The following is a 191157-nucleotide window of genomic DNA, read 5'->3' as shown; positions in this document are numbered from 1 at the left end:
TACAAGCACGTGTTGTTTTCATCCTTTTCCCCCTTTTCATCACCTGAAAATATTATAGGTTGAATTCTGTAAAATATAAAACCTGTAATTGTAAAATTTTATAGTTTTTTATAGATTCTTATTTACTGTTATTTCCTCCTAATAAAAATGAGTTTAATATTCCAGGTAATGTTTACCCTCTATTTTCTTAATTTTTTTGTAAGTAAAAATAAGTTTGGAGCAAAAAATATTTTATCAATTCCTATCTGATGGAAACCTCAAACTGTATTGTCTATACCATTCGAATGAATTTTCTGTCAAAAACAATATGACGAGTTAGTTAATTCAGTCATATCATGCAACTAATTTTACCGTATCGACATATGAGTATTATATATAATTTTAATAAATATGTTTAGCTAAAATGTTTGAACTACTCTCATTTTCACTTCATTTAATTAGGAGATCTTGCGGTTAAAACCCGTATTACTTCATACTATAAAAGATTAATCGTTAATAATGAATGAGGACTGGAATTTGATTGTAAATCAGAAGCTGAAATATAAATTTATTTGCTTTTTACCGTTTTGATTTTGTAAATAATTTATAAAGGGGGTTTAAAAAACTAGAAACTTATAGTATCATTAGTTTTCGGACCGAACCGTCCGGTCTTTAATTTATATAAGTATATTTAGAAGGAGAACGTTATGCAGAAAGAAAATTCAAAGATTCTAGGTAATTTCATTATGGAGGTAATAAAGTGAACTTTATTAAAATGAATACAAAAGAACTTATTATGCTAATAGTTTATACAATGTTTGCATTACTTCAAATTGGCTTGTTCATATTATTTGGCATATCACTTTTAACTAATAGCAATTTAGTTGAATCAGAATTTGTTCTTAGTGCCATCGGTTTGACTGTACCTGCTATTGTAGGAATAATTTTCTTTAGGAAAGAAATTATTGAAAGTTTTACTTATTTTAAAGAGAAGACAATTTTGAAAATAGTAAGTATTCCTATGGTGGTTTTATTTACGGTAATTGTGGAGCAGATTGTTATGCGTTTTCTAGCAACTGGTCAGCCAGAGAACCAAGAACAGCTCCTTGAAACGGGCGCGGAGATACCTCTTATATTTACATTGCTTGTATTTGGTATTCTAGGTCCAATACTTGAAGAAATTATATTTCGTCATATAATATTAAATCGTTTTTCAAATTATATTGGTACTGCTATTGCATCTATCATCTCAATTATAATTTTTACACTTTTCCATACGGGCCAGCTTTCGGATATTGCTATTTATCTACCTGGTGCAGTGATACTTACTGCGGCTTATCTTATTTCTAACAGATCCCTTGCATATGTTATAGCGATACATATGTTAAATAATTGCGTTACTTTCATTCTAAACTAGACTTGTTTCTGTTGCAGAGTTGAAAGAATAAAAAAAGATGTTGATAAATCATTGTACGTCAAAAAAACACAGTTTGGTTGTAAACTGTGGTTTTTTTATATAGAGGCCCAACACATCGCTATTACACTTAACATAATATGTCCATATTGTTTTTAAGTACTTTTTTATAATAAAACTTAATCAATTTCAATATATGTTATGTATAACAGATATTTATCTAAAATAAGGGGGAATATCATGACTGAAATAAACGAATCTTCAGGAAGCGATTTACAAAAAGATGTGAAGTTTTCTATTATAATCCCTGCACATAATGAAGAAAAGTACATTAGAAAATGTTTGGATTCAATTGCAAAAGCATCAGAGGCATATAAAGAGCAGACGGAAGTTATAGTTGTTTTAAATCGTTGCACAGATAAAACAGAGGAAATAGCAAAATCTTATAATTGTATTACATTAAAAAATGACGATAAAAACTTATCAAAAATCCGAAATGCAGGGGCAGAAATAGCTAGTGGAGAAATAATCGTTACTATAGACGCTGATACTATAATGACAGAGTCCGTATTGTCTAATGTAGATAAATATTTATCTTCAGGTAAATATATTGGTGGTGGGGTGAATGGGAAGTTCGAAAGAATGTCTTTTGGAATATTCTTTTCTGCAATGCTAATTATAATTCCCTTACTTTTTAAGTACGGAGCTGTATCTGTAGGGATTTTTTGGTGTTATAGAAAAGATTTTATGGCAATTAACGGATTTAATGAAAACATGCTTATGGCAGAAGATGCAGATTTCGCGAAACGGTTAAAAGAATGGGGAAAACGAAATAATAAGAAATTCGGTACCATTAAAAATGGAATGATAACTTCATGCAGAAGATTTGATACATATGGAGACTGGGCCTTACTTAAAAATCCAAAAGTAATATTAGCTTATCTAAAAGGAAATGATCAAAAGTATGCAGATAAGACATATTATGATAATCAAGAAAGATAACGATGGAGAAAAGCGGCAGGAAATAGTGAGAACAGCAGATTTTCTTATACATAATGAGAGCCTAACTTAATTTAATAGATATGATAAGAAAACCATCAATTTGATTAGTCCTTTTTCAAATCAATGGTTTTTATTTTTGAAATAAATATCTGTTTTTTTATAAAAATATTTTTTGACCCCCATAAAACTTTGTATTCCTCCGAATATGTATAGTGAAGAAAATAAATAGAAGAAAACTGATTATGAAAGAATACTGACGTGTTAATAAAATTACTAGATTAAGTGGGGCATCCGAAATAAAAGGGTGAAATTACCAATGATATAGAGAAGAGTTATTCAAGGATTGCAGATAAAATAGAAACAGAGCAAGCAAAACAAGCGGAAGAAAATAAGAAAGTAGAGTAAAATGTAAGCCTAACTGTAAGAACGATAGAAAAGTTGGCTTTGAAAATATGAACAACAAGAAGACAAGCCTAAAGAAAATGTGGTTGAATGGTCACTTGTTTAGTGACCATTTTTCTATTTCAAGCAGAAGGAGGGAGAGAGATTACCCGTGTTGAGTTTAGTAATGAAGATCTTAAGAAAACCGAAAATAGAAGATATCGTATGTAACATACAAAATAACGAAGAAGATAAAGAAGCTTTTATCGTACAGTATCAGCCGTTTATTAGAAAATCAATCTCGTCTGTCTGCCGCCGATATATTACAGAACAGGATGATGAATATAGTATTGGATTGTTTGCGTTTAACGAAGCAATTGAACAGTATTCATATAAAAAAGGGAAATCTTTTCTAGCGTTTGCTGATCTTCTTATAAAAAGAGATGTAATTGACTATATACGCAAGGAGTCTAAGCATAACCTTGTCTTTTTAAAAGAAGATAAGCAAGAGGAAATGTTAGAAATGCAAGTATCGCTTACGGAGTATATGAAGGAAATAGAAAATGGTAACCGTAAGGAAGAAATTCTCCATTTTCAAAGTGTGTTAGCTGAGTTTAAAATCACATTTTCAGAGCTTGCTAAAGAATCTCCTAAGCATCGTGATACGCGTGAGCACTTAATAGAAATTGTAAAGATTATTATAAAAGAAGAGGAAATGATGGAGGAGCTGTTCCGGAAGAAAAAGTTACCGCTTAAACATATTGAACCGCGTGTTAGGGTAAGTCGTAAAACGTTGGAGCGGCATAGAAAATATATCATTGCAATGTGTATTATCTTCGCAAACAACTATACATACATTCTTGATTATATAAGGGGAGGGAAGCATGATGAATAAAGGAATTGTGATGGATATAAAAAAACATAGCGTAGTTGTTTTAACGCCAAATGGAGAGTTTATTACGTGTAAAAGAAAAGGGGATTCTTGCATGATTGGAGAGGAAATTTCATTTGATGAGCAAGAACAAAAAGCATCGCGTTTTTCAATCCCTTATTTCTTAAAGCCGGCATCATTACTTGTTGCTTGTTTTCTATGTGCGCTGTTATTTTTCTACAACCAACCGGAAGAAAAAGTATTCGCTTACGTCTCAGTTGATATAAATCCAAGTTTAGAAGTGAGCGTAACGAAGGATCTTCGCGTTATAGATTTACAAGCTTGTAATGATGATGGAAGGCGTATTTTAAAAGAATTGAAGCAATGGGAAAATAAACAATTGCAAGAAGTAATACGTACAATTATAAAGCAGAGTCAAGAGGATAAGTATTTAACGAATGATAAGCAAGTTATGCTAACCGCTGTTGCAAAGGAAAAGTTGCTAGAACCAAAGTTGGAAAAGGCAATGAAAGAATTAAAGAAAGAATATGAGTTAAAACATATTACAGTCGAATATCAAAATAGCACGATGCAAGTACGAGAGAATGCTAGGAAAGCAGGAGTTGGCACAGGTGTCTATATAAAGCAAGAGGAAGAGAAGAAAAAAGCGCTTATTCAACCTGCCACGCCGTCTAATGAGGTGAAAAACCAAGAAGAGGTGCAATCGAAGCCGGAGTCATCTCCTGATGCATCACCAAATTTGTCTCCTGTAAAAGGAAAAGAATATGAGAAGCCAGAGCATAAAGAACAAAAGAAAATAGAGGAACAGCCAACGAAGCAAATAAAAGAAAACAATGGTAGAGGATCTCAGCAAGAAAATAGAGGGAATCAGCAGGAGAATAACGGTAGGGGATCCCAACAAGGAAATAATGGGAATCAGCAAGGAAACAACGGTCGAGAATCCCAACAAGGGAATAATGGAAATCAGCAAGGAAACAACGGAAGAGGATCGCAAGGGAATAATGGGCACCAGCAAGAGAACAATGGAAGAGGATCGCAAGGGAATAATGGGAATCAGCAAGGAAATAACGGAAGAGGGTCCCAAGGAAATAATGGGAATCAGCAAGGAAACAACGGAAGAGGATCGCAAGGAAATAATGGGAATCAACAAGGTGACAATGGTAGGGAATCTCAACAAGGAAATAATGGGAATCAGCAAGGGGACAATGGAAGAGGGTCCCAAAAAGAAAATGTTGGAAACAAGCAAGGAAACAATGGTAGGGGGTCTCAACAAGAAAATAGAGGCCACCAGCAAGGGAATGAAAAGAAGAATCAATAGAAATATAGAAGTGGGAGATTCATTTTAAAGTGAAAAGGAGTTATCTCACTATTGCGGGCAGTAAAACTCCCACCTCAAAATTTGGCTAGGGAAAAGAAGTTAGGTGGGAGTTGGGCTGCTGAAAGTTGCACTTTATTATTCTATAGTTCTATTAAGAAGGAGTACGTGAAAAATATAATGGAGAAAAACATTCAACAAGAGAAAGATAAAGTAAAACCTGTTTTTTATGATCCGAAAGGAAGAAGAAACATAGCTTTTATTTCGTTTCTATGTATTTCAATAGTGAGCGTAAGTATTGTATTTTATTTTTTCTTTCAAAGTATTTTTTCAACACCAGAAATTCCAAATATGAATACCGCTGTACAACAAGATAATAAACTTGTACCAATTAATCAAAAACTTAGTGATCAGCAGTTAAAGAAGGAAGAGTTTAAACCAAATACCGAAACGAAGGATAATAAAAATTTGGTGAATTCGCCGAAGGATAGTAAACAACGTAAAGAAGTGTATGGTTTTTATGTAAACTGGGATGAAAATAGTACCGCTTCTTTAAAAGAAAATATTGATTCATTAACCACGCTAGTACCAGAGTGGTATCATTTAAAAGCAGATTTAACGATTAGAAGTGAGATAAAACCTGAGATAGTAAAGTTAGCAGAAAAAAATGAAGTGAAAATTATGCCTTTACTAACTAATTATACTGAGGAAGCTTCTGGTCCTGATAGTGGGCTAATTCATAAGTTGCTGAATTCCTCAAATGATATAAAGACAAAGTTTATAAATGATTTAGTAAAGCAAGTTGAAAAGAATCGATTTGCGGGTATTAATATTGACTTTGAGGCCGTACCTGAAAGTGATAGAGAAAACTTAACAAATTTTATGAAAGAACTTACTACGGTCTTTCATAAACATGATTTGCTCGTTACACAAGATGTTCCAGCTAATGATAAGGCTTTTGATTATAGTGCGTTAGCAAAAATAATAGATCGAATGATTGTAATGATGTACGATGAGCACTATGGAGCGGGAGAGCCAGGACCAATTGCTTCAAATAAATGGTTTCAACACACATTAAAAGAACTGAATATTCCGTCTAATAAACTTATAGTTGCTTTCGGTAACTATGGATATGATTGGAAAGTAAATAGTAAGGAACCGGCGAAATCTTTAACTTTTTCAGAAGTTATGGCAATGGCTCATAATTCAGATATAAATATTCAATGGGATAAGATGAGTGGAAATCCTTATTTTAGATATAAAACAGGAGATAAAGAACATACTGCTTGGTTCTTAGACGGTGTTACTCTCTATAATCAAGTGAAAATCGCAATGGACAACAATGCAAAGGGGTTTGCGTTATGGAGATTAGGAGCAGAAGATCCTACAATATGGAAAGTTTTAAAAAATCCGATTGAGACACAAAAAAATCCTGATGTATTACATAAAATCACTAGTTTAGATGAAGTGAATTATTCTGGACAAGGTGAAATTTTACAGATTGAGAATGAAAAGCAAAATGGATTGAGAGATTTTAAAGTAGGTAAAGATGGTTATCTTACAGATGAAGTATATCAATCCTTACCATCTGCATACGAAGTGCAACGATATGGAAAACCGAAAGGGAAACAAGTAGTATTAACATTTGATGATGGACCAGACCCGAAATATACGCCAGAAATTTTAGATATATTAAAAGAGAATAAAATAAAAGCTGCTTTTTTTGTCCTTGGTGAAAACGCGCAACTAAATCCTAGTATTGTAAAAAGAATATACGGTGAAGGGCATGAAATTGGCAATCATACTTTCAAGCATCCTAACGTAGCTGATACGTCTTTACTACGAACAAAAGTAGAACTTAATACGACGCAACGCCTGATCCAGGAAATAACTGGGCATTCTACAGTTTTGTTTAGGCCACCATATGAAGCGGATGCTAACCCGGATTCCTCAAATGAAATATTGCCTATTTTACGGGCACAAAATATGAACTATACAATGGTAGCAGAAAAAGTAGATCCTGAGGACTGGGCAACACCATCAACAAATGAATTAGTAAAGCGTGCTCTTAATCCCGTTTATAAGGGAGATGGAAATATTATTCTTCTCCACGATGCGGGAGGGAATCGTACCCATACGGTAGAGGCGTTGCCGATCATTATTAAAGAGCTTAAAAAGCATGGATATAGTTTTGTAACAATTTCAGATTTAATGAATAAAGAACGAGATGAAATTATGCCCCCAGTTTCTTCTGAGGGAAAGCAATATTTATTTTACAATAAAGCTGTCTTTTCAGGGGCGGGATACTTTAAACATATATTAACAACTATTTTTTATATCGCTATTGGATTAGGAATTTTTCGATTCTTATTCTTAATTTATTTTGCATGGAAGCAGAAAAGAAAAACGCTATCTCGCTCTATTCATTCGTCCTATCAACCTTTTGTTAGTGTTGTCATAGCAGCATATAATGAAGAAAAGGTGATAGCTAAGACAATTCGCTCAATTTTGGATAGTAAGTATGGAGAATTTGAAGTTATTGTTGTGGATGACGGATCGACAGATGGTACGTCAAAAGTAATGCAAGAAACATTTTATAAACACCCTAAAGTTCGTTTTATTCAGAAAGAGAACGGCGGGAAATCGTCGGCAATGAACTTAGGGTTTCAACAATCGCGAGGAGAGATCATTGTCACTTTAGATGCGGATACTATTATTGCGCAAGACGCCATTTCTCTCATGGTTAGACATTTTGAAGATCAAAATGTAGCAGCAGTTTCAGGTAATGTCAAAGTGGGGAATAGACGAAACTTGTTAACTACTTGGCAACATGTTGAATATATAACAGGGTTTAATTTAGAACGTAGAGCTTTTGATGAGTTAAATTGTATTACAGTAGTTCCAGGGGCTATTGGGGCGTGGCGTAAGAAGAATGTAGTTGAATCTGGATATTTAAGCGAAGATACATTAGCAGAAGATACAGATCTTACTATTACATTTTTACGTCAAGGACATAGAATTGTATATGAAGAAAAAGCGTATGCTTTTACGGAGTCACCTGAAGATGTGAAAAGTCTCATTAAACAGCGATATCGTTGGTCATATGGTACACTTCAATGTCTTTGGAAACATCGAAAAGCGTTATGTAATTCAAAGCATAAAACGTTAGGATTTATTGCATTGCCTAACATGTGGTTATTCCAATATGTTCTGCAATTCATTGCTCCTTTTGCAGATATATTAATGATTATAGGGTTATTTAGTAGTAATCCGCTAAAAGTTTTAGGATTTTATTTTGTATTCTTTTTAATGGATCTTCTCGCATCTCTATTTGCATTTAAATTAGAGGAAGAGAATCCGAAACCATTAGTATGGTTAATTTTACAACGCTTTATTTATCGTCAATTTATGACTTATGTTGTCGTTAAATCTATATTCTCATCGATTCGAGGAATAGCGGTAGGTTGGAATAAGCTAAAGAGAGTGGGAAGTGTAAAGCATTCTACGGAACATAAGGAGGCATCTTAAGAGAGCGGGTTATCTGCTCTCTTTTTCATTGATTTTAGTGAGCTGAGTGTAGAGTACATACATCTGTATCTATAAGAGTTCTAATAGTGAGACATTATGTGAAGATACTCCTTTAGTTTCGAGAAAAAGTTTTTTTATATTTTTTTAAAATGACGGACATAAAATCGTATATACCTTCGAATTATATATATGGATAACATAAATATGTATATAAAAGGGGAGCAATAAGATGAAAGAACAAAAAGAAATGTTTGAAGAAATCTCTGAAGTACTAAAGGTATTGGCGCATCCTGTCCGTTTATCATTAGTAAAAATAATGCTTGCAAAAGGTCCTACTAATGTAACAACAATGTATGGGGATTTGGAAATGCCTCAAAGTACAATTAGTCAACATTTATCTAAACTAAAAGCTGCTAAAATGGTTACAGGTACTCGAAAAGGATTAGAAATTTATTATGAAGTAACTGACAATCGCACAAAATCAATATTAGCATGTTTAGTTTAAAGGCTGACTTCTAGACGTCAAAATTAAGAAGAGGATAGGAAAGCAATTCTATGGAGAGAATTTTTAAGGTTTTTACACAAGTGAAGATCTGAAGTAAAGTCCCTTAATAAATAAAATAGTTGTTTGAATATACGGTATAATATAAAATGGAATTTTTATACCGTATTTTTTTAATACCTGTAATAAGAGAAAGAATGTTTTGGTTTCAATTTATACGCTATCTTTATAAATTTTGATTCCCTTAAATGTTTGATAAACTAGTAATAGGTCTGGAGTTAAAGTAAGTCTACCCAGGCTTAATTCCTAAGTGAAAAAACTAACATGCTCACTATAAAAATAATCATAGCTAAAATCCCCTGCACCCTCAGACTTTGTAAAATTAGTTGTTACCCCATTCATTAAAAAAATCGATTAAAGATCTATTGAATGATAATAAATTATTCAGTTAAAAGCCCATTTTGTGAAATGTGAGGAAAGGTTTCAATTTCAATAGACATCTGGATTCGTATACTGATAGAATAAGCAGAAATATAATAAAGGTGGAATGGATTTGAGAAAAAGGTTAGGATGCTTACATGCCCATTATTCAAATATAGAATATATAGAAAATGGACTTTCCTCATTTAACATTGAATTAATCCATTTTGTTGACCCAACATTAATGTATCAGGTTACATCAAATGAAAAATTCCAAGAATCAGATGCTCAATTTAAAGTTAAAGAGCAAATAGAATGGATTGCTCAATGTAATGTTGATGCTATCCTTATTACTTGTACAAATTATATTGCAATTTTACATGAAGACCAACTCTCAATATCAGTGCCAATTATTAAAATTGATGTACCTTTCTTTGATTACATATGTAATATACAGCACCCTCAGACAATTGTTTTTACAAATCCTGCAACTGTTGAAGGGACAGTAGAACGTCTTAAACATCATGCTAATAGCCGTCAAAAATCTTTAGACTTAGAGGTTATTGTCATAAATAGTGTTTTTGAATTGATAATGAAAGGACTAAAAGAAGAATACAATCAAGAAATTACAAAGTTCTTAAATCAAATCATTAAAGATGAAAAGAAAGTTATCTCTGTTGCTCAATTATCTATGGTTGATGCAACTGAACAAGTTGAGTATAAAACATTTAAGACTATTATTACGCCATTGAATACATTAGTACCTTACGTTGTTAATAAATTAAAATTAGAGAAGAAAAATCAGTGATAAACTGTTGTGTCCTTAATTCTAACAGTTTATAACTTTTCTTGTTTTGAGAAGAAATAGTGAGATTTGTATATCTTTTTCCTATCAATGGATCCTTTTCTGTATCGTGCATCGACGAATACATAACCCCTAAACCACTTACTCTTTCAGATAAATCGTGATTTATCTGAAAGAGTAAGTGCGAAAATAACTCCCTTAATTCCATTCCTGCGTTTGAAAAGTTTGTCATTAATTGTTCTTGTGCTTGTATTATTGGTGTTAAAAAGCCTATCGCTGTAGTTTCTTCTGGGAGTTGTAAAGGTTTTTCCACTATTCGTAATTGGAAGGAGATAGTAGTGGCTTTAACTCGACTTCAAATAGTTCGCTTTCAATTTCATTAAGCGCATATATTGATACAGGGGATGGAGAGGTATTAGACAAAACTTGTGATGAAATAAGTTCTCCAGATGATGAGTAAAATGTAACAAACACTTGTGAAAATGGAGGGACCATAATGATTACACGGTCAGTTTTTTGTAACGTATTAACCAACTCCAAAATAATATAGTTTTATAAAAAACAAAAAATAATAGATGAATATAAAGATATTATTATGGGTACTTTTCCGATAGTGAATTAAGAAAATTAATAAACTCTTTATTTTATTGTAAATAATTTAAGAGCACACAAATATGCGTGCTCTTAGAATAGAAAGGTAGTTTTCTATGAGTAGGGAGTTCCCATATAATAAAATATGCTTGTCCAATTTAAATGTGAGAAGTTTTTTATAAAAATGCTATTTGGTAAGTCTATGTGAAAAATCACCTTGTACAGGAACTCTTTGCAAAGTATTTTGTCTGCATTCATGATTTTTTAAAGTTGATGAGAGCTGTTATCCGACTAATAAAACCACATCTCAAATTGTTGACTATATGTCTAACAACTAGGATGCGGTTCAATTAATAAAAAGTATAGGATACTTTTGTTATAAAGAGTATTTATAGATGAATGTTATTGTTTTTTACTTCTGAAAGATTTGAGGTTCTAAATTACGGGTTGTTGGAGTCCCTCTACTATAACATTTCAATAGAAATATTAAACTACTAATATGAATATAGAAAATTTAATAAAGACGGTAATGTTTTGTTAGTCATTTAATCTTTTGATTTGATGACCTTTTCCCCATTCAAATAGTTCATTCATAATTTTCATTAAAGATTTTCCGTGCTCACTTAGTGTGTACTCAACCTTTGGTGGTACTTCTTGATATACAGTACGATGGATAATCCCATCTGCTTCAAGTTGCCGAAGTTGTTGTGTAAGTACTTTTTGTGTAAGGTTTGGAATTTCTCGTTTAATTTCATTTGTTCGCATTTTTCCATCCATCAAAACACATAAAATATAAACTTTCCATTTTCCGCCGATTACATCGAGCGTCGTTGCAATTGGACAGTTATCATTTTGATTCATATAACACCTCCAAAGGTACCTCAAGGTTCCTATAGCACTTGAAAGTACGTACTTTTCAATTATATGTAATGCATTCATACTAATACGTAAAGGATTGATTCATTTATAAAGGGGATGAAAAATGATGAGAACACTTGTAATTGTAGCACACCCTCATATTGAAAAATCAAAAATTAATAAAAGATGGATAGAAGAACTTGAGAAACATTCAGATGAAATTACGGTGCATGAATTATATAAAGTGGCACCAAACTGGGAGTTTAATATTGAAGAAGAGCAAAAGTTATTAGTAGAACATGACAGATATATATTTCAATTCCCGCTATACTGGTACAGCACACCGCCATTATTAAAAAAATGGTTTGATGATGTATTAACATATGGATTTGCATACGGATCAAAAGGGGATAAAGTGAAGGGAAAAGAGTTTGGTGTAGCAATTTCTATAGGTGGATTAGAAAAAGATTATGAAAATAGCGGAATTACGATGGATGAGTTGACGAAACCATTCCAAGCTACATGCCTATATACAGGTATGGAATTTATACCTTCATTTTATTTATATGGTGCCGAATATAAACTAAGTGATGAAGAGATTGATAAAAGTGCGCCTGAGTATGTGCAATATGTAATGAATAAGAAGTATTCCAATATATAAGGAGAAACAGCCATTTACTTGTGAAGTAAATGGCTGTTTTTTATTTGTTTTATATTCACTAAGTGTAATCTTTAGTAAATTAATAGTTAATCTGGTAAAATAAAAAACCTAACATATATAAAGGGGAGTTTTACTTGAGAACGATGCAACAATTATTACAAAAAAGAGCAATGCAATCACCAAATTTGGAAGCACTTGTAGGGGGAGAGAAAAGATATTCGTTTCAACAGTATAATGAACGAGTAAATCAGCTTGCACATTATTTGTTACATAGTGGTGTGCAAAGAGGAGATCGTATTGGAATACTATGCAAAAATAATCACCCGTTTCCAAGTGTTATGATGGCAAGTTTAAAAATTGGAGCGGTATTTATTCCGCTAAATCATCAGCTTACTGTTTATGAACTAGAAACGATTGTAAAAGAAGCGAAATTAAAAGTGTTAGTTATTGATGAAGAATTTAGTGAAGTGTTATTAAAGGTTGATGCTGTTAAAGAAATACCTTATGTAATTGAAACGACCAAAAAAGGCTTTGGTTCATTTGAATTAACATTACAAAAACAGCCAATGACAGAACCGAACGTAGAAGTTCATGAAGATGATGATGCGATTTACTTATTTACTTCAGGAACGACTGGACAGGCGAAAGCATGTGTAATTGGACATAAAAACTTACATCATTATTTTGATGAGATTGCAGGACAAAGAGAAATTCCAGCAGGTGAACGCTTTTTATCCGTCCATCCATTGTTTCATATGAGCGGCGTGCTTTCTATTTTAAATTGCATTTATCATGGTGTTACGATGATCTTCTTAGCTGATTCGAATCCGACTCTTATTTGGGATAAGATTGAAGAAGAGAAAATTACTACGATGCTTGCATTCCCAGCTGTTTATAGCTATATGCTTGATGAACTAAATAAAAAAGAACGTAACATTTCTACTTTTAAAGTAGCACAAAGCGGTGGAACAAAAGTGCCAGAAACACTTATTCAAAAATATATGGAAAAAGGAATATATATGGTGCAAGGCTATGGTAGTACAGAAGGTTGGGTTGTAACTTCATGGCATCCAATGATGGGAAAAGAAAAGATGTCTTCTGTAGGAAAAGCCTTGAAAAATGTAGAGGTGAAAATTGTTCATCCAGAAACAGGACATGAACTAACAACAAATGAAGTTGGAGAGATTCATGTAAGAAGCCCATATATGTTTAAAGGGTATTGGAATAATGAAAAGGCGACAAAGAAGGTAATAAAAGATAATTGGTTTAACATGGGCGATGCTGGCATGATAGATGACGACGGATTCCTGCATATTATGGGAAGATATAAAGACGTTATTATACGCGGTGGTGACAATGTATATCCAGACCAAGTAGAAGATGTTATTCATGAAATACATGGTGTTTTAGAAGTTGCAGTAGTTGGAGTTCCAGATGGATTTTGGGGAGAGATTCCAAGGGCTTACATTGTGAAGGATGGCGAAACAACAGTAACAGAAGAAAGTATTATTCAGTATTGTAAGGAGAAATTAGCAAGTTACAAAATTCCAGAAGTGGTATTCGTAGAAGAGTTACCGAAAAACGCTTTAGGAAAAGTGTTGAAGAGAGAATTAAGGGATGTAGTTCTTGTGAAATAAAAATATTATTAAATGATGAAGAACCCAGTTATGCATAAAACATGACTGGGTTTTTGTCTATCAAAAACATAATAATTTACTAGATTTTGTATTTTGTGTAAGATAATAAAGAATATTCAAATATTAATTAAGGGAAGAGATGTAAATGAAGCTGCCGCTATTACAGGTAGAGACAGAGAGACTGATGATCCGTCCGTTCCAAAATGATGATTATGAAAGTTGGTTAGATGGATTTAATAAGAGGTTACCATCGCAGTATAAATATGACGATGGTTATCACGTTATGGCATCATCAACAAAAGAATGGTTCACGGAATGGATTAGAGGATTTGATGAAGCAGCACATCGAGATGAGATGTATGTATTAGGTATTTTTCGTAAAGAAGATGGGGCTAATATTGGAAAGCTAGAGCTAATAAAAATTTTACGTATGGACTATCAATGGGCGATGATGGGATACTCCATACATAATCAATATTGGAGAAATGGATATGGTGTTGAAAGTGTGAAAGCTGCGATATCGTTATTTTTTAATCGTCTTCATTTTCATAGAATCGAATTACATATACGTGTTGATAATGAGCCATCCGTTCGTCTTGCGGAAAGAGCGGGTTTTTCTTTTGAATGCAAGAGAGAAGCGTTTTCTTTGGAGAAGGATAAGTGGGTGGATTTTCTTATTTATTTTAAAAATAAGGAGATGGATAGATGAGGGTGGTTATTATGGATAGAAATTGTAGATTGGAGGTGCAGTGATGAAGTACGATCTTACAGCCATCAAAAACTTATTTGGCCCTTCTAAAAAAGTATTAAATGGCTTACCAAATGCAGTGACCATTGAAGAAATAGAAGAAGACGTTTTGTATAACGTACAAACATATAAAGAAAAGATAAGTAGATTTGAAGAGGTTTGTTTTAATTGGGAGTTAAAAAGAGCGAGTATTGTATTAAACAAAAGGTTTAGTAGTTATAACTCAAGTGTGAGAGTGTTACTTGATGCCGGTTTTTCTTTGCACGCAGCAAAGATAGAAGTATGTAGAGAATTGAACAATGTAGAAGAGCTTGAAAGACAATATACATATCGATCAATAGCAGAAGGAACGTTATTGGAAAAAGAATTTAAATATATTTGGGAACAATGTATGTCGGGTTCAGGGAATCAAACTTCAATTTTAACGATTGATGAGCATTTTTATTCAGTGCAAACAGAGTTAGGTAAGGGCTGGGAGAAGTCATGCATTGTTTTTTATGATAAAAATGAGCCAATTGGTATGTCCATACCGCATATAGAACCTGGAACAGTAAGTGAAGGACGGTTATTTTATTTTGGAGTAATGCCTTATTATCGGGGGAAAGGAATTGCTTCCAAGCTGCACCTGCAATCGTTGCATATGTTAAAGGAAATGGGGGCTACTTATTACATCGGAAGCACACATACATCGAATGAAAAGATGCAGAGGATATTTTGGAGAAATAATTGTTCGGTGAAAACGGAGATAGAGCTTTATTATAAAATTTTTAATGAGGGTTAGGAGAAAAGAAAATGAAGACTATAAACGTATTTCATTATGACGCATTTACGAATAAACCGAATATGGGGAATCCAGCAGGTATTGTATTAGATGCAGATGGATTAACAGAAGAGGAAATGCAACGTATTGCTGAAAAAATTGGATTTAACGAAACAACTTTTGTTCTTTCTTCAGAAGTAGCACATATAAGAATGCGCTTTTTTACACCTGGTTTTGAAATGGATTTATGTGGTCATGGGACAGTTGGGACTATTTATGCCTTGCGTGAAAGAGGTTTATTAGAAGAGAAAGCAAGCCTTACGATTGAAACGAAGGCCGGGATTTTACCGATACAAATAGGTGTAAATGAAAATGGAGAAACCCTTATTAAAATGAGACAGGCAGCACCTCAGTTTAAAGATTTTGCAGGTTCAAAAGAAGAATTAGCTCGTAGTATTGGTTTAGAAGTAAATGATTTAGATGTAAGTTTACCGATTGTATATGGAAGTACGGGTAATTGGACTGTAATTGTACCGATTAAAAACCTTAATGCGTGTGAAAGAATGAAACCTAATAATGCTGCATTTCCGTCAGTATTAAAAGAAATACCTAACGCTTCTATTCACCCAATTTGTCTAGAAACTTATGACGAAAAGGTACATATGCATGGGCGTCATTTCTCATCAGCTTATGCTGGAACGATTGAAGATCCCGTGACAGGAACAGCTTCAGGTGTAATGGGAGCATATTATGCGACGTATGTGGAGAAAGATTTTGACCATGAAATGGAGTTAATCGTTGAACAAGGGCAAGAAATACATAAAGATGGTCGTGTAACGGTATATGTAACGAAAGATGTAGAAAGTGAGAAGTTACAAATAGATATTGCTGGAACAGCGGCATATGTGAAAGAGTTTGAAGTTTTACTATAAAAAAGAAAGCCCGGCATACATCCGGACTTTCACTATCTGTTCAATACTTCAATATACGAAGCATCTCCAGTTGTTCTTAAAGCAGAGCGGAAATTGTTATTTTCTAGCGTTTTAGCGACTTGTTGTAACTGCTGTGCATCATCATGATGGATAAGTAAGCTGTCGGCACCACTTTCTTCTATATGAATGTGTTCGATATTTCCGATTGCATCATGTACAGCTTTTAAAAATTCAGGTTTCATAGTGTCCTCCTATATGTATGTAACGTTGTTGTTAGTATTTCCTTATTTTTGAAATGTAAAAGTGAATGAATTTTTGTTATATTATGATTTTGGAAGGGGTTTCCTATTCGTTTGTCAAATGATAGTAAAGTTGTCTTTTGAATTGAGGGAATCTTTGGAATTGAAGGGTGAGGGAATGGACATTTCAATAATCGCTGCACAACTAGTTAAAGAGAAGGTTATTTTACAATATCCAAAAAACATGAAAGGTTTGAACGGGGGAACGACAAGTACGATATATTTGTTAGATGAACAATACGTTGTAAAACTGAATGAATCGGATGTAATACGTGAAGAAGCTTATTTTCTTCAGTTTTATAAAAAGAATGATGTGTTTCCAAAGCTTTTATATAAGGATCCGTTAAGTCGATATATTGTTTATTTATTTCTTGAGGGGACTACTTCGTGCAAATCTGGTCATAAACGAAGTATACTGTGCAAACTTGTAAAGGATGTTATCAATAAGTATGAAAAAGTTCCAAAGGTGAGTGGCTGGGGATGGAAGAATAGTCCGGTTCAATCTTGGAATGAATTTTTAACAGTAACTGTGATGGAAGCTCACGAAAATGTAAAGTCGTACATAAGTGATGAAGAATGTAGACTTGTTTTTAAGTTAGCAAATAGTCCGAATAGAGGGGCTGGAATAGGTGAGCCATTTTTATTACATGGCGATTTCGGATTCCATAATTTTATAGTTCAAGAGAATAGGTTACATGGAGTAATTGATCCCTTATCAGTGTTAGGAGATCCTATATACGATTTAATTTATGCGTTTTGTTCAACTCCGGAAGATTTAACAAAAGAAACGATTGATTATGTGATGAAACAAAGTGTATTTCATAGAGAAGACCGTAATTTATATGAAGAAATAGTTATAGGATTATATTTGCGTATAGATACGTGTTTACGGCACCACCCGAAAGATTTAGAAGAGTATTTAGCAGCTTGGCGTTATTGGATGGGAGAGGTTGAGGTGACTGTATAGTACAAATATTTTGGGGGAGATCGTGAAATGAATGTTCCAGAAGCGAAAAAGGATTTAGCAATAAAAACGAAGAGAGGCATGCCAATTATATTAGCTGGCGTTTTATTTTGGATAGTTATGAGTATAACGGGCTTTGTTCTTTCGGAAAAACAAGTGGTGTGGGTATATTTAATTGGTATGGGATGTGTGTTTCCTTTCGGTTTAATGATAGCTGCTATATTGAAAATTGATATGTTTGCGAAAGGAAATCCGTTAGGGGTTTTGGCAGGATTAATTGGTGGGATAAATGTATTGAATATTCCGCTTGTATTACTTGCCTATTTTCAATTTCCAGAATGGTTACCTTTTGTAGTAGCGATGTTAATAGGTGTTCATTTTATCCCTTACGTATGGATTTACGAAAGTAAAAGTTACGGTTTATTGTCAGTAGGGACTGTATTCGTAACGTCAGTTTGCGGGATTCTTTTTGCAGAAAAAGGATTTACTGTTATTCCCTTATCGGTTACCGTTGTGTATTTACTTACTTTTATAAGTTTATTAATTGAAAACAAAAAAGCAAATCAGTATCAACAAAAATCAGCTTAATAAAAATAGAGGGATAGGGGGAATTATGATGAAAAATTATGTTTGTACAACATGTGGTGTGCAGTATGCAGCGGGTGTAGAAGAACCGGTGAGTTGTCATATTTGTGATGAAGAGAGACAATATGTGAATCCGAAAGGGCAATCTTGGACGACACTAGAAAGCTTACAAACAAGTGATACGTATAAAAATGAAATAATCGAAGAGGAAAATGGGCTTTATAGTATTACAACAAAACCAGGATTTGCGATCGGTCAAACGACATATGTAGTGAAAACAGAGTCATATCGTTTACTGTGGGACTGTATTACTTATTTAGATGAAACGACAATTACGAAAATAAAAGAGCTTGGTGGATTAGATGCAATTGCATTATCTCACCCGCATTATTATTCAACGCAAGTAGAATGGGCAGAGACATTTGATGTACCAATTTATATACACGAAGATGATAAAGAGTGGGTGATGCGCCCGAGTAGTCGTATTATTTATTGGTCTGGTGAGTCTTTACAATTAGCTGATGGATTGGTCATTCATCGTTTAGGAGGTCATTTTAAAGGTGGATCTGTCTTACATTGGGAAGAAGGTAATGATGGAAAAGGAATTTTGTTAACAGGTGATATTATTCAAGTTGTAGCGGATGAGAGATGGGTAAGCTTTATGTACAGCTATCCAAACTTAATTCCATTACCAGCGAGAAAAGTGGAAGAAATGGTGAATCGAGTGAAGCCGTTACAGTTTAATCGTTTATACAATGCTTTTCATCGTGTAGTAAAAGAAAATGCAAATGAGGCAGTGGAGCGTTCTGCTGAAAGATATATTAAGGCGGTAGAAGGAAAGTTGTTTCATACGTAAAAGGAGAGTTAGTTTTATGAAAACGTTAGTATGCTTTGGGGATAGTATTACAGCTGATGAAATGTTTTTCAATGGAACGCCGAGGTTAACACCACGTTTGCGAGAGATGTTTCCGAATTGGAAAGTAGTGAATGCAGGTGTTCCAGGTGATAATACGTTTGATGCGTTAAAAAGGATTAAAGAAGATGTATTATCACATAAACCAGATTTCGTAACAGTTTTTCTTGGCACGAATGATGCAGTTTCTTTTTCGCACAAGCATACAAAGAAAATTTAGAGAAGATTGTGAACCATATTTCGTCAGGTAAAGTACTGCTTATTAGTCCTGCCCCAGTTGATGAAGAAAGACAGCATAATAGAACAAATGAAGTGCTCGGTCAGTATGCAGACGTGGTAGAGGAAGTGGCGGAAGAAACAGGAAGCTATTTTCTAAATTTGTATGCTGAAATGATTCAAGAGCGGAATTATAAAACATTTGTAGAAAATGATGAAAGAGATGGGCTACACTTTGGACGAGAAGGGTGTGAGTATGTAGCGAAGTTAATTGGTGAAAAGTTAAAAAGGATTTTATAAAAAAGCAAAGCGATGTCGCTTTGCTTTTCATTGTTTTTAATAGCTCAATCTAGAAATGCTTGCTGCAATGCTTTGAGCCCATCACTGTAAATGCTATGAAACAGATTAATTGCCTCTTCAACACTAACTTCAACAGGAGTGAACGTACCAGACCACTCTACTAACGATGTGTTACTCTCAGTACCGTCTTTCACCTGGATTGTAGATAGATAATTAGTGACTGGAAATGGTGCACTTATGATTGAATACGTGTAGTAGCGTTCTTTCTCATTGAACACTTCTAATCGTTCTATAATTGTATCACCATCTGGATTAGCTAGATGACGTACACGACCGCCTTCCGTTAATTTACTGCTAGGTATATAAGGTAACCAGTCTGGAAGGGAGTTGAAACCTCCGATTAATTGCCATACTTGTTCAGGTGAACCGAAAATTTCCATAGATGTAGTAGTATGTGCCATGTTCATTACGCTCCTTTTTAACCCGACTTTTTTAATTAATATATGACTTATAAATTAAAACTATATACTTTTTATAACTAAACTATATAATAAAAATAGAAACAAAATTTTATGAGCAAGGAAGTTGAAGAATATGACATTAACGATGGGCTTTATTGGATTTGGAAAATCAGCTAACCGCTACCACTTACCGTATGTAAATACACGTAAAAATATAAAAGTAAAAACGATTTTCGTAAGGAAAATTAATGAAGAATTAGCGGCTCCATATAAGAGTAAAGGTGTTTGTTTCACTACTGATTTGGACGAATTGTTGAATGATAAAGAAATTCAAGTGGTGACAATCTGTACGCCAGCACATACGCATTACGAATTAGCGAAAAAAGTTATACTTGCTGGAAAATCAGTTATCGTTGAAAAACCATTTTGCGATACAGTAGAACATGCGAAAGAATTGTTAGCTTTAGGGCGAGAAAAAGGTGTAGTAGTTATGCCTTATCAAAACCGACGTTTTGATGGTGATTTTTTAGCGGTGAAGCAAGTTGTAGAACAAGGATTCCTTGGTGATATCGTTGAGGTTGAATCACATATTGATTATTTCCGTCCGGGTTCCATCAATCACGAAGGTCCGAAAGAAGAAGGTTCATTTTACAGTTTAGGTATTCATACGATGGACCGTATGATTTCATTGTTTGGTCGTCCAGATACGGTGACATACGATATTCGTAATAATGAAGTGGAAGGTGCGGTTGATAATTATTTCGATGTTGGTCTACATTACGGAAATCAGCTGAAAATTAAACTGAAAACGAACCATGTTGTAGCAAAAAATTATCCGCGCTTTATCGTTCATGGAACAAATGGATCGTTTATTAAATACGGTGAAGATCAGCAGGAAAATGATTTGAAAGCGGGTATTATGCCTGAGAGTGCAGGATTTGGTGAAGATTCGCCGATGTACTATGGAATTGCGAAATATCGAAATGCAAACGGTGATTGGATTGAAAAACAAATTAAAACGCCGCTTGGTGATTACGGTCGCTTCTATGATGCAGCGTATGAAACAATCGTAAATGGTGCACCAAAGCTTGTGAAAGATGAAGAAGCAGTAACGAATATTGAAATCTTAGAAAACGGATTTGCTGCACCTTCACCTTCAGTTTATAAACTTGAGGCTTTAAACTTGAATGAATAGAAGAGGGAATACAGCATAAAGGAGGTATGGAAATGGCAAGCGGATCAACTCAAGTAAAATACCTCGGCATTTATCAAAAAATTAAACAGCAAATTTTAGACGGCGAATATAAAATTAATGAAAAAATTCCAAGTAGCCCCGTCCTTGCTGGAGAGTTTGGCGTTTCAGCTCTTACTATTAAAAAAGCGCTGGATTTGTTAGTGAGAGACGGTTACATCATTCGCCGGCGCGGAAGTGGAACAGTCGTTCAAGATTGGCGTCAGCAGGAAAAAGCAAGAATGATTCAAACTTTAACAGGTACGAAAGCTATTTACGGTAGTGAGGTAGAAAGTAAAATTATTGAGTTTATGATTGTCGGTGCCGATGAAATTATTGCTGAAAAATTGGGCATTTCAGTAGGAGATTTTGTATATAAAATCATCCGCCTCCGTATCATTCACAGTATTCCAACGATTATGGAGCATACATGGATGCCTATTTCGGTCATACCGGGTGTTGAAGTTTCAGTTTTAGAGGGATCGATCTACTCGCACATTCAAAATAAACTTGGTCTTGAAGTGGGAACATCCGTTGTTAGGGTCAAAGGAGTTCGTCCAGATGATAAAGAAAGGCAGTTTATGAACTTAACAAATCAAGATTTCCTAATGAGAGTTGAACAAGTGGCCTATTTAACCGATGGACGAACTTTTGAATACTCTTATGCTGATCACCTGCCAGAAACTTTTGAATTTGAAACAGTTATTACCGCAAAAAGCTATAAAGAGGTATAAAAAATAGGTTGGGGCACGTATTCCCTCAACCTATTTTCTATTTTCAATATAGTAGGAATAACTATTATTCATCGGCTGTTATAAGCATGGAAGTATTCCCGTTTTTTTTTTTTTTTTTTTTTTTTTTTTCAAGATGAGCTTCTCCCAAAGTGCAGAGGGAATCAAGTATGGCTCCTAAAGACGAACCGTAATCTGTTAAAGAATACTCTAACAAAAAATGATTAATTAATCCAAGACTTAACATTTGATTAATAGAACTGTAAAGTTTAAAATTACAGTATAGATTTAAGAAGTGAGTTATCATCATCTGTAAAATGTAGTTTCAACTATTTTATAAAAGAAGCATGCAAAGAAACGAGTAGTAAAAATAAACGAAACATTGCCGAATAACTAACATTACGTGAATTTGATTCTAAACTGTAATTTTTTTTAATACATTTCAACAACTGATATTTAAAATGTACATTTTATAAAGAACATTAAAGGAGTGAGTGAAACATGGTGGTTTTATATACAACAGCAAGCTGTGCTTCATGCCGAAAAGCGAAAGCCTGGCTGGAGGAGAATCAAATTGATTATACTGAAAAAAACATCGTATCCAATTCTATGACAGTGGATGAACTTAAGTCCATTCTTCGTTTAACAGAAGAGGGTGCTACTGAAATTATTTCAACAAGATCCAAAACTTTTCAAGACTTAGATATAAATATAGAAGAGCTTTCGCTAAATGAATTTTATAAATTAATAATTGAGCATCCGCTAATGTTGCGTCGCCCAATTATGCTGGACGAGAAAAGATTACAGATTGGTTTTAATGACGAAGAAATTCGTAAATTTTTACCACGTAGCGTTCGAACATTCTTAAATATTGAACTGCAAAAGTTGGCTAATTAATAAGTAATATTTTTAGGAAAAGTTATATGAAAGGAGGAAGCAGAAAATGATAGAAGTATGCGTTACAGTTAATTATAAAGACAGAAACTATCAAACAAATGTTATTGTAAGCAAAGATACGGTGTGGACAAAAATTAAACAATTGGCAGAAGAGCAAGTGAAGAAACAATGGAGTCTTTAAATACATTTTTAACTTAAAAAGCTAAATAAAGTTAAGGGATTTATTTCTTTATGCTAAGAGTGGTTCTTATATATTTTAACGTTCAACTAACCTATCTGTAATATTTATGGCTACAGTATGTTAATATAGGAGAAACAATATTTTTGATCGTAGGAGGAAAACAATGAGCAGCGACTTTACTTTGGCCATACACAGTTTAACTTATTTAGCTTTACAGCCAGACCGGATGTCAACAAGTAATGCGATTTCAGAAAGTGCGGGGGTTCACCCAGTGCGTATTCGCAAAGTGCTAAGTTTGTTAAAAAAACATAAGTTTATACAATCGAAAGAGGGGACTGGTGGCGGTTTTATTTTCGCTCGAGATTTAAGTGAAGTTAACCTTTGGCATATTTATCAAATAACCTCTGAAGGTGCATTGCAGCCTAAGTGCCCAGAATCAAATGGTCAGTGTATTGTAGGTTCAAACATGCGAAAAGTGCTGTTCACTATTTTCTTAGGTGCGGAAGAACATTTAGGTGAATATTTAAAGAACTATACAATGAAAGAAGTTGTTGATCTTATCAATCAAGAACGTTAAGCGGCTTACTTGTTATATAGAGACGTAAGTTCTTACTATTTAAATGTAATAGAAAATATTACAGTTCAACTTCGTTTTTATTTCTTTTTTATCGCCACAAAAAATATTTATAAGAAGGTGAAAAAGTATGATGTCAAATAATAATCATGTTTTAAAAGTAGGAGATTGGGTTCGAGGAGTATCAAATGAGGGTGAATTCATAGTTGGTTACATTGTATCACTTGATGAAGTGGAAGATGTAGTTACAGTTAGTATTGTGAAACGTGACGACAAGTACACAATAAACGAAGCGATTTTACTCTTTAGTAAACATGTTAACAAACTTCCTGAATCAAAGGTAATTAATAAGGAGCAAATCCTTTATCTGATAGACCTTGCATTATTAACAGGGGACGAAGAATGGTTTATCGAGCTTTCTTCAAAATTAAACTCGATAAAAGAGCTGGTTAACGAGGGAGTTTAAAGATTACATTATTGGCTTTTAATAGTTTGAATCGTGCAATAATCAATAATATCATCTCTTTTGTTGCACTTTAATAAAAGAGGTGATTGATGGTATGAAAATAAAAATAATTAGCATCATATGTTTTCTGAGTTTTTTATTACCCTGTATTTCCGCTCAAGCAATTGTAAAAATAGAAAATAATAGAAATGAAAGCTTTGACATAGATTTAACCGGTTATGAACTTTATTCGTTTGGTGATTTTAATCAATTAGGTTATAAAATAACGCCACTTACTCAACTGTTTCTAGGGATAGTCCAAACAGAAGGTGAGTGGATTGATGAACCAAGATTATATATTAAGGGAAATAAAGGTTATTTTCATCTTTGGAAAGCAGACGGTACGAATGTTCTTTATACTGTTGAAAAGAGTGACAATTTTTGGAAAATTATAGATGTAAAAAGGAAGGAAATTAACAGAATACCCGTACCAAAACAGTTTTTAAAAGAAGTGGTCATTAATCTCTTATTAGAGCCGATAAGTAAAGAAGTTGAAAACTATTATAAGGAACCAAAACTTTGGTATCGAGGTTCTGAAAAAATACTTGAAATAAAAACAGATAAAACAAACAATATTTTTTATGTAACTGTTCAAATTCAAACTTTTGAGGGTGCGCATAATCCGCCTTATGGAGAGGACACAATTACTTTTCGTATAAAAGGAAACGATGTAAAAACGATTCGGTATAAACATAGAGATATTCCTGAAGAAGAGTTGAAAAAACTAGAATTAAGATGATATTGCATTAAGTTGTTTGTACACCCCTAATAACGATTATTATATTTTTGCACTTAGTTTAGGTTTTACAAAATGTTAGCGATTTTCTCGTTACCATCAAGTTAAAATATGTATTTTCCTAAAAATGTATATGAATACAATTGGTATAATATATATCCTGAAAATTGGTTTGTATATTTAATGAGATATTTATTTTTAACCACATTAATTGTTTGTTAGAATATCTTTTTTTGTTTAAAATAAATTTTTAAAACAAAGTAGAATATAAGTATCTTTATAATGACTAACTTTAATAAGTAATATATGACTGTATTTTATGCTAATTCATTCGGTTTTTAGCGATAGGAATAAGGGCTTCGTACTAACTGTAAATTATTATCCATATAAAATTATACCCATTAAATATTTCTGAAAATATAAAAATATTAATTTTATAAATATACACGTTATAATGAGGGCGTCGAGAGAAATTTTATTATCTCTGGAGAAAATATAAAAAATGCGATTATTAGTAAGAAAGGTGTGTGATTAGAGGCGAAAGGTATGTAAAGTGCTTCAGTGGCTTGTGTAATCAATACCATAAATGCTGCCGAAGTTATTAAAGTGATGTATAGAATTGAGAAAGAAATGCCTCATAAATGAAGAGAGGCCGGTTTAGCTAAAATTACTGTTAAAAGTAAAAAAAGAGAAACCATTAAAGTAATACACTGTTATTAGAAATGTTGCAACGTATTTATGAAGTCTATTCTATATTGTTCTCTTAAGGGGTCTTTATATAAAGAGCGAATATTACGAGTAAACTTTTTTGTGAACGCTAACAATTATATTAGGACGCTAACTAGCGAATGTTTCAATTTGGATTCATTATGATGAAGGACATGCAAAGTGGGGCAACTTGTAAGGAATTCATTTTCCAAAAAGAAAGATATTCGTTAGCTATAAAGAGAGACGTAAGAATAGGATACAAGGGGGAGTTATTATATGAACGGGAATACTGCAAAGAAAATAGAAGTTCAAGCTGAAAATACCGCACTAAAAAATGAGCAATATGCAGATCCGAAAAAGTGGCATAAGCAGGATACTACATGGGCACTCAGTCTATTTGGAACTGCAATTGGAGCAGGGGTGCTCTTTTTACCGATTAATGCAGGTTCAGGTGGTTTATTATCATTACTACTAATTACATTGCTTGCATATCCAGTTATGTATTACTCACATAGGGCACTTGCGAAAATGATATACGCTTCTAATTCTGCTGATGAGGGGATCACAGGTACAATTAGAGAGTATTTCGGAAATAAAGCGAGTATCATTTTTAACATCGTATATTTCGGTTCAATTTATACAATCGTACTAATGTATTCGGTTGCGCTTACAAATACTGCAAGTAGTTTTATCGTGCATCAATTGAACATGCCAGAACCTCCAAGGGCTATTTTATCACTTGTATTAGTTCTTGGTCTTATCGCTATACTAAACTTTGGTCAAGATATTACTGTAAAGGTAATGAGTATGCTAGTGTATCCTTTCATAGCTTCTCTACTGTTTATCGCAATATCTTTAATTCCACAGTGGAATACGTCAATGCTTAATTTTTCAAGTGTTTCAACTGCTTCAACAGGAACAGGCTATTTTGGAACGATATTGATGATTTTACCAATTATCGTATTCTCATTTAATCATTCACCTATGATTTCATCATTTGTTGTGAAGCAAAGAGCTACGTATGGAATCGATGCTACTGATGCTAAATGTGCGCAAATACAAAAAGTTTGTTATATTATGACATTCGCTGTTGTTATGTTCTTCGTTTGGAGTAGCGCGCTAAGCTTGACTCCAGATGATATAAAAATGGCAAAAGAACAAAACTTATCAATTCTTTCTTATCTTGCTAATGAGCTTAATTCACCTGTAATTACGATTGCCGCTCCAATCATTGCTTTTGTGGCTATTACAAAGTCTTTCCTTGGCCATTATATCGGAGCGTTTGAAGTAATGCGTGACATGATTATTAAGTTCGGTAAATCACGTGGAAAAGTAATTGAAGAAAAAACAATTAAGACAATCGTCCTTACTTTTGTTGTATTATCATGCTGGTTTGTTGCTTATACAAATCCAAGTATTCTTGGACTTATTGATTCTCTAAGCGGTCCATTAGTTGCTGCTATCTTATGTCTATTACCGATGTATGCGATTCAAAAAGTACCAGTACTAGCTAAATACAAAGGGAAAATAAGTAACGTATTTGTTATTATTGTAGGTGTGCTTACTGTTTTAGCAAGTATTAAGTCATTATTCTAATTCACGATTGTTAGTTCTAGTACAAAATAAAATAGAACGATTTTGGGACAGGCTTCTCCGTTTGGAGAGTTTGTCCCTTTTTAAATGAGTGATAAAAGGTCATCTTTCACATAGGCTCTTTTTGTACAAAAGGTTGCTTTATTGCGTAATATTTTTATCTTATTGATTTTATGAGATTTTTACGCATAATTGTAACAAAGGGAGATGATTCCAAGTTGAATAAGCCGAATATAAGTACAACAGTTTCAGGAGATATAATTGTTACCCGTCTTATTGGCAAGATTAAAACAGATGATGTTTATGAATGGTTTAATGACTTCGAGCAGGTATGTCAGCAATTCATTTCCGAGGGACGGAAATACAAATTGTTAGTGGATAGAAAAGGATATACGCCAGATCATTTTTCTGTTCAAAAAGCATGGAAAGATAAATTTTTCAATGAAACGATTTTGAATCACAGTAAGGCAATTGCCTTTCTCCTTGAAGAAGGGGAGATACTGAATTATTTACAACAATCCAATACAAAAGAATGTGTAAAATTTTTTGATGATTATGAACAAGCAGTAGTTTGGTTGAATGAATATCCCATATGACACTTTTAGCGAACCAGTTGCTCAATCAACTGGTTTTTTTATGTATGTAATGCTTTCGTTGTCTCTGCACTCGGAATTAAGGAAGTAGAACACTTCTATATGAAATGTTTCGTACTAAAGGACATACATTTTTAATGCGTTAAATATAATTCATATTAGCACCAAGAAGAAGAGAATACGCTTTACGCTATTAGTAATATTGAAAGGTCGTACGATAGAGTCACATAAATTTAAAAATATGAATGTGGCATAAAGTGATTAAGGGGGATAAAGATATGAGCGTTTCAAATTTGAATGAAATAAGTAAACAAATTTTAAAAGAAGAGGAAACACTTCAATTTTCCTCTTTTACGAATGAAGATGCACTGCAACTAGGTTTATTTATCGTTGAAACAGCAAAGCAAGAGGGAAAAGTGATTGCTGTTGATATAACGAAAAACGGTGTGCAATTATTTCATTTCAAGATGACAGGGACAAATGAGGAAAATACGAAGTGGATTGAGCGTAAAAAACGAGTTGTTTCTCTGCATGATCGTAGCTCGTATTATATGCAGATACAAAGTGAAATAACTGGAATTTCATATAATGAAAAATATCTTTTAAATACTTCGGAATATGCTGCGTTTGGTGGGTGCTTTCCTATCAGAGTAAAAAACGTAGGAGTTATTGGAATGATAACAGTTTCAGGATTGCCGCCAGAAGAAGATCACGAATTGGTAATAAGAGCAGTTAAAAATCATTTGAACCAATAGTGAAAGGAATTTGAATGGTTAAATAAAAAGGCAAAAACGAACAGAAATATGTTCGTTTTTGCCTTTTTATTATACTTCTTTGTAATCAGCTAAGAGGATTCTATTCTAGGTGGTATTTGAATTGTGCACTGTTCTTTGGATTACATCGTCTTTTTCAAGTCTGCGAAATTTCTGTAATTGAAGGTGTCCAAAATTAAGAGGGAATTTTTGGGGCAAAGTAGCTACATTTCATATTTGTGTAAATATGAAACACGCAGGATACATGAATAGAGAATGGGTAAAATAGTATGGAATGATCACTAGATTTTATTAATGATGTTATAAGGTTTTTTAGGGCGACTGAAGGAAGCGGTGTGTTTAGATTCAGAATGCCTGGCATGTGAAGTTCAATGATTCAAAAATGAACTCATTTAAACGCATATTATCTTCGAGATGTATCATTTTGAAGAATATTAAAACCTAGGAGGAAATGAATTATGACAAATGATTTCTATACGGCACTGAAAGAAAGACGTACTTACTATGGGATTAATAAAGAGGTACAAGTATCAGATGAAAAAATTAAAGAAATCGTGGAGTTTGCTGTGAAATATACTCCATCCGCTTTCAATTCACAAACTGCGCGAGTAGTTGTATTATTTAGTGAAGCTCATAATAAATTATGGGATATTACAACTGAAACATTAAGAAAAGTAGTTGGAGATGGAGATTTTTCAGGAACGCAACAAAAAATGGATTCCTTTAAAGCTGGTTATGGAACAGTACTATTCTTTGAAGATGAGTCTATCGTTAAATCGCTTCAAGAAAAATTTGCTGCATATGCTGAAAACTTCCCAATTTGGTCACACCAAGCATCAGGTATGCACCAATTAGTTGTGTGGACAGGATTAGAAGCAGAGGGATTAGGGGCTTCTTTACAACATTATAATCCATTAATTGATGATGAGGTAAAACAAGAATGGAATGTTCCTGCTAATTGGAAACTCATTGCACAAATGCCATTTGGTAATCCAACGGCTGCACCAGGAGAAAAAGAATTCCAACCGCTTGAAGAGCGTGTGAAATTTTATAAGTAATAATACGGTGCAGCTATAGTAGAGTTATTTGCTCTTTTTCGAGATAAGGCTATGCTATTGATGAAATCGGAAAAATACTATTATATTTTTAAAAAGAACAAGGCGATCATTTTTGGTCGCCTTGTTTAAATTTGTACGATTAATCTACGCATTAAGCTTAATAAGCTAAACAGCATGAATCATTTATTCCTTGCTCTATTTGATGGTCAACGCCCAGCTGACGAAGTGTTAGATGAGCTAGGGGAAGAAGTACTTCCTCATTTCCCTGCATTGTAAAGGAGTGGAAAGAATGAAAGCGATAGGACTTATGCAATAAAAGTGTACTACAAGAAATCGAAACAAAAACACCTCTATTAGGAAACAATGATGTACTGATTGAAGTATATGCAACTGTTGTAAATCCCGTGGATTGTGGGCTACAAAAGGATTGAACCGTCTTATTATAGAGAAGCCTTTTGGTCATCATGTAACGTCTGCTCACGAGTTTAACGGAAAATTAATTGAAGATTTTGATGAAACTGATATTTTTTATATCGATCATTATCTTTGAAAATGAGTGGTAACTAAGGATAAACTTAGAAAAGTATTACGAAATAAATAGTATGTAATTTAAGACATTTTTATTGACGATAATAATTTATGTGGTTAATATACTAGACATAAGATTATTTAATTACTAAAAGTAATCTAATATATATTATTTCGTAAAGTATTATAAATAAGTAAGTCGTGGTAGAAACGCTTTGAATTGCCACTATTAATATTGGGGACAATTAGAAAGCGAAAGGTATAAAAAGAATTGGAATTTGATAACTCTTTGTTTTTTATAAAAACATGAGCTTCTGTACAATTCATTTTTAATATATTGACCAGGATTATACAACAAGAGGGGGACTGAAATTGGAATCAATGACCTTTGTTTTATTTGGAGCGACAGGGGACTTAGCGAAACGCAAAATTTATCCCGCACTATATAACTTATATAGTGATCAAAAGCTTCCAAAGCAAATATCCGTTATCGGGCTTGGGAGACGTGAAGTATCTCATGTAGATTTTCAAAAAAGAATAAAAGAATCAATTGAGACGTTTTCTCGTCATAGAGAAGAAGGTACTCCAGAACTCGAAGGTTTTTTAGATAATTTTCGCTATTGTCCATTAGATGTGAGTAAGCCGGAAGACTATGAGAGATTATTACAAGTCGTTCGTGAAAGGGAAGAAGAACTACATATAAAAGGGAATAGAATGTTCTATCTTTCTGTTGCTCCTGAATTTTTTGAGACAATCGCTTTAAATATTAAGGAAAGCGGACTTGATAAAACGGATGGATGGAAACGCCTAATGATTGAGAAACCGTTCGGGCACGACCTTACATCTGCTCGTGAGCTGAATGATAAGCTTAGTCGCACGTTTGAAGAAGACGAGATATACCGTATTGATCATTATTTAGGTAAGCCGATGATTCAAAACCTTGAAGCACTAGAGTTTGCAAATCCTGTTTTACAATCGATTTGGAATAAAGAACATATAGCGAATGTACAAATCACAGCGAGTGAAACAGTTGGGGTTGAAGAAAGGGCAGGATATTATGATCAGGCAGGAGCCATTCGAGATATGGTTCAAAATCATATGTTACAAATATTAATGATGACTGCTATGAATTTGCCGGAAAAGGTTAATGCATGTGAAATTCGAGAGGAAAAGCGAAAGGTAATGGAGGCGCTTCGTAAAGTGAAAAAAGAAGACGTTCAAAACCATATCATTCGCGGACAATATAGTGCAGGTGAGATAAATGGCGGACAAGTTGTAGCATATAAAGAGGAGCCAGGAGTAAATCCTTCTTCTAATATAGACACATTTGTTGCTGCTCGCTTGTGGATCGATAATCCATTTTGGACTGGCGTTCCCTTTTATATACGAACAGGTAAACGAATGAAAGAAAAGTCTACTCGTATTGTAATCGAATTTAAAAATACGTTAAAACAGCAATATCAAGATAGTAATCCAAATGCAGCACCTAACTTGTTAATAATTGAAATTAGCCCAGGTGAGAACGTTTCATTACAGTTAAATAGTAAAAATCCATTGAAAAATGGAGAAATTGAACCGATACGTATTAACTTTACTTGTGAGCAAGCGGATGTGGGAGTACCTGAAGCGTATGAAAGACTCATTCATGATGCTGTGAGTGGAGACGCTACATTCTTTGCACATTGGAGAGAAGTTGAATTGTCATGGGAATGGGTACAACCAATTCTTGAAGCATTCGAGGAAAACTTATTACCACTTCATGAATATGAGTCTGGTTCATATGGTCCAGAGGCATCTAATGAATTATTGCAAGAAAGTGGATTTAAATGGTGGTTAGATCAAGAAACGAAAAAATAAGTACTTTCTTTCATGAAAGCATGTAGGGGGACGATTACTATGACACAAAACATAAATCAATTAGCAGTGAATACAATTCGTACGTTATCAATTGATGCTATTAATGCGGCAAATTCAGGTCATCCAGGTCTTCCGATGGGAGCAGCGCCAATGGCTTATGCATTATGGGCGAATCATTTAAATCATAATCCTAATCATCCAAAATGGTTTAACCGTGATCGCTTCGTTTTATCGGCGGGACATGGATCTAGCTTATTATATAGCCTACTTCATTTAGCTGGATATGACGTTTCAATTGATGACTTGAAAAACTTCAGAAAGTTAAATAGTAAAACACCAGGACATCCTGAGTTTGGTCATACTTCTGGAGTTGAAGCGACGACAGGCCCGTTAGGACAAGGGATTGCCAATGCTGTCGGAATGGCAATGGCAGAAGCGCATTTAGCAGCGAAGTTTAATAAGGATGGTCACTCTATTATAGATCACAATACGTACGCTTTAGTCGGAGACGGTGATTTAATGGAAGGTGTCGCTTATGAAGCGATGTCAATGGCAGGACATATGAAACTTGGCAAGTTAATTGTGCTGTATGATTCAAATGAAATTTCACTTGATGGTGAATTAAACATTGCTTTCTCTGAAGATATGCAGAAAAGGGTAGAATCTGCACATTGGCAATATGTAAGAGTTGAAGATGGAAACGATGTTGATGCGATTACAAAAGCGATTCAATTAGCGAAAGATAATACGGACCAGCCTACTCTTATAGAGATTAGAACCGTTATAGGTTACGGAAGTCCAAAAGTTGCTGGAACGAACAAAGCACATGGTAACCCGCTTGGAGTAGAAGAAGCGACAGCGACAAAACAAGTGTATGGTTGGCATTATGAAGAAGACTTCTTTGTACCTGAAGAAGTAACAGTTCATTTTAATGAACTGAAACAAAAAGGTATTGAAAAAGAACGTGGCTGGAATGAGCAGTTCAACTTATACAGAGAGTCAAATCCTGCACTAGCAGATGAATTAGAAAAAGCAATTACAGGTGAAGTTTTAATCGAAGCGAAAGACATTTTATCCTTCGATACTGAAAAAACGATTTCAACTCGTGTTGCAAGTGGGGAAGCTATTAATCATTATGTGAAATCGATTCCTTCTATTTTCGGTGGAAGTGCAGATCTTTCTCATTCTACGATGACAGATATAAAAGGTGAAGCAGTGTATGCGGTAGAATCGTATGCTGGCCGAAATATATACTTCGGTGTACGTGAACATGCAATGGGCGCAGCAGCGAATGGACTGGCTCTTCATGGAGGAGTAAAACCGTTTGTGAGTACATTCTTTGTATTTAATGACTATCTTCGTCCATCTATTCGACTGGCTGCATTGCAAAAGTTACCTGTTACGTACGTATTTACACATGATTCAATTGCTGTAGGAGAAGATGGTCCAACGCATGAACCTATTGAACATTTAGCAGCTCTTCGGGCAATTCCTGGTTTAACAGTTATCCGTCCGTCAGATGCAAATGAAACAGCAAGTGCGTGGGCGTATGCTTTACAGCAAACGGATGGTCCAGTCGTTTTAGTACTTAGCCGTCAAAATTTACCGGTGTTTCATGAAACGAAAGCAAACATAGAGAATCTTTCTAAAGGGGCTTACGTGTTAACACAAACGAATGAAAATCCGGATGTAATTTTAATTGCGACAGGTTCTGAAGTATCCTTAGCTGCTAGTGCAAAAGCGAAACTAGAAGAAGACAATGTCTCTGTTCGTATCGTTGCAATGCCAAGCTGGGAGTTATTCGATCACCAATCGAAAGAATATAAGGAATCCGTTCTTCCGTCTTCTGTAACGAAACGAGTATCTCTTGAGATGGGCGTATCTCTCGGTTGGGAACGTTATGTAGGACAAGAAGGAAACATATTATCGATTGAAACATTTGGAGCTTCAGGAACTGGGGCTGAAGTCATGAATCTATTTGGATTTACGACAGAAAATGTTGTTCAAATTACTAAAAATGTATTGGATTCTTAAGCTATGACTGTGAATACCTTTCCGTACATATCAGTGCTGCAAGGTATTCCAGATTGTAGTGATATGAATTTGTAATAAAAGATGATTTGAGGAGGAATTATATTATGCAAGTAGGATTAATTGGCTTAGGTAAAATGGGATTAAACTTAGGGAAAAATTTAATCGATCATAAACATGAAGTAGCAGCATTTGATTTGAATGCAAGTGCAGTGGAAGAAATGAAAGAGTACGGGGCAACAGGTGCATCTAGTTTAAATGAACTTGTTCAGTCATTACAATCACCAAGAGTTCTTTGGGTTATGGTACCACACGCTGTTGTAGATTCTGTTATCGATGAGGTTACACCACTTTTATCAAAAGGAGATATTTTAATTGAAGCGGGTAATTCACATTATAAAGAGTCTATTCGCCGATATGAGCAACTAAAGAAAGATGGTATTCACTTTATGGATGCAGGAACTTCTGGCGGAATGGAAGGCGCTCGTAATGGTGCTTGTTATATGATCGGAGGAGATCAAGAAGCTTGGGACGTCGTTGAACCTATCTTCCGCGATACTGCTGTAGAAAATGGATACTTATATGCTGGAAAAGCTGGTAGTGGTCACTTCTTAAAAATGGTTCACAACGGAATTGAATACGGTATGATGGCTGCTATTGGTGAAGGATTTGAGATTCTAGAGAAAAGTGAATTTGACTACGATTATGAAAAAGTATCAAGAGTATGGAACAACGGTTCAGTAATCCGTTCATGGTTAATGGAATTAACAGAAAATGCATTTTCTAAAGATGCAAAACTGGATGAAATTAAGGGTGTTATGCATTCTTCTGGTGAAGGAAAATGGACAGTAGAAACGGCATTAGATCTTCAAACAGCAACTCCTGTTATCGCAATGTCTCTATTAATGCGCTACCGCTCATTAGACAATGATACATTTACAGGAAAAGTAGTAGCTGCTCTGCGCAATGAATTTGGCGGACATGCAGTAGAAAAGAAATAAATATCTTAAAAATTTAACTCATTGACGTTTAAAAAATGGAGGGAATAAATCATGAAGTTTTTTATTGATACTGCAAATCTTGAGGACATAAAAAAAGCATATAAACTTGGAGTTTTAGCTGGTGTTACAACGAATCCTTCTTTAGTAGCAAAAGAGGGCATTAAATTTGAAGACCGTATTGCAGAAATTTGTCAGGCAGTTCCTAAAGTTGAATCTGTTTCGGCAGAAGTAACGCCAGATGCTGTTACAGCTGAAGAGATGATTGCTCAAGCAGAGGAACTGATTAAGATTAACGGCGGCGATGAAAAAGTTACAATTAAACTTCCGATGACGTTAGCAGGATTAGAAGCTTGTCGCTACCTTACTGAAAAAGGTGTGAAAACGAACGTTACACTTATTTTCACGGTGAACCAAGCACTTTTAGCTGCTCGAGCAGGTGCAACGTATGTTTCTCCATTTTTAGGACGTTTAGATGATATTTCTGAAGATGGTGTATTATTAGTTGCTAAAATTGCTGAATTATTCGATGTTCATCAATTAGATACACAAATTATTGCGGCGTCTGTTAGACATCCAGATCATGTAACTCGTGTAGCGATGGCAGGTGCTCACATTGCAACAATTCCTTATAAAGTAATTGAACAACTTGCTATGCATCCATTAACAGATCAAGGTATTGAAAAGTTCGCTGCGGATTGGGCGAAAGCACCTAAATTATAATGTATAAAAGTAAGAGGCTTTCCGAAAATTGCTTTTCATGAGAGGAAAGATTCCTAGGTAACTTCATCGTTTAACTTGGATCCCGAGTTTGGAGTCTTACTATGTGAAAATAGCAAGAGAAGAAAGTGTCATTCACTTTTGAAGAAGGAAAATTTGCTTACGCGTAGCGTTTATCACAATAACATTACAATTATGAAAGAGAAATCTCCTTATCAGAGAGAGTAGGTAACATGTATCTCTGGTAAGGGAGATTCTTTTTATATAAATTATTATGTTGTGAAGATGAGTTGTATATCGATATATAAATTTTCACTCAAAAAAGAACTATATAGGTTCTTTTCATTGTATAGCATTTTTGAAAGGGTTTACATAAAGGGGTGGAACTGCGTATGAATATGTACCTTTTAATGATTACATTATTATCAATTGTAATTGTTATTTTAGGGGTATCGTGGTGGAGATGGCATGCGTTTATTAGTTTAACGATTGCAAGTTTGTTTTTAGCTATTATGTCTGGAATGCCAATGGATAAAATAGTGAGTGCTTATGAAACGGGAGTCGGAAGTGTTCTTGGGCATTTAGTAGGTATTTTAGTATTAGGTACAATTTTAGGGAAAATGATGGCAGAGTCAGGTGCTGGTGGCGGATTTAAGCAAATTCTTATCGATAGTGGTGTAGGCAATGCTATTGCTCAAATGTCTGAGCATTTAGCGCTATCTCCAATTGTATTAGCATTTATGGTAGCTGGATTAATTCGAATTGCGACAGGGTCAGCGACAGTCGCTTTAACAACAGCAGCAGGCATCGTTTCACCAATCATTGAAAATACGACAGGTGTGAATTTAGAGTTGCTCGTCATTGCAACAGGTGCAGGAGCATTAATGTTTTCACACGTAAACGATGCTGGGTTCTGGATGGTAAAAGAATACCTAGGTTTAACAGTGAAAGAAACATTTAAAACATGGACAGTATTAGAAACATTACTTTCATTTATCGCTTTTGGAGGAGTTTTACTACTCGATATGTTTATTTAAAATAAGGATGTTTTTATGGTGGGATACTGTAGTAATTTTTTGTTAGGAGGAAGAAACGGTGAGTTCAAAATATATGATTGGTGTAGACATTGGGACAACTAGTACAAAATCAGTTCTATTTTCTACAGATGGATCTGTTATTGCAAGTCATGGAATTGAATATCCTTTATATTCTCCTACGCCGGAAACAGCAGAACAAGACCCAGAAGAAATTTTTCGTGCAGTAATACATACGATTAAAGAAACTGTACAGACAAGTAGTGTACAGCCGCATGATATTCTTTGTGTTTCTTTTAGTTCGGCAATGCATAGTATCATTGCTGTAGATGAGAAGGGAAAGCCGTTAACGAGATGTATTACTTGGGCAGATAATAGAAGTGCAAGCTGGGCAGAGAAAATAAAGAATGATATGAATGGTCATGAAATTTATTTACGGACTGGGACACCAATTCATCCGATGTCACCACTTTCGAAATTAGTTTGGCTACAAAATGAGCAGGCAGAATTGTTCGCAAAAACTTATAAATTTATTTCTATTAAAGAGTATGTTTTTTATAACTTATATACCGTTCTCCTTGCTTTAAAAGAACTCATTGGTGAACCGAAAAAAATTCAAGCGACAGGCGGTTTTGCAAGATCGGAACTTTGGAGACAGATGATGGCGGATATTTTTCACCAAGACGTATATGTTCCCGAAAGTTTCGAAAGCTCTTGCTTAGGAGCTGCCATACTCGGCTTATATAGTTTAGGTGAAGTAGATACGTTACATGTAGTTTCTGAAATGGTAGGTGCGAATTTCTACCATGAACCAAACATGGAAAGTGTGGAAAAATATAAAGATTTAACACCAATCTATATTCGTCTGTCCCGTCAATTGGAAGAAGAATATGAAAGTATAGCAGATTATCAAAAAAAGTGGGTTTAAAGGCTATTTTGCAAGAAAATATGGTAACGTATAAAGAGGTACTCCAATTTTTTGGGATACTCTTTCAACATAAAATATGTTAAGAAGTATGATGAACGAAAAATATAGGGAGAGAGGGTTATGAAAATGAAGGATAATAAAGAGTTTATTGGATATGTTGGAACATACACGAAAGAAAATAGTGAAGGAATATATAAGTTTACGTTAGACACGGAAGCAAAGAAAATTAGTAATGTAACACTTGCGGCTAAGCTAGATAACCCTACATATGTAACGATTAATCGAAAGAATGAATATCTCTACTCTGTTGTTAAGGAAGGCGAATCTGGTGGTGTAGCTGCTTATTCGATTAATAGTAAAACTGGAGAGCTAACGGAAGAAAACAGACAAGTAGTAGAAGGGGCTTCTCCTTGTCATGTGAGCGTTGATAGTGGAAATCATACAGTAGTTACAGCAAATTACCATAAAGGAACGATTGAATCTTTTGAAGTAAATGAAGATGGAACTATAAATCCTGCCACATCGATTATGGCGCATGAAGGTTCAGGTCCAAATAAAGAAAGACAAGAAAAACCACATGCACATTATGCGGGACATACTCCTGATGAAAAATATGTAGTGGGTGTTGATTTAGGGATAGATAAAATAATTACGTATGAAATAAAAGATAGTAGATTAACAGAAGTGAATCGTTTATCTGTAAATCCAGGGAGCGGTCCGAGACATATTACTTTTCATCCAAATGGAAAGTATGCGTATGTGATGACGGAGCTTAGTTCAGAGGTTATTGTGTTAACATATAATCCGGCAGAAGGATCATTTACAGAATTACAGTATATTTCTACTGTTCCAGAAGAGTTTGATGAAAATAATCAAGGAAGTGCAATTCATATTTCTTCTGACGGCCGTTTTGTATATGCAGGTAATCGTGGTCATAATAGTATTACTGTTTTCAGCGTGGATGAAAATTCAGGTCAGCTTACATTTGTTGCACATACATCTACAGAAGGAAATTGGCCAAGAGACTTTGTATTAGATCCTACTGAAAAGTTTCTTGTTGCTACAAATGAAAAATCACATAATCTTGTGCTATTTTCAAGAAGTGAATCTACAGGTAAGTTAACACTTTTACAATCTGATGTTGCTGTGCCAGAGCCTGTTTGTGTGAAGTTTTTGAACGTTTAACTTAAGTTTTCATTTCATATAGCAGTGTCGTTATTTGTCGGTAAGTCGATATCCTTTGTCGAAACGTCGATATATTAAAATAATCGTTGATATAATTGAAGTTGTGTTCGATATATTTGAAAAATCGTTGATATAATTTCATATGCCTAAAAAAAGCAAAGCGATATCGCTTTGCTTTTTACTGTTTTTTCTTAGGTCTACGTACTAACTCGCCGCCGCAGTTTGGACAAACGTTGTGTCTTTCTTCTGTACATGGTGCACAAAATGTACATTCATATACGCAAATGTATGCTTCAGAATCTTGTTCTAGCGATTGATCGCAAATTTGACAGTTTGTTTTCATTTGTAGTGCCATAGTAATTCTCCTTTTTGTTTGAATTTTTATAATTTAATTATAATTCATTGGGTAGAGTTAGTCCTTTTCAATTGAAAGGAAATCGAATGATAAAGTTGTGATTTGAAATGAAAGATGCTTGTTTATTTTTAAATTGATTATTTTGTGCAGTTAGAATATTATGAAATAGTCAAAAGACAACAGGGGGTATACATTTTGACTAATCATAGCGAATATTTAAAAGCAAACTGCGAAAAATGCTTCGGTCTATGTTGCGTTGCATTACCGTTTGCAGCATCGGTAGATTTTGCAGTGAATAAAGATGGTGGTAAACCATGTTCCAATTTACAATCAGATTTTAAATGCAGTATACATAAAAACCTTAGAGGAAAAGGTTATAAAGGCTGTACAGTATTTGAATGTTTTGGCGCTGGACAGAAAATTTCTCAAGTTACGTTTAACGGGATTGATTGGCGGAAAGAGGCTAAGCATGCGAGAAAAATGTATGATGCTTTTCCGGTTATGCATCAGTTGCATGAAATGCTTTGGTATTTGAATGAGGCGATTCTTTTAAAGGCAACACAGCCAATTCATAAAGAGCTGAAGACCGCAATTGAGGAGACAGAGCGACTTTCGAATTTAAATCCAGATGAGTTAATGAAAATAAATGTTCCATTACACAGAGCGGAAGTGAACATTCTTCTTTTAGAAACGAGCGAACTAGTATGGAAAGAAATGAATACTGCGCGTAAAAAACGAATCATTCACCGCGGAGCAGATCTTATGGGAGCAAATTTGAAAAAGAAAAATTTACAAGGGGCGAATTTAAGAGGAGCATATTTAATTGCGGCAAACTTAAATGGAGCAGACTTACGAGGGGCGGATCTCATTGGAGCAGATTTACGAGATGCAGATATTCGTGGGGCGGATTTTACAAATAGTATTTTTCTGACGCAAGTTCAAGTTAATGCGGCAAGAGGGGACAAACATACGAAATTACCGAAATTATTGTCCCGTCCGTCGCATTGGAGTGCGTAAAGAGTGTATACGAACAGGCAGAGATTAAGAATCTCTGCCTGCTTTTTATTTCTTTTCAAAAGTAGTAATTAAAACGCTACATATAATAAGAATACCACCAATAAAAAAGTTACTACTCAATGTCTCGTTTAAGAGTAACCAACCAAGCAACGATCCGACGATAGGCTGGAAGAAGAAAAATAACGAGCCGATGCTTGCGTCCATTAATTCTAATCCTTTATTCCAAAGGAAAAAGGCACCTGCTGTTGAGACGATTCCTAAATAAAGTACGCCTAATAGTACGTACATATTCATATGTTCAATTGGGGTTGATTGGAATTCCCATACCATAAAAGGTGTAATAAAAAAGAGTGAAAAGAATATAGCGTACGTTGTAATCACTAAAGATGAAAATTTGGCTGAAGCAATTTTTACATAAATAGATAGTAAAGCCCACGTAATAGCTGCCCCAACTAATATGATTGTACCGATAAAATAGGAGCCAATTTCAATATCCCATCCGATTACGATAATGACACCGATTGTCGCTATGATAGTAGATAAAAGTCTACGAGCGGTTAGTTTTTCTTTTAAAATGATCGCTGCAAATATAACGATAAATGCAGGTGTAGCTGATGTTACTAAAGAGCCTGTATGGGCGTCGGATAATTTTGTTCCGATAAATTGACAAGTGATCGAAATGAAATATCCGATAAATCCAATCCAAGCGAATAGGAGCCAATCTTGTTTGTGAATGGTTACTTTTTTCTTTTGTTTTTTCTCAGCTATTTTCAAAATGCCATATAAAACAACAAAAGCAATGATAAAGCGTAGCCAAACGAGTGTTAGTGGTGGGATAAAGTCGAGTACATATTTGCTAACAACATACATACCGCCCCATATACTTGCTGCTAGTGATAAACATATAGCTCCTAAAATTGTTTGTTTCATTTGAAGTACCTCCGTCTATTTTTAGGGTATTATGGGTTCCCTAAGACGAGGCATGGTACACGTGTTATATGATTGCCCGTCTTAGTTTATAGACGGCCTACAGGTTGATCATTTTCGAATGAAGTGTTGTAGTACATGCGTGCATTCCTCCTTCATATTTTATAATGATATTATAACTCAATTTTCAGTTTAGTAGGAATTTTATTGTGCAGAGTTGATTTTTAGAAAATGGGAGAGCATGTGATTTCATGAATATATTTCGTTAGCACGTCGCATTATAAAATTATTAATCTATTTATTCAGTTAGTTAAAATAATAGTTTGTAAGCGAAAGAAAACATATGTAATTTTGTGTAAATTATGAACAATAAACTGTCACGTTTGACTGTACAGTTTATGTATTGTATGATGTTAGTAATATAAACAAGGGGGGAAGATCGTTGGGAAGGTGTATCGAATCGGACAGTTGGCTCTCATGGCTCACGTGTCGAAACGAACGATTGATTATTATACGAATCTAGGTATCTTAAAAGCGGAGCGATCTCAATCTAATTATCGCTATTACGACGAAACAGCATTTGAGACATTACAATTTATTGAGAAGTGCAAAGAAATGCATATGCCGCTTTGTGAGATTAAAGAGAAAATCGAGGAGAAGAAGAAGCTGCTCGGTATCAATGAACACGTTTCGAAACAAGTGAATGAAGTGACAGACCATATTCATCGATTAGAAGTAGAGCTAACGGAATTAAAGCCGCTTTTAGATGGATTGACTGATTCACAACGTGAAAAAATATCGAAATCTTTATCAGGTCAAACGACAGCTTTAATACAGACACTTGCTCTATTATTATAGAACAAGTGAAATCCGACCTCTTTAATTTTTGTATCGGGCTATGTTTTCTAAGAAAGAAATAAGAAAACATTATAGTATACAGGAGGTGGACACCTTAGTTTTTTAACTAAGGGGATTCATTGGAAATATTTAATTTAGTCATGGTTGCGATTTTAATCGCATTTACTGGATTTTTCGTAGCAGCTGAGTTTGCGATTGTAAAAGTACGTTCAAGTCGTATTGATCAGCTTGTTGCAGAAGGAAAACGCGGTGCTTTAGCAGCGAAAAAGGTAACAACAAATTTAGATGAATATTTATCTGCTTGTCAATTAGGTATTACAGTTACAGCTATGGGATTAGGTTGGTTAGGTGAACCGACAATTGAAAAGTTATTACACCCGTTATTTGAGAAATGGAACTTAAACCCTTCTATTTCATCAGTATTAACATTTGGTCTTGCTTTTATGTTAATGACGTATTTACACGTTGTAGTAGGGGAATTAGCTCCTAAAACGATGGCAATTCAAAAGGCTGAAAAAGTAACATTATTATTTGCAGCTCCACTAATGATGTTCTATAAAGTGATGTATCCATTTATTTGGGTATTAAATGGTTCAGCTCGTGTGATAACTGGTTTATTCGGTTTAAAACCGGCTTCTGAACATGAAGTAGCTCATACAGAGGAAGAGTTACGCCTTATTCTTTCAGATAGCTATGAAAGTGGCGAAATTAATCAAGCTGAATACAAGTATGTAAATAACATTTTTGAATTTGATAATCGTATTGCAAAAGAGATTATGGTACCGCGAACAGAAATCGTTGGTTTCTACCTGGAAGATTCAGTAGAAGAACACATGAAAGTAATCCAAAATGAGCGATACACACGTTATCCGATTTTTGGGGAAGATAAAGATGATATTATCGGTATGGTCAACGTAAAAGATTTCTTTATTCGATATATGACCGAGGATCAAAAAGATTTATCATCCATTCGCTCGTATATGCGTCCGATTATTGAAGTGATGGAAACGACTCCAATTCACGATTTATTACTTCAAATGCAGAAGAAGCGAATTCCGATGGCTGTTTTATATGATGAGTACGGAGGAACAGCTGGAATTGTAACGCTTGAGGACATCTTGGAGGAAATCGTCGGCGAAATTCGTGATGAATATGATGAGGATGAAGCACCACCAATCCAACATGTGAACGAGCAACATATCATTGTTGATGGAAAAGTGCTTATCTCAGAAGTGAAAGATTTATTTGGATTACACATTGAAGAAGATGATGTGGATACAATCGGTGGATGGATTATGATGCAAAATCATGAAATCGAAGAAGGACAACACGTTGAGGCGGAAGGTTATGAATTTAAAGTGTTAGAAAAAGATGCTTACCAAATTAAACGTGTTGAAATTCGTAAGATGGAAGAGGAACAAGAAGAAGAAAAAGCAGCAACTGTGTAAGTTGCTGCTTTTCTTCTAAAGTATAAAAAATGAGAAATTAGGAGCGGATATTTTGATTCAAGCAGCCTTACGTGTATATCGATTACAATTGTATGTGATCTTTAGTGGTTTACTACTTATGTGGACGATTACTCCGTTTGGAAAACAAGTAACAGGGTTTGGGATCGGATTAGCTGTAAGTGCATATTGCCTTTGGTTATTAGCTCGTAGAGTGGAGAAACTTGGGAAAAGTATTGTAATGAAGGAAAAGGCTCCAGGATTAGGAGTTTTAAACCGATTTGCAGCTGCCATTTTAGGAGCTATCATCATGTATGAAATTGAGCATGAAATGGAAATGTGGGCGTTTGGTACAGGCATTTTAGGTGGTCACTTTTTAATGATTGCGAATTTAGCTTATGCAAATATGCAGTTAGTGAAAGAAGAAGAGAAGCAAAGGGAACATGCTTCGAAAAACATAGAGCGATGATGAAAGGGACCTAATGGGGTTCCTTTTTTAGTTTAGCGATATGATACAAGTAATTAAATTAACGACAAATATAATACGCTTCTTTTTTACGTTTTTCAATAGCATGAAAAATAATAAAAAAAAATTAAAAAACCCATCGATTTCTTAAGGTTATGTATGTTATCATGACAAAAGACTTTTTGAAAGAGGTGGATATCAATGTTACAAGCGCTACTTATTTTTGTGCTTCAAATTATTTACGTTCCCATTTTAACAATTCGTACGATTTTGCTTGTAAAGAATCAAACAAGATCCGCTGCTGGCGTAGGATTGTTAGAAGGAGCTATTTACATTGTCAGTTTAGGTATTGTGTTTCAAGATTTATCAAATTGGATGAACATCGTTGCCTATGTCATTGGCTTTAGTGCGGGACTGTTATTAGGCGGTTATATAGAGAATAAATTAGCAATTGGTTATATTACGTATCAAGTTAGTTTACTAGACCGTTGTAATGAATTAGTAGATGAATTACGTCACTCTGGATTTGGCGTTACTGTATTTGAAGGCGAAGGTATTAATTCTATACGTTATCGATTAGATATCGTTGCAAAGCGTTCTAGAGAAAAAGAACTGTTAGAAATTATTAATGAAATTGCACCGAAAGCGTTCATGTCTTCTTATGAAATCCGCTCATTTAAAGGTGGATATTTAACGAAGGCGATGAAGAAAAGAGCATTAATGAAAAAGAAAGATGAACATGCATCGTAAAGAAAAGAGAGTAGTGTATTTTTAAAAGCTCCCATATGTAAAAGAGAGGAATCTACATCAAAATAGATTCCTCTCTTTTTTATTGTTAATTGAAAAACTAAATCGTATAATTATTTTTTCTACTCATCCTCAAATTAATGATTAGCCATATAACTTGAAAAAATACCGGTATGATAAACGCGATTAATATAACGATAAGTGATATGGATTTAATTTCGGGTGTTTGAATGACACCGGCACCATCAACATCTCGTAGCCAAATAATAGCTGCCCATATTCCAAAAACGATAATCCAAAATATGTTACCAATCCACCAAGAAATCCATCGTTTTTTCATGTTAGCACCCCTTACATTTATCCACTGTTAAAAGTATATTTTCGTTCGTTACATTTATAATGAAACAACTTTAAAATTAGTTTTTAACCGTATATCTAACTTGTTTGAAGGTAACTATTTCTCCATCATCATTATCATCTTTCGTTTGTAAAAGTTGAACTTTTGGTTTGTAGTCCGTCCTATGAGCGTGTTCAATATCTTTAATGTTAAGCTTGTAGGATTCATCATTCTTTAGCTTTTGTTCCAATACTTTTTTATTCGCAACATAAATAAAAGTCACTTTATTTTCATCAATACCTTCAGTCTTAATTTCTAATTCATTATCTTTTGTTGTAATCGTTGGTGTTAATAATTCCATACTACCGTTTCCAGTTTCTAAAGAATTTTCTGCTATAGTTGAACATCCTGATAAAATGATTCCGGTGAATAGAAGAACAGCTAATTTCTGTTTCATAACATCCCTCAATTCCATGTGATTTTTGATGTTGGTATTGCTAGATTACTAGTGTGGGGCGAAAATATTTAGTTAGTACTGTTTTTTATTGTACCATAATATGTAAATTATAGCAGGCTGTATATTCAATTTACCGGAGACTGAAAAATTTACTGATTGTTGTAAATTCGTGTATTTTTAATCGGAATGTAGACAGGAGAAAGAATTTTTTATGGAAATTACAATTTTTACATTTTACAATAATGATAGGAAATAGATGAATTCATTCACTTCGGAGGTAGTTATTTGAACATTAATGAGAAGGCAATTGAAATGTTTGAACAAAATAAATATGAGGAAGCAATGGAACTGTTTCACCGAGCAGTACATGAATCTAGAGACGTACAATCTCTCAATAATCTTGCTTGGATGTACTTTTACGAGGAAGAGAATGATGAGAAAGCTCTTGAATTAATAGGAGAAGTTGTTAAGTTGAACCCTTCTTCATACTTTCCTTATAACATCTTAGGGGACATTTACATGAAACAAAAAAAGTGGGAAGAAGCGAAAGAAGCATTCCAAAAATCTATTTCGATTCAACCATCCGATGAAGCATATCACAATGTAGCTGTAGCTCATTATAATCTTGGAGAGCTGGAAGAAGCTTCGGAATTTTTCTTGCGAGTTGCAGGGGATTCGGATTATATCATGTATAGCTATGTAAAATGTTTAATTGATTTAGGGCGAACGACAGAAGCGAAAGAGAAGTTAGATGCTTTTAACAGGAAATCTGATAATTTTTTAGGAGAAATGATGGTAGCAGATTTATATGTTGAGTTGAATTGCTATAAAGAAGCAATTGAATGGTTCGAAAAGGGATACAAAGAATGTTGGAAAAGTCCCAATTGGATTGGTAGATTTGTTTATGCTCTATATAAAGTGAATAATTCCTCGCGTATACATGAAGTTATACAGGAATCTATCGAAGCAAAAACAGCAGAAATAGAAGATGTCGAGAATGAAGAAGTAGAAGAAAATTGGACAGAGAACGATAAGAAAGAGTTAATTGAGGAATATACAAAAGAGAATAATTACTATAAAACAATAATAGGACGTATTAAATCTGGATATGTTCCAGACTTAGAATTTGAAACGGATTATATAGGGGGGTGCTATTTATTTGGTTGTAAAAGACATAATCATCTTGAATATGAACAATAAAAAGATTCGACTGTCAAATATGATGGTCGAATCTTTTTCGTTATAGGTCGCTTGTATTACATAGGTATATATCTATCCTCTTTAGAGTCCACTTTTTTTATATTCAAAATATGTAGTGAAATAAAACCAGTAAGCCCTATTCCGCCAAAAATAAGCCATGGTGTATACATTTGGTTTAAATTTGATGTAAACCATGTACCGATATAGTTACCGATGATAAAACCAAATGCGAGTGATAGTTGATAAAATCCGAAGTAAGTAGCTGTATATGATTCATTACTGTAATTTGCAGTGGCGATATCAGCGTTAGGTAATACGAGTGTTTCACCGATTGTAAAGAAAATTACACAAATAAATAGCCAATATGGGTGTTGAAATAAAGGAATGAGTAAAAAGGAAATACTCATTAATAAAACACCGTATTTAATAAAGGAAAGGGTGTTGTATTTGAGAAAGGGTTTTCGAAATAACACCATAAATATGACGCCTGTTATTGCATTTATCGTAATGACTAATGTAGCAAGTTGATTGCTATTACTAATGTTTTTCATATGAAGTGGAAGTGCGACGGTAAGCTGTGTAAACATAATATAGAAGAAAATCATGATAAATGAAAACAGAAGGAAAGACTTGTTTTGTAAGATGGCCTGTATTCCTAATGTAATAGACGTGTTTTCAGTAGTGACTTGGAAGTGGTTTTTAAGTAAGTAAAAGATTAAAGCAAATATCAGCATAAGAGATCCTGTTAGAGAGAAAGCATAGAGTGGATCGAGTAAGAGTAAGAACCCTCCTGCAATTGGTCCGATTATTGCACCACAATTAAAGCTAAGGTTTAAATATGTAAATAAATTTTTTCTTGTATGAGCTGGTTGTGATCCAAATATAGCGCGAGCAGCAGGTTCGTAAAATGCAGTTCCGAAGCCAATAAGTGCAGAAGAAATAGAAATTGTATAGAAATCAGAACATATTCCCAAAGCGATAAATCCGATTCCTCTTAAAAATAATCCGGCTATAATCATAATGATATAGCCTATTTTGTCAGCAATTAATCCTGAAAATAAAGGGATAACTCGTGATGTAATTATCATAACCGTCAACACTGTTCCTACTTGAAAAGCTGAAAAATGGAGAAAGGTTAATAGATAAATAGCTAAAAATGCGTATACTGCAAAATACCCAAAAGACATAAAAAATGAAGAAATAAGCATGAAACGTATCGGTGTTGAGAAACTTTTCATAGAAATCCTCCTAATATTGTAACCAGTAAAATTATTTGATGGTTAACTATTTTATATTATAATTATACATAAAGTCAGAAAAAAGTAAATTTTAAGAAGAAGGTGGATGAAATTGAATCAAAATGCACCAAATGAATTAGAGTATATTCGAGAGTTTTTAAATACATGGAGAATACCAAACGATACGAGAGAGCCAATTGATTTGCTGCAAACAGAAGAGGATATAAAGCTCTTTATGAAAGAATATTTTCATGAAGAGCTTCCATTTCATACGATAGAAGAATTAAAAAGTTTTCGAGAAGATATTCGGATGACAATTGAAGGAGAAGGATCGTTGCAAAAATGGTTAGAGAAATACCCATTTCATGTACATATAAAGGAAGATATGAAAGGTATTATATATGAACCAGTATACGAAGAGAATGTGTATACAAAAATATTAAGCATTGTGTTTATCTCGATTCAAGAAAGTTTGTGGGGAAGGTTAAAAGCATGTCCAGATTGTCGCTGGGTATTTTACGACCATTCGCGAAATGGAAGCAAAAGATGGTGCGGTATGTATGCTGGAGAAGAAGGAGGAAGAGCGTGCGGTACAATTGCAAAAGTGAAAAATTATCGAGCGAAGAGAAAAGGAAGAACGGGTTATAATGTGTAATTAATAGTAGGGGAAGAAAATGGATGGGGGAATGTAGAATATGAAAGGTACACAAATGTTAGCTTTAAATAAAAAGTGTTGGGATACAGTTGCACCTTATTTCTTTCAAGTGGACTGTTTACCGAAATATGGCCCGTATACAGCGTCTGAAGATGAGATTCATTTGTTCGATTTAATCAGAAATAAAAAGGTTCTTGATATTGGATGTGGAAGTGGGCATTCGTTGCAATATATGGCGGAACATGGTGCAGAAGAATTGTGGGGACTTGATCTTTCGAGCACACAAATTGAAACGGCACATGAAACGTTACAGTCATGGAATCCAAAGTTAATATGTGGAGCAATGGAAGAGGAAAGGGGTATTCCGAAAGGGTATTTTGACATAGTATACTCTATCTATGCATTAGGTTGGACTTCAGATTTAAGAAAAACGTTGGAATTAATTTATTCTTATGTAAAGCCAGGAGGAAGCTTTATTTTTAGTTGGGAGCATCCCGTATATTCAAACTTAATGTATGGAACAGAGGAGATTGCTTTCAGCTCGTCTTATCATGAAGAAACTCCTATTATGTTTGAAACATTTAAAGGGGAGGATGTACAAGCGACATTATATAAACGAAAAATGAGTACATACATAAATGAGTTAAATAGAGTTGGTTTTACAATTGAGAGGATTGAAGAGCCTGAACCATCGAGCTCGTTTGATGAAGAACTAGCTGAGCCGTCTACGAAATATTATTCGTTACATAAAGCTAGGATGGTGCCGACTACTTTTATTATTAAGGCAAGAAAATGAAAAATACAGCGTACGCTTTTTTCAGTGTACGCTGTATTTTATTAAAGGTTAGTACTTATCTTTTCGGTTGAAAAATATGTTGAAAGAAGTATTTGTGATGTAAGTTATCTACAATTTTATTTGCTTGATATGTGCGATGTTGCTCGAGTCGGAGTCTTTGCTCCATCATTTTGATTGCGTGATCAGATAAACGTAACATAATACATATCCCCTTTTCTATAAATATAGGTGACTATTTGGTATCGATCCCATATTTATAACTAAGGAGGCAAAATGTGTAGCATAGGCAAAAAGCACCTTCCTCTCCCATTACGCTTACGAGGTTAGCTGTCGGACTCGGGAAGTGAGAGTTCCCTACTTAAAAAAGATTCGCCCCAAGTAGCATAGCTACAAAAGTGGTTCCCCCGCTCCAAAATTTGGACTCAGCAAAAGGTTTTATAGAGTAAAAGATAACATAAATAATCAGGTTAGTCAAACTATTTATTGTTTTCTGTCTTTTTTAGCGAGGTTAAAATCACACCATCAGGCAATACGATATTTTGTACTTCGATAAAGCCATGTTTTTTATATAAAGACAAAGCAGGTATATTTTCTTTCCCTGTTTGTACAATATATGTTTTCGAAGAGGAGAACATGTCAAATATATATAGTAATAGCTTCGTCGCAATTCCTTTATGGAAATGATTAGGGGATACGACTAAACGATGAATATCCACTTCTTCTTCATCTATTTTAAAAGAAATAAAACCAGCAAGTGTATCTTCATAAAAATAGCCGTAGAAAATTTCATCACATGATTGAATATCGGCTATAGTATCATAAAGTCGAGGGATAGCTGTACTATTTATATATTTTGCCTCGATTTTATAAGCGGGTATTTGAATGTTTAAAATAGAAGTAGCGGTTCTGTGAGAAGTTGTTACTAATTTTTGAATCATAGGGTAAAACCTCCTTTTAGACTTTCTTTTCATAGATTTGACAACATTTTTCTTTTTTGGATATAATAATTATAATAGCTACATAATCATTTAGTATGAAAAAGAATTACACTATAATAGAAATGGAGGACTAAAGATGGGATGGATTATCACATTAATAGTTGGTGCTATTATAGGTGCAATTGCTAGTTCTATAACGGGTAAAAATTTTCCAGGTGGTATGTTCGGCAATATAATTGCAGGTTTATTAGGTGCTTCGTTAGGTGGTAAGTTATTTGGATCCTTTGGGCCATCATTTGGTGGGATTCATGTCGTGCCAGCATTATTAGGAGCAATCGTGTTAATTTTTATTGTATCATTTGTAGTGAAAGCTGCAAAGAAATAGATATATAGATTATGATGAAAAGCCCTGAATAAGGGCTTTTCATCATTCGAAGAGGTGGTTTCGTTGGAGAAAATAAATATAAGAAAAAGAGATAAGCTGAAAAAGTTTTTTAGAGAACACAATTATTTAGCAGTGTTACTTGGGTTTGCACTATTGTTCATTAATATTTTACTACTAACAAAAATATCATTTGTTTTTACACCGTTTATCGTCTTTTTAAAAACAATTTTCTTCCCGGTATTATTAGCGGGCGTACTATTTTACATTTTGCATCCATTCGTTTCGCTTTTAGAAAAGAAAGGTGTTTCAAGAATCGTATCGATAGCTTCGATATACTTAATCGTAATTGGATTATTTGTGTTTTTAGTTTTAACGGTTATTCCAATTATTAAAGATCAAATTGATGCATTAATAGATAACTTACCGTATTTCGGTCATGAAATTGAACGAGCAGCACGTAGATTTGGGGAAAGTAATTTACTAGGGAAAATTCAGGAGAATTTAAATATTGATGTAGCGAGTATGGTAAAAGACTACACAGTTGATTTTACGAAGTCGTTATCATCAGTAACTGGTAATGTAACTGGATTTTTAAGCACTGTAACAGAGGTCGTTTTAACGTTTGTAATGGTTCCGTTTATATTGTTCTATCTTTTAAAAGATGGTGAGCAATTACCGAATCATTTCTTAAAGTTTATTTCAGAACAAAGACAACCAGCGGCAATGAGAATACTAGATGAGATGCATTATGCGATTAGTTCGTATATTAGAGGACAAATTATCGTTAGCTTATTTATCGGTATTATGCTATTAATTGGTTACCTTATTATCGGTATTAAATATGCGGTACTACTCGCTATTTTAGCGATGATTGTAAATATCGTTCCGTACGTAGGACCAATTATCGCAATTACACCAGCGTTAATTATCGCATTTATTGATTCGCCAGGGATGGTTTTAAAGGTAATTATCGTAATGATGGTAGTACAATTAGCAGAAGGTAAATTTATTTCTCCGCAAGTCATGGGGAAAAAGCTAGATATTCACCCAATTACAATCATTTTTATTATTTTAACTGCCGGAAATTTATTTGGAATTATGGGCATTATTTTAGCAATTCCAGGATATGCGATATTAAAAGTGTTAGTTACGCATGGTTATCGATTTGTTAAGTTAAATACGTAGGAAAAAGAGCTAAAACAGTATTATCTGTTTTAGCTCTTTTTTATTAACAATTGATTTGCATATTGGCGTGCCCATTGATCCGCTTCTAATATAGCATCTAGTGAAGGATCTTTTACGTTATGATGGGCTTCAACTGTTTTGTAAATTGTTTTTTCAATATCGAAAAAGGCAATTTCATTTTTTAAGAATAGTGCATTCGCAATTTCATTAGCTGCGTTTAATACAGCAGGAGTAGTACCACCAATTTTGCCACATTCATATGCGTATTGTAGACAAGGAAACTTCTCTAAATTTGGTTTTTCAAAATGTAAACTACCGATTTCTAATAAATTTAATTTTTCATAGGAAGAAGGTAGCCGAGTAGGGTAGTGAAACGCATATTGAATCGGCATCCTCATATCAGGAGCACCGAGCTGTGCTATAACTGATCCATCGATAAATTCTACTAAAGAATGAATAATACTTTCTTTATGAATCATTACATCAATTTTTTCATAAGGAATATCAAATAACCATCTCGCTTCCATTACTTCAAATCCTTTATTCATTAACGTGGCAGAATCAATCGTTAGTTTTGCCCCCATTAACCAGTTTGGGTGCTTTAAAGCATCTTTTGCTTGTAGAGTTTTCATTTCTTCACGTGTTTTATCACGGAATGCACCGCCAGAAGCTGTAACGATTAATTTGTCAATTTCTTTATTATTTTCTCCGTTTAAACATTGGAAAATAGCTGAATGTTCGCTATCGACTGGAATTAAACGACATCCGTTTTGTTTGGCCAGTTCAGTTACAATATGACCAGCTGCAACTAACGTTTCTTTATTAGCGATGGCAATATCTTTCTTCGCTTTTAATGCTTCAATTGTTGGGAGTAATCCTGAAACACCAACGACGGAACTTAATACAAGATTTGAATTAGGGTGAGTAGCTACTGCAATTAAGCCATCTGTTCCGTATGTGATTTTTGTGTTGGTTGAAATACGCGTACGAAGCGTGTCTGCTAATTCTTTTGTCGCGACGCTTACAATGCGAGGTTGAAACGTTTTGATTTGTTGTTCAAGAAGCTCGATATTATAATTTGCGGTTAAACCGACGATTTTAAAATGTTCGGGATGAGCTGAAACGACATCTAATGCCGATGTGCCGATGGATCCTGTTGAACCTAAAATGGATATATATTTTACCATGAAAAAACCTCCAAAGTTGTTTCGAGTATTTCTGCAAACCTATATAGTATTAGACAATTGAAGTGGAAATTCCTGCTAAATAAAATAGAAAATTCGGGTTTGTTTGGAAGTGAAATGTGATAAACTGTAAAAAATAACGAAAAGCGATGAAAGAGAAGAGTACATATTCAAAACTTTTTAGAGAGCTGATGTGTGGTGGAAATCAGTAAGGGATGAATATGGAATGGGCTCTGGAGCTTCTAACTGAAATGAGTAAGTAAAGACGGTTGCTTCACGTTAAGAAGTTGAAGTGAGCTATAATGATAGCTAATTAAGGTGGTACCGCAGGAGTCTCTCGTCCTTTTTTAAGGATGAGGGGCTCTTTTTATTTTGAGAAAGGAGGAGTTAGGATGAGTGACAAAATAATGTTAACAGGAATTAAGCCGACAGGTTATCCGCATTTAGGAAATTATATTGGTGCAATTAAACCTGCGTTGCAAATGTCAAAGAAGAATGAAGGAAAAGCATTGTATTTTATAGCAGATTATCACGCGTTAAATGCTGTGCATGATCCGGGGCAGTTTAGTAGTTATACGAAAGAGGTAGCTGCTACTTGGTTATCGCTTGGACTTGGAGAAGATGTTATTCTTTACCGACAAACAGAAGTGCCGGAGATTCTAGAATTAGCTTGGATATTAGCTTGCCTAACTCCGAAAGGGCTTATGAACCGTGCTCATGCGTATAAAGCGAAGGTGGAGCAAAATAAAGAAGCGGGTTTAGAGGTCGATGCAGGAGTGAATATGGGATTATATACGTATCCGATCTTAATGGCAGCTGACATATTGCTATTTCAGGCTACGCATGTGCCAGTCGGAAAAGACCAAATTCAGCATATTGAAATTGCGCGTGATATTGCCACGTATTTTAACCATACATTCGGCATGACATTTACACTTCCAGAGTATGTCATACAAGAAGAAGGCGCAATATTACCAGGGCTTGATGGAAGAAAGATGAGTAAAAGTTATGGGAATGTAATCCCATTATTTGCAGAGCAAGAAAAACTACGAAAGTTAATATTTAAAATCAAAACAGATTCTTCACTTCCAAATGAACCGAAAGAATTAGAAACGTTATTTACGATTTATAAAGAATTTGCGACAGAGGATGAAATGCATTCGTTACGTGAAAAATATGAAACTGGCATTGGATGGGGCGATGTGAAGAAAGAGTTGTTTCGCGTTGTAGATCGTGAGTTAGCTGGACCTCGTGAGAAATATGCAATGTATATGAATGAACCGAATTTATTATATGAAGCGTTGGAAAAAGGTGCTGAACGGGCAAGAGAAATCGCGAAGGCAAATTTGGTGGGAATTAAAAAACGGATTGGATTTGAGAGGGGACGCTGAGCGTTCCCTTATTTTTTTAAAAAATCGAACGAAATTTCAATTTGTTACCAATATAGATTGAGGGAGGGATAAAAATGGTTACAATTCTCGAATTAAAAATGTTGCTCGTTCAAATAGGAACAGAAATTGTACCACCTAGTAATTTAAAAGAAAAAATTTTAATTCAGGTTAATTTGGTGGAGGGAATAAAACTTAATAATGTTGAGGTGAATAATGATGAGTGAAGTTGTGTTAGCAGTTCAAGATTTAAGTAAAACATATGAGAGTGTAGATACAAATGTTAGGGCGTTACAAAATGTATCTTTGGAGTTAAATAAAGGAGAACTCCTTGCCATAATGGGAACGAGTGGATCTGGAAAGAGTACATTATTAAACATTCTTGGTGCTCTAGATAAGCCTGATGAGGGGGTTATCTATGTAAATGGTGAAGTGCCTGAAAATATGTTCATTGAACCGTATGCGACAGAGTATAGAAGGGATAACATAGGATTTATATTCCAGTCATTTCATTTATTAAAGGATTTATCTGTAGAAGAAAATATTGCGTTACCCCTCATATTATCAGCTAATTCAGAAGAGGAGATACGAGAAAAAACAAATAAAATATTAGATGTTCTTGGTTTAGTAAATTGGAGAAATCATCGACCAGTTCAGCTTTCTGGGGGACAACAACAACGTGTTGCAATTGGTAGGGCGTTAATAACATCTCCTCCAATTGTTCTTGCAGATGAACCTACTGGAAATTTAGATTTCAATACGTCTAATGATATTTTACGAGTACTAGTCGATATGAAACAAAAATTTAATCAAAGTATGATTCTTGTTACTCATGATCCCCACATTGCTACGTACGCAGATCGGGTTCTCTTCTTTCATAATGGAGAAGTTGTTGATGATTATACGTGTTCTCATGGAGTAAATGATATGAATATTATTTTAGATAAATTCAAAAAATTAATGGAGAAATCAAAATGATAAAATCAGTACGAGGATTAAGTTTACGCTTTTTTAAGACGAATAAATTCACTGCTATTTCCTCTATAGTTAGCGTTATGTTGGCTGTTTCTCTAATTGTTACGATGATTGTATTTTCGAGTCATGCGAAACAGTCTGTTATAAATGAAGTGAAAAATGTATACGGAGATATGGATTTATCTGTCGGATATAACCCTAATCAAAATAAGTTGATGGATAAATCTTTACTACAAAATATTAAGGAACAAGAAAATGTTGAATACATGTCAAAAGTATTAGTAAATCATTTGCAAGTAAATAAATTGAATACAGCTATTTATACAGTAGGTGTTCAAAACGATTCATTATCTAAAAGTCGATATCACTTTTCTAAAAATCTATCAAATGAGGAAGTAACATTAAATGATGGATTAGCAGAAACTTTACAAGTAAAAGTTGGGGAAAAGATTGAAATCGAAAATAAATCATATGTAGTAAAAGAAGTGTTGCCTGATATAGAAGCTGTAGGTTCAGCTCCAGATATACTTATTTTATCTGAAGGTGCGATGAAACAGCACGTATATGAAAAAACGGGTAAACACAATGAAGCTACTTATTTGTTAATAAAAGCAAAAGAGAATGCAGATGTACTAGCATTGTCTAGTGAAATTCATAAAATAGACAAAGAATTAAGAATCGATATTGCGGAGGAAGACGAGTTTTTAAAAAGTAACTTAGCGTCATTACATATTTTTATAATCGTTTTATCTACATTAATACTTATTATTACTGCGTTATTGTTGGTGTCTAATTTTGAAGTGTTTTTATATAAATATAAAAGTCAATTTGCTATTATGCGATCAATGGGAGCAACAACGAAACAAATGTTTAAAGTTATATTTATTCAATGTAGTGTAATCAATTTCTTTGGTGGAATATTAGGTTTGTTACTAGCTGTAATAAGTAACCGTTTTTTACAAAGTTGGCTAGAGCATTTATTTGCTTTTCAAATTAATTCAATGAATTTTGACTATAAAATAGCAATTGTAACAGTGATTTTTAGTATCTTTTTTATTGAACTGTTTATGTTATATCCGTCATACAGAAGTTCGAAAATATTGCCAGTAAAGCTTATGCGGGAGAATGAAGAATCCGATTTTTCTAATAAAAAAATACGCAGTATTATGGGGAAATTCCTTTTAATGAGTAGCTTATTTTTAACTGTTTTAGGTGGGTTTGTAGCAAATACGGGAGATACGCAGGCAATAGTGATATTAATAGGAGCTATATTTCTCGTTTTAGGAGTATATATTTTATTTCCGACTTATCTCTCTTCGATATTAATAGCATGTCTACCTATAATGAAAAAAATATTTGGAAGGAATACATTTGTTGCTATTAAAAATGTAATTCCGCAAGTAAGAAAAAATACATTTGTTATCTTAATGATAAGTACAATGATGGTGATAGTTGTCTTCGGGTCCACTATATTTAAAACGATGCAAAAAAATAATGAAAGATATTTACAACGAGAATTTCCAACACATATTGTTGTGGAAAATCGTTTGAATAATGATTCAACAATTTCCTCACCTCATATACAAAATATATTTAAAGAAATAAGTAGTGTAAAAGGAGCTAGTACGATTAGTACGAACTCACTGGCAGAATTAAAGCAAGGTGAAAAATATATTACTTTTGACTATAATTTAGGTGATGTAAAGGAAATGGAAAAGCAAGGATTACTGCCAAAACTACCTGCAAACTTGGAGAATAGTATAATTGTTACAGAAGAGTTAGCGGGGCGATATAAACTTCATGTAGGCGATATCATTCAATTGGGTCTATTTTCAGAACAGGAACAAAAAGTTAGACCGATTGGTAAGGTAGAAGTTGGATTAATTGTTAACGAACTACCAAATTCTCCTTCGGTACTCATGGATTGGAGTAATGTAACATATAAACAAGATTATACAGTTTTTGAGCGTGCATTTATTAGTTCAAATAATGAGAGAGAGACGTTGAAGCAATTAAAGAAAGTGAAAGATCAATATCCACAATTAAAAATAAGTAGTTATACTCAATCATTAAAACAATCTAATTTAATGTTTCAGCAAAGGTGGTCTATTTTCATCGTTGTTATTGTAGTGATTTTGTTTAGTGTGACATTAGGGGTATGTAATACACTTATAAATAATATTCAATCTAAAAGAAAAGAGTTTGCTATTTTACGAGCAATAACAGTTAAGAAAAAAGGGGTTGTACAAATTATTTTGACGCAAGGTAATTTATATGTACTTATTGGAATCGTACTAGGGGCTGTTATAGGAGCATTATTAACCTATATGGTAAGTATAATAGATCGTACACCTTTATTTTTTGATTTCAAACTTATCTTAAGGGTAATAGCGGGGATGTTTGGAATAGTCTTTATTATTTTTATACCTTTTGCTAATAGAATAGGAAAAAGGGACATTGTAGAAGAGTTAAATAAGGATAATAAATAAAAGAGGTTAACCCAAGTTGCTATTCAGCTACTTTTGGGTCAATCTCTCTTTTTATTAAAAGTTGATTTTCATATTGATGTGCTCATTCATAAATGTATAGTGCATTATTTTAGTTAGATGCCACCGAGTAATATCATTAGGTGAAGTAAGGAGTTCGCATTTCTTTTTGAAACTTATTAGTTGCATATATTAAAAAGTATGCTACTATAGGGATACTTTTTAAACTTGTTTAATAAGTATAATTAAAATCACTTATTAAAGGTGTTTAATAAGTGCGGTTCATTCGATAACAAAGGAGATGATTCTATGAAAACAGAAAAAGAAAAGATGTTAGCGGGAGAAATGTATATTGCGGATGACGAAGAATTAGTAGCTGATAGGGTGGAGGCAAAACGTTTAACACGCCTTTATAACGAGGCGATGGAGACGGGAGATGAGAGACGTTTTACGTTATTAAATCAGCTTTTAGGTTCTTCAGCTGATGGGAAAGCCCAAATTAATCCTGATTTTCGTTGTGATTACGGCTACAATATCCATGTTGGAAAGAGCTTTTTCGCAAATTTCAATTGTGTGATTTTAGACGTTTGTGAAGTTCGAATCGGTGATCATTGTATGTTTGCACCTGGTGTTCACATTTATACTGCTACGCATCCTTTACATCCGGTAGAGCGGAATTCTGGTAAAGAATATGGGAAGCCTGTAAAGATTGGTAACAATGTTTGGGTTGGCGGGGGAGCTATTATTAACCCTGGTATTTCAATTGGAGATAACGCTGTAATTGCTTCAGGGGCAGTTGTGACAAAAGATGTACCTAATAATGTAGTAGTTGGAGGTAACCCAGCTAAAGTTATTAAAACGATAGACTTATAGAAATCGTTTTTTATGAGTGCATGAATAAACAGATGTCGTATCGTATAGAAAAGGTGAAAGATGTTTCATATAAAGAAAAATAGTGCGGAAAATCGTACGAAGACATTACTTACTTCTTGAAACGCTCTTTTTCTTATTTGTTTTGCCGGTTTTCTCGTTTGCTGTAAGTTGCTATCATCGGTTATACAGCCTTTTTAGTCGGCTAGGTATACTAGGGGAATCATTCGGAATACGTAATACCTTGTTAGCTGTTTTATTATTTGTTCTCTTATCTGGAATTGTATGAATGCATCAAGCAAAACAGAGAGTGCGTGCAGCGGAAATATATCATCTCAATTGCTTTAGAAAATGATGTATGATATATTGTCAACGCAACTTATTAAAAGGGTTTAATAAGTATGTTGATTAAGGTGGTGAGCGATTTGAGTGAACAGTTTGTTACTCAAAAATCGATTAAAGAGACAATCCTTCGCGGCATTCGTAAAGTTCTTTTAGAGCGAGGTAGTGCAACAAAAGTTGAGCTTAGTAATACATTAGAAATCAGTTTTCCAACGATAAGTAAATTTATAGAAAAAATGAAACAAGATGGTGAAGTCACTTTAGCTGGTTTAGATGATTCAAGTGGTGGAAGAAGAGCGAAACGATATGAATATAATCCAGAATATATGTTAGGTTTAGCGATATTTTTAGAAAAAAATGAGACGAACTATACAATTTTTAACTGTTTAGGGGAAGTAAAAGAACAGGGGAGTACTTCAAGTATGTTAATTGATACGGGCGTAAATGTATTATCTAAACATATTGAAGGTCTTATCGCTACATTCCCGAAAATAAGCTCTATATCAATTGGTGTGCCTGGTTCGGTTGATAATGGTCGTATTTTTTATATTCCTGGATATGAAAAGTTCCAAAATTTTAATTTGAAAAGTCATTTGGAGGAACAGTTTTCTATACCAGTAGTAATCGAAAACGATATGAATGCCGCAGTGCTTGGTTATTATAAAAACACTGGAAACTATGATAATTCCTCTCTTGTATATTTGTATTCAGGTCAAAATGGACCAGGTGCGGGGATTATGGTAAATGGAGACGTCGTACGAGGGAGTACGTTTTTCTCAGGAGAGATATCTTTCGTTCCGCAGTATGATAATAAAAATTTCTTACAAGCTTTGAGAAGTGGAGATTCAAATAATCCAGAGGAATATAATATAGATGCTATTACTCGTTTAATAGCTACATGTATAGCTATTATTAACCCTCATGCCTTTATCTTCTGTGATGATGAAGTGAATCAATTTGTAATAGAGCAAATTGTAAAAAGTTGTCCGCAGTACATTCCGGCGGAACATATTCCGAAAATAACAGTGAGTAATTGGAAAGAAGATTATTTATATGGATTAAAAAGTCTAGGGCTGGATCTTATGATTACGAGAACGAATAAAGAAAATTAAATGTGCTGGCAATGAAGCATTCAATTGTTAGTTGAATAAGATAAAAGAAAAGGTGTCGATTATGAAAATTGAACATGTAGCAATTTGGGTGAATGATTTAGAAGGAATGCGTGATTTTTATAAACAGTACTTTAATGGCGAAGAAAATAGCTTATATCATAATCCGAAAAAGCAGTTTGAATCTTATTTCATAACTTTTGAAGGCGGTGCGCGTCTAGAACTTATGAAGCAGGTAGGGATAGATGATGCATTACAAACACAAACAATAGGATATGCGCATATTGCTTTTTCTGTAGGTAGTAAAGAAAAGGTGAACGAATTAACGAATACATTAAGAGAAGCAGGGTACCCTGTGTTAAACGGCCCACGAACTACAGGGGATGGTTACTATGAAAGTGTAGTAAGTGATCCTGAAGGAAATCAGATTGAGATAACAATCTAACATTTTGTTTACGGTAAACGATAAAAACCTCATTTCGCGTTGTAATGACGAGAAATGAGGTTTTTATATTACTATATAAAATGAAAGGAAGATCCATTTTATTTCACGTATAAATTGAATTGTTGAAACTCATTAATAATCCTCTCAATAATAGGAGGAAGATTACTCGGTAACTTATTCAGTGAGAAGAAGCATAGTTCTTTCGATTCCGTTTGGTCGCATACAAGCTCACCGTTGAATTCTCGGCAAATATAAACAACGAGTACACCGTGTACTTGATCGCCGTTTGGATAGATTTGAAAAAAATCTGGTCCTGAGTATGTACGGAATAGTTCTGGATTTTTGATAATAAGTCCAGTTTCTTCATATACTTCTCGCTTTAAAGCGTCTTCTAACGTTTCGTTATATTCCAAGGCGCCGCCAATAATACCCCAGCGATTAAAGTCGGTGCGGAGCTGCAGCAATATTTCATTGTTTTCATTTACTATAATGGCGTGTGATCCTATTAAAATCAGTGGCTGGTTTCCTACTAAATTTCTCATATCTTCAATATAACCCATAGTTGTTCTCCTTATATCTAGTAATAATTAGAAAGTTCTTTTAACATTCTTTCTGTTTTACGTGCTGTAAAGGCTAAGTTATGATCATCTTTCGTTCTGAAAAATAATGTGCGTAAAAAGGTTTTAATGTTGGCACATAAAATACAATACTCATTAAGTGAAAGGCGTTTTCTAATTTGGGGAAGTCTTTTTATTTTTTTATGAATAATAGAAATTAACTCGTCTTGTGGAAAGTCATGATACAACATCGCTAGTAAAGGAGTAACGATGCGTTCATCTTCGTTATTATGAAAAAGGTCAGATGGAATGAAGATTTTATTTAATAAACAATGAATTAACTCTTCGTACCATTCAAAAGTTGTATACGTATTATGAACAATTTCCGTAAAGGCATCAGATACGTGAGCAAGACAATGAGCCCATCCTTTATTTTCAATATAGCCTCGAAAATCCGTTTCTAAGTTTGTATAAGTAATGAGTTTATTTTTTATTTCTTCGATATCCTCCTCTGTAAAAAAGTAGTGCGAGTTAGCGAATTGGAGTATTAACGCAATTAACGAAACAGTGTAAGAACGTGTGAAAACCCCATCTGAATGCGGGGAGTAAATGTCACAATATAAATACTCATCACTTAAACAAGTATGTAAAAGCAATTTCAGCTGATCATCCATAAGTAATTCATGATGAATAAAATGTACAAAACATTTATATATAAGCTGGTAACGAACGTAACTATCAGTCGTTCCGATATACTGAAGCATATTGAGCGTTAGCTCATTCATATCTATATGTCGCAGTTGCGTATAGTCATTTTGTTGTATAAGCTCTAACTGTTGTTGCAGCTCTGTAATATCCAATGGAGAACCTCCTCCGCACTTTAAAGATGCGATGTTTTCTAGTATTCTATATATTCAAGGACAATCCTGCTCATGCAAGGAGAACAATTACAAATTCAAGTATGACATAGATGAGGGAAGTATATGACGACGATAGAACAGTTAGAAAAACATTTTAAAATAAGAAGAAATGATTCTTCAATCATGATAAAAGAAAATAATGCAGAAGTTTTTACAGAAGAGCAATTAAAGGAGATAATGCAATATTGCGTTGCTGAGGCTGAAAAAGAGGGAATAGAAAACATACATTTTGAGATTTCTTCAAAAAGCCCAAATTATGATGTGTATAAGAAATGTTTCGAAACGTATTCATTTGAATATGTTACTGAAAACATGATTGTATGTAAGGATATATATGAAGTAGAAGATGTAGAAAGTGACATTGATTTTAAGTTGATTGAAGAAGTAGGTGAAGATGCTTTTTATTCACTTTGGAACGAAATGACGGAAGAACAACTCACTTATGATCAATTTGTAAATATGATGCTACAAGAAATTGGTGAGCAGTGGAAAGAACATTGTTTAACTGCGAGTATTAATGAAGAGCCGATCGGAATTGTAATTCCGCATATTGAGAGAGGGACGCTAGAAGAAGGAAAATTAATGTATTTTGCAGTCGCTCCAAATATGCGAAATAAAGGGTATGAAGCAGCATTCTTTACAGGTGCAATGTTTGTCTTAAAGGAAATAGGTGCCTCTTATTATATTGGTGAGACAAATGTACAAAATGAGTGGATGAAAGATGTTTTTGAAAAGAACGGATGTCAGCTACTTAGTTGTACTGAGCGGTATGTGAGGAAGTTTTAGGAGGATGAATGATGTACTCTCTCGAACTCATTTAGCGGGAGGGATATATATGTTAAAACAATCCATGCATTCATTCGTTTTACTGTATCCAAATGTATTGTTAGAAGGATGGAGAATTGAAAAAGTTTCAGAACGTTTTGAAGGTGAAAAGTGGGAAACTTTTTGGTTTCAGATTGTTACTCCAACTGGAATGTTTCGGGTAAAGGAATTTTTCCTCGATATAATGGAGCCGGTATTTCCGGACACTTGTATTTCTCAAGCAAAAGGAGATTGTTTTCAATATAAAGCGATTGTGTATTGGAAAGGTGTAAATTATAAAGGAAAAGATAGTTATGTTACATCTAAATGGAAAACACAAATTGAAATTTCAATTGATCGTGGATATGTAAACCAAGATGAAATGGAAAGATTTCTATTCGGGTTACAACCGGTACATACGGAGTTTGCAAAAACGATATTACATACACCGTTTCACTTATTAAGCTTTCAAGCGAAGAGAGGTGAAATTGGTGAGATAGGAAGATGTCGTGAGTGGAATGTTCCCGAAGACGTATCCTATGTTAAATTATCAATTCATGAAAAGGTAAGTTGGAAACTTGAATCAGTTGGTTTCGGAAATGATGAAATACAATATGTATACTGGGATGAAGATAATGAACTATATGCACTTTGGGTTTATCGCCATAAAAACAAAGCGTATTATCCTGTTTCTTCTTGGACAATGAATTATGGCCCAAAACAAATTATAAACGGGTTAGAGTTTTATTCGCACCCTAATCGGGGAACAGTTGTATATGAAAACCTCGGTAATGAACAAATCGCATACGTATTTCGAGGGAATCCATGTACAAATTTTGAACAAGTGAAAGAACTTTTTGCCTGTTTGTAAGATGAAAAGAAAAATGAGAACGACAAAGTAGATATTCCTATAATACAATGAACACTCCCCCACTTAGCGAAGCTTGAAGTGGGAGTTTCTAACGTTTCGACCTAACGGACGATTAACGTCAGGGGAGTTAACACATTAGCGAGCTGTTTTACGCCTAACCCCTCTATCCCATTTGTCCATGCATTTGGGATTACTTTTCGTAAAATGTTAGCCGCAGCATTTACATCTGCATTAATTAAAGTTTTATTTGCTGAACGATATATGCCGCGCTTTATTCGTTTTCCTGAAAAAGTTGTATTTTGGTCATTTTCTCCATACGTTGGAATGAAGTCGTTATCCAGAAAACTTGCTTTCGATGTATATGATTCTTCAGTTACAACAACTTGAATGCCTACAGCATTTGCTTTGTATGTAATCATTTGAATCAATAAACTATGTGGGATATGACAAAACGATTGGTTATTTCTTTTTCCCATATTCGTTTCTTGTTTCCAATTTTTGTTTTGACCAATAACGATTTTACAAACTTCTTCTTCTTGAGCTAGTTTTACGATATGGTGACTAACTTTATGGAAGACGTCTTTTATTTTCAAATAACGTTTTTGATGAAGTTTTTCTATCCTTTTAGAAGTAAAAGGTCTTTCATTCGTTTGTTTTCCATTTCTAAGAACGCTTGTAAAATGACTCTTCATTTTGTTGTAATATTGATTTATGCTTTTGACATGTTTGCCCTTAACAAGGACAGGTTTCATACCTGTGTTTGTTACGATGGTTGCAAGGTTATCAATCCCTAAATCAATACTCATATAACGAGCATTCTCTTCAATCATTTGTTGTTCAGAAGGAACATCAATTACCAATTCCACTACATATTCATTGTATTTTGGAATCACACGAACTTGTTTCAGTTTACCTTCAGTGAAACCTAGTTTCCCAATATTTAATTGCAATTTCGTCTTTGGAAACTTTAAAAATCTACCGTTTTTAATGATGCAATCTTGGTTTGTATACAGAATCTCTTTTTCAGAAGAACGGATATACTTTGGAATCCTAGGCATTCCAGCATATTTGTTTGGATTCTTTTTATAGTCTTTTAAACTAGCAAAAAAAGATTTCCAATTTTGGAACACACCTTTCATGATTGACTGGCTACATTGCGTAGGCAAAGCTCGATAATCATTTTGAATCATAGCCTTAAATAGTGCATCTAGAAAGTTGTAATCTACATAAGGTTTTTCAAAATTAGGTTCTGAAAACAAATTACATGTAATCTCTTTCTGTTCTTCTTTAGGTTTTAATTTCTCTTTTTCCAATTTCTTCTGATAGGCAAGAAGTTGTGTGTCATTCATCTTACCAATATTTTTATGGATATTAGCCAGAACTTCTTTTTGCAAAGGCTGCAACTCTTTTTCTTGTGTTAATCCAGTGTACACCTGGCGTATATAAAAGTTTGTGGTATTGTACATGTTCTTAGCGTTATGACAACATTCTTGAAAATAAGAATACATACGATGCCCTTTTTTAATCCAGATTTGAAGAGTTTTATAGTTTGATGGATTTTCTTTTGCCATTTTATTCACCTCCTTGTTAAGGATATTATAGCAAAAAAAAGAACGTATGTTTCTGTTTTTTGTTTTTTTGAAAATAAAATATTTCTTTCGATTCACCTCACCACCTTCACTTACGTTTAGAGGTGGGAGTCCTCTCGAAAGGTATGATAGAATAAGATTTGACTATAAGAGAAAGCGTTGGTGAAAGAATGGAGCAGCAAAGACATTGGCTACAAGCAACTGTAGAAAGAAATGAAACGAATACGTTACATATAAAGTGGGAAAATAATATAGAAGAAGTTCGCATTTATTGGAGTACTTCACCAGATCATATTGAAGAAAATGGAGAGTTACTTGCAACGGTAAATGGAGAATCATCATATACAATTGAAAATTTAAGTGAAAATGAGCGTCCATATTTTAGACTAGTAGGTAGTAATGGACAAGCAGTGACAGTAGCTGAGCGTAGACTGCCATTACAAGGCGCGTTTAACTTCCGTGATATGGGAGGATATGAAACGACAGAAGGCCGTAAAGTAAAATGGGGTAAATTATACCGTTCTGAAGAATTAGCAGGACTAACAGAGTGGGATATCGACTATTTACAAAAGTCTGGCTTAAAGTTAATTTGTGATTACCGTACAGACTTTGAAGTGAAGCATAAGCCGAACCCTGAGATTACAGGTGCTCGTCAAGTGTGCTTACCAGTTATGCAAGATTTAGCGAAAGACTTGAATATAAATGAATTTTTCCAAGTTGGTGACCTTTCTATGTTAGGGAAACCAGGCGAATATCTTGTGAAAATGAATCAAGATTTCGTAAGTGGTAATGAGGCGTTCGTGAGCTTCTTAAACTTAGCACAAAACCCGGAAAACTTACCGTTAGTAAACCATTGTACAGCTGGAAAAGACCGTACTGGATTTGGATCAGCATTATTATTACTTTTACTAGGTGTACCAGAGAAAACAGTAATGGAAGATTATTTACTAAGTAATGGTTTCCGTGAAAAGTTAAATGAGAAAATGATGGCCTTTTTAGGTGCAAAACTACAAAACGATGAGAGTAGAGCGATATTAGGTGCGATGTTCGAAGCGCGTGCTGAGTATTTACAAGCTGCGATTAATGAAGTTAAAAAGCAATATGGTTCAGTTGAAGCGTATGCTGAAAAAGCACTTGGCTTTACGAAAGAGTCGTTAGAGGAAATGAAAGTGTTATTGTTAGAAGATAAATAATGGGGAGGGAGGCTGATGTGGATTAGCCTCCTTTTCTTATTGTTGATATCATGTTATTCCATAAAATGATGGATAACCGAATATCGTTGTCCGCATTATGAAATTTTTCGTTGCCTTATTATGCCTATAATAATTGGAATAGCTGTCCCAATTAATAATATCGGTAAAAATAATTTTCCAAAACCGCCGCTCCAATCTAGAGCTATTGAAATTGTTTCAAATTGGATGAAAGCAAAAATAAGTAAACAGACATTTTTTAATTGATTAAGCATTTTTCTGCTGTTTAAATAAAACTGCTTCGCATTTGATTCATTAAATCTTTTTGGGTAGTTATGAACTTCTGGAAACTTTTCTAAAGTCTGCATGAGAAGGAGTATGAATGCTCCTATTCCTGGTAGAAGTAAAAGCTCCCACTTTGATCCCCAACGATCTACAGCCCCATATGCGTTATAATGTGCGGGTACTTCCTCAGGTAATCTTCCCCAAATGATAATTAAAAAAATGATGGATCCAAAGAACAATGAATATCCAATAATATCTCCAACCCATTCACTTTTTGTTTTTGGGATTTTTATTTTAGGTCTTTCCCATGAATTTACTATATTTTTCCGCTCCCTTCCTATAAGAACTAGAGTAATACAGTTCCTGGATTGCCAGTTTATAATTTGAATCTATTATCCAAATTATCTCAAATTTATAGTATTTTCACAATTAATTATTTTTGAATAACATGACTCATGTGTTTTAAACAACTGTAAGATCTCTGGATAGTAGCTGTTCGTAAAAGAAAAAATTCGACTTAAGAGTTGATTAATGAGAAAATACAAGTTGTAAATAACGTACTAGTTGAGGAGAGCATAATGAAATATAAAGTTATATTATTCGACGTAGACGATACATTATTAGATTTCCCTGAAACGGAAAGAAACGCATTACATAATGCGTTTGTACAATTTGGTATGCCTACAGGGTATAATGATTATCTTGCAAGTTATAAAGAGATTAGTAATGGGTTATGGAGAGATTTAGAAAATAAAATGATTACGCTAAGTGAATTAGCGGTAAATCGATTTAGACAATTATTTGCACTGCATAATATAGAAGTAGATGCACAGCAATTTAGTGATATATATCTTGAAAACTTAGGGAAAGAAGTACATCTTATTGAAGGTGCAGTGCAATTATGTGAGAATCTACAACATTGCAAGCTAGGCATCATTACGAATGGATATACGAAGGTGCAACAATCTAGAATCGGAAATTCGCCTTTATGTAACTTCTTTGAACATATCATTATTTCTGAAGAAGTCGGCCATCAAAAACCAGCACGTGAGATTTTTGATTATGCGTTTGAAAAGTTTGGGATTACGGATAAATCAAGTGTACTAATGGTTGGAGATTCGTTAACTTCTGATATGAAAGGCGGAGAAGACTACGGCATTGATACGTGTTGGTATAATCCGAGTTTGAAAGAGAATAAGGCAAGTGTTAAGCCGACTTATGAAGTGGAGAGTCTGCTGCAAATTTTAGAACTTGTAGAAGTGGCGGAAGAAAAGGTAGTATCATTTTAATCGTGTCGATATTTGTTGATAAGTCGATATTCTTTGTCGAATCGTCGATATATCGAAAAAATCGTTGATATATTTTGAATTGCTGCGGTCAATTTAGGAAAGAGCTGTGTAACAACTAGAGGTGAATAAAGAATGTTAAAGTTTTCATTTGAGTTAGACAAGAATATCCCGCAAAAGGATGAACCACGATATGATGCCTATTCAAAGGGCTTTATCGAAGGAGAAGTAACGATTTATGCTGGTGACAGCGTACTTTTTCAAAAGTCATGCATGAAGGTTGCAGAGCTTGGCATTTATTTAGGACAGTGGATGGAGCAAGTGCAACACGGGCAGAATGTACATATGAATTATGAAACGCCTGACCGTGATGAGACAATTCTTAGTTTCTTCTATGAAGAGGACAATCAGTGGAGGGTTTCTTCCAGCTGGCAACAATTTGAGCTTCAGGAATGTATCTCTACTACAACAGTAGTGGAGAGTGTTCAACGCTATTTATATGAGTTAAATAAAGAACTGCGCATGGTAGAATATCCTGTGACGTTTGATCAGTACTTAAGAGGAGAGCGAATGATGCAGCTTTCTTACAAACGACTATGTGATAGTAAAGCGGATACGGTGCCTATTGAGGTTTACAATGAAAGCGAAGGAGTAGGCGTAGTACGGGGCTATTATAAAAATACGTTGATGAGAGTGCTAGATTTCATTCCGAAAGTCGGTAGTAATATCATTTATGAAATAAAGGATAGTAAGGACAATATTCGCGTCATTGCAAAGGATGTAAGTAGGCAGCGTCAAAGAAGGATTTTAGTAACGTACAAAGATAATCATGGTGCAGAGCATGAAATCCTTGTATGTGACGGAAAGTTATTGGATGCAAATTTCTTATTTACCTTTACATATAAGAGAGAAGAATATGTTGTTCATAAAACTACTTTTGGGATGGGAAAGTTATTACGAAAAGGCTATGTAATCGCAGACTGGAATATTCGTCTTGAGGAAGATATGTATTACATTGAGATGAATGTATATGATGAAAATTATATAAAGGATCAATACTTACTGTTAGGCGTATTTCATGCGGTTTTGTATGGGTGATCGTTGTATAAATGAAAAATACCGGTATTCTTTGTGAAAAGAATGCTGGTATTTTTTATTCATCCTCAAAAATAAAAACCTCATCAATTGTACTATGAAGTGCCCTTGCAATATCGTGAGCAAGCTGCAAGGAAGGATTATATTTTCCTTTTTCGAGATGGCTAATTGTTTCACGACGTACACCAACTTGTTTCGCTAAATCTTCTTGCGTCATGTTCAATTTGGCGCGGTATTCTTTTATTTTCGTTACGAACGCCATGGTGCATCTTCCATTTCATCAACTGGTTTATCGTAAAAGAACATAGAGAATCCGAACGTAAGAATAAGTGTGCCGAAAATAAGAGCGATATCAATTTCTTGTAGCACCGGGTTTGGAAATAACATTTCAATGAACATAATGATAGCGGTAGTTAGTAACGTAACGATAAAGGCATTGCGGCACGATTTATTAACGATTTGTTCAAACAGTTCATCGTGTTGAACCGTTCTATATGAGGTGAAAAAGGAGAAGAAACAAAACATAGTAAACAATCCTTTTTCATAAAAAAAGCCAAGAAAACCGAAGAAACCAAGAAATCCTAAATATTTTATCCAAGTTGTTTTCACGATAGTTCCTCCTAATCATGTTAGAAATAAATCACATTATGTTATAAATATATCACATATGGATAGGAATGGTAATAATAGTTTTCCAGTTTGCTTCATAATAATAGTAAAAAGAGGAAATATACTGCGAAACAAAGAGGATAATATTGTAAAATGGTTGTAAGGAGGGGGAGGAAGGTATGCTAAATTGGATCATGATCGTTGTATTACTTGTAGTGATTACTGTAGTCGCGACGGTGTTAATTGGGCGAAAGGGTGATGCAAATTATAGTAAAGCGACAAAGGGGAATATTAGAAGACTTACGATGATTTATATTATACTAGCTGTTGTTTTAATCGTTGGGTTAGGTCTGTATATTTATTTTAAAGGTTAAAAACTGAAAAATACAAAAATGTAAAAATATAAGTATGCTATAATGTTAATATAGTTATTTGGTAATTAAGGAAAGGATTGGATGGAATGATTGAAATTATGAATGTGTCAAAAAGTTATAATGGTTCTACCTATGCAGTAAAAGATTTAAGTTTATCTGTGCCTAGCGGAGAAATCTTTGGATTTTTAGGGCCAAATGGTGCGGGTAAATCAACGACAATTAAGATGATTACTGGTATCCATGGGGTGGATAAAGGAACGATTACGATTAATGGTATAGATATTATGAAAAATCCGATGGAAGCGAAAAGGACGTTTGGTTATGTCCCGGATAGTCCAGATATGTTTTTACGATTAAAGGGAATTGAATATTTAAACTTTATGGCAGATATGTATGAAGTGCCGAAAGAAGTACGACAAGAACGAATTGAGTCCTTAGCGAAGAAATTTGATCTTTACAATGCGTTATCGGATCAAATACAAAGTTACTCGCACGGTATGAGACAAAAGATTGTTATTATTGGTGTGCTCGTGCATGAGCCAGATGTATGGATTTTAGATGAACCGTTAACGGGGCTTGATCCGAAATCTGCATATATTTTAAAAGAAATGATGAGAGAACATGCGGATAAAGGAAAGATTGTATTCTTCTCTACACACGTATTAGAAGTGGCAGAAAAATTATGTGACCGCGTCGCGATTATTAATAAGGGGAATTTGCAGTTCAAAGGGAATTTAGATGAAATGAGAGATCATTTTAAATCCAATGAATCACTTGAAAAAATGTTCTTGGAGATGACGGGCAATGAGTAAAATTTGGACTTTAACGAAAGTATTATTGAAATTAAATTATGCAGATTTTATAACAGATAAGAAGAAGCGATGGGCGTATGTATTTTCATTTGCAGCTATTTTATTTGTCGGCTTTTTACTGTTTGGTTCTATCACGCATGCAATGTATGAGGGAATGATACATTTAGGGCAAGATCCAGGAATGATTATCGCAATGGGACTTGCGATTGCGAGTATATGGGTATTTTTAATGGGTATTACGAACATTTTAACTGTATTTTACTACAGCAATGACATTGAAATGTTATTACCATTACCATTAAAACCAGCGCAAATTATTTCAGCCAAATTTTTAACAGTATTAATTACACAATACGTAATGAGTTCATTTATTTTATTACCAATCTTCATTACGTACGGTTTAAAAAGTGGCGCGTTTATTACATATTACATATATATGATTTTCATTTACTTACTCTTCCCAATCGTGCCATTAGTATTAGCTTCGTTACTGATGACAGTTATTATGAGGTATACAAATATAGCGAAAAATAAAGACCGAGGAAATATATTTATCGGAATCGTAAGTATACTATTTATTGTAGGAATTAACGTATTTTTGCAGTGGAAAAATAAAAGTTCGTTTTCTGAAGATGCAATTGCGGATTACCTTGCAAACAACCAGTCTTCTCTTTTAGTACAAATGACAAACTATTTTCCAACTACATATTTTGGAGCAGTAGCATTAGTAGAAAATGCAAATTGGAAGGGTCCTTTATACGTAATAATCTTTGCAGTTATTTCATTTGTATTTTTTGTGTTGTTTTATTACATTGCAGAGCGTACATATTTAAAAGGGGTTATTGGACTTTCAACGAGTACAGCAAAAAAAGAAGTCATTTCAGCAGAAGGCTTACAGAAATCTACGGTACAAAGTTCACATTTGAAAGCATATGTGAAAAAAGAATTTAAAACGTTATTCCGTACACCACAATTTTTCTTAAATTGTATCGTACAAACTTTCGTTATGCCGATTATGTTGTTCTTCATTTTATTCGTGCAAGATGGGAATTTAAAATGGATCACGGGATATATTGATAATCCAAAATCAGCAGGACTTGCAATTGGTGTTGGCCTTTGTGCCTCTCTATTTTTAATGGGAAGTAACGTCATCGCAACAACTTCATTTTCACGTGATGGAAGCTCTTGGTTTGTGAATCGTTATTTACCAGTAAAAGCTTCGGATATCTTTTTTGCGAAAGCGATCACTGCTTGGTTAATTAATGTAATTATTTTAGCAGTGTTCGGTATTACGATGGCAGTTGTAGCGGGAATTTCTCCAGTATTTATGGTTCTTTGGTTCTTATTAAGTGCAAACGGTTTATTGTTAATTAATTTAATCGGCACACGCTGGGATGCACAAACTGCAGATATACATTGGGATACAGAGCAGAAATTATTTAAGAGTCGCTATACAACTTTGTGGAATTTTTTAGCTAATATTTTAATAGCTTTAGTTATTGTAGCGGGAGTAAGTCTATTATACTTCTTCCTTCAAGTGGGACTGTGGGTTATGTTTATCGTTTTATTTGTAATGTTTACGATTGTAAATTATATCTTTATTAAAATTTTAAAATTAGGTGCAGAACGTATATTGTCAAATATTGAATAAAAAGATAGATCCTCTGTATTCGTGCAGAGGATTTATCCATAGGTGGAGGAGAAAAGGTGAAGAAAATAGCAATTGTAACAGGGGCAACTCGTTTGAATGGAATTGGTGCAGCTGTATGCAAGGTGCTTGCTCAAAAAGGAATAGACATTTTTTTCACGTATTGGTCTCAGTATGATAAAGCGATGCCGTGGGGAATGCATGACAAAGAGCCCTTTTTGTTGAAAGAGGAGATTGAAAGTTACGGTGTTCGATGTGAAATGGCAGAAATCAACTTATCGCAGTCGTATTCGCCAAATCGTTTGTTTTATATGGTATCAGAACGGTTAGGTGATCCATCTATTTTAATTAATAATGCAGCGTATGCTACTCATACGAGAATTGAGGAATTAAATGTAGAACAGTTAGATAAACATTATACGGTAAATGTTCGGGCTACTATGTTATTAAGTTCATTATTTATAAAACATTATGCAAGCAAAATGAGTGGGAGTATTATTAATCTTACTTCAGGACAGTCACTAGGGCCAATGCCTGATGAACTAGCATACGCAGCAACGAAAGGAGCAATTGAAGCATTTACAAAATCAGTAGCACCAGTTGCGATGGAGAAGGGGATTACAGTGAATGCTGTTGATCCAGGGCCGACGAATACAGGATGGATTACAGAGGAGCTGAAGCATCATTTAGTATGGAAGTTCCCGCAAGGTAAAGTAGGAGAGCCGGTGGATGCTGCGCGCTTAATATCTTTTTTAGTAAGTGAAGAAGCACAATGGATTACTGGGCAAGTTATTCATTCGAATGGTGGTTACTCATAAATATATTATGTTAACAATTGTTGAGAAACAAAAAAATGAAAGAAAATTTTATTTTTTTGTATAAATAAAATGTCAAGAAAGATAAAAATTTGATAGAAGAGTATATCGTCATATGAAGATCGTAATTCTTCATGTGACAATATACTCTTTTTCTTTTACTACAGAGAAGAAAAATGAAGTAGAAGAAACTCGAATATTCAAATTGATTCATCAGTTTTTGTACGTATTATTATGAAGATTATTGTCGGAAAGATGGTAATTCGTATGAAAAGGGATTTTTTAAGGTGAAATCGAATCGTAAAGGGGAGGATAAATTACGTAAACATAGGGGGATTTATATGAAAATGAAAAAAGTCGCTATCGCATCGATAACAATTGGTACAATGCTTACTATGGCAGCTTGTAGTCCTTCAGCAGATAAAGAAACAGAAAAGAAAGAACAAGTAACTGCGCAAAATGAAGGAGAGGTAAAAACGACAAGTGCAGATGAAGCGTCAAAAACAACGAAAGATACTGAAAAAGAAACAAATACTTCTTCAAATGAAAAAACAGATAAAGATGCAAAAAACACGAAAGAATCATCAGGAACAGAAAGTAATGGTAAAACGTCAACTCAAAACGAGAATGTGAAAACAAAAGAAAAAGAAACGATAGGAAAGACGAATGATCAAACGACTAGCGGGAAAACAACAGATCAAAGTACAAGTACAAACTTAGACGAAAAAACAACGAAAGATCCGAAGAAAAGTGTAGCTGTGAAAACGAGTGTGAAAGAAGTTGCTGCATTAGTTGATAGCTTAGATAAGCAATTAGCTGCTAATCCGAAATTAGAAACAGTAAATAAACTTGGAAAACAAATTAATGCGAAGTGGGATGTAATCGAGAAAGAGTTAGAAACATCACACCCAGCTGAATATAAAACAATTGGACAAAGTATGTATCCATTAATTGTAGGAGCGGAGAAAGAAAAGATAGATATTACTAAAATGAAGTCATTAACGACGAAAACGAAAAAAGATTTAAATCAATTATTAACAAAACTTTCGTAGTTTCAAAAGCCTACTTGTGTGAGTAGGCTTTTTTTACGTTGAGAGTGTAATTAAAGTTTATGGGAATCCTAATGAAAAAGGATGGTGGAAATATGACAATCGATCGAGTTTGTACAATTGGGCCAGCAAGTAATAATAAAGAAACGTTAGCGCAGTTAATAAACAATGGTATGAAAATTGTTCGTCTAAATTTATCACATGGTACGCATGAAAGTCATAAAGATATCATTGGTTTAGTCAAATCGTTAGACGCTTCTATTAAAATTTTAGGCGATGTACAAGGTCCTAAAATAAGGTTAGGTGAAATAAAAGGAGAACAAATTACACTTCAGGCGGGAGATTCTTTTATGTTGCATACGCAACCAGTTACAGGGAGTAATAGGGAAGCAAGTGTTGATTATGAAGGAATCGCGAATGATGTGAAAGTTGGAAGTAGAATTTTAATGAATGATGGCGAAGTTGAGTTAATTGTTGAGAAGGTAAGTACGGATAAAATAGAAACAAAGGTCAAAGCAGGTGGGAATATCTCATCACATAAAGGAGTGAACTTACCAGGGGCAATCGTTAGTTTACCAGCTATTACAGAGAAAGATAAAAAAGATATTCAGTTTCTTTTAGAAGAGGATGTTGATTTTATCGCGTGTTCTTTCGTAAGAAAACCTAGTCATATAAAAGAAATACGAGATTTTATACAACAGTATAAAGAAACGTCACCTAATTTAATTGCAAAAATAGAAACGATGGAAGCAATCGAGAATTTTCAAGATATATGTAAAGAAGCAGACGGAATTATGATTGCACGGGGCGATTTAGGAGTAGAGTTGCCGTATCAATTTATTCCGCTCTTGCAAAAAATGATGATTCAGGAATGTAATCGAACGAATACATATGTTATTACAGCGACACAAATGCTTCAATCTATGGTAGATCATTCGATTCCAACAAGGGCTGAGGTAACTGATGTGTTCCAAGCTGTACTGGACGGAACGAACGCTGTTATGCTTTCTGCTGAAAGTGCATCAGGCGAGCATCCGGTTGAGAGTGTAAAAACATTACGTCTCGTTTCGGAATTCGCTGAGCATGTGAAGAAAGATGGTCCGTTTGTGATGAAAGATGTACTGGAATTGCTGCATAAATCTTTGGGTGAGTGAAAAATAAAAAGAGGGCGGATATGTATCCGTCCTCGTGTGTTTCATTCTATTCTTGCTCTTGCTCATCCAAAATCTTTTCAAACGCAGCAGATACTTTTTCAAATTCCTCGTCATTCTCAATGTATGAGAATTCACTATCTTCTTCTACTTTTAAAAAGAAAATATCAATGTCTTCCTCGGTTTCTGTTTGGATATCTTCAACAAAGGCAACTGCAATATATTCTGCACCTTCGACATCCATCGCTCCGAGCACTTCTACTTCTTGCTCTTCGTTATTCTCATCACTAAGAGTAAACACTTCGCCAACTTCAATATCAGACATATTCATTCTCCTCCTGTCCAACTCTAATAAATAGAGTGTTTCAACTGCATACATACTAATATATCTTTCCATGAAAAACTAATTTCATACATAAGAAAAATGAAATTCTACTTCTTTCGTATGGGTATACAGCTATAAGGAGCGCGTGTTATCTTAATAAATCCATTCAACAATTGTATCCATAGTCTGTCTTGTTTTATCACGCTTTGGCTCTTCTTTACGGTAACCGAACGCAACCATTACAGATACTTCAAAATTATCTTCTTTAATAATGCCTTCTTGACGAAGTAAAGAATCTACTTTCTCTTTATCAAATCCTTCTATTGGACAAGAATCAATGCCAATTTGAGCTGCACTCGTCATCATATTACCTAAAGCAATATAGGTTTGCTTTGATGCCCAATCAAATACAGCACGGTCGGATTGTAATAAGTTAAAATCTGTTTCCTGGAACTTTTTGAAGAATTCATATCTAATTTTTTGCGTGTCTTCAGGTAATTCAATAATATCATTCATCATATGTTTAATATACTCTGCATCATAATGCATATCTTTCATATTTCTTGAAAGAACAATGATAAAGTGGCTAGCTGTTGCAAGTTGCCCACCAGCGCCCCATGAATATGGTTGTAGTTTTTCTCTTAATTCTTTATTTTGTACGATAACAAATTTCCAAGGTTCATATCCGAAAGAAGAAGGGGATAATCTGCCTGTTTCTAAAATGAATTTAAAATCTTCTTCTGAAATTTTGTGCATAGGATCGAACTCTTTACATGCATGTCTGAAATGAAAAGCATCCATAATTTTTTCTTTTGTAGTTTGATTTGTATTTGTCATAAAAGTTCCTCTTTTCATTAATGTATTTTGTAACCAAATTATATTTTTAAAGTAACATAGAAACAAGTACGCACATTTATGTGGTATAGTATCAAAAAAGATACTAATGTTAAGGGAAGGGATTTATTATGGATTGTTCAAACGAAAATAATATAAATTACCCATTTTTAAATAAATATTCTTGTCCAGTGGAAGCGATGGTTGAGGTGATTGGAGGGAAATGGAAAGGGGTAATTTTGTATCATCTATTAGATGGTACAAAACGGTTTAATGAGTTAAAAAGGTTAAAGCCAAATATCACACAAAGAATGTTAACATTGCAGCTGAGGGAACTCGAAGCAGATGGTATCATACATCGTGAAGTGTACCGTGAAGTACCCCCGAAAGTAGAATATTCGTTAACGGAGCTTGGTGAATCACTGCGTCCAATGATTCTATTAATGATGGAGTGGGCGACTCATAATATGGAGAAAGTTTTGGAGAGTAGGAATATGAAAAATAATAGTTAAGAGTTGTAGAAATAAAAGGTGTCTTCCATACGTGAAGACACCTTTTATTTCTGTATTTTTACTTTTTAACTTCAACTGCTGAAGTTGGAATGGCAGCCAAGTTTGCAGTTTTACCATACCAATCAGCATGTTTAAAAACAACACCTTTTCCATATCCTTCAGTTGAAGTACGTTCCCATAGCGTTGTTGAATAGCTAGCAGTAGGGGATGCTGTACTTACGGAAGAAATTTGATTTTGCCAACTAGGAGACAAGTTTTTATAACCGCTACTTAGAGAAAAATACTCGCTACCTTGATTTGTACGTTTATAGAAGTCTGTACTACCAGGGCCGCTTCCTTCAACCCCAAGGGGAGTGATTGTATGATTCAATCTTTGTTTATCTTTTTCAATAAAAGACTCTAAACTTTCTTTGCTCGAAAACCCATAAGATAACCAGTCTCCATTTTGATTTTGTTTCGGTAGAACTAAAGTTATTTTTATGTCTTCCTTTGATGGAGCATCCAATTTGTTAAACGAATCTACAGTCTTTTCATCTACAGTTACATATTCAAAAGAGGTAATCGAATAATTCTTTTCGGTACTAGCTGATACTGATCCCAATCCTACAGTTAATGATGAAATGGCTACCACTGCACCTACTATCAATTTTTTAAGCATGAATTCCTCTCCTTTAAACTTAGTTTTTTACATAACTAAAATGTATGATAATTTGAATGTTTTATAAATGTTTAGAAATTTATAAAAATTAAACAGAATATTCTTTTATTGGTCTGGAGTAAGGAGGGTAATTTGAAATAAAAAAAGATTTACTTAAAAAGTAAATCCTTTTTGGGTGTTAGCAATAACGTTAGTGCGTGAGAGTGATTTGCCTATTTGCCGGCTTATTTCCAAACTCTATGAATTGAAGTTTCATTTTATCCAGCTATGAATCATACACTTCTTTTGCATTCGTAGAAGCTGCATCTAATAAAAGGAAAACCGCTGCTATAATATGTAGAACGATTACTATATAAGGAAAGAAGGCAACTAGAGTAACGATAATACCTATATAATGAGCGTACGTATTCATGCCTGATTTTTTAGCTAATAAAATAGTAGTGATATGTAAAACAATCAATAGTAGTAAAGGTATCCCATATAGGTTAACAAGACTTGGAAATACATAATAACAAGGAAGTAATAAAAGATGATAGATCCCTGTAGTCCACTTTAGTGCTTGGATGTAGGTTTTCAAAGTTAATCCTCCTAAAATAATTCTTATCTATATATTACTAAAAATAATAGGTAACTGGATATTGTTTATTTGTAGCTTTTAATAGATTATAATAATTTTATGTAAACTAATTGTTAGGTATCTATAAAATAGAAAAACCACCCAAACGAGGGTGGTTTGTATTATAAATAATTACTTAAAGAAGAAAGCGGAACCTTCACTTCACTACCTTCCTTCATATTCCGTAGCATAACAGTGTTTGTACTAAGTTCTTCTTCCCCAATAATAAGCACATAAGGGATATTTTCTTTATTGGCATAATTCAGGGCACGTTTTAATTTGCGTCCCGCTAGTTCCAGTTCGATTTTTAAGGAAGTGGTAGAACGTAATTGCTGGGCGATTTGTAAGCATTGTAATTCTGTTCCGAGCGGGATGATAAATACATCCGCTGTAGATGATATCGTTTCTTTCTGCGCTAGTGCTGTATAAATAACGTCTAAACCGAATGAAATACCGACTGTTGGATAGTTCATGTTATCGCCACGGAATGCTCCAATAATATTATCGTAACGACCACCGCTACCGATGCTAGATGTAATCGAGCCATCTTTTAAAAAGATTTCATATACGGTACCTGTATACATTGTGAGTCCCCGTGCTAAAAACGGATTGAATATAGCATTTTCATTTATTCCAAGAGCGATTAAATATTGCTGTAATTGTTGTAATTCGTTTACTCCATCTGCAATGAGCGGATTATTGAAAGCTTCTTTAAAGTCAGCAATTGAAAGTTTTAGACAAGATAATACGGTATTACATATCGTATCAGCCATTTCTTCAGAAATTCCGCGTTCTAATACATCTTTTCGTACACCATCAATCCCAATCTTTTCGATTTTATCTAATGATAAAATGACGTCACTCGTTAACTCAGTAGGGATGTTAATGGCCTGAAGAATACCATTTAACAATTTTCGATTATTATATTGGATCGTTACTTCTAAGTTTAACGTTTGGAACAGCTCAAACGCCATGCTCATGAGTTCCGCTTCAGCCATGACTGATTCTACACCGACTATATCAACGTCGCATTGTATAAATTCACGAAATCTCCCTTGTTTAATTGGCCCATCTCGAAATACTTTCCCAATTTCATACCGTTTAAAAGGAAGGCGGATGTTCGGATTCATTGCCACAACTTTTGCGAATGGAATTGTCAAATCGTAACGTAAGGCAAGTGCGCGTTTTCCTTGATCTTGAAGCGTATATATTTCTTTTAATATTTCATCGCCACCTCCGTACTTGTAAGACATAAGCTCATACATATTTAATGTCGGTGTTTCTAACGGTTTACATCCGTATCGTTCAAATGTATCTTCACAAGCTCTTTTAATTTTATTTCGCAGTACTTGTTCCTCTGGTAAATAGTCTTTCGTTCCTTTTACATTTCTCATTTCCATTGTAATCACTCCTTTTTTAAATTAAAAAAAGCTATGCAGGTATAAAAATACCCACATAGCTTTATGAACGCTTCGTGGGTCAACAGGAAAAGCCCTGTACCCACGAAGAAAAATTTTTCTTCGGATACACGGCGTTACGTATGATTATGAAGTTGGAAAGAAGTATTAAAATTTTGCATTACAAATCTCTCCTTAACATAAGTTTTTCCAAATTATATCAGATGATTTTTGAATTATCAATATTTTTAGTTTTGAAATATACGTGAAGTTATGTAGGAGAAATGGAAAAGAGTGTATAATAAAACTTAATAATATGAAATAACCGTTTAAGGAGATCACTATGAAAAAAGATAAAACAAATGCGATGCGAATATTAGATAAAGAGAAAATTGAATATTCGATGATGTCATATAATCCAGACGATGGGAAAATTGATGGCGTATCAGTAGCCGAGAAAATTGGACGAGAAGTGAGAGAAGTATATAAAACGTTAATCGCTCAAGGGAATAGTAAAAATTATCATGTGTTTATTATTCCGGTAGATGAGGAACTAAATTTAAAAGCTGCCGCAAAAGCAGTAAGTGAAAAGAAAATTGAAATGATTCCTGTTAAAGATATTACGAAAGTGTCAGGATATATTCGCGGCGGCTGTTCACCAGTCGGAATGAAGAAGTTATTTTCTACATGTATTGATGCGAGTGCTCAATCGCTTGAAACGATGATAGTAAGCGGCGGGAAAATAGGTATACAAATTGAGCTGAAAGTGGATGACTTAGCGAAAGTAACGAGAGCACAGTTTGGTGAGGTAACGAAGTAATGATACATAGGAAAAGAAGTTCTAGTTTTATTAACTTTAGATAAAGATTTATAGGATAGTTAGTCCATTATGGGGCTGATTATCCCTTTTATTTACATGCCTATATTAAAATGAATAAAGATCGAATATTCAGTTTGAAATAGACTATAATATGAATCATTTGTTTGGCTTTGGGAGGAGGACAAAGGCTCGGTGCGTTACTCTTAAAGATAGGCAAGTGACAGAAGATTGTTTAATGGGGGGGCAAGAAATACCCATAAGAAAGCACGTATTGGGGTCCAGTATTTTTGGGGAATCTTACGCTAAGAGTTTGCAAGATGTTATACAGTTTTTTTGCTAATCCAGTAACATACAAGAACACTAAAACCGCGTTAGGATAGGAATGTATAAAAAATGTATAGATTTATAGAACTAAAAAAGAAGATTCCCTTGTGAGAGCAGGGTTATCCTTTTTTCATTGCTACTGATAACGAAAGTTATGTAAATAAGCTGTTCACTGGAACCTCATAGAAAACTGTGGTGAGATGAAATGTTTGATTTTGAAGTACTTCAAAATCTTAGCTAGATGGCTATGTATCGGTACCCCACAATAAAAAGGCAGGAACATATTTAATATGTTCCTGCCTTTTTATTGTGGGGCATGTTTCCTAACAGTTGATTTTGTTAACGAAAGTCGACTTCAAATCCATATTTTGTGTGAAATAAAAGCATATAATAAAAGTATGAGGTGATGATGTGAAGGAGATAAACATTCATAAAATTATTGCGGATAAGAGAAAAGAAAAGGGAATTACGCAGGAAGAGTTAGCGGCGTATATCGGTATTACGAAGGCGTCTGTTTCCAAATGGGAGACGGGGCAGAGTTATCCGGATATTACATTTTTACCACTGTTAGCATCGTACTTTAACATAAGTATAGATGAACTAATCTGTTATACACCGCAAATGGGACAGGAAGATATTAAAAATTTATATCATAGACTAGCGGAAGCTTTTAGTGAAGAACCGTTTGATGAAGTAATGATGGAGTGCAGAGAAATAATTAAAAAATATTATTCTTGTTTTCCATTATTACTTCAAATGGGACTACTTTTTATTAACCACCACATGTTAACAGGGGATACGGATAAAAGAATTGAAATTTTAGAAGAGGCAATGTCTCTCTTCAGCAGGGTGCAGGAAGAAAGTGGTGATGTTTCTCTTGTGAAAGAGGCGGTAACGTTTCAAGCAACTTGCTATCTTATACTCAATAGACCAAATGAGGTGCTTCAATTACTTGGCGAAACGATACGTCCTAACGTTCCAGAGGAAGATCTAATTGCACAAGCGTATCAAATGCTTGGAAATGCTGAAAAGGCGAATGAAATTATGCAGATTAGTATGTACCAACATTTAATGCAACTCGTTGCAACAATACCGAATTATGTAGTAAATGCTTCAAACGCTGAAAAGGTAGAGTTAATTTTAAATAGAGCTTTCATGTTAATAGATATATATGAAATAGAAACATTACATCCCAATATGACTTTAAAAGTATACTATGCTGCTGCACAAGTATATTGTATGCAAGGAAATTTTGAAAGAGCATTAGAAATGTTACGGAAATATGCAGCGGTTTGTGCGGATAGCTTCACAGTAAATAGTCTGCATTTACATGGCGATTCATATTTTGATGCGATTGATGGATGGTTTGCAGAGTTTCCACTTGGTGCTAAAACAGTTAGAAATGAAGAGATTATAAAGCGAAGCATGTTACAAAGTATTGCAGAGAATCCAGTTTTTGCTCCAATGAAAGATGTAAGAGAGTATAAAAATATAATAACGAGTTTGAAATTTAAATTGGATATAAAAGAATAGGGGTGACAAAATGATGACTTTTGATGAATATGAAGTAGCGATAAAGAGTGAGTTTACTTTACAAGGTACGATTACAAGGCCCAAAGCTGAAGGGAAGTATGCGGCTGTTGTCATTATCGCGGGATCTGGAGAAATTGACCGTGATGGAACGATCGTACCGCTAAAGCTTGAGGCGAACATATATAAAGATTTAGCGCATGTAATGGCGAGACTTGGGGTAGTGACGCTCCGCTTTGACAAGCGCGGAGTAGGAAAGAGTGACGGAGAATTTCTGAAGACTGGAATGTGGGATTTAGTTAGTGATATAGAGTCTACGATTACGTATTTAAAAGAACAACCATTTGTTGATCCGGAAAATATCATTTTAGCTGGTCATAGTGAAGGTTGTATGTTAGCAACAGTAGTAAATGCAAGAACACCAGTTAATGGGCTCATCCTTCTTACAGGAGCTGCGGAATCATTAGAAGAAGCTGCGAAAAGACAAAGAGAAATTGCTTATAAAGAACTAAAAGAACAGAAAGGAATAAAAGGAAAACTAATGCGCCTTCTCAAGGTGGAGAAACGTGGAGAGAAGCAGATGGAAAAAATAAAAGAGAAAATGATGAACACAGAAAAAGATACGATTAAAGTTGGTTTTAAACCGATGAACGCAAAGTGGTTTAGAGAGCATTTTCAGCATGACATCTATAAAGACTTACAACAAGTAACATGTCCAGTACTAGCTATTGCTGGTGATAAAGATATTCAGGCTGACCCTGAAAGAGCGAAGCGGATCGGTGAGTATGTGAAGGGTGGTTCTGAAGTACATGTAATAAAAGATATGGATCATAGTTTGAAAAGTTTTGAGGGGGATTTTAAAGCTTTAGAGTTTAAAAAGAATTACGAAGAAGGGGCGGGAAAGCCACTTCATCCAGAGCTGGAAGAAATAATTGTGAATTGGATGGAATCATATTTTATCTCGCAACATGCGGGTAGTAAGATTCCCGGCTCAATATTAGGCGAAAGTGAGGAAGTCGGAAGGGAGAGTAATTGTCTGTAAAAAAACGGTTGTTGTAGGTTGATTTAGTTTAGTATATGAATTTATTTTTTTGCGAATTCATTCATTATAAAATGTTCGTTTTTATCTCGTTAATTAATAAAAACGAACATTTTTTTATTTTAAATAAATTGGGTAATTCAACTATGACTCTAATATAAATAGTTGAATATAATAATAAATTAATGGAGGTGATGTTATATGGCTCTTACTACAGGACCGATTGGAAACGTAGGAAATCAACCTGCTAATGCAAATAAAGTTAGGGTGAAAATCCTTAACCGTACTGCGGGCCCACTTACTGGAGTAGCTAGAGTTTTTAGACTTGACGGTTCATTAGTATTAATTGAACAGGTAAACTTCAACGTAAATTCTAATGCTTCTACTTTTGCAACTCTAAGTTTAGTTCATCCTGTTTTTGGACAAGCATTTGAATATGAAGTTCAAATTGTTCCTAATCAACCTGGTGGACTATATAGTGTTTATGGACTAACAGCTGAAAATGTTATTATTACTGCACAACGTGTTGTGAACTCAGAATTGACATAGTTTCTTTAATTACAATAGATTGGTGCCTACATGGTATCCCATCTGTTTTTGTACGTATTATTTAGAGAGAGAAAGGTTTTACACAAAAATAAAGACAGTTATAGAAAAAGGAAAAGTCGAGCTATCATCTTGATTTTTATTATTTCTGTCTTAGACTTTATCCCGCTATTTGCGGGCAGTAAGACACCCACCTCAAAATTCAGTGAAAGCAAAGAAGTTAGGTGGCGGATGAACAACACCATACTGATTAAAGTTTCACTTTATCTGTTTTGTTGCATAGTTTTCTTTGAATGCTTTTTATTCAAACTGTTTTTTTAAGTATTTATCAAATATGTATTATTGCATAAATAAATTACAATTTATAAGTTAATATTAAACTACTTTTAAATTGTAAAGAATATTTTAATAATCTTTATAAGAGAAGGATATTTCTTGTTAAAAGTAAAATTGTTTGGAATGTGAATAAACAAAAAGTTTAGAAGTGATACAGACTCAATAGAGTTTTGTATTAAATAAAAAGAAAAGGGGTATGGGCTTCTAAATGTTTTCGGGGGTTAAAAAGCACGTTTTAGTTAATAGCTTCAAATTATATTTTAAAGGGGAAATGGGTATATGAAGTTTCGAAATACAAAGCTTGCTATGGTTACACTATCTTCATTTTTTATTTTAGGTTCTGCATCTCTATCATTTACAGATACCATACACGGTGAAGTAGCTTCTGCATCACCACAAGAGATTACTGTAAAAAGCTATGACGATACATATTATAATAACGCGATAGGAAAGACCGGTTTAGAATTAAAGAAGGAACTTCATAATATTATTGATGATCATACAAAGTTATCATACAGTGCGGTTTGGGAAGCGCTAAGAGATACTGATGAAGATCCAAATAATAAAAACAATGTGATACTTTTATATACTGGGCGTTCGCAAGGGAAACTTACGAATGGTTCAGGAGTTGATAACTGGAATCGAGAGCATGTTTGGGCAAAATCACACGGTGATTTTGGCACGACTGCAGGACCTGGAACAGATTTGCATCATTTAAGAGCGACGGATGTATCTGTAAATAGTTCACGTGGAAATTTGGATTTTGATAATGGTGGCGTGAATCATTCGGAAGCGACAGAATGTAAATATGATAGTGATTCTTGGGAACCACGTGATAGTGTAAAAGGAGATATCGCTAGAATGCTATTTTACATGGCTGTTCGTTACGAGGGAGACAACGGCGAAGTAGACTTAGAACTAAATGAAAAGGTGAATAACAATAAAGACCCATACATGGGCAAACTATCCGTTTTATTAAAATGGAATGAACAAGACCCAGTAGATGATTTAGAGCGAAAGCGTAATGAAGTGATTTTTACAAAATATCAACATAACCGCAATCCTTTTATTGATCATCCTGAATGGGTAAATAAAATTTGGAACTAGATTTTTAAAGGCATTCTATTTGGATAGAAGGGATTGATCATTATGATCAATCCCTTTTTATTTCTATACTGGAATAAGTGATTTTTATAGGATTGGAGAGGAGAACAGGATAGATATTTTATCAAGTTAAGTATAATAGGAGTCTTTTAATACGGCCCCCACTCAATATTAACCCCAACAATAAGAAAAATAAGTCCAATAATAAACCAAATGAATGCAAGTGGAGCCATAAATCGAATCCATTTTCCGTAAGAAATGCCGCTCGCCGCGAGTACTCCCATTAAAACACCGGAAGTTGGATTGAGGCAGTTCACTACACCTTCGCCGAGCATAACAGCTTGTACTGTAACTTGGCGTGTAATGTGCATGAAATCAGCTAATGGAGCTAATATCGGAATGAAAATAACAGATTCACCTGTCCCGGATGAAATGAGGAAATGTAATGCGGCACTACTTACATACATACCGATAACGCCAAATACTGGGCTTTGTCCTTCGAGAGACTGTGCGAGTTGGTTAACGATTGTATCAAGTAATTTCCCTTGCTCCAAAATGACTGAAATACAACGAGCCATTCCGACGATCAAAGCACCGTATATGAGATTTTGGCAGCCTGCTAGAAAAGTAGAAGCGATATCGTTTGCTTTCATTCCACCTATTATTCCGGCTGTAATTGCTATGAAAATAAAAGTAGCAGTCATTTCTGCGTCTGTCCAATGTAGACGAAAAGCGCCGATTAAAAATGCAATTAATGATAAAGCTGAAACGAGTAAAATTAATTTATGACGTATTGTCCAAGGAACTTCTGTTTTCTGCGCCTCTTTTCCGCTTGAAAGAGTATTACTTGGAAACCAGTTGTCGCCAAGAATGCTTCCTTTATTCGATTTTTTTAAGCGTTTTACGTACCAATTAATATATAGAATGGTTGCAAGTAAAAAAGAGAGATAGATTGCTGTACGTAAACCAATTCCTGAAAACATTGGGAGTTCCGCGATTTTTTGTGAAATGCCTAAAGGTGAGGGCGATAAAATAGTAGCATTAAAACCAGCATAAGTCCCTAAGTCAACTCCCCCCACTGAGATAAAGCCTTTCAGTGGGGGCATGGGTTAGAACACTAGGTCTTTTCGTCTATCGCTAGACAGTTGACGCTCTAGCATTCATGCCACTTTATGGTAACACCCCAAGTATGTTTTTGGTTGGTACTGGCAACGAACGATTGCTTTCCCACTTGCACCACCCTTTCGAAAAAGAGCAGTTCTCCCTTATGGAAGAAGCCACCACTCAGATGAATCAGGCGTGTGCTACAAGCCCCGACAAGTCGCGTACACATGGATGGTTGACGCACCCACTAAGCTATGCGCGAAGCAACAGCCTTACGTTTTTGTACTTCTAATAGAATCGGCGTTTTCACTTTGAGATTGTCATCCAATTGTACAACTCTTGATTTTTGCAATGTATTCAGCGCACCATTAATATCAGCATGGATACATGTTCCTGCTTTACTTTGGTACAGACCACGCGTAATTCGTTTGCCACTAAAGCGATACTGCGTCTTATCATCCTTAGACCAAACCGGAACCGGATCTTTATCAATAAAACTAGCTTTTGAAGTATAGCTTTCTTCTTGTTTGAAAAATCGGATGCCTTCTTGTATACATTTATTCTCAATTGCTGCCATCAATTTTTGAAATGGGATTTGCACAAACTTTTGATTATTCTTTTTCCCCATATGAGAGTTTTGTTTCCAACCAGCGTTATACCCTATAACAATCGTATCTATATCGAATTCTTTCACTTTTTTGAACAACAGACCTACTGTTTGTGCAATGTAACCGTTTATTTGTCTTTCTCGTTTATGCCAAAGTGCGGCCATTTTATTCGTTACAATACGTTTTGAAATTCCATTGTCCATATTTTTCTGCCCTAGATTACAAATCATTTTGTTGAAGTATTGATTTATGGATTTTAGTTTTTTTCCATCAATTAAGAAGGCATCACCTGTATTGGTTACGCAACTTACTAATCTATCTACACCTAAATCGCAACTCAAAGCGTTACTCGTAGTCGTGGATGGTTTCTTCATTTGAGAAACGTGCATTTCATATGTGTAATGCACCTCAAAGAACCGACCTTTTTGCTTCGGTACAATCTCAATGTAGGAGATTTTTTTATTCTTTAAGTTTTTCGGCATACGTATTTTAATAGAACCGAATTTTTTTCTGAATGCCACATTCATTGGAATCATCCAATACCCATTATCATCTACTTTTGGAACTTGATAGATTTCAACGATTCGTTTGTCGGTGGAACGAGAATAATTTGGGAACTTCGGACGACCTGTGAACTTCTCAGGATTTTTTTTCCACTGTTCCAATGCTTTAAAAAAGCTCTTCACTTCTGTAAATAAGGTTCTACGAATCGCTTGAACAGAGTTTGATTGCATGCCCCAGTAGTTCGTGTCGGCTTGCATGGCAGTGTCCACTTCTTTTATAGTAGCCATTTTATTATCGTTCAAATAACTTTGTTTAATCGTGTACAATCCAACATTTCGCAATGCTTTTGAACTATGTGACATGCGCTGAAGTAAACGAAATTCTTTAGCTGTGAGGCAAGCTCGTCCGATATTCTGTTTCTGCGTGAAGCGTTGCATGTTTTCTCTTTTCTTTTGTTTACGTAATACTTTCACTGCTTTCTTTCTGGCCATTGTTTTCACCGCCTTTCTTAGAGGGAGTATTAAAATTATTTTTGATAAATTAATATTTAGAAAGAAATGGAACAAGAATATGTTCTTCATCGAAATTCCTTTTGGATCAAGTAGCGGAATGATAATCATTATCTAATTTCGTTGTCTTACAATCTATTCCCTTCTTATCTACATTATATCGTAAGACAAAAAGAAACAAACATTCGCCCTCAAAAATTATTATGAGCGAAACAAAAGCGTTCAGCCTACCTTATGACGGCAATTAAGGCAATAGTTTTTCTGTCCTTTTCCCGCACATACAAATTATTGCAACATTAGACAGGGAAACGAAAATAATCCAAGAATATGTTAAATAGAAAATAACAGGAAAAGAGGGAAAAAGATGTGGAAAACTACGGATCTATGTGATGAGTTTGAAAATGAATTACAAATATGTCGCCAGTCTTTTCAATCTTTTGGGAAGAAAGAACAATTCCACGGGAAAATTGCAACGGTGAAAGTGAAGGATGATAATGTACTAGTGAAGGAAGGATTACAAACATTGCCGGAAGGAACGGTATTAGTTGTTGACGGGGGATCCTCTACGAATTGTGCGTTACTTGGTGATAATTTGGCAGCTATTGCGGAGGAAAGAAAGCTGGCAGGAATTATTGTGAATGGATATGTTCGTGATTCTAGTGAGCTAAAGAATATAAATATTGGTATTTTAGCGTTAGGAACAATGCCGAATAGAAGTGTTAAAGAAGGAAAAGGAGAACGAAATATTTCATTGCAATTTGGACAAGTAGAATGGAAGCCGGATGAATATGTGTATGTGGATGAAGATGGCGTCATTATTAGTGAAAAGAGTTTGCATCGTTAAAGGTTAGTAAGTTACTATTCTTAGAAAATAAATCCGATAAAGCATGGACAAAATTCTTTGTCAATAGTAAAATGATACAGAAATTTAAAATTAACAGAATGTATAGGTTTATCGTTTTACGATAACTTAAATGGAAGTAAGTTGTGCCTAGAAAAGTGAATGTTATCACAATGATACGTTCATGAACAAAATTATTTTTCCTATACAAATATAGCCGCGAATGATGCGGGTAGGAGGTGTTGCACAGTTTGTTCGACACTTACAAAAAAAGAGTGTCAATTGCACGCCCTTGAAGGGCCTTTTTTTGTGTGAATAGTAGTAAGGGAGGAAATTTTGGGATGGCAATGTTAAAAAAATGGCTGCTTACGTCGTTAATGGCAGTTACACTTGTATTTGTTTCTTTTGCGAATACAGTACATATTACGTTTGCTGAAGGAAATACAGCAAAACTTGCAATTATTGGTGAATCAGAAAAAGGCATTATGTTATGTCCGAAAGAAGAGCAAATTAAAGATGGGGAAACAGCTTTAAGCTTGCTACAAAAAGTCATGGGGGACAAAGTAGAAGCTGAAACGATGTCGTTTGGAACGTATGTAAAAGGCATTGACGGCTTAATGGCTGGAGCTACAAGCGGCTGGTTGTATGATGTAAATGATAAATCTGCAGAAGTTGGAGCGGATAGTTATAAATTAAAATCTGGGGATGTTGTTGTTTTCCGCTTTGTTTCAGATTGGAACAATATGAGTCAAGAAACATTACAACAAACATTAGATAAATTTGGTACTTGTAAAACTGTAGAAGAACCAAAAACGGATGATCCGAAACAAGAAAAACCAGAAGAACCAAAGACAGATGATCCAAAACAAGAAAAACCAGAAGAACCAAAAACGGATGATCCAAAATCAGAAAAACCAGAAGAACCAAAAACGGATGATCCAAAACAAGAGAAACCAGAAGAGCCAAAGACAGATGATCCAAAACAGGAAAATCCAGATGGAACAAAAACAACAGAACAACCAAAGCAAGAGAACATCCAAGTTCCAGCAGCACAAGTAAATGAAGCAATCTCTAAGACATCTGAAAAGATGTTACAAGATGGAATTGAAAGTGACTGGGTAGCGTTAGGTCTTTCCCGTTCTGGAAAGGATATACCAATCGAGGCAAAATTAAATTATGTTAAGGCTGTAACTGAAAAAGTAGAAAAGCGAATTAATCGTTTTTCAGCGACAGATTTAGCTAGAACGATTATTATGATGAATGCCATGAATGCAGACCCAACAAAGGTAGGCGAACATAATTTAGTTCAAAAATTGTACGAATCAGATAAAGTGAATTCTGTTACAGGTTATACATTTGCTTTACTTGCATTTGATACGAAGAAATATGAAGTTCCAGTGGATTCAAAATGGAATCGAGTTGCTTTAGTAGATGCGCTTTTAAACGCGCAACATACGGATGGCGGCTGGACTTATGATAGTGCAAGCAGTAAAGAAAGTGCGAGTAGCGTTGATGTAACAGGTATGGTTTTATCAGCATTAGCTCCTTATCAAGACCGTGAAGATGTGAAACCAGCTGTGCAAAAGGCTGTCGCATACTTATATAATGAACAACTAGAAAATGGTGGTTTTTCTGCTGATGGACAAGAAAATTCTAATAGTGTTGCGCAAGCAATTATTGGATTATCACTTGTGAAAGATGTAGATCAAAACCGTCTACATAAGGCGATGCAAAATCTATTGTCATATCAACTTCCAAATGGTGAATTTAAATGGTTACCAGGCGATCAAAACGGTAGCGGAATGGCAACAGAGCAAGCGTTATTAGCTTTACTTCAGTTTAAAGACCTTGGAAAATCGATTTATGACTGGTCAACTGAATCTGTTACTGAAATTAATCCAAAACCAAATGTAGATTCAGAAAATGTTGTGGTGGAAAAAGAAGTTACTGAACAACCAGAAGAACAAAAACAAGTGCAACAAGAAACAAAAGATGACACTTTAAAAGTTGTTGTGGATAACGAACCGGTTAAAAATAAAAAATCCGGAAACGGTAGCACATTACCGAAAACAGGAGCATCTTCTCATAGTGCAGCGACAGAAGTAGGTATGGGTGTATTATGTATTGCTTCTGCATATGTATTATGGAGACGTAAAGCAGCTTAACAAAAATTAGGAGCAATCATTTGCTCCTAATTTTATCCCGCATTAACGGGCAGTAAGATCCCCACCTCAAAAGTTAGCGAGTGCAAGGAAGTTAGGTGGAGATTAACTGCCCGTAAAAGCCCGATTGGTTCAACTAATAATAAGTGGGGGGTGGAAAAGCCCCCCACTTATTAAAGTTTCACTTTATTATGAAAGGTGAGAGGCAACATGAGTAAGATGAAATGGTTTATTTCTTTACTGCTTTCACTTGGGCTACTTGCCGGATGTGAAGAGGCAGCTGTAAAGCCTGAGAAGAAAGTAGAACCGAAGCAAGAAGAAGTAGCAAAACAAGAAGAGAAAAAAGATGAAGCGAAACCGGAAGAAAAACAAGCTGAACAAGAGCAAAATAAGCAAGACGAACAGAAAGAGAAACAAGAACAAAAAGTAGAAGAGAAGCCGAAAGAAGAAAAGCCGCAGGCACAGCCAGAAGTAAAGAAAGAAGAGAAACAGCAGGAACAACCGAAAGAACAACCAGCTGTAAATAAGCAACCAGAACAGCAAAAAGCACAAGAAGAGAAACAACAAGAGCAACAACCGAAAGCGCAAGAAGTAAAAGAAGAAGCAAAGGTTGTGAATCAGCCGAAGGAAACACCGAAGCAGGAGCAAAAAGAAGATCCGAATAAAGGTGGAAAAGACGTAACTCTTCCAACACCACCGAAACCAGTGCCACCTAATCCACCAGAACCACCAAAACCACAAGCAAAACAAGTCACGATCTCAGTAAAAGGTGATAAAGGGTACTTATTAGGTGCGAGAAAAATGGATGTACAAGAAGGCGATACAGTGTATAAAGTATTGCAACGTACAGGTTTAGATGTGGATGCAATGGGTTCTAAAGGTGATATTTACGTAAAAGGTATTAATGATTTATATGAAAAAGATGTAAACGATAATAGCGGATGGAAATATCGTGTAAACGGTTCGTTTCCAAACTATAGTGCGGGTGTAGTTACAGTGAAGCCCGGAGATACAATCGAATGGGTGTATGTATACTAAATTAAGAAAGGCATTCGGTAAAGGACTATGAAAATAAGTTTTTCTTCTTTACATCCTTTTGTGAATTTTTTTTATTATATCGGGGTGATGATACTATGTATGATGTGTCTTCATCCTCTTTTTTTAATTGGAGCAATTCTATTAATCGTTATTTTAAATGTGATGCAAGGGAATAGCGAAAAGATAAGAAAGATGTTACCAAGCACAATTATATTCTTTTTTATGGTTATTTTATTTAATTCGCTATTCACGCATAGAGGTCGAACTACGTTATTTTGGTTGGGTGATAGCCGTATTAAGCTTGAGGCAATTATGTTTGGAGTAGTAATGGGGTTATTATTAGTTGCGATTATGTTTACGTTTGCTTCGTATAATGATATTATTTCAAGTCATAAATTTTTATATTTATTTTCTAGAATTTCACCGAAAGTGGCATTGTTAACGATGATTACAGTGAGATTTGTTCCTTTGTTTATGAGACGATTACAGAAAATAACACTCGTCCAAAAAACGAAAGGTGTACAAGTAGATGCAGGTTCTATTGTTGAACGCGTGAAAAATGGTATGCAATTATTGCAAGTATTATTAATTTGTTCATTGGAAGATGCGCTGCAAACAGCAGATTCTATGCAAGCTCGTGGATTTGGTGTAACGAAGCGTACGACATATATTCGCTATAGAATGGAAAAACGCGATTGGTATACGCTCAGTTATTTAAGTATTCTATTTATAGTTGCTATTATATGTAGTACGTATGGCGGAGGAAAGTTAATCATTTATCCGAAAGTCGAATCTATTTTATTTCAGCAATACGATGGGATGATGTTTATCGTATTTACGATGTTTATTAGTTTACCAATTATAATGGAAGGAAGGGAATGGATATGGTGGCGCATGCAGAAATAAACAATTTATCATTTGTATATGCTGATGAAAACGAAAAAGCGTTACAGCATATTTCTCTTTCTGTTCAAAAAGGAGAGTTTATTGCACTTGCCGGCGGATCAGGATCTGGGAAGACGACTTTATTAAAACATTTTAAAAAGGAATTACTTCCAATTGGTACACGTTCAGGAGAAATTTTTTATGATGACGTTTTATTAGAGGAAGTACCTGATTTATTATCTGCGCAAGAGATTGGTATGGTATTTCAAAATCCAGAAAATCAGCTCGTAATGGATACAGTTATTCAAGAATTAGCATTTTCCTTAGAAAATATCGGGTTACCATCACATACTATTCAAAAACGAATAGCAGAGCTCATTAGCTTCTTAGGATTTCAAGATTTATTGCATCAATCTGTTCATACGTTATCTGGCGGACAGAAGCAACTTGTCAATTTAGCTGCGGTATTAGTGATGCAACCGAAATTATTATTATTAGATGAACCAACTGCGCAGTTAGATCCAATTGCTGCAAAAGAATTTTTAGGATTATTAAAACGTATTAACGAAGAACTTGGAATTACGATCGTTTTAAGTGAACATCGCTTAGATGAAGTGATACCACTTGCAACGCGCGTTATTTGTATGAATAACGGTCGAATCGTGTATGATGGTAGTCCGAAAGCGGTTGTAGCGAACATGTGGAAAGTAGAAAACTTCCGTCCATTTATTCCGCAAATTCCAAGGTTGTTTTTAGAGTGGAATACGAAAGATATTCCGTTTACAGTGCGAGAAGCGCAAATGAAAATGAATGATTTTTCAGCGATGTCATATGTAAGTGAGCCAATAGCACAAAGTGAAAAGCAAGAAGTCATTTTAAGTGCCGAGCATATTTCGTTCCAATATGAAAAAAATAATCCGCTCATTTTACGAGATTTAACAGTGTCGATTGAAAAAGGAAAATGGGTAGCTCTCGTTGGAAAGAATGGGACAGGAAAGTCTACACTGTTGACGATTTTAGCAGGGTTACAAAAAGCGAGAAGAGGGAAAGTAAAGTGGAATGGGAAAGTGATACATAAAATTGATTCGAAAGAACGATTTAAAAGTATGGGGTATGTATCACAGCATCCGTATTATCATTTTACTTTTGATACAGTGTGGGACGAGGTGTATGAACGAGCGCGTGAATTATATGGAGAACAAGGAAAAGAAATAGCAGAACATCAGCTTAAAAAGTTTTGGCTATATGGACTTAAAGAACGTCATCCACATGATTGTAGCGGGGGAGAGCAACAACTACTTGCATTATGTACAACGTTATTATCAAAGCCGACTTTATTATTACTGGATGAACCGACAAAGGGGCTAGATCCGTGGAAGAAGGAAAGAGTAGGGGAGCTATTTAGGAAGCTGCAAAAAGAAGGTACAACAATTGTAATGGCAACCCATGATATTGAATTTGCAGCGAAATACGTGGATCAATGTATGATGTTATTTGACGGAGCAGTCATTATGAATGATGCACCGAAAGAATTTTTTAGTGGTAACTTCTTTTATACAACATCTATTAACCGATTCATTCGAAAAGAACTGCCATATGCATTAACGTGGGAGGATGTGTACGAAGCGTGTCAAAACGATATGTTGCATTCATAATATGTATTTTTGCAGTAATAATAGGCACATTACTCTTTACGACACTTATCATGGACGGTTATTACATGTTAAGTAGTTTGTTTTTATTAGTTGTTATTATGTTACCTTTCTATATCCGTTTTGAAAGGAAGGCGTTTGTTTCACGTGAAATTGTTCTCGTTGCCGTATTAGCGGCAATTGCAGCAGTGAGCCGCGTACCATTTTCTATTTTACCAAGTGTACAACCGACTTCTTTTGTTATTATCGTTTCTGCAATTGTGTTTGGAAGTGAAACGGGATTTATGATTGGGGCAACAGCAGCGATTGTGTCTAACATCTTTTTAGGACAAGGTCCGTGGACGCCGTGGCAAATGTTTTCATGGGGTATGATCGGTTTTATAGCTGGATTATTACGTAATACGTTTTTCATGAAAAAGCTATGGGGAAGACTTCTATACGGATTGTTTGTTGGATTTTTATTTGGCTGGATTATGAATTTCTGGGGACTTCTCGGTTTTATACGAGAGGCAACGTGGGAAACAGTCATTTCGTATTATATCGCAAGTTTTTATTTCGATTTGAGCCATGCCATTTCTAATGTCGTTTTCTTACTATTATTTAGTACGTCTTGGATTACGATTCTTACAAGATTTAAAAAGAAATATGGCATATTAGATGAGCATAACATAGTATAGAAAAGCATACTCATATAAGGTAGGGTCGCGACTTACATATTCGTTTGCCTCTTTCATGCTTCTTACATATTGTAAGGAGCATTTTTTATTGTCAAAAAATAGTCCAATATATATCCGTTACTATATAAAATTATTTGTATAATAGTAGGTGAGAATTATTTTCAAAAGGGAGGTGTATAGTTAATGAAGTTAGTTATTCCGAAGCAACATGGTGCATGGGCGATGCTTGTTATACCATTTCTATTAAGTGTCATACTTGGGAAACCTACTATATATCATATTCCATTGTTTATAGCTTGGTTCTTTATCTATTTAGCTACGTATCCATTCCTTATGTACATAAAGCAAAAACGAAAAAAAGAGTATTTACATGCAGCAATTGTGTATTTTATCATCGCTTTTGTATTTGGGATGATTTCTCTATTATATGAATGGCGCATTCTTTTATTCGTAGCAGTCATGATTCCATTCTTTATAGTAAATATGTATTACGCTCGTCAAAAAAATGAAAGAGCATTACTAAATGACATTAGTGCGATTATTGTTTTCTGTATTGGTGGTTTAGTTAGTTATTATTTTTCAATGAAACTTATAGATAAAACAGCATTATTTATCGCGCTTATTTCATTTTTATATTTTTTAGGAAGTACGTTTTATGTGAAAACGATGATACGTGAGAAAAATAATCCGAAGTATCGCTTTATATCTTGGGGTTATCATATTCTATTAATGATCATTGTATTTGCAATTAATCCGTGGTGCTCCCTTATTTTTATACCAAGTGTCATTCGAGCCATTATATTGTATGGCAAAAAAATTTCTATTATAAAAGTAGGGATTTTAGAAATTGTGAATTCTGTATATTTTTTAATCATAACGGCAATAATTATGAAGTATGCCATTTGAAAAAACTTCCCACCTTATGATGGGAAGTTTTTTCAATCTTGTTCTAAAATGTGAACGGTGTAATCGCAGCGTTGAATAGCTTGTTCGATTGCATAAAGAGATTGCTCAATACGAGCGCGATTAAAATCTTTTTCAACAGTCTGTAGTGCTTCTTCTAAACAATGTTTTGCTTCTTGTAATGATTGAAACGAATCTTGTACATATCCGCGAGCATTTTGATGCATTTTATAATCCTCCTTGCATATTCATATATGTATAGTATGAACAGTAAAGAAGAAAATATAATTCGTTATATTTGTTTGACAATTAAAATGAAATTACGTATAGTAAGAATTAAGTGAATATTTTCTTATCCAGAGAGGTGGAGGGACTGGCCCGATGAAACCCAGCAACCGCGATGCAGGTGCTAATTCCAGCAGAACATATTTGTTCTGGGAGATAAGACGAAGATATATACGTAACTTCTTCTTATCGGAGAGGTTTTTTTATTGCAAAAAAACCAATTACGAAAATTTATATTAAGAAGAAAGGGGTTGCGAAGTACTGTGACACTCGAAAAATACGTAAAACTGCGTAGTACAGTTTATGAATATATGATAGAGCAAGATAAGCCAATATCATTGTTAGATATTCAAGAACATATCGTTTCGCATCATGAAGGAAAATTCACGAAAAAGATGTTACATCAATTTTATTTATCAAGACTATTAGATGAACTGAAACTGGATGGGAAAATTACATTAGCTGATGAATATCTCTATACTGAAAAAGGGGTATTTTATAAGGCGAGAAAAGGGAGCTAAGCTCTCTTTTTTTGAAGTATGTAGAGTAAAAGACTGCTTAAGCAGCCTGATACAGGGAATGGTGTTGAGTGTGTAGTGTCAAAGATTGAATGTGCCTGAAAGAGGCAATTCATATCGGCTGCAAATGAAAAGAGACACCTTCGCCGAATAGGTGTCAGTCGTTTTGTCATATAGACTTGCTATTTGACAGTTATTAGAATAACATGCACAGGTTTGGAAGTCAAAAGGGAATTAAAGGAAGAGGTGTTGTTATGTACGCTTATTTAATAAAAGAACTATATAGGCATATTCCGAAATATATTATTGATAGAGGATATGAATATTATGAAGATGGACATGTAGAAGATGTTGAAATACATGATAATAAAGTATTTGCATTTGTAACTGGAAATGCAGGGAATTATGAAGTGGTCATCGATCTCGAAGATTTTTCAGAAAGTAATTGTGAATGTCCATATGAAAATTATTGTAAGCATATGGCGGCGGTCGTTTATGATTTGCAAGATGCTGGTGAGAGTAAGGTGAAAGAGAAACTGAAAGATTTAGAAAAGGAAGAGTTACTCACAGTATTAAATCGTTTATTACAAAGTTCAAAAAACGTGCAAATTGTAGAGAAGATGTTAAAGAAGGGGAAACTTTAACTTATAAAGGGAGTTGTTTTGTAGTGAATGTACTCATTGTATACGCTCATCCTAGTCCTTCCAGTTTTAACGCGGCGATTTTAAAGCATGTACAAAAAGGATTACAAGAAACAAACCATTCGGTTACGGTACTTGATTTATATAAAGAACAATTTAATCCAGTCCTTGTATTTAATGAAGATAAGAAAAGACGTGACTTAGTAAATGAAGAAGAAACAGCTCGGTACAGAACATTAGTAGAAGAAGCGGATATGTTTCTATTCATCTATCCGATATGGTGGTGGGGGATGCCAGCTATTTTAAAAGGATTTATTGATCGTATTTTCGTTGCTGGATTTGCTTATAAATATGAAGGGGCCCTGCCGAAAGGGTTACTAAAAGGAAAGAAGGCGTGGGTAATTAATACGTTAGACTCACCGTTATGGTACGTCGCACTATTATATCGATCAGCGGATTGGATTATGATGAAGAGAGGTGTATTACGTTTTTGCGGCATTCGCGATATAAAACGATCTGTTTTTCAATCTGTGAAAACGAGTAAACGAGAGAAGCGGGAAAAGTGGTTATTACAAATAGAAGAAAAGGCTCGTACATTATGAATGAAATCGATCGAATTATAAACTGTTGTGGGTATGATGACGAACTTTTTCGAACGTATATTACATGTTTACTTCAATTGAAAAAATGTAGCGAAACGTTTGGGCAAATTCAAATACAATTAAGAAATGATTATTTAATAAGAGGAATTTGTGAAAGAGAAGTTGATGAAGTAGTAAGGGGAAGTAAGGAATATGAAATGCATTTTCTTCCTAAAGCGTTACAGTGGAATTTCTTGAGGGAAAATCCACATCTGATTGAAAAAGTATGTGAAGATTTTTTTGCATTTGAGGCATTATATCTTACGGAGATAGAGTGGAAGACCGTGATAAATTGCGTGGGAAATAAATGATTTATTATGTAAAAAAGCTAGTATAAAACTAGCTTTTCGTTTAAATAAATAAGAAACATAGACTTATGATAAATCCTGCATATAGTAAGTTCACAACGCAAAATCCCATAATATCACGAGCACCTAAACCAGCTATCGCTAATGCTGGTAATGCCCAGAAAGGTTGAATTAAATTTGTCCAAGCATCGCCCCACGCAATGGCCATTGCTGTTTTTGCAGCAGGTACACCAAGTTCAGCGCCAGCTGGAATCATAATGGGTGCTTGCACAGCCCATTGACCGCCACCAGATGGAACGAAAATGTTAACGATGCCCGCACTTAAAAAAGTAAAGAGCGGGAAAGTTGTTTCGTTTGAAATGCTAATAAAGAAATTCGAAATAGCTCCTCCAAGTGAAAGTCCTTCACTATTTGCTCCGATCATCATCCCCATAATTCCTGCGTAAAACGGAAATTGAAGTAAAATACCAGAAGCACTTTTCGTAGAATCTGAAAAAGCACGAATATATTGAATTGGAGTACGGTGGAAAATGAGTCCAGCAATTAATAACATAAAAATAACGATATCGAGTGTAAGGTTAAAGCCTTTCGTATAAAAGTAGTTAAAAATATAAATGAGGCCTAACAATCCAACGCAAAGTGTAATGATGATACTATTTTCCATTTTTTCAGCGAACGTATTTTTTCCTACCTCTTGAGCGGCAGCTTCCTCATGGAATACGCTAGGATCTACTGTTATTGTATGTTTTGCATCTGGATGCATCGCCTTATTAATGAGAGGCATCGTAACTAAAAAGATAATAACTGGAACGAGAGCATATGGTGAGAATAACGTTTCAGTGATTGGAATCGCTTCTTTAATACTTCCAGCTGTCGTTTTCATTAACGTTTCTCCGCCTGTTGCTAACGTAAGAGGGATAGAAGCAGAAAGCCCCGCATGCCAAATGAGAAATCCAGAGTAAGAAGAAGCGATTGCTAGTCTATAATCCAATCCTTCTAATTGTCTTGCCACTTCTTTTGCGTATAAAACAGATACAACAATACCAAATCCCCAGTTTATGTATGCCCCTAGTAAACTTACGATTGAAATGGCAATAATACCTTGTCCATTTGTTTTTGGTAGTCTTGCCGCTTTCGTTAATCCTTTTTTAATAAGAGGAGCGTTTGCTAAAGCAGATCCTGTCACGAGTACAAGTGCCATTTGCATAGAAAAGGCGAGAAGTCCCCAAATGCCATTACCCCAGTGATTAATCATTTCCACAGGTGTTTGATGCGTTGCAAACATGCCGAAGAAAATAACAAAAACAGTTAATAAACATGATAATATAAACGGTTCTGGCAAGAAACGTTGCACTAAGGCGACGCAACCATTAGTAAAAGAACGAAACAAAATAGATCAACCTCCTTATGTATGTTTATTACAATTATTCGAGGTTGTTTCGTTCATAACCTTTTAAAAATAGAAAATTCTGATATTTTTAAAGAGATAGAAATATGTTCAAGAAGAGTAGTACCATCATCAACTTGACAGAAAAAGTTGCTTTTCTCAAATATGAAATATTGCATATAAAAATGAATTGATGCAAATGTAAAAGCTTATTATAATGAAAGCATAAATATTCAACACATCTTTATACAGCAAAGAGGAGGAAGTAATATGGAAATCGCAATGGCAGTTTTAAAATTTTTAGGTGGAGTAATTCCTTTAGTTCAAGAACTTTTAAAAGCGTTTATGTAAGGTTATTTGTTAGCTATCATGTATCAATCATTATTATATCTTACTAAAAAAGAACGGGGTGATTTTTCTGAATATTAAGAAAAACACTAAAAGAAGAAAGTTCCTTGCATGTTTATTAGTTAGTCTATGTACCATTCATTATTCGTCTATTTCTTTTGCAGAAACACAAGCCGGTAATGCAACTGATGCAATAAAAAATGCTAATGATATTAATACTGGTATAGCAAATCTAAAGTATGATAGTAGAGATATTTTAGCAGTAAATGGTGATAAAGTAGAGAGTTTTGTTCCGAAAGAGAGTATCAATTCAAACGGTAAATTTGTAGTAGTGGAACGCGAGAAAAAATCACTTACAACGTCACCAGTCGATATTTCGATTATTGATTCTGTAGCAAATCGCACATATCCAGGAGCTGTACAACTTGCCAATAAAGCTTTTGCAGACAATCAACCAAGTTTATTAGTGGCTAAGAGAAAGCCTTTGAATATTAGTATAGACTTACCTGGCATGAGAAAAGAAAATACAATCACTGTCCAAAATCCGACATATGGTAATGTGGCTGGAGCAGTAGACGATTTAGTATCTACTTGGAATGAAAAGTATTCTACAACACATACGTTACCGGCAAGAATGCAGTATACAGAATCTATGGTTTATAGTAAATCACAAATTGCAAGTGCTCTTAATGTTAACGCTAAATACCTTGATAACAGTCTAAATATTGACTTTAATGCGGTTGCAAATGGAGAGAAAAAAGTGATGGTAGCCGCATATAAACAAATATTTTATACTGTAAGTGCTGAACTACCTAACAATCCATCCGATCTTTTTGATAATAGTGTTACTTTTGATGAGTTAACTCGTAAAGGAGTAAGTAATTCGGCTCCACCTGTTATGGTTTCAAATGTAGCTTATGGTAGAACGGTTTATGTAAAATTAGAAACAACATCTAAGAGTAAAGATGTACAAGCTGCTTTTAAAGCTCTACTTAAGAATAACAGCGTCGAAACGAGTGGACAGTACAAAGATATTTTTGAAGAAAGTACCTTTACTGCTGTAGTATTAGGCGGAGATGCGAAAGAGCATAACAAGGTTGTTACAAAAGATTTCAATGAAATTCGAAATATTATTAAAGATAATGCTGAATTAAGCTTTAAAAATCCAGCATACCCAATTTCATATACAAGCACGTTCTTAAAAGATAATGCAACTGCTGCTGTTCATAACAACACAGATTATATCGAGACGACAACTACAGAATATTCAAGTGCTAAAATGACACTTGATCATTACGGTGCTTATGTTGCTCAATTTGATGTATCTTGGGATGAATTCACATTTGATCAAAATGGGAAAGAAGTACTAACACATAAAACATGGGAAGGTAGTGGCAAAGACAAAACCGCTCATTACTCTACAGTAATCCCTCTTCCACCAAATTCAAAAAATATAAAAATTGTAGCAAGAGAATGTACAGGTCTTGCATGGGAATGGTGGAGAACAATTATTAATGAACAAAATGTTCCATTAACAAATGAAATAAAGGTTTCAATTGGAGGAACAACATTATACCCAACTGCTACTATTAGTCATTAGGTTTGAGTGAAGCGCCTTGTTTATAGGGCGCTTTTTTACTTAGGTGATAGGTAGATCGGCGTTTCTCCCCATCATTATATTTTACTCTAATAGTCTATGAAATTTAATTAATTAAATGTAAAATTTATACAGAAGATTATATAAATTTATAAAGAACCCTAGATATGTTATTCCACAATTAGGCCAAATGATAGAGTGAAAGTTTTACCAGGGCTAAAAATGTTGAGAAGCACAAGGAGAGGATTATATTGATTATTTATGAGCAATTTATAGAGGCACTTAAAGAAAAAATAGGCGATATTTTAACATTTGCAGAGATAAAGGACAGATTAATCACAAAATTTAATACGAAACCTGGGAGTATTAATCCTGCTGATTATTGTTATAACCGTTATAACAAAGGGAGGGCTGTTAATAAAAATTTGTTTATATATATAAACAAAAAAACTTATAGATATGTAGGTGAAAATTATCCTTATACTGGATTAGTTTTTCACAAACCTAAAGGGGCAGAGTGTGAATCTGTTGTAGGTGAGTGGGAAAATGGGAAACTTCTTTTCTATAAGGATAAGGATCAAATAGGAATCTCACAAATTAAAAAGTTATATGAGGCATACTTTGAAATGTTACGATTTGAAATGAATATTCTTGGTTGTAAGGCGACTGAATTAAGGCATCTTATAGGTCTCTAGGTGAATTTTTTTGTGTTCTTTACACGAATGGTGAGCTATCCAAAGTGACGAATCAGCACGGATATGATGTCATTAAAGGTGGACGAAGAATAAGTGTTAAAACAACTGCTCAAGAAAAAGGGTTTATCACGATCAACCAAAACACATTCGACCAATTCGATGACTTCTTCGTAGTTCAGTATAAAGATGATGATTTGAAACTATTATTTTATGGACCAAAGGAAGAGATTCCATCACTTAGACCGTATGGGAATACTTATGAGGTTGATATAAATTCTTTAAAGAGAGTAGAAAAGACACTCCTATAAGGGGGGCTTTTTAGCAGAAGTAAGCAGCTCCAACAATGATTCTTCAGCTTTGTAATTGTTATAGGAATCATATAAAACAAAAACTATTAGTGCTCAGTGACTAATAGTTTCTATCCGGCCCCATCAAACTAAAAAAGAACATATACCAACATAGCCTTATACAATTGCATTTAACTTTAGTTAAACTTTCATGTATGAGTGTTATTTTATACATTCACTTGATTGTTAAATATGCAGGTATGATTCTCAACGCTCTTATGTTTACCTGTTTTGAGTTAAAAATAAGAAAATTTGAAATGTTAGTTGTATACATTGTGTTAAATATTGTAAAATGAAATGGTACCAAAAAAACTAAATTGGTACCAAAGGTTTAGGGGGCGGATTATGAAACAAAGAATAGTAACAGAAACCATTCATCAAATTCAAACGAAGGGGTTTACATTTACAATTAGTGATTTAGCAAAACAATTAGCTGTCAGTAAGAGGACAATCTATGAGCACTTCTCTTCAAAAGATGAAATAGTAGATGAAGTTATTCGTAATGTAATAGAAAATATTCAAGAAAAGGAAAAAAATATCGCTGAAGATGATACGTTACAAACAGTTGAAAAAATAAGGCTCATTTTAATTTGCATTCCACAACAATTTCAATTCATGGACGCACGTTTATTAGTAGAACTAAAAAAACATCATTATTACCAATGGTTAAAATTAGATCAGTTTTTACGTGAAGTCTGGTCTACTGTAATTGGTTTAATTGAAGAGGGAATGAGAGAAGGTAGCATAAGAAAAATTCAAATTCCGTTTTTTATTGAAGTGTATTTAGGGGCACTGAATCGCATATATGATCCTATGTTTATTGAAAAGAGTGATTATACATTGGGAAGTATGCTTGAATCGATTATGGACATGTTACTATATGGCATTTCTAATTCGAAATAAAAGGTGGGAAAATAGTGCAGTGGATTTATTTAAGTTTAGCAATTTTATTTGAAGTAGCGGGTACAACTGCGATGAAACTATCTGATGGATTAACGAAACTAGTACCAAGCATTCTTATTTTTGTATTTTATGTAGTAAGTTTTGCATTTCTTTCATTTGCATTAAAAGGGATGGAAATGTCCGTTGCATATGCGGTTTGGTCGGGTATGGGAATTGTAACGATTACAACAATTGGTTTTATTTATTTTGGAGAAAGTATCAATGTAATTAAGATACTCGCAATTCTTTTTATTTTAATTGGAGTTGTAATATTAAATTTTAATAGTGAGGCACATGAAGCGAAGAAAAAAGAAATGGTGGAGGAACGTATACATTGAATCGATTAAAGTATTTTTTCCTTATTACTGATGTTGGGTTTGTTATATATTGGCTCATAACAATTTTTCATATAATTCCGCAAGAATATTTGTTTAAAGATTACGAAGATCCTATTTTAGTAGCATGGAATTGGTCTTTTTTGCCTCTAGATTTGTTAATCTCGTTAACGGGATTTCTAAGTTTATATTTACATTCTAAACAAAAACATATTTGGAGCCACTTTGCATTCCTATCATTAATTTTAACTTTTTGCTCAGGGTTACAAGCTCTAGCATTTTGGACAATCCGTTTAGATTTTGATATGTCTTGGTGGATTCCTAATTTATATTTATTAGTTTATCCATGCTTCTTTTTAAAAAGTGTTTGGAGAGAGTGTGGATGGTATGAGATTAACGCGAGAAAAGAATTCATGTAATATAGATAAAATTTTAAGCACATTCGAATTTTAGATTCTACAACATTTTAGCTTCTAGATCAGTTTTTTCGCCAGCCATACAGCAGAAGTTAAAACAATTTTCGAAATGAAGATAGCCGATGATTCCTATGGTAAGGAAGCATCGGCTTGTATTATGTATATTGAGTTAGTTCACGTTTCTGGAATAATTGTAATAGCGACGGTCCGAACTGGAGCCTCTATTTCGTCATCTTTACTTTGGCTATTATAGTATTTAATCATTAATTCGTTAAGTTCGTTTTGAAATTTTCCAAAGTGTTCCTCGTCTAGCTTTAATTCTACTACAGAAAAAGTAGCCTTATCTTCTTGACTGTTTTGTTCCTCTAATTTCTTAAGGTAACTTTGATATTGTGTCATAAGTGATAACTGGTAATAGGAAATGTAGTTTAACTTTTCATCATCAGATAATCCTTTCCATTCACTTCCTTCAATTTTTGCATCTTCTTCATTGATTGCGTAATATTTTTCAGAAACAGATTTCACCTTTTTTTCTTTAATTACATGGACGATACCTGAATCAACCATAGTTTGTAGCTGCCTATATAGTGTTGCTTGTGGTACATTTTTAATGATTTTTACCATTTCTAATGGTGTTAGCCCATCTTCTTTATTTCTCATTAACACTTGGCAAATTTTCATTCTTACCGGATGCATTAAAATTTCAACTTTATTACTCATTATATCACCTTATATATCGTTTTTTTATTCTCATTATAAATAATGAGAATAATGATTGCAATCCATCTGTTTTTATTTTATCATTATCAATAATGATAATGAGATTTGAAAGGATTGATGATAATGAAAATACATTATGGATTGAATGATCTTAAAGACATTGATATTATGGCTTTTCTACCCATTATATTGCCAGTTATTGCAGTGGGGGCACTTTTAGTTTTAATTGCATTCATTGATTTATATCGACATAGGAAAACAAGAAAAAATGTACTTGTATGGACGTTCATTATTCTTTTCGTTAATATATTGGGACCTATCTTGTACTTTGTTATAGGGAGAAAGGACAGTGGGAAATTATGAAATTAGAGATTAAAAATGTAACAAAATCATTTAAAGGAAAAATTGCTGTCAATAATTTCTCGATGGAATTGCAAGCGGGGGAATGCGTCGGATTAATTGGACCAAACGGAGCAGGGAAATCCACATTAATAAAAGTAATTTCGGATATTACTAATCCAACTGCTGGTGAAGTTTTATTGAATGGGATAAAAATATCAAAAATGAAAAGTGAAATTGGTTATCTACCTCAATATCCTAATTTTTTTCATTGGATGACAGCGAGAGAAACGCTTACGTTTATGGGCCAGCTTTCGGGGATGAAAAAAGAAGAATTGTCAAAGGCGATTCCGAAAATGTTGGAGAAAGTTGGACTGAAGGGAGAAGAAAATACAAAGGTTAGTACATTTTCTGGTTGAATGAAGCAACGACTTGGTATTGCACAAGCATTATTGCATAAACCTTCGCTTATTGTCATGGATGAACCAGTATCCGCATTAGATCCGATCGGCCGGCGGGAAGTATTGAATCTGATTGAAGAAATAAAAAAAGATACAACCATTTTATTATCAACCCACATCTTAAGCGATGCAGAAGAAATCTGTGAACGATTTGTCATTATAAAAGATGGAACAAAAATAGAAGACACAACGATTACGGAGCTTTTACACCGTAATCGTGAAAATAAATTAGTTATTGAAATAACAGCTAAAGATCAAACGTGGATTGAAATTGTGAAAAAATTACCGTATGTGAAGGACGTAGAAGTGGTTGGGCTTAAAATCAAAGTGAAGGTTGAAAGTATCGAAATAAGCAAGAATATGTTATTACAAAATGCACTCGAACATAAAGTGGATATCGTTAAATTTGAAATGAGCAACGATACTTTAGAAGAGATTTTCTTGAAATTGGTGGTGCAAAAATGAATAACTCAATGGTATTGATAAAAAAAGAATGTGTTCAAATGTTACGTGATTTTAAGATCATTTGGCTACCAATTGTTTTTATATGTTTAGGTGCAACACAGCCGATAGTAACTCATTATTTACCATCCATTCTAGAAGCGTTAGGTGGAGGCCAGGGAATTACAATTGATCTGAGTATGGCAACGCAAAAAGGGGGCGAAGTACTAGCGACTACTTTGGGATCCCAGTTTGATCAGCTTGGACTTATGATTCTAGTGATTTCTATGATGGGTGCAATTCAAACAGATAAAGCTAATGGTATGCTGGCCTTTATTTTAACAAGGCCCGTTACTGTTACTTCATATGTAGGTGGGAAAATACTGTCAAACTATGTAATGGTAGCGTGTAGTGTAACAATTGGATACGTAATTTCTTATCTATATGTAAATTTTCTTTTTACTGCCGTTCCATTTGCACACCTAATTACTGGATTACTATTTTATCTAATTTGGGTTCTTTTTATCGTATCTTTCACAACGATGATAAGTGCTATTTTTCACAGTCAAGGTATTATTGCATTAATTTCAATTGTTTTCCTTCTAGCCTGCAGGGTAATCGTCGGTTTGAATCCAATAATGGATCGGTTTAATCCAGCCGGTATGAGTAAGTATGCAATGGAAACGTTAGTCACGGGGGGCGTAAATTCAAACGCAATAATTACTGGATTACTAACTATAGTGTGGATTTTATTGACACTCTTCGTAACGTATTATTGGATTGCTAATAAAAAGTTTCATTATGAATAAACGTGATGAGGGTAATGGGTTTAAATAAAACACCCCAACAAGAAAAAGCTTCCACTACTGTGGAAGCTTTTCTAAATGATGTGCAATATCAATATACATATTGGAGTAAACGGAATGTATTTCATTACTTGGCGTAGCGTTAGAAGAGAAGTGGACAATGACCATATTTGCTTTCGGATCGATGTAAAGTGTTTGTCCGTAACTACCTAACACTTCAAAAGCACCTTGTTCATTGTGCGGAATCCACCATTGATTATGATAAGAAATGGAAGCGCCAGGGCCAATTGCAAGTTCACCTTCTTGCACATTTTTTATATCTTCAGTAATAGAAGAAGGGAAAATTTGTTTTCCGTTATATTTCCCGTTGTTTAATAATAATTGTCCAAATCTCGCCATATCTCTAGCAGTTGCATTTAAACCAGCACTCGCTTGTTCTATTTTTGTTTCATCTGTAACGTAATACGCGTTTTCTTCCATACCAATTTGAGACCATATGCGCTCGCTAACATTTTCAGCTAATGATTTACTAGTGATCGTTCGAATAATCCAAGCGAGTGTTTCTGTTGATCCGTTATTGTAAGAAAAGGCAGAACCAGGCGGTGCAGTTTCTTCTGCTTCTTGTAACATATCATAAATTTTCATTGGACCATCGTAATTTTTACCTCGAGGTAAAATATTGCTCGCCAAGTATAGTTGTGCATCTTGATTTTCTAACGCTGGATGTTCATAGCCGTGAGTCGGGTACTCTGCAGACACTTGCATGTCCATTAATTGCTGTAGTGTTGCTTTTCCTAATGGTGTATTTTTTAATCCTTTTATATATGTGTCAGCCGTTTTTTCTAAGTCAATACGGTTTTCTTCAGCGAGAGATTGTATTATTGCTCCGGTAAATACCTTTGCTAATGACGCCATACCATGCGGTTCGCTCTCGTTATAGCCATTGAAATATCGTTCATAAACAAGTTTTCCATTATGTACAATGACAAACGCATCTGTTTTGTTATCGTCTAAAAGTTCTTTTAGAGGAGTTGTATTTCCAAATCTACGCTGCACAGCAAAATTGTCTAAATTTTGCAATGCGGATGGGAAGCGAGCAATTTGGTCAGGATTATTTTTTACGTCATTAATTAAAGTGAATTCTTTCATATGTGTGTACGACCAACGTAAGTAAGGATCATCTAACCAATTTTTCTTCGTCACGTTATTTTTCGATGGAGTCGTTTTATTATGTTTGAAGTATGTAAAACCGAGCCCTGTAATTACAAATATGAATGTGATTATGAGTAAGAGTAGGGGAGATTTTTTTAGTTTCATAGCGGTCCCTCCTTTTTATTTCTATTATAAGTATACGCTTCTATTGAAAGAAATACAAAATAAGGAAAGTAAACGGGGAAGTTTACTTTCCTTATAAAAGTTAAGCGGATATTTGTCCATCTGTACGTTGTTTCTTGAATTTTTGTTTGCGGCCGTGTAATCCATAATATAGAAGTAAAGTGAAAGCAACGATAATAGCTGCGATAAAATACATATTATGGTAACTCGATTTCGCTGCGACTATACCTAAAATGAAAGAACCAAATCCAATACCACTATCAAAGAATGAGAAGTACGTAGCTGTCGCAGAACCACGTCTATGGTTTGGAGCGGCAGAAATCGCAATCGTTTGGAAGCTAGGAATTAATGTTCCATAACCTAAACCAATTAGCATACCTGCGCCAAGGAACCAAAATGGCGTTTGCGCCTGACTTAAAATAAACATCCCAATTGTGAAAATAATAATAGCAGGATAAACAAGTACGTTTTCACCGAAGCGATCGAAAATTTTACCTGTAAATGGACGAGAAATGACAACAACAAGTGCATATAAAATAAAGAAGTAACTTGCAATATCAGCTAAACCGAGCTCTTTTGCATAAATAGGAATAAAGGATAAAATACCACTATAAGAAAAGGCTAAAACAAATCCTGTAAGAGCGATTGGAATAGAAGATGGTTCAAGTAAGTCTTTCCATTTCATTTTTTCTTGTTTTTGTTTGCTTACAGGTGCTTCATGTGGAATATTTACAAGTAGTCCTAATAAAAATGCCAGTAATGAAAATACGGAACAAACGATAAATAATACAGTAAACGAAAAATGAGAAATAATTGTTAAACCTAAAAAAGGACCAATTACCATCGGTAGACTCATAAATACGCCGAAATAGGCAAGTGCTTCGCCTCGTCTATGAGCTGGTGCAACATCAGTTACAATCGTACCAGTTGCAGTTGTTGCCATACCAAAACCAATACCATGTAAGAAGCGAAGAGCAAGTAATAAAAATAAACTTTGCGCACCGAAATACATAACAGTAGCGGCTAAAAATAATGAAAGTGAAATAAATAATATTTTCTTTCTTCCTAAATCATCTAGCCATTTTCCTGTGAATGGTCTACATAAAACAGATGAAATAAGAAAAACAGTTGCAACTAAACCAATTTCCTCTGGTTTTCCTTTTAGCCCGTCTATTACATAGACAGGCAGAGTAGTCATTAGCATGTAAAATGTTAAAAAGAGAAATAGACTACTAAAACAAGTTCCGAGGAAATCCTTCGTCCAAAGTTTTTCACTTTGCATTGTCATCCCTCCAATTTAATCTAAGTTTTTAATAATTTGTTGTAACACTTGAAATGCTTGATGTAAATCATCTTCGTTAATACCTTCTAGCGTCTTTTCTTCGAAAGTATCAACTTCTTCTTGCCATACCGGAATCATTTTTATCGCTGTTTCTGATAAAGAAATGAGCTTCTCACGGCGATCTTTTCCTTCTGTGCGAATAATCCAGCCCATCGTTTCCATACGTGTTAACGTACGAGTCATCGTTGGTGATTCAACATTTAAATACTGGCACAATTCAGTTTGCGTACAAGAACCAGTTTGATTGATGCGGAAAATTACAGCCCATTGCGCACTAAATAACCCAGTGGGAGATACACGTTCATTAAATTTCTTCGTAAACTTCCGAGAAGTCTGGCTGACAATGTGAAAAAAATGTTGTTTTTCGTCCATGTATGTTAATCCTTTCAAATTAGTTACCTAGCTAACTATATACTTTTTTATTATAATTGTCTAGTAATAGACATGTTGATTTATGTAAAAATTTCGTATCGGTTTTATGTTGAGAACATACATTCTGCATGTTATTCTTTAATTAAGTAAAGAATTTTCTTTCTATTAAAAAGAATGGGGGAACTTGTGATGATTAAGCCTGCAACAATGGAGTTTGTTTCACTATCGAACGGAGAAACGATTGCGTATCAGGAAGTTGGAAGGCAAAATGCAGAAATTCTTGTACTCATTCACGGGAACATGACATCGTCACAACATTGGGATTTAGTTATTGAAAAGCTGCAAGATCAATACCATATTTACGCTCTGGATTTAAGAGGATTTGGTCAATCAACATATAATAAAGCGATAGATTCAATACAAGACTTTGCAGAAGATGTAAAACTATTTATCGACGGGTTAAAACTAGAGAAATTTTCATTAATGGGCTGGTCAATGGGCGGTGGTGTTGCGATGCAATTTACAGCGAATCATCCAACGTTTGTCGAAAAGTTAATTTTAGTAGAATCAGTAGGAATGAAGGGATATCCAATCTTTAAAAAAGATATAAACGGGCAGCCGATCGTATCTAGTTTAGTTAAGACAAAAGAGGAAATTGCGCACGATCCTGTACAAATTGCACCAGTGTTAGATGCAATAAAAAATATGAATAAACTATATTATCGTACAGTATGGAATTTGTTAATATATACACATAATCAACCTGAACCGGATCGTTATGAAAAGTATTTAGACGATATGTTAACGCAGCGTAATTTCGTAGATGTGAATTATGCGCTCATTACATTTAATATTTCTGATGAACATAACGGGGTTGTAGAGGGAAATAAGCAAATTCATCGTATTAAAGCTCCGACACTCGTCATACAAGGTGACAGAGATTATGTCGTACCGCAAGTAGTGGGTGAGGAGTTAGCAAAACATTTGCCGAATGCTGAATTACAATTGTTAGAAGATTGCGGTCATTCTCCGTTTATTGATTGTTTAGATGTATTTATAAAGCATATAGAGGACTGGTTAAAATAGAAACAATCCCCGAAATGAAAGGTATTAGGGGAGATTATCAATGCATCATCCGTTCTTCATTGCACATTCGCCATATAATCATCATGTATATACAAAAATGATGATAGATCCGCTGTATATGCAAGTTTCACCAGCTGTAGTTCCTTTACAACTGCAATACCCGCAGCCACCAATCGCTAGTGCACAGCAATACGCGTATGAAACTGCTTTTTATAAATATCCGTATTTCAAGCAATTCTATAACAATGTGAAAGCACAAGTTTGGGAAGGATAAGAAGCTAAAAGATTCATTCTTTTCGCTTCTTTTTAATTGCGAATATTCGTACACGCATTTGCAGAAACAGTTTATAATGAAAGGTGGAAAGCGTGAGAAGGAGAGGGAAAGGGATGTCGATACGTTTTACTTTTTGGATTATGGTTGGGATTGTAGCAATCTCGGGTTTGTCACAAGGGATGCTTTTACCGGCCATTGCAATGATTTTTGAACAAGAAGGGGTAAGTTCAAGTATTAACGGTATTCATGCGACGGCGCTATACATTGGGATATTAGTGATCTCACCGTTTCTTGAAAAACCGATGCAAAAGTTTGGAATGAAGCCAATTATTGTGATTGGTGGGTTTCTCGTTATCATTTCATTATTCTTTTTTACACAAACTTTTTCATTCTGGGTATGGTTTATCCTTAGATTTCTAGTTGGAGTCGGAGATCATATGCTGCATGTCGGAACACAAACATGGATTACGACAACAGCAGACCCGAGTAAAATAGGGAGACAAGTGTCGATATACGGTGTATTCTTCGGAATTGGTTTTGCCGTCGGTCCGTATTTAGCAAGCACTGTTCAGTACGGTCTTGCAACGCCATTTATTATATCTACTATACTTTGTTTAATTGGTTGGCTGTTACTATTACCAACAAAAAATGCATTCCCAGCGCAAGATGAAAGAGAAGTGAAGCGTGAATCATCATTTTCTCGTTATAAACAAGTTGTTGGATTAGGATGGATTGCATTACTGGGACCACTTGCATATGGCGTACTGGAAGCGATGTTAAATAGTAACTTACCAGTATACGCGCTTCGAAAAGGATGGTCTGTCTCAGAAGTATCCTTCTTATTGCCAGCGTTTGCAGTTGGGGGCATTATTACACAAATTCCGCTCGGTATATTAAGTGACAAATACGGAAGGGACCGTATTTTAACGTGGACGTTCTGCATAAGTACAGGCATTTTCTTACTGGCAGCCGTATTTGATCAATATTACTGGATCGTCTTTGCCTGCATGTTGTTAGCGGGTATGGTCATTGGATCGTGCTTCTCGTTAGGACTTGGATTTATGACAGATTTATTACCGAGACACTTATTGCCAGCAGGAAATATATTATCTGGAATCGCCTTTAGTTTAGGAAGTATACTCGGACCTGTATTAGGAGGCGTATTTATAGAAAAAATACAGTATACAAGCTTTTTTGTTGCGGTTATGATTATAATAGGAACTCTCGCAATATTATATATGATCTATATGAAGAATCAATTTGCATCAAGAAAAATAGAAAGTAGGTTAGGGCATGACAAAACAACCTAATAAAAAGAAATTTGAAGTACTCGAAAACGAAACAATTACAGACTGCTTAGCACGTATGGAACAAGAAGGCTATGCACCGTCTCGCCGTATGGAAGAGCCAATCTTTCATGAAGTGAAGAAAGATGGCAAAACAGTAGTGGAACCGTGCGGTAGGAAGATTGTTTTTGAGGGGAAATTGAAGTAATACGTTATATAAAAAGAATGTGCTTTTGGGTACAAGTAAGATAAAACATATGGTCACATAAGAACGCTACTGATTTCAATATCAATAGCGTTTTTATTTTTAACAAATATATAGATCAAAATGAATTTCTGCTTGAATGGAACTAGCCAAATCAATAATATCTTTTTGTAAATACATTGCGGGCGATTCGTTATTCTCCACTTGAATTACTATCATAAAAAGAAACTCTAAACCATATTTCTTCTTGAGATGTTTTAATTGTTCTGTTTTCCCTTCAAGGGATTTTAGAATAACATACAACTGATTATTTATATCGTATGATTGTTGGTATCCAGTGCTTAAAGTCCAATCCGTCTCTTTTCTATATAGGTTTTTTGTGGATACAAGATTTGGATTATCACGTCTTTCAATAACATCTCCTTTTTTATAAGTTTTTGTAGGCTCGATACTTAGAGCCTCGGTAATTGCTTCGACAGGGAATATATCACCTGTTACATTAAAATAAGCCATAACTTTGGTTTTATCCAGAACAGTTCCTCCTCTATTATTAAAATGTTACTTTTATTACATTATAAAAATTTACGAATGTATTTACTAGAATGTAAATGTGGTTTTTTATTGGATTTTGGCGTTGGGATATGAATGATAATGTTAGATATATACCTTTGTAGAAAGAACAATGATACAAAAGTAGGACGATTTCAAATGTATTTATTTGTATGATAAAAACAAAATATATTGTAATGTATGGGAGGGGGAATACATCATGATACAAAGCATATATGAAACGCATTTACATGTAAGAAATTTAGAAAAGGCAATAGATTTCTATCAAAATAAGTTAGGTTTAACATTAGCAAAAAAACTATCGAAAAGGCGGGTTGCTTTCTTTTGGGTAGGAGAAAGTAAAGAGCAAATGCTCGGGTTATGGGAAATGTATACGAATGAAGATTTTGAGACGAAACACTTCGCTTTTCGTGTAGATTTAGAGTTTTTAAAGAATTCTAAATTGTGGTTAGAGAAGCGTGGAATAGAGGTAGTAGGGAGTCAGGGGAAAGGGAATGAAGAGCCAATTGTTCAAAGATGGATGCCAGCTGCAAGTGTATATTTTCTAGATTGTGATGGAAATAAATTAGAGTTTATTTCTATGTTACATGATGATCCAGATGAATTAGAAGATGCAACGTATTTAAGTGAATGGGGTGCGGAGCATTAAGAAAAATAAAGTTTAATCAGTAGGAGTTTTATAAATTTGTATTATGTTAAATAGATAGAGACAAATAAAATCCCTCAAGAAAAGGCATGTTCTTGAAGGATTTTTTATGCTTTATATATTTATATTGTTTGTAACTTATTAATTATATTCATGATTAGATATTTCAGCGCGTTGAATATAACCATCAGAGAAGCTGAAATAAAGATAATAGCTTCCTCGATCATATATAAAGCCTTCGCTAGTCATATCTCCTCCGATTTCATCTGGTTCACCAAACCACTCTTTTAATTCATTGATAGTTATATCCATTTTTACCCATATATGTCTTGCGTCTGAAGGGTACATGTCAATATTATAATCGCCGTATACCGCTATATTAGGTGCATCACATTCTGTACATGGTGCTTTTTTCAAAACATCAGGCACTCCATATTCTTTTTTTACATCAGATAGATCTTTCCCCAATGAATTTAATTTAAATGGACCAAACGTCCCATTCTCTAAAGCTGTTGTTAACATTTGTTTCATTTCTTCTTTTGAATTGATGTTGAAATTATAATCTCTGTTTTTTGCTATTGCATTATAGAAAAATTGTGCATATTGCTCACGCTTCACAAATGTATTTCCGTTAAAATTACCTGCCTCATCACCTTGTGCTATACGGTTACTACGCAGTGTATTTACAGCTTCATAAGCCCAATGACCTTTTGGTACGTCTTTAAATTTCCCTTGTTCTTTTGATTCTAAATGAAATGCTTTTTGTAATATTACTGCCATCTCATAACGAGTTAATACATCATCAGGACGAAATGTACCTGTTCCATCACCTGTCATAATTCCAGCTTGCGCAATGGCTTTAATATCCTTTTCGAACATATGATTTGTAATATCACTAAACATATTTCCTTGTTTATCGTCTGCAATTAAACCTAAATGTCGATTGACTAAAGAAGCTACCTGTCCTCTAGTAATGTTGTCCCCAAAACCAAACTTCCCATTTCCATATCCCTTATAAATCCCTGCTGCCGCTAAGTAATCAATAGCATCTTTTGACCAGTGGTCTTTTGGTACATCTGTAAATACAGTGTTCTCATTGCTAGCTACCTTATAGCTATTCGTAGTTGTTTGTGCATTTGCTGTACCTACCATCGTTGTAGTTGCTAATGCTGCGGTTAGTACGAATCCCAAAAACTTTTTAACTTTACTTGTTTTTCTGTTCATTTGTGAACCCCCTTGTTATATGAAACGTATTGAATAACCTTAGTAAACATTTAATATACTTAAATGTTTACATCGTGATTATAACATATAAGTAATGAAAATTTACCATAAATTTCTATAGAATAAATAACTATTTTACTAATCTGTATGCAACTTAATCTCACTATCTGTAAATATTCATCTCTATGTAAAAAATGGTATTTTTAAATCCATTCAAAAAAATCATCTAAATTCCTTTCCTCTATTTGTGAACAGTAAAACGCTCCTTTTTTCAATCTACGATAGAAGATAGAACATGTATTTGGTATAATCAAAACATACTATATGAAACGATGTACATGAGTTTGATATTTATGTAATAAGGTAAGTACTACATAATAATAACTACGCTATAGGATTCAGTTCATGTGATACAAATCAATCGTTAGAAAGGAAAAGAAGTAATGAATCAAATTTCATTTGAAGATTTATTTGAAGAAGAAAATAAACCAGAAAAGGTGGAGGTAGCTCATATACCAGCACCTTTATCGCCATTACAAAAAGATATATTGGAATTAGTGGATTCTGAAGAAATAAGTGCACTTGAGCTATGCGAACAATTAATACGATCTGGCAAAATATCAGATGAAAGATTCACAACGAATAAGCCGAAAGCATATGGACAAGTATGCTTAGTACTAGAAGGCTTTGTTAAAGAAGGAAAGCTTATTTTTGTCAAAAGTGATGAGAAAAGAGATAGGGTTTATAAATTAAAAGAAGAAGTTTCTAACATATAAGTTTTACATGGCGTAATACAGTAATCACAGCAAAAAAGGGTGTCAATCAAGAAAGATTGATACCCTTTTTTGCTGTTTTTAACATCTTACATATTTACGTTTGAAACCAAGTCTTCCTCTATCAAGTTCTTTCTGAATACTCTCTGTAGCATTTAACAAACTGCTTTTTTTATTATCACGTTTTACTTCAACTATACCAACTTCTTTTGCAATCTCAACTGCCTTTTCGTGTAGTGGCACATATGAAATTGCTACAGTGTTTAGAAAATTATTCATAGCGGATTTTGTTCGTTCTGGTGAATCATGAATTGTGTTTTTCAACATTTCAAGCATATCGGAAATGTTGCTTTCAGAAAACTCGTTGTCTTTGCGATTCCCTAAAAGCCAGCAGTAGCAACTCCAGCCTGCAGACATTTTAAGCTCTTCACCGCTTGCAATCCATTTATCAGCAACTTCTTGAGCGATATTTGATTCGGATAACGTTACTGCCACCACATAATCGGACAACATATAAAAATACGCTCCGTCTATCCAGCGATCAAAATCAGACTCACTCATAGCTTTCGGATCTGCAATAATCCCTGCAAAATACATAGCATCGTAGTTGCCTGTGGCATACAGTTCTTCAGCTAACTCTTGGTTTACTTTTATTTTTTTAGCGATTGGTTTCATAGCGCCTGTAGCTACGCCGAAAACTGGCTCGTGCGCACCGTTAGATATGTATATTTTTTTCGTTCTTTCTTTGCCTAGGGCCTCAAGCTCTTGCATAACTGTTTTAAAATCCAAAGCTGTGCACTTCCTTCCTTAATATAAAACTCATTTTAATTGCGAGTATCTAGTTTATATTTTTTATCATGTTTTCCATACTTTCTAATTTTAAATCTTATGTGAGTAGGATGTCTACTTTCTATTATTTGTTGATAATTGAGTTAGTGATTTTGAAAATTTAGCTTTTTACATAGAGTTTTAGCATAAGAAAACTAATGATTAAAATTTCACTTTAACTTTGACTCTTTCTCGGTATTATTATGTTATTATTTGGTAAAGGGATAAATGAAATGTAAAGTTAAACATGTGAGGTTGGTTATAAATGATAAAGAAATTTACGAGAATAGTATTAACTGCAGTTATGCCAATTGGTATGATTGCGGGTTGTGCAACAGCTGAAAAAAGTGAAGCAAAAGAGCAGAAAGCGGTACAATCGGAGAAAAAAGACTATACGGATTACTCATATGGAAGTAAAGGTATAGTAGTAAGCGGCAAAGCGAAAGAACGTCAACAATACGAGGTTGGATATATGGATGATAACAAGTTAATTGGGATTGACGAAAATATTGAGGACTGTATTGTGTTAGATAATAAAGATGAAGCAGGTCTTGTTTGGAAGCAAATAGAGCGTGGATCGATTATTGAAGTGCAATATGGTAAGGACCGCAATGATATTGTAGGCGTACAATTAGTAGGAGATCGTGAGCCATACGAAATTAGTGATAAGTTTGATCGAAATACGATAAACGAGATTGTCGAAAATGTTAAAGGAAATTTGCAATAGATGTATTTCGCTAGTATAGGATTTCTTATCATGAAATTATGAATCAACGGCATTTTTTATATGAAAATGCCGTTGGTTCATTTTAAAAAGTACATGTTGTTCTATTGAAGAAAATGAGTAAAAGGTATCCTAATCTATTTTTTGAAAAGTAGTAGGTTATAAGGAGATAAGTGCTTTTGACGGCATTTGCAATTGGTTATAAAATAATGTCTGTTAAGGGATTTTCTAGAAAATATAATTCGCCTTCTGGGGATAAAATGAAAAGGTGGAATAAACATATTTTCATACATAGTAGATTCATAGTCTTTCACGAATGAGAAAATAAAGGGAGGTTGAGATATTTACACGGATAGTGTAGGTATCGATTACAGCAATGAATATTAAAAAACGAGTAATCGCACTATCAACAAGTTTAGTGATTTTAGGGAGTGCACCATTATCAATATCAGCAGAAGAGAGAAACAAGTCTCATACTGACCAGCTTAGTATTGCACAAGGGGAACGTGGAACGAGCGGATTACGTTATTCTGATTTCAATCTAGAAACTCCTGATCACATGCAAATTAACGAAGCGGAAGTATCAGGAAATGAGGAAATTCTTTTAGAAGAATATAAGCATAAACATTCTGAATCAGAAGAATTACATAAAATGAAAGAAGCGAAAAAAGGCCAAGTAGCGGAAGAAGAAGCTATTTCAAACATTGAAAAAGCTTTTGAACATGTAGACGGTCGAAATGATGGTTCTACTCGCGAAATGAAGCCGGTTGAAAAACGGAGAGCTATTCAGTATAGCGCATCGATGACTACGAAGAAATATGGAACGCTTGCAGGTGTCCCATTTGTAGAGTGGATTGTTCCAGCAGGAAACCCTGATATTCGCCCCGCTAATCCGATGAAAGCACGTTATATTACAATTCACGAAACTGCAAACACTGCCCGCGGTGCAAATGCTGAAAACCATGCGAAGTATTTATATAAACAAGCAACGGAAGGTACGTTCCGAACAGCTTCATGGCATTTTACTGTAGACGATAAACAAATTTATCAGCACTTACCAACAAATGAAAATGGTTGGCATGCAGGAGATGGTGATGGTTCAGGAAATAGAGAATCTATCGGTATTGAAATTTCAGTGAATCAAGATGGGGATTACAATAAAGCGTTAGAGAATGCAAAGAGACTTGCGGGATATTTAATGAACAAAGAAGGAATTAGCGCGGACCATATTTACAGACATCAACAATGGAGCGGGAAAAACTGTCCTGATATTTTAATTTCTCGTGGGAATTGGACTGGCTTCGTACAAGGTATTCAATGGTATGCAAATGTTAACGCACAAATTGATTCGCCTTTACAAGAAAGAAATGAGCTATTTGATTCAAATGAATATAATCCAGCTGAACCTAATATGGAGCTTGTAGTAAAAGGGGATGGTATAAATGTACGTAGTGGTGCAGGACTGGAACATCAAACTGTGCGTAAAGCTTCAAATGGAGACCGTTACAAAGTGTTAGCAGTTAAAAACGGTTGGTATAAAGTAGGTAATGATGAGTGGATTTTCTATAACCCAAGTTGGATTAAAATAAACTATAATGTGCCAAATAAAGAAGTACAAAAACCAAAAGATGATATTACAGGTGGATGGTTTGAAGGGCATATTCGTAAGTTGAACAGCCTCGGAATTATGCACGGTGAAGGAAATGGTGTATTTGCGCCTTATCGTAATGTAACGAGAGCTGAGTTTGCGACATTAATCTCAAATGCTCTAAAGCTACCAGAAGGAAATAAGTCATTTGTAGATATTAACAAAGCGCATCCATCACTGCATAGCGGCATTAAACGTAGTGCAAGTGCAGGAATTATTAACGGTCGTGGCGGCGGGATTTTTGATCCTAACGCATCTATCACTCGTGAAGAAGCATCGATCATGATTGACAAAGCATTACAGTATAAAGGTGTTACAGGTGAATTAGCCGCATTACCATTTACAGATCAACATCTAATCACATACAAACAGCACGTTCAACGATTATACAGTTTAAAGGTAGTTACTGGTGTTGGAAATAATGAATTTAACCCTAAAGGCACGACAACTCGTGGTGAAGCAGCTGCCTTTTTAGTAAAGATGTTAGATGCAAGTCAAAAATAGAAAGAATGATAAAGGAGCTATCCAAAATGAGAATTTGGAACAGCTCCTTTTTATATAAGCCCTTATTAAGCCCCTTACAAGCCCCTACCAAGTAATAAATCACTAAGAAAAAACAAAACAAAAACAACTACAAGAACAAAAAAGCGCGAAAAAATAAAACCGTCGTTGTAGTAGTTAAAAAAATTTGGAATTCAACTGCAAAAAACAAGCCCTCACTCCTATATGTATATTGAAGGATTGAAATCTGCCTTTTTATAAGTGCGAGGGGGAGGTAAACATATAGCGGTGTACCGTAATGTGCAAGTGAACTTTTGGCAAGATGAATTCATATTAGATTTAACGCCAGAGGAGCGTTATTTTTACATATATTTGTTAACTGGTACGAAGACGAAGCAATGTGGAATTTACGTATTACCAAAGCGAGTAGCAGAGCTTGAAACAGGTTACAGTATGGAAACTGTTGAGAAGTTATTAAATAGGTTTGTTGAATACGGAAAGATTTTATACGATGCGGAAACGAAAGAGTTATATATAATGAATTGGCTAAACTACAACCCTATTTTAAATACGAATGTAGAAAAATGTGTGTTACGTGAGTTAAAGACTGTAAAAAATAAAGAATTCGTACATATGTTTTTACGTAAATGTTTTGAAAAAGAATGGAAGATTCCATTGTTGTTACAGCATTTTGGTATGCCAGAAGAAGAGGGTAATAGTAGTTTACAAGAAGTTGTTGAAGAGGAAGAGATAGAAGAGGATACTTCGCATGGTGAAGTTTACAAATTTTACGAACAAAATATAAGTAGTTTATCTCCATATATCGTGAAGGAATTGAAGGGATGGATACGAAGACTTTCAGGAGAGAAAGTATTAGAGGCACTTAAAATTGCGTTTGAACATAATAAGCGAACGTTTGCTTATGTGAAGGGGATTTTGAGGAATTGGTGTAAGAAAGGACGAGGGGATTTCAGTGGAAGAAAGGAAGGTGAAGTCTGTTTACATGATCCATAACATGAGAAAAGAAGGGTTTTTCCTATTCAAAAAGGTTCTTTCAAAATAGAAGCGAATAGTTTGAGAAAGGAGGGGTTATATGGAAGTTGTTATAAAGAAGAAACGAACTAGGGGTAAGAAAATTTTCATTTGGTCTAGTAGTATCGTTCTTTTATTAGTTATTTGTACAGCGATTTTTTTGAACATATATACGCTGAAATCTGTGCCAAAGGTAGATGGAACGATAAAACTAGAGGATTTACAACGTGCTGTTACGGTAAAGCGAGATAGTAAAGGAGTACCACATATTAAAGCGGAAAATGCGCATGATTTATATTTTTCGCAAGGATATGTACAAGCGCAAGATCGTTTGTTTCAAATGGATTTAAGTAGAAGGCAAGCTTCTGGTATGCTGAGTGAGGTTGTAGGAGAAGCAGCTGTTGATCGAGATAAGTTGTTTCGAACGCTCGGTTTAAGGCGAGCAGCCGAAGCGTCTGTTAGTCAATATGATGGGGAGGCGAAAGATGCTCTGCAGTCATTTGCTGATGGGGTGAACGCTTTTATACGCGAGGCAAAAGAGGAAAAGAAATTGCCGGTCGAGTTTACTATATTAGGCTATGAACCTGCTGAATGGTCTATTGTTGATACGTTAACAATTGGAAAATATATGGCGTTTGATTTAGGCGGACATTGGCACGGACAGGCATTTCGATATTGGGCACTGAAAAATCTACCGAAAGAGCAAGCAAATGAGCTGTTTCCTAAATATCCGAAAGATGCCCCTAGATTGCTAGCTGAACTTGAGAATACAAATGTGAATGTCGCACAAAGTTTTGCAAAAACGATCATTCCACCAGAGTTTAATGGTAGTAATAACTGGGTTATAAGCGGTGAGAAGAGTGCGTCTGGTAAGCCGATTTTAGCGGATGATCCTCATTTATCTCTTGCGACGCCTTCTATTTGGTATCAATCGAAACTTGAGATGAAAGATTTACATGTGAGTGGCGTTATTTTCGCTGGCGTACCAGGGGTTATATTAGGACACAATGACAAAATAGCATGGGGCGTTACGAATACAGGTCCTGATGTGCAAGATTTATATATTGAGAAGAGAAATCCTAATAATGAAAATGAATTTCTGTATAACGATAAGTGGGAAAAAGCTACCGTTGTGGATGAATCTATTAAAGTAAAAGGCGGGAAAACAATTCCGTATAACGTTACAGTTACGAGGCATGGCCCAGTCATTTCAGAGTTTGCGGATAAAGGGAAAGAGAAAACGAAAACAGTATTTGCTTTGAAATGGACTGCTTTGGAGCCTTCCGCTGAATTAAAGGCTGTATTAAATATGAATAAGGCGAAAGACTGGAATGAGTTTGAAACGGCACTGCAAGATTTTCATACACCAACTCAAAACTTTGTATTTGCATCAAATGACGGCACAATTGCTTATAAAGCAAATGGAAATATACCAGTGCGTAAAAAAGGTGATGGTAGTTTACCTGTTCCAGGATGGACAGATGAATATGAATGGGAAGGGTATATCCCGTATGATCAGCTACCAAAAGTAATCAATCCAAAACAAGGGTTTATTTCAACTGCGAATAATAAAATTGTAGATGATAATTATCCGTATCATATTAGTAATACGTGGGCGCAGCCATATAGGCAAATGCGTATTCAAGAGTTTTTACAAGAGAAGGAAAAATATACAGTGAAAGATTTAGAAGAGTTACAGATGGATCAAAAAAATTTATACGGGAAAGAGTTTACTCCTATATTTTTAAAAGAGTTAAATAAAGCGTCTTTACATGAAGTAGAGAAAGAAGGCGTAAAACAATTAACGAAGTGGAATTTTTACGATAGTAAAGATGACGCGGCACCGTTACTATTCCATTTATTAATGAAGGAGATTTCAAATACGTTATTTTCAAAAGAAATTCCGAAAGATGTGATGGAGTTATTTGAAGGGAAGTCACAAGTTGTGGATGAATTGATTCGAAAAGAAGTAGCAGGAGAAAAGAGCGCTTGGTTTACGAAGTACGGAGGATTCACAAAAGTTGTGCATACATCGTACGAAAATGTAATGAAGAAATTACAGAAGGAATATGGACCAGATGTTACGGAGTGGAAGTGGGGCGATTATCACCAACTTGCTTTTACACACCCAATTTCAAAATCATCTAGTATGTTAGCGCTACTTGCGTTTAATCGTGAGAAACCAGTTCCAATTGGCGGAAGTCAAGTTACCGTTCAAGCAGCGAGTTACGGCGATAACGGTATTGTCAATCATGGAGCGTCTTGGAGATTCGTCATTGATACGAAAGATATGTCAAACGGTTATCATATCGTAGGGCCAGGACAATCAGGACATTTTAGAAGTAATTGGTATCATGATCAAATAGATGATTGGGTAAATGGAACGTATCATACGACTACATTGAATACGGATGGGATAGAAGGGAAGGTGTTAAATTTAGAGCCGAAGTGATAGAGTGTTTTTGTTTGTGGAGAGGACTAGTAATAATCTTTTTGATAATGAAAGCTTATCATTTAGAACATAACCCAGTTCTTAAATAATTTTAACAGCCAGCCTACTATCATTTAAATTGATAGTAGGCTGTTTCCATATTCGAAATACGCTGTAGCAACCTCTTCAGGATTACGATTATTTCTACATGCTGCAAGTGCTGTAACTAATAAAGTCATTACAACTATTAACATGATCATTCCAGTTTTAAGGGGAATTAGTTAACAAAGACCAGATATTATTTGCAACAGAACTGTTCCTCTGTACCCCTTGTTTCATCATTTTTCTAGGCCATCCAACTTGACAAATGTTTTTTTATCAAACTACAATGAAAATCATTATCAATAATATAGGGAGGATACTTTTGTCAATAAATGAAAAACAATATATTTATAGGTTAATAACTAGATGTTGTTAAGTCGTATGTACTATTTTTAGTTTAGCGTTGCCCAGAATGTACACCAATTAATCTCACGAATTACAAGAAAACTATTATTGAAATGAGGCTTGCATTGTGAAGTTGGACGTGAATGAGTTAGCAGAGTATCTTGCCAATACTCCTTTCCGAGTAGAAGGAGTATATCGTTATGCTAAAAATCCAGGTGTGCCTTGTGCTGAGTCTACAGATTCTTTCCCAGGATTTGTATTTCCACTTACAGGGAAGACGGAATTTCAATTTAATGGTACGCCGTATATCCTTTCCCCAGGAAAAGTTATACATGGGGGTGCAAAAATGACATTAGCCCATAAAATGCTTGGTGAAATAAACTGGGAATATATTCTTGTTTTATATCGGATAAGCAATTCAGAACGAGAAGACTCTGGCTTTACTCATCAGCATTTTGAATTATTAACAGGACAATCTCCTCGTCTTGTCGAATTACTTATGCGTCTTTGGGATGTGTATAATCAGCGAGGAGGCATTTCGATGTTTCAGACTGAAATGCTATTTCGCGAAGCGTTGAATGAAGCTTTATTAAGTGTTGTCAATAGAGAAAACAACTATGAATCGCATACTTTATTCGAACGAATATCTAGTTACGTTCATAAATACTATTATAAAGATATTACAATACATACGCTTACAGAACAAAATAATGTTAATCGAAATCGTCTTTCTTACGTGTTTAGAAAGCATGCAGGTATGGGGCCAGCAGAATATTTATTGAACTATCGTATAAAGATGGCTCAAAAAATGTTATGTACAAGTGGTGTGCCTGTACAACAAATTGCGCAGGCTGTTGGAATCGCAGACCCTTTTTATTTTAGTAGGGTTTTCAAGAAGCGAGTTGGCATTTCGCCTACTAAATATCGCGAGAAGTTCATCAATAATCCATACTAATGTCAACAGGGGTCCATTCTTATTTGAAAATCACTGTTCTATACTTATGGAGAGTTAAAGGAAACATTGGATTGAAAGTACTTTCATTGAAATCACTCCTTTGTACTATCTGAATGAAAAGTTCTGGCCTGAGCATTTTCTTTTTAAGCGTAATAACGACTTTTTTACTTAGATTACTGTAATATAGTGGAAGTTGAAAATGAGGAGGGATCATTATCCATTACCAACCTATTAAACTAAATGACGAGTTATCTAAAATTAACGATTATTGGTATCCACAAGTGATTAGTGAAATGAATGACGATCAAATTCAGCTTTTTAAAGCTAATGGAGATTTTATATGGCATGAGCATCCTAATACGGATAAGCTATTTATTGTGCTTGAAGGGGAGATGTTCATCGATTTCCGTGATGGACAGGTGAAAATTTCTAAGGGCGAGATGTTTATTGTCCCGAGAGGCGTTGAGCATAAACCTTTCACTGAAAAGGAATCCCACATCATGTTGGTAGAGCCTAAAAGGGAAATGGATTGATAATCGTAAAAAGATAAAAAAGGAGCGGAAACCCGTTCCTTTTTTTATTTATCTCACTATTTTTAGGAGGTTAGTATGAATAGCATTTTTATCAATAAAAATTTATTGGATTTTTTGTGGAATATATATGAAACGTTGTATAAAATAATCAAGAAAGCCAAAAATTATAGGGGGAAAGTTGTGAAGAAAAATAAGAGTTTAATAAGTTTTTTAGGAGTGTTTATTATGCTGTTTTCTTTTTGTTTTCAAGGAAATGTACAGGCAGATGTAAATACTGTTCAATCTGGAAAAATTAAATCAGGAAATGTAACGGTATGGGAAGTTGGAAATATAGCGAAAGTGTTAGCTGATGTAGAGCGCTTAAATTTAAATACAGTAAATGTACCAATTCAGGTAGATATTCCGAATGTGACTTCTACGAACATGGTAATTAATCAAGCGCAAAAGCAACAGGCTATTATTTTAATTCAAGAATTATTAAAGCGTAATATTCAAGTTATAGTGGAACCGTTCCCGTATATTCAGCAAGGAAATGTTGGAGAAACGGAATGGAATCCAAGTAATATTAATGATTTCTTCTGGAATTGGAAAACGGTTATTTTGCAAGACATTTTTAACTCAATTACAAGTAAATACAATGTGTACGGGCTCAAGATTGCTTCTAATTTCGTGAATATGGAATATGCAGAAGGATATTGGAGCGATACGATTGATTTTGTTCGCCAGCAGTATAAAGGAAATGTTTTGTATCAAATGAATTGGTGGTTAACAGCAAGTTGGGATCCTTCATATGAAGCGAAGTTTGTTCAGAAAATAAACCGTCCGTATTTAAAGAAGGTAGACATTGTTAGTATCGATAGTTGGTTTGAAGTTTCTGGGAAAAGAAATCCATCATATGAAGAAGTGAAGCAAAGTTTATTTGCGACGACAGTATATAACCGTGGACAAAATGTTGTTCAGCAACTAGAACAATTACATAAAGCAACAGGAAAACCGGTTTACTTTGGCGGATTTAACGTTCCGGCGCGTGAACTAGGCTTGCAAAATCCGTGGAATCCAGATGTTTCTAACGTGTTTTCAAAAGACGTACAATTAAACGGATGGCGCGCTTACCGTGACGTATTAGAACCGAAGCCATATTTTAAAGGCTTTTCAATTTGGTTTATTGGATCTAATAATAGTACGCATGCGTATCAAATACATAGTAAAGAAGCAGAGGCAGTTATTAACGGCTGGTACCGAAAATAATTTTTATAAAATAGGCAAGTTTTGAGGTTCACTACATATATTTCTAGTGAAAGGCCTTTCACCATCTTATCACCTAGGGGGCAATCATAATGAAATTTTTGTCTTACCTTACAGTAATTTTGGTGATTCTTGGCGGTTTGAATTGGTTATTTGTAGCGTTAGATTACAATGTAGTTGAGAAATGGTTTGGTTCTATGCCGGCGCTTGTGGACACTATTTATTGGCTCATTGGTCTTTCTGCAATTTATCAAATTTTTGATCGGTTCTTTACGGACAATTAGCTATTATTCTTTTATTACTAGAGTGTTAAGTACGATTATGTACTTAACACTTTTTTGTATGTTTATAAAAAAGGTTGGCACTTGCAAGCGATTCCATTGCGTCTTACGCCGTAATAATAGAAAACAAATTGACCGTGTCTTGTATTGTGAGGTATAATTCAGAAAGTTTAAAAAAATAAAAGATGAGAAATAGGGAGGTTATTAGGGTGATGGAGAGAGTGTATAATTTTTCAGCTGGACCATCAATACTCCCTTTGCCAGTTTTAGAAAAAGTGCAAAAGGAGCTTGTAAATTATAACGGGACAGGCATGTCTATTATGGAAATGAGTCACCGATCTTCTTATTTTCAAAGTATTATAGATGAAGCGGGTAGCTTACTTCGTGAATTAATGAACATTCCTGATGAGTATGAAGTATTGTTTTTACAAGGTGGTGCTTCATTACAATTCTCTATGATACCGTTAAATTTAATGAATACGTATAAAAAAGCAGGGTACGTATTGACTGGTTCATGGTCTAAAAAGGCGCTGCAAGAAGCTGAAAAAGTTGGAGAAGTACAAGTGATTGCTTCTTCTGAAAATGAGAAGTTTACTACAATTCCTAAACTGGATGGTTTATTAGGCGATGAAAAACTAGATTATGTACATATAACAACGAACAATACAATAGAGGGTACGAAATATATGGACATTCCACATGTAGATAAAGTACCACTCGTTGCGGATATGTCCTCAAATATTTTATCAGAACGATATGATGTTTCAAAGTTTGGTCTTATATATGCGGGAGCGCAAAAGAATCTAGGGCCAGCGGGCTTAACGATTGCAATTATAAAAAGAGATTTAATTGGAGGAGCAGATCGTTATTGTCCTACAATGTTAAACTATGAAACTTACAGTAAAAATAACTCCTTATATAATACACCGCCGTCCTTTAGTATTTACGTAACAAAACTTGTATTAGAGTGGTTAAAAGAGCAAGGCGGAGTATCTGCGATTGAAGAACAAAATAAAATGAAATCTTCACTTCTTTACAATTTCTTAGATGAATCAAAATTGTTTACTTCACCAGTTGATCCTACGTATCGATCACTTATGAACATTCCGTTTACAACGCCGTCAGAAGAGCTGAACAATGAGTTTTTACAAAAAGCGAAAGAACGCGGCCTTGTTACGTTAAAAGGACATCGATCAGTCGGTGGTATGCGCGCTAGTATTTACAATGCGATGCCAGTACAAGGCGTACAGCAATTAGTAAATTATATGAAGGAATTTGAGCTTGAGAATAGATAGGGAGATGGGGATATGTTTCGTGTTCAAACGTTAAATCAAATAGCAGAAAAAGGTTTGCAAGTACTTGGCGGAGAGCGTTATGAAGTAGGGGAGAGAATGGACCACCCAGATGGTATTTTACTTCGCAGTTATTCTTTACATCAAGAAGAGTTCTCAAAAGATTTAAAGGCGATTGCGAGAGCTGGTGCTGGTGTAAACAATATTCCTGTCGAGCGCTGTACAGAAAAAGGGATTGTAGTATTTAATACACCAGGAGCGAATGCAAATGCAGTGAAGGAACTTATTATCGCCAGCCTTATTATGTCTTCACGTAACATTATTAATGGCGTAAGCTGGACGAAAAATTTAGAGGGTGAGGAAGTACCGCAGCTTGTTGAATCAGGGAAAAAACAATTTGTTGGATCTGAAATTGCGGGGAAACGTCTAGGGGTTATCGGCCTTGGTGCGATCGGAGCTTTAGTTGCGAACGATGCGTTAGCGTTAGGGATGGACGTTGTCGGATATGATCCTTACATTTCAGTTGAAACGGCTTGGCGCCTTTCTACACATGTGCAAAGGGCATTTAGTTTAGATGAAATTTTTGCAACGTGTGATTATATTACCCTTCATATTCCTCTTACGAATCAAACGAAGGGAATGATTGGTGAACACGCTGTAGAGAAGATGAAAAAAGGTATGCGTCTATTCAATTTCTCTAGAGGAGAACTTGTAGATGAAAAGGTTCTTCAAAAAGCGTTAGAAGAAGAGATTATTGCACATTACGTAACGGACTTCCCGAATGAAAATGTGATAAAGATGAAAAATGTAACAGCGACGCCTCACCTTGGTGCATCTACGTCTGAATCAGAAGAAAATTGTGCAGTCATGGCAGCGCGCCAATTACGTGAATATTTAGAGACAGGAAATATTCGTAATTCAGTCAACTATCCAAATGTTGAGCTGCCGTATATCGGAAAGAAACGTATTACAATCATGCATCAAAACGTACCGAACATGGTAGGACAAATTACAGGGTGTTTAGCAGAGCATCATATTAATATTGCAGATATGATTAATCGTAGTAAACATTCTTGGGCGTACACAATGATTGATATCGATAACGGAATTGATGATATAATAAAAGAGAACATTGTGGAAAATATAAGCAAAATTACAGGTGTTGTAGCCGTTCGAATGATTGTGTAAAGGAGAGAGGGAATTGGCAAAAATCCGACCGTTTCGGGCCATTCGTCCAGTAGAAGAAAAAGCAGCACAAGTTGCAGCTTTACCGTATGACGTTTTAAATAGTGAAGAGGCAAGAGAAGTTGTAAAAGGAAATCCATTTTCTTTCTTACACGTTGATAAAGCAGAAATTGATTTAGACCCAGCGCTTTCACCGTACGATGATCGCGTATATGAAAAAGCGGGTGAAAATTTAAATCGATTGATACGAGAAGAAGTGTTCATTCAAGATGAAGATCCAGCACTATATATTTATGAACTGACGATGCAAGGTAGAAAGCAGTCCGGCCTTGTTGTTTGTACGTCTATTGATGAGTATGAAGACGATACAATTAAAAAACATGAAAGAACGCGTCATGAAAAAGAACTAGATCGTATTCGTCACGTAGATGTGTGTGACGCAAATACAGGTCCTATCTTTTTAACGTATCGTACAAAAGAAGAAGTGAAACGTTTCATCGCAAGCTGGAAAGAAGAACATGCGCCAATCTATACATTTACAGCAGAAGATGGCGTAGAGCATGTTGCTTGGAAAATAGATGATGAAGAAGTAATTGCAAGTTTAGTAAGCTTATTTGAAGATATTCCTAATCTTTATATTGCAGATGGACATCACCGCTCTGCGTCAGCTGCAAAAGTTGGGCTCATGCGAAGAGAACAATATCCGAATTACACAGGAGAAGAAGAGTTTAATTTCTTCCTATCAGTTTTATTCCCTCATGATGAATTATCCATTTGGGACTATAACCGAGTTGTGAAAGATTTAAACGGCTTATCAGAAGAACAGTTTTTAAAGCAAATCACGCAATACTTTTATGTAGAAGAAGCACCTGTTTCTCCGTATAAACCAAATGAGCCAAAAACATTTGGTATGTATGTAAACGAGAAGTGGTATAAGCTCACAGTGAAAGAGGAAACGTTTGATGCGAATGATCTTGTGAAAGGTTTAGATGTATCTATTTTGCAAGATCATTTATTAAGCCAAGTACTTGAAATACACGATCCGCGATCTGATTCACGCATCGACTTTGTTGGAGGAATTCGCGGGTTAGAAGAATTAGAACGTCTTGTAAATAGCGGTGCATATAAAGCGGCGTTCTCACTATATCCGACATCAATGGAATCTTTATTAGCAATCGCAGACGCTGGAGAAGTTATGCCACCAAAATCAACGTGGTTTGAACCGAAACTGCGCAGTGGGTTGTTTGTACATTCTTTAAAATAAATATAGACTTCATTAGTTTGAAAAACCGAAATGATTTTAGTTTCGGTTTTTCTTATTTTAAAAGAGTTTTTGAGGAGGGGGACCAATGAAATTACAAGTAGGCGAAAAAATTACCTTTGAACGAACTTTAAGGACATTCCTAGTATTACAAGAAATGTCCTTTCCACTAAAGTATAGGGTATTTCGCTAAAATTCAAACTCTAAAATTAGTTTACTAGTTTGACCTGCAAACTGATAATGATAGGACCCTCTCAAACTTTCTAAGTTACCGGTAGCTTTAATAATTGTTCCTGGGGAATCTAAATTTCCTTTATCAAATATTCCTTGCTCTATAGCTGTGAATGTTCCTTGTTGTCCCTTATAAATTCCTTCAAAGTGTAAAAATCCAGAAATTTTAGCAGTAGCCAAGTGACCATCATTTATATTGGAGTCTAAATAATATAATAAGTATTCAACAAAAGCTTTTCCTTTTAATTCCCCATCAATATCATATTCAACATGGGCAATATTAATAGGGAAATCTTTTTTTGTATCATCAATTGGTTTTTCATCCCATTTACTTATTGTAAATGTTACTTCCATACACGTAATCTCCCTCCAATTATATACTTTTAAAACGTATCCATTCACATTCATATCTCATAGGAGTGATTTTATTCACTCCACGCCACTTTCTAAAATAGAGAAAGATCCATTTTCACAATCAATTTCTGCCATCGCGCCGTAAGGTAAAATAAACTTCGGTTCAGTATGGCCAAAATTTAAATTATAAAGAACTGGTAAAGCTTCTAAGGTATATTCCCTCATAACTTTCAGTATTTCATATTTATATTCTTCATAGTATTGTTCATCTTTCGGTTTACCGAAAATGATACCTTTTGCTTTTTGCAGAATGCCTTGCGCGGCATAATTTCGTAACCAATACTTTATATAACTTGGTTCTGGATGATCTTCAGAAGTTTCAAAGAAGATAATACTATCCTCCCAATGTTTTTTCTCAGGCCAAAGTTCTGTTCCTTTTGCAAATTCTAGTACTTCAATGCAACCACCAATTAAGCGCCCTTGTACAGTAGTAGAGCCTTGAAGTAACTCATATCCGTTGTTTTGCTGCATCGTACGTCTTGTATCCTTATTTACTTCTATCCATTCTAAACGCTCACTCGTCCATTCAGGAGCTGGTTGAATCTCGCCAATCATTTCATTGGAAAAGAGAGTTCGATTTACCATTTCAACCGTATATGGATCCATCTCTATATTTTCGGCAAAGTCGGTCAAAATTGCTGGACCGTAAAAAGAGGCAAGGCCTGCTTTATGACAAAATAAATGTGAAATGGTAACATCAGAGTATCCCATAAAAATTTTCGGATTTTCACGTATTACATTAAAATCTATATGAGGAAGTAAGCGAATGCTATCTTCACCGCCAATATTCGCAATAATTGCTTTTACGCGCGCATCTTTAAATGCTGTCATTAAATCTTCCGCACGAGCCTCTGGAGTATTATAAAGGTATTCACTTCCTTTTAAACTATTTGGCATTGGAACAACAGTAAGACCGAAAACTTCTTCTAATCTTTTAACTCCTTGTTCATAACGCCACCTTATGTCAGAATCACCTGCGCCTCCCCATGAAGGACTTACTGTCGCAACGATATCTCCTGCTTGTAACCTCTTTGGTTTTATTAACATGTTAACCTCGCTCCTACATAATGTAATAGACTACGATTATACAAACTGTATTATTGAAAAAACATGATGCATGACATTAGTTTCTTCATCATCAATCCGTTTACCTGCTGGGATTTAAGAATTCAGTCTTAGTGTTGAGTATAGGAATAACCGATTTATATTTGAAAATTACAGTATGCAACATTGTATGAGAAAGATGGTTGCTATTTTCTGCAATCTGTAACTGTAATGATTATAAGTTGGTCGTATTCAATCCGAAAAATAAAATCATCATGAATGGAGAGGTTACAGCTTTTTCTGAACAAGAAAGCTATCGCCTCTAGGCATGGGAGGAAAGGAAGGTTGGATACGGAGTGTCACTAAAAATCGCAACGTTCGTGGTACTTTAAGTGACCGAAGTATAGGTAGTTTCTTCGTTTTTTTGTTGGGTTTTTTGGGGGTCATTCTTTAATTATTAAATGGAGAGGTAAAATAAAAATACACCTAATTAATAGGTGTATTTTTTAGACTTGAAAACCACATATGTATTGGAGATTTCTCTGGGGTACAGCGTATCATTACAGAAATCATGCGTATACATAATAGGTGCTATATTGAATGGTTTCCGAATAAATATGGAAATTGAAAACTAAATAAATCTCAATATTGGTAACTTAAATACCTGTACTATGTTAAGAATTAGTAGGAGCACCGCCAGTATTGCCATGAGATTCAACTTTCGGAGCAGGGAAATGTGCATGCCCTTCTTGTTTAGGAGCTCCACCAGTGTCACCGATGTTTAATGCAGGAGCGCCGCCAGTGTGGCCCTCAGAAAAAGAAGGAGCTGGTGGAGACGGGAAGTGAGTATGTCCAGCTTGATTTGTGAAACCTGCGTTTAAACCAAATGCAGCAATACCCGTAAATGCAATACCTACAGCGATTTTACCAATTGTTTTTTTCATTTCTTTAACCCTCTTTCATTTGATTTTTTTGCTACTGTACTATTAAAGAAGTATAAACTTGCTTTCTCATGTTGTTGTTTGTTATAAAACGCAAGAGCTAGTTTTTCAAGATACTCAGAAACATAGATATATAAAGATTCTTTATTGAAGTATTCAATTCCTTCTAAAACAATCGGTTCAATTTTGTCTAATTCAGTTTGATTTGTGAAAGCTTCTAATATAGCAAAGTGATGTTTGTGCTCTTCATTACCAAGTTCAGCAATAAGTTGTTTCCCTATTTTAATGTAGTGGTTTGCTTTGTCTATAAGTCCTAATTTTTCATGTTCTTGAGCAAGTAAGAATATAGCTTTGTAGTGAGATGGGATCTTTTCAACAACTTGTGTCAAGTGACGAATTGCCTCTTCAGAAAGATTCTGGCTAGCATATAGATGACCTAGATTACCGCGTACATACAGTTGTAATGATTCTTCATTTAATTTTTGGAGAATATCTAACGCTTTGTTATAGCTTTCTTCAGCTTGTTCAAAGTGTCCTACGTCTACATAAGAAGCACCAAGTACACTTAAACAGGATGAAATATTTCTTTCACATCCGTGTTGCGATTCGAAAATTTCTAATGCTTTAGAAGCATTTACAATGGCAAAACTTGGTTGTTGTTGGTGACAATGATAAGCAGCGTATCGGTAATAGAAATCAGCTTGTTCAATTTGACTGTGTCCAGATAAAAGTGCATGTGCTTTTAAGAAATATTCTTCTGCTTCTTGATAATGATTAATTGCTGCAAAATAAATCGCTTTATAATAATGATATAGATAAGATAGGTGTTTATCTTCTGGTTTTTCTTGGTCTTCTATGATTTGAAAACTATCTTTCGAGATTGATAGTCCATCTGTCAGAGCTGTATGTCGGAACTGCAGTAATGCGTAATATAACTGATAAAGTGGAATCGTTTCTGTTTCTTTCAAAAGTATTTCTTCATGTTCTTTTTTAGCTTCTTGAAACTGAATTTGTGCTTCCTTAACGTTTTGCGTTAAGATTGCATGGTACCAAGCTTCTAAATGTTTTGTTGTATATGTATGTCCCTTCAATGAAATGTTCATATTAGCCCCCTTGTATATTTTTTTATATAATTGTAACTATAATGGTAACACAATTAAAAGTAATTATATGGAATTTATTGTTGATAAAAAATATTCAGAATTATATAGGTCGGTAAAACCTGTCAGTCCATGTGTTTTTATGAAGAAAAGGACACAATTGACTATAGAATCTTAATAAAATGATTCCACATGTACAATGCTAAAATAAAAGTTGAGAAAGTATGCATGAGGTGTGAATAGGGTAAGAAGGTAAAAATCCTAGCTACAATAGCTAGGATTTTTGTGTTAAATAGTCTCACCGTGAGCTTCTTGTTTAGGAGTCGGCGTATCACCAACATTTAAAGCAGGAGCGCCAGTATTACCATGCGCTTCTAACGTAGGAGCAAAGAAGTCAGCGTGACTCTCTTTTTTAGGAGCCATTCCTTCTCCATGAGTATTTGTATAAGAAGGAGCCCAAGTATCTCCTATATTGTATGATGAAATAGGAGGTCTGCCATGATCATAAGCAGGAGCGCCACCGTCGCCTCTATTATAAGAAGGAGCCCAAGTGTCGCCATGTGAATCTAATTTCGAGCTTAAATCAGCATGTGTCTCTAGTTTCGGAGCAGCGAAATCAGCATGGCCTTCTAATTTAGGAGAAAAAGTTTCACCGTGCTCAGCTTTTACAACGCCGCCATCCCCAATATTTATACCAAAAAGACCAAAGCTAAACACTGATAACCCTACAACAGCTGTACTAATTTTTCTTTTCAATCTATCTCTCTCCTTTTTATTGTTTTATTTCATTTTGTCTAAACGTGGTAGATAAAATGAAACGAATCGTAAAAAATTACAAATATATTACGATATATGAATAATTCTGTGTAATATTTTGTAAAACCTCCTTGAAATTTGAATTTTATGAAAATAAAATTCGACATGGTTCATTATTCAACTAGTTGAATAAATTTTGATTGAGTTTTTATAAAGGTATTCGCTAACCTTAGGACCGAAAGTAGTTCTTAATTTCTTTATACCGTGGTCATAAGGTTATTTTAGCTTTGAATTAAATTAAAGCCCTCTTGCTGTATATTTAAAAATACCAGTATGCAACATTGCATAAGAAAGAGGGTTGCTATTTTCTACAACATGTAACTATAATAGTTACATGTTGGTTGTATCCAATCAAAAATAAAATCATCATGAATGGAGATGTTTCATAATGGGTATGAAAAAATTAATTTTAGCAGGTGCTTTAGGAATCGCAGCATTATCAGGAACGAATTTACCAGGGTTAGAACTAACAAAAGTGAGTGCTGCTTCTATAGAATCGAATTTCTCAACATTAGAAGGACGAGTAGTAGAAGTAGATAACGGTGTAATTGTCGTAAAATCTAAGCAATACGAAGAACCTGTTAGTGTATATATGGATTCATTTTCAAATGTGAAAGTAGGAGATGAAGTAAAAGCTACTGGATCTATGATGCGTAATTTTACAGAATATATGGTTGCAACTGCAATTGAAAATACAACAAACAAGTTAGGCATGCACATGAAAGAAGATGGCTCACCTGATTATGTAATTGGGGAAGTAGCAAAATTAGGAACAGACGGTGCTACTAAATATGTCGTAGTGGAATATCCATCGCTAAACGGGAAAAAAGTGATTATTGATGTTTTCTTAACAAAGGGACAAGTATTTCATACGGGTGAGAAAGTAAAAATTGATATGAGGTATGTGGGCTGGGGCGGAAGTTCTATTAACTGGAACACAACCAATCATATTGAAAAGGTTTATGAAGTAAAGAGCAACGTTGAAAATAATGATGATGTTTGGATTTGGTCTTAATTAGACTTCTGTAAATAATAAATGTATCATGCAGTACCCATCGAATTATCATGTGTATGACAATTTGATGGGTACTTTTTCTTTATTTTATATTCGGTGCTAAGGTACATCATTGTATCTATAATAATTTTAAAAATGCGGGTATACAGTTGAATCGAACAACCTCATACAGACAAGTGTTTTAGCTTACTGCTTATGCATTGATTTTATTCAAAATTGCGACTTTATTCGTCGTAAATAATAGATAATTTTGTTTTACTGTTCTGATTAAAATCCGGTCTGTTGTAGCGTATGCTGTTCCAATTCGGATTACGTTTTCTTCTACACCAGCATAGGTTTCATCTTCTGTAACTTCAATAATTTCGCTTAATGGAATTTGAACCTTAGCTATTTGCCATGAAATAATTAATTCTTCATTTGTTTTTTTGACATCGATACCTAGCATGTTACCAAAACCTTTCTGTATTAAAATATAACTATTAATTTTATTATACAGATTTAAAGGTTTTATTTTTATTATGAAATTTGATTTTTTAATTTCTTTACAAGGTATCGTACTACGAACAAAAAAGGTATCCAATGGCACCTGCAATCTTTCTGCAATGAAGACGCTCTTTTTTATTTTGTGAATTTTTGAGAATAAGGGATTTCCGATTAGAATATGATGTTTAAATCGGAGTGAATTTAAAAAATACAATAATGAAAGTGGTGTTTATATATGGAGCGAGATGAGAATTATTTACGAGCTAAAAAAAGAGTGGAGAATTTAAAAGCGTTTTATATTCATTTAGCATTATATATACTAGTTAACTTAATGCTTTTTTTTATAAATATAAGTTCTGATTCAAGTAAATTATGGTTTTTATATCCACTTGCAGGGTGGGGGATCGGTATCGTTATACATGGTTTGACAACTTTTCCATTCGGGATATTCGGAAAAGAGTGGGAAGAACGAAAGATTAAAGAATATATGGAGAAAGATAAGTAAATTTATTTTAATCATTCGATTTTCAAAATAATACTGAGGATGGGGGTATTGTTCTACGTCTGTTTAGAAAAATGGGATACAAAGCGGTAAGGTATGACGCTCGTGGTAAAGACCTTACGGAGGATTTCCATTCATATAAATCTCTTTAAAAAACAAAGATGCGAAGTCTCTTCTATGACTTCGCATCTTTGTTTCTTGGTTTAAAAGGATTAATAAGATTAATAAGCTATTCTCGTATTCACATAAGCGACTAATATAACATGTCCAATAATAATAGAAGAAATAATTTGATAAACGAGGTAATAGCGATGGAGAAGCGAATAGATCTATCGCTACACTTCTAAGTTTTATTTATGTACATTCTATAAATCGTTGCGCTCTTTTAGAAAGCTGCCGATCTTTCAGCCATATAATTGATGATTCAGACTCATAAGGGAAATCTATTAAATCTACTATTTTTATAAATTCTTGCGGGATATGAGATATAGCACTTTTCGGCAAGATAGAGGCACCGATGCCAGTCATGATAAGCATAAGAATAAATGCTGAGTCAGGACATTCACATGCTATATTTAATGTTATACCAAGGTGCTCGCATTCATCGATGACGAGCTGATGATAGCTATTTTCTTTATCTTTATGTAAAAGTAAAAGGGGGATATGACTTAATTCGGTTAGAGGGATTGAGAGGTGTGAACGATATAGTTCCCATTTAGCAGGCATGACTAATACGAAAGGTTCCTTTGATAAACAAATACTAGAAAAAACATCTTTATTAAAAGGTGTACGCAAGATAGCGAGTTCGATATGCCGATTTTCTAATTGCTCTATTAAGTATGAAGGGCCACCTTCCCATATTTTTAAGTTCACATTTGGATAGTTATCTTGAAAATAGCGTATTTTTTCAGAAAGAAAAGGAATGCAAGAATGAAATGCTCCAATAGATAGCTTGCCCCTTAGCCCTTCACTGGTATCTTTAATCTCCGTAATAGTTTCTTCTAATTGATGAATAATGTTTTTTGCTTTCGTATATAAAATTTTTCCTTCTTCAGTTAAATGCATATTTCGGCCGTTTCTTTCAAAGAGGTTTACTGATAATTCTTGTTCTAGTAGCGATAGTTGTCTACTTAGAGGTGGCTGTGCCATATGAAGTCGCTGGGCAGCACGGGTAAGCTGTTTTTCTTCAGCGATTACAATAAAGTAACGAAGTTTTCTTATATCCATGTCAAAGTCCCTTTCTATACCATTTTTGTATGGGAAAACAACCTTATAGATAGTTTTCATATAATCTCCCACATGATATCATAAACAAAAAGTTTTAAAAATAGAAAATTCTAAAAATTTAAAATAATTTTCAGGAAAGTAATAACTTGAAAATAGATCATATCGTTTTGAGGGGGGATTTTGATGAAAGTCTCGTTATTTATTACTTGTTTATCAGATGTGTTTTTTCCTCAAGTAGGTAAGAGTGTCGTAGAAATTATGAACCAATGTGGAGTGGAACTAGATTTCCCTGAAGGACAGACTTGTTGCGGACAACCAGCTTACAATAGTGGATATCAAGAAGATGCAAAACTAGCAGCAAAGCAAATGATTAAAGCATTTGAACATAGTGAATATATTGTGACCCCTTCAGGTTCTTGCGCTAGCATGGTTCATCATTATTATAAAGAGATGTTTAAAGGTGATAGTGAATGGTATGAAAAAGCGGTTCATTTAGCGGATAGAACGTATGAGCTGACGGATTTTTTAATAAATGTACTTGGAAAAAGTGATTTGAAATCTAAGTTGGTTGAGAAAGCTGTTTTCCATCAATCTTGTCATATGAATCGGGCGCTCGGGATCAAAGAGGAACCACTGAAGTTATTATCGCAAGTAGAAGGTCTAGACATAAAAGAATTACCATATTGCCAAGATTGCTGCGGGTTTGGTGGTACTTTTGCAGTGAAAATGAGCTCGATTTCTGAAACGATGGTTGATGAAAAAATAAAACATATTGAGGCGACAGAAGCAAATCTCTTAATTGGAGCAGATATGGGATGTCTTATGAATATAGGGGGAAGATTGCGTAGGAAAAATAAAAATATTCAAGTGTTACATGTAGCAGAAGTACTGGCAAAGGGGCTGAATAAATGAGTGTGGCGGGGGAACTAGATTTTTTGAAAAGAGTAGATAAAGCGTTGCACGATCCGCAGATGAGAAGCGCGGTTCCGTTTACACAAGATCGGCTTCGGATGGGACGGGAACAAGCTACACATGAATTAGGGAATATGGAAGAATGGCGCGAGGCAGCATCTGAAATTCGGATGCATACAATCGAAAATTTAGATAGTTATTTGGAACAATTAGCTACTAATGTTCGAAAAAATGGAGGGCATGTGCATTTCGCTTTCAAAGCGGAAGATGCCGTATCGTATGTTTCTGAAATCGCAAGAAAAAAAGGAGCGAAATCAGTAATTAAGTCAAAGTCCATGGTTTCAGAAGAAATACATCTTAATAAAAACTTAGAAGAGATGGGGGTAAAAGTAGTAGAGTCTGATCTTGGGGAGTATATTATTCAATTAGCTGGAGAAACGCCATCCCATTTAATCGCCCCGGCCATTCATAAGACGAAGGAACAAGTAGCAGAGCTTTTTTCTAAGGAAGCAGGAAGAAAGATCCCAGTTGATACGAATCAATTACTACAATTTGCAAGGGAGAAATTGCGTAAAGAGTTTTTAGAAGCTGATATTGGTATTTCCGGTTGTAACTTTGCGGTAGCGGAATCTGGATCAGTTGTGCTTATAAGTAATGAAGGAAATGCTCGCCTTACTACGACATTGCCAAAGGTTCATATTGCGATTATGGGGATGGAACGCCTTGTTCCGACATGGAAAGATCTTGATGTAGTCGTTTCGATGTTAACAAGAAGTGCTACAGGCCAAAAGATTACATCTTATGTAACTGGAATTAATAGGGCGCGTTTACATGAAGATATGGATGGACCTGAAGAATTTCATTTAATTATTTTAGATAATGGCCGTTCTGATATTTTAGGAACTGCTTATGAAGAAGTATTAAAGTGTATAAGGTGCGGAGCTTGTGTAAATGTTTGTCCTGTGTATCGTAATATTGGGGGACATGCTTATGGAAGTGTTTATAGCGGGCCAATTGGAGCAGTACTTGCGCCTTTATTAGAAGGATATGAAGAGTTAAAAGAATTACCTTTTGCATCAAGTTTATGCGGAGCATGTACAGATGTTTGCCCTGTGAAAATTCCATTGCATGACCTTCTCATTGAACATCGTAAAGATGTCGTGGAACAAGGGTTTATAACGAAATTTGAGCAACTTGCCTTTAAAGGTTTCACGTTTATGGCGAGTCATCCATTCGTTTATGAGAAAGCAATTAAAATGGCACATACAGGGTTATCGATATTTGCAAAAGATGGTTATATTGCGAATGGACCAGGTCCATTAAAAGGATGGACAGAAAGTAGAGATTTTCCAAAACCTGCGAAACAATCATTCCGTGATTGGTGGAAAAAAGAAACGAGGGATTCATAATATGAATACGGATGTACAAGAGTCTTTTTTAAACAATATCGCACGTAAATTAAATCGAGAACGTCGCTCGGGAGTTACTCCTCCCAGGTGGAAAAACAATCCACTTAGCCACTTTTCTAATGAGATAGATCACAAAAGTTTAGTAGAGCAGTTTATTGCAAACTTGCATACGTTACATACAGAAGTAAGTCATATACACCGTTCAGAAATAGGGAGTGCACTTCAGTATGTTGTACATAAATTTAATGTTCAATCTGCGGTGTATTGGGATGATGATAGATTACATCAACTTGAAATAGGAAAGCATTTAATAGGAAATTTCGTTTCTCATCGAATGTGGCAAAGTAAAGAAGGGGAAAGAGAACTACGGGATTATGCAGCTCAGGTTGATATGGGAATTACATATGCTGAAATGGGACTCGCTGAGACGGGAACCGTTGTTTTATGGAATGGTGGTGGACGCGGGCGTTTAGTTAGCGTTTTGCCAGCAGTTTATGTAGCAATTCTCTCAGAACATACAATTTATAGACGCTTAACAGAAGGAGTAACTAGAATTCATGAACAGGTTTCGAATGGATTACCTGCCTGTATTAATTTTATCACTGGGCCTAGCCGGACAGGTGATATTGAGATGGAATTAGCTTTTGGAGTTCATGGCCCAGGCAAGGTCCATGTCATTCTATTAAAGAATTAGAAAGAAAAACAAAAGAATGCGAGGGGGAGTGGGACTTTTGATGAAAAATAAATTTCGTTATTATGTCTTTACAATGCTCACGTTTATTACGATGGTGAATTATATTGATCGAGGGGCCATCGCTTATGCACAGTCTTTCATTATAAAAGAGTATGGCTTTGATCCGAAGGAGTGGGGAGCTATATTAGGATATTTTGGTTACGGTTACATGATCGGTTCTTTATTAGGAGGTATTTTTTCAGATAAAAAAGGACCGAAATTTGTATGGATCGTAGCAGCGACGGCTTGGTCTATTTTTGAAATTGCGACTGCTTTTGCTGGAGAAATAGGGATTGCTGTTTTTGGAGGATCTGCTTTAATAGGATTTGCTATTTTCCGCGTCTTATTTGGATTAACAGAAGGTCCATCTTTTGCGGTTTCGAATAAGACAGCAGCAAACTGGGCAGCTCCAAAAGAAAGAGCTTTTCTAACATCCCTTGGTTTTGTTGGCGTTCCGTTAGGGGCAGTATTAACAGCACCTGTAGCGGTTCTGTTGCTATCTTTCACTAGTTGGAAAATCATGTTTTTTATCCTCGGTACAATAGGGATTGTATGGGCGATTATTTGGTATTTTACTTTTACGAATATGCCTGAGGATCATCCACGAGTGACAAAAGAAGAACTAGCTGAAATACGAAGTACGGAAGGTGTGCTTCAATCAGTAAAAGTAGAGAAAGAAATTCCAAAAGAGCCATGGTACTCCTTTTTTAAAGTTCCGACATTCGTTATGGTTACGATAGCATATTTTTGCTTCCAATATATCAATTTTTTAATATTAACTTGGACACCAAAATACTTGCAAGATGTATTCCATTTTCAATTATCTTCCCTTTGGTATCTTGGGATGATTCCTTGGCTCGGAGCTTGCATCACATTGCCACTAGGGGCGAAGCTATCTGATCGTATTTTACGTAAAACAGGAAACCTTCGTTTAGCTCGAACCGGGTTACCGATTATTGCTTTATTACTGACAGCAATTTGTTTTAGCTTCATTCCAGCGATGAATAATTATGTAGCTGTATTAGCACTTATGTCGCTTGGAAATGCGTTTGCTTTTTTACCAAGTTCATTATTTTGGGCAATTATTGTCGATACCGCTCCTACTTACTCTGGAACATATAGTGGAATTATGCATTTCATCGCTAATATCGCGACAATCTTAGCCCCGACTTTAACTGGATACTTAGTTGTAAGTTATGGCTATCCTTCTATGTTTATCGTAGCTGCCATTTTGGCCGCTATTGCAATGGGGGCAATGTTGTTTGTGAAACCAGGGCAGCAGACGAAGACGGAAAGCTTATTTAACTGGAGAGGTAAGAAGCGGTTAGAGGAACCTCGTGCTAATTTTGAATGAGCCAAGTAAGATGTAAAAAGTGAGTTGAATGCATTAGAAATGAAACCGAATGGTAGTATATGAAAAAACTCCTGAATTCGCATACTAAGTATGCAAATTTAATGGAGTTTTTTTCATTACCCGGAAGAAAAAGAATGAAGGATCAATAACATGTGAAAGTATAAAATTGTATATAAATCTCTGTAATGAAATGCTTGATGCGAAGTCTATTCTATGGCTTCCCATATTTGTTTTTTAGCGTGAATAACATGCGAAATCAAAACTTTACTTGTAGTACATAATAAATACAGTTGTTATCTTTTTTAAATTACATGTGGATATAGGCTAAAGTTGATTTATCAACCTATATTAAAATAAAAATAAACCACTGTTCGATTTGAATATTCCACGATATAATGGTGAGAGTTTATATCTGAAGAAATATTTGCATAAGAAGTGAGGTACTGTATGAAAAAAAGAACGACAGACATTATTTTTATTATTATTGGTGCATTCCTTTTTGCGTTAGGTGTGAATTTGTTTGTTATCCCGAATGAGTTCGGTGAAGGCGGGGTAACAGGTATTACGATTATTACGTACTACTTATTTGAGTGGTCACCAGGTTTAGTCAACTTAATTTTAAATGCGATTTTATTAATAGTCGGCTATAAATTTTTGAATAAAATCACAACGATTTATACGATTATCGCTGTAGTTACGAACTCGCTATTTCTTCATTTAACAGAAGGATGGACGATTACTTCGGATGAAATGCTCGTAAATGCTATTTTCGGTGGAATATTTATCGGGTGCGGGATTGGTCTCATTATTCGCGTTGGTGGAACGACAGCAGGTACTACAATCTTAGCGAGGATGACACATAAGTACTTAGGTTGGAGCATTAGCTACGGTCTACTGTTCTTTGATTTAATCGTTGCGTTTTCATCTTATTTCATCATTGGTGCAGAAAAGCTGATGCTGACAATTATTATGTTATATGTAGGAACGAAAGTAATGGAATTTGTAATTGAAGGTTTAAATCCGAAAAAGGCCATTACGATTATTTCCGATAAGCCGGATGAAATTGCCGGGAAGGTGACTAGCTTAATGGGTAGAGGAGTTACTGTGTACTCAGGTCATGGCTATTACACGAAAACGCCGAAGGACATTCTTTATGTTGTTATTAATAAGCAAGAAGTAGTGAAGCTAAAGAGGATTGTTCAAACTACGGACCCGGCTGCATTCATCGCTATACACGATGTTCGTGATGTATTCGGAGAAGGATTTGTTGATATTTCGAAGGCTTAAAAATTGTTTTTGATTAAAATAATCTTAATACTAAAACGTAAGAATCTATTTTGAATCATCTGTTTTCAAAATAGATTCTTTTTTATTAAACACCATTCACTTTAAGTTCAAACTTTTACATTTTAAAGAAAACTGCCGATAGAACGCTTCAGTCTGTTCTTTAATTTTGAAATGTGAGAGTTGAATAACGATGGATTATATGTGATTTTTTAATCTACTCCCCATGAGTTCCGCCATTTGTTTTGCATCTGGATTTTCTTCATCGTACAATTTCTCAATAATGTTAATATAATCCGTCTCATTTCGATTTTGACTTAATTTATGTGCAGCCTGGATGTCTTCCACCTTAATCTTAAATCCAACTATACCTTTCAGCTCATTTTCTAACAGAGTAGGGGAAAGTTTATTCCATAATACTGGATTTTCACGATGCTCTTCATATTTTTTCAGCATTGTTGTTAATTCATTTATTAATTCCTCTTTATCTAAAATACTCGCTTTACCATATATATGGACGGCTTGATAATTCCATGTTGGTACTTCTTCATTTTCATACCAAGAAGAAGAGATGTAAGAGTGAGGTCCCTGAAACATTACAAGAACATCTTCACAAGTTTCAAATGTTCTCCACTGGGGATTCCCATAAGCCATATGTCCAGTAATAAAATAATCATCACCTTTTTTAGTTAACCCAAAGGGCAAATGAGTTGCAATTGGTTTTTCTTTTTTTATTGTGACAATTGTTCCAAAAGAGTTTTTTTGAACAAAATCCCAAATTTCATCAACATTTGTGACTTTAAAATACTTTGGAATATACATAATAGCCCACCTTTCAAAAAAGTTATATGAGTGTTTTAATCATGATAAGATCAATTTGTTCGTCATCTCCCATATAAAAGGAGTGAGAGCCAGCTTGTACAAACCCTAACTTCTTATAAAAAGCAATAGCATTTTCATTTTTCTCCCATACTCCTAGCCAAATATTCTTTTTATTATTCGCTATTGCAATTTCAATAGCGTTATTTAGTAGATATTTTCCAAGACCATGTTTTTGAAAGGAGCCCTTTATATAAATTCTCTCTACTTCAAGTGATTCATTGCCCATTTCTTCAGACTGAGCATCATCAATATTGACCTTTAAATATCCAGCAATTTCATCGTTAAAGTAGACAAAAAAGAATTGAGAAGAGATATTGGATAATTCTTTTTCTAATTGTTTTAAGTTAAATGCCTTTTCCAAATAATGATTCATATTTTCGGGTGAATTTTGATGTTTAAAAGTCTCATTAAATGTTTCATAACTAATTTCTTGAAGTTTGTGTATATCTTCAATGGTGCACTTTTGTATATGCGTAGTCATATTTATAGTTCGCTCCTTTATATAATCAATAATTTCTCTTATTTCCCTTTTTTACAAATTCCCAATCTTTTTCTATATTTTTTCTTACTCTTTGAAGAAGGTTAGAAATAGTTTCCGCTTCCGTTTCGGAAAACCCCTCTAATGCAACAGTATTGGAATAATCATTTTCTCTCTTAATAAAAGGATAGACATTTTTTCCTTTTTCTGTCGGGAAAAGCTTTTTAATTTTCTTGTTCGATTCATCTTCTTTCTTTTCGATAAATCCATTGATTTCAAGCTTTTTGATAGAACGGGCTGCTGTTGTACGATCTACTTTTATCATCTCAGATAACTTTTCTTGAATGATTCCTGGGTTTTCACATATTCTCACAAGGTACAAATACTGACCTTTTGTAAGCTCATATTCTTTAAATTCTATATTGCTAATAGAATCTAATGCCCTTGCAATCATGCCAATTTCACGAAGAATTTCTTTCATAATGAACTCCTTCTTTTTTGGTTTTTTTATTGCAAATGCAACAATTTGAAGTTACATTTAATATAAAATATTTTTATTGTAAGTGCAACAAAAATGACGATGAAAAGGTTGATTAAAATGAAGTATGTTTTTTATGTATTAGGAATTTTAATATTAACCCTAGGTATTTCTTTCACAATACAATCAGATTTTGGCACTTCACCTTTTGATGCACTTTTAGTAGGACTTTCTTTAAATGTAGGGCTTACTGTGGGAAGCTGGGAAATAATAATAGCTTTATTATTAATATGTTGTAATTCGATATTAAAAAGACAAAGACCAGAGGTACTAGGGTTATTAACAGCATTCATAACGGGTATTGGTATTGATGTATGGCTATTTTTATTACGCAATTTAATTACACCTGAAATATGGTACAGTAAAATGATTTATTTTGGAATCGGATTAGTTATTACAGGATTAGGAACTGCGATATATATACAAACAAATTTCGCTCCCATTCCAATTGACCGATTAACTTTAATCATACAAGAATTAACTAGAACGAATATCTTTATAGCACGAACATTTATTTACCTTATATTCTTAATAATGGCAACGATTTTACATGGACCAATTGGTATTGGAACTATATTAACCGTTTGTTTAGGTGGGCTATTACTGAATTTCTTTATGCCACTTACTAAAAAAGTATTAGATCACTTATTCGTACACCAGAGTACATCACCAAGTTATAAGAAAAATAAAGCAGCTGACCACAATGATAACAAGAGTATCTTCTAAGGAATCCTTTTCTTTTTCTTGCAAAAAATCCAATTGTTTCTTAATGTAGTGATGTAGAAGGATGAACAAGAGAGGGTTTAATGAAGATGATACATATTTTATTAGCTGATGACGATAAACATATTAGAGAGTTGTTACATTACCATTTACAAAAAGAGGGGTTTAAAGTTTTTGAGGCGGAAGATGGAAAGGTAGCGCAAGAAGTATTAGAGAAGGAAAATATTCATCTTGCGATCGTAGACATTATGATGCCGTTCGTTGATGGCTATACGTTATGTGAAGAAATTCGTAAGTATCATGATATTCCTGTTATTTTATTAACGGCGAAAGATCAGTTAGTTGATAAAGAAAAAGGATTCATTTCTGGTACAGATGATTATATTGTAAAACCATTTGAACCAGCTGAAGTTATTTTCCGTATGAAAGCTTTATTACGCCGTTATCAAATGCTAAGTGCAGACATAATTACACTTCACGGGACGACAATTGATCGTAAAGGTGTTGAAGTAAAGTGTAACGGGCAGACGATTTTGCTTCCATTAAAGGAATTTGAGTTATTATCACAACTTGCTAGCTATCCTGGAAGAACATTTTCAAGAGAAGAATTAATTGAGCTAGTATGGGGAATGGATTTTGAAGGGGATGAACGAACAGTTGATGTTCATGTGAAAAGGCTCCGAGATCGTTTCTCAAAACGAACGGATGATTTTCAAATTACAACAGTACGCGGACTCGGGTATAAGTTGGAGCTGAAATAAAATGAAATCATTATATTCTAGATTTGTATTTATGACAGTCGGTATTATGCTACTTAGTAGTATTATCGGCTTTTTATTAACGAACGTATATTATCAAGTGAAGTTAAAACCGTATAACAGCGAAAAGATTTTAAAGTATGCGGAAGAAGTTAAGTCATTATATGAAAAGCAAAGCGAAGAAAATCAAGAGGCGTACTTACAATCTATTGCGAAGTTAGGCTATGAAATTTATATTGTAGATGATCAAAAGAATGGAAAGCGTATCGGCAATGCGTTTCGTAAGACGACGATAAGTGATGATACAGTCCGTAAAGTGTTGCATGGCGAAACGTTTAATGGTGTTTCCACATATCCGACTCGTCTCTTTATTACCGGTTTTTTCGATAATGAATTAATAAATAGTGTCGGTGTACCGCTAAAGCACGGTGATAAACAATACGCATTATTTATTCGCCCTGACATTCAAAACCAATTTGGCGAGATGCGAATTTTCTTAGCGGTATTACTAGGGTTTATCGTACTATTAAGTATTATTTTTATCGCGATTGCAGCAGGTTATATCGTTCGTCCCATTCGTAAGTTCACGAATGCTACGCAAAAAATTGCGAGTGGTAAATATGAAATTGAATTAGACGTAAAACGAAAAGATGAAATTGGAACGTTATCTACAAGCTTCCAAAAGATGACGAAAAGTATTAAGGAACTAGATGAAATGAGACAAGAATTCGTTTCGAACGTTTCACATGAATTCCAGTCACCGCTTTCTTCTATACAAGGTTTTTCGAAGACATTGCAAACAGAAAAGATGAGCGTAGAAGAAAGAAACCATTACTTACAAATTATTGAGGGAGAAAGTAAGCGAATGTCTAGTTTATGTAAACAATTACTTACGCTTGCTTCTTTAGATAAAGAAGAGAAAGTGTTACAAATAAAAGAATTCAATTTGCAGAAGCAAATTAAAGACGTCATTTTTATGCTCGAATGGAAATGGCGTGAAAAAGATATCGCCGTTGAATTTGATGTGCCGGATATCACTATAAAAGGTGATGAAAACTTACTTCATCAAGTATGGAGTAACATTTTCACGAATAGCATCAAGTTTTCAAATGATGATGGGACCATTGAGTTTTTTGTCGAAGAGTTAGAGTCTAGCGTTATAATCTCTATATCCGATAATGGAATCGGAATGGAAAAAGAAGAAATGGATCGTATTTTTGATCGCTTCTACAAAGTAGATACAGCAAGAGCAAGAAATGTAGAAGGCAGCGGTTTAGGGTTATCGATTGTGCAGAAGATTGTTGAACTGCATAACGGAAACGTTTCGGTATATAGCACGAAAGGGGAAGGGACGACTGTTCGGGTGGAGCTTCCAAAATAGAGGGAAGAGGCTGTTTGGGAACGGCCTCTTCTTTTTGTCGTTTTTTGTCGGTAAATCGATATAATCGAAAAATCGCTGATATAATTTGAGTTGCGCCGATATATTGTGAAAATCGCCGATATAATTCGAGTTGCGCTGATATATTTGAAAAATCGCCGATATAAATTTCACGTACTCTCATTCCTGCTATAAAGCCGCACCTTTCCCGCGCTCTTCCTTAAACTGAACCCCAAAGGTATCCGCTGTAATTTCATCAGCTTTCGGCAATGCTCGTAATTTCGGATGGAGTAGCCATACGAGAGAAATAAATAAAATCCCGATGCTAGCGAGTGCGAAAATGAGTTGGCTACTAAATACATTTGCGGTGTATCCACCAATTAAAGAACCGATTGGCATAGCAATTGTGCCCATACTTCGCATAACTGAGTTGATGCGTCCAATATATCGATTTGGAATTAAAATTTGACTAATTGTCGCAAATAATATGTTGGTTGCACCAATCGGTACCCAAGCTAGGCCGAATAAGAAAATAGATAACCATTGAAACGGTACAACCGTAGAGAGAAACCAAAAGATAGCACCAGTCGCAAAGCTAATAATAGAAGCGCGGCCAACGTTACGTTTGCCAACCCATGAACTGAATAATGCTCCAATTAAACTACCTGCTGATATAGCAGCTAAGAAGAAACCATATGATTTCACACCACCTAAAGAATCAGCGAAAGAAGGGAGTATCGCCATCGTCATACCGATAGAAAAATTGGCAACAACTGAACCGATTAAGAAGACGCTCATTAATGAACGAAAGACGATTGAAAAGCCTTCTTTTAAATCAGAGAAATATTGTTTAGTTGAAAGTGATGTGCCTGTTTCAGTTTGCTGTGGCATTTTCAATGAAGAGAACAAAAGGGCAGTAATCGCAAAAGTAAAAGAGTCAATTACATATAAAGTAATGGCGCCAAATAGTGCTACTAATATGCCAGAAAGCGTCGTGCAAATTAAATCAATGCCTTGATATGCAAATGAAAAGAGTGAGTTTCCTTTTAATAGTTGTGTTTTATGCAGTAGAAGTGGTAAAGCTTTTGATTGTGCGGGATAGGCAAATTGTTCGATAAAAGCTACGATTGGCATAATGATGAGTAGTAATTGGACGGTTAGTAGGTCGAAGTAGTGTGTAATAGGAATGATTAATATAAGAATGCATTGCAGTACTTGTGTGATGACGAGGGTGTTTTTAATTGGCCATCTATCAACGAATGGACCGGTAAGAAATTGTAATGCAGAAGGTAGTAACGTAAGGAAACCAGCCAATCCAGAATAAAAAGGATTACCACTTAGCTTATATACGAGCCACATCGCGGCTACATAATACAAGCTATCTCCTATGTTTGTAAAAATTCTCCCTAAAAATAATAAGAGGAAATTCCGGTTTTTCAATATGTCCATTTAATCTACTCCTTTATAATAAAGTGAAACTTTAATCAGTGGGAGGTTCATCCCCACTGATTATTAGCTCCCACCAATCGGACGTTTACGGGCAGTTAATCTCCCACTTAACTTCTTTTTTTAGTTGAATTTTGAGGTTGGAGTTTTACTGCCCGTTAATGTCGGATAAATTTATTCGGTAAAATAAATTTGACCGTTTATGTAAAAAAAATCGTATTACGATTTTTCTTCTTCTTTAACAAATTGCTGCATTGTTCTCTCTGCGATTTGAAGTGCAGTAGTAGAAATATAATAAGGTTTACTATTCGGATCTTTATCTGCAGCTTTTGTGATTTCTTTTAATTCAGACATTAATTCATAAAACTTTTTTACCCACACTTGAAATTGTTCTGGCGTAGCATCAAACTCCCAGCAAGATGAAACGTAATTCCACTTAGCTGGGTCTTCACTTGCATTTCGTAATGTAAAAGCTTCCTCTGGTGCAGCGAGAATTTGGCTTTTCGTTCTTTCTATCATTTGTAAAAAGATTTGGCGACCTGATTCGCTTAATATTTCTAAATGAGGTAATAGATCTGTGGCAGGGGTGAAGCCTTTAGCGACAGATTGATAAAACTTTTGAACAATGCCATTCTTTTCTTCTGTATAAACAATCTCTATAAGATCATTCTTTTCTAATTCTTTTAAATGATAATGAATTTTCGCCCTTGAAATGCCGAACTTCTCAGATAGTAATTGTCCAGTATAAGGACGTTCGCATAGACGTATCATCATTTCGGCACGTAGTGGATCGCTTAATGCTTTTAGTTGGCTATAAGTAGTTAGTGTTAATACGGGCTTCAATATGATCAACTCCTTGAATAAATTTACTCGGTCAATATTATTTGACTGAATTGTATCAAGGATCCTATTTATTTTCAATGCTTTCTGAAAATTTAATTTTTCCTCTGTAATCTTCTGTTCATATTCCGTTCATATTTCTTTTTTATGATAAGTGCATAGAAAGAAAGAGGAAGGAGCGAGCGAAATGTTTTTAGCTCTGCGTGAATTGAAACAATCAAAATTAAGATACGGATTAATCGGACTGATTATGGTGTTATTATCATTTTTAGTCCTCGTTATTTCAGGATTAGCAAATGGATTATCGTATGATAATGCTTCATCGATTCAAAATATGGAGGCAAATAAGTTCGTTTTAGCAGATGATGCGGAAAATAAATTACTTCGTTCGCAAATTAAGAAAGACGATGTAGATAACGTAGTCAATCAAGCAAGCGAGAAAGAGGCCGTTCCGTTTCGCGTGAAAGTTTCAACGTATGAAAAGAAAGATAGTTCGAAAAAAGTGGATATCGCTATTTTCTCAAGTGAACGCGATACATTTTTAGAACCGAACATTGTAAAAGGTGAGAAATTAGGTACAGCAAATAATGAAATGGTTGCTGACGAATCGATTAAAGAAAAAGGAATCGATATTGGAGATACAATTATTGATCCTGTTTCAAAGAAAGAATTTACAATCGTTGGATTTACGAAAGACCAAATGTTTAGCCATACACCAGTCGTATATGTAAATGAAGACGTATGGGGTGCTATTTCACAACCGAACCAAAAAGATTATAGTGCAATTGCGCTGAATACAGATAAAGAAATTAAAAATGCTCACGTTATTGATAAAAAAGAAGTACTACAAAGTATTCCAGGGTTTAAAGAAGAGCAAGGAACGTTAACGATGATCATTGCATTCTTACTTGTAATCGCTGCGTTATTAATCGGTGTATTCTTCTACGTCATTACACTGCAAAAAACACAGCAATTAGGTGTATTAAAAGCGATTGGTACAAAGAACTCGTATTTAGCAAATAGCTTAGTCGTGCAGGCGTTATTCTTATCAGTCGTTGCGATGATAATTAGTATCGTTCTTGTACAAGGATTAGAACAAATTTTACCGGCAGGTATGCCGTTCTTATTAACAACACCGATGATTGCACAATATGCAGCAATCTTTATCGTCATTAGTATTTTAGGAACACTTATTTCGTTATATCAAGTATTAAAAGTTGATGCGCTAGAAGCAATTGGAGGCGGGATGTAATGACTTCATTATTAAAACTAGACAAAGTAAGTAAAGTGTATGGAGAAGGGAATACGGAAGTAACAGCCCTTCATCCGATATCGCTTGATGTAAAAGCTGGAGAATTTATCGGAATCGTCGGTCCTTCTGGATCAGGGAAAAGCACGTTATTATCAATCGCGGGTGCACTATTATCACCGTCAAAAGGGGATATTTACATTCGTGAGCAAAATATTACGAAGTTATCGGAAAAGGAAATGACAGACATTCGTTTGAAAAAAATCGGTTTCATTTTCCAGTTTGCAAACCTTGTTCCATATTTAAATGTAAAAGAGCAATTACTGTACATTGCAAAGCTGAAAAAAGAAAACAAACAAGAATCAGAAAAGCGTGCAAATCATTTATTAGCAGCATTTGGATTAGGAGAAAGAAAAAATCATTATCCAAATCAACTATCTGGTGGGGAAAAACAAAGGGTGGCAATTGCTCGAGCGTTCATGAACAACCCAGATTTAATATTAGCAGATGAACCAACGGCAAGCTTAGACTCAAAACGCGCACGTGAAGTCGTAGAAATGATGAAACGCGAAGTGAAAGAAAGCCAAAAAGCAGCTATTATGATTACACATGATGAAAGAATGCTTGATGTATGTGATCGTATATTGACGCTTCGAGATGGACAGTTAATATAAAGGAAAGGCCAACCGTACATGCGGTTGGCCTTTGTATAATTGTTTTTAATAAGTATAATGGCTTTATTTTGAGAATAACGTTTTAATTTTATTTCGTGTCACTAATAAAATCCCGCCTAATACAGATAACATACCTAAAGCCATATTATTTGATTGCTCACTACCAGCGTTAGGAAGTTCTCTAGCATTATTGTTTGCATTTGTAGTACCGGTCTTTGTTTCTGTTTGTTTCGATTGAGATACTTCATTGATCTTGTTATCTACATTTTGCTTCGTTGTATGTATCTCAGCTAATTTGTCATCAATTTTTTTCTCAGTATGTTTAAAGTCGTTGATTTTAATATCTAAGTCTTGTTTTTTCTTTGATAAATCGTCTGAAACAGTTTGTTTCGATTGTTTAATTTCGTTAATTTTATTAATTAAATCTTGTCTAGCTTCTTGTAATGCAGCTAGTTTGTTTTTTACATCTTGTTTAGCTAGTTCTAAGTTAGCGGAAAGGCTATCTAAATTGCCTTTAATTTTCTTAAGCTCTTCTAACGTGTTACCAGTATTCGGTTTGTTTTCTTTTAGCTCAGCAAGTTTGTCCTCAGCAGTTTGTTTCGCTTTCTTTAACTCAGCTAACTTTTCATCTACTTGTTTTTTAACTTCCTTAAGTTCATTAACCTTTTGATCGATGTTCTCTTTATGTTGCTTAATTTCATTCACTTTTTCATCGACAGTTTGTTTATGTTCTTTAATCTCATTAACCTTATTATCGATATTTTGCTTATGCTCTTTTACTTCAGCAACTTTATCTTCTACTTGTTTTTTATGCTCTTTTATTTCCGCGATTTTATCTTCGGCGATTTGTTTGTCTTGCTGAAGTTTTGCATCTAATTCTTGTTTATGTTGTTTAATCTCATTAATTTTTTCATCAGCAACTTGTTTACGTTCATGTAGTTCATTCACCTTCGTATCAACATTTTCCTTAACCTTGTTAAGTTCATTCAATGTTTGATCCACGTTTTCTTTGTGTTGCTGCAATTTCGCATCTAACTCTTGTTTATGTTGCTTAATTTCAGCTAATCGCTCTCCCGTACTTTGCTGAGGAGTAGCATCATTTACTTCTGCATGAGCAGAGTTTGCGCCAGCAATCATTGCTAAAGCTAGTGTAGACGCAGCAATTGTTTGTTTTGTTTTCATATTTTGTACCTCTTTTCTTTCATATGCATGAGCTGTTTTGTGTAAAAATGAGCATATAGAAGTAGATTATCTTATCATTATATACCATGTTAGGCGCTTAGAGGAAGGATTTGCATAATAATCTATCATTATGTAATTTTGAAATTCTTTTATTTTGGAGTAGGGGACAAAACTTCAGCAAGATGAACAATTTCTTCAATAGTAAAGTGTACATCTTTACTATTGCGAATAACAAACAAATAATCAGCCTCGTTTTCTACAGGATCCACGACATCTTCGTGAAATGATTCAGCTTGTTGCCGATCGAGTACTTCTTTGAAACTAGAGTAGCTACCTCTAAAAATATTCGTACTTCGCGTGCTTCGAGCCACTCTTTCGTAAAGTACATCATCTGGAATGTCAAAATGAACGAGTATGCGTACATATTCATTTTGTGGAAATAATTCATTTAGTAAATATAGTCGTCCGTTTTTACTGCGATTGGAATTACAAATAATAAGGTGTAAACTCGTATGTTCTTTTGCATAATCAACAATGAATTTTGAAAGGCCGTGCTTAAATGTATTAGCGCCTTCAGCTGGTTGTAATTTTTCATAATGCGCGTTAATAAATTCTGCTTGGTTATCTTGATCCATAACGAAAGAGTGAGGGAACTCTTTTTCTAATTCTCTTGCAAATGTAGTTTTTCCGCTGTGTGTTTTTCCTACTGTAATAATGACGAATCGTTTCATATTGGCCTCCATGTTTATTGTTATAATCTGGAATATTCTGTGTAGATCGACAATTTTCCTGCTAGAGAATATACAAAGTGCCGAAGTGATAGTAGGCTGAAAACTTGACAAAAAAACTTATTTATGCTATAATTTACCAATATGAAAATAAAGTGTATAATAGGGTTCTCCTGGCCAGGGGAACCCTATTTTTGTTGTGAAAATGAAGGAGTGTATGTGCGTGAAAAAAGGTGAAGCAAGTATAACGTCGTTAGTATCAGCTTTCGGAAGGGCATATCATAGTGAATTTGATAATCCGAAAATCTTTGATGATTATGTAGCTAAAGAGTTCATTTCTCAAAAAGAACGTAACGACATTGAAATGAATATGGTTCAAGGAATACATTTTTTCAATACAGACATTGCACAGCAGTTTCAAGATAATCTACAAGAAATATTAAAATGGATTACACAAGTGCAATTATCACCAACACCTTTAGCACGTGCGGCATATTGTGAAAGAGTATTACTACATGAAGTTGCACTAGGCGCGAAACAATACGTCATACTCGGTGCCGGCTTAGATACATTCAGTTTCAGACACCGAGAGTTAGAAAATAAAATAGAAATATTTGAAGTGGATCATCCTTCTACACAGCAGTTTAAGAAGGAGAGAATAGAAGAAGCAGAGTTTGAAATTCCAAACAACCTTCATTTTATTTCGATGGATTTCACGAAAGGATTTTCCTATGAGCAGTTACAGAATGAAGGATTTGAAAATAAAAAGACGTTCTTTAGTCTATTAGGTGTAACGTACTATTTAACGAAAGAGGAACTTTCTAGTTTAATAGAATGTCTATTTGCGATGGTTCCAGAAGGGAGCTCTATTGTTTTCGATTATCCAGATGAAAACTTATTTACAGAAAAGGGACTGTCCAATCGAGTGGAAAATATGGTGAAAATGGCTGCAATAGGCGGAGAACCGATGAAATCATGTTTTTCTTATGCCGAAATGGAAGCACTGTTAGAGAAGGCGGGCTTACTCATTTATGAGCATTTATCGCCAAAAGACATAAATACATTCTATTTTGAAGGACGAAACGATTATTTAAAAGCTTTCGAGACGGTGCATTATGTGCATGCGGTGAAGAAGTAGGAATTAGTAGGCATGGGGAGGAATCTCTGTGTCTTTTTTTGTGGGAGAACAAGTGGGAAACATTAATAGGAAGGGAAATTCGATAATTTAAAGAATATGAAGTATGAATGTAACAAATTAAGTAGTGATGCTAAAGGAGAACAGAATGTACACAATTGGACAAGTCGCTAAATTTTTAGGTGTATCTAGGGATACTTTGAAGTTTTATGAGGAAAAAAATTTGGTCAAGCCGAAGCAAGATATTGAGAATGGGTATAGAAAATATAATCATTTTGATATATATGATATAACAACGGTCAATTTCTATAGGGAAATGGATATCGAAATAAAAAAAATTCAGGAATTAAGAAAAAGTAAGAGCATAGAGGGAATAAAAGCATTGTTGGAAGAGAAAGAAAAAGAAGTTTTAGAGGAGATAGAGTATAAAAAAGTTCTTTTAAAAAAGCTTCAAATTGTAAAAGAAGATTGCAAAAAAACAAAGCAATTCTTAGGGGAATACGTAGTAAAAGAAATGAAGCCTTTAGAAGTAAATGGAGAAATAGAGCATTTTACTGCGTATGATGAGTATGAATCTTTGAAAAAGAATACGGATCGTTTAAAAAAAGCAGTTACTTTAACATCTTTACGAAGAGTTATAAGTTTTAATGAAGAAGGTATTATAGAAGATAAATTTATAGTTGTAAGAAAAGTAGAGGAATTTGACAAAGAGTTAGAAGGGAAAATTCTATCGCATCCAAAATGTATGTATACAGTTATTGAGGATGGAAGGTGGTCAACTGGTGGGAAGAGTATTGATCATATCGTGGAATCAAGTTTAAGAAAAGCAGCAATAGAACAAGGGTATGAACTTTTGGGGCTAGTGTATATAAATATATTACTTACTACATATGAAGATGAACTTGAGCGTATATTTTTAGAAATTTATGCACCTGTAAAATAATGCAGACATGTATTGACCTGTGAGTAACCCCCAGGTTTAAGCTGAAAGTATCTGTAAATATAAATACTATTATGTTTACGAAATACTTAGTTTGAAATGGGGATTGTGCATGAATAGAGAAAAGAAACTAGTAAAACCAGTAGCGAGTTTTATTGTATTAACCAATATCATATTTTTTCCACTTTTTTGTCTTGTAGGAGCTATAAGTGTTTTGGGGTTTCCTGGATGGGTAGTTGATGTAATGTTCTGTATATCGTCTTGGTCCTCAACTTTTGCTTTTGCAATACTATTTAAAAAAATCTATCCGGGGCAGAGTTTTATCCAATTTGTAAAAGAGAAATTCAAGAATAAACTTAAATTTTCTATGATTCTTACTTCAATTATGATTCAAGCCTTCATATTTTTGATAGTTTTATTTCTCGTATCTAAAAATAGTAAAGTAGACTCTATTTTTACTGTCTCTTCATGGGGAATGCTAATCTATTTCTTTGTCAAAAACTTTCTTGCGGGGCCATTGGGAGAAGAACTAGGATGGAGAGGCTTTGCACAAATTGAGCTTCAAAAGAAGTATTCACCATTAAAAGCTTCAATAATCATTGGATTTTGGTGGGGGATGTGGCATCTACCTATTTGGTTTACTACAGGATTTGTTGGCATGGACCTAATTAAATATATTCTATTTTTTATGATCTCTATCATATCTATAAAAATCGTCATGACTGCATTTTACAACTTGAATCAGAATTTAATTATTCCAATCATTATCCATCAATTCTTTAATTTTTTTATTGGTATTATAAACGGAAATTTAATCGATTTAATTATGTATAATGCGATTTTTTATTTAATAGTTGCAGTTGTTTTAATTGTTGTGAACCCAAAGAGGGCTCTGTATGGGACGAAATGATGAAAAGTTATATAGAGATAGTCGCTGCAATACCCTCATTATATATTTTCTATCGATTGTTTGGATGAAAGAGAGAAATACTTAAAAGAGAAGTTCTTTTTTTATTATTTTTTTGAAAGGGTGAGGGGGAATGAAGGAAGGATTATCGAAATTAGCAGATGTATTAGTCAATCATTCTACGAAAGTGCAGCCTGGTGATCAAGTATTGATACAAAGTGTTACAGAAATAGATTCCGTAGTCGTTCGTGAAATTATTAAGTCGGTAGAAAAAGCGGGTGGGATATGCGCATGTATCAATGCGTGACGTTTCTGTAACGAGGCAATTAATTGTATCAGGATCAGAAGAACAATTTAAGTTATTGGCAGATTGGGAGTGTTATTGATTAAGTAAAATGCAGGTGTATATTAATCTCCGTAGCCCTAGAAATGCATACGAATTAGCAGATGTACCATCAGAAAAAATGAAGTTATATCAAAAGATATTTGGAAAAGCTCATAGTGAAGCTGTATATAAAACGAGATGGGTGACAACTCGCATTCCGAATGCGGCTTCTGCACAAGAAGTAAATATGAGCACGGAGGCTTATGAAAAATTCTACTATGATGTATGTACGCTAGATTACAACAATATGTCGGAAGCAATGGAGCCATTAAAAGAATTAATGGAAAAGACAAAACGAGTGAGGATAATTGGAGAAGGAACAGATTTGGACTTTTCCATTGAAGGAATCGGTGTTTTAAAGGGGGATGGTACGGATAATATCCCTGATGGCGAAATATATACGGCACCTGTCAAAGGTTCAGTAAATGGAGTAATAACATTTAATACAGTATCTGTTCAACAAGGTTATGCGTTTCAAAATATTAAGTTACCTATTAAGAATGGAAAAATAATAGAGGCATATGCAAATGATACAGAGCGAATAAATCGCATTCTTGATACGGATGAGGGAGCAAGATATATTGGAGAATTCGCGTTGGCTTTTAACCCCTACATACTATATCCGATGAATAATACGTTATTTGATGAAAAAATAAATGGTAGTTTTCATCTAGCAATTGGAGATTCGTTGCAAGGTGCAGACAATGGAAATGCATCAGCGATACATTGGGACTTAGTAAACATTCAAAGACCAGAGTATGGCGGGGGTGAAATTTGGTTTGATGATGTATTGATAAGAAAAGATGGACGGTTTATTTTACAAGAGTTATTTGGATTAAATGAAGAAAATTTGAAAAGGTAAAAACTACGTTTATGTAAGTAGGTTACATAAAATAATTAATCTTTTTTATAAAAACTTAAGGAAGCTAAAAGAACCCCACACACTTAAATCAAAATGTGTAGGGTTCTTCTTTTTATAGAATAAATATTCGCAGCAATACTTTGGTCAAATTCTAATTAAAACTAAAATCCGCCTTTTCTATTATAAATTTTTGTAGTTTGGAATATATCTATTTGATTAACTAAACTAGTATTTTAGGGGCCTTAACTGAAACAATATATATAACTTCATATCAATCTTGTTAATGAATTTCATTGCCCTCGGATAAAGGACAATAGTAGGTATTAGATTTTCATTACAATTTTGTAAGGTTAAGTAATGAAAATCGATAGAACTAGATATGTGAATAGGATACTCTGATTTTTGGATAGAATATTCAGAAAAAGGGGTAGAACAAATGAAGAATAGACAAAAAGCATCGATAATATGCAAAAGCATTTTATGTTTAATCATTTGCATATTGATTACGAATGAAGCATGGTTTACAAATGTGGTGAGGGCAGAATCGGGTACGTTGACTGGTAGGAGTATAGAGGATTTCAAAAAAAGCTGGATGAACAGGTACCAAAATGGCAGGGGGATTATGAGGTACCGGGGGTTGCGATAGGAATTGTGCATGAGGGACGTATTGCTTATACACTTAACTACGGTTATGTAGATAAAAAGACAAAAAAAGCGGTGAGTGATGATACTTTGTTTCAGGCTGGTTCCATATCTAAAAGTCTTACAGCGTGGGGAATCTTGCACCTTGTAGATGAAGGGCGTTTATTACTAGATGATCCCGTTGGAAAATATCTGACCAAATGGAAATTACCTAATTCAGAATTTAATAATAATGAAGTCACGATAAGAAGATTATTAAGTCATACAGCAGGGCTATCTGCACATAAAGGATACCTTGGGGTTGCACCAGGGAAATATCTTGACTCTATTGAGGAGTCTCTGTCTGGAAAAGGATGGCTTAATGAATCAGTGGAGGTTACCAATAAACCAGGTTCAGAAACAATTTACTCTGGTGGCGGATATACAATTTTACAACTTGTAATTGAAGAGGTTACCGGAATACCGTTTGAACGTTATATGGAAGAACAAATTATGAAACCGTTAGGAATGAAATCTAGTTCATTTTTACAACGTCCTGAAAACCATAACCTTTCAAAAGCTTATGGATATTTTGGAGAGGAGCTCCCTAGTTACCAATTTACCGAACAGGCTGCTGCAGGTCTTAAGACAAATGTTATCGATATGATGACATTGATACTTGCAAGCATGGATGCAAATAATAAAGGGAATGGTGTCATCAAAAATGAACGTGTTGAGGAAATGCAAAAGCCAGTATTAGGGGAGAACGGTTTAGGTATATTTGAAAAAAAACTATCTAATCAATGGAAATTACTTTATCATTCTGGTGACAATCGAGGCTGGCATTCTTTTTATGGTTTTATTCCTAATACAAAGGATGGATTGGTAATCCTTACAAATGGTGAAGGTGGTATAGACTTACGACAGGATATTTACCACGTATGGATTGAATATGAAACGGGAAAATTACCTGAAAGTTACTTCTCTTTAGCTGAGCAGAGGAAAAATAACGCCATTATATCAATTGTTATTGGAGCCACACTTAGTGTATATTTGCTACTATTTGTCATTAGATTGTACAAAGGTAGAAGAACGTTCATTTTTAAGCAAGAGAAGAAATCTTACATCGGATTAGTAGTTAGGACATTTTTACTTGTTGTTACTGCTGTTCTCATTTTTTGTGCTGCTTATTTGTGGAGAGTTTTTAGTTTGAATTCCGGTAATACAATAAATTTCATTCTAATAATGGCATGGATTATAACGCTATTAATTAGTGGATTTTTCCCGAAAATTAAAAGTAATAAAAAACAACGTATGAAACGAAAAAAATTAACATCAAAATTTACATGTATGTAATGTTAAAGGCTAGAAAGCTAGATTGGCGTGAATCACTAATTGTGGAGTGCAAAAAACAACAAAATCTCTTAAAAAACACTTAATTTTTTACTCCATCTATCTTTACAATCCCTCCTTATAATGTGAATTGGACAAGCACCTAAGAGAAAGCAGAATATGTCAGTTTGTACATTCTATTATTAGGGGGAGAATTTGTATGAAAAAGACAGTTGTTTCGTTAGCAGTTATGGCGGCATTATTGCCGACATTTTCAGCACATGCGGAAGGAAAAGAGCAAGTTCGAAAGTCAGCTACAACTTTTAACGTTATTAGTGACATTCAAGGTGATTTAGGAGATTTTGATCACGTATTAAAAGATATGAACAAAGTGACGCCGCTTTCTAGAGCGCTTATTATGAATGGGGATATAACGCCAACTGGACAACAGTCCCAATATGATGATGTGAAGCGAGTATTAAACAAAAATAAGCATCCAGAGAATGTATGGTCAACTGTTGGGAACCATGAGTTTTACGCTGGAAAATGGACAGCTGATGGGAAGCTCTCTCAAAGTACATGGCCAAATGGTGTAACGGAAGAAACGTTATTTAATCGCTATTTACAATTTAGCGGACAAGAAAAGGTGTATCATAAAAAAGAATTAGACGGTTATCCGCTTTTATTTTTAGGAACTGAAAAATATATGAAATACCACGATTCAAAAATGTGGGATGAAGTATATATGAGTGATGAGCAATTAGGTTGGTTAAAACAAAATTTAGAAGAGTATAGTCAAAAAGATAAGAATAAGCCAATTTTCATTTTCTCTCATCACGTTTTACCTGATACGGTGTCTGGATCAAGACAATCACCGTACTTACAAGATTATTTAAACGTCGATAAGTTGTACGATATATTAAAAGACTATCCGCAAGTTGTTTTCTTCACGAGTCATACGCACTGGGATTTAAACTTGCCAGACTGGGCTGGTAAAAAGAAAATTGCAGGCGGAGATAAAAAAGGGTTTACTGTTGTAAATACGGGCGGGATTGAAACGGGCTGGATGTCGGCTGGACCAAATGGAGGAGAGAAGACTGCTCCTGATGGCTATTCATTTAAACAAGGGTTGCAAGTAAAAGCATATGGTAGCGATGTAATGGTGACAGCTTATGATTACAAACGTGATAAGGAAATAAAGAAATTATTAATTAGTAATTCGAAAATTGCACAAATGGCACCAAATGTAACGGCAGATGATAGTAAAAATATAATCATCGGTGCAACGGAGTATATGGAGTACTCTGTAAAAGGAACGAACGAGTGGCTGACGTATAATCCAGAGAATCCGCCGAAATTTGAGGGGAATAAGGTTGTATATGTACGCCATAAAGGCGAAATGAATTTAGAACCAGGATTAACGCAGCTTCTTCGTTTTTCGGAAAATAAGTGATTGGAAAAGGGCCTGCTTTTTAAAGAGTGGGCCTTTTTGTGTTGTCGATTTTTGTCGGTAAGTCGATATATTTGAAAAATCGCCGATATAAATTAAGAATCGCTGATATATTTTGAAAACCGCCGATATAAGTTAAGAATCGCTGATATATTTGAAAAACCGTCGATATAAATTTCATGTACCGAAATTGAAATTTATTAATATAATTTCACGTACTGTATTGGAGTTAAAATTATTAATACAATTCCATTCACCAAAGCCGAATTCCAATACATTTTTCCCCCAGAAAGATGACTTCATCATTTTTACATGCAATAATAGTAACGTTACATACATTGTGAAAGAAGTACAAAAGGAGCGTTATTTATGAATTTAGCTAAATTCCCGAGAAAAAAATATACAGAATCATATACACCAATTGAAAAATTAAACAATTTTTCTGAAGCACTTGGTGGGCCGACTATTTATTTTAAACGAGATGATTTACTTGGTTTAACAGCTGGTGGTAATAAGACGAGAAAGTTAGAGTTTTTAGTTGCGGATGCGCAAGCAAAGGGTGCAGATACGTTAATTACAGCTGGTGGTATTCAGTCAAATCATTGCCGCCTAACACTGGCAGCTGCCGTAAAAGAAAAAATGAAATGTATTCTTGTATTAGAAGAAGGGCTTGAGCCAGAAGAGAAGCGAGATTTTAACGGAAACTATTTCTTATATCATTTACTAGGTGCTGAAAATGTAATTGTTGTACCGAATGGAGCAGATCTTATGGAAGAGATGCATAAAGTCGCGAAAGAAGTTAGTGAAAAAGGGAATACACCATATGTCATTCCAGTTGGTGGATCGAATCCTACTGGAGCGATGGGATACGTTGCTTGTGCGCAAGAAATTATGGCGCAATCATTTGACCAAGGAATTGATTTCAGTTCAGTCGTTTGCGTAAGCGGTAGCGGCGGTATGCACGCTGGTTTAATTACTGGTTTTTCTGGAACGCAAAGTAACATTCCTGTAATTGGAGTTAACGTAAGTAGAGGAAAAGCAGAACAAGAAGAGAAAGTAGCAAAACTTGTGGAGGAAACGTCAGCTCACGTTGGTATTCCAAACTTTATCCCGCGCGAAGCTGTTACATGCTTTGATGAATATGTAGGACCAGGTTACGCGTTACCAACGCCAGAAATGGTGGAAGCAGTGCAATTACTTGCGAAAACAGAAGGTATTTTACTTGATCCAGTGTATACAGGTAAAGCAGTAGCGGGACTAATAGACTTAATTAAAAAAGGCACATTTAATAAAGAAGACAACATTTTATTCGTACATTCAGGTGGTTCACCAGCGTTATATGCGAATACATCTTTATTTGCGTAAGTGTGAAAAGCATTGGGTATCCAATGCTTTTTTGTTATATAATGGAATTGTTAGAAGGTGAGAGGAGGGCGTATATGAGTTCAAGTTTAAAATGGATTATATACACGGTACTCGGCATTTCTATTTTACTCATTTCATTTGTGGCTTATGGAATTTTTTTGTATTTCACTTAAGTGAAATGGTAACCGAACCAAAGGAAAAATAAAATGATTGCTGTATTAAAGAGAGTAAAACATAAACCGATAATCGCTAAAGTTTTCCTTTCATTTCGACTGCAAAAAGATATAATCGCTAATAGAATTGCTATAACAGCGGAAGCTAATATGAAGTAGGCGAAAGGCACGACATATTCCATCCCAACTCTGTCTAAAATAGGTGTGAAAAGAAAAAGATTAATCGTAACGAATATACTTACAATGAGAAACGTATAACTTTTCCAAGTGTATGTTTTTAACTGCATAGACGGTACTCCTTTCTTGTTACTCTTTATATTGCTAACCATAAAATTGTTTCCTTTATTTTACAATATTCATATTTTGATTGAAATGAGGTTGATGAATATGAAGGGGAGAAATGTATCTGTAGTTTTTATTGCCATAGTTATATTCATAATAGCGGGTTGTTCGAATATGATAGGAAATGAAGATCAAACGATCAAAGTGCAAAAACATGTAGATGATACATATGAAGATTTGAAGGTAGTTACAGATAATAAGCAAGTTCAGCAAGTAAAGAAAATATTAAATGATGCTCATTTTGAAAATAAAAAAGTGCAAATGTCGCGTCCAGCTGATTATCATTTTGTTTTTCAATTTAAAAATCCGAAAATAGAGGCGAAAGCTACGTTGTATCAAATTTGGGTAATTCCTAATAAGGATAAAATAGAGATTATAGCTGGGAATAGTCAGTACGTTCAATTAGAAGGGAAAAATGCAGCCACTTTGTTTCAGATTATTACAGGAGAGAAGTTGGTTGAATAAATGTATATGGGGCTTACAGTTTTTTATTTTGGAAGACACTTAGTTTTCAACGAAAATAGCTATCTTTTTATATTGGAATAAACATTAAAAATCGGATAAAATGGAAATTGGATATTGACTTACTGAACATGAGGTTCTAGGGTTGTAAGTGGATTCGTACATCTTAAGATATCCGTTAAATCGCCGATGGATAATAATACTAGGAAATATATTGTTTTTAGAAAGATTCGATGTTATGTTTAATTTTCTTAATATAATATTTCGCTTATGTAGGAGTGGCTATTTGAAGAAATTAATATTATTAGCGTTATTGGCTACATGCTGTCTCACTATTACAGGATGTTCTAATAATAGGGTTACAACAAAGAATGATTATAAAACTTCAACACCTGAAAAGAGTGAACGTATCAATAAAGCGTGGTACAAACATATATAATAGTTTAAAGTTGTTGATGATAAAAGGTCATAAGGTGAAATGAGTTGGACCAATAGTAGAAGTTGTGAACCTTGGTGAAAAGCGGGAAGTATAGGGGAATTCTTTTTTTATAAAAATACGATATTAAAATGTTCACAAAAAAGAGTCTACATGTAGACCCTTTTTTGTGGATATTTTTCATAAATAGAAGACATTCTAAGGTACTTTCCTCTAACTTGAATTTTCTAACGCATTTATTTCACTAAGTAAAGTTCGTTGAGAGTATCACTCTTCAAAATTCGGGAATGTTAGGGGCACGTAATAACGCGGTTCGTGTGATCCTTTTTCACTATAGCTACCATCTTTATATATCTTTCTATTAAAAAATCAAAGTTTAATCAATTAAATAAGATAAAATTTGGTAAAAAACAATGAAATTTCAGGAAAAATAAGGTACACTAATCAATGGTTTTGGTTTAAAATCGATTGACGTTAATGTATACGGGGGAAGATTGATGAATAACAATACAGTAAATGAATCAGTTGAAGAAGTTGAGAAAAAACGGGTAAGATCAAGAAAACGTTTTACAAATTGGAAGCTTATCGCTGCAGGTGGCGGTGTAATTGCACTACTTATTGGGGGATTGAGTTATTATCAGGCAACTCATTTTAATTCAAACGTTACGATTAATGATACAAAAGTCGGTGGTTTGAGCGCTGATGAGGCAATACAGAAATTAAAGACGTCTGGGCTATCAAATAAAGTCTATATTGATCAACAAGAAATTTTAGATGAACAAGATACAAAAACGGAACTGACGGAAAAAGATTTGCCACAAGTTAAGAAACTATTAAAAAGCCAGTGGACATTTTTCCCTTCTGCAAAGGAAAAAGATTATTCATTGCTACCGAAAGAAGTAGATCAGTATCGTAGTGAAACGATGAAAAAACTTGTAGAAGAAAAGCTCGTGGCTATGAATGAAAAATTAAAGGCGCCTCAAGATGCTATGGCAAAGCTTGAACAAGGAAAAATTGTTATTTCGAAGAGCGTTGATGGAAAACAGTATGACGTTACGAGTCTACTAAAAGATTACGACAAACAGAAGCATAAAAGCGAAATTCATTTAAAGTCTGCATACATACAGCCTATTAAAGAGAACGATCCGATTATTAAAAAAGAAGAGAAAGCGTTACAGAATCTTCTTACGCAGTCTGTTGATTATAAAGTGCAAAATGAAGTGTATTCATTAAAAGCGAAAGATTTAATTCAAAATGCCTCTATGTCAAAAGATATGAAGGTGACAATCGATGCGAGCGAAATTAAGAATAAGGTTGCTGAAATTAATAAGGCTAAATCTACATTACATAAAGACTTCGCTTTTAAAACACATTCTGGTTCGGTCATATCAGTAAAAGGTCAAGGATACGGCTGGGCACTTGATGTTGAAAAAGAGACAAAACAAGTTCAACAAGCCTTTGAGAAAGGTGAAAAATCACTTTCTGCTTCTAATATTCACGGAAATGGTTGGAAGAAGGAAGGGATCGGCTATGAAACAACAGCGAATAATGGCATCGGAGACACATATGCAGAAGTTTCCATTGCAGATCAACAAATTTGGATTTATAAAGATGGGAAATTAGTCGTTACAACTAATGTAGTTACGGGTAAACATAGTACAGGTGAAGATACATCACCAGGTGTGTGGTACGTCCTATACAAACGAACACCATACACGCTAAGAGGTAGCGCAGTAGGGAAAGCTGATTATGCGGTTAAAGTAGATTACTGGGTTCCATTCACAAATAGCGGTCAAGGATTCCACGATGCTGGCTGGCGAAAAGACTGGGGAAATAATGCATATGTAACAGGGGGATCCGGTGGGTGTGTGAACCTTCTTCCTAACGTTGCAAAAAATGTATATGATAGTTTGAACACGTATGATCCAGTTATTGTGTACTAGAATATAATTGCGTATTAAAAACTTAAACGAATAAACAAAGCAGGAAATTTCACCTGATGGTCTATGAAAAAACACCTCTTGCATTCGCATACTAAGTGTGCAAATGCAATGGAGGTGTTTTTGTTTGAATACAAGAGTTCATTGTTTATAAGAAACAAAGTGGAAAGAGATTGAGATGAAAAAATAGGTGTACAAATAATCAATAAAATTGACACTGAATATCATTTTCATTTATGATGGAATCGTCGTATGTAATTGGACATGAATTTTGTGAAAAAGTCTATTTCTTATATTCATATAATAGTTTTCTATTAAGGTGTCACATTCAAAAACTATCACTAAGTTTTTCAATAATTTAAACGTAGGAAAGGGTAATATAAAATGAACTGGAAAAAAGGCGGATTATGGGTTATTATTTTTTTCGTTGTAAAAGGCACAATTTCTACACTTTTAATCGTTACTGGTGCTAAATATTTTGATTTATCATTTATGCAACTTTTCGTACTAATACTGATCTTATTACTGATTTCTCTCATAAGTCGAAAATTACTGTATAGACATAAACAAAACAAAAAGCAAAAAGAGCTAAATATATAAGGAAGCCCCAGAGACCTTTGGATTTCTGGGGTTTTATTTCAATCATTTTTTCCGCTTCACAAGTACAAAGAAATCAAGAAAGAACTTTTACAATACCATTTGTATGGATAATTCTTTCGCATTTTACTCTCTTCATCAATGATGTTTAAAATACGTCAATTATTTTTATATAATAAGGGGGAAGAGAGGTCTTTATTCTAAATCTACAGTTGCTTATCAATTATGCTTGTTTTTCAATTGGTAGTTTAAAGGTAAAAGTACTGCCTTCTCCTAATTCACTTTCAACTGTAATTTCTCCTCCGTGCAGTTCGACAATCCATTTTACCATTGACAATCCTAAACCTGTATTTCCAATGTTTGAAGATGTTCGTGCTGCGTCAACTCGATAGAAGCGGTCCCAAATTTTCGTAATATGTTGCTCACTGATGCCTATGCCATTATCGGAGACTTTACCTATTATGTTGGTTTCGTCACGGAACAGTTGCATATGAACAGTTCCGTTCGCTTTGCTATAAGCAATCGCATTCGTTAATAAATTCATTAATAAACGCATCATCAATGTTTGATCTGCTTTCATAAACAGGTTTTCCTCTATATGAGTTGTTATATCAATCGAAGCTTCTTGAACCATTAATGAAAGTTCTTCTACAACGATTTCCGTTAATTCACTCATATTGATACATTCAAATTGGAAAGTATTATCGTTTCCTTGGTCAGCTCTTGCTAATAATAAGAGTTGTGAGATTAGCGCGGACATTTTACGTGATTGCTTTAAAATTACTTCTAACGATTCTTCCATTTCTTTCGGATTATTTCTCTGCGATAAAGCGTATTCGCATTGCGAAATGATAACAGATGTTGGTGTTCTTAATTCATGAGATGCGTCAGATGTAAATTGTTTTTCACTTTCAAATGATGTCTCCAATCGCTCAAACATTTTGTCAAAAGTTTGTGCTAAATGATACATTTCGTCTTTCGGTGAACCTTGTAAATTAATTCTCTTCGAAAGGTCTTTACCATCACCAATTTTACTGGCTGAATCACTCATTTGCTGCACAGGTCGAAACGCTCTTTGCGTAATAAAATATCCTCCCACTGCCGCAATGAGAATAAGTAATGGAAATGAGATCAGTGTTAATACGATAAGTGTATTCATCGTTGATGATAATTGGCTCATCGTCATTATTCCACGCACCCAGACTTGCTCACCGCCGCCTGCATTATGGAGAAAATCATATACGATCCATTCTTTATTACCGTCTTTAATAATTTGTATTTCATCGGATTTAAGCGATATCTTTTTATTAAAGCTTGTTGGACTATTACCTGCCAGCAGCTCACCTTGTTTATTATAAATGATGGTATTTACTCCATCTTCTAAGGGTTCAAAATCATCGTCCATCTTTAATTGTCCATGCTTATATTCAATATCTTCTATGCTTTCTTTTACTGTGCTCTTCAATTGATCTTTCATATTAAAAAGCAAAACTTTATCTGAAGAAGTTAAAATAAAAGCTAACACGAGTGCCATAATAATTACAATTAGCCCTGTATACCACAGGGTTACTTTCATTTTTATTGATAGTCTTCTCATGATTCTACTCGCAATACGTAACCAGTTCCTCGCACTGTATGAATTAACTTCGTTTCAAACTGGCTATCAATTTTTTTACGAAGATAGCGGACGTAAACATCAATAATATTCGAGCCACCTTCATAGTCGTAATTCCACACATGTTGCTCAATTTTATCTCGTGTCAACACAACTTCTTTATTACGAATCATATATTCTAAAATAGCAAATTCTTTACTAGAAAGAGTAATAACTTGGTCTCCTCTTGTTACTTTATGCATATTGCAATCCACCACTAAGTCAGCAATTTCAAACACATTAGATGTATTTCCTGTTTTTCTTCGCATTAACACTCGAATTCTTGCTAGCAGTTCGTCAAAAGCGAACGGCTTTACTAAATAATCGTCCGCACCTAAGTCGAGTCCTTTTACGCGATCATCAATTGTATCTTTAGCTGTAAGAAGCAAGACAGGAGTTGTATGATTGTCCGCGCGTAATTTTTGTAATACTTGTAAACCATTTATTCCGGGAATCATAATGTCAAGCACAATCAAATCGTAGGTAGTCATGCTTATATAATCTAAGGCATCTTCTCCATTCCCACATGCATCGACACTATAATGTTCTGCATTTAATCGCTTTACCAATATATTTTGTAAGTCTTGTTCATCTTCGACAATAAGAACTCGCATTAACATTCTCCTTTTTTCCTTATTTATATGTATCACTATAATTTCAAAACATTAAAGAGAGATTAGAAACGATTTAATTATATCATTTTATTTTTTGTACATTAATCTTCCTTTAATGTTTGTTCAGTAATATAAAGGCAAGGTTAAGGTGCACATGTAAAGGGAGGAAAAACGAATGAGAAAATGGATGCTGATTGGAGCAACGTCTTGTGTATTGTTAACAGCTTGTTCTACTCAAGCTGATAACAATACAGAAGTACAACAACTGAAAGTGGAAAATGATAAATTACAAAAAGAAGTTGCTCAGCTACAACAAGAACCACAAAAAACACTACCTGCTGCGAATGAGTCGGAGCAAATACAAGATTTCAAAAACGAAGTCTCATCTATTGTAGAAAAGGCAAATAACACGAAACCAGTTGGAGTAAAAGAAGATAACTTAAATACGTACTTAGCAGTCAAAAAAGAAATTGACCAATTAGATGACAAAATAGATCTATCTGATAATCAGCTAGAAGCAGATTATCGTGCTGGAACGATAACGATTGAACAATATCAAGCACAAGAAAGAGAACACGATATACTGGAAGATCAATTAGAGCAAGCAGAAAATGCACTTGAAGCAAGATTTGGAATAGAGGATTAATCATTAAGGAGTGGATGAAAATGTTAAAACATAAAAAGAAAATAATTATAAGTGTAATTGCTATTTTAGTAAGTGGTATTGCTATTGTTGGTGGATATTATGGTATGGGTTACAATTATGCAAAAAAGAATGAAAACTACACAGAGAAACAAGTTCGTGAAATTTCTTTAGCCCATACAAAGGGAGAAATTATGAATGTGAAAAAAGAATTCGAATTAGAAGATGACAGCTTAACACAATCTACATTTGAATATGAAGTGGAAATTAAGACACCTGAGAATCTATTAAATGTTTTAAAAGTTAGTGCTAGAACAGGCGTAATAGAAATCGATAATGAGGATTAAAAAAATATCAACAAATAAAATATCGTATATTTGAAAAAATCCAGGCTAAGCAAACATAAAATAAGCTGTCCATATAGACAGCTTATTTACACAATTCTTGTTATCGGTAGCGAAGAAAAAGACGAATTCCTAATTTTACAAAGGAATCGTCTTTTTTTGTTCTATGGATCCCATGCATTTTCTTATACATTTCTATCCTGCTGCGATTTTAGGTTTCTTGTCTGTTATTGGATTAACCGAAAAACAGTATAAAATCTTGTATACTCTTAGCGTGGTTTTTCCGAAATACTGACGGCACTCCATCGCTATTAAGCTAAGTTCATACAACGTCAATTATATTAGAGGTTGTTTCTTTTTTCTAAAAGCTAGGTGTAGAAAGCCCATCAAGCTAAGAAAACAGATTAACCCCAAAACAAAAAAATCCTTCGTATAATATGTGAGAGAAAGGGAGAGATAAAGGTATTTTAACCTTATCTCTCTTTTTCTATATTCATTTATTTTCAGGTAAGGAGTTGATTAGTTATTACTATTTATAAGAACGTGAAGAAGTGTTAATGCCGGTTGAAACTGTTGTAAAGGTTGAGGGGGAAGCCAAGGAAATATGAGAGATGTGCATGATGATTTGGCGCATGGTTATGAATCCATCTTCTATGAAATCGTGGGATTATATAAGCATTTATTATCCTGGAGATTTTAAAATAAAACCTATCTAATTATAGAAGTGATTTGAACGTAAGGAAATTGTAAGAAATGGATAAGAAAAAAGAAATTTTTATTGTGTAGGATACAAATATAGAAAAGCGTAAAAGAGGGAGGATAAATAGGATACATTTATACGAAAAACAAACTAGTAATAAGAGCATTCTATTGGTGGCAATTACTGAAAGAACAGAATACTCACTACAGTTCCTGCAGGAAAGGGAGGAATCAATGGATATGGTCTAGGAATCTATGAAATTATATTTCCTAACGGTGTCTCGATAGGGGGACATACAGGTGTTATTCCAAGATTTGATACTTTTGCTGGAGGGGCATATGTTGACGGCAATTTGAACAGTATGGGTAGAGGCGAGAATACTGGTCTTTTTTAAAAGTATTTTACTTGTTGAATATAGACAGTAGGGATAAAGCTAGAATAGTAGTTTGTGTGATGTTTGTAATTGAACAAATAAAAGATGAAATCGATCATTTGTCTAAGGAGGAATTTTTCTTATGGAAAATAAATTATCTGGAGTGTTAGCCGCTACCTTAGCTCTAACGATGAGTCTACCAACAGGAGCGATAGCGTCTTCTAGCAGTAAGGCTCCGGTTGTATCTAGCCAAGAAGTTGCTAGCAAAGATTTGGAGAAGATTGCTGCAGAGAACGCTGCACTGCTCACGAAGTCCTATGAGACGACTAGTGTACAGTATGCACTGATTGATAATGGTAAACTTATTTTGTCGGGGCAGACAGGTAAGAACGACATAGAAGGGAAAGAGCCACTAACTAAAGATACTCTATACGGAATTGGTTCAACCAGTAAAGTATATACAGCTGCGGCTGTTATGAAACTGGTAGACGAAGGAAAAGTTGATTTGGATGCTCCTGTTGCCCGTTATATTCCTGATTTCAAAATGAAAGATAAACGATATAAGCGTATTACACCGCGTATGCTGTTGAATCACTCCTCGGGTTTGCAAGGTTCGACGTTCAATAATGCATTTTTATTTAAAGATAATGATGCTTATGCCCATGATATATTGTTGCAACAATTGTCCAACCAAAACTTGAAGGCAGACCCTGGTGCGTTCTCAGTATACTGTAATGACGGTTTTACACTGGCTGAGATCTTGGTAGAAAGAGTCAGCGGTATGAGTTTTACTGAATTTCTACATCAAAAGTTTACAGAGCCATTAAAACTGAATCATACGATAACATCACAAGATAAATGGGAAGACGAAAAGCGGGCTGGACTGTATTCTCCGACATACCAGGGACAGCTACCAAGTGAAATGGTGAATCTGATTGGTACGGGAGGAATCTCTTCTACTGCAGAAGATGTGGTGCGATTCTCACAAATATTTATGGAACAGGGAAAAGAAATTCTTTCTAATAAAGCAGTCAAGGCGATGGAACAAGAAGAATATAAAAAAGGAATGTGGCCGGGAGATAGCGGAAATGTGTTCAACTATGGTCTTGGCTGGGATAGTGTGAAACTATACCCATTCAGTGAATATGGGATAAAAGCGTTGACTAAGGGGGGGGATACGATACTGCAACATGCTACATTGGTCGTGCTTCCAGAACAGAAGATGGCAGCAGCTGTATTGTCCTCCGGCGGCTCCAGCATGACAAATCAACTGTTGGCAAATAAATTACTGCTAGCTAGGCTTAAAGAGAAAGGGACAATTAAGGATATAAAGCCAGATAAATCCTTCGGCAAGCCCGTCAAGGCTAAAGTGCCTCAAGATGTGGTAAAAAAAGCCGGATTGTATGGAAATAGCTATAGCGATTTCAAAATAGAAATTACGAAGAAGGGAGAACTGTTTTTACCAACTAAACCGGAAGAAAAATATGTATATACGGCGGATGGAAGCTTTATAAATGAGAAGGGTACTTCCAAACTTAACTTCGTCACAGAGAAGAATGGAAAAGTTTATTTGAGAGAGAGCACATATGAATTATCACCGGGATTGGGGCAAAATGTGCTGACTCACTATTTAGCCCAGAAATTAGAAAACAATGTGTTACCGAAGAAAACAGCTGCCGCATGGGCGAAGCGCGAGGGTGGCAAGTTCTACCTCGTTAACGAAAAATTTAATTCTATGAACTATCTAGGACAACTAATGCCTCTTAACACACAAATTACGATCAAGGATGGGTATTGGGACGGCAAAAAAATTACAGGTTCGAATACGGCGACACATCAAATTCAAATTCCTGTGATGAATGGGCGGGATACAAAGGAAGCCCATTTCTATACAGAGGATGGTACTGAATATATGGAGATGTCCAGCTTTTTATACGTCAGTGAATCTAACGTAAAACCCCTTGATACAGGTCAATTATCGAAAGTTACATTGCAAAAAAATGGGCATGCGAAATGGTTTACGGTCCCGCAAAAGGCGGCAGGGAAAACGATGAATGTGGAGTTGCCATCAGGAAGTTCATTCGCGGTGTATGATGAGAATGGAGTATGCGTCAATTTTACCGTCGTTAGTGATAATAACAAAGTGAAACTACCAGAGAACGGAACGGTTGTATTTGCTGGTGCACCGAACTCAGAATTTACAGTCGCATTGAACTAGCTACAACTCGGGGTAGACTTTAATAAAACAGAACGACATGGAAAAGCTATTTTATTTGTATCTTAAGTATTCTCTTAAATGATATTCCAATTAAATTTTTAGCTTAATAGCAATGGGATCCCGCCCACGTTTTAACGAAAATATACGCTAAGCAAATCCCAACATAAAGCGAGCCGAATTTTCTACTCTTAAGAAAAATTCCGGTTCGTTTTATGGTTTCATGATAAGTTGTTTACTGAACAATAAAGTTCTTTATTGGAACAGGCTACTTTCTTCAACAAACGGGCCAGATTGTTGAAGAAGAAATATAATAGAAATGCTTTTGATTGTTTTATTAAACGAATTAAACCGCAAGAAACAAGAAGAATTCTCTCCTTTTTACTAGTACACTAAATCCTATAAAAAGGGGGGGAGATCATGAACAATAAAGCCATTGGATTATTTCAAGGGATTGCGTTATACATTTCAGCTATTCTAGGATCAGGTGTCCTTTTTTTATCGGGGATAACGGCCTCAATAGCGGGCCCTGCATCTATTGTATCCTGGTTTATCGTTATTATAATTAGTTTTCCGCTTGCTTATTCCTTTGCTAGTTTGGCACGGATATATCCTGATTCCGGTGGAGCAGCAACCTTTGTTAGAAATTCTTTTGGATATCATCTTGGCAATATCGTTGGGTGGTTTTATTTTGTAACAGCAGCAGTTGGTCAAACGATTGTATCTTTAACTGGTGCTTTTTATGCCAGTCAGGCATTTGGATTTTCGCATTTTGAAACAACTTTAATTGCCGTCTTTATTTTGGTAATTGCAGGTGTTTCCAATTATTACGGCATAAATGTTAGTGGTAAAGTTGCATTGATTTTAAGTTCTTTATTACTGATTCTTTTAGCGTCAGCTGTATTTGTGGCGTTTCCAAGAATACAATGGGGAAATTTTAATCCCTTTGTTCCAAATGGATGGTTTTCTGTCGGGAACGCTATAACGGTTATCTTTTGGTCATTTTTCGGTTGGGAGGCGATTTGCAATCTCGCTGAGCACTTTAAAAGGCCAGAAAAAGATATTGTCAAAGGAGCAGTTATTAGTGCAGTTGTCATTGGACTATTATTTTTAGCGCTAAGCCTTGTCACTATTGGAACGGCCACGTATGGCAGTCAAGAAAGTAACCTGTCTCCTATTGGTGTTATAATGGGAGATACAGTAGGCGGAGGTGCCAAAGTCGTTACAGCTGTTTTAGCTTTAATTATTTGTACAGGGACAGCGAATGCGTTTGTAGCCAGTCTAACGCAATTAGGATATTCATTAAGCAGAGATGGTGCTTTCCCAAAATTTTTCTCAAGGCTGCATGCAACTACTCAAATTCCAAGACAGATGGTATTGTTTGTTATCTGTTTTTCGGTAGCAGGTGTGTTAGTGACAAAAGCTTTGTCACTAACGTTTGATGATATTTTGTTTATACCGACTTCTCTTGGGATTCTAGTTTATGTTCTTTCAATGGCAGCAGGCGTTAAATTATTTAGGAAGAACACACCGGCATGGTGGGCATCGTTACTCTCTTTCATTTTATGTTTGCTGGTGATTCCATTTTTTCAATTGTATATATTTGTTCCGTTAATTGTCGTGGCTATATATACGAGTTATATGATTTTAAGTAAGAAGATTTTCACCTACAAGGGAGGATTAAAATCTAATGAAGGATCAAAATAACCTTTCCAGAGATACCATGTGGAAAGCCACAGTATCATGTGATTCAGCGTATGACGGGATATTCTTTTACGCAGTCAAGACAACTGGAATTTTCTGCCGACCTTCTTGCAAGTCTAAGGTTCCTAATTATGAAAATGTATCTTTTTTTTCAAATGCGCAAGAAGCTCAAAGGTCAGGCTATCGCCCATGCAAAAGATGCCGATCAGATCTAAATATAAAAATATACGATCCGTTCGAATGCGTTTTGGAAGATACTATGCGATTGATAAAAAATAATTATGTTCAAAACATGTCATTAAATGAAATTGCATCAAGGGTAGGAGTTAGTCGTTTTCATTTAAATCGGATTTTCAAAGAAAGAACAGGGTATACTCCTCGAATATATTTAGAAAGGATCAGAGTTAAGAAAGCAAAGGAACTTCTCTTGACAACGGTTTTTAATAGTACAGAGATTGGTTATCAAACAGGCTATCAAAGTGTATCTAGCTTTTATAATGCATTTAAAAGAAATACAGGATTTTCACCGAGTCAATTCCGTGCTTTCCACAGTGGAAATACCGTAAACCAAGAACTTGACTGAATTCACGTTTTTTAACAAAAGATAGCATGAATTAATAAGAATGCTTTGTACTCATCGTATTTTTCGATAAATCATGACTGATTGATTAAAAGTAAACAACTTTGTATTGAACAATAATAAGCTATTTTTTCTCTGTTATAGAATTGTAAGCTTTTTAATTCAATCCTCAACAATCGGGGCAGATTATTGAACAAGTTTTATGAACTTTAGTGGTAGCATTATTAGTGAAATGCTTTATAACAACTAATTAAGGAGGGATAGAATATGAGAAATAACTTTCAAATCGTTGCGTTGCAAGAGAAAGAGTTTAATAACCTATTTCTAATGAATGAAGAAGTATTAAAAAGTATCGGGGCAGTCAAAATAATAGCAAATAAAAATCCTGGATATCCTTGCAGGATAAGTTTGAAGGATGCAGAGGTAGGAGAAGAGGTAATTTTACTGAATTACCAATATCATAGTGTTAATTCGCCTTATAAAGCAAGTGGTCCTATATTTATACGAAAGGGAGCAACTACTGCTAAGCTAGATGTAAATGAAATTCCACATATGTTACATCATAGGTATCTATCTGTACGCGGCTACAATACTGACTCAATGATTGTAGAAGCAAGGATTACAGAAGGTGTACATTTAAGAGAAAATATAGATGAAATTTTTGATAATAAAGAAGTAGAATATATTCACATTCTTAACGCTAAACCAGGATGCTATAACTGCCTCGTTAATAGAGTGTGAAAAAATTAAAAATGCAAACTTCTATTATCCTATAAGGGATACCACCAATCGCTATCAAGCTAATTCAACAAAATCCCCCCTAAAATGAAAAAATACGCTATTCTTTTTGTAGAATCATAGAAAAGGATAGCGTTTTTGTCTGCCTATTTCTGTATCTGATGAATTACAACTATTTGCTCAAGAGATTCAAAGTTTTTTATCTTCAAATACCTTACGAGATCTTGCTAGAGATGTTGGTTTCGCAAGAATTGATGCGTTCTTTGAGCTCTGTATGGTTATACAGTGTGGTTTTACTCACTCCGGCTTCTTTCTGTCACAATCTTGAAGTTAATTATATTTTTCTACGTACTAAATAAAAAGATAAGGCCCCCATAATAACAGGTACAATGAAATCAAAGAAATGGGAAAAATTAAAAAGAAAAAGAAAAAGAAATGGTATAAGTGTATAGATAACTGCTTGTCCTAGAAATACAGGAATTCCAAATTGAAATTCTCTACATCGTTTGATTTTCCTGTATAACACTTCCCCAATTAGACAAGCTACAAGAGCTGGTATACTGCCAGAAGTGACGATCATTTTAATGAATCCTAATACAACGTTCGGGTGAATAAAGCTAGGATGAGAAATATATGAAATCAAGAACCATCCAAAAATAAAAGCAAACAGACTTGCAGCATAACTAATTGCAAATTTTATCAACGTAATCACCCTCACAGTTTTCTAGTATTAACTCCATTGTATGACATAACGCCTCATTAACAGTAGTCAATATTTGATTTACGTTAATATTGAAGACGTTGAAGCCCCGCTAATTTTCGCAAGGAAAGTTAGAAGAGCGTTATGCAATTAACCGATTTTTTAGTTAAATGAGTGAGTATGTCGGTTAGAATATTTTAGATTGTTGAATGGTTTTATAAAGTGAAAGAAGACGTTCCATATTTGGAATGTCTTTTCCTGATGTTTTTATAATTTGAAAGATGAGGAAACGAACTTGGAGGGAGTATTGGGACCGTGTTTGAGAAGAGTAAATCAATGAAAAAGGAAATTGTTTTTAAGTTTGGGCTATGGATCTATCCTCCCGTTCCAATTAACTAAAAGAAGAACTTCCCCATACCCATTAGACTACTAAGCATTCCAATTCCATTCATAGTGCCTTTTCCTACTGTAAGTAAGTTTCCAAGCATTCCTGGCTGACCGTAACCGCCGTTATTCCCCCATCCCATGGGACTTATCTGTCCTCCCCATCCTGGAGAGTTTCCGAAAATACCCCCGTTATTGGTATTAAATTTAAAGGCCTTAGCTGGCGGCGATAGTAAAGCTGCAAGATGCCCTTGTGCGAACATTCCTGTATGATTGAAAGGTTGAGCCCAGGGGAAGGGAGGTTTTTGAAAATTAAAACCTGCATGGCCTGATAATGGAGTCCAATTAGTAGGCTGTCCTTGTGGTATCATCCCTGCATAATGGATTGGATGACCTGAAGAGAAAGGAAGGGTTTGGGGATTGAAACCCGTATAATTGGCCCGTGAATCCCAACCAACTGGATAGAAGCGCCAACTCCAATTCTCAGGATTCATTCCCTCAGCTTTAGTTATTTGGGGCTGTACATATAATGATGACATTGAAATTTGGTGATTATAATGCTCCTCATTTCCTTTTGAATTCAAATACCAATATTGGTTCATAAACTTATTCCCCTTACTTTAAAAATGTAATGTTAGACTTAGCCTATGTAATCTTCCTTTTGATGGATGGTTACATAACTAGATTTACAAGCCTGTATTTAAATGAATGGGTGTGTGGTCTTGTTGATTTATCCCGCTATTTGTTGTGGGCTGCCTATAAAAAACCAAAGGATTAAAGTTTACTTTATTTTAGAAGGGTATTTTCAGTCGCTTCTTTTGTTTGGTTCAGCCTAATTTAATTTCTTTAATAAACGTGTTTACATATGCATTCAAAACTTTAAGTTGAGCAAGTAGAATTGCTAAAAAGAGAATATCCATTCGAAGAGTTTGGCAAAATACTGCAAGGACAACGTATTCTTGTGCAAACATGCAAACGATTTAAACGAATCAATGCAATTTATAATGAAGGGGCAAATAAATATATGAGTGAAACGTTACATAAAAGAAAACCACCATATGTAATGCTTGTAATCCTTTTTATTGGGGCCTTTGTTTCATTTCTAAATAACTCCCTTTTAAATGTAGCCTTGCCATCAATAATGAAGGATTTAGACATTAAAGATTATTCAACGATCCAGTGGCTTTCTACAGGGTATATGCTTGTAAGTGGCATATTAATTCCGGCATCAGCATTTTTAATAACGCGCTTCTCCAATAGGAGCTTATTTATTACATCTATGATGATTTTTACTCTTGGTACGGCCTTATCGGCTGTAGCACCGAACTTCGGTTTATTACTGACTGGCCGAATGGTTCAAGCAGCAGGTTCTTCAGTCATGGGGCCTTTGTTAATGAATATTATGCTAGTAAGCTTTCCGAGAGAAAAAAGGGGAACAGCAATGGGGATTTTTGGATTAGTTATGATTACAGCTCCAGCGATTGGACCGACATTATCAGGTTATATTGTAGAATATTATGACTGGCGTTTGCTTTTTGAAATGATTTTACCGCTAGCCATTATTAGCTTACTGTTAGGGATTTGGAAATCGGAGAATGTCATGAGACAAAACAAAAATGCAAAACTTGATTATCTCTCATTACTATTATCTTCTGTCGGCTTTGGCGGTTTGTTATATGGATTCAGTTCTGCAAGCTCTGATGGTTGGACGAATAAAGTTGTCGTAACAACCTTAATCATAGGCGCTATTGCCCTAATTGCTTTCATTATCCGTCAATTAAAAATGAATGAACCGTTATTGGATTTGCGTGTTTATAAGTACCCAATGTTTGCACTTGCGTCTGTAATTGCAATTGTCAACGCAGTGGCCATGTTTTCGGGTATGATTTTAACACCAGCTTATGTACAAAACGTTCGCGGTATTTCACCGCTGAGCTCTGGGCTGATGATGCTTCCAGGTGCGGTAATAATGGGGGTTATGTCACCAATTACAGGTAAACTATTTGATAAATATGGCCCTCGTATTCTTGGTATAGTAGGACTTTCCATTACAGCCGTTTCAACTTATATGCTAGCAAACCTACAACTCGACTCTAGTCACACACATATTATTCTTATTTACACACTGCGGATGTTTGGGATGGCGATGGTGATGATGCCACTTATGACAAATGGCCTTAATCAATTGCCAACTCGCTTAAATCCGCACGGTACAGCTGTTAATAATACAGCTCAACAAGTATCCGGTTCGATTGGTACTGCTATTCTTGTTACGATTATGAATTCTGTAACAAAAACAAAAGCTGAAAGTTTAATGGCTCATGTAGATCCAACAACCTTCACAGAAGCTACGAAGATAATGTTAACGCAGAAGGCTTTATTATCCGGAATTCAGCATTCATTCTATGTAGCACTTGGCATGAATGTCGTTGCGCTACTATTAGTTTTTTTCGTTAAACGTGTAGATACAAGCCCGGAAGCTGTCGAGAGGTTAAATCGGTAGGGCAAAATACAACTCGAGATGATGATTTCTACTAAAAGGGGAAAAGGGCTGAAAAAAAGTGAAATAATTACACAGAATGAAAAAGGATTTGATATTCATATCAGATCCTTTTTCATTCTTAACACAGTATACTTGCTTATCGTATTTGTTTGAATTGACATGAAAAACTACTGGATTTCCACATACTACAATCTTTAGCTTTCAATTTCTGATAAACATTATAATAATACGCTTCATTGTAATATATTATTTTTTCTACAAGGTATAAATTTAATGTCAATACACGGTTTAGATTACCAACCTTATAAGGGATATCATAATCGTGAATAGTTAGGGGAAAGATAAATTAAGGTAATTAATTACATATTTTTATCCCAGGCGATTCAGTACTATCTTCTTTTTATTGAATGGGATATTTTATCCCGCATTAACGGGCTGCCCGTAAAAGCCCGATTGGTGAGGGCTGATTAAAGTTTCACTTTATTTCATGCTTTTTGAAAGGGTGTTTTTAATGGATAAAAAAGTATCTGCCATTCCTCAGCCGAAAACATATGGACCGCTGGGGAATCTCCCATTAATCAACAAAGATAAACCGACCTTATCTTTTATCAAGATAGCGGAAGAGTATGGTCCTATTTTTCAAATTCAAACTTTAAGTGATACGATCATTGTCGTTTCTGGACATGAACTGGTAGCAGAAGTCTGTGATGAAACAAGGTTCGATAAAAGTATAGATGGTGCTTTAGCAAAGGTTCGTGCCTTTGCTGGAGACGGATTATTTACAAGCGAGACTCACGAGCCTAACTGGAAAAAAGCTCATAATATTTTGATGCCTACATTCAGCCAACGGGCAATGAAAGATTATCATGCTATGATGGTCGATATTGCCGTGCAACTCGTTCAAAAATGGGCAAGACTGAACCCGAATGAAAATGTAGATGTCCCAGGGGATATGACTCGCCTTACATTAGATACAATTGGTCTATGTGGTTTTAATTACCGATTTAATAGCTTTTATCGTGAGACCTCCCATCCTTTTATCACTAGCATGAGCCGTGCTCTAGATGAGGCGATGCACCAATTGCAGAGACTGGATATAGAAGACAAACTTATGTGGAGAACGAAACGTCAATTTCAGCATGATATTCAATCTATGTTTTCTTTAGTAGATAATATTATTGCTGAACGTAAAAGTAGTGGGAATCAGGAAGAAAATGATTTACTTTCCCGTATGTTAAATGTGCAGGATCCGGAAACTGGTGAAAAATTAGATGATGAAAATATTCGTTTCCAAATTATTACCTTTCTAATAGCTGGGCATGAGACAACAAGTGGATTGTTATCTTTTGCAATCTATTTTTTATTAAAGAATCCGGATAAATTGAAAAAAGCCTATGAAGAAGTAGACCGTGTTTTGACAGATTCTACTCCAACATACCAACAAGTTATGAAATTAAAGTATATACGGATGATTTTAAATGAATCACTACGTCTATGGCCTACTGCTCCAGCATTTAGTCTCTATGCAAAAGAAGATACAGTAATTGGTGGAAAATACCCAATTAAGAAAGGCGAAGATCGTATTTCTGTTCTTATTCCACAGCTACATAGGGATAAAGACGCGTGGGGAGACGATGTGGAAGAATTCCAACCTGAACGATTTGAAGAGCTGGATAAGGTTCCACATCATGCTTATAAGCCATTTGGAAATGGTCAGCGAGCATGTATCGGTATGCAGTTTGCACTTCATGAAGCCACACTCGTGATGGGAATGCTTCTTCAACATTTTGAATTCATCGATTATGAAGACTATCAGCTGGACGTAAAACAAACATTAACGCTAAAGCCTGATGATTTTAAAATTAGGATTGTACCCCGAAATCAAACTATTAGCCATACTACTGTTCTTGCGCCTACAGATGAGAAACTGAAAAACCGTGAAATTAAGCAGCAAGTTCAGAAAACTCCTTCTATTATTGGAGCCGATAATCTTTCGCTTCTTGTTCTGTATGGATCGGATACAGGGGTAGCGGAAGGTATTGCAAGAGAACTAGCGGATACAGCTAGTTTAGAAGGTGTTCAAACGGAAGTGACAGCTCTTAACGATCGAATTGGAAGTCTACCGAAAGAAGGGGCGGTTCTTATTGTAACTTCTTCTTATAATGGAAAGCCGCCAAGTAATGCAGGGCAGTTTGTGCAGTGGCTGGAGGAATTAAAACCGGATGAGCTAAAAGGTGTTCAATACGCAGTTTTTGGTTGTGGAGATCATAATTGGGCTAGTACCTATCAACGAATTCCAAGATATATTGATGAGCAAATGGCTCAAAAAGGAGCAACAAGATTTTCTACACGTGGAGAAGCGGATGCAAGTGGTGATTTCGAGGAACAGCTCGAGCAATGGAAACAAAGTATGTGGTCTGATGCGATGAAGGCATTTGGATTGGAACTTAACAAAAACATTGAGAAAGAACGCAGTACTTTGAGTCTGCAATTTGTCAGCCGTCTTGGAGGATCTCCTCTTGCGCGAACATATGAAGCAGTTTATGCATCTATACTAGAAAATCGTGAACTTCAATCATCTAGCAGTGAAAGAAGCACGCGACATATTGAAATATCCTTGCCAGAAGGCGCTACGTATAAAGAAGGAGACCACCTTGGGGTGCTACCAATTAATAGTGAGAAAAATGTAAACCGAATTTTAAAACGCTTTGGATTAAACGGGAAGGATCAAGTCATACTGAGTGCAAGTGGACGAAGTGTAAATCACATACCTTTAGACAGTCCCGTTCGTTTATATGACCTTCTTAGTTATAGTGTTGAAGTGCAAGAAGCAGCCACTCGAGCACAAATACGAGAAATGGTGGCATTCACAGCATGCCCTCCTCATAAAAAGGAATTGGAATCATTACTGGAAGACGGGATTTATCATGAACAAATATTAAAGAAACGTATTTCAATGTTGGATCTTCTTGAAAAGTATGAGGCTTGTGAAATCCGATTTGAACGCTTTTTAGAACTTCTTCCTGCGCTCAAACCGCGTTACTATTCAATTTCAAGCTCTCCACTCGTTGCACAGGATCGTCTGAGCATTACGGTTGGTGTTGTGAATGCGCCTGCATGGAGCGGGGAAGGGACATATGAAGGAGTCGCTTCTAATTATTTAGCTCAGCGTCATAATAAAGATGAAATTATCTGTTTCATTCGAACGCCACAATCAAACTTTCAATTACCTGAAAATCCAGAAACACCGATTATTATGGTTGGACCAGGTACTGGAATTGCACCATTCCGTGGATTCTTGCAAGCACGACGTGTTCAAAAGCAAAAAGGTATGAAGGTAGGAGAAGCACATCTATACTTTGGTTGTCGTCACCCTGAAAAGGATTATCTCTATCGTACAGAACTAGAGAATGATGAAAGAGATGGGTTAGTCTCTTTACACACAGCTTTTTCTCGCTTAGAAGGACATCCTAAAACATATGTACAGCATGTAATAAAAGAAGATAGAATCCATTTAATTTCGTTATTAGATAATGGAGCTCATCTTTATATATGTGGTGATGGAAGTAAAATGGCTCCTGACGTAGAAGATACCCTTTGTCAAGCCTATCAAGAAATTCATGAAGTCAGTGAACAAGAAGCAAGGAATTGGTTGGACCGTCTGCAAGAGGAAGGACGATATGGAAAAGATGTTTGGGCTGGTATATGAATGTTTCTTAATTAGATAAGTAATATGTAACGAATGAACTTCTTTCGAATAAGTGAATAACTCATTTATAACAATCCCGTATGTTTATTCAATACGGGATTTTCCTATTTTTAATAAGCTGTACGGATACTGTAGAAAAATAATAGGTAATTCATTTGACAATTAAAATGACCTACTATAATATATATGCTATAGCATATAATTAATAAAACGAATACATTCACTGTGAATAATTGACTGGTATGCTATACTCTTTTATATATTAATTTGTAGAGGTGATACATGAACTTACATGATTTAATAGGCTATCTTGTTCATCGTACTGATGTGAAAATGACGAATTATTTTACGAAGAAATTAAAGCCTTTTGGAGTTACGCCAGAGCAGTGGGGGATTATTAGTGTTCTTTGTAGCCAAAGAGCCACTACTCAAAAAGAGTTAGCAGAAGCGATTGATAAAGATCAAACTACTGTCGTAAGAATGATACAGTCGATGGAGAGAAAAGGGATTGTAAAGAAGGCTTTGAATGAGCAAGATCGGCGTTCACACAACCTTTTTTTAACTGAAAAAGGTGACGAATTAAAGAAAACAATCTTGCCTGTAGTGACAGACGCTCACCATTTCGTTACGAGTAATTTGAGCGAAGAAGAAATTAAAGTATTACAATCATTATTAAACAAATTGTATAATACACGCTATTAATACTTGTTCCTTATTGATGCTATGCTATTCATAAGGAACAACCTTTGTTTTAGGTATTGTATATGCTATAGCATGTAATTTGTTCGTTTCGAGAAATGGTGGAGATAGCTTTATTTTGTATAATATTTGATTCAGGATCACTTTTTTGTCTAGTACCAGTCAAATTTTTTGTACTATATATGCTATAGCATGTAATTATTATCCCTTTCATATGGAAAAGGGTAATGTGAATTGAAGCCATTTCCATAAGGGCAATCTCAGGAAATAGGGTAAAGGTAGTGACTACTATCCGAACAATACTGAGTTTTATCAAATAATAAGAAAGGTGTGATGACTATTTTAATTTTCATCAATATTGTAAAAGTAGCGTTGTTTCTGTTCTTTTTAATGACAGGTACGAAAATTATATCAGGGAAAATGGCAGAGGAGTTCAAACGATTTGGTTTACCTTCGTTCTTTAATTTCTTAACAGGAGCTTTTGAGATTGTAGGAGCAATTGGAATGTTAATAGGAATTTGGGTTCCAATGGCAGCTTTATTGGCAGGATTGTTGTTAGGCGGTACGATGCTTGCAGCTGCATTAACTCTTATTGTATTAGCGAGAGATCCTTTTAAGAAAGCAATACCTGCGCTTGTCTTGTTCGTCCTTAGTTTAGGGATAAGTTTGTATCATATTCTTTAAACATAACCGAAAACTATTAAACTTTATACGTTCAAGTTACTAACGTTTTGTGATTATTTTACAAATAGGGGGATTCTCAAAGTAGTGCTTGAATAATAATAGCGATATGAATTTAGACATTACTATCATTTGAATCATAATGAGTAAAAGAATGGGAAGAATTTTTATAAAAAGGAATTCCCGATAAATTTTATATTAAAAATAGGAGTGAGTGAAGATGGCATATTTATTACAAGTTGATTTTCCGTTTGAAGGTCCTTTTGGTGAAGAAATGGAAAAAGGATTTTGGGATTTAGCAAAAAGTATTAACGAAGAAGAAGGATTCCATTGGAAAATATGGACTGAGAATCAAGAAACAAAAGAAGCTGGAGGCATCTATGTATTTGAAGAAAAACAAGATGCTGAAAAATACGCTGAAATGCACAAGAACAGACTTGAAGCAGCTGGTGTTAAAGATATTAGAGTGAAAATTTTTAACATCAATGAAAAGTTAACGGAACTGAATCGTGGGTATACGAAATAATTTTGAAAGTCGGAGCAAGCGTAAAAGGAGGGGGATAATTTTTACTGAAAGGCAAAAATGTTGAAATTTAAGGCTAAATCTAGCTATGAAGACATGTTGTTAAACAATCATATGATAATAGAAGAGGAGTGGGGGATCCACTCCTTTTATCACGACAATTAGGGGTACCACCAGCATTTCGGAAACAGACAACGCTAAGCAAAAAATAAAATGAGTTTTTTGCTACAAGTTAGCACAAAATTTCGCTCTGGGGGCATTTACCTTTCTTAACTTGATAGCAATGTGGTGCTACCCCCAATAGAAAAGACTACATGAAAATAAAAAATAAGTAAAAATGTGGAGGATTATTTGTCTAAAAATATAGAATTTTTAACAAGAATTCATAATTATGTTATATAATGATGTTAACAAACCATATTTTAGGCATTACCCCCGATTGTGTAGAATAAATAATTTTTCGAGGAGCTAAAGTATTTGGCTAAAAGAACTTGTAGCGGGGCCTGCTACAAGTTCTTTTATGTTTTTAGTAAAGCAAAATAAGAAAAAAGGAGGGAATACAAGAATGACAAGAAATTTTAAGAAAGCAGCACTTAACTCGTTAGATGGGAAATGGGGAGTAGGTATAGGAGTATCAGCTTTATTCTATTTTGTACCGACCTTAAGTGCATCAGCAATAGCCACTTTCATGTATTTAATATTTGCACTGTTTATCGGGATAATTGGCCCGGATGCATTATTTATTTATTCAATTGGTGGAGAACCACAAGTAGATCCAACAGCACTTGCTGTACTTATTTTAAGTTATATTGGTTTAGGTGGGGTTTGTTTTCTAATTTATAGTCTCATACAAGGTATCTTCAATTATGGATATTCTGTTTTTACTTTACACTTAGGGAAAAAAGAAGATGCTAAGGTAGACGATGTATTTTCGGGATTTAAAAAGAAGAATGTGTTTAAATCAATGAAATTGGGGCTGCTGCAAGCTATTTTTCTATTTTTATGGAGTCTCTTATTAATTGTTCCAGGTATTATTAAATATTTTTCTTATTCCATGTCGTATTACATATTAGTAGAGAATCCTGATTATACAGCAAGTGAAGCATTGAGAGAAAGTAAAAGAATAATGAAAGGACAAAAGCTAAAGTTATTTGTTCTTTGGTTATCATTTATAGGATGGTTTTTATTAGCCGCATTTATCGGAATGTTTACATTTAATCTATCATTTATTTTTATTTCTCCTTATTACAACACAACTGTCTCACATTTTTACTTAGATTTAATTAAAAAGCAGGATATTGGAGAAGCGAAGGTAAGTATATAAATAGGGAAAAAGTATGTTTAAGGTGACAAATATACGTAGTTGAAAGTGGATATGTATTTAAGCATATCCACTTTTTAATATTATATTAAAAGTCTTAAGCTACTGGTTATTGTGATTTGGGGAAGTATACCGCAAACGTGATTCCCCATGTCTTGATTGCCTGTATACCCTACACTCCGATTACCGTCCACCCATTACTTCGTAACATATTATTCTACCATTTTCACGTCCTTATAACCCTGATATTTTCTATTTCCTTTTTTATTGTAACGAAAAAGGACTGCATACAACCCGCAGTCCTTATCAAATCCCATTTTCTCTTATACAAATAGCAATGACAATGAGTTGCAGTGAAGAGGAATATTCCTAGAGAATATAAAAAAGAAAATCAATCTAGAAAGGCTATCTAGTTCGATTTTCTTTTATTGGATTTTTAATTAATACATTTTTACTCTTAAAATAAAGTTCTCAACGATTGGATTATTCTTTACTACCTCAAAATCGGGTCTAATCTTAAAGTCAAATCTTTTATTTTGTAAGAGAAAAAGCATTGCAACTTTTTTATAACAGTTAACCTTTATTTTAAATCCACAAAAAAGAGGTATTACCCCAACGCTATCAACCTAAGAAATCACGATAAATAAAGATGGCTCCTTACTGGAAATTATTTGATTTAATCAGACTATATTTCAATAGGATATTTGGTATAATTTAGATAATATCTTGTTTTATCAAAGGAGATTAATAATGAGTGGTTTAAAGAAAATTTTTTCTTTAATTTTTAATAGTAAAAAGAAAGAAATTAAAAATAGTGATTATAAGGAAGTATCCTCAAAAGTAATGAATTATTTCATTGAACTAGAACATTTTAATTTTATGAATTGTGATAAAGAATCATTAAGCCTTTTTAACTTTAAAAATTATTTTCATAAAGAACCTAAGCTTGATTACTTTGATTTTATAAGACCCAATGGTTCACCTCAAAATTATATGCAAATGTTTCTACAAAAAAAGGGGGAAAGTGCAAAAGGTAAGTATTTAATGGATGCAAAAGCATCTATATTCTATTTACCTGTTGTAAAAGAAGAAGTGCTAAGATACTTTTCTAACGAATTTAATAAGAAAATTAGTTTTACTGATTTTCAAGGGTTTCCTAATAGTTTTCTTATTCATATTCAGTTAGATCATATGCTAAAACCAATAAAGGATAAAACGTTAGAATCTAGTGTGGTAGTTAGTCCTATAATTAAATATTTTCTTCGCCCTGGAAAAAGTTTAAAAGATTTAGAGTTGGATTTAATAAGTACAATAACGTCGGTAATTGAAAGTGAAAATTACAGTAAAATTAGTAATGACTTAGAGTTTAATGAGTCAGAAGAACACGTGGAACTGGCTAAGAGTATAAAGTTTATACATGTTAGATATAAAAATTGGTTAGAACTTTCTCGGAACATTCAAAGTATATTAAAATCATACATAAAACATAGCCACTTCGATAAAGAAGGAGTATTTCGATTTTCTAGTGATAAGGATTATGAGAAAAATATTCGACTTACATACAAAGAATATGTAGGAGTAAACAGTTTTTATATTGAAGATTTGGAGAAAGTAAAATATAACATTAAATATGAAAAGATAGGTAAAGCATTAAAAACATATCTTGCCTTAGATAACTGGGAAACATTAAAAAACTCAGGTGAAAGAGTAGACTTTTTTAATAATGAGAGTATTAACGAAATAAAAAGGATTTTACGAGATATTCCAATTACGAGATGGCCTTCAGGTTTTCCGCTAGGTTTAATGCAGCAGGTAGCTTTAAATCTTATTATTGCAAATTCAAAGGAAAAGGAGGGGGTTATTTTTTCGGTAAACGGTCCTCCAGGTACAGGTAAAACTACATTATTAAAAGATGTATTTGCCAATATTATTTTTGAAAAGGTAAAGTTTTTAAAGGAAACACAGAATTTATTTACAAAAATACAATTTTCTGAGGGACAAGAGGATTATTATTATTCTTTTCATTCAAAACTTAAAGAATATCGTATTTTAGTTACATCAAATAATAATGCTGCTGTTGAAAATATAAGTATGGATTTGCCTAAAGATGAGGAATTAATAAAAAACAATTACACTTATTTAGGATATAACAAGAATGAAAGTTGCTGGGGGAAAATATCAGCTGCAATGGGGAAATCAGCAAATATAAAAGAATATTTTCAAAATATTTCAGATGAGCTTAATGATCTGTGTAATATACATGCTAGTGCTGA

Annotated in this window: 183 protein-coding genes, 14 pseudogenes, 2 riboswitches and 1 other annotated feature (1 of these 200 cut by a window edge); of the genes and pseudogenes, 143 read left to right on the top strand and 54 right to left on the bottom strand. The window is 34.6% G+C overall.

Annotated elements, in window-relative coordinates; all coding sequences use genetic code 11:
• Nucleotides 1-739 precede the first annotated feature (739 nt).
• The 7 genes from ACVWY7_RS15725 (at nt 740) to ACVWY7_RS15695 (ending at nt 10241) form a co-directional block, all read left to right on the top strand.
• Nucleotides 740-1396, top strand: a complete 657-nt coding sequence (locus tag ACVWY7_RS15725; protein ID WP_456523858.1) for a CPBP family intramembrane glutamic endopeptidase — start codon at nt 740-742, stop codon at nt 1394-1396.
• A gap of 237 nt (nt 1397-1633) precedes the next feature.
• A complete protein-coding gene (locus tag ACVWY7_RS15720) occupies nt 1634-2395 on the top strand; it encodes a glycosyltransferase (protein ID WP_000136096.1) in 762 nt (253 codons plus the stop codon).
• 553 nt (nt 2396-2948) lie between these two features.
• A complete protein-coding gene (gene sigI / locus ACVWY7_RS15715) occupies nt 2949-3671 on the top strand; it encodes an RNA polymerase sigma factor SigI (protein ID WP_073525276.1) in 723 nt (240 codons plus the stop codon).
• Entirely contained in the window at nt 3661-4986 is a 1326-nt protein-coding gene (locus ACVWY7_RS15710) for an anti-sigma factor domain-containing protein (protein ID WP_073525274.1), read from the top strand. Before sigI ends, ACVWY7_RS15710 begins: the two co-directional genes overlap by 11 nt.
• Nucleotides 4987-5163: 177 nt before the next feature.
• On the top strand, nt 5164-8511 hold the full coding sequence (locus ACVWY7_RS15705; RefSeq protein WP_073525409.1) for a glycosyltransferase: 3348 nt from the start codon (nt 5164-5166) through the stop codon (nt 8509-8511).
• A 229-nt stretch (nt 8512-8740) separates the two neighbouring features.
• Nucleotides 8741-9016, top strand: coding sequence for an ArsR/SmtB family transcription factor (locus ACVWY7_RS15700; protein ID WP_000662957.1), 276 nt, complete (start codon nt 8741-8743; stop codon nt 9014-9016).
• Between the two features lie 544 nt (nt 9017-9560).
• A complete protein-coding gene (locus ACVWY7_RS15695) occupies nt 9561-10241 on the top strand; it encodes a hypothetical protein (protein WP_033682080.1) in 681 nt (226 codons plus the stop codon).
• Between the two features lie 16 nt (nt 10242-10257).
• On the opposite strand, the pseudogene ACVWY7_RS15690 reads toward ACVWY7_RS15695, so the two are convergent.
• Together ACVWY7_RS15690 and ACVWY7_RS15685 are read right to left on the bottom strand one after the other, a co-directional pair.
• Nucleotides 10258-10491 (bottom strand): annotated as a pseudogene (locus tag ACVWY7_RS15690) (FAD-binding monooxygenase); the annotation flags it as partial.
• 875 nt (nt 10492-11366) lie between these two features.
• On the bottom strand, nt 11367-11690 hold the full coding sequence (locus ACVWY7_RS15685) for a winged helix-turn-helix transcriptional regulator (RefSeq protein WP_001072990.1): 324 nt from the start codon (nt 11688-11690) through the stop codon (nt 11367-11369).
• A 124-nt stretch (nt 11691-11814) separates the two neighbouring features.
• Here ACVWY7_RS15685 and ACVWY7_RS15680 point away from each other — a divergent pair, with 124 nt between their 5' ends.
• The 5 genes from ACVWY7_RS15680 to ACVWY7_RS15660 all read left to right on the top strand — a co-directional run bounded on the left by ACVWY7_RS15680 (nt 11815) and on the right by ACVWY7_RS15660 (nt 16425).
• Nucleotides 11815-12348, top strand: coding sequence for an NAD(P)H-dependent oxidoreductase (locus tag ACVWY7_RS15680; protein WP_031302250.1), 534 nt, complete (start codon nt 11815-11817; stop codon nt 12346-12348).
• Between the two features lie 143 nt (nt 12349-12491).
• On the top strand, nt 12492-13985 hold the full coding sequence (locus ACVWY7_RS15675; RefSeq protein ID WP_073525407.1) for a class I adenylate-forming enzyme family protein: 1494 nt from the start codon (nt 12492-12494) through the stop codon (nt 13983-13985).
• A gap of 145 nt (nt 13986-14130) precedes the next feature.
• Entirely contained in the window at nt 14131-14694 is a 564-nt protein-coding gene (locus ACVWY7_RS15670) for a GNAT family N-acetyltransferase (protein ID WP_000775370.1), read from the top strand.
• Nucleotides 14695-14737: 43 nt separating this feature from the next.
• Nucleotides 14738-15514, top strand: a complete 777-nt coding sequence (locus ACVWY7_RS15665; protein WP_212113760.1) for a GNAT family N-acetyltransferase — start codon at nt 14738-14740, stop codon at nt 15512-15514.
• Between the two features lie 11 nt (nt 15515-15525).
• Nucleotides 15526-16425, top strand: a complete 900-nt coding sequence (locus ACVWY7_RS15660; RefSeq protein ID WP_212113758.1) for a PhzF family phenazine biosynthesis protein — start codon at nt 15526-15528, stop codon at nt 16423-16425.
• Between the two features lie 32 nt (nt 16426-16457).
• On the opposite strand, the gene ACVWY7_RS15655 is transcribed toward ACVWY7_RS15660, so the two are convergent.
• A complete protein-coding gene (locus tag ACVWY7_RS15655; RefSeq protein WP_000801641.1) occupies nt 16458-16667 on the bottom strand; it encodes a hypothetical protein in 210 nt (69 codons plus the stop codon).
• Nucleotides 16668-16842: 175 nt separating this feature from the next.
• Between ACVWY7_RS15655 and ACVWY7_RS15650 the strand changes: the two genes are divergently transcribed.
• The 4 genes and pseudogenes from ACVWY7_RS15650 to ACVWY7_RS15635 all read left to right on the top strand — a co-directional run bounded on the left by ACVWY7_RS15650 (nt 16843) and on the right by ACVWY7_RS15635 (nt 19702).
• Complete coding sequence (locus ACVWY7_RS15650; protein WP_000355234.1) at nt 16843-17691, top strand: phosphotransferase; 849 nt, start codon at nt 16843-16845, stop codon at nt 17689-17691.
• 27 nt (nt 17692-17718) lie between these two features.
• Nucleotides 17719-18276: a DUF7010 family protein gene (locus ACVWY7_RS15645; RefSeq protein WP_001102414.1), complete on the top strand. Its 558-nt coding sequence runs from the start codon at nt 17719-17721 to the stop codon at nt 18274-18276.
• Nucleotides 18277-18301: 25 nt separating this feature from the next.
• Nucleotides 18302-19129, top strand: a complete 828-nt coding sequence (locus ACVWY7_RS15640) for an MBL fold metallo-hydrolase (RefSeq protein WP_080491630.1) — start codon at nt 18302-18304, stop codon at nt 19127-19129.
• Between the two features lie 16 nt (nt 19130-19145).
• Nucleotides 19146-19702 (top strand): annotated as a pseudogene (locus tag ACVWY7_RS15635) (SGNH/GDSL hydrolase family protein).
• Nucleotides 19703-19746: 44 nt separating this feature from the next.
• On the opposite strand, the gene ACVWY7_RS15630 reads toward ACVWY7_RS15635, so the two are convergent.
• Nucleotides 19747-20163, bottom strand: a complete 417-nt coding sequence (locus ACVWY7_RS15630; protein WP_000951527.1) for an SRPBCC family protein — start codon at nt 20161-20163, stop codon at nt 19747-19749.
• A gap of 133 nt (nt 20164-20296) precedes the next feature.
• Here ACVWY7_RS15630 and ACVWY7_RS15625 point away from each other — a divergent pair, with 133 nt between their 5' ends.
• Both ACVWY7_RS15625 and ACVWY7_RS15620 read left to right on the top strand, forming a co-directional pair.
• Nucleotides 20297-21358 (top strand): oxidoreductase, encoded by a 1062-nt coding sequence (locus ACVWY7_RS15625; RefSeq protein ID WP_000176628.1) that lies wholly within the window; start codon nt 20297-20299, stop codon nt 21356-21358.
• 32 nt (nt 21359-21390) lie between these two features.
• Complete coding sequence (locus ACVWY7_RS15620) at nt 21391-22128, top strand: GntR family transcriptional regulator (protein ID WP_073525260.1); 738 nt, start codon at nt 21391-21393, stop codon at nt 22126-22128.
• 64 nt (nt 22129-22192) lie between these two features.
• Here ACVWY7_RS15620 and ACVWY7_RS15615 read toward each other — a convergent pair.
• Nucleotides 22193-22339 (bottom strand): annotated as a pseudogene (locus ACVWY7_RS15615) (winged helix-turn-helix transcriptional regulator); the annotation flags it as partial.
• 287 nt (nt 22340-22626) lie between these two features.
• On the opposite strand from ACVWY7_RS15615, the gene spxA reads away from it, so the two are divergent.
• The 18 genes and pseudogenes from spxA to ACVWY7_RS15525 all read left to right on the top strand — a co-directional run bounded on the left by spxA (nt 22627) and on the right by ACVWY7_RS15525 (nt 39024).
• On the top strand, nt 22627-23022 hold the full coding sequence (spxA, locus tag ACVWY7_RS15610; RefSeq protein WP_073525253.1) for a transcriptional regulator SpxA: 396 nt from the start codon (nt 22627-22629) through the stop codon (nt 23020-23022).
• Nucleotides 23023-23068: 46 nt separating this feature from the next.
• Nucleotides 23069-23203, top strand: coding sequence for a BA3454 family stress response protein (locus ACVWY7_RS15605; RefSeq protein ID WP_000573521.1), 135 nt, complete (start codon nt 23069-23071; stop codon nt 23201-23203).
• Nucleotides 23204-23366: 163 nt separating this feature from the next.
• The gene (saiR, locus tag ACVWY7_RS15600) at nt 23367-23780 is read left to right on the top strand and encodes an Rrf2-family transcriptional regulator SaiR (RefSeq protein WP_000093221.1); all 414 of its coding nucleotides are present in this window, start codon (nt 23367-23369) and stop codon (nt 23778-23780) included.
• A gap of 127 nt (nt 23781-23907) precedes the next feature.
• On the top strand, nt 23908-24243 hold the full coding sequence (locus ACVWY7_RS15595) for an IDEAL domain-containing protein (RefSeq protein ID WP_000987467.1): 336 nt from the start codon (nt 23908-23910) through the stop codon (nt 24241-24243).
• A 94-nt stretch (nt 24244-24337) separates the two neighbouring features.
• Nucleotides 24338-25021, top strand: a complete 684-nt coding sequence (locus tag ACVWY7_RS15590; protein WP_139242337.1) for a DUF3888 domain-containing protein — start codon at nt 24338-24340, stop codon at nt 25019-25021.
• Nucleotides 25022-26002: 981 nt separating this feature from the next.
• Nucleotides 26003-27322 (top strand): aromatic amino acid transport family protein, encoded by a 1320-nt coding sequence (locus tag ACVWY7_RS15585; RefSeq protein ID WP_001014172.1) that lies wholly within the window; start codon nt 26003-26005, stop codon nt 27320-27322.
• Between the two features lie 141 nt (nt 27323-27463).
• Nucleotides 27464-27915, top strand: a pseudogene (locus ACVWY7_RS15580) (STAS/SEC14 domain-containing protein).
• A gap of 242 nt (nt 27916-28157) precedes the next feature.
• Nucleotides 28158-28667: a heme-degrading domain-containing protein gene (locus ACVWY7_RS15575; RefSeq protein ID WP_139242336.1), complete on the top strand. Its 510-nt coding sequence runs from the start codon at nt 28158-28160 to the stop codon at nt 28665-28667.
• Between the two features lie 476 nt (nt 28668-29143).
• Nucleotides 29144-29743, top strand: a complete 600-nt coding sequence (locus tag ACVWY7_RS15570; RefSeq protein WP_000180268.1) for a nitroreductase family protein — start codon at nt 29144-29146, stop codon at nt 29741-29743.
• A gap of 171 nt (nt 29744-29914) precedes the next feature.
• A pseudogene (locus ACVWY7_RS15565) lies at nt 29915-30019 on the top strand (LLM class flavin-dependent oxidoreductase); the annotation flags it as partial.
• 121 nt (nt 30020-30140) lie between these two features.
• Nucleotides 30141-30293, top strand: a pseudogene (locus ACVWY7_RS15560) (glucose-6-phosphate dehydrogenase); the annotation flags it as partial.
• Nucleotides 30294-30643: 350 nt separating this feature from the next.
• Nucleotides 30644-32128, top strand: coding sequence for a glucose-6-phosphate dehydrogenase (zwf, locus tag ACVWY7_RS15555; protein WP_000445370.1), 1485 nt, complete (start codon nt 30644-30646; stop codon nt 32126-32128).
• Nucleotides 32129-32167: 39 nt separating this feature from the next.
• Nucleotides 32168-34162, top strand: a complete 1995-nt coding sequence (gene tkt / locus ACVWY7_RS15550) for a transketolase (protein ID WP_000193032.1) — start codon at nt 32168-32170, stop codon at nt 34160-34162.
• 104 nt (nt 34163-34266) lie between these two features.
• Nucleotides 34267-35160, top strand: a complete 894-nt coding sequence (gnd, locus tag ACVWY7_RS15545) for a phosphogluconate dehydrogenase (NAD(+)-dependent, decarboxylating) (RefSeq protein WP_001195907.1) — start codon at nt 34267-34269, stop codon at nt 35158-35160.
• Between the two features lie 51 nt (nt 35161-35211).
• Entirely contained in the window at nt 35212-35880 is a 669-nt protein-coding gene (fsa, locus tag ACVWY7_RS15540; RefSeq protein WP_000667676.1) for a fructose-6-phosphate aldolase, read from the top strand.
• 389 nt (nt 35881-36269) lie between these two features.
• Nucleotides 36270-36914 (top strand): GntT/GntP/DsdX family permease, encoded by a 645-nt coding sequence (locus ACVWY7_RS15535; protein ID WP_001057606.1) that lies wholly within the window; start codon nt 36270-36272, stop codon nt 36912-36914.
• A 73-nt stretch (nt 36915-36987) separates the two neighbouring features.
• A complete protein-coding gene (locus ACVWY7_RS15530) occupies nt 36988-37839 on the top strand; it encodes an FGGY family carbohydrate kinase (RefSeq protein ID WP_033682274.1) in 852 nt (283 codons plus the stop codon).
• Between the two features lie 120 nt (nt 37840-37959).
• Nucleotides 37960-39024, top strand: coding sequence for a lactonase family protein (locus ACVWY7_RS15525; RefSeq protein ID WP_000782229.1), 1065 nt, complete (start codon nt 37960-37962; stop codon nt 39022-39024).
• Nucleotides 39025-39202: 178 nt separating this feature from the next.
• On the opposite strand, the gene ACVWY7_RS15520 is transcribed toward ACVWY7_RS15525, so the two are convergent.
• Nucleotides 39203-39379, bottom strand: coding sequence for a DUF1272 domain-containing protein (locus ACVWY7_RS15520; RefSeq protein ID WP_001207874.1), 177 nt, complete (start codon nt 39377-39379; stop codon nt 39203-39205).
• A gap of 195 nt (nt 39380-39574) precedes the next feature.
• Here ACVWY7_RS15520 and ACVWY7_RS15515 point away from each other — a divergent pair, with 195 nt between their 5' ends.
• Nucleotides 39575-40396 (top strand): pentapeptide repeat-containing protein, encoded by an 822-nt coding sequence (locus ACVWY7_RS15515; RefSeq protein ID WP_000181481.1) that lies wholly within the window; start codon nt 39575-39577, stop codon nt 40394-40396.
• 45 nt (nt 40397-40441) lie between these two features.
• Here ACVWY7_RS15515 and ACVWY7_RS15510 read toward each other — a convergent pair whose 3' ends face one another.
• Nucleotides 40442-41326, bottom strand: coding sequence for a DMT family transporter (locus tag ACVWY7_RS15510; RefSeq protein ID WP_000814726.1), 885 nt, complete (start codon nt 41324-41326; stop codon nt 40442-40444).
• A gap of 447 nt (nt 41327-41773) precedes the next feature.
• Between ACVWY7_RS15510 and ACVWY7_RS15505 the strand changes: the two genes are divergently transcribed.
• From ACVWY7_RS15505 to ACVWY7_RS15490, 4 genes are all read left to right on the top strand, one after another.
• Nucleotides 41774-42181, top strand: a complete 408-nt coding sequence (locus ACVWY7_RS15505) for a MerR family transcriptional regulator (protein WP_000285640.1) — start codon at nt 41774-41776, stop codon at nt 42179-42181.
• 119 nt (nt 42182-42300) lie between these two features.
• Nucleotides 42301-43629, top strand: a complete 1329-nt coding sequence (locus ACVWY7_RS15500) for a hemolysin family protein (RefSeq protein WP_000402274.1) — start codon at nt 42301-42303, stop codon at nt 43627-43629.
• Between the two features lie 52 nt (nt 43630-43681).
• Nucleotides 43682-44095, top strand: coding sequence for an ATP synthase subunit I (locus ACVWY7_RS15495; RefSeq protein ID WP_000613586.1), 414 nt, complete (start codon nt 43682-43684; stop codon nt 44093-44095).
• A 198-nt stretch (nt 44096-44293) separates the two neighbouring features.
• Nucleotides 44294-44842 (top strand): DUF2179 domain-containing protein, encoded by a 549-nt coding sequence (locus ACVWY7_RS15490; protein ID WP_000938438.1) that lies wholly within the window; start codon nt 44294-44296, stop codon nt 44840-44842.
• 97 nt (nt 44843-44939) lie between these two features.
• Here ACVWY7_RS15490 and ACVWY7_RS15485 read toward each other — a convergent pair whose 3' ends face one another.
• Nucleotides 44940-45179: a DUF3923 family protein gene (locus tag ACVWY7_RS15485; protein WP_000747678.1), complete on the bottom strand. Its 240-nt coding sequence runs from the start codon at nt 45177-45179 to the stop codon at nt 44940-44942.
• Between the two features lie 76 nt (nt 45180-45255).
• The gene (locus tag ACVWY7_RS15480; protein WP_105989466.1) at nt 45256-45651 is read right to left on the bottom strand and encodes a hypothetical protein; all 396 of its coding nucleotides are present in this window, start codon (nt 45649-45651) and stop codon (nt 45256-45258) included.
• A gap of 267 nt (nt 45652-45918) precedes the next feature.
• Between ACVWY7_RS15480 and ACVWY7_RS15475 the strand changes: the two genes are divergently transcribed.
• Nucleotides 45919-46833 carry a tetratricopeptide repeat protein gene (locus ACVWY7_RS15475; RefSeq protein WP_001024450.1) on the top strand — a complete coding sequence of 305 codons (915 nt, stop codon included), beginning with the start codon at nt 45919-45921 and terminating at the stop codon, nt 46831-46833.
• A 56-nt stretch (nt 46834-46889) separates the two neighbouring features.
• Here ACVWY7_RS15475 and ACVWY7_RS15470 read toward each other — a convergent pair whose 3' ends face one another.
• The gene (locus ACVWY7_RS15470; protein ID WP_456523857.1) at nt 46890-48071 is read right to left on the bottom strand and encodes an MDR family MFS transporter; all 1182 of its coding nucleotides are present in this window, start codon (nt 48069-48071) and stop codon (nt 46890-46892) included.
• A 112-nt stretch (nt 48072-48183) separates the two neighbouring features.
• Between ACVWY7_RS15470 and ACVWY7_RS15465 the strand changes: the two genes are divergently transcribed.
• Both ACVWY7_RS15465 and ACVWY7_RS15460 read left to right on the top strand, forming a co-directional pair.
• The gene (locus ACVWY7_RS15465) at nt 48184-48726 is read left to right on the top strand and encodes a CGNR zinc finger domain-containing protein (protein WP_001072936.1); all 543 of its coding nucleotides are present in this window, start codon (nt 48184-48186) and stop codon (nt 48724-48726) included.
• 40 nt (nt 48727-48766) lie between these two features.
• Nucleotides 48767-49522 carry a class I SAM-dependent methyltransferase gene (locus tag ACVWY7_RS15460; RefSeq protein ID WP_000679178.1) on the top strand — a complete coding sequence of 252 codons (756 nt, stop codon included), beginning with the start codon at nt 48767-48769 and terminating at the stop codon, nt 49520-49522.
• 55 nt (nt 49523-49577) lie between these two features.
• Here the strand turns inward: ACVWY7_RS15460 and ACVWY7_RS15455 are convergent, their stop codons facing one another.
• Nucleotides 49578-49721: a hypothetical protein gene (locus ACVWY7_RS15455; RefSeq protein WP_000945244.1), complete on the bottom strand. Its 144-nt coding sequence runs from the start codon at nt 49719-49721 to the stop codon at nt 49578-49580.
• Nucleotides 49722-49818: 97 nt separating this feature from the next.
• Nucleotides 49819-49960, bottom strand: a riboswitch (cyclic di-AMP (ydaO/yuaA leader).
• Between the two features lie 38 nt (nt 49961-49998).
• Nucleotides 49999-50460, bottom strand: a complete 462-nt coding sequence (locus ACVWY7_RS15450) for a GNAT family N-acetyltransferase (RefSeq protein ID WP_000615133.1) — start codon at nt 50458-50460, stop codon at nt 49999-50001.
• Nucleotides 50461-50596: 136 nt separating this feature from the next.
• Here ACVWY7_RS15450 and ACVWY7_RS15445 point away from each other — a divergent pair, with 136 nt between their 5' ends.
• Together ACVWY7_RS15445 and ACVWY7_RS15440 are read left to right on the top strand one after the other, a co-directional pair.
• The gene (locus tag ACVWY7_RS15445) at nt 50597-50845 is read left to right on the top strand and encodes a GlsB/YeaQ/YmgE family stress response membrane protein (protein WP_000539725.1); all 249 of its coding nucleotides are present in this window, start codon (nt 50597-50599) and stop codon (nt 50843-50845) included.
• 63 nt (nt 50846-50908) lie between these two features.
• Nucleotides 50909-52030, top strand: coding sequence for an AI-2E family transporter (locus ACVWY7_RS15440; protein WP_000411473.1), 1122 nt, complete (start codon nt 50909-50911; stop codon nt 52028-52030).
• A gap of 29 nt (nt 52031-52059) precedes the next feature.
• Here the strand turns inward: ACVWY7_RS15440 and ACVWY7_RS15435 are convergent, their stop codons facing one another.
• The gene (locus tag ACVWY7_RS15435; RefSeq protein WP_000241806.1) at nt 52060-53217 is read right to left on the bottom strand and encodes a 1-deoxy-D-xylulose-5-phosphate reductoisomerase; all 1158 of its coding nucleotides are present in this window, start codon (nt 53215-53217) and stop codon (nt 52060-52062) included.
• Nucleotides 53218-53354: 137 nt separating this feature from the next.
• Nucleotides 53355-53562: a binding site (T-box leader), on the top strand.
• A gap of 44 nt (nt 53563-53606) precedes the next feature.
• Here ACVWY7_RS15435 and ACVWY7_RS15430 point away from each other — a divergent pair.
• From ACVWY7_RS15430 to ACVWY7_RS15395, 8 genes and pseudogenes are all read left to right on the top strand, one after another.
• Nucleotides 53607-54605 (top strand): tryptophan--tRNA ligase, encoded by a 999-nt coding sequence (locus ACVWY7_RS15430; protein WP_001280787.1) that lies wholly within the window; start codon nt 53607-53609, stop codon nt 54603-54605.
• Nucleotides 54606-54679: 74 nt separating this feature from the next.
• Nucleotides 54680-54829: a hypothetical protein gene (locus ACVWY7_RS15425; protein WP_000256359.1), complete on the top strand. Its 150-nt coding sequence runs from the start codon at nt 54680-54682 to the stop codon at nt 54827-54829.
• Nucleotides 54822-55580, top strand: a complete 759-nt coding sequence (locus ACVWY7_RS15420; protein WP_000005815.1) for an ABC transporter ATP-binding protein — start codon at nt 54822-54824, stop codon at nt 55578-55580. The genes ACVWY7_RS15425 and ACVWY7_RS15420 overlap by 8 nt, the downstream gene beginning before the upstream one ends.
• Nucleotides 55577-58066: an ABC transporter permease gene (locus tag ACVWY7_RS15415; protein ID WP_212113738.1), complete on the top strand. Its 2490-nt coding sequence runs from the start codon at nt 55577-55579 to the stop codon at nt 58064-58066. Before ACVWY7_RS15420 ends, ACVWY7_RS15415 begins: the two co-directional genes overlap by 4 nt.
• A gap of 306 nt (nt 58067-58372) precedes the next feature.
• Nucleotides 58373-58936, top strand: a complete 564-nt coding sequence (locus ACVWY7_RS15410; protein ID WP_000845610.1) for a maltose O-acetyltransferase — start codon at nt 58373-58375, stop codon at nt 58934-58936.
• Between the two features lie 167 nt (nt 58937-59103).
• A pseudogene (locus ACVWY7_RS15405) lies at nt 59104-59222 on the top strand (MFS transporter); the annotation flags it as partial.
• 136 nt (nt 59223-59358) lie between these two features.
• Nucleotides 59359-60387, top strand: a complete 1029-nt coding sequence (locus ACVWY7_RS15400) for an ROK family transcriptional regulator (protein WP_139242333.1) — start codon at nt 59359-59361, stop codon at nt 60385-60387.
• 61 nt (nt 60388-60448) lie between these two features.
• Nucleotides 60449-60829, top strand: a complete 381-nt coding sequence (locus ACVWY7_RS15395) for a VOC family protein (RefSeq protein WP_000687564.1) — start codon at nt 60449-60451, stop codon at nt 60827-60829.
• Nucleotides 60830-60927: 98 nt separating this feature from the next.
• Here the strand turns inward: ACVWY7_RS15395 and ACVWY7_RS15390 are convergent, their stop codons facing one another.
• Both ACVWY7_RS15390 and ACVWY7_RS15385 read right to left on the bottom strand, forming a co-directional pair.
• Nucleotides 60928-61389 (bottom strand): NUDIX hydrolase, encoded by a 462-nt coding sequence (locus tag ACVWY7_RS15390; RefSeq protein WP_000540489.1) that lies wholly within the window; start codon nt 61387-61389, stop codon nt 60928-60930.
• A 17-nt stretch (nt 61390-61406) separates the two neighbouring features.
• A complete protein-coding gene (locus ACVWY7_RS15385; RefSeq protein WP_000355496.1) occupies nt 61407-62246 on the bottom strand; it encodes a DUF2785 domain-containing protein in 840 nt (279 codons plus the stop codon).
• 123 nt (nt 62247-62369) lie between these two features.
• On the opposite strand from ACVWY7_RS15385, the gene ACVWY7_RS15380 reads away from it, so the two are divergent.
• A complete protein-coding gene (locus ACVWY7_RS15380; RefSeq protein WP_000207389.1) occupies nt 62370-63092 on the top strand; it encodes a GNAT family N-acetyltransferase in 723 nt (240 codons plus the stop codon).
• Nucleotides 63093-63141: 49 nt separating this feature from the next.
• Nucleotides 63142-63981, top strand: a complete 840-nt coding sequence (locus ACVWY7_RS15375; RefSeq protein ID WP_000917828.1) for a hypothetical protein — start codon at nt 63142-63144, stop codon at nt 63979-63981.
• A gap of 101 nt (nt 63982-64082) precedes the next feature.
• Here the strand turns inward: ACVWY7_RS15375 and ACVWY7_RS15370 are convergent, their stop codons facing one another.
• On the bottom strand, nt 64083-65552 hold the full coding sequence (locus ACVWY7_RS15370; RefSeq protein ID WP_105989461.1) for an RNA-guided endonuclease InsQ/TnpB family protein: 1470 nt from the start codon (nt 65550-65552) through the stop codon (nt 64083-64085).
• Nucleotides 65553-65740: 188 nt separating this feature from the next.
• Here ACVWY7_RS15370 and ACVWY7_RS15365 point away from each other — a divergent pair, with 188 nt between their 5' ends.
• Complete coding sequence (locus ACVWY7_RS15365) at nt 65741-66763, top strand: tyrosine-protein phosphatase (RefSeq protein ID WP_002080177.1); 1023 nt, start codon at nt 65741-65743, stop codon at nt 66761-66763.
• 95 nt (nt 66764-66858) lie between these two features.
• On the opposite strand, the gene ACVWY7_RS15360 is transcribed toward ACVWY7_RS15365, so the two are convergent.
• Entirely contained in the window at nt 66859-67284 is a 426-nt protein-coding gene (locus ACVWY7_RS15360; protein ID WP_000464975.1) for a DUF1648 domain-containing protein, read from the bottom strand.
• A 339-nt stretch (nt 67285-67623) separates the two neighbouring features.
• Between ACVWY7_RS15360 and ACVWY7_RS15355 the strand changes: the two genes are divergently transcribed.
• Together ACVWY7_RS15355 and ACVWY7_RS15350 are read left to right on the top strand one after the other, a co-directional pair.
• Nucleotides 67624-68334, top strand: a complete 711-nt coding sequence (locus ACVWY7_RS15355; protein WP_000875940.1) for a YjjG family noncanonical pyrimidine nucleotidase — start codon at nt 67624-67626, stop codon at nt 68332-68334.
• Between the two features lie 132 nt (nt 68335-68466).
• Nucleotides 68467-69429, top strand: coding sequence for a tubby C-terminal domain-like protein (locus tag ACVWY7_RS15350; protein ID WP_105989460.1), 963 nt, complete (start codon nt 68467-68469; stop codon nt 69427-69429).
• 55 nt (nt 69430-69484) lie between these two features.
• Here ACVWY7_RS15350 and ACVWY7_RS15345 read toward each other — a convergent pair whose 3' ends face one another.
• Complete coding sequence (locus ACVWY7_RS15345) at nt 69485-69688, bottom strand: helix-turn-helix transcriptional regulator (RefSeq protein ID WP_000896295.1); 204 nt, start codon at nt 69686-69688, stop codon at nt 69485-69487.
• Complete coding sequence (locus ACVWY7_RS15340; RefSeq protein ID WP_000859221.1) at nt 69676-70035, bottom strand: DUF3796 domain-containing protein; 360 nt, start codon at nt 70033-70035, stop codon at nt 69676-69678. Before ACVWY7_RS15340 ends, ACVWY7_RS15345 begins: the two co-directional genes overlap by 13 nt.
• A 179-nt stretch (nt 70036-70214) precedes the next feature.
• Here ACVWY7_RS15340 and ACVWY7_RS15335 point away from each other — a divergent pair, with 179 nt between their 5' ends.
• From ACVWY7_RS15335 to ACVWY7_RS15310, 6 genes are all read left to right on the top strand, one after another.
• Nucleotides 70215-70409 carry a hypothetical protein gene (locus ACVWY7_RS15335; protein ID WP_000935861.1) on the top strand — a complete coding sequence of 65 codons (195 nt, stop codon included), beginning with the start codon at nt 70215-70217 and terminating at the stop codon, nt 70407-70409.
• Nucleotides 70410-70495: 86 nt separating this feature from the next.
• Nucleotides 70496-71221, top strand: a complete 726-nt coding sequence (locus ACVWY7_RS15330; RefSeq protein WP_000570056.1) for an ABC transporter ATP-binding protein — start codon at nt 70496-70498, stop codon at nt 71219-71221.
• Nucleotides 71214-72872: a putative ABC transporter permease subunit gene (locus ACVWY7_RS15325; RefSeq protein WP_105989459.1), complete on the top strand. Its 1659-nt coding sequence runs from the start codon at nt 71214-71216 to the stop codon at nt 72870-72872. Before ACVWY7_RS15330 ends, ACVWY7_RS15325 begins: the two co-directional genes overlap by 8 nt.
• Nucleotides 72873-72928: 56 nt before the next feature.
• Nucleotides 72929-73687, top strand: a complete 759-nt coding sequence (locus ACVWY7_RS15320; RefSeq protein WP_000716972.1) for an SDR family oxidoreductase — start codon at nt 72929-72931, stop codon at nt 73685-73687.
• A 338-nt stretch (nt 73688-74025) separates the two neighbouring features.
• Nucleotides 74026-74736: a hypothetical protein gene (locus tag ACVWY7_RS15315; RefSeq protein ID WP_073525204.1), complete on the top strand. Its 711-nt coding sequence runs from the start codon at nt 74026-74028 to the stop codon at nt 74734-74736.
• A 92-nt stretch (nt 74737-74828) separates the two neighbouring features.
• Nucleotides 74829-75887: a pyruvate kinase gene (locus ACVWY7_RS15310; protein WP_002080172.1), complete on the top strand. Its 1059-nt coding sequence runs from the start codon at nt 74829-74831 to the stop codon at nt 75885-75887.
• A gap of 46 nt (nt 75888-75933) precedes the next feature.
• On the opposite strand, the gene ACVWY7_RS15305 is transcribed toward ACVWY7_RS15310, so the two are convergent.
• Together ACVWY7_RS15305 and ACVWY7_RS15300 are read right to left on the bottom strand one after the other, a co-directional pair.
• Nucleotides 75934-76215, bottom strand: coding sequence for a DUF1292 domain-containing protein (locus ACVWY7_RS15305; protein ID WP_001997837.1), 282 nt, complete (start codon nt 76213-76215; stop codon nt 75934-75936).
• Nucleotides 76216-76362: 147 nt separating this feature from the next.
• A complete protein-coding gene (locus ACVWY7_RS15300) occupies nt 76363-77046 on the bottom strand; it encodes an NAD(P)H-dependent oxidoreductase (RefSeq protein ID WP_000185747.1) in 684 nt (227 codons plus the stop codon).
• A 128-nt stretch (nt 77047-77174) separates the two neighbouring features.
• Here ACVWY7_RS15300 and ACVWY7_RS15295 point away from each other — a divergent pair, with 128 nt between their 5' ends.
• Nucleotides 77175-77555, top strand: coding sequence for a winged helix-turn-helix transcriptional regulator (locus tag ACVWY7_RS15295; RefSeq protein WP_000340653.1), 381 nt, complete (start codon nt 77175-77177; stop codon nt 77553-77555).
• Between the two features lie 58 nt (nt 77556-77613).
• Here the strand turns inward: ACVWY7_RS15295 and ACVWY7_RS15290 are convergent, their stop codons facing one another.
• From ACVWY7_RS15290 to ACVWY7_RS15280, 3 genes are all read right to left on the bottom strand, one after another.
• Nucleotides 77614-78213, bottom strand: a complete 600-nt coding sequence (locus ACVWY7_RS15290; RefSeq protein ID WP_000914264.1) for a hypothetical protein — start codon at nt 78211-78213, stop codon at nt 77614-77616.
• Nucleotides 78214-78478: 265 nt separating this feature from the next.
• Nucleotides 78479-78790: a hypothetical protein gene (locus ACVWY7_RS15285; protein ID WP_000860722.1), complete on the bottom strand. Its 312-nt coding sequence runs from the start codon at nt 78788-78790 to the stop codon at nt 78479-78481.
• A 161-nt stretch (nt 78791-78951) separates the two neighbouring features.
• Nucleotides 78952-80229: a histidine--tRNA ligase gene (locus ACVWY7_RS15280; RefSeq protein WP_105989458.1), complete on the bottom strand. Its 1278-nt coding sequence runs from the start codon at nt 80227-80229 to the stop codon at nt 78952-78954.
• Nucleotides 80230-80569: 340 nt separating this feature from the next.
• Here ACVWY7_RS15280 and ybaK point away from each other — a divergent pair, with 340 nt between their 5' ends.
• The 5 genes from ybaK (at nt 80570) to ACVWY7_RS15255 (ending at nt 85928) form a co-directional block, all read left to right on the top strand.
• Nucleotides 80570-81046, top strand: coding sequence for a Cys-tRNA(Pro) deacylase (ybaK, locus tag ACVWY7_RS15275; RefSeq protein WP_000710880.1), 477 nt, complete (start codon nt 80570-80572; stop codon nt 81044-81046).
• Between the two features lie 735 nt (nt 81047-81781).
• Nucleotides 81782-82903 (top strand): helix-turn-helix domain-containing protein, encoded by a 1122-nt coding sequence (locus ACVWY7_RS15270; protein ID WP_212113727.1) that lies wholly within the window; start codon nt 81782-81784, stop codon nt 82901-82903.
• 13 nt (nt 82904-82916) lie between these two features.
• The gene (locus tag ACVWY7_RS15265; protein ID WP_002080170.1) at nt 82917-83942 is read left to right on the top strand and encodes an alpha/beta hydrolase; all 1026 of its coding nucleotides are present in this window, start codon (nt 82917-82919) and stop codon (nt 83940-83942) included.
• Between the two features lie 198 nt (nt 83943-84140).
• Entirely contained in the window at nt 84141-84488 is a 348-nt protein-coding gene (locus ACVWY7_RS15260) for a hypothetical protein (protein WP_001229430.1), read from the top strand.
• Nucleotides 84489-85100: 612 nt separating this feature from the next.
• Entirely contained in the window at nt 85101-85928 is an 828-nt protein-coding gene (locus ACVWY7_RS15255) for an endonuclease I family protein (RefSeq protein WP_000672205.1), read from the top strand.
• A 146-nt stretch (nt 85929-86074) separates the two neighbouring features.
• On the opposite strand, the pseudogene ACVWY7_RS15250 reads toward ACVWY7_RS15255, so the two are convergent.
• A pseudogene (locus tag ACVWY7_RS15250) lies at nt 86075-86995 on the bottom strand (Na+/H+ antiporter NhaC family protein); the annotation flags it as partial.
• Nucleotides 86996-87276: 281 nt separating this feature from the next.
• Nucleotides 87277-88632, bottom strand: coding sequence for an RNA-guided endonuclease TnpB family protein (locus ACVWY7_RS15245; RefSeq protein WP_000101442.1), 1356 nt, complete (start codon nt 88630-88632; stop codon nt 87277-87279).
• Between the two features lie 382 nt (nt 88633-89014).
• Between ACVWY7_RS15245 and rraA the strand changes: the two genes are divergently transcribed.
• The 7 genes from rraA to ACVWY7_RS15210 all read left to right on the top strand — a co-directional run bounded on the left by rraA (nt 89015) and on the right by ACVWY7_RS15210 (nt 96811).
• The gene (gene rraA / locus ACVWY7_RS15240) at nt 89015-89494 is read left to right on the top strand and encodes a ribonuclease E activity regulator RraA (RefSeq protein ID WP_212113725.1); all 480 of its coding nucleotides are present in this window, start codon (nt 89015-89017) and stop codon (nt 89492-89494) included.
• Between the two features lie 338 nt (nt 89495-89832).
• Entirely contained in the window at nt 89833-91656 is a 1824-nt protein-coding gene (locus tag ACVWY7_RS15235; protein ID WP_212113723.1) for a DUF4430 domain-containing protein, read from the top strand.
• A 207-nt stretch (nt 91657-91863) separates the two neighbouring features.
• Nucleotides 91864-92691, top strand: coding sequence for a DUF4430 domain-containing protein (locus ACVWY7_RS15230; protein WP_212113722.1), 828 nt, complete (start codon nt 91864-91866; stop codon nt 92689-92691).
• A 27-nt stretch (nt 92692-92718) separates the two neighbouring features.
• The gene (locus ACVWY7_RS15225) at nt 92719-93597 is read left to right on the top strand and encodes an energy-coupling factor transporter transmembrane component T (RefSeq protein WP_033669077.1); all 879 of its coding nucleotides are present in this window, start codon (nt 92719-92721) and stop codon (nt 93595-93597) included.
• Entirely contained in the window at nt 93570-95231 is a 1662-nt protein-coding gene (locus tag ACVWY7_RS15220) for an ABC transporter ATP-binding protein (RefSeq protein ID WP_144507980.1), read from the top strand. Before ACVWY7_RS15225 ends, ACVWY7_RS15220 begins: the two co-directional genes overlap by 28 nt.
• Nucleotides 95204-95905, top strand: coding sequence for an ECF transporter S component (locus ACVWY7_RS15215; RefSeq protein ID WP_144507982.1), 702 nt, complete (start codon nt 95204-95206; stop codon nt 95903-95905). Before ACVWY7_RS15220 ends, ACVWY7_RS15215 begins: the two co-directional genes overlap by 28 nt.
• Nucleotides 95906-96088: 183 nt before the next feature.
• Nucleotides 96089-96811: a YwiC-like family protein gene (locus ACVWY7_RS15210; RefSeq protein WP_000779965.1), complete on the top strand. Its 723-nt coding sequence runs from the start codon at nt 96089-96091 to the stop codon at nt 96809-96811.
• A gap of 32 nt (nt 96812-96843) precedes the next feature.
• Here the strand turns inward: ACVWY7_RS15210 and ACVWY7_RS15205 are convergent, their stop codons facing one another.
• Nucleotides 96844-97035: a hypothetical protein gene (locus tag ACVWY7_RS15205; RefSeq protein ID WP_000554029.1), complete on the bottom strand. Its 192-nt coding sequence runs from the start codon at nt 97033-97035 to the stop codon at nt 96844-96846.
• 122 nt (nt 97036-97157) lie between these two features.
• A riboswitch (SAM riboswitch) is annotated at nt 97158-97256 on the top strand.
• Between the two features lie 100 nt (nt 97257-97356).
• Here ACVWY7_RS15205 and ACVWY7_RS15200 point away from each other — a divergent pair.
• The 4 genes from ACVWY7_RS15200 (at nt 97357) to ACVWY7_RS15185 (ending at nt 99204) form a co-directional block, all read left to right on the top strand.
• Nucleotides 97357-97614: a hypothetical protein gene (locus ACVWY7_RS15200; protein WP_000171478.1), complete on the top strand. Its 258-nt coding sequence runs from the start codon at nt 97357-97359 to the stop codon at nt 97612-97614.
• A 251-nt stretch (nt 97615-97865) separates the two neighbouring features.
• Nucleotides 97866-98255, top strand: coding sequence for an SWIM zinc finger family protein (locus ACVWY7_RS15195; protein ID WP_000271473.1), 390 nt, complete (start codon nt 97866-97868; stop codon nt 98253-98255).
• A gap of 23 nt (nt 98256-98278) precedes the next feature.
• Nucleotides 98279-98854 (top strand): NAD(P)H-dependent oxidoreductase, encoded by a 576-nt coding sequence (locus ACVWY7_RS15190; protein WP_212113718.1) that lies wholly within the window; start codon nt 98279-98281, stop codon nt 98852-98854.
• A complete protein-coding gene (locus ACVWY7_RS15185) occupies nt 98851-99204 on the top strand; it encodes a hypothetical protein (RefSeq protein ID WP_001002299.1) in 354 nt (117 codons plus the stop codon). The genes ACVWY7_RS15190 and ACVWY7_RS15185 overlap by 4 nt, the downstream gene beginning before the upstream one ends.
• A 40-nt stretch (nt 99205-99244) precedes the next feature.
• Here the strand turns inward: ACVWY7_RS15185 and ACVWY7_RS15180 are convergent, their stop codons facing one another.
• Complete coding sequence (locus ACVWY7_RS15180; RefSeq protein ID WP_000490021.1) at nt 99245-100591, bottom strand: short-chain fatty acid transporter; 1347 nt, start codon at nt 100589-100591, stop codon at nt 99245-99247.
• Nucleotides 100592-100997: 406 nt separating this feature from the next.
• Between ACVWY7_RS15180 and alo the strand changes: the two genes are divergently transcribed.
• The 5 genes and pseudogenes from alo (at nt 100998) to ACVWY7_RS15155 (ending at nt 105271) form a co-directional block, all read left to right on the top strand.
• Entirely contained in the window at nt 100998-102536 is a 1539-nt protein-coding gene (gene alo, locus ACVWY7_RS15175; RefSeq protein ID WP_000576716.1) for an anthrolysin O/cereolysin O family cholesterol-dependent cytolysin Alo, read from the top strand.
• Between the two features lie 248 nt (nt 102537-102784).
• Nucleotides 102785-103536: pseudogene (locus ACVWY7_RS15170) on the top strand (DUF7225 domain-containing protein).
• A 384-nt stretch (nt 103537-103920) separates the two neighbouring features.
• Nucleotides 103921-104478, top strand: coding sequence for a TetR/AcrR family transcriptional regulator (locus ACVWY7_RS15165; protein WP_000813651.1), 558 nt, complete (start codon nt 103921-103923; stop codon nt 104476-104478).
• Nucleotides 104479-104492: 14 nt separating this feature from the next.
• Nucleotides 104493-104855, top strand: coding sequence for a DMT family transporter (locus ACVWY7_RS15160; RefSeq protein WP_001198615.1), 363 nt, complete (start codon nt 104493-104495; stop codon nt 104853-104855).
• A complete protein-coding gene (locus tag ACVWY7_RS15155; protein WP_001080903.1) occupies nt 104852-105271 on the top strand; it encodes a YvaD family protein in 420 nt (139 codons plus the stop codon). The genes ACVWY7_RS15160 and ACVWY7_RS15155 overlap by 4 nt, the downstream gene beginning before the upstream one ends.
• A gap of 171 nt (nt 105272-105442) precedes the next feature.
• Here the strand turns inward: ACVWY7_RS15155 and ACVWY7_RS15150 are convergent, their stop codons facing one another.
• On the bottom strand, nt 105443-105988 hold the full coding sequence (locus ACVWY7_RS15150; RefSeq protein ID WP_000066854.1) for a transcriptional regulator: 546 nt from the start codon (nt 105986-105988) through the stop codon (nt 105443-105445).
• Between the two features lie 123 nt (nt 105989-106111).
• Here ACVWY7_RS15150 and ACVWY7_RS15145 point away from each other — a divergent pair, with 123 nt between their 5' ends.
• The 3 genes and pseudogenes from ACVWY7_RS15145 (at nt 106112) to ACVWY7_RS15135 (ending at nt 108038) form a co-directional block, all read left to right on the top strand.
• The gene (locus tag ACVWY7_RS15145) at nt 106112-106351 is read left to right on the top strand and encodes a PLD nuclease N-terminal domain-containing protein (RefSeq protein WP_000690912.1); all 240 of its coding nucleotides are present in this window, start codon (nt 106112-106114) and stop codon (nt 106349-106351) included.
• Nucleotides 106348-107253, top strand: a pseudogene (locus tag ACVWY7_RS15140) (ATP-binding cassette domain-containing protein). Before ACVWY7_RS15145 ends, ACVWY7_RS15140 begins: the two are co-directional and overlap by 4 nt.
• A complete protein-coding gene (locus ACVWY7_RS15135) occupies nt 107250-108038 on the top strand; it encodes an ABC transporter permease subunit (RefSeq protein WP_001065829.1) in 789 nt (262 codons plus the stop codon). The pseudogene ACVWY7_RS15140 and the gene ACVWY7_RS15135 overlap by 4 nt, the downstream one beginning before the upstream one ends.
• Before the next feature lie 54 nt (nt 108039-108092).
• Here ACVWY7_RS15135 and ACVWY7_RS15130 read toward each other — a convergent pair whose 3' ends face one another.
• From ACVWY7_RS15130 to ACVWY7_RS15120, 3 genes are all read right to left on the bottom strand, one after another.
• Entirely contained in the window at nt 108093-109352 is a 1260-nt protein-coding gene (locus ACVWY7_RS15130; RefSeq protein ID WP_456523856.1) for a serine hydrolase domain-containing protein, read from the bottom strand.
• 100 nt (nt 109353-109452) lie between these two features.
• Nucleotides 109453-110652 (bottom strand): MFS transporter, encoded by a 1200-nt coding sequence (locus ACVWY7_RS15125; RefSeq protein WP_001190328.1) that lies wholly within the window; start codon nt 110650-110652, stop codon nt 109453-109455.
• A 15-nt stretch (nt 110653-110667) separates the two neighbouring features.
• Nucleotides 110668-111084 (bottom strand): MarR family winged helix-turn-helix transcriptional regulator, encoded by a 417-nt coding sequence (locus tag ACVWY7_RS15120; protein ID WP_000343680.1) that lies wholly within the window; start codon nt 111082-111084, stop codon nt 110668-110670.
• Nucleotides 111085-111258: 174 nt separating this feature from the next.
• Between ACVWY7_RS15120 and phaZ the strand changes: the two genes are divergently transcribed.
• The 4 genes from phaZ (at nt 111259) to ACVWY7_RS15100 (ending at nt 113938) form a co-directional block, all read left to right on the top strand.
• Complete coding sequence (gene phaZ / locus ACVWY7_RS15115; protein WP_212113716.1) at nt 111259-112170, top strand: intracellular short-chain-length polyhydroxyalkanoate depolymerase; 912 nt, start codon at nt 111259-111261, stop codon at nt 112168-112170.
• A gap of 40 nt (nt 112171-112210) precedes the next feature.
• On the top strand, nt 112211-112444 hold the full coding sequence (locus tag ACVWY7_RS15110) for a hypothetical protein (RefSeq protein ID WP_000546481.1): 234 nt from the start codon (nt 112211-112213) through the stop codon (nt 112442-112444).
• Between the two features lie 113 nt (nt 112445-112557).
• Nucleotides 112558-113754: an MFS transporter gene (locus tag ACVWY7_RS15105; protein WP_000027639.1), complete on the top strand. Its 1197-nt coding sequence runs from the start codon at nt 112558-112560 to the stop codon at nt 113752-113754.
• On the top strand, nt 113738-113938 hold the full coding sequence (locus ACVWY7_RS15100) for an NETI motif-containing protein (protein ID WP_000166303.1): 201 nt from the start codon (nt 113738-113740) through the stop codon (nt 113936-113938). The genes ACVWY7_RS15105 and ACVWY7_RS15100 overlap by 17 nt, the downstream gene beginning before the upstream one ends.
• Before the next feature lie 99 nt (nt 113939-114037).
• Here the strand turns inward: ACVWY7_RS15100 and ACVWY7_RS15095 are convergent, their stop codons facing one another.
• On the bottom strand, nt 114038-114448 hold the full coding sequence (locus ACVWY7_RS15095) for a DUF4279 domain-containing protein (RefSeq protein ID WP_000323181.1): 411 nt from the start codon (nt 114446-114448) through the stop codon (nt 114038-114040).
• A gap of 256 nt (nt 114449-114704) precedes the next feature.
• Between ACVWY7_RS15095 and ACVWY7_RS15090 the strand changes: the two genes are divergently transcribed.
• Nucleotides 114705-115154: a VOC family protein gene (locus ACVWY7_RS15090; protein WP_000616185.1), complete on the top strand. Its 450-nt coding sequence runs from the start codon at nt 114705-114707 to the stop codon at nt 115152-115154.
• 138 nt (nt 115155-115292) lie between these two features.
• On the opposite strand, the gene ACVWY7_RS15085 is transcribed toward ACVWY7_RS15090, so the two are convergent.
• Entirely contained in the window at nt 115293-116375 is a 1083-nt protein-coding gene (locus ACVWY7_RS15085; protein ID WP_001080648.1) for an S-layer homology domain-containing protein, read from the bottom strand.
• Between the two features lie 443 nt (nt 116376-116818).
• On the opposite strand from ACVWY7_RS15085, the gene ACVWY7_RS15080 reads away from it, so the two are divergent.
• The gene (locus tag ACVWY7_RS15080) at nt 116819-117151 is read left to right on the top strand and encodes a DUF3895 domain-containing protein (protein ID WP_001071921.1); all 333 of its coding nucleotides are present in this window, start codon (nt 116819-116821) and stop codon (nt 117149-117151) included.
• Between the two features lie 78 nt (nt 117152-117229).
• Here the strand turns inward: ACVWY7_RS15080 and ACVWY7_RS15075 are convergent, their stop codons facing one another.
• The gene (locus ACVWY7_RS15075) at nt 117230-117937 is read right to left on the bottom strand and encodes a DNA alkylation repair protein (RefSeq protein ID WP_105989453.1); all 708 of its coding nucleotides are present in this window, start codon (nt 117935-117937) and stop codon (nt 117230-117232) included.
• 304 nt (nt 117938-118241) lie between these two features.
• On the opposite strand from ACVWY7_RS15075, the gene ACVWY7_RS15070 reads away from it, so the two are divergent.
• The 11 genes from ACVWY7_RS15070 (at nt 118242) to ACVWY7_RS15020 (ending at nt 131514) form a co-directional block, all read left to right on the top strand.
• Complete coding sequence (locus ACVWY7_RS15070) at nt 118242-118703, top strand: hypothetical protein (RefSeq protein WP_000591630.1); 462 nt, start codon at nt 118242-118244, stop codon at nt 118701-118703.
• Nucleotides 118704-119076: 373 nt separating this feature from the next.
• Complete coding sequence (locus ACVWY7_RS15065) at nt 119077-120852, top strand: S-layer homology domain-containing protein (protein WP_105989452.1); 1776 nt, start codon at nt 119077-119079, stop codon at nt 120850-120852.
• A gap of 279 nt (nt 120853-121131) precedes the next feature.
• Nucleotides 121132-121863, top strand: coding sequence for a DnaD domain-containing protein (locus ACVWY7_RS15060; protein ID WP_105989473.1), 732 nt, complete (start codon nt 121132-121134; stop codon nt 121861-121863).
• Between the two features lie 79 nt (nt 121864-121942).
• Nucleotides 121943-124333 (top strand): penicillin acylase family protein, encoded by a 2391-nt coding sequence (locus ACVWY7_RS15055; RefSeq protein ID WP_456523855.1) that lies wholly within the window; start codon nt 121943-121945, stop codon nt 124331-124333.
• 553 nt (nt 124334-124886) lie between these two features.
• A complete protein-coding gene (locus ACVWY7_RS15050) occupies nt 124887-125714 on the top strand; it encodes a helix-turn-helix transcriptional regulator (protein WP_105989449.1) in 828 nt (275 codons plus the stop codon).
• A 293-nt stretch (nt 125715-126007) separates the two neighbouring features.
• Nucleotides 126008-126247, top strand: a complete 240-nt coding sequence (locus tag ACVWY7_RS15045; protein ID WP_000997182.1) for a cupin domain-containing protein — start codon at nt 126008-126010, stop codon at nt 126245-126247.
• A gap of 180 nt (nt 126248-126427) precedes the next feature.
• Complete coding sequence (locus tag ACVWY7_RS15040; protein ID WP_033682296.1) at nt 126428-127495, top strand: glycoside hydrolase family 113; 1068 nt, start codon at nt 126428-126430, stop codon at nt 127493-127495.
• Nucleotides 127496-127584: 89 nt separating this feature from the next.
• Nucleotides 127585-127776, top strand: a complete 192-nt coding sequence (locus ACVWY7_RS15035; protein ID WP_000670803.1) for a DUF378 domain-containing protein — start codon at nt 127585-127587, stop codon at nt 127774-127776.
• 209 nt (nt 127777-127985) lie between these two features.
• Nucleotides 127986-129068 carry a 3-phosphoserine/phosphohydroxythreonine transaminase gene (serC, locus tag ACVWY7_RS15030; RefSeq protein ID WP_001994087.1) on the top strand — a complete coding sequence of 361 codons (1083 nt, stop codon included), beginning with the start codon at nt 127986-127988 and terminating at the stop codon, nt 129066-129068.
• A gap of 12 nt (nt 129069-129080) precedes the next feature.
• Nucleotides 129081-130253 carry a 3-phosphoglycerate dehydrogenase family protein gene (locus ACVWY7_RS15025; RefSeq protein ID WP_000490251.1) on the top strand — a complete coding sequence of 391 codons (1173 nt, stop codon included), beginning with the start codon at nt 129081-129083 and terminating at the stop codon, nt 130251-130253.
• Nucleotides 130254-130266: 13 nt separating this feature from the next.
• Entirely contained in the window at nt 130267-131514 is a 1248-nt protein-coding gene (locus ACVWY7_RS15020; RefSeq protein ID WP_105989448.1) for a DUF1015 domain-containing protein, read from the top strand.
• A gap of 186 nt (nt 131515-131700) precedes the next feature.
• Here the strand turns inward: ACVWY7_RS15020 and ACVWY7_RS15015 are convergent, their stop codons facing one another.
• From ACVWY7_RS15015 to ACVWY7_RS14995, 5 genes and pseudogenes are all read right to left on the bottom strand, one after another.
• Entirely contained in the window at nt 131701-132096 is a 396-nt protein-coding gene (locus ACVWY7_RS15015) for a DUF3224 domain-containing protein (RefSeq protein ID WP_000454072.1), read from the bottom strand.
• A 75-nt stretch (nt 132097-132171) separates the two neighbouring features.
• Complete coding sequence (locus tag ACVWY7_RS15010) at nt 132172-133203, bottom strand: S66 family peptidase (RefSeq protein WP_105989447.1); 1032 nt, start codon at nt 133201-133203, stop codon at nt 132172-132174.
• A gap of 671 nt (nt 133204-133874) precedes the next feature.
• On the bottom strand, nt 133875-134144 hold the full coding sequence (locus ACVWY7_RS15005; protein ID WP_000750950.1) for a hypothetical protein: 270 nt from the start codon (nt 134142-134144) through the stop codon (nt 133875-133877).
• A complete protein-coding gene (locus ACVWY7_RS15000; protein ID WP_001027120.1) occupies nt 134141-135244 on the bottom strand; it encodes a tetratricopeptide repeat protein in 1104 nt (367 codons plus the stop codon). Before ACVWY7_RS15000 ends, ACVWY7_RS15005 begins: the two co-directional genes overlap by 4 nt.
• A gap of 300 nt (nt 135245-135544) precedes the next feature.
• Nucleotides 135545-135997, bottom strand: a pseudogene (locus ACVWY7_RS14995) (hypothetical protein); the annotation flags it as partial.
• A 448-nt stretch (nt 135998-136445) separates the two neighbouring features.
• Here ACVWY7_RS14995 and ACVWY7_RS14990 point away from each other — a divergent pair.
• Nucleotides 136446-137072 carry a hypothetical protein gene (locus ACVWY7_RS14990; RefSeq protein WP_456523854.1) on the top strand — a complete coding sequence of 209 codons (627 nt, stop codon included), beginning with the start codon at nt 136446-136448 and terminating at the stop codon, nt 137070-137072.
• A 193-nt stretch (nt 137073-137265) separates the two neighbouring features.
• On the opposite strand, the gene ACVWY7_RS14985 is transcribed toward ACVWY7_RS14990, so the two are convergent.
• Nucleotides 137266-137517: a SunI/YnzG family protein gene (locus ACVWY7_RS14985; protein WP_002080181.1), complete on the bottom strand. Its 252-nt coding sequence runs from the start codon at nt 137515-137517 to the stop codon at nt 137266-137268.
• A gap of 273 nt (nt 137518-137790) precedes the next feature.
• Here ACVWY7_RS14985 and ACVWY7_RS14980 point away from each other — a divergent pair, with 273 nt between their 5' ends.
• Complete coding sequence (locus ACVWY7_RS14980) at nt 137791-138060, top strand: 2TM domain-containing protein (RefSeq protein ID WP_000438991.1); 270 nt, start codon at nt 137791-137793, stop codon at nt 138058-138060.
• Between the two features lie 351 nt (nt 138061-138411).
• Here ACVWY7_RS14980 and ACVWY7_RS14975 read toward each other — a convergent pair whose 3' ends face one another.
• Nucleotides 138412-139284 carry a LysR family transcriptional regulator gene (locus ACVWY7_RS14975; RefSeq protein WP_002080182.1) on the bottom strand — a complete coding sequence of 291 codons (873 nt, stop codon included), beginning with the start codon at nt 139282-139284 and terminating at the stop codon, nt 138412-138414.
• A gap of 183 nt (nt 139285-139467) precedes the next feature.
• On the opposite strand from ACVWY7_RS14975, the gene ACVWY7_RS14970 reads away from it, so the two are divergent.
• From ACVWY7_RS14970 to ACVWY7_RS14950, 5 genes are all read left to right on the top strand, one after another.
• Nucleotides 139468-140196: a (Fe-S)-binding protein gene (locus ACVWY7_RS14970; RefSeq protein WP_000868787.1), complete on the top strand. Its 729-nt coding sequence runs from the start codon at nt 139468-139470 to the stop codon at nt 140194-140196.
• A complete protein-coding gene (locus ACVWY7_RS14965) occupies nt 140193-141605 on the top strand; it encodes a LutB/LldF family L-lactate oxidation iron-sulfur protein (protein ID WP_000109341.1) in 1413 nt (470 codons plus the stop codon). The genes ACVWY7_RS14970 and ACVWY7_RS14965 overlap by 4 nt, the downstream gene beginning before the upstream one ends.
• A 1-nt stretch (nt 141606) precedes the next feature.
• Entirely contained in the window at nt 141607-142299 is a 693-nt protein-coding gene (locus tag ACVWY7_RS14960) for a LutC/YkgG family protein (protein ID WP_001090801.1), read from the top strand.
• Nucleotides 142300-142339: 40 nt separating this feature from the next.
• Nucleotides 142340-143692, top strand: a complete 1353-nt coding sequence (locus tag ACVWY7_RS14955; protein ID WP_000790819.1) for an MFS transporter — start codon at nt 142340-142342, stop codon at nt 143690-143692.
• 447 nt (nt 143693-144139) lie between these two features.
• Complete coding sequence (locus ACVWY7_RS14950; protein ID WP_000747501.1) at nt 144140-144979, top strand: YitT family protein; 840 nt, start codon at nt 144140-144142, stop codon at nt 144977-144979.
• Nucleotides 144980-145174: 195 nt separating this feature from the next.
• Here ACVWY7_RS14950 and paiB read toward each other — a convergent pair whose 3' ends face one another.
• From paiB to ACVWY7_RS14935, 3 genes are read right to left on the bottom strand one after another with little or no spacing between them, the layout of a single operon-like run.
• Nucleotides 145175-145798, bottom strand: a complete 624-nt coding sequence (paiB, locus tag ACVWY7_RS14945; protein WP_105989446.1) for a protease synthase/sporulation negative transcriptional regulator PaiB — start codon at nt 145796-145798, stop codon at nt 145175-145177.
• 22 nt (nt 145799-145820) lie between these two features.
• Entirely contained in the window at nt 145821-146339 is a 519-nt protein-coding gene (locus ACVWY7_RS14940) for a GNAT family N-acetyltransferase (RefSeq protein ID WP_000207073.1), read from the bottom strand.
• 25 nt (nt 146340-146364) lie between these two features.
• Nucleotides 146365-146817 carry a MarR family winged helix-turn-helix transcriptional regulator gene (locus ACVWY7_RS14935; RefSeq protein WP_000658991.1) on the bottom strand — a complete coding sequence of 151 codons (453 nt, stop codon included), beginning with the start codon at nt 146815-146817 and terminating at the stop codon, nt 146365-146367.
• Nucleotides 146818-146934: 117 nt separating this feature from the next.
• On the opposite strand from ACVWY7_RS14935, the gene ACVWY7_RS14930 reads away from it, so the two are divergent.
• The 3 genes from ACVWY7_RS14930 to ACVWY7_RS14920 all read left to right on the top strand — a co-directional run bounded on the left by ACVWY7_RS14930 (nt 146935) and on the right by ACVWY7_RS14920 (nt 149736).
• A complete protein-coding gene (locus ACVWY7_RS14930) occupies nt 146935-147600 on the top strand; it encodes a YczE/YyaS/YitT family protein (protein ID WP_002080184.1) in 666 nt (221 codons plus the stop codon).
• A gap of 80 nt (nt 147601-147680) precedes the next feature.
• Entirely contained in the window at nt 147681-148358 is a 678-nt protein-coding gene (locus ACVWY7_RS14925; RefSeq protein ID WP_000781966.1) for a response regulator transcription factor, read from the top strand.
• Between the two features lies 1 nt (nt 148359).
• Nucleotides 148360-149736, top strand: a complete 1377-nt coding sequence (locus ACVWY7_RS14920; protein WP_073525166.1) for a sensor histidine kinase — start codon at nt 148360-148362, stop codon at nt 149734-149736.
• A gap of 186 nt (nt 149737-149922) precedes the next feature.
• Here the strand turns inward: ACVWY7_RS14920 and ACVWY7_RS14915 are convergent, their stop codons facing one another.
• On the bottom strand, nt 149923-151182 hold the full coding sequence (locus tag ACVWY7_RS14915; protein ID WP_105989445.1) for an MFS transporter: 1260 nt from the start codon (nt 151180-151182) through the stop codon (nt 149923-149925).
• A gap of 216 nt (nt 151183-151398) precedes the next feature.
• Nucleotides 151399-152022 carry an ArsR/SmtB family transcription factor gene (locus tag ACVWY7_RS14910; protein WP_000805781.1) on the bottom strand — a complete coding sequence of 208 codons (624 nt, stop codon included), beginning with the start codon at nt 152020-152022 and terminating at the stop codon, nt 151399-151401.
• A 184-nt stretch (nt 152023-152206) separates the two neighbouring features.
• Between ACVWY7_RS14910 and ACVWY7_RS14905 the strand changes: the two genes are divergently transcribed.
• Both ACVWY7_RS14905 and ACVWY7_RS14900 read left to right on the top strand, forming a co-directional pair.
• Nucleotides 152207-153271, top strand: a complete 1065-nt coding sequence (locus tag ACVWY7_RS14905; protein ID WP_000477729.1) for an ABC transporter permease — start codon at nt 152207-152209, stop codon at nt 153269-153271.
• Complete coding sequence (locus tag ACVWY7_RS14900; RefSeq protein WP_000202586.1) at nt 153271-153942, top strand: ABC transporter ATP-binding protein; 672 nt, start codon at nt 153271-153273, stop codon at nt 153940-153942. Before ACVWY7_RS14905 ends, ACVWY7_RS14900 begins: the two co-directional genes overlap by 1 nt.
• A gap of 63 nt (nt 153943-154005) precedes the next feature.
• On the opposite strand, the gene ACVWY7_RS14895 is transcribed toward ACVWY7_RS14900, so the two are convergent.
• Nucleotides 154006-155124, bottom strand: coding sequence for an LPXTG cell wall anchor domain-containing protein (locus tag ACVWY7_RS14895; protein ID WP_105989444.1), 1119 nt, complete (start codon nt 155122-155124; stop codon nt 154006-154008).
• A 149-nt stretch (nt 155125-155273) separates the two neighbouring features.
• On the bottom strand, nt 155274-155867 hold the full coding sequence (locus tag ACVWY7_RS14890; RefSeq protein ID WP_175556165.1) for an ATP-binding protein: 594 nt from the start codon (nt 155865-155867) through the stop codon (nt 155274-155276).
• Between the two features lie 208 nt (nt 155868-156075).
• On the opposite strand from ACVWY7_RS14890, the gene ACVWY7_RS14885 reads away from it, so the two are divergent.
• The 7 genes and pseudogenes from ACVWY7_RS14885 (at nt 156076) to cuyA (ending at nt 164849) form a co-directional block, all read left to right on the top strand.
• Nucleotides 156076-156990: a class I SAM-dependent methyltransferase gene (locus tag ACVWY7_RS14885; RefSeq protein ID WP_000715162.1), complete on the top strand. Its 915-nt coding sequence runs from the start codon at nt 156076-156078 to the stop codon at nt 156988-156990.
• A 145-nt stretch (nt 156991-157135) separates the two neighbouring features.
• On the top strand, nt 157136-157930 hold the full coding sequence (locus ACVWY7_RS14880) for a MerR family transcriptional regulator (protein WP_073525157.1): 795 nt from the start codon (nt 157136-157138) through the stop codon (nt 157928-157930).
• A gap of 109 nt (nt 157931-158039) precedes the next feature.
• Nucleotides 158040-158837: a CPBP family intramembrane glutamic endopeptidase gene (locus ACVWY7_RS14875; protein ID WP_105989443.1), complete on the top strand. Its 798-nt coding sequence runs from the start codon at nt 158040-158042 to the stop codon at nt 158835-158837.
• Nucleotides 158838-158967: 130 nt separating this feature from the next.
• Nucleotides 158968-160081, top strand: a pseudogene (locus ACVWY7_RS14870) (aminopeptidase).
• A gap of 436 nt (nt 160082-160517) precedes the next feature.
• Nucleotides 160518-162058: pseudogene (locus tag ACVWY7_RS14865) on the top strand (serine hydrolase domain-containing protein).
• Nucleotides 162059-162254: 196 nt separating this feature from the next.
• Nucleotides 162255-163487 carry a DUF4073 domain-containing protein gene (locus ACVWY7_RS14860; RefSeq protein WP_144508008.1) on the top strand — a complete coding sequence of 411 codons (1233 nt, stop codon included), beginning with the start codon at nt 162255-162257 and terminating at the stop codon, nt 163485-163487.
• Between the two features lie 366 nt (nt 163488-163853).
• The gene (cuyA, locus tag ACVWY7_RS14855; protein WP_001046595.1) at nt 163854-164849 is read left to right on the top strand and encodes a D-cysteate sulfo-lyase; all 996 of its coding nucleotides are present in this window, start codon (nt 163854-163856) and stop codon (nt 164847-164849) included.
• A gap of 169 nt (nt 164850-165018) precedes the next feature.
• On the opposite strand, the gene ACVWY7_RS14850 is transcribed toward cuyA, so the two are convergent.
• Nucleotides 165019-165309, bottom strand: a complete 291-nt coding sequence (locus tag ACVWY7_RS14850) for a hypothetical protein (RefSeq protein WP_002080189.1) — start codon at nt 165307-165309, stop codon at nt 165019-165021.
• Nucleotides 165310-165409: 100 nt separating this feature from the next.
• Between ACVWY7_RS14850 and ACVWY7_RS14845 the strand changes: the two genes are divergently transcribed.
• From ACVWY7_RS14845 to ACVWY7_RS14835, 3 genes are all read left to right on the top strand, one after another.
• Nucleotides 165410-165829 (top strand): hypothetical protein, encoded by a 420-nt coding sequence (locus ACVWY7_RS14845; protein ID WP_000678519.1) that lies wholly within the window; start codon nt 165410-165412, stop codon nt 165827-165829.
• 930 nt (nt 165830-166759) lie between these two features.
• Complete coding sequence (locus ACVWY7_RS14840; RefSeq protein WP_144508136.1) at nt 166760-168205, top strand: L,D-transpeptidase family protein; 1446 nt, start codon at nt 166760-166762, stop codon at nt 168203-168205.
• A 381-nt stretch (nt 168206-168586) separates the two neighbouring features.
• Complete coding sequence (locus tag ACVWY7_RS14835) at nt 168587-168802, top strand: hypothetical protein (protein WP_001104100.1); 216 nt, start codon at nt 168587-168589, stop codon at nt 168800-168802.
• Nucleotides 168803-169022: 220 nt separating this feature from the next.
• Here the strand turns inward: ACVWY7_RS14835 and ACVWY7_RS14830 are convergent, their stop codons facing one another.
• Together ACVWY7_RS14830 and ACVWY7_RS14825 are read right to left on the bottom strand one after the other, a co-directional pair.
• Nucleotides 169023-170396: an ATP-binding protein gene (locus ACVWY7_RS14830; RefSeq protein ID WP_456523853.1), complete on the bottom strand. Its 1374-nt coding sequence runs from the start codon at nt 170394-170396 to the stop codon at nt 169023-169025.
• A complete protein-coding gene (locus ACVWY7_RS14825; RefSeq protein WP_073525135.1) occupies nt 170393-171067 on the bottom strand; it encodes a response regulator transcription factor in 675 nt (224 codons plus the stop codon). The genes ACVWY7_RS14830 and ACVWY7_RS14825 overlap by 4 nt, the downstream gene beginning before the upstream one ends.
• Before the next feature lie 175 nt (nt 171068-171242).
• Here ACVWY7_RS14825 and ACVWY7_RS14820 point away from each other — a divergent pair, with 175 nt between their 5' ends.
• The 6 genes from ACVWY7_RS14820 to ACVWY7_RS14795 all read left to right on the top strand — a co-directional run bounded on the left by ACVWY7_RS14820 (nt 171243) and on the right by ACVWY7_RS14795 (nt 178367).
• Nucleotides 171243-171713, top strand: a complete 471-nt coding sequence (locus ACVWY7_RS14820) for a hypothetical protein (RefSeq protein ID WP_001233669.1) — start codon at nt 171243-171245, stop codon at nt 171711-171713.
• Nucleotides 171714-171733: 20 nt separating this feature from the next.
• Nucleotides 171734-172057, top strand: a complete 324-nt coding sequence (locus tag ACVWY7_RS14815) for a PepSY domain-containing protein (RefSeq protein ID WP_000912128.1) — start codon at nt 171734-171736, stop codon at nt 172055-172057.
• A 1212-nt stretch (nt 172058-173269) separates the two neighbouring features.
• Nucleotides 173270-175345, top strand: a complete 2076-nt coding sequence (locus ACVWY7_RS14810; protein WP_456523852.1) for a serine hydrolase domain-containing protein — start codon at nt 173270-173272, stop codon at nt 175343-175345.
• A 417-nt stretch (nt 175346-175762) separates the two neighbouring features.
• Complete coding sequence (locus tag ACVWY7_RS14805) at nt 175763-177049, top strand: APC family permease (RefSeq protein WP_001060111.1); 1287 nt, start codon at nt 175763-175765, stop codon at nt 177047-177049.
• On the top strand, nt 177033-177629 hold the full coding sequence (locus ACVWY7_RS14800; RefSeq protein WP_072180086.1) for a bifunctional transcriptional activator/DNA repair enzyme AdaA: 597 nt from the start codon (nt 177033-177035) through the stop codon (nt 177627-177629). The genes ACVWY7_RS14805 and ACVWY7_RS14800 overlap by 17 nt, the downstream gene beginning before the upstream one ends.
• A gap of 264 nt (nt 177630-177893) precedes the next feature.
• Nucleotides 177894-178367, top strand: coding sequence for a DUF1203 domain-containing protein (locus ACVWY7_RS14795; RefSeq protein ID WP_105989438.1), 474 nt, complete (start codon nt 177894-177896; stop codon nt 178365-178367).
• 331 nt (nt 178368-178698) lie between these two features.
• Here the strand turns inward: ACVWY7_RS14795 and ACVWY7_RS14790 are convergent, their stop codons facing one another.
• Complete coding sequence (locus ACVWY7_RS14790) at nt 178699-179076, bottom strand: hypothetical protein (protein ID WP_144508140.1); 378 nt, start codon at nt 179074-179076, stop codon at nt 178699-178701.
• A 64-nt stretch (nt 179077-179140) separates the two neighbouring features.
• Here ACVWY7_RS14790 and ACVWY7_RS14785 point away from each other — a divergent pair.
• Nucleotides 179141-179218, top strand: a pseudogene (locus ACVWY7_RS14785) (DUF1259 domain-containing protein); the annotation flags it as partial.
• A gap of 241 nt (nt 179219-179459) precedes the next feature.
• Here the strand turns inward: ACVWY7_RS14785 and ACVWY7_RS14780 are convergent.
• A complete protein-coding gene (locus tag ACVWY7_RS14780) occupies nt 179460-180050 on the bottom strand; it encodes a hypothetical protein (protein ID WP_001077882.1) in 591 nt (196 codons plus the stop codon).
• Nucleotides 180051-180472: 422 nt separating this feature from the next.
• On the opposite strand from ACVWY7_RS14780, the gene ACVWY7_RS14775 reads away from it, so the two are divergent.
• From ACVWY7_RS14775 to ACVWY7_RS14745, 7 genes are all read left to right on the top strand, one after another.
• Nucleotides 180473-181951, top strand: coding sequence for a DHA2 family efflux MFS transporter permease subunit (locus tag ACVWY7_RS14775; protein WP_000005119.1), 1479 nt, complete (start codon nt 180473-180475; stop codon nt 181949-181951).
• A 511-nt stretch (nt 181952-182462) separates the two neighbouring features.
• Entirely contained in the window at nt 182463-185660 is a 3198-nt protein-coding gene (cypD, locus tag ACVWY7_RS14770) for a bifunctional P-450/NADPH--P450 reductase (RefSeq protein ID WP_073525132.1), read from the top strand.
• Nucleotides 185661-185942: 282 nt separating this feature from the next.
• Complete coding sequence (locus ACVWY7_RS14765; protein WP_062921740.1) at nt 185943-186362, top strand: MarR family winged helix-turn-helix transcriptional regulator; 420 nt, start codon at nt 185943-185945, stop codon at nt 186360-186362.
• Nucleotides 186363-186692: 330 nt separating this feature from the next.
• Nucleotides 186693-187043, top strand: a complete 351-nt coding sequence (locus ACVWY7_RS14760; RefSeq protein WP_000153830.1) for a DoxX family protein — start codon at nt 186693-186695, stop codon at nt 187041-187043.
• 217 nt (nt 187044-187260) lie between these two features.
• A complete protein-coding gene (locus tag ACVWY7_RS14755; RefSeq protein WP_000323760.1) occupies nt 187261-187566 on the top strand; it encodes a monooxygenase in 306 nt (101 codons plus the stop codon).
• Between the two features lie 562 nt (nt 187567-188128).
• Complete coding sequence (locus ACVWY7_RS14750; RefSeq protein WP_000197713.1) at nt 188129-188887, top strand: DUF975 family protein; 759 nt, start codon at nt 188129-188131, stop codon at nt 188885-188887.
• Between the two features lie 747 nt (nt 188888-189634).
• Nucleotides 189635-191157, top strand: the 5' portion of a protein-coding gene (locus tag ACVWY7_RS14745) for an AAA domain-containing protein (protein ID WP_456523851.1). 1294 nt of this gene lie beyond the right edge of the window; the window shows 1523 of its 2817 coding nt (coding positions 1-1523); its start codon is at nt 189635-189637; its stop codon lies off the right edge, out of view.

This window comes from Bacillus sp. TE9106W (genome assembly GCF_054062215.1).
This window is presented reverse-complemented; position numbering and strand designations above follow the sequence as displayed.

Bases quoted from the DNA above. Each gene is read 5' to 3' on its own strand.
- ACVWY7_RS15645 (WP_001102414.1), top strand. From the start codon at position 17,719: ATGAATGTTCCAGAAGCGAAAAAGGATTTAGCAATAAAAACGAAGAGA.
- ACVWY7_RS14860 (WP_144508008.1), top strand. From the start codon at position 162,255: ATGAAAAAGACAGTTGTTTCGTTAGCAGTTATGGCGGCATTATTGCCG.
- fsa (WP_000667676.1), top strand. From the start codon at position 35,212: ATGAAGTTTTTTATTGATACTGCAAATCTTGAGGACATAAAAAAAGCA.
- ACVWY7_RS15425 (WP_000256359.1), top strand. From the start codon at position 54,680: ATGGTTACAATTCTCGAATTAAAAATGTTGCTCGTTCAAATAGGAACA.
- ACVWY7_RS14760 (WP_000153830.1), top strand. From the start codon at position 186,693: ATGACTATTTTAATTTTCATCAATATTGTAAAAGTAGCGTTGTTTCTG.
- ACVWY7_RS15520 (WP_001207874.1), bottom strand. From the start codon at position 39,379: ATGGCACTACAAATGAAAACAAACTGTCAAATTTGCGATCAATCGCTA.
- spxA (WP_073525253.1), top strand. From the start codon at position 22,627: ATGGTGGTTTTATATACAACAGCAAGCTGTGCTTCATGCCGAAAAGCG.
- ACVWY7_RS15300 (WP_000185747.1), bottom strand. From the start codon at position 77,046: ATGACAAATACAAATCAAACTACAAAAGAAAAAATTATGGATGCTTTT.
- ACVWY7_RS15080 (WP_001071921.1), top strand. From the start codon at position 116,819: ATGAATCAAATTTCATTTGAAGATTTATTTGAAGAAGAAAATAAACCA.
- ACVWY7_RS15525 (WP_000782229.1), top strand. From the start codon at position 37,960: ATGAAAATGAAGGATAATAAAGAGTTTATTGGATATGTTGGAACATAC.
- ACVWY7_RS15195 (WP_000271473.1), top strand. From the start codon at position 97,866: ATGTACGCTTATTTAATAAAAGAACTATATAGGCATATTCCGAAATAT.
- ACVWY7_RS15045 (WP_000997182.1), top strand. From the start codon at position 126,008: ATGAATGACGATCAAATTCAGCTTTTTAAAGCTAATGGAGATTTTATA.
- ACVWY7_RS14835 (WP_001104100.1), top strand. From the start codon at position 168,587: ATGAACTGGAAAAAAGGCGGATTATGGGTTATTATTTTTTTCGTTGTA.
- ACVWY7_RS15375 (WP_000917828.1), top strand. From the start codon at position 63,142: ATGTTAAAACAATCCATGCATTCATTCGTTTTACTGTATCCAAATGTA.
- ACVWY7_RS15395 (WP_000687564.1), top strand. From the start codon at position 60,449: ATGAAAATTGAACATGTAGCAATTTGGGTGAATGATTTAGAAGGAATG.
- ACVWY7_RS15450 (WP_000615133.1), bottom strand. From the start codon at position 50,460: ATGATTCAAAAATTAGTAACAACTTCTCACAGAACCGCTACTTCTATT.
- ACVWY7_RS14925 (WP_000781966.1), top strand. From the start codon at position 147,681: ATGAAGATGATACATATTTTATTAGCTGATGACGATAAACATATTAGA.
- ACVWY7_RS15220 (WP_144507980.1), top strand. From the start codon at position 93,570: ATGGATATGGTGGCGCATGCAGAAATAAACAATTTATCATTTGTATAT.
- ACVWY7_RS15135 (WP_001065829.1), top strand. From the start codon at position 107,250: ATGAATAACTCAATGGTATTGATAAAAAAAGAATGTGTTCAAATGTTA.
- ACVWY7_RS14960 (WP_001090801.1), top strand. From the start codon at position 141,607: ATGAATACGGATGTACAAGAGTCTTTTTTAAACAATATCGCACGTAAA.
- ACVWY7_RS14765 (WP_062921740.1), top strand. From the start codon at position 185,943: ATGAACTTACATGATTTAATAGGCTATCTTGTTCATCGTACTGATGTG.
- ACVWY7_RS15420 (WP_000005815.1), top strand. From the start codon at position 54,822: ATGAGTGAAGTTGTGTTAGCAGTTCAAGATTTAAGTAAAACATATGAG.
- ACVWY7_RS15605 (WP_000573521.1), top strand. From the start codon at position 23,069: ATGATAGAAGTATGCGTTACAGTTAATTATAAAGACAGAAACTATCAA.
- ACVWY7_RS15295 (WP_000340653.1), top strand. From the start codon at position 77,175: ATGGATTGTTCAAACGAAAATAATATAAATTACCCATTTTTAAATAAA.
- cuyA (WP_001046595.1), top strand. From the start codon at position 163,854: ATGAATTTAGCTAAATTCCCGAGAAAAAAATATACAGAATCATATACA.
- ACVWY7_RS15625 (WP_000176628.1), top strand. From the start codon at position 20,297: ATGACATTAACGATGGGCTTTATTGGATTTGGAAAATCAGCTAACCGC.
- ACVWY7_RS15435 (WP_000241806.1), bottom strand. From the start codon at position 53,217: ATGGTAAAATATATATCCATTTTAGGTTCAACAGGATCCATCGGCACA.
- ACVWY7_RS15350 (WP_105989460.1), top strand. From the start codon at position 68,467: ATGTTAAAGTTTTCATTTGAGTTAGACAAGAATATCCCGCAAAAGGAT.
- ACVWY7_RS15655 (WP_000801641.1), bottom strand. From the start codon at position 16,667: ATGAAACCTGAATTTTTAAAAGCTGTACATGATGCAATCGGAAATATC.
- phaZ (WP_212113716.1), top strand. From the start codon at position 111,259: ATGGGGGAACTTGTGATGATTAAGCCTGCAACAATGGAGTTTGTTTCA.
- ACVWY7_RS15590 (WP_139242337.1), top strand. From the start codon at position 24,338: ATGAAAATAAAAATAATTAGCATCATATGTTTTCTGAGTTTTTTATTA.
- cypD (WP_073525132.1), top strand. From the start codon at position 182,463: ATGGATAAAAAAGTATCTGCCATTCCTCAGCCGAAAACATATGGACCG.
- ACVWY7_RS15490 (WP_000938438.1), top strand. From the start codon at position 44,294: ATGTTACAAGCGCTACTTATTTTTGTGCTTCAAATTATTTACGTTCCC.
- ACVWY7_RS15000 (WP_001027120.1), bottom strand. From the start codon at position 135,244: ATGAACATTTCATTGAAGGGACATACATATACAACAAAACATTTAGAA.
- ACVWY7_RS15070 (WP_000591630.1), top strand. From the start codon at position 118,242: ATGATAAAGAAATTTACGAGAATAGTATTAACTGCAGTTATGCCAATT.
- ACVWY7_RS15235 (WP_212113723.1), top strand. From the start codon at position 89,833: ATGGCAATGTTAAAAAAATGGCTGCTTACGTCGTTAATGGCAGTTACA.
- ACVWY7_RS14795 (WP_105989438.1), top strand. From the start codon at position 177,894: ATGAGAAATAACTTTCAAATCGTTGCGTTGCAAGAGAAAGAGTTTAAT.
- ACVWY7_RS15085 (WP_001080648.1), bottom strand. From the start codon at position 116,375: ATGAACAGAAAAACAAGTAAAGTTAAAAAGTTTTTGGGATTCGTACTA.
- ACVWY7_RS15695 (WP_033682080.1), top strand. From the start codon at position 9,561: ATGGATTTGAGAAAAAGGTTAGGATGCTTACATGCCCATTATTCAAAT.
- ACVWY7_RS15130 (WP_456523856.1), bottom strand. From the start codon at position 109,352: ATGAAACTAAAAAAATCTCCCCTACTCTTACTCATAATCACATTCATA.
- ACVWY7_RS14950 (WP_000747501.1), top strand. From the start codon at position 144,140: ATGAAAAAAAGAACGACAGACATTATTTTTATTATTATTGGTGCATTC.
- ACVWY7_RS15595 (WP_000987467.1), top strand. From the start codon at position 23,908: ATGATGTCAAATAATAATCATGTTTTAAAAGTAGGAGATTGGGTTCGA.
- ACVWY7_RS14985 (WP_002080181.1), bottom strand. From the start codon at position 137,517: ATGCTAGGTATCGATGTCAAAAAAACAAATGAAGAATTAATTATTTCA.
- ACVWY7_RS14940 (WP_000207073.1), bottom strand. From the start codon at position 146,339: ATGACTACGCATATACAAAAGTGCACCATTGAAGATATACACAAACTT.
- ACVWY7_RS15290 (WP_000914264.1), bottom strand. From the start codon at position 78,213: ATGCTTAAAAAATTGATAGTAGGTGCAGTGGTAGCCATTTCATCATTA.
- ACVWY7_RS15665 (WP_212113760.1), top strand. From the start codon at position 14,738: ATGAAGTACGATCTTACAGCCATCAAAAACTTATTTGGCCCTTCTAAA.
- ACVWY7_RS14800 (WP_072180086.1), top strand. From the start codon at position 177,033: ATGAAGGATCAAAATAACCTTTCCAGAGATACCATGTGGAAAGCCACA.
- ACVWY7_RS15705 (WP_073525409.1), top strand. From the start codon at position 5,164: ATGGAGAAAAACATTCAACAAGAGAAAGATAAAGTAAAACCTGTTTTT.
- ACVWY7_RS15370 (WP_105989461.1), bottom strand. From the start codon at position 65,552: ATGGCAAAAGAAAATCCATCAAACTATAAAACTCTTCAAATCTGGATT.
- ACVWY7_RS15055 (WP_456523855.1), top strand. From the start codon at position 121,943: ATGGAAGTTGTTATAAAGAAGAAACGAACTAGGGGTAAGAAAATTTTC.
- ACVWY7_RS14825 (WP_073525135.1), bottom strand. From the start codon at position 171,067: ATGCGAGTTCTTATTGTCGAAGATGAACAAGACTTACAAAATATATTG.
- ACVWY7_RS15710 (WP_073525274.1), top strand. From the start codon at position 3,661: ATGATGAATAAAGGAATTGTGATGGATATAAAAAAACATAGCGTAGTT.
- ACVWY7_RS15165 (WP_000813651.1), top strand. From the start codon at position 103,921: ATGAAACAAAGAATAGTAACAGAAACCATTCATCAAATTCAAACGAAG.
- ACVWY7_RS15415 (WP_212113738.1), top strand. From the start codon at position 55,577: ATGATAAAATCAGTACGAGGATTAAGTTTACGCTTTTTTAAGACGAAT.
- serC (WP_001994087.1), top strand. From the start codon at position 127,986: ATGGAGAGAGTGTATAATTTTTCAGCTGGACCATCAATACTCCCTTTG.
- ACVWY7_RS15110 (WP_000546481.1), top strand. From the start codon at position 112,211: ATGCATCATCCGTTCTTCATTGCACATTCGCCATATAATCATCATGTA.
- ACVWY7_RS15510 (WP_000814726.1), bottom strand. From the start codon at position 41,326: ATGAAACAAACAATTTTAGGAGCTATATGTTTATCACTAGCAGCAAGT.
- ACVWY7_RS14915 (WP_105989445.1), bottom strand. From the start codon at position 151,182: ATGGACATATTGAAAAACCGGAATTTCCTCTTATTATTTTTAGGGAGA.
- ACVWY7_RS15410 (WP_000845610.1), top strand. From the start codon at position 58,373: ATGAAAACAGAAAAAGAAAAGATGTTAGCGGGAGAAATGTATATTGCG.
- ACVWY7_RS15720 (WP_000136096.1), top strand. From the start codon at position 1,634: ATGACTGAAATAAACGAATCTTCAGGAAGCGATTTACAAAAAGATGTG.
- ACVWY7_RS15630 (WP_000951527.1), bottom strand. From the start codon at position 20,163: ATGGCACATACTACTACATCTATGGAAATTTTCGGTTCACCTGAACAA.
- ACVWY7_RS14890 (WP_175556165.1), bottom strand. From the start codon at position 155,867: ATGGAGGCCAATATGAAACGATTCGTCATTATTACAGTAGGAAAAACA.
- ACVWY7_RS14840 (WP_144508136.1), top strand. From the start codon at position 166,760: ATGAATAACAATACAGTAAATGAATCAGTTGAAGAAGTTGAGAAAAAA.
- ACVWY7_RS15570 (WP_000180268.1), top strand. From the start codon at position 29,144: ATGACAAATGATTTCTATACGGCACTGAAAGAAAGACGTACTTACTAT.
- ACVWY7_RS15230 (WP_212113722.1), top strand. From the start codon at position 91,864: ATGAGTAAGATGAAATGGTTTATTTCTTTACTGCTTTCACTTGGGCTA.
- ACVWY7_RS15390 (WP_000540489.1), bottom strand. From the start codon at position 61,389: ATGGGTTATATTGAAGATATGAGAAATTTAGTAGGAAACCAGCCACTG.
- ACVWY7_RS15455 (WP_000945244.1), bottom strand. From the start codon at position 49,721: ATGTTACGTTTATCTGATCACGCAATCAAAATGATGGAGCAAAGACTC.
- ACVWY7_RS15530 (WP_033682274.1), top strand. From the start codon at position 36,988: ATGATTGGTGTAGACATTGGGACAACTAGTACAAAATCAGTTCTATTT.
- ACVWY7_RS15310 (WP_002080172.1), top strand. From the start codon at position 74,829: ATGACAATCGATCGAGTTTGTACAATTGGGCCAGCAAGTAATAATAAA.
- ACVWY7_RS15680 (WP_031302250.1), top strand. From the start codon at position 11,815: ATGAGAACACTTGTAATTGTAGCACACCCTCATATTGAAAAATCAAAA.
- tkt (WP_000193032.1), top strand. From the start codon at position 32,168: ATGACACAAAACATAAATCAATTAGCAGTGAATACAATTCGTACGTTA.
- ACVWY7_RS15245 (WP_000101442.1), bottom strand. From the start codon at position 88,632: ATGGCCAGAAAGAAAGCAGTGAAAGTATTACGTAAACAAAAGAAAAGA.
- ACVWY7_RS14850 (WP_002080189.1), bottom strand. From the start codon at position 165,309: ATGCAGTTAAAAACATACACTTGGAAAAGTTATACGTTTCTCATTGTA.
- ACVWY7_RS15305 (WP_001997837.1), bottom strand. From the start codon at position 76,215: ATGAATATGTCTGATATTGAAGTTGGCGAAGTGTTTACTCTTAGTGAT.
- ACVWY7_RS15065 (WP_105989452.1), top strand. From the start codon at position 119,077: ATGAATATTAAAAAACGAGTAATCGCACTATCAACAAGTTTAGTGATT.
- ACVWY7_RS15585 (WP_001014172.1), top strand. From the start codon at position 26,003: ATGAACGGGAATACTGCAAAGAAAATAGAAGTTCAAGCTGAAAATACC.
- ACVWY7_RS15660 (WP_212113758.1), top strand. From the start codon at position 15,526: ATGAAGACTATAAACGTATTTCATTATGACGCATTTACGAATAAACCG.
- ACVWY7_RS14755 (WP_000323760.1), top strand. From the start codon at position 187,261: ATGGCATATTTATTACAAGTTGATTTTCCGTTTGAAGGTCCTTTTGGT.
- ACVWY7_RS15210 (WP_000779965.1), top strand. From the start codon at position 96,089: ATGAAGTTAGTTATTCCGAAGCAACATGGTGCATGGGCGATGCTTGTT.
- ACVWY7_RS14895 (WP_105989444.1), bottom strand. From the start codon at position 155,124: ATGAAAACAAAACAAACAATTGCTGCGTCTACACTAGCTTTAGCAATG.
- ACVWY7_RS14750 (WP_000197713.1), top strand. From the start codon at position 188,129: ATGACAAGAAATTTTAAGAAAGCAGCACTTAACTCGTTAGATGGGAAA.
- ACVWY7_RS15100 (WP_000166303.1), top strand. From the start codon at position 113,738: ATGACAAAACAACCTAATAAAAAGAAATTTGAAGTACTCGAAAACGAA.
- ACVWY7_RS15035 (WP_000670803.1), top strand. From the start codon at position 127,585: ATGAAATTTTTGTCTTACCTTACAGTAATTTTGGTGATTCTTGGCGGT.
- ACVWY7_RS15670 (WP_000775370.1), top strand. From the start codon at position 14,131: ATGAAGCTGCCGCTATTACAGGTAGAGACAGAGAGACTGATGATCCGT.
- ACVWY7_RS15010 (WP_105989447.1), bottom strand. From the start codon at position 133,203: ATGTTAATAAAACCAAAGAGGTTACAAGCAGGAGATATCGTTGCGACA.
- ACVWY7_RS15640 (WP_080491630.1), top strand. From the start codon at position 18,302: ATGATGAAAAATTATGTTTGTACAACATGTGGTGTGCAGTATGCAGCG.
- ACVWY7_RS14980 (WP_000438991.1), top strand. From the start codon at position 137,791: ATGGAGCGAGATGAGAATTATTTACGAGCTAAAAAAAGAGTGGAGAAT.
- rraA (WP_212113725.1), top strand. From the start codon at position 89,015: ATGTGGAAAACTACGGATCTATGTGATGAGTTTGAAAATGAATTACAA.
- ACVWY7_RS14830 (WP_456523853.1), bottom strand. From the start codon at position 170,396: ATGAGAAGACTATCAATAAAAATGAAAGTAACCCTGTGGTATACAGGG.
- ACVWY7_RS15325 (WP_105989459.1), top strand. From the start codon at position 71,214: ATGAGTAAAATTTGGACTTTAACGAAAGTATTATTGAAATTAAATTAT.
- ACVWY7_RS14975 (WP_002080182.1), bottom strand. From the start codon at position 139,284: ATGGATATAAGAAAACTTCGTTACTTTATTGTAATCGCTGAAGAAAAA.
- ACVWY7_RS15675 (WP_073525407.1), top strand. From the start codon at position 12,492: ATGCAACAATTATTACAAAAAAGAGCAATGCAATCACCAAATTTGGAA.
- paiB (WP_105989446.1), bottom strand. From the start codon at position 145,798: ATGTATATTCCAAAGTATTTTAAAGTCACAAATGTTGATGAAATTTGG.
- ACVWY7_RS15255 (WP_000672205.1), top strand. From the start codon at position 85,101: ATGAAGTTTCGAAATACAAAGCTTGCTATGGTTACACTATCTTCATTT.
- ACVWY7_RS15365 (WP_002080177.1), top strand. From the start codon at position 65,741: ATGGAGCAGCAAAGACATTGGCTACAAGCAACTGTAGAAAGAAATGAA.
- ACVWY7_RS15225 (WP_033669077.1), top strand. From the start codon at position 92,719: ATGAAAATAAGTTTTTCTTCTTTACATCCTTTTGTGAATTTTTTTTAT.
- ACVWY7_RS15120 (WP_000343680.1), bottom strand. From the start codon at position 111,084: ATGGACGAAAAACAACATTTTTTTCACATTGTCAGCCAGACTTCTCGG.
- ACVWY7_RS15095 (WP_000323181.1), bottom strand. From the start codon at position 114,448: ATGGCTTATTTTAATGTAACAGGTGATATATTCCCTGTCGAAGCAATT.
- ACVWY7_RS15105 (WP_000027639.1), top strand. From the start codon at position 112,558: ATGTCGATACGTTTTACTTTTTGGATTATGGTTGGGATTGTAGCAATC.
- ACVWY7_RS15260 (WP_001229430.1), top strand. From the start codon at position 84,141: ATGGCTCTTACTACAGGACCGATTGGAAACGTAGGAAATCAACCTGCT.
- ACVWY7_RS15090 (WP_000616185.1), top strand. From the start codon at position 114,705: ATGATACAAAGCATATATGAAACGCATTTACATGTAAGAAATTTAGAA.
- ACVWY7_RS15025 (WP_000490251.1), top strand. From the start codon at position 129,081: ATGTTTCGTGTTCAAACGTTAAATCAAATAGCAGAAAAAGGTTTGCAA.
- ACVWY7_RS15125 (WP_001190328.1), bottom strand. From the start codon at position 110,652: ATGCAAAGTGAAAAACTTTGGACGAAGGATTTCCTCGGAACTTGTTTT.
- ACVWY7_RS14805 (WP_001060111.1), top strand. From the start codon at position 175,763: ATGAACAATAAAGCCATTGGATTATTTCAAGGGATTGCGTTATACATT.
- ACVWY7_RS15535 (WP_001057606.1), top strand. From the start codon at position 36,270: ATGAATATGTACCTTTTAATGATTACATTATTATCAATTGTAATTGTT.
- ACVWY7_RS14900 (WP_000202586.1), top strand. From the start codon at position 153,271: ATGACTTCATTATTAAAACTAGACAAAGTAAGTAAAGTGTATGGAGAA.
- ACVWY7_RS14905 (WP_000477729.1), top strand. From the start codon at position 152,207: ATGTTTTTAGCTCTGCGTGAATTGAAACAATCAAAATTAAGATACGGA.
- ACVWY7_RS15280 (WP_105989458.1), bottom strand. From the start codon at position 80,229: ATGGAAATGAGAAATGTAAAAGGAACGAAAGACTATTTACCAGAGGAA.
- ACVWY7_RS15700 (WP_000662957.1), top strand. From the start codon at position 8,741: ATGAAAGAACAAAAAGAAATGTTTGAAGAAATCTCTGAAGTACTAAAG.
- ACVWY7_RS15620 (WP_073525260.1), top strand. From the start codon at position 21,391: ATGGCAAGCGGATCAACTCAAGTAAAATACCTCGGCATTTATCAAAAA.
- ACVWY7_RS14845 (WP_000678519.1), top strand. From the start codon at position 165,410: ATGAAGGGGAGAAATGTATCTGTAGTTTTTATTGCCATAGTTATATTC.
- ACVWY7_RS14815 (WP_000912128.1), top strand. From the start codon at position 171,734: ATGTTAAAACATAAAAAGAAAATAATTATAAGTGTAATTGCTATTTTA.
- ACVWY7_RS15460 (WP_000679178.1), top strand. From the start codon at position 48,767: ATGAAAGGTACACAAATGTTAGCTTTAAATAAAAAGTGTTGGGATACA.
- ACVWY7_RS15380 (WP_000207389.1), top strand. From the start codon at position 62,370: ATGACGACGATAGAACAGTTAGAAAAACATTTTAAAATAAGAAGAAAT.
- ACVWY7_RS15335 (WP_000935861.1), top strand. From the start codon at position 70,215: ATGCTAAATTGGATCATGATCGTTGTATTACTTGTAGTGATTACTGTA.
- ACVWY7_RS14970 (WP_000868787.1), top strand. From the start codon at position 139,468: ATGAAAGTCTCGTTATTTATTACTTGTTTATCAGATGTGTTTTTTCCT.
- ACVWY7_RS15355 (WP_000875940.1), top strand. From the start codon at position 67,624: ATGAAATATAAAGTTATATTATTCGACGTAGACGATACATTATTAGAT.
- ACVWY7_RS15265 (WP_002080170.1), top strand. From the start codon at position 82,917: ATGACTTTTGATGAATATGAAGTAGCGATAAAGAGTGAGTTTACTTTA.
- ACVWY7_RS14990 (WP_456523854.1), top strand. From the start codon at position 136,446: ATGGGTATGAAAAAATTAATTTTAGCAGGTGCTTTAGGAATCGCAGCA.
- ACVWY7_RS15445 (WP_000539725.1), top strand. From the start codon at position 50,597: ATGGGATGGATTATCACATTAATAGTTGGTGCTATTATAGGTGCAATT.
- ACVWY7_RS15150 (WP_000066854.1), bottom strand. From the start codon at position 105,988: ATGAGTAATAAAGTTGAAATTTTAATGCATCCGGTAAGAATGAAAATT.
- gnd (WP_001195907.1), top strand. From the start codon at position 34,267: ATGCAAGTAGGATTAATTGGCTTAGGTAAAATGGGATTAAACTTAGGG.
- ACVWY7_RS15685 (WP_001072990.1), bottom strand. From the start codon at position 11,690: ATGAATCAAAATGATAACTGTCCAATTGCAACGACGCTCGATGTAATC.
- ACVWY7_RS14880 (WP_073525157.1), top strand. From the start codon at position 157,136: ATGTACACAATTGGACAAGTCGCTAAATTTTTAGGTGTATCTAGGGAT.
- ACVWY7_RS14780 (WP_001077882.1), bottom strand. From the start codon at position 180,050: ATGAACCAATATTGGTATTTGAATTCAAAAGGAAATGAGGAGCATTAT.
- ACVWY7_RS15005 (WP_000750950.1), bottom strand. From the start codon at position 134,144: ATGAAAAAAACAATTGGTAAAATCGCTGTAGGTATTGCATTTACGGGT.
- ybaK (WP_000710880.1), top strand. From the start codon at position 80,570: ATGAAAAAAGATAAAACAAATGCGATGCGAATATTAGATAAAGAGAAA.
- ACVWY7_RS15430 (WP_001280787.1), top strand. From the start codon at position 53,607: ATGAGTGACAAAATAATGTTAACAGGAATTAAGCCGACAGGTTATCCG.
- ACVWY7_RS15015 (WP_000454072.1), bottom strand. From the start codon at position 132,096: ATGGAAGTAACATTTACAATAAGTAAATGGGATGAAAAACCAATTGAT.
- ACVWY7_RS14920 (WP_073525166.1), top strand. From the start codon at position 148,360: ATGAAATCATTATATTCTAGATTTGTATTTATGACAGTCGGTATTATG.
- ACVWY7_RS15205 (WP_000554029.1), bottom strand. From the start codon at position 97,035: ATGCATCAAAATGCTCGCGGATATGTACAAGATTCGTTTCAATCATTA.
- ACVWY7_RS14875 (WP_105989443.1), top strand. From the start codon at position 158,040: ATGAATAGAGAAAAGAAACTAGTAAAACCAGTAGCGAGTTTTATTGTA.
- ACVWY7_RS14935 (WP_000658991.1), bottom strand. From the start codon at position 146,817: ATGAAAGAAATTCTTCGTGAAATTGGCATGATTGCAAGGGCATTAGAT.
- ACVWY7_RS14955 (WP_000790819.1), top strand. From the start codon at position 142,340: ATGAAAAATAAATTTCGTTATTATGTCTTTACAATGCTCACGTTTATT.
- ACVWY7_RS15330 (WP_000570056.1), top strand. From the start codon at position 70,496: ATGATTGAAATTATGAATGTGTCAAAAAGTTATAATGGTTCTACCTAT.
- ACVWY7_RS15575 (WP_139242336.1), top strand. From the start codon at position 28,158: ATGTGGCATAAAGTGATTAAGGGGGATAAAGATATGAGCGTTTCAAAT.
- ACVWY7_RS14820 (WP_001233669.1), top strand. From the start codon at position 171,243: ATGAGAAAATGGATGCTGATTGGAGCAACGTCTTGTGTATTGTTAACA.
- ACVWY7_RS15485 (WP_000747678.1), bottom strand. From the start codon at position 45,179: ATGAAAAAACGATGGATTTCTTGGTGGATTGGTAACATATTTTGGATT.
- ACVWY7_RS15145 (WP_000690912.1), top strand. From the start codon at position 106,112: ATGAAAATACATTATGGATTGAATGATCTTAAAGACATTGATATTATG.
- ACVWY7_RS15650 (WP_000355234.1), top strand. From the start codon at position 16,843: ATGGACATTTCAATAATCGCTGCACAACTAGTTAAAGAGAAGGTTATT.
- ACVWY7_RS15185 (WP_001002299.1), top strand. From the start codon at position 98,851: ATGAATGAAATCGATCGAATTATAAACTGTTGTGGGTATGATGACGAA.
- ACVWY7_RS14775 (WP_000005119.1), top strand. From the start codon at position 180,473: ATGAGTGAAACGTTACATAAAAGAAAACCACCATATGTAATGCTTGTA.
- ACVWY7_RS14930 (WP_002080184.1), top strand. From the start codon at position 146,935: ATGAAGTATGTTTTTTATGTATTAGGAATTTTAATATTAACCCTAGGT.
- ACVWY7_RS15480 (WP_105989466.1), bottom strand. From the start codon at position 45,651: ATGGAATTGAGGGATGTTATGAAACAGAAATTAGCTGTTCTTCTATTC.
- ACVWY7_RS15345 (WP_000896295.1), bottom strand. From the start codon at position 69,688: ATGGCGTTCGTAACGAAAATAAAAGAATACCGCGCCAAATTGAACATG.
- saiR (WP_000093221.1), top strand. From the start codon at position 23,367: ATGAGCAGCGACTTTACTTTGGCCATACACAGTTTAACTTATTTAGCT.
- ACVWY7_RS14810 (WP_456523852.1), top strand. From the start codon at position 173,270: ATGGAAAATAAATTATCTGGAGTGTTAGCCGCTACCTTAGCTCTAACG.
- ACVWY7_RS15470 (WP_456523857.1), bottom strand. From the start codon at position 48,071: ATGAAAAGTTTCTCAACACCGATACGTTTCATGCTTATTTCTTCATTT.
- ACVWY7_RS15315 (WP_073525204.1), top strand. From the start codon at position 74,026: ATGAAAATGAAAAAAGTCGCTATCGCATCGATAACAATTGGTACAATG.
- ACVWY7_RS14965 (WP_000109341.1), top strand. From the start codon at position 140,193: ATGAGTGTGGCGGGGGAACTAGATTTTTTGAAAAGAGTAGATAAAGCG.